Here is a 227,176-nt window from a genome sequence, read left to right on the forward strand (position 1 = left end):
CCTACGCTTTGACATGAACACTCCTCATGGCCTGAATCGGCCTTCTTGTAAGTGTCCGTGAAAACGGGGGTGAACCCGTCTCACAACGCCGGAGGGGAGACCCAACCGGCGCGGCTTCCTCGAAAGGCTAGCGTGCCGTCCCAGCTTCCCTGCCCCGCTTCAGATCGGAAACGAGAAGAAGTGGAAGCGATCGGAGGTCCTGCGTTGGGCCGATGACGAGAGGAGGAGCGGCCGCTAGACCGTCGTTCCCGGCACGTTGGCCCCTGAAACTGCAGGCCTGCCCAGATTTTCCCCAGAATCCCCCGAACCCCTTGCAGCACAAGGGGTTCTGATTCCGGCTCCGGGCACCACACGCGCACAGCGCAGCGAGCCGTCAGATCGCCCGCGAATAACGCGGCTGCTCATGCGCCGCACGCAGGTACGGATCGAAGCACATCGCCAGCAGCCGCAGCAGCGGTCGTCCCGGTTCACTGGCGCGCACCACACCCTCACGGTATTCGGCCAGACCGTCGTCCTGCAGACGTTGCACCGAACGCAGGTCTTCGGCGAAGTACTGCTCGAAGTCGACACCATGGCGCTGGCCCAGCACGGCACCATCCACCTCGCCCTGGCACATCAGCTGCTGGATCAGTTCCGCGCGCAGCTGGTCGTCGGTACTCAGTGCCACGCCACGCCAGACTGGCAGTTGGCCGTGGTCCACCGCATCCTCCCAGGACGGCAGGTCACGCGGATTCTGGCTGTAGGTCGCGCCGATGTGGCTGATCGCACTCACGCCCAGGCCGAGCAGATCGGTATCGGCGTGGGTGGTGTAGCCCATGAAGTTGCGATGCAGCTGGCCGGCACGCTGCGCACGCGACAGGTCCTCTTCCGGCAACGCGAAGTGATCCATGCCGATGTACTGGTAACCGGCGGCCGACAGCCTCTCCACCGCCAGCCCCAGCAGCGCCAGCTTGTCTTCCGGCGACGGCAACCGGCTTTCGTCGATCTGCTTCTGCGCGCGGAAAAGATGCGGCAGGTGCGCATATCCGTAGACCGCCAAGCGGTCCGGGCGCAGCGCCAGCACCAGTTCCAGTGTGCGCCCGAAGCCCTCCAGACTCTGCCCCGGCAGGCCATAGATCAGGTCGACGTTGACCGAGCGCATGCCGCTGTCGCGGCAGGCGCGCAGGATGTCCAGCGTCTGCTGCACGCCCTGCACGCGGTTGATCGATTCCTGCACCTGCGGGTCGAAATCCTGCACGCCCAGGCTTGCGCGGTTGAACCCCAGCCGGGCCAGCATCGCTACGTCTCGGGTATCGATGAAGCGCGGATCGAGTTCGATGGAGAAATCGCGGTGTGATGAATCGCTGAAGTCGAAACGTCGGCGCAACCCTTCAATCAGTGTGGTCATCGCCTCGGCATCGAGGAAATTCGGCGTGCCGCCGCCCAGGTGCAGCTGGATGACTTCGCGACCATCCTCGAACTGCGGCGCCAGCAGGTCGGCCTCGGCCAGCACGCGCGAGACGTAGCTGTGGCCACGGCCGCGATCGCGGCTGATCACCCGGTTGCAGCCGCAGTAGAAGCAAGGGCTGGAACAGAACGGCACGTGCACGTACAGCGACAGCGCGCGGGCCAGTTGGTTGCTGTCGGCAATTGCCTGGCGCAACGCCGGCGCGTCGAAGCCATCATGGAAATGCGGCGCGGTCGGATACGAGGTGTAGCGCGGCCCCGGACGGTCGTGCCGACGCAGCAGGTCGGGGTCGAAGTTCCAGGCCAGGCCGCCAGCGGCGGGAGAGAACGTGTCCATGGCGCCAGCATCGCGCCGGGCGGCCTGCGCCGCCTTGACCCAGATCAATCCTTGGCGGGGATCCCCAGCACCGGCAGGCCGACCTGAGGCCAGCGCAGCATCTGGTAGCGCTTCCAGAAAGTGTCACCGATGCGTGCGGCCACATCGTTGGCCAGTTCCTGCATCGGCGGGTTGTTGCATTCGGCAGTGGTGATCCGGAACAGCACCAGCCAGCGGTCGAACAGATCCTTGTCCAGTTCAATGGCCATGTGCTTGGACATCGGCGAGCCTTTGAAGCGGCGCGTGCCGCGCAGCATCGCCGACCAGAAGTCGACCAGCTGCGCAAGATGCTCCGACCAATCGTGGACGTGCGCGCCGAACACCGGCCCCAGCCGTTCTTCCTCGCGCACGCGGGCATAGAAGTCGTGGACCAGGCGGGTCACTTCCTGCTCGGTACACAGCTCCGGCGAGGCGACGGGAAGGACTGGCGGAGGTATTGCGGTCATCGGGGCACCCAAAGCTTGCCGGCAGTGTGCCGCAGCCGGCCATCACCACCGTTGATCCAGATCAATGTCGGCGCAGTCCGCTGCACCTAGGCTGGCACGCTTGCAGGAAGCATGCCCTGCGGATGCTGCGCCAGCCGGCGGAGTATACGCGCCGCCCACTTTTCGAACCGGGACAGCATGAACAGACCTTCTCCCAGCCGCCGCCAGCGGCTGATCCAGCATTGGGGCGCCATCCTCTGGCCCAGCTTCATTGCCGCCGGCGTGGCCAGCGTGGTGTTCTTCGCCTTCGTCGATCCATTGCGCCTGCAGGCGATCAGCTTTCCGGACACTGCGATCAGCCGCGAGCTGGGCTATAGCGCTGGCTTCTTCATGTTCTGGGCGGTGACGGCACTGTCCAGTGCAGTCACCTGGTACCTGCAACGACCGATGCCGAGCGACGACGACGACGAGCTGCCGCTGGGATGAGCACGACCTGCACCACAACCCCCAGACCGTGGCACTGGCGCGGCCCGCTCAGCGCCGCCCTGCTGGTGCTGTTCTATGCGCTGCCGTGGCTGCGCTGGGACGGTCGCCAAGCCCTGCTGCTGGACATCAACACTCGACGCTTCGACCTGTTCGGCTGGACGCTGTGGCCTGGCGACGCCGGCGTATTGATCGGACTATTGGCGGCGCTGGCGGTGGGCTTTGCGCTGCTCACCCATCTCGCCGGGCGCATCTGGTGCGGCCACGCCTGTCCGCAGACGCTGTGGCGCCGCGCCTTCGACTGGATCGCACGCGCCGTGGCCCGCGCGCTGCCGGCATCAATGGCGCGACCCGCCACGCAGGCGGCCTGGGGACTGTTGTCGCTATGGACCGGGATCACCTTCGTCGGCCTGTTCAGCCCCATGGCCGAACTGGTGGCCGCTGCGCCCCACGCCGACTGGAGCCGTTGGGAAACCTTTTGGGTGCTGTTCTATGCGGCCGCTACCTGGGGCAATGCCGGCTTCCTGCGCGAGCAGGTCTGCCGCTCGCTGTGCCCGTTCGCACGCATGCAGCCGCTGCTGACCGATCCACACACGCCGCGCATGCTGTACGACGCGCGTCGGGGTGAACCACGCGGGCCGCGTCCATCCGGCCTGGGCGGCGTTCTCGGCCGCGGTCGTGGCCTGCTCGATCCAACAACTGCGCAGGACTACGTGTTCCGTGCTGCGCATCCGTTGCTGGCCGGGCCCATGCCCGTCTTCAGTGCCGACCGCCTGGGCGACTGCACCAACTGCGCTGCCTGTGTCAGCGCCTGTCCGATGCAACTGGACATACGCCACGGGCCGCGCCACGGGCCGCAGGCCGATTGCCTGGCCTGCGGCGCCTGCCTGGAAGCCTGCGCACAGCAACAGCACCAGGCCGGCTTCGGTCCGGGGCTGGTGCGTTACTGCAGTCCACAGGCGATGGTCGGGCAACCGCGGCGCTGGTGGCGACCGCGGACCCTGGGCCTGATTTCAATGCTGCTGGCGCTGCTTGCCTGCGGCGCTTGGCGCCTGCTCTGAATCAACGCGGCCCGCTGGCGTTAGGCGGGACCAGCTGTGCACGTCGGACGATGCCCAGCTGCTCGATGATCAGCGCCATTTCATTGGTGACTTCGGTACGCTCGGTCCCCTGCGGGACCAGGCGGTCCAGCACCTGCTGGTAGGTATCCCAGAACGCCGGACCGCATCCGTGTTTGTGATAGCTGGCTTCCAGTTCGCGGCGTACCCGTTCAGCCAAGCCATGCATGCCGTATTCCATACGACCTCCGTTGGACTTGTTCTGCATTGTTGACGGTCTACCGACTCACTTGCGTGCTACTGAAAGACTCCCGGGCTTCACACCCAGTTGATGCCAATTAGTCATAGATTTCACGACAGGTCAATTACATGCAGCGACATTCGTGATCGAAATTATTAATCGTTCACGAAACTGCATACGGGCCCACGGGGTCGCCGGATGGTCCGAAGCCGACACGCGACCTGTCTTGACCGCCCCGCCCGCCAGTAGACGTCACTGATCGGCAATCCCGAATTGATCGAATTTGCCTATGTTGCTAAGCATACTTAACAAAAAGTGCTTAGAGTGCTAGATGCGACAGAATGCGGCGCAGATCAGATGGATTTACCTTCCGCCGCCTCAGTTACGGGGAACAGATTCGGATAGCGCTGGTGCAGGATGTATTGCCTCAACGCCGGAATTGGAAAGTCCCTGGGCCATTGCGACACTGCGGATCGGCTTATGCCGAAGAAGCGCGCCAGTTCGGCATCGGTCCGGAAGCCCAACCGGTTACGCACCTGTCTCTTGCTCCAGAATTCGGTCATGGCCGGCCCTTCTGTTAACCAGCCTTATTCTTGCGGCAAGGATTCTTCGCATTCCACGCGTTAAGCTGGCTTGCATAGATGAATACTCTCGGCCAACGACTCGCCACCGCCATGAAGAAAGCCGGGCATCCACGCCCGGCCGACCTGGCCCGCGCCGCGCACTCGACGACGGCAACCATCAGCAACTGGCTCAACGACCATGTCAGCCCCTCGCATGTGAAGGCCGAACAGCTGTTCCGCATCGCCGATGCGGCCAAGCTGGACGCGCGTGAACTGCTGTACGGCATCAGCGGGCTCGGCGTCGGTGAGCCCGGCAATGCCTACATCCCCAGCCAGGCCCACCTGGACGTCTGGCAGGACGCCTACGAACTGGTCAGTCACCTGGTTGCCGAGAACGGGCTGGAGATCGATCACCGCCGTCACGCGGCGCTGGACCTGCTCGCGTTCGAGCTGTTGATGGACGGCTTCAGCCGCAGCAAGGTCGCCCGCGTGCTGATGACCTCGATGACGTGAGCGCACCGCCGCTGGTAGCATGGGCGGCGATGGGAATGGGGCTCCCCCGATAACCGCCTGAGAAGGCTGATGGCTCCTGCCAGGACGAACCCGGCGTTCGTCGACGGCAGGTCGTGCCTGCCCTCGCCGTTCGCCGTCGAACCAGCGAATCCGCACGCGAGGCACGCCATGCAAGCTCTGAACAATTACTTCCTGGTCTTCATTGGCGGCGGTCTCGGCGCCTGCCTGCGGCATGCCTGCAACCTGATCGGCGCGCGGGCGGCGGTCGGCAGCCCCTGGCCGTGGTCGACCTTCCTCATCAACATCAGCGGCGCACTGCTGATGGGCGTGGTCGTCGAGGTCTTCGCGATGCGCAATGGCGCCTCGCCGCAGCTTCGCCTCCTGCTGGCCACCGGCATCCTCGGCGGCTACACCACGTTTTCCACCTACGCGCTGGAAATCGGCCTGCTGCTGCAGCGCGGCCAGCACGGACTGGCGGCGTTGTATGCCGGCGGCTCGGTGGCACTGGGCCTGGCCGGCCTGTTCGGCGGGATGAAGCTGGCCCGGCTGGTGCTGGGCTGAGGCTCAGGCCGCAGTGGCACGGGCCTGCCCGCGCCACTGCCGTGGCGACTGCCCGGTGTGCGCCTTGAAGGCGCGCGACAACGCCGCTTCGCTGCCATAGCCCACGTCGTCGGCAATCCGCTTCAGCGGCCTACCCTGGCGTAGTGCCTGCTGCGCCAGGCCCACCCGCCAGCCCTGCAGGTACTGGCCCGGAGTGGTTCCCATGGCCTCGCGGAAGCTGGCCGCGAACACACTGCGCGACATGCCGGCGACATCGGCCAGATCTTCCAGCGTCCACGCCTGTGCCGGTGATTCGTGCATGGCCACCAGCGCCAGCCGCAGTCGCGGATGACCGAGCCCGGCAAACAGGCCACCGCGCATCTCGCCACCTTCCATCAGCTGGCGCAGCACCTGGATCATCACCACCTCGAACAAGCGGTTGACCATGGCCGCACGGCCACAACGCTGCTCGAAGGCCTCTTCGAACAGCAGTTCCAGCGCCGCGTGGCCGCCATACAGATCCGCCAGCGGCAGGCAGATGAAATCCGGCAGTGCCGCGCTGATCGGATTGAGCCGGCCCCCTTCGAAATACAGGTTGGCGCAGGCCATGTCGGCGCCGAGCTGCGGGTCGGTGCTGAAGCGGTGCGGCATCGGTCGCGGATACAACAACAGGCTGGGCACCTCGACCTGCACGGCATGCTGGCCGTGCCTGACCTGCACCGGCCCGCGCCGCACCAGGTGCAGCTGGCCGGCCTCATCTTCACTCTCCAGGGTGTTGATACCGCACAGCGCACCCGCATGGAACACCGAGGCGGTGACCGAAAAGCGCTCAAGCAGAATGGCGAGACGGTCGACCATAACGAGACTCCGGATCAAGCGGAAATGGTTCAATACGTCAGATCGTATCGGAATCGCCACTGTGATGGACGATTGAACGCTGTCCGCCCCGGACTCTCACCCATCCTGCAAATTGCGGATCGCCACGAAGCCCTCCGCCGCCGCAGGCGCAACGAAGTGGCGGGTGATCTGCTCGAACGCTTCATCGCTGGCCTGGAACGGGTGCTCACCGCGTGCGTTGCGGGCACGCAGCCGCGCCTTGCAGATGGGGTCGGGAACATCGAGAAAATGGAGCTGATGGGCAACGCCGGCCGACGCGAACAGTTCGCGGCCCCGTGCACGGGTGCCGGGTTCACGGCTGCCAGGCAATCCCCTGCGGCAGTGCAGCGCGCGCAGGATTTCGCCGGGTTCTATGCTCGGCGCGATTCCCGGATGGAATGACCGTGATGCGTCCCTTGCTTCGATGCACCCTCGCCCTCGGCCTGCTGCTGTCTTCGACACCATTGCTGGCCGCACTACCCACTGCACCGCGCACCCTGAGCGGAGAGCTGCAGAGGGCACCGTGGCGGCTGGATGTGCCAGCGAACTGGAATGGCGACCTGGTGATGCTGGCCCACGGCTATGAGCCGGCAGGCATGCCACGCACTACGCCGATGACCGCCAATGACAGCACCGCACCATTGCTGGCCGCTGGCTACGCCGTCGCACAGAGTGCCTATGCCAGCCAGGGCTGGGCGGTGTCCGATGCGATCAGCGATATGGAACGGCTGCGCCAGCACGTGCTGGCTGAACTCGGGCACGTGCGCCAGACATGGATGCTGGGATTCTCGATGGGTGGCGCCGTGACGATCGGCAGCCTCGAGCGCTTCCCGCAGCATTACGCGGGTGGGGTCTCGTTGTGCGGCGCCAATCTCAGTGGTGAACGGATCGCGGCCGACCTGCTGACCACACTGGTCGCGTTCGACTATTTCTTCCCAAAGGCCGAGGGCCTGCCAAGGACCGGCCTTGTATCGCGCGAAACCGCCACCCTGCCGCAGGGCGAGTTGTACCAGGGTATCGCCAACGCGCTGCAGCGCGCACCGTCACATGCGGCCTTGCTGGCGCGGCGGCTGCAGGTCTCCACTGAAGACCTGGCCGGCACGATCAGCCTGCACGCACTGGTCCTGCATGAGCTGGCCACCCGCAGCGGCGGAATGCCGACCGGCAATGCCGGCATTGTCTACAGCGGCTTTGGTGATGACGCCGCATTCAATGCCGGCGTGCAGCGCATCGATGCCGTGCCTTCCGCACAGGCCCATGCGCGCGGAAATCCTGCACTGACCGGTGCGTTGAAGCGACCGCTGGTGATCCAGTTCAACCACAACGACCCGACCATCGTGCCGCACATGCAGGCGGTGTATCCGCAACTGGCCGCACAGGCTGGTGCCCATCCGCTGCCGCAGGTGCTGCCGGCCGTGGGCGAAGGGCATTGTGGCTTCTCTGAAGCGCAGGTGGTCGAAGCATTGAGGGCGGTGCAGCGCTGAGGCCGGCGCATGCCGCAGCGCATCAGGACCGTGCCGGTCGGGCTGCTATGGTAGCCCGGCCCATTGAAGGGCAGACAAAGGACTGACGTGATGATCAAGACGACCTTGAAGACCGTGATGCTCCTTGGCATGGCCGTGACCGGCCTGGCCTTCGCCGCCGGAACCTGCGAGTTCTGCACGCTGAAGTACGAGCAGTGCCTGCGCACTTCGCACGGACCGTTGGGCAAGACCGCGGAGCAGTGCCTGGCCGAGTACAGGATGTGCCGTGAAATGGACTGCCCGTCTCCCTGATTGGCGTCCAGCCGGCTCCTGCGGGAGCCGGCTCAGCCCACAGCGATACCGATCACTTACGTTGCAGGAACTGGTGGGTTTCCCAATCTCGACTGACCGCGCACCTGTCCGGCATGCACGAAGGCGAGTGGCTGGGCTTCGACACCTCGATGTCCTTCGACCACAAGGGCCTGGGTCTGACCCGCACGGCGCTGCATGATGCGCGCGGCCCGATCGGGGCGTCGTCAACCGCCCAGCGTTCCCATGGTGAAGGTGTAACCGGAAGTCATCAGGAACTCGCGCATGCGCATCTCCGCGCGCCGCGGTGAGGCCAGGTTTGCCGGGGCGTACAGGGCATAGACCAGGCCCGATCCTTCGATATGCTCGCGGCGGACCTCGCAGCGGGCGGTTTCCGAGGCAATCACCCATCCGTCTTTCAGCCGATCCGGCCCGATGGATTGCCCGTTCTTCAAACGGAAGGTCAACCAGCGCACATCTGCCATGATTTTGCTCATTTCCGATTCGCTCCGTGCCCGAAGCGATCCGAGGTGTCCTTGCTCGCCATTGCAGCTCCCTAAGACGTGGAACTCGACCATAACGCCTTTCCATGTCGCAGGTGGCTGAGACTGACCCCGCGGCTCAGGTCGCCAGGGTGAACAGTCGCCACAATGCCTCGCGCCCCGGCGGAGTCAGGCGTAGTTCGCGCCGGCCCTCGACGCGTCGGAGCCAGTCGTTGCTCACGAAGCTGTCCAGCATCGCCTCGCCGACCAGGCCCGCCAGATGTGGACGCCGCTCGGTGCAGTCCAGGCACCCCCGGCAGTAGCGCGCGGGCTTGGCCGTGACCGGCTGCCGAAGTACATCGGCCAGTGGCTGGCCCAGTCCTCGCAGGAAGTCAGCGCCGTGCTCACTCACCCGCCAATGCCCCTCACCCGGCAGCACATGACCCGCCCTCAGCAGATGCTCGGTGATGGCCACCGCGTGCACGCCGGCCAGGTGTCGATAGCAGGAACGTGCCTGGCGCAGCGCCGGCAGGGTGCGCGATGCTGCAGCCGTGCACGAGGGCGTACGATCGGCCACGCGCAGGATGCCTTCGAGCATGTCGGCCACCTCGCTTGAGGCCAGCCGATGGTAGCGATGGCGCCCTTGCGCGACGGCAACGAGAAGGTCGCCCTCGACCAGCCTGCGCAGGTGCGAGCTTGCCGTCTGCGGCGTCACCCCTGCCACGCGCGCCAGTTCCATCGCGGTGTAGGCACGCCCATCCATCAATTGCAGCAGCATGGCGGCGCGCGCTTGGTCACCGACCAGGGCACCAACGCTGACAAGGGAACCGGAGGTGTGGACCATGGCCGCATTGTGGCACGCCCCCGTATACCGATAGTTCGATGCAGGCCGAAGCGTCGGCGGCCACTGCCACGTCAAAGTTGCCGCCCCAACACCGTGAGACCTGTCGTGAAGAATGCTTCGATCCATCGTCGCTGCATCACCCCTTCGGTCCTGTATCCAGGCACACCGGTGCTGTTGATGACCACGCTGAACGACGACGGCAGCAGCAACATCAGCCCGCTTTCTTCGTTCTGGGCACTGGGCAATCGCGTGGTGCTGGGCCTCGGCGTGCAGGGCCAGGGCTACCGCAATCTGCAGCTGCGCAACGAGTGCGTGCTGAATTTTCCTTCGTCCGCGCAGGCCGCGCAGGTCGAGGCCATTGCAAGGGCGACCGGCTGTGACCCGGTGCCGGCCGCCAAGCAGGCGATGGGCTACGTGCACGTGCGCGACAAGTTCGCCTTGGGCAGGTTCAGTGAAGTCGCATCGACGCAGGTCGCGCCGATGGCGATTGCCGAGTGCCCATTGCAGGTAGAAGTCAGCGTAATGGCAATGCACCCGCCTGGCGGGGACGATGGCCAGGGCTTTGTGATCGTCGAAGGTCGTATCCGCTGCGTGCATGCCCACGAGGACATCACCGTGGCCGGCACCCAGCACATCGACGTGGCGCGCTGGAAGCCGTTGATCTATCTCTTCCGTCACTACCTGGGCGTGAGCGAAGTGATCGGGCGCAACTTCCGCGCGGAGACGCCGATGCGCGATACCGCCTAGCGACCAGGACGGTTTCACCCTGTAGGTCGAACACGCGCGTGATCCATGGCCTCGCCCCCAATGCGGCAACCATGCTGCGACGATTCGAGCCGGCACTTGAGCTGGGCGTTCGCGCTGGATGCCTTGCCGCAGCCGCTGACGCAGGCCACGATTCAGGCGTTGGCCCGGCGGTAGCTGTGATCAACCTTGAACATTCACGGGCAATCCGTCCGCCAAAGAAAAAGCCCTGACCGGAGTCAGGGCTTTTCAATATGGAGGCCTCAAGCGGAATCGAACCGCTGTAAACGGATTTGCAATCCGGTGCATAGCCACTCTGCCATGAGGCCAACGTACTGCGCGTCAGGAACTGAGCCCTGACATGACAAAACCCCGTGATGGGGCCTGTCCGAACATGGAGCGGGAAACGAGACTCGAACTCGCGACCTCAACCTTGGCAAGGTTGCGCTCTACCAACTGAGCTATTCCCGCGTAAGCCGCTATGGTACCGGAAACCCGGAACACACACCAGCGATTTCACATTTCTGACTGCGCGCAAAGCCTTGTGGCCCAACGGGCCCCGCCTTGCCGTGGCGGGAGAAAAACAAGGCCCCTGACGGGGCCCTGTAGAATCTGGAGCGGGAAACGAGACTCGAACTCGCGACCTCAACCTTGGCAAGGTTGCGCTCTACCAACTGAGCTATTCCCGCAGATTCTCCGACCTGCGTCGAAGGAGCGCTATTGTGTCCAAATTCCTTCACGCCGTCAACAGTATTCACACCCTGCGGTCACAGGCGTCCGCACTGGAGTACGCTGCCCCGCCCAGCCCCGTTCGCCCATGTTCCTTCGCGGCAAGCCTCTGTTGATCGCCCTGGCGCTGCATCTGCTGGTAGCGCTGCTGTACTGGGCTCTGATTCCCCTGGGAATGAACTGGTATCGCGACCATTTCGGCTTCACCTCCCACCGCGACATCGGTCTTGGCATCGCCCAGTTCTATCTGTTCTATATGTTCCTCGGCGCCCAGCCGCTGACCGCGGTACTGCGGCCGCTCTTCGCCAAGCTGCTGGTGCTGGCGATTCCCTTGGCGTTCGCGACCTGGACGCTGATGCACCACCATCCGCTGCGCCTGGTGTACTTCACCGTTGGACCTGGCCTGCTGGCACTGGCCGCGATCTTCGCCACCCTGCACTTTGCAGCGCGCGGCACAGCACTTCCCGCACCGGACGCCCCCCATGCCTGAGCGCTACATCCGCCTGTTCTGGCTACTGGTCGCCATGACCTGGCTTGCGCTGATCGCCGCACTGGTCAATGCTGGCTTCACGCCGGACTACTGGCTGCTGCGCCACTTGGAAGGCGGCACACTGCCCTACCCGACCAGCACCGTGATCGTGTTCGCGCTGCTGAGCACCGTCGAGCTGGTGGTTGCCGCACTGATCGTGCAGCCCTGGAAACTGGGGCGGCTGTGGTTGCGCCTGCTGATCGCCTTCGTGCTGCTGCTGGCCTGGTCGGTACCATGGCTGCTGTCGGCGATGCACCAACCACCGGTGCAGGGCATGCACCTGCTGTGGTTGCTGCTGCTGGACGTGGGGCTGCTGCTGGCGCTGTGCGTGGTGTCGCTGGTCAGCGTCCTGGGACGCATTTCCGGCAGGAAGAAGACCCCGACTGCGGTTCCTTAAGGCGCTGGATCCGAGGCCTTCACCGCTTCATTTTCGGATCTCTTGCATGGATTGCGGCAGGCCGATGCAGGAAGGTTGAGGATCCGCCAGCGACGAGCGCCTGAATCGTGTCCCTGTCCATCGCATTCCGTGCCGCCCCTGCCATCTGGCCGTTCGTATCACTCATCTGGCTACTGCTGGTTGCTGCACTCATCCATGCCGGCTTCAAGCCAGACTACTGGAAACTGCGTCACATCGAGTCCGGGACGCTGCCCTATCCCATCGGCTCGGTCATCACGTTCGCGCTGATCATCCTCGTGGAAATGACAGTGCTGGGCCTGGTTGTGCAGCCATGGCGGTTCCGCCGCCTGTGGCTGCGGATCCTGATCAGCCTCATTCCATGGCTGGGGTGGAACGTCCTATGGGGCTTGGCTGCCATGCATAAATCCCCCGTGCGCGACGTCCATTCGAACTGGCTGCTCGGCATGAGCGCCATCCTGCTGCTGGCACTGCTCGTGGTTGTGCCGGCCTCACTCTGGCCTCGCCTGCGACGCTGGCTCGGGAACTAAGGCCCGCGCCTACTTCCGGAACTCCACCCGCACATGCTGGCCGAAGCGCGCCTTGGCGTTGCCATCAAACTCCAGCACGCACTCCACTACCTTGGCCACGCCACGCCCGGCGTCTTCCGGCAGACGCGCCTGCGCGAACACCGGACTGATGCGCACCACGCGTGCGGGTGGCAGTGAGCCGGTGTTCTCTGCGCCATCACTGTCCGGCACAACGATGGCATGCATCCCCACCTGCACGGCATCGGCGTAGGCCGCACTGAGTTCGGCACGCACCTGCAGCGGGCGTGCCGGCAGCAGCGAGATCGCCGGCTTGCCACCCTGCACGAATGCACCGAGTCCCGGCACCTGGCCGACCACGGTGCCAGCCTCCGGTGCGCTCAGCGACATCTGCTGCAGTTTCAGTTTCGCGTGCTCCAGCTTGTGCTGGGCCATGTCAACTTGCGCACCGGCCACGTCGACATCGGCGCGCACACCGACCAGTTGCTGCCTGGCTGCATCGGCCTGCTGGTTGGACGACACGCCTTCGCTGGCGCCGGTGGACAGGCGAGTCGCATTGCGCTCCAGTTCGCGCAGCTGCGCCTGGCTGCCCTTCAGACGGTCATTGGCCAAGGCGAGATCAGCTGTGGCCATCGCTACTTCCTGCTGCAGCAGCGCGCCATCCAGCGACAGCAGCAGCTGTCCCTTCTTCACCATGGCGCCCTCCTTCACCGGCGCGGCAGTGATCGAGCCATCCACCGGCGGTGCCAGCGCGATCAAACCGCCTTCGACGTCGATGATGCCGCGCGCAACCGCGACCTTGCCGGCAGCAGCAGTGCTGGCTTTGCCGGCGGATGCTGGGGCAGGCGCCTCCTTGGAACAGGCGCCGAGCAGCAATGCTGCGGACAGGGCCAGGCTGAGGGGGAGCAGGTACGGCGTCTTGATCATGGGGCGGACTCTACAGTTTCGTTCTGGCGGCGATCGTCACGGACCATGCCGTCTTCCATGGCGATCACCCGATCGGCATGCCGGATCAGGCGCGGATCGTGGCTCACGCACAGCACGGTGGCGCCGTGCGCACGTGCGTAGCGATGCAGGATGTCGATCACGCGCTGGCCGTTCTCGGCGTCCAGCGCGCTGGTGGGTTCGTCGGCGAAGATCAGCGTCGGCGACTTGGCGAAGGCGCGGGCGACGGCCACACGCTGCTTCTCGCCGCCGGACAGCTGCGCCGGACGCATGTGGCTGCGGTGGCTGAGGCCCACCTCTTCCAGTGCCTTGCGCGCCAGCGGTTCGCTTTCGCGATTGCTCATGCCTCGATAGCCCAGCGGCAGCTGCACCTGTTCCAGTGCGGTCAGCGCCGGAAACAGATTGAAACCCTGGAACACGAAGCCGACATGGTGCAGGCGGAATCGCTCCACTTCACTGCGCGTCATGTGGCCCACGTCCTGGCCGAGTGCATGCACGCGGCCGCCATCGGGCGCAGACAACCCAGACAGCAACGACAGCAGCGTGCTCTTGCCGCAACCAGACGGACCGGACACGAGGGTCAGCTCACCGGGGTAGATGTCCAGCGAGAGGCCGCGCAGCACCGGCACCTGCACATCCCCGGACATGAAACCCTTTTCCAATGCATCGGCCTGCAGGGTCGGGGCGACGGCGCGTGTAGAAGTCATCGGCCGGCCCTCAACGCAGCAGCAACGATGGATCGGAGCGGACGACACTGCGCACCGCCATGATGCTCGACAGCATGGCCATCACCGCCACCAGTGCTACGCATCCGATGATGACCATCGGCGTCAGCTGCACCGGTACGCGCTGGGTCTGCGCGATCAGCAACACCGCGGTACTGAAGGCCGCCGCCAACAACATGCCCACGCCGCCGATCAACAGTGCCTGCTCGAACACCACCCGCGCCAGCGCATAGCGACCGGCACCGAGGGCATTGAGCGTGGCGTACTCGCGTACCGAACCGGCCACCACCGAAGCAAACGACTGGTTGGTGATCACCGCACCGACAAAGCAGACGATGACCGCCATGAACAACACCGCGATGCCCGCACCGGTATCGAACAGCCAGTATTGCTGCGAGCGGCTGGCGAACTCCGGTGCGGTCCAGAACTCGACCGGCGTTGCCTGCCCCATCGACGCGGCCAGACGATCACGCACGCCGTTGGCCAGGTCCGGCGAGCGCAGGCCCGCAACGAAATAGGTGCTGCCCTCATGCGGATCGGTACCGGCGATGGCGCGCGCGGTATCCAGCGAAGCCAGTACGTTGACGCCACCAAGGCCACGCAGGCCCGCTTGTGCGGCAACCACGCGCACCGCCTTGCCGTTGATCCAGGCACGGTTGTTCTGCAGGTCCACGCCCAGCGTATCCAGATCGGCACTGTCGACGATCACCGCACCCGGCTCACGCAGCTGCGCGCGCAGGTCGGCGGGCAGGATGCGCGCGAACATCATCGCATCGTCCTGCGTGGAGATACCCGACAGGTACACCGACACGTTGCCGGTACCCTGCGCGCTGGAACGCCATTCGCCATCGACCCATTCGTAGGGTTCGACGCGGGTGACATCCGGGTCCATGCGCACGTGACTTTCGACATCAGCGCTGATTGCATGGCCGTAGTTCACGCTCTGGGTGCCAGGAAAGCCGGCCCAGATATCGGCGGAGGATGCCTTCACGTAGATCGCGGCGGTACCGAAGATGCCCAGTACCAGCGCCGCCTGCACGATCAGCAGCACCCCGGCGAAACACATTGCCAGCACTACCGGCAGGAACCGGCGCCACTCATAGGCCAGGGTCTTTCGGGCCAGCGCGATCATTGCTGTTCGCCCTCACCCTCAGCCGGCAGCGGTGCACCACCAAGCGCGCGGTACAGCGAAGCAAACGCGAGCACGCGCGCGCCCTGCGCACCGATCAGATCGGCCTGCGAGGCCAGTGCGGCACGCTGAGTGTCCAGCCCATCGAACTCGCTGGACAGGCCCAGCTGCACCTGCCGCGCCTGGCGCTTGACCTGCTGGCCGGCGGCATCATTGGCCGCACGCAGCGACTGGATGCTGCTGTCCTGGCGTGCAAGGCTGCCGAGCGCGCCTTCCACCTCACTCACGCCTTCCAGTACCGCTTTGCGGTAACCGAGCAGCGCGGCATCCAGCTGCTTTTCATCGGCATTGAAGCGCGCGCGGCGCTGGCCCCAATCCCACAGCGGGATATCGATGTACGGGCCGATCGAGGGACTGGAGTCGGAGTTGGAGCGGGCGTTCTGGGTGAGGTTGTAGGCGTACAGGATCGAGCCGCCGAGGCTGACCCGCGGATACATCGCAGCGCGTGCGGAGCCCTTGCTCGCCGCCGCCTGCATCACCTCCGATTCGGCCAGCAGAATTTGCGGGCGATGACGCAGCAGATCCGCCGGCACCTGCTGCAGCGAGAACGTACCCAGCTTTGGCGGCGTGCGATAGGCCTGCCAGGTCGGATCCGGGCCGTCGCGGCCCAGCAGCAGGGCCAGCGCACGGGCAGCGTTGTGCGCATTCTCGCGGGCCTGCGCCGTAGCTGCCCGGGTCGCCGCCTGGCGTGCACGCAGACGATCAAGTTCGCCCGGCTCATCCAGGCGCAGGCGCTGGCGCACCAGGGCCAACTGTTCGCCGCGATCATCCACAGCCTGCTGCCGGGCCAGCAGGTCCTGCTGGGCGTGTGCCACGGCCAGGTCGAGATAGTTGCGCACCACGTCGGCGATCACCGCCACCTGCGCGGCGCTACGCAGCGCCTCGGCATTGCCAGCCGAGGCCTGCGCGCTCAGCTGCGCACTTTCGGCGGCGCCGAACAGGCCCAGGTCCCATATGGCTTCGATGCCGGCATGGAAATAGGTGTCGACTGCGGCGGCATCCTGCACCTGCTTGGCGCTGGCTGAGATTTCCGGCAGGAAGCGCGAATCCGAAGTGCCGGCGACGATCCGAACGGCCTGCAGGCGCAGCGTGGCCTGCTGCAGATCGAGGTTGCCGGCGATGGCCTGATCGACCAGCCCGTCCAGCGCCGGGTCGGACAGCGCTTTCCACCACTGCTTGGCGTCGACGGCCACACCCTGGCTCTGTGGCACCTGGGTCCAGGTGCTGGGCGTGCGGTCAGGCAGGTCCGGAACCGGCACCGACATGCAGCCGGCCAGGGCCAGGCTGGCCAGAAGCGCGCCGGGGCGCAGCACCGCATGCAGGGAGAATCCGCGCCCGGTCCTGGGCACTGCCACTGGAGTGATACGCCTGACCACCAGCCCGCCAACGTGTAGAAGGAGCATGAAGGCTACCGTGCGATTGTGGAGCGAACATGGAGAATTGGTCCGAAAAAGGTCACAGCACGCGTGCGGTTCAGGCAATGCTGCCCCAGCCTTTCACCACGCTTTCAGCGCGTTCTCGACACGGAACACTGGACGGCTTTCACGACGTATTGCACATTGCGGCACTGCCTTGCTTCGGTGCTGCCTGCCCGTGAAACGCCCCCGCCGCTGGCTACTGATTGGCTCGATCACGACAGTGACTGTCGGCGTGATCGTGCTCGTCCTGACCACCCCACTGATCTCGAACGCCATGCTGCTACTGATGGAGCGCAGCAACTTCATCCCCGGTGAATCTTCGATCTTCACGTTCGAGCCATATGCCATCAACCAGGGATCGTCGAACTACTGGTTGTACGGAAAGGACCGGACCTACTACTACCACTTCACCTACGAAGACGATGTTCCCTACGTCTACATCCCGCAGGACAACCGCTGCCCTGGTTTCGACCGGCAGGATGCCCTGACCTGGTGCAGCGCCCTGCCCGGCAAGGCACGCTAGCGCGGCAGTGGTGCAACCGGTGTGACAAACGAAAAACGCCCCCTTGCGGGAGCGTTCTTCTTGAATCTGGAGCGGGAAACGAGACTCGAACTCGCGACCTCAACCTTGGCAAGGTTGCGCTCTACCAACTGAGCTATTCCCGCAGATTCCGTTCGACCTGCGTCGAAGGAGCGCTATTGTGTCGGGATTGCTGCACGGCGTCAACAGGAATTTTCACGTGACGTGAGGGGCAGCGTTCAGGAGTCCCCGCCTGCTCCCTTCACGTGCGCAGGCCGCGGCGATGGAAGTAGATCTGCTCGGCGATGCGCCGCGTGGCGGCCGTGTGCAGCAAGGCATTGAGCGGCCAATCGGCCTGCAGGTGGTCCATCCCCCAGCGCAGCAGGCGCTTGCCATGGAATACCGGCGCCACCTGCTGGGCCACCCGTTCCGCTTCCGGCCCTTGGCCACGCAGATGGCGGGCAATCGCCTCGCCGACCGCCCAGCCATGCCGCCACGATGAGTGGATGCCGCCGGCGGACAACGGCGAGACGATGCCTGCGGCGTCGCCGGTCAGGATCAGGCGAGGGCCGATGATCGGAGCATCCGGCCGACCACACGGCACCAGCCCGGCGCGGGTGGCCGACGGACGCGCGGAAGGCGGAATGCCGACCACATCGCGCACATGCTCAAGGAAGCCATCGATATCAGGCGGCCGCACCTGATTCGGGTCATGGCGCAGCGCCAGGCCGACCTGCAGCCCGGTCGGGTTCTGTGCGACCCAGCCGATGTAGCCCGGTGCAAAGCGCTTGCTGACGAAGCAATGCAGTGCATCGCCCTGCGGTAGCTGCAGGCCGGCGAACTCACGTTCGACGCCATGGAGATTGTCGCGCACGTGGCCGAGGCCGGTGCGCTGGGCCACGCGCGAACGCGCACCATCGGCGCCGACCAGATAGGCGCATCGCCCTGCCCCTTCCACCTGCCAGCCATCACCGCTGCGATGGGCGTCGGTGAAGGAGTGCTGCAGGCGCAGGTCGACACCATTGGCCGTCAGTTCGCTGGCCAGCCAGCGCATCAGGCTCGGCGTATCGGTGGTGAGGAAGTAGTAGCCCGGTGCGGCCAGCAGCACGCTGCGCAGGTTCGGCGCATACAGGCGCACATTCGCGACGCGTTGCACCAGGTGTTCGGGCATGCGCCCCAGCCAGGTCTGCTCCATCGCTTCCTTCACCACGATGCCGGTGGTGTGCAGGCGCTCGCCGGGATCGGCTTTGCGTTCGAGCACGCAGACGCGCAAGCCGTACTGGGCGGCGGCCAACGCACAGGCGGCACCGGCGAAACTGGCGCCGACAATGATCACATCGTGGTCGTAGGCGGAGGATTGATGAGGCATCGCGGCGTCACCCTGGGAAAGAAGGACGCAGCATCGAACCTTCGCGTGGTGCGGCGATGGGGTGGCGGTGAAGTGGGGATGAAGCGCGTTGGACGCAAACAAAAAACGCCCCCTTTCGGGAGCGTTTTCCTGAATCTGGAGCGGGAAACGAGACTCGAACTCGCGACCTCAACCTTGGCAAGGTTGCGCTCTACCAACTGAGCTATTCCCGCTTGGGAGGCGAAATTCTACCTATTCCAAGAATGGCGTCAAGCGCTTTTTTCGGAGATCTGCGATGCGCCTGACATTGCGTATCCACGCCATGCGTGGATAGGCGCATCGATGGGGTCAGTGCCCTTTCCTGCGGAAAGGGATCCGACCCCGGGGCTCAGTTGCCCAGCTTCTTCTGCCGCGCCCGCTCGCGCGCAGCGCGCTCGTCATCGCGCAGGCTCGGCCAGGCGGCATGCAGGTACTGCAGGCCCGACCACAGGGTCAGCACCGCGGCAATCGCCAGGGTCCAGTCGCCGATGTGGAACACCGGCCAGCCCATCCAGATGTCCTGCACCGGCACGTTCGGCGCCACCGAATACAGCAGGCACAGCAGTGCAACCATCTGCGCCGTGGTCTTGACCTTGCCGATCATCGCCACGCGCACCTTGGCGCGCTGGCCCAGCTCGGCCATCCACTCGCGCAGCGCCGACACCGCGATCTCGCGGCCGACGATGACCGCCGCCCAGAACGCCATCCACGGCGTCGGATGGCCCTGCACGATCAGGAACAGCGCCACTGCCACCATCAGCTTGTCCGCCACCGGGTCGAGGAAAGCGCCGAAGGCCGACTCCAGCTGGTAACGGCGTGCGATCCAGCCATCGAGCCAGTCGGTGATCGCGGCCAGGCCGAAGATCGCCGCCGAAGCGAAGTTGGTCCAGGTGTAGGGCAGGTAGAACACCAGCACCAGCACCGGGATCATCACGATCCGCAACAAGGTCAGCCAGGTGGGCAGGGTCAACTTCATGCTTGCGTGCTTCTCTCTCTACTCGGCCGGATCAGGCGTGGCCAACCCGTGCAGGTTAGCGTAGATACGTGCCGCGAGGGCGTCATTGATGCCTTCCACCTTGGCGATTTCCGCTTCACCAGCGGCTTTCAGGCCTACAAGACCACCGAAATGCTTGAGCAGGCTGGCACGGCGGCGCGGGCCGATACCGGGAATGTCCTCCAGCTTGCTGGTCATCCGTGCCTTCTGGCGGCGGCCGCGGTGGCCGGTGATGGCGAAGCGGTGGGCCTCGTCGCGCACCTGCTGGATGAACTGCAGCGCCGGGTTGGCCGCGCCAGGACGCAGCTCGCGGCCATCGGGCATCACCAGCGCTTCGTGGCCGGCACGGCGCTCCACGCCCTTGGCCACGCCCACCAGCAGCACGCCCTCCACGCCGAGGTCGGCCAGCGCGGCCTGGGCCTGTGCCAGCTGCCCGGCACCACCGTCGATCAGCAGCACGTCCGGCAGCACGCCCTGCTCTTCCACTGCACGGCGGAAGCGGCGGTCGATGGCCTGGCGCATGGCGGCGTAATCGTCGCCCGGCTCGATGCCGCTGATGTTGAAGCGGCGGTACTGCGCACGCACCGGGCCGGCGGCGTCGAACACCACGCACGACGCCACGGTGGCCTCGCCCAGCGTATGGCTGATGTCGAAGCATTCGACCCGCTTGACCGGCTCTGCCAGACCCAGCATGTCGCGCAAGGCATCGCTGCGCGCGTGCTGCGCATTGCGGCTGTTGAGTTCGGTGGCCAGGGTCAGCTGCGCGTTGCGGCTGGCCAGCTCCACGTAGCCGGCGCGCTCGCCGCGCACGTTCCACTTCAGCTGCACCTTGCGCTCGGCCGAGGCCGACAGCGCGGCGACCAGCAGGTCGGCGTCGGGAATCTCGCGGTCCAGCAGGATCTCGCGCGGCGGTTCGAATTCGATGTAGTACTGCGAGACAAAGGCGGCCAGCACTTCTTCCGGGCTTTCTTCGCCATTGGTGCGCGGGAAGAACGGGCGGGTGCCGAGATTACGACCATCACGGAAGGCCAGCAGCAGCACGCAGGCCTGCGAGCCCTGCATGGCCACGGCCAGCACGTCCAGGTCGGCGGCGCGGCCATCCACGTACTGGCGGGTCTGCATGCTGCGCAGTGAAGAAATCAGGTCGCGCAGGCGTGCGGCCTGCTCGAACTCCAGCGCCTCGCTGGCGGCCTGCATCTGTTCGCCCAGTTCGCGGGTAAGCTCGTCGCTCTTGCCTTCCAGGAACAGCGCGGCGCGGCGCACCGATTCGGCGTACTCCGGCGCCGGCACCAGCTCCACGCACGGCGCACTGCAGCGACCGATCTGGTACTGCAGGCACGGCCGCGAGCGGTTGCGGAACACGCTGTCCTCGCAGCTGCGCAGCTTGAACAGCTTGTGCATCAGGTTCAGCGTTTCGCGCACGGCGGTAACGCCGGGGTACGGCCCGAAGTAGCGACCGGGAATGGCACGCGGCCCACGATGCAGCGCGATGCGCGGCCAGTCCTCGCGGGTCAGCAGCACATGCGGGTAGGTCTTGTCGTCGCGCAGCGAGACGTTGTAGCGCGGCGACAACGATTTGATCAGCTGGTTTTCCAGCAGCAACGCCTCGGCTTCCGAGCGCGTCACGGTCACGTCCATGCGCGTGATCTGCGAGATCATCGACATGATCCGCGCGTTCTTCGGGCTGCCGTTGAAGTAGCTGCCGACACGGTTGCGCAGCGCGCGCGCCTTGCCTACGTACAACAGGGTGTCGTCGGCAGCGTACATGCGGTACACGCCGGGGGCGGTGCTGAGCTGGGCCGCGAAGGCCTTGCCGTCGAAGACCGGAGCGGATACGTCGGTCATTCGCTGATCGGGACTTCGCTGAGCACGCCGCTGTCGGGGTCGAAACGCAGCACGACGTGGGCATCGGTCTCGGCGATCCACACCGCGCCCGCACCGGCTGCCAGACCGGCCGGACCATGCAGGCGGCGCGGCAGCGGCTGGGTGGTCAGTTCACCACCGCCGAGGCGCAGGGTGCGCAGGCGGCCGTTGCCCGTATCCGCGATCCACAGCAGCGGCGCATCCGGGCTCAGTGCCATCGCCTGCGGGAACTGCAGGCTGGCCTGGGTGCGTGGGCCGTCCTCATTGCCGAAGCGCCAGGGCCCCTGCCCGACCAGCGTCTGCACCAGGTCGCCACGCAGCTGCAGCGCACGGATCGAGGAACCCAACGCGTCGGCCACGTACAGCACCTGCTGCACCACGGCCAGTGCGGTGGGCTGGGCAAAGGCAGCCAGGTGACCGCTACCATCGCGTTCGTCGATGGAACCGCTGCCGGCGCGCCACTGCAGGCTGCGCTGGCCCAGGTGGTAGCTCCAGATGCGGTTGTCGCCGGCCATGGCGATGTGCAGCTGGTTGTCGGCGATGGCCAGGCCGACCGGATGATCCAGCGACACCTGCCTGGCCTGTGCGACCGGACCTTCCACCGGCGCACCGGGACGGCCGTTGCCGCACAGGGTATCGACGATCCCGGTCAACAGGTTGATGCGGCGCACGGCATGGTTGCCGGTGTCGGCGACGTACAGCGAATCGCGCTCCAGCACCAGCGCCTGGGGGCGGTGGAACGCGGCTTCGGCAAGGTTGCCGTCCATGAAATCGGCGGTGCCCAGTCCGAACTGGCGCAGGATGCGGCCACCGTGGCTGCATTCGAGGATGCGGTGATGGCCGCTGTCGGCGATGTACAGGCGTTCGGTGCTGACCGCCAGGCCGAGCGGGAAGCGCAGCGCGTGGCGCGGCTCCGGATGCAGTTCGCTGCCACCGCGCGGCGGCGCCGATGGCGCGCCCTCGCACAGTGCATTCAAGGCACGCTCCAGTTCACCCGGCGCGCCCTGCCCGACCAGCCGTTGTTGTTCGCGCCCCTGCGCATCCAGCAGCACCATGGTCGGCCAGGCGGTGACACCAAAGCGGCGCCAGCCATCCCAGTCGGCATCAAGCAGCACCGGCATCGTCAGCCCCTGGCGGCGCAGCAGCTTCAGTGCGGCACCGGCCTCGCGTTCGAAATCGAAGCGAGGCACCTGCAGCACCAGCGGTTGCAGCTTGCCGGGGTGGCGCGACAGCCATTGACCGAACTCGGCCAGGCGTTGCGCGCTCCAGGCGGAGGCGGCGTTGACGAACAACAGCGCCACTGGCCGACCACGCAGTTCGGTCAGGGTGCAGGGAGTGGCATTGAGCCAGGTGGCGAACTCGGGCAGGTCCGGGACGGGCTGGACGTTCATGGCCCGATTATGCCGGAGTCGGCGTCATGCAACAGTCGTGCCACGGCACGTTTTGCAGCATCGTCGACCAGTGTCCAGACCTGTTCGAAGTGATCGTTGCCGCCGGTGTAGGGGTCCGGGATCGCGACCCGGCCCTCTCCGCCGGACCACGGCAGGTACAGCGCCAGGCGTTCGCGCTGGGCGGGTGTGGCCAGGCGACCTGCATCGCGCAGGTTGGCTTCGTCAGCGCACAGAATCCAGTCGAAGCGGTCGAAATCCACGGCCTGCAGCTGGCGCGCACGCAGGCTGCCAATGCCCACGCCGTGCCCGGCCGCGCAGGCGATCGCGCGCCGGTCGGGCGGCTCACCCACGTGCCAGTCGCCGGTGCCCGCCGAATCAACCTGCACCCGCCCCGCCAGCGGCGAGGCCTCCAGGCGTGCGCGCAGCGCACCTTCGGCCATCGGCGAACGGCAGATGTTGCCGAGGCAGACGACCAGCAGCTTCATCGTGCGGCCATTGCCTGCAGCAGCACTTCGGCGCGCTCCAGGTCTTCCGGGGTGTCGATGCCGGGCGGGAACGGTTCCGGGGAGATCGCCACGCTGATCGGATAGCCAGCTTCCAGCACGCGCAACTGCTCCAGTGACTCGACCTGCTCCAGCCGGCCCGGCGGCATCGCGGCGAACTGCTGCAGGAAACCGGCACGGTAGCCGTAGATGCCGATGTGGCGCAGCCAGGCATGGCCCTCCGGCAACGTGTCCCGGCTGCGCGCGAAACCATCGCGGTGCCAGGCGATCGGTGCGCGGCTGAAGTACATCGCCTCGTTGCGCACGTTGCGTACCAGCTTGACCACATTGGGGTCGAACAGGGTGTGCGCGTCTTCAACAGTGGTCGCCAGGGTCGACATCGGCGCATTGCCACCGACCAGTGCCTCGGCCACCGCACGGATGCCGGCCGCGGGTGCGAACGGCTCATCGCCCTGCAGATTGACCACAACGGTGTCGTCGGCCCAGCCGGCAATGCGCGCGCATTCGGCCAGGCGGTCGGTGCCGGACGCATGCGAGGCGGCGGTCATCGCCACCTTCACTTCGGCCAGGCCGGACAGTGCGTCGGCGATGCGTTGATCGTCGGTGGCGACCCAGACCTCGCCGGCACCAGCCTGCAGCGCGCGGCGCGCCACATGCAGCACCAGCGGCTCACCGCCCAGCAGGCGCAGCGGCTTGCCCGGCAGCCGCGAGGCGGCATAGCGGGCCGGAATGGCGACGACGAATTCGGTCATGCGGGCGGTACTCGGCAGGCTCGTTACAACGGGAATGCGGCCGGCGGCGCGTGAATGCAAGCACCGCTGCGCCACTCAGTTCGGTCGCAGCTTGTCCAGGCGGTCGGTCAGCGCCACCCAGAACGCGGCAGGCAGCTCGGCACGCAGCGGAACCGCGTAGTGCCAATCATTGCCAAACGCACGGCATTTCACCGCGTCCTTCTCGGTCATCAGCACCGGCAGCTGGCTGCCGAAGGACAGGTCCTGCGGCTGGTAGGCCTGATGATCGGCGAAGGCATGCGGCACCACGCCGATGCCACGCGCGCGCAGCATGTCGAAGAAGCGCTGCGGATGCGCGATACCGGCCACGGCGTGCACGCGCTGGCCCTTGAAGTACGCCAGCGGGCGCGCACGGCCACCGGCCAGTGGCTGCGCGCTGTCGATGTGCAGCGCCATCGGCCATTGGCCGAAGCCACAGGCCTGCGTCGCGGTCTCTTCGTCGGCCTGGCCCAGATTCACTACACGGAAGTCGCATTCGCTGGCACGGCTGACCGGTTCGCGCAGCGGCCCGGCCGGGATCATCCGGCCATTGCCGTAGCGGCGCTGGGCATCGACTACTTCAATCTCGATGTCGCGCGCCAGCCGATAGTGCTGCAGGCCGTCGTCGCAGACGATCACGTCGCAACCGGCTTCGATCAGGGCCTTGCCTGCGGCCACTCGGTCGCGGTCCACCCGCACCGGCACGCCGGTCTTCCAGGCGATCAGCACCGGCTCGTCACCGCCCTTGGCGGTCGGCGTGTCGGCCTGCACCCACAGCGGTTTGTCGGCGTCTTCGCGGCCGTAGCCACGGCTGGCCACGCCCGGCTTCCAGCCAGCGGCTCGCAGGCGCTCCACCAGCGCGATGGTCAGCGGCGTCTTGCCGGTGCCACCGGCGGTGATGTTGCCTACCACGATGACCGGCACCGGCAGCGTGTAGTGCTTGCGCCAGCCGCGCCGGTAGGCACGCCGGCGCAACGCGGTGACACCGGCGTACAGCGGCGCCAGCAGGCGCATCGCCCACGGAACCGGGCTGCCGTCGTACCAGTACGGCGGGGTCTGGGTACCCTTGCCGGCCATCAGTCCTGCCTTTCGCGGAACTGCATGCTGTGCAGATGCTGGTACAGGCCGCCCATGGTCAGAAGCTCCTTGTGGGTGCCACGCTCGACGATGCGGCCGTGGTCCATCACCAGCACCTGGTCGGCATGCTCGATGGTCGACAGGCGGTGCGCGATGACCAGCGTGGTGCGCTCGGGCATCAGGCGCTGCAGCGCGTCCTGCACCAGGCGCTCGGATTCATTGTCGAGCGCGGCGGTGGCTTCGTCGAGGATCAGGATCGGCGCATCGCGCAGGATCGCGCGGGCGATCGCCAGGCGCTGGCGCTGACCACCGGACAACAGCGCGCCATTCTCGCCGACCGGGGTCTGCAGCTGCTGCGGCATGCGCGCGATGAACTCCCACGCATTGGCCGCTTCGGCCGCCGCACGGATCTGTTCGTCGGTCGCGTCCATGCCATAGGCGATGTTGGCGCCGATGGTGTCGTCGAACAGCATGACCTTCTGCCCGACCATTGCCACCTGGCGGCGCAGGTCGGCCAACGGATAGTCGTCCAGCGCCACACCATCCAGCGTGATGCGCCCGCCGCTGGGCTCGTAGAAGCGCGGCACCAGCCGGATCAGGCTGGTCTTGCCACTGCCGGAACGGCCGACGATGGCGGTAACCGTGCCCGGCTTGGCGACGAAGCTGATGTCGTCCAGGGCAATGCCACTGTCTTCGCGGTAACGCAGCATGACGTGCTCGAATGCCAGTTCACCGCGTACGCGCTGCGCTGCATTGCGGCCCTCGTCGCGCTCGACCGGCATGTCGAGGATGTCGAACAGGCGCTCGGCAGCGGACACGCCACGGGAAATCGAGGACTGCACGCTGGTCAACCGGCGCAGCGACGGAATGATCGCGGTCATCGAGATCATCAGGCCCATGAACTGGCCGGCGTTCAGGCGCCCCGCCAAGGCTTCACGGGTCGACACCCAGACGATCACCGCCAGGGCCAGCGCAGCCAGGAACTGGACCACGCTGGAGGCACCGGCACGGGTGATTTCCACCTTCATGTTCAGTGCCAGCATGCGGTTGGCCAGGCGCGAGTAACGCGACATCTCATGCTGCTGGGTGCCGTGCACCTTCACTTCCTGCTGCGCGGCCAGCGACTGCTCGGCGGTCTGCGCCATCGTACCCATGCCGTCCTGGATGCCGCGGCTGATACGGCGGTAGCGCTTGCCGACGTAGGACACGATCACGCCGATCATCGGCACCACCACCAGCATCGCCACGGTGACCTTGACGCTCATCTGCAGCATCACTGCCAGCATGGCGATGATGGTCAGGGTATCTGCCACCACGGTCTTGAGCGCATCGGCGCTGGCCTGGGTGACCTGCTCGGTGTCGAAATTCAGGCGACTGACCATCACCGGCGTCGATTCGGTATCGAAATGCGAGGACGGCAGGTGCAGGTACTTGGCCAGCACCTGCTCACGCAGGTCGCGCACCACGCTGCGGCCGGTCTTGGCCAGCGCGTAGTCGCTGACCCAGGTGGCGGCGCTGCGCATCAGGAACAGGCCGAGGATGGTCAGCGGCAGGATCACCGCCATTCTGGGCTCGGGATTGACGAAGCCGCGATTGACCAGCGGCTCCATCAGCTTGGTGAAGTGGTAGCCGGCCACCGACTCCACCACCATGGCGATGACGGCGGCAACCATCAGGCCCCAGTAGGCGCGGGTATACCCCAACAGACGTTTGTAGATCGGCCACACCGGCGCGTGTTTGGAACTCATGGACGCACCTCGGGTGCTGTTGCAATGGCAATACGGCGGAAACCGAGCTGACCCAGCGCATCCTGCGCGGTCACCACGGCCTGGTAGGGAGTGCGTGCGTCGGCGCGTAACAGCACCGGCTGCGTGCGGTCGCTGCCGGCCACGGCGGCGATGGTCTGCTTGACCGACTCGACGTCGCTGCGCAGCACTTCCTGGTCATTGATGAAATAGCGGCCTTCGGCGTTGATCAACACGCTGAGCGAGCGCGGCGGTTCGTTGCTGGGCTGATCGCTGGCGGTCGGCAGCTGCACCTGCAGCGTCGAGCGCGCATCGAAGGTGGTGGTGACCACGAAGAAGATGATCAGCACCAGGATGACGTCGATCAGCGGCACCAGGTCGATATGCGGCTCATCCTGGGATCGGTCGTTGCCGATACGCATCGATCAGGCCTTTGCCGTGGCAGCATTGGCTGGACGTGCGGCCGGGGCCGGGTTCAACACCCCGGGACGGCCGTCGAGCGTATCCAGCAGCGCGCTGGCTTCCTGCTCCATCTCCACCACATAGCCGTGGATGCGGCCCTTGAAGTAGCGGTGGAACATCAGTGCCGGAATGGCCACGATCATGCCGGTGGCGGTGCACACCAGCGCCTTGCCGATGCCACCGGCCAGCTGGTTCACATCACCCACGCCGTGGTCGAGGATGCCCAGGAACATCTGGATCATGCCGATCACCGTGCCCAGCAGGCCCAGCAACGGGCCGGCCGAAGCAATGGTGCCCAGCGCGTTGAGGAAGCGTTCCATGCGGTGCACCAGGTGGCGGCCGGTGTCTTCGATGCGTTCACGGATCTGGTCACGCGGCCGGTTGCGCGCTTCCAGCGCAGCGGCCAGCAGCGCGCCCAGCGGCGAGTTGCTGCGCAGGGTCTGCAGGTGGGCCGGGTCGAGCTTGCCGCGTGCCGCCCAGTTGCGCACTTCCTGGCCGAGGCCGGGCGGCAGCACTTCAGTACGCCGCAGGGACCAGAAACGCTCCAGGATGATCGCCAAAGCCAGTACGCCCAACAGCAGCAGCGGCACCATCGGCCAGCCACCGGCCTTGACCAGTTCCCACACGTTTCAACCCTCCGGCCCAGCGGCCGCTTGTTCAATCGGCGATAGGATAGCAGCCGACCGCGCCCGCCCAGCGGCATCCCACCACCGGGATGCGTGGATACGCTGTTCACGCAGCTGCAGCCCTTGTGCGCCAAGCCATACGCGGATTGCACCGGAATCGGCCGTGGCCAGCACTTCGGCCCCCTGCGCCTGCCAGCGCCGGACCACGTCCGGGCGGGGATGGCCGAAGCGGTTCTGGTGGCCGGCCGAAACCAGCGCCAGCCGTGGTGCTACCGCGGCCACCCACGGGCCGCTGGAGCTGCCGCCGCTGCCATGGTGCGGCACCAGCACCACGTCCGCCTTCAGTGCCGTTGGGGACGCCTGCAGCAGCGCCTGCTCGGCCGGCTGACCGATATCGCCGGCCAGCAGCACCACGCCATGGCGGCTGGCGATGCGCAGCACGCAGCTGTCCTCGTTCTCGGCGTGGCGGCTGCCGGGCGCCGGGTGCAGCACCTGGAAATCGACCCCGTCCCACTGCCAGCGCAGCCCCTGCTGGCACGGCCGGGTACCGGCGATGGCGCTGCCCGGTGGCGCCAGCAGCTGCAGCCCCGGCAGCTGGCGACGCAGGCTGGGCAGGCTGCCGGTGTGGTCGAGGTGATCGTGGCTGAGCATCACCTGCTGCGGCGGCGCCTGCCCCAGCGCGCGCAGGGCCGGGACCAGGATCCGCTCGTTGCCATCGCCGCCGGTCGGCGGCCCGACGTCGTACCAGAGTGCGTGCCGCGCGGTGCGCAGCAGCACCGCCGTGCCCTGGCCAACATCGTGCACCAGCAGTTCCAGCTCCCCTTCCGCCGGTGTCTCACGTGCCGGCCACAGCAGCGGCAGGCATAACAGCAGGCCGGCCAGGCCGCCGCCGTTCCCGCGAGGCAGCAGCCACCAGAACACCCCCAGCAACGCTGCGGGTACCGCCCAGCGCGTCGCCTCGGCCAGCCACCACATCGCCTGCGGATGCAGGGCCAGCGGCTGCAGGGCCTGCCAGCTGAGCTCGAACAGCCCAGCAGCGGCGCGCCATGCCCAGCGCCCCGCCCCGTCGTGCAGCGCATGCAACCCGGTCCCCAGCAGCGACAGCGGCACTACCAGCAGCGTCCACCAGGGGATGATCGGCAGGTTGACCAGCGGGCCCAAGCGGGCAGTGCCGCCAAACAGCGCCACGCACAACGGCAGCAGGCCGAGGCTGGCAACGCCCTGGGCGGCCAGGAATCCGCGCAGGCCAGCACCGACGCCCTCCGGCCCGCTGCGGGGCAGGCACCACAGCAGCCACAGCACGCCACCGAAGCTGAGCCAGAAACCGGCGGCCAGCACCGACAGCGGTGCCGGCAGCAGCATCACCACGGCAGCCAGTGCCAACCCCTGCCCCGCACCGACCGGACGACGCCCGGCGCGGGCCAACGCAACCACGCCGATCATCAGCGCGGCGCGCACCGTGGGCAGCGCGCCGCCGGCGACCACCGCGTAGATTACCGCCGCCAATGCGGCGCCCCACGCGGCCGCCTGCGGCCGTGGCCAGCAGCGGGCCAACCATGGGCACAGCCACCACAGCCCCCGGCACAACATCACGCCAAAGCCGGCAACCACACCGACATGGAATCCGGAGATGGCGACCAGATGGGTCAGGCCCAGAGCGCGCAGGTGTTCCCAGTCGGTATCGGACAAGCCGCGGGTATCGCCCAGTGCCAGCGCCTGTACGAAGCGAGCGGCAGGATGGGCAACCTGGGTGGCGATGGCAGCACTGCTGCGCTCGCGCCAGGCCGGCAGGCCGTGCGCGGGTCGCCGCTCACGCGCACTCGCCGGATCGCGCACCGTACCGGTGCCGGATATACCCCGCAGCAATGCATGGCGCTCGCCGTCAAAGCCTCCAGGATTGATCCGCGAACGCGGTGCCCGCACCCGCAGCGACAGCTCCCAGTGCGCGCCAGCTTGAACCGCATGGCGCCCACCATCGGTGCCGCTCGCAGGCGGTCCACGCCATGGATCGTTCCAGGTGATCTGCAGGCGCTTGCCACGCAAGGAGGGCAGCGCATCGGCCTCGTCGACCTTCAACACGAAACGGGTATAGCCGGGGCCACTGTGTGGAAGATCAACCACTCGGCCAAGGACCTGCACGCCCTGCGCCGGCCCTCCGGGTGGAAGCTGGTCCTGCAGGACCCAGTGTCCGTGCAATGCCGCCCACGACAGGCCGAACAGTGCAGCCGCCCAGGCGCGGCCGCGCCAAGGCACGATCCAGCCTGTGGCGCTGGCAATGGCCAACGGCATGCACAGCCACAACGGCGGCAGCACCGGCAGCTGCACGCAGGCCAGCGCACCCAGCACCAGACCGGCGGCACAACCACTGCCAAACAGCGGTGGGGCGGATCGTTCGACGACCATCACCCCAGCCTGGCGCCGGGGCAGCAGGTTGCCTATCGGGTTTTAGCCCGTATTGGCGTCAGCGGCGGACGCTACCGCGATGGAAATTGACACGGAAACTGGCGCCACCACCGGCCGCCTCGCCGACGCTGACCGATCCGCCATGGTGCTGCACGATCTCCTTGACCAGATGCAGGCCCAGGCCACTACCACTGCCGGCCGCACGCAGCCGATGGAACGGCTCGAAGATCGCCTCGCGGTCACCGACCGGAATGCCGGCACCCTGGTCACTGACTTCCAGCAGGCCGCGCGCGTCCAGCCGTACGCAGATGGTTCCGCGCCCGCCACCATGGACGATGGCGTTGTGGACCAGGTTGGCGATCACCCGCCCCAGCGCCAGGCTGTCGCCGTGGATCCACACCGGCACTTCCGGCGCATCCACTTCAAAGCCATAGCCGGCGCCGACCACCAACGGCGCAAGATCCGCGGCCGCTTCGCGTACCAGCAGCGCCAGGTCCAGCCGCTGCAGTGCGCCGACATTGCGATCGAGCCGCTGCAGGTCCAGCAGATGCTCGGCGACGTTGCCGAGGCGGGCGACATCGGTCAACAGCTGCGACTTCAACTCGCCCTGCGGCAGCTGCGACAGCCGCGCCTGCACCACTGCGATCGGCACGCGCAGTTCGTGCGCGGCATCGGCGAGGAACTTGTCACGCGCGGCATACCCCTGCTGCACCTTGTCGATTGCGTCGTTGAAGGCTTCCACCAGCGGTGCGACCTCGGTCGATACCAGCTGTGCATCCAGTCGCGCACCCGGCTGGCCGATATCCAGCTCCTTGGCCTGCTGCGCGGAACGGCGCACCCCGCGCATCGCACGGTGGATCACCGTCGGCATCACCAGCAGCGTGACCACGATCAACGGCAGGAAGAACCACAGGCCGATCAGGCGCAGCACCATCAGCGCGCCATCCAGCAGGCCGCCCTTCGGCGCGCCACCGACCATCACCGTGATGCGACGACCATCTTCCTTGCGGATCATCACCCGCGCCACGTCCAGGTACGGTGGCACCAGCGAGCCGAGTTCGGTGGCACCCAACGTCGGCAGACGCGCAAGCAGCGGTGCGTGGATCGCAGGGATCGTGCCGCGCTCCAGCCACACGCCCTTGTCATCGACGGCCGCGAACCACAGGTTACCGCCTGCCTCCGCGTCCAGCCTGCGCCAGCGCGCTTCGTCCAGGACCAAATGGCCGCCGTCGCTGTGCACCGCCTTGGCGACCGCCTCGGCCATGAACATGTCCATGCCCCAGGTGTCCTTGTCGCCCCAGGTCAGGATCAGCGCGACCACCGCGAACAGCACGGTGAAGGCCTGCGCGAGGAACAGGCGCCAGGCCAGACCCAGCGTGATGGAACGGATCGGACGCGCCATCTCAGCCCTCCGCCAGCAGATAGCCGACACCGCGGATCACATGAATTTCCACGCCCGCCCCGGCCTGCTGCAGCGCCTTGCGCAGCTTGGATATATGCGCGTCGAGCGCATTGGACTGAATCTCATCATCGAACCCGTACACTGCCGCCTCCAGCGCGCTGCGGGTGACGGTCCGCCCCTGCCGCATCGCCAATGCCTGCAGCACCAGCACCTGGCGCCGTGGCAACGCCAGCGGCTGGCCCTCCACCTGCGCCTGCAGCGACTCGAAGTCAAATTCCAGCCGGCCCAGGTGCAGGCTCGGCGTCACCATCGCCGACGGCCGCCGCGACACCGCGCGGATGCGCGCCATCAGCTCCTCGATCGCCACCGGCTTGACCAGGTAGTCATCGGCGCCGACATCCAGTCCTTCAACCTTGTCCGACAACGTGCCCTTGGCGGTCAGCATGATCACCGCCAGGTTCGGCCGCAGCGAACGCGCGGTGGCGACGAAACCTGCGCCATCGCCATCGGGCAGCTGCCGGTCGAGCAGCATCAGCTGGTGCACCGGCTCGCGCAATGCGATCGCCGCCTCGGCCAGGCTGCCGACCACGTCGGCGACCACGCCCTGCCGCTCCAGGCCCGATTGCAGGGCACGGGACAGATCGGGATCGTCTTCGACCAGGAGGATGCGCATCAGCGGCTCGGTTACGGAAACGGTGCCGATCATAGTGCCTGCCGCCAGCTTTTTCCCCCAGGCGTGCCGATTGCACCGGCGCAATGTTCTGACAATGTTGAGCCCTCACCATGCGCAGCCATCCCCCGCAAAGTGGTTGATCGATGCCGTCGCTGCCCCCGAAACTGCTGCGCCCGTTGCTGTTCTCCGCCGCCATTGGCCTGCCACTGGCAGCGTACGCCGGCGAGCAGAACCCGGGCGTGCAGGCCGGTATAAGCGCAGGGGCGACCTCTGGGGCCTACGCCCACTATGACGTCAAGCCGCTGGTCGTACCGTCCATTGCCTGGCAGGGCCAGCGCTTCTTCGCCAGCCCCGGCTCGCTGGGCATGTACCTGTACAAGGGCCGGGGCCTGCGCCTGTCGGCTGCGGTCACCCCGTACACGCTGCGCTTCAAGACCGACGACGTGAACGATCCGCAGCTGCGCCGCCTGCACAGCCGGCAGATGTCGGCCATGGCCGGGCTCAACGGCGAATACAGCGCTGACTGGGGCATCGTCGAAGCCAGCGTGATGCGCGAGGTCACCGGCCATGGCGGCGGCATTGAATCGCGCCTGCATTACAGCTATCCGATCCAGGCCGGACGCTTCACCTGGGTGCCCCGGGTGGGTGTGGTGCATTCCAGTGCACGCCTGCTCGACTACTACTACGGCATCAGCGACGAGGAAGCAGTGCGCTCGGGGCTTGCCGCCTACAACCCGGGTAGCGCGACGTCGCCGAGCCTGCAGATCGCGGTGAGCACGCCCTTGGGCACGAAGTGGCGCGCGACCGGCGTGGTCGCCAACCAATGGTTCGGTGATGCAGTGAAGGACAGCCCGATGGCGCGACGCGGTACACAGACGTCAGCCTTCGTTTCCCTGATGCGCTCGTTCTGATCGAGCGCCCGTTACGGACAAGGACACCCCACATGGCCTCCGTCTCCCCCACCACCGAAGCGCACGCGATCCTGCGTGCGCCCGACCTGGACAGCGCCGAGCGCGCCTACCTCGTCCTCATGCCCGACCTTGAGCACGTGAACGCACTGGCACGACGGGCGCTGGGCCTGTCCCGCGTGGCCGATGCGGCACGCGGCTACGCGCTGTCGATGACCCTGGTCGGGCTGCGCCTGCAGGAACTGGAAATGGGCGAAGCGACGGCCAAGGAACATCGCCAGGCGACGCTGCGCAGCCTGCGGCAGGCCTTCAGCGCCTGATCTCCAGCGTTCAGTGCCGGCGCATGCCCCCCCGTGCCGTGCCGTGCGGTTTCCACTCAGCGGAAGGTGGTCCAGGCCAGTACCGCCGCCAGCAGGGCCACCCAGATCACCGCCTTGAACGTGCCTTCCAGCATGTTGCCGCCGAACAGCAGTTCGAAAAACGGATTGGGCCTGGAAACCGGGACGTGATCGCTCATGCGGCAGCTCCTTGCAGTGACGGCGCGATTGCGCGGTAGACCGGAGTCTACGCCTGCACGGCCCGGATTCATCGCTCCCCGGCCGTCTTTGGCGGTTCAATTCCGGCCTTCGTCGCAGGCCGGCTGCAGCACCCCACATGTCATGCCAGCCTGCGTGCACTTTCCCGCTGGAGCACCGTGCCATGCCGATGCTTGCCTTGATGCTGCTGCTCTCCAGCCTGTTCAGCGCTGGCAACGAGCCCACTGAAGAGGCCCTTCGCAGCCAGATCCTGCTTGCCGAAACCCAGCAGCCGGAAGCCGCACGACAGGATTGCGGCTCGCCCTCCCTGCTGCTGTACCGGCTGCGCCAGGACCGGGTCCTGCGGCTGGCCAACCAGCCCCTGCAACACGCCCCCACCGATACCCAGCCCACGCTTGGCGCGACGGTTCGCGTTGCCCAGCTCTGGGAGCGCGTGGACGGCCACTGGAAGCTGCAGCGGATGATCAGCGTCGAAGACCTGGTCGTGCAGCACTGACCATGTGCAACTGTGGCCGATGCCAAAAACGAGAAAAGCCGGCCCAGGGCCGGCTTTCATCGTAGTCCACCGCTGCACCGGCAGTGCCGGGAGCCAGGTGGTGGGCGGTACAGGGTTCGAACCTGTGACCCCTACCATGTCAAGGTAGTGCTCTACCGCTGAGCTAACCGCCCATATTGTTCCTGCCGCCCGAAAGCTGGCCTTGCTACGTAAAAACCCGGCGCCAGGGCCGGGCTTTGCAGTTCACGACAACCCTCCTGCGAGGACTTCGTGGTGGGCGGTACAGGGTTCGAACCTGTGACCCCTACCATGTCAAGGTAGTGCTCTACCGCTGAGCTAACCGCCCGTATTGCTTCTGCATTTCCGCGAATGCGTCGGTGCAGGCCGCGTATATTACGGATGCCGGCGGTTGAGCGCAATACTTTTGTGAAGATGATGCTGCACTGCCGCGTTCAGCCGAGGCTGGCCTCCTTCAGCTGCCGGATCTGGTCGCGCACGCGCGCGGCGTCCTCGAATTCCAGGTCCTTGGCGTGCTGGTACATCTTCTGCTCCAGCGCCTTGAGCCGGGCCGCCAGCTGGGCCGGGCTGAGCGAACGATAATCGGCCGCTTCCTCGGCCACGCCGGCCTTGCCCTTGCCTTTACCCTTCTTCGCCTCTTTCTCGGCTGCATCCGAACGTGCACCTTCCAGCACGTCGACGATCGGGCGCGCCACCGAGCGCGGCACGATGCCGTGCTCCTCGTTGTACTCGACCTGCTTGGCACGACGGCGGTCGGTCTCGTCGATCGCCGCCTGCATCGAGCGGGTGATCTTGTCGGCGTACAGGATCGCCTTGCCGCGAACGTTGCGCGCGGCGCGGCCGATGGTCTGGATCAGCGAGCCGGTGGAGCGCAGGAAGCCCTCCTTGTCCGCGTCCAGGATCGCAACCAGTGACACCTCGGGCATGTCCAGGCCTTCGCGCAGCAGGTTGATGCCCACCAGCACGTCAAACTTGCCCAGGCGCAGATCGCGGATGATTTCCACACGCTCGACGGTATCCACGTCCGAGTGCAGGTAGCGCACGCGGATGCCATGTTCGGTGAGATATTCGGTGAGGTTCTCGGCCATGCGCTTGGTCAAGGTGGTGACCAGCACGCGGTCGCCAGCCTTGATGCGCTCGTTGGCTTCGCTCATCAGATCATCGACCTGGGTGCCGACCGGGCGGATCTCCACCACCGGGTCGATCAGGCCGGTCGGCCGCACCACCAGCTCAGTGATTTCTTCGCCGGCCTCCCGATACTCGTACGGTCCCGGCGTCGCCGACACATAGATGCTACGCGGGCAGCGCTCTTCCCATTCCTCGAAGCGCAGTGGACGGTTGTCCAGCGCCGACGGCAGGCGGAAACCGAACTCCACCAACGTCTCCTTGCGCGAACGATCGCCCTTGAACATGGCGCCGATCTGCGGGATGGTCACGTGCGATTCGTCGATCACCAGCAGCGCATCGGGCGGCAGGTAATCGAACAGGGTCGGTGGCGGTTCGCCGGCATTCTTGCCGGTGAGGTGCCGGGAGTAGTTCTCGATGCCGTTGCAGAAGCCGACCTCGGCCATCATCTCGATGTCGAACTGGGTGCGCTGGGCCAGGCGCTGCGCTTCGACCAGCTTGTTCTGCGCATACAGCTGCTCAAGCCGCTCCTTCAGCTCGACCTTGATGGTTTCCACTGCTGCCAGCACGCGTTCGCGCGTGGTTGCATAGTGGGTCTTCGGGTAGACCGTGAAGCGCATCAGGTTGCGCATCGTCTCACCGGTCAGCGGATCGAACAGGGTGATCTTCTCGACCTCGCCATCGAACAGTTCGATGCGCAGCGCCTCGCTGTCCGACTCGGCCGGGAACACGTCGATCACCTCGCCGCGTACGCGGAACGTACCGCGCTGCAGCTCGTACTCGTTGCGCGTGTACTGCAGCTGGGTCAGGTGATTGATCAGGTCGCGCTGGTCGATGCGCTCGCCCTTGGACAGGATCAGGCGCAGCGACAGGTAGTCTTCCGGCGCGCCCAGGCCATAGATGGCCGACACCGTCGCCACTACGATCGCATCCGGGCGCGACAGCAGGGTCTTGGTCGCGGCCAGCCGCATCTGCTCGATGTGCTCGTTGATCGAACTGTCCTTCTCGATGAAGGTATCCGACGACGGCACGTAGGCTTCGGGCTGGTAGTAATCGTAATAGCTGACGAAATACTCCACCGCGTTGTGCGGGAAGAACGCCTTGAACTCGCCATACAGCTGCGCCGCCAGCGTCTTGTTCGGCGCCATGATCAGCGTCGGCTTCTGCACGTTCTGGATGACATTGGCGATGGTGTAGGTCTTGCCCGAGCCGGTGACGCCCAGCAGGGTCTGCTTGGCGATGCCTGCTTCGAAATTGCTGGTCAGCTTGGCGATGGCATCGGGCTGGTCGCCTGCCGGCGAATACGGCGAGACGAGTTCAAAACGGTCGCTCATGGTGTTGCCAGTTCCATGGTGGTGCCAGTTCACGGGAGTGGTGAGTATACGGGGCATGGAGTGACGGCCCGCTGAGGGGTTTCCGGGCAGGTGAGCGCGGCGTTGGGTGATGGTGAATGCCCCGGCGTACGTCGAGGCTGGAGGCATGTCCCATCGTCTTCGCCCTGCCCGGCTCCACCGCGGGCTCCATCTGATCGAGCTGCTGGTCGCCGTCATGGTGCTGTCGGTCCTGCTGGCGTTGGCCTGGGGCCCTTGGCAACGCACGCTGCGGCACTTCCAGGCGGAAGCGCTGCGCGCCGAACTGGTCGCCAGCCTGTCGATGGCGCGCAGCGCCGCCATCACCGAACGCCGCCGCGTGACGGTCTGTGGCACATCGGATGGCATGACCTGCGACCAGGCATGGAGCCAGGGCTGGCGGGTGCAGGTCGAACCGGCCAACAGCGCAACTGGCACCGCAAGGGAACTGCGCGTGCAGAGGGCACGCCAGCGTCATGTCGACCTGCGCACCAGCGATCATCGGCCCGATGTGCGGTTCCGGCCCGACGGCCGCAATGCCGGCACCAACCAGTCCATCGTGCTGTGCGTGGACGGGCAGGAGCACAGCCGCGTCATCATCAGCGTCCCCGGACGGGTCAGGAGCCAGCGCCCGCAAAGGCCCACCGCCTGCTGAAGTCCGCAGCGCCATCGTGCAAACGAAAAAAGCCGCGATTTCTCGCGGCTTTCTCGAATCTGGCGCCCGAAGTTGGACTCGAACCAACGACCCCCTGATTAACAGTCAAGTGCTCTAACCGGCTGAGCTATTCGGGCGGGGTGCGCATTTTAGCCAGCGTTTGCAGGGGAGTGCAAGCCTTTTCTGCAACGCGGCCCAAAGGCCCGCCCTTTACCAGCATCCGGGACCCTTGCTGGCATTCGGCGTCTTTCGCCCGGCCTGGTCCAGGCTCAGTGTGCCGCAGCCGTCCTTCTTCTGGATCTCGGTCGGTGCCGCCTGGAGGGTAAAGGAGGTGCCGTTCGGCGTTCCCACGTAGGAAAGCGTGTATCTGGCGGTACCGTCACGCGGCGATTGCGAGAACGGCAGCGTCAAGCCCGCGTAGGTGTTCTCCACGGTATGCCGCCGCTCCAGCATCTGCGCCAGCTCGACCAGATCGGCCTTGGCCTGGGCACGATTGGCCTTGCGCACATAGGCCTGGTACGAAGGCAACGCGATGGCAGCAAGAATGGCAACCACGGCCACGGTGATCATCAGCTCGATCAGGGTGAAGCCGGTGGCGGTTCGACGCCTGCTGTACACATGCATGGGCAACCTCGATATCGGATTCATCAACGGATCTGCCGCCACGACTGTCGTCCACAGGGTCGAGGCATGTAAAGCGGATCGGCGCCGGCCGCACGCAGCACGAACGTACACTGGCTGGCCTGCAGCATCTTGTCGACCGTGCATCCCGTGTCGCCTGGTTTGCAGGGCGTAAGCTTGGGCACAAAGATGTTGGTGTCCTTCACTGGCGGCCCTTGGCTGAGGTCACCCTTCTTGGTCAGGGCGACACCACCGCAGTTGCCGGTGCACAGCGCTTCTCCTCCGATCGTTGGACTCAGGCCGGACATCTGGCCTCCACCGGTCAGCAGGTTGAGACCGTACAGCCAGTTCACGCCACCCCCGCTGCCGCAGATGGCGGTACCCGGCACATAGGACGTGAAGAACACGATGCCGTTCTGCACACGGGGGTTGCCGACGAAGCGTTCGCCTTCGACTGCCGATCCGGCCTGCAGGTCCACATACCAGCCGCGGGCCGAACCGTAGTTCACCGCATTGCGGGTGACATCACGCAATTGATAGCCGCTGGCCGATGTACCGGTAGTGATTACTTGCTGTACCAGGTTGTCGCGCGTGCCGACCGCACTGGCGAGGTTGTCCCAGATGCCATACAGCGACTGCACTGGCGAAGTGCTGCTGACCGCATTGTCATCGGCGGCGAAGTACTGGCCGGTACCGAAGAACAGACTGATGCCACCGCCTGGGCCCGTGCTGATCTCGATGCCGCTCATGATCGGCTGCGGGCTGTTGTTGCGCGTAGCAGTGAACAGCGGAGTTCCAGACAGGGCGATGTTCCAATCGGCCGGATCGGTACTGGAAAGATCAAACTTCCAGATATTGCCCTGCATGTCACCGCCGTACACAGTGTCGGTGATGCCGTCATTGTTCTTCAACGCCACGGTGGCGATGTTGATCAGACCATTGCGTGCCGCGTACTTGGCACCTACCGGCGAAAGCCGCTTGAGCACCTTGCCGGTCTGGATATCGGCCACGAACAGCGCTGCCTTGCCGCTGGTGGAGTTGACGCCATTGCCGAAGATCGCGACGAAACGCGGCGCAGCATTGGCATCGGCGCCCTTCACCGCCACCACAGCCGGCTTGCCAAGCACGAACCCGAGATCCGACTCCGTCTTGCCCGAGACTTCCCACAACACACTCGATGCACCGAACGAGGTCGGATCGCTGACATTCAGCGCGAACACAGAGCCATTGCCTACGCTCGCCGCATTGGGCGCCTTGCTGGAGCCACCACCACCCGTAGTGCCCACCAGCACCGTGTTCCAGGCATCCCCGTAGTAAACGTCGGACGATGTCAGTGGGCCATCCACGTAGTAGCGATGCCCATACTTGGGATTGGCCAGCTCGGCGATGTGCTGCATCGCAGCTGAGGGAATGAAGGCCAGCTCTTCCGTGCCGCCGGACGCCCCATTCGAACCGTTGAAACCATGCACCATGCCGTCATTGGCGCCAACATAGATCATCGTCGGCGGCCCTGATGTCGCACGCTTCGCTTTCAGGAAGCTGTCATAAGACGTGCCCAGAGTCGCCTTCCACTTGACTGTCGACTGCCTCGCCCAGCCTGCATAGCCGAAGTCATCCGTTTTGGAGACGATCTCGGTGGTGGAATTGACGATGTCACCCAACGGCGATGTGCGCGAACGCAGGCCACTCACCGCTGCCCCCCGCAGATAGTTGACCAGATTGGTCGAGGTCATCTTGCCGAACCAGGCAGGAATCGAGTCGCTGAATCCCAACGCAGACAGCTTCGCCCGCTCATCGGTGCCCGGCAGATTGGTGGCCAGGAACTCGGTCGCATTGACCGGGGTCACCGTGCCATCGGACGCAGTCCTGGTGGGGGACGTCGCCATGTAGATGCGGCGCGTGGCACTGCCGATGCTGCTGGACGCCTTCCACAGCACGGCACCATCCGCACCCTGGCCGTCGACCTGGGTGGCAATGACATCACCGGTCCAGTCCACAGTGCCAGAGGGCACGCTGTAGTGGGACGATACGGTGAACGAGTTGGTCGAAATACGCGCGCCACTGCCGCTGCCACCGACCGGCGCATCACCTTCCGCTGCACTGTTGAAGATCGCCTCCAGCGCCTCCTTCAGCTTGGTCGGATTGCGTGCCAGGAAGTAGTTGTCCGGCACGCCTGGTTTCTTGCTGTCCCACTTCTTACCGGCCGGGACACCGTACTTGGCGGCATACCAGAGCGGGCTCTCAAGCTGGCCAGCGGCACCACTGGCCGCCTTGTACTTGATCACGATCGGGCGGTTCCACTCGGCAAAGCTGTATGGGAAGTCCGCTGACGACGACAACACGGAGCCGTTCTTATTGCCCCGGCGCAACGCCAGTCGCTGGACCGTTTCCTTTGCGTTCGACCCAGAAATCGTATAGCCAGTCAGCATCGCATTGCCTGCGTATGCAGACAGATTCTCGATGCGAATCAGCACTTCGTCATCCCTCACCTTACCGGCGAGATTCGTACCGATCCAGTCGTCATCCCTGGTTGTGGTGTAGTTGCACAACCTTCCACCAGCTGCCGCATCGACGCTCCGCTTTGCATCGGCCCGCCAACAAATATTATTGAAACCAGAATTACTATCGCACGCCGCACCTACGCAATAGCTCAGCATCGAAACAACGTCATTGTCATGATCGTTGCCCCACAGCGAATCCTCCCATACCAGCGAGAAACTGCCAGACGTGCCATTGGCTTCGTACCTGCGGCCATAAGTATTGACCGGATTGGTCGTGGAGATCTTCGTGCCCACCCCAACAGACCCAAGGAAGCAGCTACGCCAATTTCCAGAGGAACTGGTGGCACCCTCACTCGTATTCGCCTGGCACAGCGGCGCCAAGCTGATCACCCGATCCCCAATTTTGATATCGAACTTGGGCAGATTCTCCGCCATGGCCACCGCATAGGTGGTTGCGGTCACTTTGTAACTCGAGGGTTTACCCTGCACGCCGGGGCGCAGGTCAACGCTTGCCGCACCCTTGGCCATGCCAGCCATCAGATAACTGCCTTCCATTGTAGGAATATCCGGGCAGATACCTCGAGCAGTACTGAGACTACCTAGAACGCGCCCTTCGCAGATGTCCTCATGGGTGTTATTCGCATTGCTTGCAGTTGCCGTGTTTCGGCCGACCATCCACGACTTTCCGGCAATTCCCTCCGCAGTACCGATTGCATTGGTCTGCGCCACAGCATCGATTGACGCGGGTAGAGTGCCGATATTGTCCCCATCAAAGGACGGCAAACCAGAAGACAGGACGAGGATATTGCAGGTTGCACAATAGGAGTTCCCTCCCTTTGCCGGCTCCCGATAGGGATCGGCCCAGCTGATCGACTTGGGCAGGCCGGAAAGCTCACCAGTAGTCACCCCGTATGCACCCGTGGCCGCAGAGTTCGCAATGTAGCGAAGTGCTTCTGCGTACATTTCTGCCAATGGATTACCCCAGGCACTGCACTTCTGCGAGCCAGCACCAGGATTGTCGAGGATCAACTTTCCATCGGTGCCGGCTCGATTCAGAATGCCGTACCGATCGCAGTCCGTCCAATTGTTCGACCAATTCCACTTATCGAGACGGAAGTTGGAGATTGCATTGATTACCCCTTCATCATCCGCCTTGGCGTTACCGACGAGGTTGAGGTAGCAGAACTGTCCCGTGGATAGATTGATTTCGTCACCGGCCGAACAGAAAGTGGTGCTGTTGCCCGCCAGCTTGCCGATGTTGCGACGAAGCACGCCGCCGTCGCGAGGGTTCGCGTAGGAACCACTGATCAGACCAAAGCGCAGTCGACCACTTTCGCCATAGGTCTGCAGGAGACCGGCAGGTTTGTATCGATCGGTCGTGCCATCGCTGTACTTCCGACAATTGCTTTCGCGTACGGCGGAGCTTCCGGAGTCGCATACTTCCACGCGGACGGTGTAGTCCGTTGCCGAGCGGGGGATGTCAGCGTAGCCGTCCGCGTTGCTGGCTCGGCCGGTATCGCATTGATTGCTGGCTGTCGATGCCCACTCGCTCAAGGCGCCCGCAGCCACTCGCATAAGTGGTGCACCCGTTGCCGAGCGCGTCGCACTGCAGAAGCTGAAAGTTGTCGAGCTTCCTGGGACGTTGGCAAACTCGCGGAGATTCGTGCCGCTGTAAACCTTGACCCAGGCATGCAGGTCGCTCGGTATCGGCGCACGCTCCAGTACGGTTTTCTCTTTCGTGTCAGTAAAGCGCTGTCCTCCATACAGGACACTTCGCATTACATCCAGGCGACTCATCGTCACCCAGTTCAGGAAATTTCCTGACCAGAGTCCCGTCGTGCAGCTGTGCCCATTGGCCCCAGCGGCAGCCTTGGATGCCTTGAAGACATCACTGGCGTAGTTGTAGCACAGCTTCGAATCGAAATACCCGCCGTACTCGAACGTGTCCAGGTAGGTCGTGTCGAGCACCCCGTCCTCATCCAGGTCGCTGTAGTCGCTGTAGGCCTTGTTGAACAGCTGCTCGTCGCGCGACATCACCATCATCATCAATGGCGGCTGGCTCTGCTTGCTGTACAGCGGCTCCTGCGCGATGTCGTAGTCACCAAGCGCGGCCTGCAGCGGAATGATCAACGCGGCAAGGCCGGCAAGCGCAGCAACACCCACACCGGCCCGCAGCCAGGTGGAGGAACGAAGTCGAAGGAAACGGCGCTCGCTGTTCATGGGATGAAGATCGTGTCGATGACCGCACTGGCGGACGCATTGGAGGGATCGTCACTGGCAAGCGCCGTGACCTGGTAGATGTTCCCGGTTTCTTCGTTCTGTCGGCCGCCGGTGCGCCGGCTGGACGCTGCAAAGCACTTGTCGATGCGACGCGTGTAGGTGGACTTGGTTTCACTGAGACCATCGGCCCACGTCTGCGGATCGTAGGAGGGACTGCACTCCTCCTGGTTGGCCTTGAAGATGCCCCCGTCAGCCAGTGCCTTCTCGATGGATTTCTCGGTCTGCCGGGCGTCGGCCTCAGCGTTCTGGAAGGCAACGTTGCTGCGCAGATAGTTGGCGGCCATCCGTTCCTGCATGCTCGTGACCTGCATGCCGGCGATACCCAGCAGGGCCATCAGTACCAGCATGATCAGCACGACATACAGCACCGCGCCGCGCTGGGAACGCGGGGAATGCAGAGAGCGGCGGCGGGCGGGATGGGTACGCATGGTGGCCTCAGTTGCCATACAGGCGATTGCGCAGAGCGATCGTGCTCTGGTAGGCGGCGCGCATGCGGCCGTCAGAGGGCGCGGTATAGGTCACGCCGAGCGCGCTCAGCGGCGCACTCGAACTGGCCTGGGCAGATGCGGCCGGATCTGGACTGGATACCACCAGCCCCAACTGCACCGTGCCCACGCGCTGCCAGCCGCGCGAGGCCGGCACGATGGAGGCCTGAACATCGGTCGCGGTACCCTGGCGATCGATGTAGCCGGTCGGCGAGACCGTGCTCAGACCATGATCCTGGCCATACAGGAGCTGCATGTTCTCCACGCCTTCGACCAGCGCCTCTGCCGGTCCTGCCACCAGGGCAGCACCGGGCTTGGCGGTGAATCGAAGGCGATACAGCGAGGATTGCTTGGTCGTAGCGTCGTAGCCCACGTACAGGATCGACGTCTCGGCGCGATACAGCACCGCCTGGCCGGGCTCGTAGTTGCGGGCGATGGCCACGTCGTTGTTGGGTGCAGTGCCCACCGTCACGGTGCCGGCCTTTGCGTCGATCGCACGAGCCTGGAAGACCGTGGCGGAAATGCAGTCGGCCACACCGAACAACCCCGGGTCGGTAACGCCGCTATCAAGCACGGCAAGACGTTTGGGATCAAAACTGAAAACCGGCTGGGCAACCGTTCCGGCTACCGCCGTGACCGGCACACCGGTCGGCACCAGATAGCGCAGAGCGACGATATCGCTGCCGTCGACCCGGTTCTTGATGGCCGCGGCGAACTCACTCGGCAACGCCGGGGAGTACTTGTTGCCCCCCGTTGACGGCGTTGCCGCCAACGTCAGTGCGTCGCCCGGCTTGGTATCCGTTGCTTCATAGCCCTGGATCGACCGCGCGAAGTCCAGCGCGGGGTGGCCTCCCGCAGCGAAGGTGGTTGCCAAGGTGCCCTGCGGATCATGCGCCTGATCGTTCACGCAGCCGAAGTGTCCCGCCATGCGCAGTTCGCGTTGCAGGGAATCCATCGCGAAACGGCTGTTCTCCTGGACCCGCGCCAGCCCTTCAGACAGCTGGTAGGCCGTGCGTGAAGCGGCAAACACCTGGACCACGCCCAGCATGATGATCAGGCCGATGGTCAGGGCGATCATCAACTCGATCAACGACAGGCCACTCATCGCTTGGCGGGAGCGCATTCTGGTCATCACAGCAGGCTCTCGGCAGCAAAGGTGGTGTCAGCCTTCGAATCGGGATTCCAACGCTCATCGCCCCAACTGACCGACACCCGTACCCGGCCGTCGTTGACGGTTACCGTTCCGGATGCCGAGTCACCCAGTGCGCGGCCCAGGCGGCAGCGCCAGTCGCGGGTGAAATCATCCTTGCCGATATCCTTGCCGATGGACGGCGCGCAGTCCCCCTTGCCGGTGGTAGCAGCATAGGTACCGGCATAGCTGAGCGCGTTGATCCGGTTGGCCCGGATCTGATCAAGCAGCTCGTACCCCAGGTTGGTGGCCTGGGTGCGGTAGTTCGCGCTCTGCACGAACCGTACATTCATCGTCTGCAGCAGCGCGAAGCCCAGCAGGCCGATACCCATCACCAGGATCGCGATCATGACCTCGATCAGGGTGAAACCGCCCTGCGCCGTACGGTGCGGTTGGAAGCCGATCCTTCTCATGAGCAACTCTCCTTCAACAGCCGGACCTGTCCCGTAGGCGGTATGCGTAGCGTCCGCTGCAGGGGCTGGTCGCCACACTTCTCAGGGCGAAGTGTCACTTCCACTTCCGCGTTGGCGCGATTGCGGCCACGTCCATCGAAGCCGATGGTCAACGTTTCGGTTGCGGACTTCATGGTCGGGCGACCTTCGCTGTAGCGCAGCACGTTCTCACCGGAATCAAGCGACCCGTTCCCGTTGCGATCCTCCCAGACCATCCAGCCGTCGGCCCAGCTGCTGCCATCACATTCCTTGCCCGCTGTGGATGCGCATACAGCCCCACCATGCGTGTTCTTTATTGCCTCGGAACGGGCAAGTGCCAGCGACGCGATCAGTTCGTTGGTCGTCGTGGCCAAACGATTTGAGCGGATCGTGCTCTGGAAGCTGGGATACGCAATGGTGCTCAGGATCGCCAGTACGGCAACCGTGACCATCAACTCAACCAGCGTGAAGCCGTTTTGCCGGCGCAAAGACATTGGACGCTCCCCAGCGTGTTGGTGGCCACGATGGGCCATCGCCCCGCCACCGGCAAGCGGCGGCAGGATGAACGGTCAATCCGGGGCGACGGGCGTCAAAGGCTTGACGACCCGCCCTCCCCTGCCGGTGCCGGCGCGATCCCCATCGCGCCGGCGCAGGCTCAGGCCAGCACCTGGTAGCAGGGCTGGTACTCGCCGGAGATCTTCATCCGGCGCTGCTCGACGAAGGCACGCAGCAGCCCATCCAGGGCCTGCATCATGTCCGTATCGCCGTGGATCTGGAACGGCCCGAACTGCTCGATGCGGCGCATGCCGTCTTCCTTCACGTTGCCGGCGACGATGCCCGAGAACGCCCGGCGCAGGTCGGCCGCCAGTGCGTGCGGCGCGCGCCCGTGGTGCAGGTCCAGCGCGGCCATGGCCTCGTGGGTCGGCACGAACGGCTGCTGGTACTCCCACGGAATCTCGATGGACCAGTTGAAGAAGAACGAGTCCTTCTGCGCCAGGCGATGCTCGCGCACGCGCTTGATGCCGGCCGACATATTCTTGGCCACCGCCACCGGGTCGCCGATGATGATCTCGTAGCGCTCGGCGGCTTCATCGCCCAGGGTCAGGCGGATGAAGCGGTCGATCTGCTCGAAGTACGGCGCGGCCACGGTCGGGCCGGTCAGGATCAGCGGGAACGGCAGGTCCTTGTTTTCCTCGCGCAGCAGGATGCCGAGCAGGTACAGGATTTCCTCGGCGGTGCCGACGCCACCGGCGAACACGATGATGCCGTGGCCAATGCGGACGAAAGCCTCCAGGCGCTTCTCGATGTCCGGCATGATCACCAGGTGGTTGACGATCGGGTTCGGCGACTCGGCGGCGATGATGCCCGGCTCGGTCAGGCCGATGTAACGCGTCACGGTGCGGCGCTGCTTGGCATGGGCGATGGTGGCGCCCTTCATCGGGCCCTTCATCGCGCCCGGACCACAGCCGGTGCAGATGTCCAGACCGCGCAGGCCCAGCTCGTAGCCCACCTGCTTGGTGTACAGGTATTCGTCGCGCGAGATCGAGTGGCCGCCCCAGCACACCACCAGGTTCGGGTCGCCCGGGTTGAGGATGCGCGCGTTGCGCAGCAGGCCGAACACCGCATTGGTGATGCCCTCGGACGACTCCAGCTCGGCCGCGTAGGCCGGGCCCATCTCGATGGCCATGTAGGCCAAGTCACGCACCACGGCGAACAGCAGTTCGGCGACGCCGCGGATGATCTCGCCATCGACGAAGGCCATCGCCGGTGCATTGACCAGGTCGATGCGCACGCCGCGATCCTGCTGCGCCACCTGGATGTCGAAATCGGGATACAGATCGCGCGCCGCGCGCGGATCGTCAGAGGCGCTGCCGCTGGTCAGCACGGCCAGCGCGCAGCGGCGCAGCAGCTCGTGCATACCGCCGGCAGACGCATCGCGCAGGCGGGCCACTTCGGCCCGCGACAGCACATCCAGCCCACCGCGCGGGTAGATCCGCGCGTCCTGCACCGGCAGTGCACGGGCTGATTTTTCGTTCGTGGTCATGTCCAATTTTTCGCTTCCTTCAAGGTTTCCGACTGTACTGCCGCCCCCTTAAAAAGCAAAACGGCCGGGAAGCCCGACCGTTGGATGTGTGCTTCCCGCGTTCGCCTTTCCGGGACCGCATCGGCGGCGTTGGCACCGCGCACATTTCTGGATGCTACGCCGATGCCAGGTGACCTGCAAGAACTTTCGCCTGAACGGAAAACGGCCGGGTTTCCCCGGCCGTTTTCACGTCTTACATCGTGCTCCGACAGATCAGAACTCGTAACGCAGAGTCAGCATTGCCGACCAGCGCGAAACGACGCGGGACGGATAGCCCGAGCTGAAGTCGTACTCACGCAGTTCCTGCGGCGAGTTGCGGCCCAGATCGTATTCGTACGAACCATCGGCCTTGACTTTGCCAGTGGTCAGGTAACGAGTATCGAAGTCCGACGCGTTGCGGGTCCGGCCCCAACTCTTGTCCAGCATGTTCAGGAAGTTGTAGATATCCAGGCGCAGGATCGACTTGTGCTCCTTGAAGAAGCCAGGCAGTTCCTGCTGGATGGCCACGTCCAGCTGGTTGACCCACGGGTTGCGAGCACCATTGCGTTCGGCGACCGAACCACGGCGTGCTGCCAGGTACGGATTTTCATCGATGCGGCGCTGGAACTCGGCAATTTCGGCGGCGGTCGCGGCACGATTGCCCTTCACGTACGAAACCTTTGCGTCATTCAACAGCGGGATGTACGCCGGATCCTGGAAGATGCCGTCACCGTTCAAGTCACCATCAACCAGCCAAGTGTAAGGCAGGCCGTTGCGACCGGTGTAGAAGCCGGTAATGCTGGTCTTGTAATCACCGAAGAACGCGTGCTCCCAACCCAGCGACAGCTTGATCTGATTGCGGATCTCGCGGGTCGCGGTTCCGGCATATTCCTCGTTCGGGTTCAGGCGCGAAACGAACTGGTAGCTCGACCAGGCCTGCGAACTGGTGTCCGAACCAACTTCCGTTGCCTTGGTGTAGGTGTAGGACAGGTTGCCGTACCAGCCATTTGCCATCGGCTTGTCCAACGAGAAGGTGACTGCAGTGGAGCTGCCCTTGTTGGAGTTAGTCAGGTAGGTCGAGTTGGTGGCGTAATCCGGCTTGCTACCATTGTTCTTAACGCCGCCCGGAGTGACCCAGTAGCTGTCACGACCGTCGAACAGCTGACCATTCGGCGTTCCGATGTTCAGAGCGTTGTAGAACACTGCATCCTTGTTCTTCAGGTACTGCACTTCGACGGTGCCCACCAGCCCCATCCACGGCAGCTCATGATCGTAGCCCAGGCTCGCCTTCCAGACGGTCGGCAGCTTGAAGTCCGGATCAATGGAATCCATCTGCGCATTGGTCGGCGCGGCTGCACCGCTCGGGAACGGCTGGTTGAATGCATCCGGGCTGAACGCGTACTGGCCGTTGTTCGGAACACAGCCGCGAACCACGGTGTTGCCGTAGGCGCAGAACGAGGCCGAGGTCATGCCGTTGTTCTGGTACGGATTGGCAAGCCAGACGAACGGCGGGACTGACTGGAACAGGCCCACGCCACCGCGCAGCTGCGAGTAGCGCTCGGTATCGAAGGTGTAGTTGAACGAGAAGCGCGGCATGATCACCTTATTGCTGCTGCCGAGCTTGTAGTCATTGCGGAAGCCGAAGGTTTCCTCGAAGCCCGGCTTGCGCGGCGGCGCCTTGTCGGCCTTCGGGATATTGGCGCGCACACCATAGGTGATCGACAGGTTGTTATTTACCTGCCAAGTATCCTGCAGGTACGGGCTGAACATGGTGAAACCAATCGCAGCCGCAGTGTCGGCTTCGGAGTACCCGCCGATCGGGCGGCGCACATCGTAGCGGTAGTACTTGCCTGCTTCGAAGTCAGCGATGCTGTCAAAGGTATACACGCCGTGCAGATCTCGGCCATACAGATTCAGCGCGTCGGCATCTTCATAGTCAAAACCACCCTTGATAGTGTGATCGCCGGCGTAGTAGGTACCAAAGATCGAGGCGGTCTTCTTCTTGGTGTTGATCGCATTCTCGTGTCGGTTGCGATCTTCACCAAGGCGCACACCGTTGCTCGAGCCAGACTGGGTGCTGGCCACACCCACGTTGATGGTCGGCAGGTTCTGCGAAGCACCCGAGACCTGTTCGAACTTCTGGTAGCTGAACTTGGCCTCGGTGGTGAAGTTGTCGGTCCAATCGCTGAACAGCTGCAGTGCAGTGTTCTTGGTCTCGCTGGTCTTGGTGAACCAACGGCTGGTAAGGATCACCGAGTTTGCGTTGCTGTCATACGGCTGCGGCAACGTTTCCTCAGTCTGCTGATAGGTCAGGCTGGCGCGATGAGAGTCGCTGATGTTCCAGTCGATCTTGCCCAGGTAGCGCTTGTTGGTCAGATTCACGCCACCGGCTGCACCATAAGTACCCGGATCGATCCCGTACTTGTTCTTGGAGATGTCGATGACCCGGTCGATCTCCGCGCGGGTCACCGCACCAGTGCTCAGACCGTCGGAAGACGCCGCGCCACCGAAATCGGTGATTTCCTGTTCTTCATACGACCCAAAGAAGAACAGGCGATCCTTCAGGATCGGACCGCCCAGGGTGAAGCCCTTGGTGGTGTCCTTGCCGAAAGCATCGTAGTCCTCGCCGTTGCGCTTGCCCACCATGCTGTCGGCCTTCTTGTACACGTAGTACGCCGAACCGTGGAACTCATTGGTACCAGACTTGGTGACCGCATTGATCGCGGCGCCGACCACGTCCTGAGACACGTCATAGTCGCTGACTTTGATGTCGTAGGCAGCGATCGTGTCCACCGAGATCGGCGAGCCGGTGTACGGCATGCCGTTGGCGTTGAGGCCGAACGGGTCACCCTGAGACAGGCCGTCAACCGAGATTTTGTTGTAGCGGTTGTTGATACCCGCGACCGAGATTGCGCCGGTGGCTTGGTCAGTCACGCTGATGCGCGGATCCAGGCGAGCGACGTCATCCAACGAACGGTTGCCCTTCGGCGCCAGCTCCAGCTTGCGGCCGTCAACCGAGGTACCCACGCCCTTGTTTTCCGAGCTGAAGACGCTCGAACCGGCAGTGGCGACAACGTTCACGGCATCCAGGTTGGTGGCAGCCAGATCGCCGCCCAGGTTGGCATTGACGGTGTTGACCTGATTCAGGTTCAGGAATACACCTTCTTCGGTCTTGGTGCCTTCACCGGACTTGGTGATGGTGATGGTGTACGGGCCACCCACGCGCAAGCCGCGCGCGTTGTAACGACCCGACGCATCGGTGGTAGCACGCGAAACAGTGCCCGACTCGGTGTGGGTGATGGTGACTTCAGCGCCGGCGACAGGCTGGCCTGCAGCGGACATGACCTGGCCACCGACACCGGCGGAGGTGCTCTGGGCGAAGGCAGGAGCGGCAGCAAGTGCAGCCACGAGACCAAGGGTGAGCTTGGACATCCGGAGTGGGTGAGTCATTTTTCGGTAGCCTCGATGCGAGTTGGCGATGGCGGAAAAAAGCGCATCCAAGCAGCCTTGCGGGCGGCTGTTCGGACATTTATCTGGGGTTCCCTACCGTGAACGGCAGCTGCCGAAACGGTTAACACTAGATTAACACGCTACGCCTTGGATGTGACGGTTGTGCGACAAACGGCACCGGATCGCAACGCAATCGTGACGGGTTCTTCACTCCGTCTTTCCCCGGGACTTACTCGACCGGGCTCATTCCACTGGCGTCAAGGACCTGCCCGCGCCATGCGCTGCCCGCGCTGGACAGCAAGGTCACGGCCGCCGCCGCGGCCGCTTCCGGGCCCTGGGCGGCCGGGTCTTGGTCGACCGAATACGCACGGGCGCGCAGCGCCGTGCGCAGCGGGCCGGGATACAGGCCGCTGACCCGCACCGGGCTGCGGCCGAGTTCGTCGTGCAGGCTGGCGATCAGGCCGCGCAAGCCATGCTGGGCCACGCCGTAACCGCCCCAGTAGGCCTGCCCAACCCGTTCCGGCGCATCGACAGCAAACACCAGCGCTGCATCTTCACGCTGCCGCAGCAGCGGCAGGCAGGCCTGGGCCAGCCAGGCCGGGGCGGTCAGGGTGACATGGACGGCACGGGCGAAGCTGGCCGGATCGGCCAGCTCGAACGGAGTCAGGCCCGGGAAGTGGGCGGCGCAGACCAGCAGGCCGTCCAGGCGGCCCAACTCACGCTGCAGGGCCTGGGCCAGCTCGGCATAGTCATCGGGGCCGGCACCCTCAAGGTCCAGCGGGTAGAGCAGAGGCTCCGGACCGACGGCCTGGACCTGCGCATAGACGCGATCCAGCCGGCGCGGCTTGCGCCCCATCAGGACGACAGTGGCCCCGGCGGCAGCCGCTGCGACCGCTGCGGCACTGCCCAGCCCGCCACCGGCACCGGCAACCAGCACCACGCGGTCCTGCAACGGGCGGCCATCGAGCGCCCCGTCAGTCGGTGACGTCGATGGCCAGGCACTCATCCCTGGGTCGCCTCTTCGACGATGCGCTTCAGCTCGCCGGCTTCGAACAGTTCCATGACGATGTCGCAGCCGCCGATCAACTCGCCGTTGATGAACAGTTGCGGGAAGGTCGGCAGATTGGAGAAGCGCGGCAGATTGGCGCGGATCTCCGGCTCTTCCAGCACGTTGACGGTGCGCAGGGTGACGGCGCCGGCAGCCATCAACGCCTGTACGGCGCGGCTGGAGAAGCCACACATTGGGTATTGCGGGGTGCCCTTCATGAACAAGACGAGCGGGTAACGATCGACCTCGGCCTGGATTTGCTGCATTACCGCCACAACCACACTCCTTGCTCCGCCGGACAAACCGACCGCGATGGTCGGCTAGACTGCCCAAGGTAGCCGCCATTGTAAGCCGATGGAACCGGCTGCCGCCGCCCCCTGCCACGAACCTGTCCATGCCCGTCGAATTGCCTGCCCTGCCCTACCTCTCTGGCTCCCTACTGCCGCACCTGTCCGCGCAGACCGTGGAACTGCACCACGGCCGCCACCATCGCGCCTATGTCGATGCGGTCAATGCCGGCATTCTCGGCACCGAGTGGGAGGAGGCGTCACTGGAAGAGATCGTCCGCCACACCCAGGGCAGACTGTTCGACGCTGCGGCCCAGGCGTGGAACCACGGCTTCTACTGGCAATGCCTGCGCCCACGCGGCGGTGGCGAGCCACAGGGCCGGCTGGGCGAGCTGGTCAAGCGCCAGTTTGGCGACACGCAGCGCCTGCGCGAGGAGTTCAACCGTACCGCGCTGGGGCTGTTCGGCTCAGGCTGGGTGTGGCTGGTGCAGCATCCCGGCGGCCAGCTGGGCATCCAGGCCACCCGCAATGCCGGCACGCCGCTGACCGGCGAGAGTACGCCACTGCTGTGCTGCGATGTGTGGGAACACGCCTACTACACCGACTACCAGAATGATCGCGCGCGTTATCTGGACGCGTTCTGGCAGATGGTCAACTGGGAATTCGCCGAAAGCCAGCTGCGCTGAGGACATCCGCCGGGCATGGCCCGGCGACACGTGGACCTCACGCGCTCTCGTGCGCGGCCACGGCATCCATCACCCGCGCCGAGTAGACCAGCGCTGCACCGGCATTGAGCGACACCGCCACGCCCAGCGCTTCGGCGATTTCCTCGCGGCTGGCGCCGTGCTTCAGCGCAGCATCCACGTGCACGGTGATGCAGCCATCACAGCGGGTGGTGACCGCCACCGCCAGCGCGATCAGCTCGCGGGTCTTGGCATCGAGATGCTTGGTCTGCGCGCCGGCATTGGCCAGCGTCGCGTAGCCCTTGACCGTATCCGGTGAAAGCTTGCCGATCTCGCCGATGCGGCCCTTCAGTTCCTTGCGGTAGGCATTCCAGTCGAGCATGGGGATGACTCCTGTGAAAGGAGCTCCACGCTACCACCGGGAATGTTGCGCCGATGCCTGCACCGGCGCGCCACAGCGTTGCTTTGCCGGCCAGCGGCCGGCACTACCCTCCTCAGCGATTGCGCAGCGCGTGTACCGCTGGTGCCACCTGGGCCTGGCGGTCCAGCTCCAGGCCGACCTGCTCCAGCGCATCGGCCAGCGCATCGGCATCATCGTCGCGCAAGGTGGCGTGGCCCACCTTGCGGCCATCGCGCGCTTCCTTCCCGTAGTCGTGCCAGTGGCCGCTGGCCTGGGCCAGCACCGGCAACGGGTCGGGCATCGCGCCCAGCCAGTTCAGCATGCAGGCATGGCCGAGCATGCGGGTGCTGCCCAGCGGCAGGCCGAGCACCGCACGCAGGTGGTTCTCGAACTGCGAAGTTTCACTGCCTTCGATGGTCCAGTGGCCGGAGTTGTGCACGCGCGGTGCCATCTCGTTGGCCAGCAGTTCGCCATCGCGGCAGAACAGCTCCAGCGCGAACACACCGACATACTGCAGGTGCTCCGCGATGCGGCGCGCATAGCCGATCGCGGCCTCATGCTCGGCGGCCGACAGCACGGCCGGGGCCACGCTGGCCGACAGCACCCCGTCGACGTGCCAGTTACCGGTGACCGGCCAGGCCTGGAAGCTGCCATCGCGGCCACGCACGGCAACCACACTGACCTCGCGCTGGAAGGCCACGAAGCCCTCCAGGATCAGGCCAGTGCGTTCGACCTGGGCGCCCAGCGCATCCCATGCCGCGTCGATGTCGGCTTCGCTGCGCAGGCGGAACTGGCCCTTGCCGTCATAGCCGAGGCGGCGCGTCTTGAGAATGCACGGCAGGCCGAACTCGGCGGCCTTCGCGGCCAGCTCGTCACGGCTGCGGATGTCGGCAAAGGCCGGCAGCGGGATGCCCAGCTGCTGGAACAGGGTCTTCTCGCTCAGCCGGTCCTGGGCCACGGCCAGTGCGGCCGGCGGCGGGTAGACCGGCACGCGATCAGCCAGGAACTGCGCGCTGTCGGCGGGCACGTTCTCGAAATCGAAGGTGACCACATCGACCCTGGCGGCGAAGTCCGCCAGAGCCTGGCGGTCGTCAAACGCGCCGACGGTGAGCGGCGCCAGCGGGCCACTGCAGGCGTCGGCTGCCGGGTCATACAGTTCGAAGCGCAGTCCCAGCGGCGCACCAGCCAGAACCATCATGCGGGCGAGCTGGCCGCCGCCCAGGATGCCGACAGTCAAGCTCATTGGCGCGGATCGTCGTGGGCCATCACGTCTTCGGTCTGGCGTGCGCGGAACGCGTCAAGCGCCTGGCCGATCGCCGGCTGGTCGCTGGCCAGCATCGCGGCGGCGAACAAGGCGGCGTTCGAGGCACCTGCATTGCCGATGGCGAAGGTGGCGACCGGGATGCCGGCCGGCATCTGCACGATCGACAGCAGCGAATCCATGCCGTTGAGGGCCTTGGACTGCACGGGCACGCCCAGCACCGGCACCGCGGTCTTGGCCGCGATCATGCCCGGCAGGTGCGCGGCCCCGCCGGCACCGGCGATGATCGCGCGCAGGCCACGCGGGCCCGCCTGCTCGGCGTAACTGAACAACACATCCGGCGTCCGATGGGCGGACACCACCTTCACTTCGAACGGAACACCCAGGGCTTCAAGCTTCTGGGCGGCGTGCTGCATGGTTTCCCAGTCGGAGCGGGAACCCATGACGATGCCGACAAGCGGCGCGATCGGGTTGAGGGTCATTGGCCGTCACCTGCCTTAAAGACGTATTCTAGCCATCTTCCACGCAAGACGAAGAACCATGGATCGCAAGCTGCTCGACCTGCTGGTGTCGCCGGACACCCGCCAGCCCCTGTCCCTGCTGGATGGCAAGGGCCTGGAAGCCCTCAACAAGGCCATTTCCACCGGCGCGGTGAACAAGGCCGATGGCAACCCGCTGGCGCAGCCGCTGCGCGAGGCGCTGGTCACCCGCGACCGCAAGCAGGTGTTCCGCGTCGACGATGGCATCCCGGTACTGCTGGCCGAGGAAGCCATCCCCACCGCGCAGATCGCCGACTTCCCGGCCGCATGAGCACGCTGCCGACGCCGGATGCGGCCGTGGTCGCCGCCGATGTCGCGCGTGCGCTGGCCGAGGACCTCGGCAGCGGTGACGTCACCGCCGCCCTGTTGCCTGACCAGGCCGACAGCGCCTATCTGCTGTGCAAGCAGGATGCGGTGATCGCCGGCCGCCCCTGGTTCGACGCCACCCATCGTGCACTCGACCCCGATGTGCGCGTTGAATGGCGCGTTGCCGACGGCGATGCAGTCACTGCCGGCACTGTACTGGCCCTGCTGCATGGCCGCAGCCGCAGCCTGGTCAGCGCCGAGCGCACCTCGCTGAATTTCCTGCAGACGCTGTCCGCCACCGCCACCACCACCGCCCGCTATGTGGCGGCCGTGGAAGGCACCGGCACACGCATCCTCGACACCCGCAAGACCCTTCCGGGCCTGCGCCTGGCGCAGAAGTACGCAGTGCGCTGTGGCGGTGGCGAGAATCACCGCTTCGGCCTGTACGACACGGTGATGCTGAAGGAAAACCACATCCGTGCCGCCGGTTCGCTGGCTGCCGCTGTGGCGGCTGCACGCCGGCAATGGCCGCAGCTGCCGCTGGTGGTCGAGGTCGAGGATCTGGAGCAGTTGCGGCAGGCACTGGAAGCCGGCTGCGAACGCATCCTGCTGGATGACTTCAGTCCCGATCTGCGCCGCGAGGCGGTGCGCATTACGGCGGGACGCATTCCGCTTGAGGTCTCCGGCAGCGTCGGCCTGGGTGGCCTGCGTTCGATCGCCGAAGACGGCGTGGACTGCATCTCGATCGGTGGACTGACCAAGCACGTGCAAGCGATTGATCTGTCGCTGAAGCTGGGCCCGCCGCCGGGCTGAGGCCGGGGCTGGAGTCAGATCCCTTTTCCTCGGGAAAAGGGATCTGACTCCGATCTCACACCCGGCGTTCACGACGGCACTGCGACGCTGCGGCCATCCCCCACAGGAGCCGCGCATGCGCCGGACGCTCTTGCCTGCCTGCCTGCTACTGGCAGCCGCCCCCTTGTCTGCGGCTGCCGCCGAAGCCTGCGATGTACCGCCACGCTTTGGCCTGAGCCCCTTGGCGGTGGCCATCCGCAATACTGCCTGCAACGAACACCGTCTGTGGTACCGGCCCTTCATCGACCGTGATGGCCGCGCCGCAAGCCTCAGCGTCACCGAAGCCGAAAGCGATCACCTGGCCGACAACGGGCTGATCGCCTGGCAGCGCGTGGCCGGCTACTGGCGCAACAGCGGCACGCTCAACGCGATGGGCAGCATCGTGGGCGCCAGCAGCTGTCTGGCACCTCTGGGCACGCGCTACACCGACAGCGACTGCCGCGCCTTCCTGATCGACAACCCGTGGTCGGCCGCGTTCATTTCCTGGGTAATGGTGCAGTCCGGCGTTCCCGGCTTCAACACGTCGCCACGCCACATCGACTACATCCGTGCCGCCTACCAGGGTGGCCCGTCGGGCGTGCCCTACCGGCTGGTCGACCCCGCCACGGCCAAACCCGCGCCGGGCGACCTGCTGTGCTTCCTGCGCGACCGCAGCAGCACGCTCAGCTACGGCGGGCTGGTGCAGGCGCTGGGCAACGGTTCGGTCGGTCACTGGAAGTCGCACTGCGAGGTCGTGGTCGCGGCCAATCTCGGCGGCGACCAGACCCTGTACCTGATCGGTGGCAACGTCATGAACACCGTGGCGATGCGCCTGCTGCCGCTCGACCGCACCGGACTGATCAAGCTGCCGCCCGCGCGCGAACGCAACAGCACCGGCATCGACCCCAGCTGCACGCCGGGCCGCGAGGACGAGTGCAGCTTCAACCGCCAGGACTGGGCGGCGCTGCTGCAGTTGACCGCAACTGCGCCGTCGGTGATGCCCACACCAACAGCGACGCCGATGCAGCCCTCACCCGCGCCACAGCCGGTCGTCATACCGCCGCAACCGGTCTCTGGTGGCCCGCAGCCAACGCATTGAATCCGGCGCTTGATCCAGCGCGCGTTCGCCGCCATCTTTGCAGGATCGACACCTGACGGCTGACGCCATGCCCACCCTGCTGCTGTTGCTGATTGCCGGCGGAATCATCTACTTCTTCTGGAACGCCGCGCGTTCGGCTGCCGAGCGCGCGGTCGAACTGGGCCGCAACGCCTGCCGTGCCGCCGATGTGCAATGGCTGGACCAGGCGGTGCACGCTACCGGCCTGCGCCTGTCGCGCGGCGAGGACGGCCGGCTCGGTTTCGAGCGCACCTTCAAGTTCGAGTATTCCTACGATGGCATCGACCGCCATGTGGGGCGCATGGTGCTGCGCGGCGATCAGCTGATTTCGTTCACTGGCCCGGGCGCGGCGCGGATCAGCCAGATCCGCGCGGACGTGGATGATGCCGAAGACATCTAGGCGGTAGCGCCGGGCCATGCCCGGCGAGCACAGCGGCATCGGTGTGCCGAACAACGATCGGCACCCACCCCATCTCGCCCCCACAACCTGACGGCACCCGGCGCTACGCCATCAAACGAAAAACGCCGCCCTTGAGGGGCGGCGTCGGAGAGGTTACTTGACCACGCGCAGGTTCGGGCGCCCCTTCGGCGGCGGACTGGCCGGCGGCGTATCGTCCGGTGGCGTGTCTTCGTCGTGCAGCAGTTCGTCGCTGGTCGGCGCGGTTTCGGCGCCGGGAATGTCATCCGGCAACGCCATGCCCTGCCCGGTCTCGCGGGCGTAGACGGCCAGCACGGCGCTGATCGGCACCTGCACCGGATAGCTGGTGCCAGAGAAGCGCGCCGAGAAGCTCACCATCTCGTTGTCGATCATCAACCGCACGACGGCGCGCTCGGCGATGTTGAGCACCACCCGGCCATCCTTGACCGCCGAAGGCGGGACCTGCACGCCGGGGACGCCGGCGTCGACCAGGATGTGCGGGGTCAGCTGGTTGTCGTTGATCCATTCCACCAGCGCCCGCAGCAGGTACGGGCGGTGGCTGGTCATGTGGAAGAAGTCTTCGGTCATGCGTGAAGTGTACGCGCCCGGCGCCCTGCCTGGGCAGATCGCCTGCACGCCGGTCGGCGTGCAGACGGGTAATCGCGCACCGGATCAGACCGGCAGATCGCGCAGTTTCTTTTCCTGTTCGGTCAGGCTGCGGATGAAACCAGGGTGACGGAAGATGCGGTTGCCGTAGTCCTCGATCGCCTTGCCGTCCTTCGGCAGCGGCACATCCAGCGACTGCAGGCGCCAGATGATCGGGGCCATCGCGCAGTCGGCCAGGCTCATTTCCGGATTGAGGAAGAATTTGCTGGCCTTGAACAGTGGCAGCGAAGCCGTCAGCAATTCTTTCAGGCGCTTGCGCCCCGCTTCGGCCTGCGTCTTGTTGCCCAGCTGGATGGCCTGCACCTGCGGCACCCAATCGTGCTCGATTCGCAGCATGGCCAATCGGATGCGGGCACGCGACAGCGGGTCGACCGGCATCAGCGGCGGATGCGGATAGCGCTCATCGAGGTATTCGCTGACCACCGATGCCGCGTACAGCACCAGCTCGCGCTCGACCAGGGTAGGCACCGAATGGTACGGATTGAGGTCGATCAGGTCTTCGGGCGGGTTCTGTGGATCGACCGGAACGAAGTCGAAGCTCACACCCTTGGCCGCCAGGACCAGGCGTACACGGTGGCACAGTACATCGTCGTTCGAGGAAAACAGCGTCAGTGTATTGCGCATGCGTACGCTCGCCGCCATCAAAGGCTCTCCCACGACAGGAGACCGCCTGCCGCATCGGCGCCGCCGGCACCGTGCCGGCGATCGACTCCTCCCCGAGTGTGCAACCGACCATCACAAAAGCCAATAGGCCCGTGCGATGGCCGGCGGCAGAATCAGTGAACGTCCTTCCAGTATTCCTTCTTCAGCAGGTACAGCAGGAAGGTCAACAGGGCCAGGAACAGGATCACCCACACGCCCAGTTGCTGGCGCTTGAGTGCGGCCGGTTCACCGGCATATTCGAGGAAGTTGGTGATGTCACGAACTGCCTGGTCGTACTGGCCGGCATCGACCGAGCCCGGACTGTCGATGCGCAGGGCGGTCACCGGCGGGTCCATGCCCGGCGCTTCCGGCTTTCCATGCACGGCGTGCTGCAGGCCCTGCATCTCCCACAGCGGGTTGGGCATGGAGGCGTTGGCGAACAGCGCGTTGTTCCAGCCCAGTGGCCGGCTGCTGTCCAGATAGAACGACTTGAGGTAGGTGTAGACCCAGTCGCTGCCACGCACGCGCGAGATCAGGCTGAGGTCCGGCGGCATCTTGCCGAACCACTTTTCAGCGTTCTCCTTGGGCATCGCCACCGGGATCGGGTCACCGATCGCCGAGCCGGTGAAGTTGAGGTTGTTCATCACCTCTTCCTCGGTCAAGCCCAGGTCCTGCGCCATCCGCGAATAGCGCAGGTACTTCAGTGCATGGCAGCCGGAGCAGTAGTTCATGTACAGCTGCGCGCCGCGCTGCAGCGATGCGCGGTCACCGAGGTCGTTGCCGGCCTGCAGCAGTTTGGTGCCGCCTTCGGCGGCGGAGGCCAGGAAACTTCCCAGCATCAGGGTGGCCGCCAGGGCCAGCCGGACCATCCAGCGCTCAGTCATGGGTGGTCACCCTCTCCGGTACCGGCTTGGTCCTGTCCAACCGGGTCCATAGCGGCATGGTGATGAAGAACGCGAAGTACAGGAAGGTCAGCACTCGCCCGATGTAGGTCTCGTGCGCATCGGTGCCCGGGCCGGAGCCGATCACGCCGAGCCAGACGAAGCACACCGCGAACACGCCCAGCAGCACCTTCGAGAGCACGCCGCGATAGCGGTAGGACTTCACCCGCGCGCGGTCCAGCCAGGGCACCAGGAACAGGATGGCGATGGCCGAGAACATCACCAGCACACCACCCAGCTTGTTGGGCACCACCCGCAGCATCGCGTAGTACGGGGTGTAGTACCAGACCGGCTTGATGTGCTCCGGGGTCACCAGACGATTGGCCTCGGTGAAGTTGTCGTGCTCCAGGAACAGGCCACCGAACGCAGGTGCGAAGAAGATGATGAAGGCAGCGATGATCAGCAGGAAGCCGGCGCCGACGCCGTCCTTGAGCGTGTAGTACGGGTGGAACGGGATGCCGTCGGCCGGTGCATTCGGCGACCAGCGATTGCCCTTCGGCCCCTTCTTGATCTCCACTCCGTCCGGGTTGTTCGACCCCACTTCATGCAGCGCGCCCAGGTGCAGCACCACCAGCAACAGCAGTACCAGCGGCAAGGCGATGACGTGCAGCGCGAAGAAGCGGTTGAGCGTGGCGTCACTGGGCAGGTAGTCGCCCATGATCCATTCGGTCAGGCCGTTGCCGATCACCGGTATGGCGCCGAACAGCGAGATGATCACCTTGGCGCCCCAGAACGACATCTGGCCCCACGGCAGCACGTAGCCCATGAAGGCTTCGGCCATCAGCACCAGGTAGATCAGCATACCGAGGATCCACACCAGCTCGCGCGGCTTCTGGTAACTGCCGTACAGCAGGCCACGGAACATGTGCAGGTAGACCACGATGAAGAACAGCGAGGCCCCGGTGGAGTGCATGTAGCGGATCAACCAGCCCCACTCCACGTCCCGCATGATGTATTCGATGGAACCGAACGCCTCGGCGGCGTTGGTCTTGTAGTGCATCGTCAGGAAGATGCCGGTGACGATCTGGTTGACCAGCACCAGCAGCGCCAGCGAACCGAAGTAGTACCAGATGTTGAAGTTCTTCGGCGCGTAGTACTCGCTGACGTGCTTGCGGTAGACCGGCATCAGGCCCGGTGCGCGGGCGTTGACCCAGTCGGCCACGCCGCTGGCGGTACGGCTGAGGATATTGGCCATCAGGCAGCCCCCTGCGGATCGACACCGATGATGATGGTGTTGTCGTCCTGGTAATGGTGCGCGGGCACCTTCAGGTTGATCGGCGCCGGCACGTCCTTGAAGACGCGGCCGGACATGTCGAAGCGCGACTTGTGGCAGGGGCAGAAGTAGCCGCCCTTCCACTGCGGGTCGTAGGGTTCAGGCCGGATCTCGGCGACCATCTCCGGCGAGCAGCCCAGGTGCGTGCACAGGCCGACCAGCACGGAAATGTCCGGCTTGATCGAACGCAGCTCGGGATTCTGCTTCAGCACGTAGTCCGGCTGCTGGTCCTTCTCGCCGGACTCGGGGTCCTTGAGACGGCCATCCAGCCCATGCAGCGCATCGAGGATGGCCTTGGACCGCTTGACGATCCAGATCGGCTGGCCACGCCACTCCACGATCAGGCGTTGGCCTTCCTGCAGCGCGCTGATGTCGGCCACCACAGGTGCACCGGCAAGCTTGGCCCGCGCACTGGGATTCCAGGATTTGATGAAAGGGACTGCGGTGAATCCGACGCCGACGGCGCCCACCACGGCTGTGGTGGCAGAAAGAAAACGCCGACGTCCGGTGTTGACTGGATCGTGTACCCCATCGTTTGCCATCCGGCACTCCGATATTGATTAGGTAGCTTTAAGGCTGCCAACGGTTCCGGTGGGGGCCAGAGCCGCATTGAATCATGGCCGAGTGTAGCGGAACCGTCGCGCGCCACACAACGCATTGCAACAACATTGATTGCGGGGTTGCCGGCCAGCGGCCGGCACTACCTTTCAAATGAGTGCCGACCAACGGTTGGCACCCCACCAGTTAGCGGCACCTACTGGTGACTCAGGGCGGTGCGGTAACGCTCGGCCAGCTGGCCGACCCGGCGCACGTAATACTGGGTTTCGCTGTATGGCGGCACGCCACCGTGGCGGTCGACCGCGCCTTCGCCGGCGTTGTAGCCGGCGGCAGCCAGGGTCAGATCGCCGTTGAAGCGCTTCAGCAACCACGCAAGATACTGCACGCCGCCGCGGATGTTCTGTCCGGCATCGTAGGAATCACCAACCCCGAAGCGGGCGGCGGTGGGGGGCATCAGCTGCATCAGGCCCTGGGCGCCGGCGCGGCTGAGCGCGGTCGGGTTGTAGGCCGACTCGGCATGGATGATCGCGCGCACCACCGCCTCGTCGACGCCGAACTCGCGTGCGGCCGAGGTGATCTCGCTCTGGAATGCCGTGGTGTTCAAGCGCACCGTGCCGAAGTCCACGCGCGGATTGACCCCGCAGGCGTAGCAGCGCTCCATGAAGCTGTAGCGGATGGTGCGCACCGGGCCGAGATTGGCCACCTGGATCGGCCGGGCGCTGGTGTAGTGGCGCACGCCGTCCTTCATGAAGGAATAGACCTGGCCGCTGACCATGCGGCCGCCACGCGAGGTGGCCTGGGGCGCCGGAACAGCTGCAGGTGTTGGCGTTGGTGCTGGCCCGACCACGGCCGGCGCCGCCACACCGGCCGCCACAGCGACCGGATTGCGCTCGATGCTGGCCACGGTGGCCGGAGACGGTTTCGGCGCGGAAACCACCGGGCGCGGTGCCGGGCGGCTATCGCGGCTGTAGCTGATGGTGCTGCAGCGGGCCCCGGCCACACGCTTGCTGACATAACTGGTGACGCCATCGGCGCCCTGGCACTTGTACAGGCTGCCGGCGCTGGCCGGCGCAGCGGTCAGCGCAGCGATGATGATCGCCGTTGTCCCCAGTATCCCCTTCATGGCGGCGAGTGTCCCAGCTTCGCCTGAGCTTGCCAAGCGATGCGGCTCAGGCTGTGACCGGCGCCACAGCCAGCACCTGGCCCAGCCCGGCCAAGCGCTGCGCCAGCTCGTCGCGCAGGCCTGGTGGCGTGGTCCACAGCGCCACCGGCACGCGGTCCAGGCTGAGGATCTGCGCCAGCATCATGCCGCGGCTCTCGGCGCCCATGCGCAGCAGGCAATGGTGGGCGCCATCGGCCTCCAGCACCCCGCACCACGGCGGAATGCGCCCTTCCAGCTCGGCGCGGCTGCCGGCCAGGCGCAGGATCGCCTGCAGCGCGAACGGGGCCTGGCTGACTGCCTGCCGCACCATCACATCCGGCGGTGCCGGGGTACGTCGGTGCATGCCCGGCTCGGAGCATTCGCGTACCGCGCCCATCCGGTCCACGCGCAGGGTGCGCCAGTCCTGGCGCCCCAGATCCCAGGCCAGCAGGTACCAGCGCCGACCGTAATTGACCAGATGCTGGGCCTCGACCTCGCGCTGGGTCACCGCGTCCTGCGCGCTGCGGTACTCGAAGGCCAGCCGCGCCGCCTGCCGGCAATGCAGGGCCAGCCGTCCCAGCAGCCGTGCATCGGTGGACGGAAGATCTGACAGGGTGGCCGTCGCTGCATGCACCTCGCCCGCCTGCTGGCGACGGCGGGCCGGCACCAGCGGGTCGAGCTTGGACAGCAGCCCACGCGCGGTGTCGTCGATTCCGGCGACGGTGGCCGATGCCGCACGCAGCGCGATGGCCAGGGTGGTCGCCTCCTCCTCGTCCAGCAGCATCGGCAACACTGGCGCGCCAGACCCCAGCTGGTAGCCGCCGCCGACACCGGCCGAGGCCTGCACCGGGTAACCCAGCTCGCGCAGGCGCTCGATGTCGCGGCGGATGCTGCGCCGGTCCACGCCCATGCGCTCGGCCAGTTCGGCGCCGGACCACTGGCGACGGGCCTGCAGCAGGGCGATCAGGCGCAGCAGTCGATGGGCGGTGTGGCGCATGAAGGATCGAGGACAGAAGTCGTCCGCAATAGTGCCTCAGGATGGCCCCAGTTCACCACCCACCGCAAGGAGCAATGCCATGACATCCCGCCAGATCACCCTGTACCACGCCGCGCGTTCACGCTCGAGCGGCGCCGTGGCCCTGCTCGAAGCGCTGGGTGCCGACTACCGCATGCAGGTGCTGGACCTGAAGGCCGGCGCCAACCTGGCCCCGGCCTACCTGGCCATCAACCCGATGGGCAAGGTGCCGGCCATCGTCCACAACGGCGCCCTGGTGACCGAACAGGTGGCGATCTACCTGTACCTGGCCGACCTGTACCCGGAAGCCGGGCTGGCCCCGCCGATCGGCGACGCCCTGCGCGGCCCCTACCTGCGCTGGATGGCCTTCTATGGCGCCTGCTTCGAGCCGGCGATGATCGACAAGGCGATGCATCGCGAGCCGCCGCCGCGACTGATGTCGCCCTACAACGACGCGGAGACCGTGCTGCAGGTGATCGAAGCCCAGCTGGCGCAAGGCCCGTATCTGCTCGGCGAGACGATTAGCGCCGCCGACGTGCTGTGGGGCAATGCACTGGCCTGGACCACCGCCTTCGGCCTGGTGCAGCCGGCGCCGGCCACGGCTGACTACATCGCGCGAATGAGCGCGATGACCGCCTTTGACCGCTCGCGTCAGATCGATGCAGAGCTGGTGGCGGCTTAAGCAGAGCCCCCTTGTAGAGCCGAGCCCACGCTCGGCTTGGGTTTCAGCAGAGCCAGGCCATGCCTGGCTGCCACGTAGGTGATGGAGGAGCAGCCGAGCGTGGGCTCGGCTCTACACAGGCGCGGCGGGGGGCGCAGGATGCGGGTAGAATTGCCCGCTTTCCCGCCACCCGAATGGATTAAGCGCCATGACCGGGACGCCAGACGTCTTTCCGCCCGCCGCGCCGGGCGGTACCCCGCTCGTTGCCCTGCCCGCTGGTCCGCGCAAGCCTGACCAGGTCAAGGGCAAGCTGTACATCAAGACCCACGGTTGCCAGATGAACGAGTACGACTCGGCCAAGATGGCCGACGTGCTTGCCGCCAGCGATGGCCTGGAACTGACCGACAGCCCGGACGACGCCGACGTCATCCTGGTCAACACCTGCTCCATCCGTGAGAAGGCGCAGGAAAAGGTATTCAGCCAGCTGGGCGTGTGGAAGGGCCTGAAGAACAAGGGCCGTGAAGTCATCATCGGCGTGGGCGGCTGCGTCGCCTCGCAGGAAGGCGAAGCGATCATCAAGCGCGCGCCGTTCGTCGACCTGGTGTTCGGCCCGCAGACCCTGCACCGCCTGCCGGAACTGATCCGCGCACGGCGCGAGCAGAAGCGTCCGCAGGTGGACATCAGCTTCCCCGAGATCGAGAAGTTCGACCGCCTGCCCGAGCCGCGCGCCGACGGTGCCTCGGCCTTCGTCTCGATCATGGAAGGCTGTTCCAAGTACTGCTCGTTCTGCGTGGTGCCTTACACCCGCGGCACCGAGGTCAGCCGCCCGTTCGAGGACGTGGTGGTGGAAGTGGCGCAGCTGGCCGCGCAGGGCGTGCGCGAGATCAACCTGCTCGGCCAGAACGTCAATGCCTACCGCGGCCCGTATGGCGACGGCGAATTTGCCGACCTCGGCCTGCTGATCCGCACCATCGCCGAGATCGACGGTGTCGGTCGCATCCGCTTCACCACCTCGCACCCGCTGGAATTCAGCGATTCGCTGATCGATGCGTTCCGCGACGTGCCGCAGCTGGCCAACTTCCTGCACCTGCCGGTGCAGGCCGGCAGCGACCGCGTGCTGTCGGCGATGAAGCGTGGTTACACCGCACTGGAATTCAAGTCGAAGATCCGCAAACTGCGCGCGGTGCGCCCGGACATCTCGATCAGCTCGGACTTCATCGTCGGCTTCCCCGGCGAGACCGATGCCGACTTCGAGAAGACCATGAAGCTGATCGAAGACATCGGCTTCGACCACAGCTTCTCCTTCATCTATTCGCGTCGCCCGGGCACCCCGGCTGCGGACCTGGAGGACACGATCAGCGACGCCGAGAAGCACGCACGCCTGTCGCGTCTGCAGGAACGCATCAATGCGCATGCCGCCGGCATCTCCGAAAAGATGGTCGGCACCGTGCAGACCGTGCTGGTGGAAGGTCCTTCGCGCAAGAACCCGAACGAGCTGACCGGCAAGACCGAGAACATGCGTTCGGTTAACTTCCCGGCACCGGCGCGGCTGATCGGCCAGTTCGTGGACGTGGTGATCACCGAAGCGCTGACCAATTCGCTGCGCGCGCGCGCGGTGGCGGGCTGACCGGCAGGGTCGGATCCCCGCAGGGGCTCCGACCCGTTGCACCGATCATTGGGGTCAGAGCCCCTGTGGGGATCCGACCCCGGCCACGTCAATCCAGCCGCTTGCGGAAGCGCAGGATTGCCAGCGTCATCATCACCACGATGAAGGCCAGCAGCGCCAGCGCGTCGTGCCACAGCTCCCACAGCGAGGCCCCGCGCAGCATGATGCCGCGCACCAGTCGCAGGAAATGGGTCAGCGGAAGCACCTCGGCCAGCCACTGCACCGGCCGCGGCATGCCCGCGAACGGGAACATGAAGCCCGACAGCAGGATCGACGGCAGGAACAGGAACAGCGTCATCTGCATGGCCTGGAACTGCGAGCGTGCGCGCGTGGAAATCAGCAGGCCCAACGCCAGGTTGGCCAGCACCAGCAGCACCGCCGCCAGGTAGATGTCCAACAGGCTGCCGCGGATCGGCACCTGGAACAGCCATGTGCCAAGCAGCAGCACCAGCGTAGTCTGCAGCAGGCCGATGGCCGCATAGGGCAGCACCTTGCCGACCATCAGTTCGCTGCGTGACACCGGCGTGGCGATCAGCAGTTCCATGTTGCCGCGCTCGCGTTCGCGCACCACCGCCACGGCAGTGAACATCACCAGGGTCATGGTCAGGATCACCCCGATCAGGCCCGGCACGATGTTCACTGCCGAACGCCGCTGCGGGTTGTAGAAACTTGTCACACTGATCGGACCACCGGCGATGCTGCCTTCGCGTAGTGGCCGCGCGTTGCTGGTCGGTCGTGTCTCCAGCGGCACCTGCGCCAGCTGGATCGCCGCGCTCTGTACAACCGTGTCGCTGCCATCGACCAGCACCTGTACCGCCTCGCGTCCATCGAAACGGCGCCGCTCGAAGTCGGCCGGCACCACGATACCGACACTGATCTCGCCACGGCGCAACGCCTGCATCAGCTCATCAGGCGTGTAGGTGTCGCTGCGCGGCGTGATCACACCAGTGGCCACCATGTCCTGCACCAGCGCACGCGACGCCGCACTGTTGGCCTGGTCGGCGACACCGGCGTTGAGATGGCGCAGGTTGAGATTGATCGCGTAGCCGAACAGCAGCAGCTGCATTACCGGAATGCCGACGATCATCGCCAGCGTGATGCGGTCGCGGCGCAGCTGCCGCAGTTCCTTGAGCATGATCGCCCACAGCCGGCGCAGGTTCATGCCGCCGGCTCCCGGCCGCGGCCGCGGGTGGCGGCCACGAAGACGTCTTCCAGGTTCGGCGCCACCGGCTCAATGCTGGCCTGCGGATCGGCACCGGCCAGTGCATGGCGCAGCTCAGCAACATCTGCGATCTCCTCACTGCACAGCACGCGCAGCTGAGTCCCGATCTGCGCCACGCTCAGCACGCCTGGCAATGCGGCGAGCGCGCGGCTGGCCTGACGCGGTTGCACCGACGTGACCTGCAACGTGCGGCCTTGCAGCTGCGCACACAGCTCGTCCGGCGTGCCGTCGGCCACCAGTGCGCCACGATCGAGAATCGCCAGCCGGTGGCAGCGCTCGGCTTCGTCCATGTAATGGGTTGAAACCAGAACGGTGGTACCGGCGTCGGCCAGCTCGAACAGGGCCTCCCAGAAATCGCGGCGCGATTCCGGATCGACCGCGCTGGTTGGCTCGTCCAGGAACAGCAGTTCCGGCCCATGTATCACCGCACCGGCCAGCGCCAGGCGCTGCTTCTGCCCACCGCTGAGGGTGCCGGCCAACTGCGGCTGCCGGTCCTGCAGGCGGTACTGCTGCAGCAGCGCTTCGATCCGCTGCCGGGCCTGCGCGCGCGGCAGGTCCTGGATGGCGGCGAGGAATTCCAGGTTCTCGCGCACCGACAGGTCTTCGTACAGCGAGAAGCGCTGGGTCATGTAGCCGATGCGCCGGCGCAGCGCCTCTGCCTGCTCGGGCACCGCCAGTCCCAGCACCTCGATCTGCCCTGCGCTGGGTTCCAGCAGGCCGCACAGCATGCGGATGGTGGTCGACTTGCCGGACCCGTTCGGGCCCAGGAAGCCGTAGACCTGGCCGCGCGGCACGGTCAGGTCGACGTTGTCCACGGCCAGAAGTTCGCCGAAGCGACGCGTCAGCCCTCGTGCGCGGACCGCGATGTCCTCACTGGTGTTCAGAAGCGCACCTGCACCGGCAACCCGGCCGGGAGCTTCTGCATGTCCGCAGCCTCGTCCACTTCGATCTCGGCCAGATAGCTCAAGCGCGCGACGTCGTCGCCGGTCAGTGCGTAGTACGGCGTGAACGAGGGCTCGCTGCGGATCGAACGCACGCGCCCCTTCAGCACGGTGCCGCCCCCTTCCAACTGCACCTGTGCGGCCTGCCCCACGGTGACCTGCAGGCGCAGCGGCTGCGGCAGGTAGACACGCGCGTAGGGACGCTCGCCGACCAGCATCACCGCCAGCGGTGCGCCGATGGGGGCCTGGTCACCCTGCCGATACGGCAAGGCATCGACCACGCCATCGCGTGGCGCGCGCAGCTGCAGCTTCTGCAGATTGACCCCCTGCACGACCTGTTGTGCCTGTGCGGCTTCGGCGGTGGCCTGGCCCTGGGCGATGTCCTGCACGCGACTGCCGTGCACCAGCTCCAGCCAGGCCTGCTCGGCAGCATGCACGCTGGCCTCGGCATTGCCGGCGGCGGCGCGTGCGCGGTCCAGTTCGGCGGCGGCGATCAGGCGCTGCTGCGCCAACGGCTGCACCCGGCGGTAGTAGGCACTGGCCTCGGCGGCCTGTGCGCGCAATGCGGTCAGCTGTGCCTTTGCCTGCGCGATCTGCTCCTGGCGCGGTCCGATCTTCAGTTCTTCCAGTTGCGCCTTCGCTCGGGCCGTGTCGGCCTGAGCGGCAGCGAACTGCGCGTCGCCGCGGGCCGGGTCGAGCTGCATCAGCACCGCGCCGGCCTTGACCTGCTGGCCTTCGTGCACGTCCACCGTGGCGATTACTTCGGCTGCCGGCGCCGGCACCGTGATCCGGTCCCATTCCAGCGTGCCCAGTGCGGTGGGCGGTGCCTGCCCACACCCTGCCAGCAGACCGATGCCTACCAGCCCAATTCGACGCATGCCGTTGCCTATATCCATGCCAGCCCCTCCTGCGACGGCGCTACGGTGCCATGTGCTCCGTGCACCCACAATGATCCCGATCAGCCCTGACGGTTTTTTCACCACGGTGTGGCGAAGCCCTTGCGACAAGGGTCTGAGCCACCTATCCACAGGTTGATTCAGCATCATTCCACAGCGGGTGTGGAAAACCGGCACGGTACGCTCCCGTTGCTCGCCTGGCAGTGGAACATGCGCTGCCATCACGATGAATCCCGGAGTGCGCTGCGAAGTAGCCTCCTTGCGACGCGTTTGTCCTTTCGATGCGGGAGCCCTTGCGTCCGTGACGATTTTTTCACCACCTTCTCATGAGGCTTGTGGCACAAGCACTGCAGAGGTCTATCCACAGGTTTCCTCAGCTCCCGTCCACACCGGGTGTGGAAAACGCTGTATCGCCCTCCTGCTGGCCGTGCGCCCCGTGCGCGCGCTACCCTTGTCCTCCCTGAATACACTGCGGTGGAAGGCTTCCGCCCCACCCAAAGCAATGAAAAGCATCGATCATCGAGACTTCACCCTGTCGCCGGAAGACAACGAGCGATTGGCCAACCTGTGCGGCCCCTTCGATGGCCACCTGCGCCAGATCGAGCTGAAGCTCGGCGTGGAGATCGCCAACCGTGGCTTCGTGTTCCGCATCAGCGGGCCGAACGAGGCCATCGTCGAGGCGCAGAAGCTGGTCGAGGCGCTGTACGCCGAAGCCGGTGAGACCACCTTCGACAACCACGCCATCCATCTGCGCCTGGCGCAGGCCAATGTCGAGCAGATCGCCGAGCGCTCCTACGAAGCACAGGACGTGGCAATCAAGGTCAAGCGCGGCACGGTGCGCGGACGTGGTGCCAACCAGAGCCGCTACCTGCACCAGATCGCCAGCCACGACATCAACTTCGGTATCGGCCCGGCCGGCACCGGCAAGACCTTCCTGGCCGTAGCCAGCGCGGTCGAGGCGCTGAACGAGTCGCGGGTGCAGCGGCTGATCCTGGTGCGCCCGGCAGTGGAAGCCGGCGAGAAGCTGGGCTTCCTGCCCGGCGACCTGAGCCAGAAGGTCGACCCCTACCTGCGACCGCTGTACGACGCCCTGTACGAGATGATGGGTGTGGAAAAGGTGGTGAAGCTGCTCGAGCGCAACGTCATCGAGATCGCACCGCTGGCCTATATGCGCGGCCGCACGCTCAACGATGCATTCGTGATCCTGGACGAAGCACAGAACACCACCATCGAGCAGATGAAGATGTTCCTGACCCGCCTGGGCTATGGCTCGACCGCAGTGGTCACCGGTGACCTGACCCAGACCGATCTGCCCAAGCATGTGAAGTCCGGCCTTCGTGATGCCATCGATGTGCTGCGCGAGGTCGAGGGCGTGAGCTTCACCTTCTTCGAATCCCGCGACGTGGTGCGCCACCCGCTGGTGGCGCGTATCGTCAGTGCCTACGACCGCCGCGACCTGCATCAGATCCAACCTGGAGCAACTCCATGACCCGTGGTCCCGTGCGACTGGACGTCGCCGTCAGTTACGCCCTGCCGCGTGCCGGCCTGCCGGCGGCCGTGAGCTTCCGCAAGTGGGTGGCCGCTGCGCTGAAGGGCCGCATCCGCGAGGCCGACCTGGCCATCCGCGTGGTCGATGCCAAGGAAGGGCAGTCGCTGAACCGCCATTACCGTGGCAAGGACTACGCGACCAACGTGCTCAGCTTCCCGGCCGAAGTGCCCGAAGGCCTGCCCAAGGGCGTGAAGTTCCCACTGCTCGGTGACCTGGTGATCTGCGCACCGGTGGTGGCCCGCGAGGCCGACGAACAGGGCAAGGCGCTCAACGCGCACTACGCGCACCTGACCGTGCACGGCGTGCTGCACCTGCTCGGCTGGGACCACGAAGACGACAAGGAAGCCGAGGCGATGGAACAGCTGGAGCGTGACATCCTGGCCGAGCTCGGCATCGCCGATCCGTACGCTGGCGAGCGCTGAGCGGGAAACGCCCCCAATGCCCCATGCCCGGGGCCAGAAACCGGAGGAACAAGGATGACCTCGCACGGCAGCTTCATTCCGTTTCTGATTGGCGCCAGCCTGTTTGCCGTCCTGGTGGTGCTCGGTGCCTATGCCGTTCAACGCATCGGCGCCCGTGATCCCGCCGGCAGCCACTGGCTGCTGCGCGGCCTGGCCCTGCTGTCGCCCGTCTGTCTGCTGATCGGGCTGGCGATCGGCTTGATCGGCCCGCATCTCACCGGCGAACGCGAGCCGGTCCATGTTCCCGGAATGTGGGAAACGTCGATGGTGCTGGTGCTGGTGGGTGCACTGACCCTTCCGGTCCTGTGGCGAATGATCCTGCACCGCCGTCTGGGCCGCTCCGTAAACGCGCTGCCGTTCTTCCATGCCAGCCGCACCGCGCTGCTGGTGCTGTTCGTGCTGGCCGTGATCTACATGAAAGTGGCCAGGATCGCGGCAGCGGAACTGATGCCCTGGCTGACCAGCCCGGGCCTGTGGCCGACCGTGGCGCGCATCGCGGGGCAGTTGATGCAGGTCGCCATGCTTGCGGTCGTGCTGACCCTGTCGCTGATGGTCGTACGGCGGGCGATGGTCGGCTTCCTGCGCCTTCTCACCCCGCCTTCCGGGCGTTCGCCGGAGCTATGATGGCGGCCCCCGCCCGCGGAAACCGCTCGTGTCATTGCGCTGCTGCCTGCCCCTGCTGTGTGCCCTTGCGGCCCCGTCTGCCTTCGCGGCCAGCCTGGACCTGCCGGCGCTGATCGAATGCCGCCTGGGTGTGGCCCAGCACGCCGCGCTGGCGCCGCTGCTGGCCGACCCGCTGAAAGCCGTGGCCCAGGGCCTGCAGCCGCTGCCTCAGGGCAACCAGTTCATGAGCGAGTACCGCCTGGCCCAGCCGATCAGCGTATTTGGCACAGTCACCGAGCGGGTGGCCGTGGCCGGCGCCAGCATCATGGCCGTCCTCGACCAGGCCGACCCGCGGCCGCTGGCCAAGCAGCTGGAACTGGAGACCGGCTACGACCAGGGCGGCAAGTTCATGGCCGGGCGCGAGCTGGTCAGCCGCGATATGACCGACCCGAAGACCGGCGAGGCCCAGATCGAGTCGATCATCCTCAGCGTCTCCACCGTGGCCTCCCACCCCGGCAAGACCCTGGCCGGCTGCACCTACAGCCTGGACCTGCCCGAGGAGGCAGCCCCCCGGCCCGAACTGGCCCCGCCGCCGATCACTGGACCGGGCAGCGTCGGTAACTGACAGGCCGCCACATCCTGCTAGACTTGGGCCAACGCCCGGCCTGCCGGGTGCCTTTTTTCCAGAGATGTCAGAAGACGACAGTAGTAGCTCCCCCGCGGAGCACAGTGAAAAGAAGCGCGGCTGGCTTGAACGCCTGACCTCCGCCTTCTCCGGCGAACCCCACACCCGCGACGAGCTGGTCGCTGTCCTGCACACCGCGCAGGAAGAGGGTCTGATCGCCGCCGATACCCTGAAGATGATGGAAGGCGCCATTTCGGTGGCCGAGCTGACCGTGGGCGACGTGATGATTTCGCGCTCGCAGATGGTCTCGCTGCCGGTCGAAGCGCCCTTCCTGGAACTGATGAAGCAGGTGGTCGAATCCGGCCATTCGCGCTTCCCGGTGCACGGCGAGAACAAGGACGACATCCTTGGCATCCTGCTGGCCAAGGACCTGCTGCGCGGCGTGGTTGCCGACAACGGCCCGGCCAACGTGCGTGAGCTGCTGCGCCCAGCGGTGCTGATTCCGGAGGCCAAGAAGCTCAACGTGCTTCTCAAGGAGTTCCGCCTGTCGCGCAACCACATGGCCATCGTGGTCGACGAGTACGGCGGTGTCGCCGGCCTGGTCACCATCGAAGACGTGCTGGAACAGATCGTCGGCGACATCGACGACGAGCATGACGAAGCTGAAGATCCCTCGGCACAGATCGCCATCCAGTCCGACGGCCAGTACGTGGTCGACGCGCTGACCCCGATCGGCGACTTCAACGAGCGATTCGGCGCGACGTTCTCCGACGAGGACTACGACACCATCGGCGGCCTGGTCACCGAGGCCGTGGGCCATCTACCGGAAGTCGGTGACGAGCTGGCGCTGGACCGTTTCATGTTCCGCGTGGCCCGCGCCGATGCGCGCCGGGTGCAGGCCTTCCACGTGACCGTGCTGCCGCCGGACGCGCAGGACGACGCTTGAAGCGCCGCGGCCTGATCCTGACGCTGTGGCTGGCACTGTGCGTGCTGGCCATGGCCCTGCCGCTGGCCGCCTTCGCACAGCCTGCGGCAGCCACGCCTGCCGGACCCGCGACCCACGCTGAAGCCCCTGCCCCGCGCATCGGCGTGGTGACCATGCAGCCGGGCACGGTGTTCTTCGAACGCTTCGGCCATGACGCCATCGTGGTGCTTGATCCGGTCAGCGGCGAGGCGACCTCCTACAACTTCGGCTACTTCGACCCGTCCGAGGACGATTTCATCAGCCGCTTCGCACGCGGCGACATGATGTATTACCTGGTGGCGCTGCCGTTGCAGCAGGACCTGTCGTACTACGACGAGACCGGCCGTGGCGCCAGCGTGCAGTGGCTGGACCTGCGCCCGGACCAGGCACGTGCGCTGGCCGCCGACCTGGCCGAGCGGGCCAAGCCGGAAAATGCGCGCTACCACTACGACTACTACACCGCCAACTGCGCGACGATGGTGCGCGACACGGTGGACAAGGCACTCGGCGGTGGCCTGCACTCGCAGCTGTCGGGCCGCTCGCGTGGCAATACCTACCGCAGTGAATCGGTTCGCCTGGCATCGCCGGCACCGTGGATGTGGCTGGGCTTCGATGTAGGCCTCGGGCCGTTCGCCGACCAGCCGCTGTCGCGCTGGCAGGAAGCCTTCGTGCCGATGCGCCTGGCAGATGCACTGCGCCAGGCACGCAACAGCGATGGCCGTCCGCTGGTGCAGTCCGAACAGGAACTGCTGCCGCACCGCATCGACCCGGAGCCGAAGGAGTTCGCACGCCGTTGGTGGCCGTGGCTGCTGTGCGGCCTGGTAATCGCCGCTGGCGTGCTGGCGCTGCGCAACCGCCCGCGCCTGCTGGCGGGGCTGGCCCTGCCGTTCTGGCTGCTGTGCGCCCTGTTCGGTGGCGTGCTGGTGTTCCTGTGGGGCTTCAGCATCCACTACGCCGCATGGGCCAACCGCAACCTGCTGTTGCTCTCGCCGCTGGCGGTGCTGCTGCTGCCGGGTGCGATCGCCCTGCTGCGCCGACGTGTGCCGGGCCGCATGTTCAGGATCGTGCTGTGGCTGCTGGCGGTACAGGCAGTGGCCGCGCTGGTGCTGCACTGGCTGAGCCTGCAGGCGCAGTACAACGTGCAGTGGATCGTGCTGCTGCTGCCGGTCCATGTGGCCCTGGCCTGGGTACTGGGCCGGCGTCCTCACTTGTCGGAAACACGGCACTGACGCACGATGGCGGGCATGTCATTGCCCGCCTCCGCTTCCGCACCTGCTTCGGCCAACCCCGCCTGCGTCATCAACTGCGTCCACTACGATGACGAGGGCAAACGCCACGACATCAGCCTGGATGCCATCAGCGACGTCATCGCCAGTGGCAACGGCTTCGTCTGGGTCGGCCTGTACGACCCCAACGACGATGTGCTGCTGAAACTGCAGGAGGAATTCTGCCTGCACGACCTGGCCATCGAGGATGCGCGCAACGCGCACCAGCGGCCCAAGGTCGAAACCTACGGCAACTCAATGTTCGTGGTGGTGACCACCGCGCAGATGGTCGACGAGCGTATCCAGTACGGCGAAACCCACGCCTTCCTCGGCCCGCGCTTCCTGGTCACGGTGCGCCATGGTGCTTCGCTGTCCTACGCGCCGGTGCGTGCGCGGGTGGAACGCGAGCCGCAGCTGCTGAAGATGGGCCCGTCGTACTGCCTGTACGCGGTGGCCGACTTCGTGGTCGACAACTACCTGCCCATCGTGCACCGCTTCCGCGACACCCTGGAGCTGCTGGAAAAGGACATCTTCGCCGACAACTACAAGCGCAGCACCGTGGTGCGGCTGTACGAGCTCAAGCGCGAACTGAACAAGATGCGGATGGCGGTGGCGCCACTGCAGGACGTACTGGCTCAGCTGCGCCGCTACCAGGGCGAACTGATCCCCGACGAAGTGAAGCTGTACATCCGCGACGTGCACGACCACGCAGTACGCATCAGCGATGTGATCGACACCCTGCGCGAGATGCTGGGCACCGCACTGAGCGTAAACCTGTCGCTGGTGACGCTGGCGCAGGGCGAGACGGTGAAGCGGCTGGGTGCATGGGCGGCGCTGCTGGCGGCGCCGACGCTGATCACCAGCTGGTATGGCATGAACTTCAGCCACATGCCGGAGTTGAGCGAGCCGTGGTCCTACCCGCTGATGATCGTTGGCGTGGGTGGGGTGTGCGTCGGGTTGTACCGGTTGTTCAAGCGCGCGAAGTGGTTGTAGCCCGCTTTGGGTAGTGCCGGCCGCGGGCCGGCAACCAGGCAATGCCGGCCAGCGGCCGGCACTACCGTTCGGCATCAAGCCACGTAGACGGTCTTGATGTTCATGAACTCATGGATGCCGTGGTCGGCCAGTTCACGGCCGAAACCGGACTGCTTGCTGCCACCGAACGGCAAGCGCGCATCGCTCTTGACGATGGCGTTGACGAACGCCGCGCCGCATTCCATGCGTTGCGCGAAACGTTCGCCGCGCACTGGATCGCGCGTCCACACGCTGCCGCCCAGGCCAAAACGGGTGTCGTTGGCCACGCGCAGCGCCTCGGCCTCGTCCTTGACCCGGATCACCGCAGCGACCGGACCGAACAGTTCCTCGTCGTAGGCAGGCATGCCCGGGCCGACCTGATCGAGCACGGTGGCCGGATAGCCGGCATGCGTGCCCGCAATCGGCTCACCACCCACCAGCACCCGCGCGCCCTTGGCCACACTGGCCTGCACCTGCTTGTGCAGTTCGTCGCGTAGATCAGCGCGGGCCATGGGTGCCAGCGTGGTGCCGCGCTCGTCGGGATCACCGTATTGGCGCTCGCCCGCAGCTTCAACGAAACGACGGGTGAACTCATCGGCCACCGCCTCGACCACGATGAAGCGCTTGGCCGCGATGCAGGTCTGACCGCTGTTGTCGAAACGCGACTTCACCGCCGCCGCCACGGTCTTGTCGAGGTCGGCATCGTCTAGCACCACGAAGGCATCGCTGCCCCCGAGCTCCATCACCGACTTCTTCAGCTGGCTGCCCGCGTTGGACGCAATCGAGCGCCCTGCCCGTTCGCTGCCAGTCAGGGTCACCGCCTTTACCCGTGCATCGCGCAGCACGTCGGCCGCCTGGTCGTTGTCGATGTGCAGTACATCGAACACGCCATCCGGCAGGCCACCGTCACGGCATACCGCCAGGATCAGGTCGGCACACTGGGGCACATTGCTGGCGTGCTTGAGCAGGGCCACGTTGCCGGCCATGAACGCCGGAGCGAGGAAACGGAACACCTGCCAGATCGGGAAATTCCACGGCATCACCGCGAACACGCAGCCGATCGGCTCGTAGCGCACATAGCTGCGCTGGGCTTCGGTGTCGATCAGCTGCGGCTTGAGGTAATCAGCGGCGTGGTCGGCGTAGAACTCGCAGGCCGCCGCGCACTTGTCGACCTCGGCCAACGCCTCCGCCTTGAGCTTGCCCATCTCGTGGGTCATCGCCTGTTGCAGATCATCGCGGCGCGCACGCAGTTGGCCAGCGATCTGCTTGAGGATCGCCCCCCGTTCCTGCAGCGAGCGCTCGGCCCAGCCGGGGAATGCATCGGCGGCGGCCTGCAGGCGCTGCTCGATGTCGGCAGCACCCATCAGTTCATGGCGATAGGTCACCTGGCCGGTGGCCGGGTCGACAATCTCGACGGTCATGGGGGATCTCCATCTGGTAGACCCCCATTGTGCGCCGCCGGCCGTGAGCCGGATGTTGCCGACGCTGTCGACAAACCGTGTGCTCAGCCGTTGTCCTGGCGTGCCAGCTGCAGGTCGCGCTGGCGCCGTTTCTCGGCACGCGCGTTGATGTACCAGCCGATCACCGCGGCGATCGACACCGCCGACACCAGCAGGGTGGCCAACGCGTTGATCTTCGGGCTGATGCCCATGCGCACCGAGGCGAACACCTTCATCGGCAGCGTAGTCGAGCCCGGTGTGGCGACGAAGCTGGCCACCACCACGTCATCCAGCGACAGGGTGAACGCCAGCAGCCAACCGGCCACCAGCGCCGGTGCGATGATCGGCAGGGTGATGCGCCCGAACACGGTCAGCCGGCTCGCGCCCAGGTCCATTGCGGCTTCTTCCAGCGACAGGTCCATTTCCTGCAGGCGCGAGGACACCACCACGGTGACGAAGCACAGGGTGAAGGTGACGTGGGCGATCCAGATGGTGGTCAAGCCACGTGCCGGGAAGCCGGGAATCGCACCCATCGAGGCCAGCAGCGCCATCAGCGAGAAGCCGAGGATCACATCCGGCATCACCAGCGGCGCGGTCACCAGCGCGCCGAACAGCGGCTTGCCACGGAAGCGCTTGAAGCGCGTCATCACCATCGCCGCCAGCGTGCCCAGCACGGTGGCGGTACAGGCGGTCCAGAACGCCACCACCAGGCTGGTCCACATCGCATCCATCAGCGCGCGGTCGGCAAACAGGTCGCTGTAGGCGCGGGTGGAGAACCCGGCCCAGACCATCGCCAGCCGCGACCTGTTGAACGAATAGAACATCAACAACAGGATCGGCAGGTACAGGAAGGCGAAGCCGAGCAGCAGCACGCCCAGCCCCAGGCCCTTGGCGGAACGCGGGCTCATGCCTGCTTCCCTTCCAGCAGGCGCTGCTGGGATCGGTTGAACAGCAGGATCGGTACCAGCAGCAACAGGATCATCGCCACCGCCATCGCCGAGGCGCCCGGCCAGTTGCGGTTGTTGAAGAATTCATTCCACAGCTGGCGGCCGACCATCAGCGTTTCCGAGCCACCCAGCATTTCCGGAATCACGAATTCGCCGATCGCCGGGATCATCACCAGCATGCAACCGGCGATGATGCCGGCCTTGGACAGCGGCAGGGTGATGCGCAGGAACGCCTGCCACGGCTTGGCGCCGAGGTCGTAGGCTGCTTCCAGCAGGCGATGGTCGTGCTTGACCAGGTTGGCGTACAGCGGCAGCACCATGAACGGCAGGTAGCAGTACACGATGCCGATGTAGGCCGCGGTCGGGGTGTCGATCAGCTGCAGCTTGGGCAGGCCCATGCTGGTCATCAGCGATTGCAAGCCGGTGTACTGCAGGAACTGGTCGAGCAGGCCGTTGCGGTCCAGGATCGCCTTCCACGCATACACGCGGATCAGGAACGAGGTCCACGACGGCAGCACCACCAGCATCATTGCCACGTTGCGCGCGGCCGGCGACAGACGGGCGATGGCATAGGCCATCGGGTAGCCGATCAGCAGGGTCAGGAAAGTGGAGATGGCCGCGATCTTGATCGAGCTCAGGAAGGCCTGCGCATAGATCGAGTCGCGGAACAGGGCCAGGTAGTTCTCGAGATTGAGCTTGAGCGAGAACGCGCCGTCCACGTACTGCAGCAGCCAGGTATACGGCGGCGAGCCGACCCGGCTGTGCGAGAAGCTGATCATCAGCACGATCAGGAACGGCACTGCGAAGAACAGCAGCAGCCACAGGTACGGAATGCCGATCACCGTGGCACGCAGCCCCGGCAGCCAGCGCTTCAGGCCGGCGACGCTCATGAGGTCAGCACCACGCCATCGTTGTCGCGCCAATGCACCCACACTTCGTCGCCCCAGGTCAGGCCATCGCTGGCCCAGCGCTGCGAGTTGGCGAAGTTGGCCAGCACCTTGGCGCCGCTGGGCAGCCGCACGTGGTAGACCGAGTGGCTGCCGAAGTAGGCGATGTCTTCGATCACACCCTGCGCCTTGTTGGTGTGCCCTTCCGGCTCGTCCTTGCCGATCATCACCTTCTCGGGGCGCAGCGCGAACGCGACCGGCTGCCCTTCATAGCAGGTGATGCCATGGGCGATGTAGATCGGCGCGGGGAACAGCGGGGTGCGCACGGTCACGTACTCCGGCAGGTCCTCGTCGATCACGCCGTCGAAGGAGTTGACTGAACCGATGAAGCTCGCGACGAAGCGGTTGGCCGGCTGCTCGTAGACCTCGTCCGGCTTGCCGACCTGCTGGATCCAGCCGGCATCCATCACTGCGATGCGGGTGGCCATGGTCATCGCTTCTTCCTGGTCGTGGGTGACCATCACACAGGTCACGCCCGACGATTCGATGATGCTGACCAGTTCCAGCTGCATCTGCGAACGCAGCTTCTTGTCCAGCGCGCCCATCGGCTCGTCCAGCAGCAGCAGCTTCGGCCCCTTGGCCAGCGACCGCGCCAGCGCCACGCGCTGCTGCTGGCCGCCGGACAGCTGGTGCGGCTTGCGCTTGCCCAGGTGACCCATCTGCACCAGGTCCAGCATCTCGCCCACGCGCTTGCTGATCGCGTCCTTTGCCATCCCGTCCTGCTTCAGGCCGAAGGCGATGTTCTGCTCGACCGTCATGTGCGGGAACAGGGCGTAGGACTGGAACATCATGTTGACCGGCCGCTGGTACGGCGGCAGCGCGTCCAGGCGCTGGCCATCGAGGGTGATGCTGCCCTTGGTAGGCGTCTCAAAGCCGCCGAGGCAGCGCAGCAGGGTCGATTTGCCACTGCCGGAGCCACCGAGCAGGGCAAAGATCTCGCCCTTGCGCACGTCCAGATTGACGTCGTCGACGGCGACGAAACCGTCGAATTCCTTGCGCAGGTCACGAATGGAGAGATAGCCGGGCGCACCGGTCGTGTCGACGACGGCGGCTACCGGCTGGGCTTCAACGGGCATGGGGGCTCCGGGAGCGGGCGGTGGACAGCGGCCGCCATTCTAACGGCCGGTGGGCGCAGGGGATATGACGGCGGCAGGCGGAAGCGGCCGCTGGCCGGCTCCGGGGCCCCGAGGGGTGTCGGTTTTCCCCGCCATAGTGGCCTGTCCGCTCAAAGGCCGCGGCTCGCCCGGACGCCCATGCCGCCGTCCCGACCAGACAGCACGGGCGACGGCCCGTTCTGCAACGTTTTTCAGAACCGGATCTGTTGAAGGCCCGGGGCATTCCCCGCGCAATGGCCCGGATCAAGCACTTGCATGGACCCACCCTGGTGACTTCCCCGGACAGCCCCTCCCCTTTCCCGCCCCGCTTGCCGGGCTCCCTGCCTGCAACGCTGCCGCTGGTCATCATCGGCGCCGGCCAGGCCGGGCTGTCCCTCAGCGCGCTCCTGCAGGAAGCCGGCGTCGAGCATCGCGTGCTGGAGGCCGAAACCGTGGGCGCTAGCTGGCAACGGCGCTGGGAGTCGTTCCAGACCAACACCGCCAACGCGACGATGGCCCTGCACGGCCAGGATTACGCGGGCGATGACCCAGAGGGCTTCATGGGTGCCCCGGAGGTGATCCGGCGGCTGCGCGACTATGCCGACGAGCGATCCTTGCCGATCAGCGAAGGTTGTGCGGTTCAGCGAGTTACGCGTGAGCCTGATGGCTATGTAATCGACAGCAGCGAGGGGCTGATCCACGCCCGTGCGGTTGTGGTCGCTACCGGCGGATACCGGCGCGCGCGGATGCCGCGGGTCCCGTTCGCGCCTGCGCCGGGCCTTGCGCTGCTGCACTCCGGCGACTACCGCAGCCCCCGCCAGCTGCCTGAGGGCTCGGTGCTGGTCATCGGCGGTGGCCAGTCCGGCGCACAGATCGCGCAGGACCTGCGCGACAGAGGGCGCAGCGTGTACTGGTCGCTGGCCGAGCGCCATTCGCATACCCGCCGGCTGCGCGGCAAGGACTCGATGACCTGGTGGGACATGGCCGGGCGCATCCACCAGCACGTGAGTGAAGTGGCCGCTGTATTGGCCGGAGAACCGGATGCGCTGCGCAAGGCCCGCACCGCCGAATTCCCGCTGATCTCCGGCAAGGGACGTGCCGGCCTGGGCAGCTCGATCAGCCTGCTGGCGATGCACCGCGCGGGTATCAGGCTGCTGGGCCGGTTGCAGGGCTTCGAAGGAAACGTCGCCCGCTTCGCCGATGTGCGCCCGCAGCTGCATACCGCGATCAAGGCCACGCGGGCCGAGTACGCCTATCTCAATTCGCTGGCCAGCGCGTACTACGCCACACGCCCCGAACCGCGCACCGACGATGCCCGCTACATCCCCGAAGAGGTCTATCTGCACTGGGACCCGGAACCGTCGCCATGCGAGCTGGATCTGCAAGCGGAAGGCATCCGCTCGGTGGTGCTGGCCACCGGCTTCGTTGCCGAATGGCCGTGGCTCGACGTGCGGGGCGCGCTGGATGCACACGGCTATCCGCTCGGCGAGTTCGGCGTTTCCCCGCAGCCGGGGCTGTTCTTCATCGGCATGCACAACCTGCAGCGGATGAGTTCGTCGTTCCTGTGCAACGGCGGCCGCGATGCGCGCGACCTGTTGCCGGCGATCCTGCGACACCTTGGCCAGGGCGGCGGTACCGCGCCGGGCCAAGGATGAAGCAATCCGACGGGCATGGCCCGTCGGCGCCAGACCGGCTTAGCGGCCGGTCTTCACCTCGGTCCACAGCCGGGTGTAGAGCTTGTCGGTCTCCGGCGTGTTGATCGAGTACGTGAACATCTTCTCGGCCACGTCGGCCGGCGGGTAGATGGTCGGGTCGGTACGGATCGCCTCATCCACCAGCGGGGTCGCAGTCGGCACCGGGTTGGCGTAGTGGATGAAGTTGGTGTTGGCCGCGGCAACCTTCGGCTGCAGCAGGTAATTGATGAACGCGTAGGCCGCTTCCGGGTGCTTGGCATCCTTCGGGATCGCCAGCATGTCGAACCACTGCGGGGCGCCTTCCTTCGGGATCGAATAGGCCACGTGCACGCCGTTGCTGGCCTCCTCGGCGCGGTCGCGGGCCTGGATGATGTCACCCGACCAGCCGACCACCAGGCAGGTACCGCCATTGGCAAGCGACCCCACGTACTGCGAGGAGTGGAAGTTCTGCACGTACGGGCGGATCGACTTCAGCAGGTCAGCCGCCTTCTGCAGCTCGGCCGGATCGCCACTGTGCGGGTCCAGGCCCAGGTAGTGCAGCGCGATCGGGATCATGTCCGCCGGCGTGTCCAGGATGGTCACGCCGCAGTCCTTCATCTTGCTGATGTTCTCCGGCTTGAACACCAGGTCCCAGCTGTTGGCGATGTCGGCGCTGCCGCCGAAGCGCTGCTTCAGCATCTCCACGTTGTAGCCGATGCCGGTAGTGCCGATCATGTACGGCACGCCGTACTGGTTGCCCGGATCCTGGGTGGCGATGCGTTTCATCACCGCCGGGTCGAGGTTGGCCAGGTTGGGGATCTTGCTCTTGTCCAGCGGCAGGAACACGCCCGCCTGGATCTGGCGACCGAAGAAGTTCAGTGTCGGCACCACCACGTCGTAGCCGCTGTTGCCGGCCAGCAGCTTGGTCTCGACCATCTCATCGCTGTCGAACACATCGTAGGTCACCTTGATCCCGCTCTCCTTCTCGAAGGTCGGGATGGTGTCCTCGGCGATGTAGTCGCTGTAGTTGTAGACGTTCAGGACCTGGCTGTCCTGCGCGCCGCCGTTGCCACCGCTGCAGGCGGCAAGCATGGCGGAGGCCAGGCCGAGCGTGAGGATACGCAGCTTCATCGGGTGCTCCAGAATGCGGGAAGGGGGGCCGGCGGGGCCGGCGACGGGTGCCAGCCTACCCCCCGGCGGCGGATTTTTCTATTCCAGATGCTCAGACGTTCAGCAGCAGGAACTCGCGCTCCCACGAACTGATGACCCGGAAAAAGGTCTCGTATTCCTTGCGCTTGACCGAAATGTAGGCACGGCAGAAGCGCTCGCCCAGCAGGGCCTGCAGCTCGCTGCACTGCTCCAGCCCGTCCAGCGCTTCACCCAGCGAGCGCGGCAGGTTGTAGCCCAGCTCCTTGGCGCTGCCGGTCACCGGTGCATCCGGTGCCAGCCGCTCGCGGATACCGAGCAGGCCACAGGCCAGGGTCGCAGCCATCGCCAGGTAAGGGTTGGCGTCGGAACCGGCGAAGCGGCTCTCCACACGCATGTTCTCCGGCGTATCCAAGGGCACGCGCAGGCCGCAGGTGCGGTTGTCGAAACCCCAGTGCACGTTGCTCGGCGAGACCTCGCCAAACACCAGCCGGCGGTAGGAATTCACGTTCGGCGCGAAGAACGCCATGGCCATCGGCACATACTTCTGCAGGCCAGCCAGGTAGTGGGCGAACAACGGGCTGAAATCTTCCCCGCCATGTTCGCCGGTGAACACGTTCTGACCATCGCTGATCCGCAGCAGGCTCTGGTGGATGTGCATGGCACTGCCCGGCTCGTTCTCCATCGGCTTGGCCAGGAAGGTGGCATACACCCCGTGACGCATCGCCGATTCGCGCATGGTGCGCTTGAACAGGAACACCTGGTCGGCCAGGTCCATGGCGTTGGCATGGGTGAAGTTGACTTCCAGCTGCGCCGCGCCGGACTCGTGGATGAGCGTATCCACGTCCAGCTTCATCGCATCACAGTAGTCGTACATCAGGTCAAGGATGGGGTCGAATTCGTTGACCGCATCGATCGAGTAGGACTGGCGGGCCGTTTCCGGCCGCCCCGAGCGACCGGCCGGCGGCAGCAGCGGGAAATCGGGATCGGTGTTCTTCTGCACCAGGAAGAACTCCAGCTCCGGCGCTACCACCGGGCGCAGGCCCAGCTCCGTGTAAGCGTCCAGCACCCGTCGCAGCACGTTGCGCGGAGCCAGCTCGTGCGGCTCGCCGGTCTTGGTGTAGCAATCGTGGATGACCTGCGCGGTCGGATCGGTGGCCCACGGCACCATGCGCACGGTATCCGGATCCGGACGCAGGATCATGTCCGAATCCGAAGGCGAGGTCAGGTCGTAGTAATCGTCCGGGAACTCGCCGGTGACGGTGGTCGCGAAAATGCCTTCCGGCAAGCGCGTCCCGTAATCATGCGAGAACTTATCGGCGGGAATGATCTTGCCGCGGGCATTGCCGGTGATATCCGGCACCAGGCATTCGACCTCGGTGATGCGCCGCTCCTTCAGCCAGCGCAGCAGACTGCTTTCCTGCGGTGCGGGGGGCGTGGCCGTCTTGCGCGGGCGCGTTCGGGAACTCATCGGGAATCCAGTCGGTTCTGTTGGTGCTGCCGGCAAGCTTGGCCGAACGCACGGAAAATAGCGTGATAGAACGGCGCCTGCATGACACGCCATTCCGGGTGCCACTGTACGCCGAGCACGAAACGATGGTGCGGACTGCGTGCAGCCTCGATCAGACCATCGTCGGCCCAGGCCTCGACCTGCAGGCCTTCGGCGAGGCGCGCAATGCCCTGCCCATGCACCGAATTGACCTGCACGCGATCGCCTCCATGCCACTGCGCCAGCCAGCCATCGGCGACCAGGGTGACCGCATGGGCCGGCCCGTACTGCACATCCACCGGCGCCTGCGGGTCTTCGCGGTGGTCGGCCAGGCCCGGCACGGCATGCACCTGCGGATGCAGGCTGCCACCGAGCACGACGTTCAGTTCCTGGAAGCCGCGGCAGATCGCCAGCACCGGCATGTCCAGCGAAAGCGCTTCGTGCAGCAACGCAAACGCATTGGCATCGCGGGCCGGGTCATGCGGATTGCCGGGCCAGCTGCGGCCGCCCTCGTAGTGCTGCGGTTCGATGTTGCTGACCGCACCAGTCAACAGCAAGCCATCGAGCCCGTGCAGCCAGTCGCCAGCCGGCAACGGAGGCTGCAGGCTCGGCAGTACCACCGGTGTGACCTCGGCTGCATCGGCCAGCGCGCGCACATACTTCTCGCCGGCCACCGCGAAACGATGATGGCCGAGCACGGTGCTGTCGGTGGGCAGGCCCACCCAGGGCAGGCGGCGCATGGGAAAACTCCTTGGCGTGCCGACACGTTACCCGTCGGCCCGCGAATGCGGCAAGTCGTCGCCGTCACACCATGGCCGTCACGCATCGGCGAAACTAGTCGTGTGAACGTTGATCGTCCTCCCCCGCTCCGTCCTTCCGTACTGCGCCTGCGAGGCCGGCGGTGAGCGCCGCCTTCCCGCCCAGCTGGTATGCCGCCAGCCTGCCCGAACCACCCGCACTGCCCCCACTGCAGGGCGACGTGCAGGCCGATGTCGCGGTGCTTGGCGCCGGCTACACCGGCCTGACCGCCGCGCTGGAGCTGGCCGCGGGTGGACAGCGCGTAGTGGTGCTGGAGGCGCAGCGGATCGGCTGGGGCGCGTCCGGCCGCAACGGCGGCCAGGCACTGGTCGGCTATGGTTGCGAGGTGGACGAACTGGAGCGCCAGCTCGGCCGCGACGACGCGCGCCACCTGTTCGACTGGTCACGCGACGCGGTGCAGGCGATGCGCGCACGCATCGATCGCCATGGCATCAACTGTCATTGGGTGCAAGGCCACGCCAGCGTCGCGATCCGCGAACGCCATGAGCGCGACCTGCGGGCCAACTGCGAGCATCTGCAACGCCACTACGACTACCCCATGCAGTGGTGGGACCGTGATGCCCTGCGCGCACAACTGGACAGCCCGCGCTACCGCGCAGCGATGTTCGATCCGTTCAGCGCGCACCTGCAGCCCCTGGCCTATGCCCGCGGACTGGCCGATGCAGCGCGCGCCGCTGGCGTGGTGATCCACGAGAACTCCCCAGTGACCCGCGTGCAGCGCGGACCGCAGCCTGCCCTGCATACCGCTCAGGGCAGCGTGCGCGCTGCGCATCTGGTGGTGGCCGGCAACGCCTGGCTGCAGGGCCTGCTACCTGAGCTGGAGCGGCGGATCATGCCGGTCGGCACCTATATCGGTGCCAGCGAACCGCTGGGTGCTGAACGCGCCCGGGCGCTGATTGGCAACAATATGGCCGTGGCCGACACCGCTTGGGCACTGGATTACTTCCGTCTCAGCCACGACCACCGGCTGCTGTTTGGCGGCCGCGCCAGCTACTCGGCCCTGCCCCCACCCGGCCTGCGCGGCGTGATGCAGCGGCGCATGCACCAGGTGTTCCCGCAGCTGGCCGACGTGGCCCTGGACCAGGTCTGGGGCGGTTACGTGGACATCACCCGCAACCGCGCCCCGCACTGGGGCCGGCTGGATGGCAACCTGTACTTCGCACAGGGCTTCTCCGGCCATGGCGTGGCCTCCGCCGGGCTGGCCGGCGAGGTGATCGCCGCCGCGATTGCCGGCCAGAGTGAGCGCCTTGACGTGTTCCAGCGCCTGCGGCATGCCCCCTTCCCCGGCGGCCGGCTGCTGCGCACACCGCTGCTGGTGGCGGCGATGTCCTGGTACAAATTGCGGGATGCGCTGTGGTAGCGGGACCCTTCCCAACCACATAATCAGGGCAGGAGCTGGGGGAGCACGTGGATGCAGTGGTGGAAGGACGGCCTGCTGGTGAGGATACGGGTCAGCCCCGAGGGGCTGGCGCTGGCGCTGATCTATGCCCTCGCGTGCTGGGGCGCGCGCAAGCTGTCGCTGGATCAATTCTTCCTGCCTGCCGGCGTGCGGGTGGCAGCACTGCTGTTGTGCCCGCCCCGTCTTTGGCCCTACCTGCTGATTGGTGAATACGCCTACTTCGCGCATCTGCGCATCCCCCTGATCAGCAAATACAACCTGACCTGGGTGATCCTGGCCTCGGTGTTCCTGATGCCCGCCGTGATGCTGATCGTGCGCCTGCACCGGAAGCTGCTTGCGCGCACCACGATCCTCGGCGTGATCTCCATCGCGGTATGCGCTGCGACGATCATCAGCCTGCTCAACCTGGGAATCTCGTACCTGCTCTGGGAGCCCTTGCATAACGCGACATTTCTCACCAACGTGTTGCGCTATGCGCTGGGCGACTTCACCGGCATCCTGATCCTCGCGCCTCTGGCGTTGCTGTGGATCCGCCGCGCCGAGGAAAAATGGACGGCCCGGTCTGTTGCTGCTGTGGCAGGAGCACTCGCAGCCATGCTGGTCGTTGGCCTGCAGGCGACTCCGGTACCTGCCTCGATCACGGCGCCTGGCTCGCTGCAGTTGTTGTTGATCCTGCCTATTCCCGCAATCGCCCTGACCTGCCTGCTGGGATGGCGCGGTGCGGCCATCGGTGTCGCCGCCGTGAACACCATTCTTGGTCTGAGCGCCCCCGCCGACCATCCGACGGCATTCGACCCGGCCACTTTCGCTACCCAGCAGGCCATGGCCATCGCCAGCATCGCCCTGCTGCTGCTGGGTGCGCGCATCACCCACTTCCAGAACCAGCACCGGTTGCGCGAGGAAGATGGCAGAGCGGCCCTGCAGCTCGCACGGAATTCGCATCTGGCCAGCGAGATGGACCTGCGTGAGCGCGCGGCCCATCTGCGCCAGCTGGGCGATGGCATGGATCTTTCACTGAATGAAATGGTGAACTGGCTGCATGCGCAGGGTCATCACGCTGTGGCCGACAGCCTGCGGCATACCTCGGAGGTACATTCGCGCCTGTTCCGGGCACAGGCCAGCATGATCTATCCCGCTGCTCTGGAACGGCTGGGCTTGTACGTGGCCTTGCAGGCGGGTGGAGTGCGTGAGGCGTGGAATGCCACGCATCGAATCGGGCAACCCAGGTTGATGGGTGATCCCTGCGCGCTGGGAGTCGGCCTGCAGCTTGCGGCCTACCGGCTCGTGGTTGACGCGGTATCACTCCTACTGAGATGCGAATCCGGACAGATTTCGGTCAGTATTCGCTGCGGATATTTCGCCCGAAAGTCGGGTGTATTCATCTGCGTAGCCCTCGTGGGTCGGAACGAATCTTTGGGAATCCGGACCACGGAACTGGCAAATGAGCAGTTGCTGGGCCGAATTCTTGTGCATGGTGGCCACATGGTCGTGAGTGGCAACAGACTCAGGATCGTGTTGACGGAAGCGCCGGGAGATTCCAGCCAAGAGAGCGCTACCGAAGCTTTGGGGGGACTTACACGCTCCATCGATCCAGGTGCTCCGCGGGCCGCGACCTGACACCCCCATAGAAACGAGATGCAGATCACTACTCGAGGGTGATCTTTGTTCGGCGCACCCCTTGCTCCCCGCCAAGGCGGTCCAGCTCGTGTGATTGCGCCCCCGAGCTTCTATGGATACTGTCACCCAATGGCGCGTTCAAACAAGCAATGGGGCCGCCGCCATGTCACGAGCAATGGAGGCTTGGGTTGAATTGGTGGAAGAGGGGAATTGAACTGACGTTCCGCGTGCGGCCCTTGGGGCTGGCGATTGCCGCGATGTACGCGATTACTTGTTGGGCCGCTTGGCGGGTCTCGCTGGACCAGTTTTACCTGCCTGCCGGCATCCGTGTAGCAGCTTTGCTTGTGTGTCCACCTCGCCTCTGGCCCTACCTGCTTATTGGTGAATACGCGTACTTCGCAAAACTGCGGTACCCGTTGATAGATGAGTATGGGCTGGCATGGGTAATCCTGGGTTCGGCATTCCTGCTGCCAGCCGTTGCTCTGGTTGTGTATGCGCATCGAAAATTCATGACTGCCAGGGCAGATGGATGGCTGCTTTCGGTCGCAGTGTCAGCCGCCGTGATTGCCACCGCCCTGAAGCTTGGACTGTCTCACCTGCTTTCAGAGAACCCTTCAAGCGTGCCGGTTGCGACAAGGGCTGTACGCTTCGTCCTTGGTGACTACATCGCCATCCTGACGGTTGCGCCACTGGCAGTTCTCTGGAGCAGGCGCCATGCAATGGACGAATGGGGACGCTGGCGCTCTCCTCCAACAGTCGCCGCTCTTGCAGTAATGCTGGGGCTGGGTCTGATTACCGCAATGGCCCCGGGCTTGTCGGATGCAAGCAAGACAAGTCTGCAGTTGACCATGGCGCTGCCAGTGATCGTGTTGACATGTATTCATGGCTGGCAGGGAGCAGCCATTGGCGTTCCCCTGTTGAACATTCTCATTGCAGTGGTTACTCCTACATCCGGCCTCCTTGGCTCATACGATGAGCGAACCTTCACAACACAGCAGCTGATTGCCATTGCAGGCACCGGGCTGCTGGCACTCGGCTCACGCATCAGCCGGCACTATCATCAGCGGGGGCGTAGAGACGTAGACGGGAACCAGGCCGCTCGACTATCAAGGTCCGCTCATATGGCGAGCGAAATGGATCTACGGGAGCGTGCCCTGGACCTCAGGAGAATCGCGGACGGCATTGAAGCCTCCTTGAGCAGGACAGCCGACCTGTTGAAGACACATGGCCATCACTCTCCGGCACTGGATCTACTTCTCACATCCACCGCACATTCCCGCCAGTTCCGCGAATTGACCAGCATGGTCTATCCGACCGAGGTCGAGCACGTTGGTCTCTACCTGGCCCTGCAGGTCAGCGGCATTCGTGAAAGCTGGAATCAGACACACAGGGTCACATCTCCCTTCCTGACCGGGGATCCCTGCAAACTGAGTATTGCCTTGCAGCTGGCGGCCTACCGCACTCTCACCGAGGCTGTCTCATTGCTGCTCAAGCAGGAACAAGGACAGATCCAGATACGTGCTCGTTGCGGGAAACTGAAAGGTCAACAAGGAATTTTGCTCAGAATCGCACTGCTGGACCCTGATCGCGATCTGCTCGTCGACACAACAAGGCTGGCTGTTGAACGTCTGAGCTCCCGCGCACAAGCCTATGGAGGGAAAGTGCACTGCGAAGGGAACTGCGTACGTGTGCTGCTCTTGGAGACAGCAGCCGGCAGCGCGCAAAGCAGCATGCAGGCTGCCTGGACAAGCCGAGCGGACATAGCCTGACTGTCGCCAGCCACTAGAACGGAAGGCCCGGATGATCAGAGCATGGCAGGAGCCGCCCCCCGGCTCCTGCTTCTTCGATATGCGCAATCGTGGCGCCAACGAAAGTGTCCTCAGCCTGCGGTACCCACAGACTCGACGACCCATACAGCGCTCGCACCTTCTCCATAGACAACCAACGAGAACTGAGCACTCTGGAACACCACGCGTCGGACAACCCTCTCGGGCAAACTCAGTCGATGCGAAGGCAAAGATACCTTTGCGGCACTCTTACCAGCCGGCAGCGTCCAGAACGTGGCGTCGACATTTCCCACGATCAGCACGACCTGACCCGAGAGATCATTCACTTGGTAGTAACTGATCCCATCACGCTCGAACCCATAGACAAGCCAGTTTGGGTTCAAACTCAGATTCGTGGCTTCCGGCAGAGATTCTCCCAGACCGCTCCGAGCCATATGAATTCCGTTGTCGCCACTGGGGCAACACGCTGATGCGCTGAAAGCGGACACAGAAAGCAGGACAGCGGCAGGAAGCAACACTCGCAATTCAGAAAATCTCACGCTCACCCCCATGGATGGTTGGAAAGACAGCTCCAGGCAATTCCGTTTCGCCACCCCACGACTGGACGGCGCTCGACCTCGCTTGAAGGGTTCCTTCGTTCGACGCAGTCGTGTCCAAGACACCAGTAGGGGTGGTGCGACCCAGCATAACCATGCCGCACTGTGAGCGCCATGAAGGCAGCCTTCGAACCTGACTCTATCGTCCCAAAGATAACCGATGCACTGCTCCGAACCACGCAGGGCAGATATGTCCACAAGCGAGGGCTCCGGCTAAAGTTACGCCCGAAACCGCCGCTATCCGTGCCGAGCCCTCCTTCGTGAGCCACCGCATCATGCCCGTCCTGCCGCAGGCCGCCGTCGATGGCGACCTGGCCGATCCGTTGCCACAGCGGATCCTGCTGGTCGAAAATTCCCGTGCCTTTACCGGCATGCTGCGCGAAGCCATCGAGCAACGCCTGGAACTGCCGGTGGTGATCGCCTCCACCCTGGCCGAGGCAGACCGCCTGCTCAGCGAAGGGGGCGGCTGGTTCCTGGTGCTGACCGGGCTGGTATTGGCCGATGGCGACCGCGACACGGTGGTCGAGTTCTTCCTCAAGCGTGACCTGCCCACCGTGGTGGTCAGCGGCGTGTATGACGAGGACCTGCGCAAGCGCGTGCTGCAGCAGCAGATCATCGACTACGTGCTGAAGAACACCCCCGGCAGCATCGACTACCTGGTGTGGCTGGTGCAGCGGCTGGAACGCAACCGCCGCATCGCCGCGCTGGTGGTGGACGATTCGCCCTCCGCGCGTGGCTATGCCGCCGCCCTGCTGCGCATGTACGGCCATGAGGTGCATGAAGCCGCCGACGGCAACGAGGGCCTGGCCGCGATCGAGGCGCATCCGGCAATCCGCCTGGCGGTGGTCGATCAGGAAATGCCCGGCATGCAGGGCGTGGAATTCACCCGCCGCCTGCGCACCCTGCGCTCGCGCGACAAGGTGGCGGTGATCGGCATCTCCGGCAACACCGACGCCTCGCTGATCCCGCGCTTCCTGAAGAACGGTGCCAATGACTTCCTGCGCAAGCCATTCTCGCGCGAAGAGTTCTTCTGCCGCGTCTCCCAGAACGTGGACCAGCTGGAACTGATCGGCACCCTGCAGGATCTGGCCACCCGCGACTTCCTTACCGGCCTGCCCAACCGCCGCTGCTTCCTGGAACAAAGCCAGCGCCAGTTGCCGCAGCTGCAGCTGCATGGCCAGTGCGTGGCGGTGGCGATGATCGACATCGATCATTTCAAGCACATCAACGACACCCACGGCCACGAGGCCGGCGATGATGCGCTGCGCGCGGTGGCCGGTGCAGTGGCCGCGCACGCGCGCAGCCAGGACCTGATCGCACGCTTCGGTGGCGAGGAGTTCTGCCTGCTGGTGCCGGACATGGAACAGGAGGAGGCACTGCAGTACTTCGAGGAACTGCGTCAGCGCATTGCCGCACTGGAAGTGGACATCGGCACCGCCACCCTGCGCATGACGGTCAGCATCGGCCTGTGCTGCCTGCGCCCGCAGCGTGATGCACTGCACCGGCTGATCTCCGAGGCCGACCGCCAGCTGTACCTGGCCAAGGCCGGTGGCCGCAACCGGGTCACCTGCACCACGGTGGCCAGCCAGCTGCGCCCGCGCGAGCCCGCCCTGCCCTGACCGGCCTGTTTTGATCCAGATCAACGCCGCCCAGGCGCGGCGGCCCTACAGTCGGCCCCGACATACGCATGAAGGGGAGCCGGGGATGGCACTACTGGTCTGGCAGGACGATCTGAACATCGGCATCGATGTGATCGATCAGCAACATCGCCGCATCATCGAGATGCTCAACCACCTGCACGTGGCACAGACCAGCATGCAGCGTGCGGCGGTGGGTGAAGTGATCGACGAGGTGGTGGACTACACCATGTCGCACTTCGCATTCGAAGAAGAACTGATGGAGGAAGCGGGCTATCCGTTCTGTGCCGCGCACAAGCGCGTGCATGAGGTCTTCATCAAGCGGGTATCGGAATACCGCACGCGCTTCCAGGCCGGCGAAGACATCAGTGACGAGCTGCGCACCATGCTCTCGCGCTGGCTGTTCAATCACATCCGCGGCGATGACCAGGCCTATGCCGAACAGGTCAAGGCGCACCTGAACCAGTTCGCCCGCGAACACCAGGGCGGCGGTTGGCTGGGGCGCACGCTCAAGCGCTTCTTTGGTTGAGCCTCAGGGCGCGCCGATGCAGCGCGATCAGCGCGCACAGGGTCGCCACCGCGGTCAGGCACAGGTAGTAGCCCACCGCGACCAGGCCGAAGCGTTCGGCCAGCCAGGTGGCCAGGTACGGCGCCGGCGCCGCACCAAGGATGCCGGCCAGGTTGAACGACAACGAGGCACCGGTGTAGCGCACTTCCACAGGGTAGATCTCGGCCAGGAAGGTGCCGCAGGGGCCGTAGGTCAGGCCCATCAGGAACAGGCCCAGGCACAGGAAACCGGTGACCAGCCACGGGCTGTGCGGCTGGAACAGCGGCGCGAACAGTACGCCGAAACCGATGATCAGCAGACTGGCGACGATCATCGTGCGGCGCGTGCCCCAGCGGTCGCCATAGCGTGCCGACAGCGGAATGCCCAGCGCGAAGAACAGCATGCCGGCCATCTGCATCAGCAGGAACTGCTCACGGCTGTAGCCGAGCACCGCCGTGCCATGGCCAAGGCTGAACACCGTCATCAGGTAGAACAGCACGAAGGTGGCGAACGCACCCAGCGTGCCCAGCAGCATTGGCACGGCGTGGTCGCGCAGGACGATCCACATCGGCAGGCGCACCGGCGCCTTGCGCTCCAGCGCCTGCTTGAAATCGGGCGTCTCGTGGATGTTCAGGCGCACCCACAGGCCGAGGCCGACCAGCAACGCGCTGGCCACGAACGGAATGCGCCAGCCCCATTGCAGGAAGTCGTCCTGGCTCAGGCAGCGGCCCAGCACCAGGAAGATGCCGGCCGACAGCAGGAAGCCCAGCGGTGCGCCCAGCTGCGGGAACATGCCGTACCAGGCGCGCTTGCCCGGTGGTGCGTTCTCGGTGGCCAGCAGCACCGCCCCACCCCACTCGCCGCCCAGCCCCAGGCCCTGGCCGAAACGGCACAGCGCCAGCAGTGCCGGCGCCCACAGCCCAATCTGCGCATGGGTCGGCAGCAGGCCGATCAGCACCGTGGACACGCCCATGGTCAGCAACGCGGCCACCAGCGTGGCCTTGCGGCCGATGCGGTCGCCGAAGTGGCCAAACACCGCCGAGCCCACTGGGCGCGCGATGAACGCGACCGCGAAGGTCGCCAGTGATTGCAGCAGCGCCGCCTGATCACTGCTGTCCGGGAAGAACAGGTGCGGGAACACCAGCACCGCGGCCGTGGCGTAGATGTAGAAATCGAAGAACTCGATGGTGGTGCCGATCAGGCTGGCCAGCAGGACACGGCGGGGGGAATTCACGGGCGGTGCGGCAGCGGTGATCGTCGACATCGGCAACACGGGTAACGGCGGATCGCCCGATTCTGCCACGGGCCGGTGGCCGCACGGGGCGATGGTTTCAGCCGACACCGATGCCAACGGAATTTTTCGGGCCGCCCGCTAGGCTGCGCCACCGGTCCCTGCATGGATGCTTTGCCGATGACTGCAGTCGCACTGTCGTGGTCCGATTCGCCGAAGCTGCCGCGCATGGCGGCATGGCTGGTGGTGCTGCTGGTGCATGGGTTGATCGCAGTGTGGCTGCTGGGCAGTGGCAGGATGACGCTGCGCAGCGACGAAGGCGCCAGGATGACGTTGTACTGGCTGCCACCGAAGCAGCCCGTGCCTGCGCAACCGCACCCGGCGCAGCCCACCGCAGAGGCAGCGCGCCCGGCCGCATCGACAGCGCCACGCCCGCCCCCGGCGGCACCTAACGATGCCAGCACACCCGCGTTCGAGGAATCGCCTGCAATGGCGCCACTGATGCTGGACCTGCCTGCGGGCAGCATCAATGGCGGCGACGGCATCAGCGCAGCGGGCGTGGCGCCGCGCCTGATCGGTCGGCGCGAGGTCCATCCCGCGTTCGCGCCGCGCCGCAATTACTTCCGGATCCGTCGGCAGATGACCCCCGAGCAGATCGTGCATGGCGTGGCACAGCTGCTGGGTTTGTGGCCACCGGGGTACATCGTCGACCCGTGCGAGCTGGGCAAGCAGGACATGGACTATTTCCAGAACGCCGTCGAAGAAGCCGACCGCGACGTGCTGCGTGCGGCAGTGCTGCAGGTGAGCGCCCGCTGCCGGTAGCTCGACAGCTGTATGCTTTATGTAGAGCCGAGCAGCCGCATCGTTACAACTGGATCCAGGTAGCCTTGATCTCGCTGTACTTGTCGAACGCATGCAGAGACTTGTCACGGCCGTTGCCGGACTGCTTGTAGCCGCCGAACGGTGCGGTCATGTCCCCGCCGTCCCAGCCATTCACCCATACACTACCGGCGCGCAGCTGGCGCGCGACCCGATGGGCGCGACCCAGGTCACGCGTCCACAGTCCGGCGGCCAGGCCGTAGCGGCTGTCATTGGCCACGCGCACCGCTTCGGCCTCGTCCTCGAAACCGAGCACGGCCAACACCGGCCCGAACACTTCCTCGCGTGCCAATGCCTGCTCCGGCCGCACCTGGTCGAACACGGTGGGCTGCACGTAGCAACCACCCGCCTCGACCTCGGCACGATGGCCTCCCAGCAACAGCCGGGCACCCTCGCCTTCGGCCCGCGCGATGTCGGCCAGCACCTTGTCCACGTGCGCGGCATCGACCAGCGCGCCCATCGGTGCATCGGGCTCCAGTGGATGACGCGGCTGCATGTGCTGGCCATAAGCGATCACCTGGTGCACGAAGTCCTCGCGGATCGAGCGTTGCACCAGCAGCCGCGAACCGGCGGTACAGACTTCGCCCTGGTTGAAGAAGATGCCCTGCGCCACGCCCTTCGCCGCTGCATCGAGGTCGGGCGCGTCGGCGAACACCACGTGCGGGCTCTTGCCGCCGCATTCCAGCCAGACCCGCTTGAGATTGGACCGGCCTGAGTACTCCAGCAGCTTGGCGCCAGTGGCAGTGGAGCCGGTGAACGCCAGCACGTCCACGTCCATGTGCAGGGCCAGCGGTTCGCCGACGCGCGCACCCTGGCCCGGCAGCACGTTCAGCACACCCTCGGGCAGGCCCGCTTCGGCGGCCAGCGCCGCCAGCCGCAACGCACTCAGCGGCGACCGCTCGGAAGGCTTGAGCACGACCGAGTTGCCCATCGCCAGTGCCGGCGCGATCTTCCAGCAGGCCATCAGCAGCGGGAAATTCCACGGCACGATGGCGGCCACCACGCCGGCAGCCTCGCGCGTGACCAGGCCCAGCTCGTGCGGGCCGGTGGGCGCGATTTCGCCATACAGCTTGTCCACGGCTTCGGCGGTCCAGGTCAGGCAGCGCACCACGCCGGGCAAGTCGATACGGCGGGCGTCACGCACCGGCTTGCCCATGTCCAGGGTTTCCAGCAGGGCCAGTTCATCGGCGTGCGTTTCCACCAATGCCGCCAGCGCCAGCAGCACGCGCTTGCGATGCGCCGGGCTCGCCTGCGACCAGTGGCCCACATCGAAGCTGCGCCGCGCGGCGAGTACCGCGCGTTCGACATCCTGCGCGTCGCAGTCGGCGACCGCGCCCAGCACGCGACCGTCGATCGGGCTGATGCAGTCGAAGCGGGCGCCGCTGGCGGCATCGACATAGCGGCCGTCGATGAAGGCCTGGCCCGGCATCGACAGCTGGAGGACCAGCGCCTGCCAATGGCTGCGGTCGGGGAAATCGGCCATGGGAAGCTCCAACATTCAACGAGCCTTGGTTATACCGGGGCCGCCGCGACTCCGCCGTGACGCAGCTGCGCTACATTCATCGCATCGGACCCGATGGAGCTGGCATGAAGCGTCCCGAAAGCGACCTGCACGACCTGGCCACCCAGCGCCCCGAGTCACTGGACGCGTACTGGATGCCGTTCACCGCCAACCGCCAGTACAAGGCCGCACCGCGCATGCTGGTACGGGCCGAAGGCATGCACTACGAGGACGTCGACGGCCGCCAGATCCTCGACGGCACCGCCGGCCTGTGGTGCTGCAATGCCGGCCACGCGCGGCCGCACATCGTCAACGCCATCGTCGAGCAGGCGCGTACCCTGGATTACTCGCCCGCGTTCCAGATGGGGTCGCCGCCGGCATTCGCGCTGGCACAGCGGCTGGCGGCATTGGCGCCGCCTCCGCTCAACCATGTGTTCTTCACCAGTTCCGGCTCCGAGGCGGTGGATACCGCGATGAAGATCGTGCTGGCCTACCACCGCCAGCGCGGCGAGGGCCAGCGCACCCGTTTCATCAGCCGCGAGAAGGCTTACCACGGGGTGGGCTTCGGCGGCATGGCGCTGAGTGGGCTGCCCAACAACCGCAAAGCGTTCGGCCTGCAGCTGGGTGGTGTGGACTACCTGCGGCACACCCTGGACCTGCCGCGCAATGCGTTCAGCAAGGGCCTGCCGCGCCAGGGCGCGGAGCTGGCCGACGACCTGGAACGGCTGATCGCCCTGCACGATGCCTCGACCATCGCGGCGGTGTTCGTTGAACCCATCGCCGGATCTGCCGGGGTGATCCTGCCCGCGCCGGGCTACCTGCAGCGCCTGCGCGAGCTCTGCGACCACCACGGCATCCTGCTGGTGTTCGACGAGGTCATCACCGGTTTCGGCCGGGTCGGCATGCCCTTCGCCGCGCAGCGCTTCGGGGTCACTCCGGACCTGCTGACCTTCGCCAAGGCGGTCAGCAACGGCGCGGTGCCACTGGGCGGCGTGCTGGTCAGCGATGCCGTGCATGCGGCCCTGATGCAGGCGCCGCCGCAGGCCATCGAGCTGTTCCATGGCTACACCAACTCTGGCCATCCACTGGCCTGCGCGGCGGCGCTGGCCACGCTGGACGTCTACGCGGAAGAACGCCTGTTCGAGCGTGCCATCGAGCTGGGCGAGTACTGGCAGGAGCGGCTGCATGCCCTGCAGGCCCTGCCCAACGTGATCGATATCCGCAACTTCGGGCTGGTCGGTGCGGTCGAACTGGCGCCGCGCCGGGATGCGCCGGGCAGCCGCGGCTACGAGGTGTTCCGGCGCTGCTTCCACGACGGACGGCTGCTGGTGCGCTGTACCGGCGACATCATTGCGCTGTCGCCGCCGCTGATCGTGGACAAGGCGCAGATCGACCAGATCACCGGCACCCTGGGCGAGATGATCCGGGCCACCGCCTGAGCCCGGGCCGGCAGCGTCGAGCGGGTACAATGGTCGGTTCCGCTCCTGCTCGTTGCCGTGCCCATGGATATCGTCGTCAAAGAAGAACTCAAGGCCTACATCGACCCGCTGACCGCGGACGAACATGACGCGCTGGAGCGCAGCATCCTGGCCGAGGGCTGCCGCGATGCGCTGGTGCTGTGGGGTGATGTGCTGGTCGATGGCCACAACCGTTTCGGCATCTGCCAGAAGCATGGCCTGCCCTTCAATACCGTGCAGAACACCCGCTTCCAGAGCATGGAAGACGTGCACCTGTGGATGATCGAGCAGCACCTGGGCCGCCGGAGCGTGTCCGACTTCCAGCGCGGCGTGCTGGCGCTGCGCAAGCGCGACATCCTGGCCGCCCGCAAGCACGTCGAGCAGGCCCAGCTGCAGCGCGAGAGCGACGGCACCGCCGAGGCGGTCGAGGAGACCGGTGAGGACAGCCCGCCGTGGGAACCGGCGCCGAAGATCAGCCGTGCCGAGTTGGCGCGCGAGGCCAAGCTGAGCACCAGCCAGGTCGGCATGATCGAACGCATCCACGCCCAGGCCGCGGCCGAGGTAGTGGAAGCGGTGAAGGCAGGCGTGATCTCGATCAGCGCCGCCGCTGCCGTGGCGGACCTGCCCGAAGACGAACAGCGCGCCGCTGCCGCTGGTGGCAAGGACGAGCTGAAGCAGGCCGCCAAGCGCGTGCGCGAGTCCAAGCGCAAGCCGCGCGCACCGAAGCCGGAAGCAGCCGAGATGGACTTCGAGGAAGCGGACGAGGAGCAGATCGCCAGCCGCGACGCCGAGGTGCTGTCGGCACTGGAGCAGCTTGGCGAGGATGCCCCGGCGCTGCGCCGCCGCGTGGTCGCGCTGACCCGCGAGAACGACACCCTGCGCGCGCAGCTGGCCGCGCTGCGCAAGCAGCTCGAAGCGCTCTGAAGCAACGGGTAGTGCCGGCCGCTGGCCGGCAACCCCATGAACGTACCGGGTGCGTTGCGGATGCCGGCCAGCGGCCGGCACTACCAGATGCTCATGCCGTGCCGGTTAGACTTCCGCCATGACGCCTGCCAACGATCCGCGCCGCGCACAGCTGCGGCGCCTGAAAGCCCTCGCGCTGGGCCTGCTGCTGTTGATGCTGGCCGGTTTCGCGGTCAGCCACTGGCAGGGCGAGCGCGGCATCTGGGCCTGGGTTTCGGCCTTCTGCGAAGCAGCAGCCGTAGGCGCACTGGCCGACTGGTTCGCGGTCGTTGCCCTGTTCCGGCGGCCGATGGGCCTGCCGATCCCGCATACGGCAATCATCCCGCGCAGCAAGGAACGCATCGGCGACAGCCTCGCCCTGTTCGTGCGCGACCAGTTCCTGGAACCGCAGGTGCTGCTGGCCAAGCTGCAGGTGTTCGATCCGGCCAGCCGCCTCGGCAGTTGGCTGGCCGATCCGGCGCGCTCGCGGATGCTGGCCGACATGGCCCGCGGCTGGGCGCTGCAGGCGCTGGACTTCTTCGACGAAGCCGCCGTGCGCCGGCAGCTCCATGCGTTCGTGGTGCAGCAGCTGCGGCAGTGGAATGCCGCCTCAACCGCCGGTGAGCTGCTGGCCCTGCTGACCGCCGATGGCCGCCACCAGCGCGTGCTGGACGAGGGCCTGCAGCGCCTGGGCCGCTGGCTGGAGCAGCCGGAAGTGAAGGAGCGCGCCTCGCAGCTGATCGTGCGCTACATCCAGCGCGAATGGCCGACATTGTCGAGCACGGTGAACTGGGTCAAGCCGATCGACGAGATCGGCGACAGCCTGGCCGAGCGACTGGCGCGTGCGGTGCTGGAAGAACTGCAGCAGGTGCTGGCCGAGCCGCAGCATCCGTTGCGCCAGGACTACGAGAGCTGGCTGCAGAACTACGTGCAGCGCCTGCGCGAGGACCCGGCCCTGGCCGAACGCGTCGAACAGCTCAAGCAGGAAATGATCGATCACCCGGCCCTGCAGGACTACGTGCTGGGTCTGTGGGCGCGCATCCACGCCAGCCTGCGCAGCGACCTGCAGCGCGAAGACTCGGCGCTGGTCGGCCACCTGCAGCGCAGCCTCGCCTCGCTGGGCAGCAGCCTGCAGGCCGACCCGGCCCTGCGCGAGGCGCTCAACCAGCATCTGCTGGAGGGCGCACAGCGCCTCACCGGCCGCCTGCGCGAAGGCGTGACCGCGCACATCGCGCAGACCGTGAAGAGCTGGGACGAGCGGCATCTGGTCGAACAGCTGGAACTGAGCGTGGGCCGCGACCTGCAGTTCATCCGCTTCAACGGCACTCTGGTGGGCGGCCTGATCGGCCTGCTGCTGCACGCAGCGACGGTGGTGTTCAGGTTCTAGGCGCCCGTGCGGTAGTCGATCCCCGCCCTGCGCAAAGGCCGGAATTCATCACGCTTGATTAACGAAATGCGAATGCCTATCATTTGCCGATCGGTTGTACGCTTAGCCAAGCGGGGCACGGAAGCACGCACCCACCCGCCCCTTCGCCCGTGTACATCCCCCGACTACCGGGTCGCCCGCACTACACGGGTGGCGCACCGTCGATGGGACTCGCTGGGCGACGTGCGCGGAGCGCACGGCTGCTGCGTCTGCGCATTCCATCGCTTGTTTCGTCCTGCATGGAATCGCACCGATGGCAATGCCGCTGAACCACCCTCGTCCCACTCTGCTGGCCCTGGCCGTGACCGCACTGATGATCGCCCCGCTGGCCCACGCCGACGGCACTGCCGATCCTTCCGCGCGCACGCTGGATACGGTCCAGGTCACCGCTGACGGCGATATCGTCGACAGCTATACGGTCAAGCGTGCCAGCACGGCCACCAAGCTCGGCCTGTCGCTGCGCCAGACGCCGCAGTCGATGACCGTGGTCACCCGCCAGCGCCTGGACGACATGGGCCTGTTCTCGCTGTCCGATGTGATGGGCCAGGTCACCGGCGTGGCGGTATCGGTCACCGACAGCGAGCGCATCAACTATGTCTCGCGCGGCTACAACATCACCAATTTCCAGGTCGATGGGATGCTCAACACCTTCGGTGGGTACATCAAGACCAACACCGACAGCGTGATCTATGACCGCATCGAAGTGGTGCGCGGCGCAACCGGCCTGACCACCGGTGCCGGCGATCCGTCCGGCACCATCAACTTCGTGCGCAAGCGTCCTACCGACAGCTTCCAGATGAGCGCCAACCTGACCCTCGGGCGTTGGGGCAACCAGCGCCTGGAAGCCGACCTCGGTGGCCCGGTTGCGCTCGACGGCCGCATCCGCGCGCGCGTGGTGGCGGCCAAACAGCAGAGCGACTCGTTCCGCGATGTCTACAAACTGGACAAGGACGTGTTCTACGGCATCGTCCAGGCCGACATTACCGACACGACCCTGCTCGAGGCCGGCTACGAATACCAGTCGCCGCGCACCACAGGCGTGACCTGGGGCGTGGTGCCGTACTGGGGGTCCGACGGCCAGCCCGCCAACCTGCCGCGCTCGACCAACCTGTCCGCCCGCTGGAGCAGTTGGCCAATCATCGAAAAGAGCGCATTCGCACGCCTTGAGCAGCAGTTGGGCAACGGCTGGACCGCTAAGGCCGCCTATACCCGCTCCAAGCGCGAAACCGACGGTGCGGTGTGGTACGGGGCCTCCGGCTACCCGAATGCCGATGGCAGCGGCATCAGCGCCTTCGTCGGCAGCTTCGGCGAGAACGGCGACATGCAGGTATTCGACTTCAACGTTGGCGGTCCGTTCCGGCTGTTCGGCCGCGAACATGAGCTGGTGCTCGGTTTCGGCCAATCGGTGCGCAAGGGTGACGTGCCTGCCACCGACACCGCTGCCTACCCGGACAGCTACACCCGTGTACCGGATTGGCACCGCTGGAACGGCGACGTCGCGCCGCTGCAGGTCACCCGCCTGGGCTATCTGGCTTCTGAAGACGAACTGCGCCAGCGCGCGGCCTATCTGGCGACGCGCCTGCAGCTGGCCGATCCGTTGACCGCGGTGCTCGGCGCGCGCTACGGCAGCTGGGAAACGCGCACCTGGAACTACACCCATGACGCCGCCGGTCGCCTGACCGATACGCGTCGCGGCGGCTACAAGCCGGACGACTCGCTCACTCCGTACGCCGGCTTCATCTACGACTTCAACCGCTACTTCAGCGGCTACGTCAGCTACACCGACATCTTCCAGCCGCAGAACTACCGTGACCGGGACAACAACTACCTCGAACCGGTGGTCGGTGACATGTGGGAGGCCGGCGTCAAGGCCGAGTTCTTCGACGGTCTGCTGAATGCTTCCGCGGCCGTGTTCAAGGGCCAGAAGGACAACGTTGCCGAGCTCGACGACTCGGTGCCGGAAAACTCGCTGCCGGGTGGGGTCAGTGCCTACCGCTCCACCGGCAAGGGCAACAAGGTCAAGGGCTGGGAGATCGAAGCACAAGGCAGCCTTGGTGAGAACTGGAACCTGGCGGCCGGCTTCACCCACACCGTCAGCCGCAATGCGCAGGGCGTGCGCCAGAACACCGTCATCCCGGTCGATCTGTTCCGCCTCAACGCCAGCTGGCGACCGGGCGGCGCTGAAGGCCGCTTCTGGCTGGGCGGAGGCGCCACCTGGCAGAGCGGTATCTGGAGCCTGAGCAACAAGCCGCGTGCGGATTTCCTGACCAGCGGCAAGCGCGACCGCGTGGCAATCGAACAGGGCGACATCTACCTGCTCAACCTGTCGGCGGGCTATCGCTTCAACGAGAACTTCACCGCGCAGGTAAACGTGAACAACCTGCTGGACAAGAAGTATTACAACCGCGTCGGTTTCTATGACGGCGTGTTCTGGGGCGAGCCACGCAATGTCACCGTGACACTGCGCTGGAAGCTCTGACCCTCGATGGATGGCACCGGTTCTGCGACGGGTGCCCGGCCACGGATGGCCAACCCCGGCGTGCTGCGGTGCGCCGGTTCCTTTTCACTGAAACCTGCAGGAATGCCGTGGACCGCTCGCCCGCAACCGCCAGCCCCCGCACCTTCTTCTCCAACCCGCGCTGGGGCGTGCTGTCACGCTCGCTGGCGGCGATCTTCGGCGGCTACGCGCTGGCCGCGGTGACCAGCGTGTTCTGCGCGGTGGCGCTGCCCGGCGCGCGTGGCCAGACCGTGCTGACCGGCATGCTGCTGGCCATTCTGGTGGCCGCCTGCGCGGCGCTGTGGGCGTTCGCCACCCGCAGTGCGCTGCGTGCCTGGGTCGGCATCCTCGCCCCCACCCTGCTGATGGCAGCCATCGCGCGCATGCTGGGAGCCTGGGCATGAAGAATGGATTCCGTCAGTCGATGGCCTGGCTGCACACCTGGACCGGCCTGCTGGTCGGCTGGTTGCTGCTGCTGATCTTCATGGCCGGCACGGCCAGCTACTACCGCGAGGAGATCAGCCGCTGGATGCGTCCTGAGCTGCCCTCCAGCAACGTCAGCATCGACGTCGCCGCGCAGCGCGCAGTGGACTACCTGCAGGCCAATGCCACGCAGGCCGAGAACTGGTTCGTAACGTTGCCGCAGCCGCGCAACCCGGCCATGCAGATGTTCTGGCGGCTGCCGCCGGAGCTGGCCGACCCCAGCCGTGGCCGTCGCGGTGGCTTCGGCGACGCAACACTGGACCCGAACACCGGGCAGGCACTGAAGGCCCGCGAGACCCGAGGCGGTGATTTCTTCTACCGCCTGCATTTCGACCTGCACTACATCCCGGTGCTGTGGGCGCGCTACCTGGTCGGCTTCTGCGCGATGTTCATGCTGGTGGCAATCATCACCGGCGTCATCACCCACAAGAAAATCTTCAAGGACTTCTTCACCTTCCGCAAGGACAAGGGCCTGCGGTCCTGGCTCGATTTCCACAACGTCAGCGCGGTGATGGCCCTGCCCTACCACGCGATGATCACCTACACCGGCATCGTCACCCTGATGATCATGTACCTGCCGTGGGGGGTGAAAGTCGCCTACCCACAGGACGAGGACAAGTTCTTCAGCGAAGCCTTCGGCGGCATGCCGGAGGTGACTGCACCTGCCGAAGGCCACGCCACGCCGCTGCCGATCGCGCAGCTGCTGGACAGCGCGCGTGCACACTGGCACGGCGTGGAAGTGGCCGGTTTCACTGTGTCCAATCCGGGCGCCGCCAATGCGGTGATCGACATCCGCCAGCGTGACGGCAAGCGCCTGTCCACCGACACCCCGGCCGTGCGCTACGACATGGTCAACGGCACGCTGCTGGAAGAGACGCCGCCGTCCGGCGGCGCCACCGCTACCCGTGGTGTGCTGTACGGCCTGCATCTGGCGCGCTTCGCCGACTGGGGCCTGCGTGCGCTGTTCTTCCTGTCCGGCCTGGTCGGCTGCCTGATGGTCGCCAGCGGCGTGGTGCTGTGGGCGGTGAAGGAACGACCCAAGCACGCCAAGAGTGGCCGCATCGGCTTCGGCCTGCGCCTGGTCGACGCGTTGAACATCGGCACCGTCGCCGGCCTGCCGATCGCGTTCGCCGCGTACTTCTGGGGCAATCGCCTGCTGCCGCTGGACATCGCCGAACGCTCCACTGCCGAGGCCAACACGTTCTTCTATGCCTGGGGTGCGGCATTGCTGGCCGCCTTCATCTGGCCCAAGCGGATGATGTGGGCATGGCAGCTGTACCTGGGCGCGGCCGCGTTCGCGCTGGTGCCGGTGGTCAATGCACTGACCACGCATGCGCACCTGGGCAACACCCTGCGCAACGGCGACTGGGTGCTGGCCGGCTTTGACCTGTCGATGATCGCCTTCGGTGCGATGCTGGCGTTGTGCGGTTGGCGCATGCAGCGCTGGACGCCGCCGCTGTCTGCGGCCGAGAAGAAGAAGCGTGCCGCGGCGGCGGCGCCCAAGGCCCCGGTGGACGCTGCGGAAACCGCCGAAGCGGAGGCCAGCGCATGATGTTGCTGGCGTTGACCCTGTCGTTCTCTGCGTTCACCGCGTTGTCGCTGGCGATGGAGAAACACCAGCATGACCTGCATGGCAAGGCCGCGGCCGCGCCGGCACGTCGCACGCAATGGCGGGTGCTGGGTTGGGTGCTACTGACGGTAGCGTTTGCACTGTGCGTGGTCGACCACGGCTGGGCAATAGGCCCGGTACTGTGGCTGGGGGTGATGACCGTGGGCGGCGTGGTGTTGTCGTTCGGGTTGTACCCGTACCGGCCGAAGTGGATCGCACCACTGGCCCTGGCACTGCCCGTGATCGGGCTGCTGGTGGCGTTGGTGTAGCAGAGCCACCGGGGCCGGATCCCTTGCGCGCAGCGCAAGGGCTCTGACCCCTGGTACGTAGATCCGGATGGGGTCAGAGCCCCTGCGCTTCGCGCAGGGGATCCGACCCCGGGCGTCGGCTTACCCCAACCGCTTCAGTTCCCACGCGCGGTGGATGCGCGCGTTGCGCTCGAAATCCGGGCCGATGGTGCGCGCGGTGATCTCGCGGCACTGGGCAAATTCGGCGATGGCGTTCTCTTCCAGCTTGAAGCGGCGGAAGTTGTTGGAGAAATACAGCACGCCACCCGGCGCCAGTCGCGCCACTGCTGCGCGCAGCAGTTTCAGCTGCTCGCGCTGCACGTCGAAGTCGTCGGCACGCGCGGAGTTGGAGAACGTCGGCGGGTCACAGAAGATCACGTCGTACTGCCCGCGGTCACCTTCCAGCCATGCCATCGCATCGGCCTGCACCAGCAGGTGCTGGTTGCCACCCTGCCCGTTCAACGCCAGGTTGTCGTAGCACCACTGCAGGTAAGTCGCCGAAAGATCGACGCTGGTGGTACTGGCCGCACCGGCCACGGCGGCCTGCACGCTGGCCACGCCGGTATAGCAGAACAGGTTGAGGAAACGCTTGCCACGCGCCTGCTCGGCCATCATCCGGCGCAGCGGGCGATGGTCGAGGAACAGGCCGGTATCAAGGTAGTCGAACAGGTTCACCTGCAGCAGCGCATTGTTCTCGCGCACCACGATGAATTCATCACGCTGTTCGAAACGGCCGTACTTGCTGCCACCCTTGCCGCGCTCACGCGACTTCATCGACACCTGCTCCGGCGGCACGCCGAACACTTCCCGTGCAGCGGCCAGCAGTTCGTTGCGGCGACGACGCACGTCGTTCTCTGGAATCGCGGCCGGCGCGGCATATTCCTGCACGTGCAGGAAGGTGCGGCGTTGACCACCATCTTCTTCGTAGACATCGATGGCCGCCGCATATTCGGGCAGGTCGGCATCGTAGGCACGGAAGCAGGTGATGTCCTCTCGGGCGCGCCAGCTCTTGAACTTCTTCAGGTTCTTGCGCAGGCGGTTGGCCACCATCTGCGCGCCTTCGCTCAGCTCACGCGGCTGAGCCGGGTCGCGTCCGGGCACGGCGATCGGGTCGCAGATGATCAGCGCGCATTCCAGCGCACCGTTGAACATCTGGTACTTCTTGCCCGCACGCAGGCCAGTGGCGAAGGCCAGCTCGTCGTTGCCGCACAGCAGGCTCGCACGCCACTGCGGCACCGCCTTCTGCAGCGCGTTGCCCAGCGCACGGTACAACGCCGGATCGGCGGCCAGGCGCTCGTCGTACGGCGGATTGCAGACTACCGCGCCAATTTCCTGCTCCGGCGCAGCCAGGTCGGCTACGTCTGCGCGAGTGAAACGGATGGCGTGGGCGACGCCGGCAACTTCAGCGTTCTCGCGCGCCGCCTGGATCGCGGTCGGGTCGATGTCGCTACCGTGGATGACCGGCTTCAGCGCGGCCAGGCCAGCTGCTTCGCGGTCACGTGCCTCACTCTGGATGGTCTTCCAGGCGGCCTTGTCGAAGCCCAGCCAGCGGCTCGGCGGCAGGCTGCCGTGGCGCATCAGGCCGGGCGCAACGTCGGCGGCCATCAGCGCACCTTCGATCAGCAGCGTGCCGCTGCCGCACATCGGGTCCAGCAGGCCACCACCGGCGGCGTGCAGGCGCGGCCACTGCGCGCGCAGCAGCAGCGCGGCAGCCAGGTTTTCCTTCAGCGGCGCCTCGTGGGCGGCGCCTCGCCAGCCACGGCGGTGCAGCGAGCCGCCGCCGAGGTCGATCGACAGCGAGGCACGGCCCTTGCGCAGCGACAGGTTCACGCGCACGTCCGGCAGGTCGGTGTTGACCGAAGGGCGCTCGAGGCCTTCGTCACGCATGCGGTCGACAATGGCGTCCTTGATCCGCTGCGCAGCGAAGCGCGCATGGGTGATCTTGTCGCCGGACACGTGCGCATCCACCGCCAGGGTCATTTCCGGCTTGATGTGCTCGTGCCACGGCAGGGCGCGCACGCCGTCGTACAGGGCCTGCTCGTCCGGGCACTCGAACGCGTCGATCGGCCACAGCACACGACTGGCCAAGCGCGACCACATCACGATCCGCAGCGCCTGCTCCAGTTCGCCCTCGGCGTTGACGCCGGCAATGGTAGCAGTGGCCTTTTCCAGGCCCAGGGCCGACAGCTCATCGGCAAGCAGGTATTCCAGGCCCTTGGCGCAGGAGACAAAAAATTTCACGGGATCGGTTCACAGGTGGTCAGGCACGGCAGGAAGCCGGGCCATTCAAGAGGGAGGGCCGTGGACACGGCCGGCAGGCCCGCGCCGGGGGCGGCGGGGCTGCCATTGTAGTCAATGCGGGCGGGCGCGCCGTGCGCCCGGGCTTCACAGCTGGCGCAGCAGGCGCTCGAAGGCCTGCGCAGAGGCCTCCACATGCCGTTCCAGGCGGTGGCCGTCGTCGACCAGCAGCAGCTGCGCCGAACGCGCCTGGGCCCAGGCAATCACGCCTGCGGCCGGCACCACCTCGTCATGCCAGGCCTGCACCACCGTGGTCGGCACCGGCGCGGCGTCCAGCGCCGGCATCGGGCCCATGGTGGTCGGCGGCACCATCAGGAACAGGCCGGCCACCGGCACCTGCAACGAGGCGATGGCGGAGATATAGGCGCCCAGGCTGGAGCCGGCCAGCACCACCGGGCCCTGCTGGGCGGCGATGGCGGTGCGTTCGACCAGGCGGCGCAGGCGGGTCGGCACGTCGCCCACCCGGCTGACCTCGCTCATCGCGTCCAGGTCGGTGTAGTCCGGGCGCTCATGGGTCCAGCCCAGGCGCTGCGCCACGTCGGCCAGCGCGGTGACCTTGGTCGCCTCCGGGCCGCTCTCGAAACCGTGGGACAGGATGCAATGGCCGCGGCTCATGCGCGCGCTCCAGGCGAGCGGGCCAACGAGGAAAGGAAAGGCAGGTTCATGCCGCAATGCTAGCATCGCCAGATGCCCAACCCGCTCCTGCCCGGCCTGCAGCTGCAGCCCCTGCCCTACCAAGACCGCCTGCCGCTGCGCGACCCGGCCACGCTGGAGATGGTGGTGATCCACTGCACCGAGCTGCCCGATCTGGCGATGGCCCGCGAGTACGGCGAGCGCGTGCTGTACGACAGCGGCGCCGGCAACAGCGGTCACTTCTACATCGACCGCGATGGCAGCGTGGTGCAGTACGTGGCACCGGAACGCGTGGCCCACCACGTGCGCGGCATGAACGCACACACGCTGGGCATCGAGCTGGTCAATACCGGCCGCTACCCGCACTGGTTCGACAGCCGCCAGCAGGCGATGGACGAGGCCTACACCGAGGCGCAGCTGCAGGCGCTGGAGCAGCTGCTGCTGGCGCTGGTAGCGCGCTACCCGTCGCTGCGGCGGATTGCCGGGCATGACCAGCTGGATCTGGAGCAGGTGCCGGCCAGCGATGACCCGGCGCTGATGGTGGCGCGCAAGCGCGACCCGGGGCCGTTGTTCCCGTGGGCACGGATTCTGGCGAAGGTGCCGCTGCAGGGGTTGGAGTAAGCAGCAGGGCTGCGCCCTGCACCTGCAGAGGCAACGTCAACGTCAAACGCTGGCATTGCGTGGGATGGCGAGGTGCGTCCGGTTGCGAGGGACGCCGTAAACCCATCCATGGGGGCTTGGTCGCGGCATCCATGCCGCGGACACCCTCGCAACCGGACCCACCCCGCCTTCGACAGATCTCCGCGATCTGCCGGATACCCGGGGTCGGATCCCGTTGCTACGCAACGGGCTCTGACCCCAATCTGCATTCGATGGGGTCGGTCGATGGGGGCACAACCGTTTCCCGCTGGGAAACTGATCCGACCCCGCGCGGCTCAGGCGCCGGTCGCGACCGGGCGGCTGCTGTCGCTCACCCATCCGCTCCAGGAATCGGCATAGATGCGTGCGCCGGACAGACCGGCCGCTTCCATCGCCAGCAACAGGTGGCAGGCGGTCACGCCGGAGCCGCACATCAGCACCACCTGCTGCGGATCGCGGTTACCGATCACGCCCTGCAGTTCGGCACGCAGTTCCTGTGCATCGCGCAGGTGGCCGTCGACTACGTTCAGCGCAAACGGACGGTTGACCGCACCGGGCACATGGCCGGCGACCGGATCCAGCGGCTCCACTTCACCACGGAAGCGTTCGCCCGCGCGTGCGTCGACCAGCCAACCCGGCGCATGCTTCAAACGGGCGGTGATTTCGTCGGCATTGGCGATCTGAGCGGTGTCGAAACGGCCCGGGTAAGCCGGCAGCGCCGTTACTTCGCCCTGGCCGGTTGCCAACGCATGACCTGCGGCCTGCCAGGCGGCGATGCCACCGTCGAGCACGGCCACCTTGTCGTGCCCGATCAGGCGCAGCAGCCACCACAGACGCGAGGCGGCCATGCTGCCGTCGCTGCCGTCGTAGACCACCACCTGTGTGTCGGGACCGATACCCCATCGACCCAGCGTCGCGGCAAAGGCATCGCTGTCCGGCAACGGATGGCGGCCGTGGCCGACGCGCCCCAGATCGGACAGATCGCGGTTGAGATCGGCATACACCGCGCCCGGAACATGCCCCGCAAGGTACTGGCCGCTGCCGGCCTGCGGATCGGCCAGCGAGGAACGCGCATCGACCACGCGCACTGCCGTGCTGGCGGTGGCACGCGCGTCGACCACGCGTACGTCCTCGCCCAGGGCAGCGGCCAGGGTGGCGACATCGACCAGGGTGGTCCACGGCGGATCGATCGGCTTCATTGCACTTGCTCCAGGCGGCGACGCAGGTTGTACAGGATGGCCGCGGTCGCCCCCCAGATACGCTGGCCCGGCCAGCCGTATTCGAGGACGTGGCGGACGCGGCCGCGATGATTGATTTCGACCTGGCGCAGGTTGTCGGCGGCCATCAGGTAGTCCAGCGGCACCTCGAACACCTCGGCCACTTCGCTGGGTTGCGGCACCGGCACGAAATCCGGATCGACCACCGCCACCACCGGGGTGACCCGGTAGCCGGTGATGGTCACGAACGGATCGAGATAGCCCAATGCCTGCACCTGGCCAGGTGCCAACGCGATCTCTTCCTGGCTCTCGCGCAGTGCGGCCGCCAGTGCGTCGCGGTCATCGGGTTCGGTACGACCACCGGGGAATCCAACCTGGCCACCATGCGTGCGCAGGGTTTCGGTGCGGCGGGTGAGGATCACCTGTGCACCGTTGGCGCGCGGCACGATACCGGCCAGCACCGCCGCTTCCACTGGCGGTCCCGGCGGCAGCAGGTCGATCAGTTCGCTGCGGTTCCAGCCATCGCCCGCGGGGGGATCGGCCAGCGGATGCAGCGCGCGCATCAGACGGTGATGGTCGGCCAGTGAGCCGCGCAGGGATTGCTGGAGTTTTTCGCGCAATGGCTGCACGCGATGCAGGATGCGACTGCGTTCGTCGTTGCTCATCGACGACCACCGTGCGATTTCATCGAGATGCCGCCCGCAGCCGGTGCACTGCCGGTCTGGATCCAGCTTGCACACGCCGATGCAGGGACTTGCGACAACACGCGCCGTTTCTTCCATTGTTTGCACCCGGCAACAGTAGCGCGATTAGGCTGGATTTGCGCGGGGTGAAGATGCGGCGCGCGGCACGCTGGCTGCGAGGTGGAGCGTGAACGGTAGAGTCGACTGTCAGTCGACTATCGCGCGTAGCGCAGGGATTTCCCCAGGCTGGCCGCAGAGCAGTCAACTGACAGTCGACTCTGCAACCGCGCGCAAACAAAAACGCGCCGGTGAAATCACCGGCGCGTTGATGTTGACGCTGTTTGTTACTTGACGCTGACCAGCTTGATCTCGAACTGCACAGCCACGTTCGGCGGGAACGGGGTGCGCGGGTCGGCACCGTAGGCCTGGTCCGGCGGCAGGGTGACTTCCCACTTCGAGCCTGCCGGCATCTGCAGCAGGGTCTCGCGCATGGCCTTCATTTCGACTTCGCTGACCTTGATCGACGGGATCTGCTGGGCCGGGCGGGCTTCGGTCGGGCGCTGGCCGTACGGGAACGGACCGGCCACTTCCAGCTGCACGGTGCTGGCCTGGGTCGGCTTGGCACCCTTGCCGGCTTCGACCACGCGGTACTGGACGCCGCTCGGCAGGGACTGCACGCCGGCCTTGGCCTTGTTCGCCGCGATGAACTGGTCGCTCTTGGTCTTGTTTTCGGCAGCAGCCTTTTCGTACTCGGCCTTGGCAGCCTGGGCACGGCCCTGCTCGCGCTTCTGGAACGCTTCAACGGCCGGCTTCAGCTGCTCGGCGGTGATGGCCGGCTGCTTCTTGGCGTAGGCGTCCTGCAGGCCCTTCACCACCGAGTTGATGTCCAGCTGCTCACCGCGACCGGTCAGCTCCGCCAGGTTGTTGCCGTAGTCGTAACCGAAGTAATAACTCAGCTTGCCCTTCTCGGACGCGATGTCCTGGGCGAAGGCATTGCCCGTCAGGGCCAGGGCCGCGACGGCGACCGCGATAGAACGCAACTTCATCAAACAGTTCTCCAGGGGTGGTAACTCAGGGACGTTCTGCGCCGCCCTGAGGCGACGGGTTAGGATAACGGGCGCAACGTGTAACCGCTACTCACGATGCAGGCTATGACCCGTCTGCGTTTGCAGAGTTCAATATCACTATTTTTTAACGTTTCTGGAGTTTCCCCGTGGCAGATGCCCTGATCGCTGTCGCCGACGACGGCGCCATCCGCACCGTGACCGTCCAGCGCCCGGACAAGCTCAACGCCCTGAACGCCGCGACCCTGCAGGCCCTGGCCGAGGCGTTCAGCGCCGCCGCCGCCGACCCGGAGGTGCGCGTGGTGGTGCTGACCGGTGCCGGCCCGAAGGCCTTCGTGGCGGGCGCCGACATCGCCGAAATGAACACACTCAGTGCGGTTCAGGGACGTGATTTCTCGCTGCTGGGCCAGGCCCTCATGCGCCAGATCGAGCGCCTGCCCAAGCCGGTCATCGCCCGCGTGAACGGCTTTGCGCTGGGCGGCGGCCTGGAACTGGCGATGGCCTGCCACCTGCGCATCGCCGCCGATAGCGCCAAGGTCGGCCAACCGGAAATCAACCTTGGCCTGATTCCCGGCTTCGGTGGCAGCCAGCGCCTGCTGCGCCTGTGCGGCCGCGCCGCCACCCTGGAACTGTGCCTGCTGGGTGCTCCGATCAACGCCGCGCGAGCGCTGGAACTGGGTATCGTCAACGAGGTGGTCCCCGCCGCCGAACTGGACAATCGCGTGCAGGACGTCGCCCGCCAGTTGGCGCGCTCGGCACCGCTGGCCCTGCGCGGCCTGCTTGATGCCGTGCACGTGGGTGGCGAATGCAGCCTGGAAGCGGGGCTGGAGTACGAAAGCGCGCAGTTCGGCCTGCTGTTCGCCACCGAGGACATGCGCGAAGGAACCAGCGCGTTCCTGCAGCGCCGCCCGCCAGCCTTCCAGAACCGCTGACGCCATGGCATCCCGACCCAACCCCGCGCAACTGTTCGCCCGGGTCCAGGCAGACGATCTCGATGGCGCCCTGCAGGCCGGCCTGATGGACTATGTGGCCCGTACCGGCGACGAACAGCTGGTACCCGGCCACCCGGAGCTTCCACAGCGCCTGCACCAGGCCCAGCAGCAGCTGCAGAACGCCTGGGCCGCACGCGAACGCTACCGCAACCGTGCCGTGCGTCTGGCGCGGCGTGAGGCCGAACGCGACGCAAGGCGCACGCCCGCCGCAGCACCGGATATGAAGCCCGCACTGCCCGCCGCAGCGGCCGCGATTCTCGCCCGGGCCAAGGCCCGCGCCACCGGCAAGGAACAGTAATGGCCGCGAAGAAGACCGCGCGCGCACCTGCGCGCCGTGGCAGCGTGATGCCGCGCACCGACGTGGTGGAAATGTTCACCCGGCTGCGCGAACTCAATCCGCACCCGAAGACCGAGCTGGAATACAGCTCGCCGTTCGAACTGCTGGTGGCGGTCGCGCTGTCGGCGCAGGCCACCGACGTGGGCGTCAACAAGGCCACGCGCCGCCTGTTCCCGGTGGCCAATACCCCGGCAAAGATCCTCGCACTTGGCGAGGACGGACTGAAGCAGTACATCGCCACCATCGGTCTGTTCAATGCCAAGGCAAAGAACGTGATCGCCACCTGCGCGATCCTGCTGGAGAAGCACGGCGGTGAAGTTCCGCGCGATCGCGATGAACTGGAAGCGCTGCCGGGCGTGGGCCGCAAGACCGCCAACGTGGTGCTCAACACTGCGTTCGGTGAGCCGGTGATGGCGGTGGACACGCATATATTCCGCGTCTCCAACCGCACCGGCCTGGCACCTGGCAAGAATGTGCGCGAAGTGGAAGACAAACTGGTGAAGGCCATTCCGGCCGAGTTCCTGCTCGACGCGCATCACTGGCTGATCCTGCACGGACGTTATGTATGCAAGGCGCGCAAGCCGGATTGCCCGGGCTGCGTGATCGCCGACCTGTGCCGGTTCAAGGAAAAGACCACGGCCGAGGCGTGACCGCGTTCGTGGTGTGACAAAACAAAGACGGCGGGCACAAGGCCCGCCGTCTTCGTTTGCAGACAAGGTGCTTCAGGTGATCAGAACGACAGGTCGCCCCAGACGCCGAATTCCTTGGTCTTGTCGTTCTTCTTGTCGCCGGCGTTGGCCAGGTGCGTGTACTTGTACACGGTCGACAGCTTGAGGTTCTTCATGACCGGGAACTCGACACCGACGTTCCAGTACTTGTCGCTCAGGGTCGGGTCCAGGGTCTTGCTGACGTCGGTGTCATCGTAACGACCGAACACGTTGATGCCGCCGTCGGTGACGCGCACGCTGCCCCACACCGACCAGCCGCTGGTCTTGTCGGTAGCAACGGTCATCACGTTGTTGAGGTTCTTGGCCTGGAAGTACTCGCCACCGACGCGGAAGTCGCTGCTGGCGTAGGCGACCATCGCATTGGCGCGGGTGTAGGTGTTCTCGGCGCTCTGGATGTCGGTTTCCTTGCCCAGCTTGCCGCTGTAGCCACCGACGGCAACCACGAAGTTCTCGTTCGGGGTATAGGCCGCGCGACCTTCCACGTCCATGCCCTTGCTGCGGGTCGGGTTCTTGTAGCCGGCGCCGGACACGACCGAGACCGCGTAGTTGAAGTTGTTGCCCAGGTTGCCGAAGCCATGCAGGCCCCAGTCGGACGAGTTGCCGTACTTCAGGCGATCGGTCAGGGTGTTCTCGACATAACGCATGCCGTAGAACTTCTCGACGTACGGGATCCACGGCATGTCGGCGGCACCGACGCGCAGGTTGAAGGCCGGGTCGAAGCTGCCCTGCACGTAGGCCTTCTTGACGAACAGTTCGGTGTTGCCGATGGCCGAGCTGTACTGGAAGTCGGTGGTCAGGTTGGCCGACCAGATGTCGTTGAACTTGTGGTCGACGGTCAGGTAGAAGCGCTTGACGTCCAGACCGGTGCCGCTGGCGGCGGTGTCCTTGCCGTTGCTGGTCTTGTCGATGTTGGTCAGGTCGAAGAACATGCGACCGCCGATCTTGTTGTCATTGACCAGCTTGGCCAGCTTGTCGACGCTGGTCTGGGTCTTCTGTGCACCTTCCAGGGCCTGGGCCTGGGTGATGTTCACTTCGGACTGCGCATCGGACTGTGCCTGCAGCGCCTGCGAATCGTTCTGCAACTGCTGGACCTGGGCCTGCAGGGCAGCGATCTGCGCCTGCAGCTGCTGCAGCTGTGCCTGGGATACGCCCGTGCTGGCGGGAGCTGCGAAGGCGTCGGCGGAAACCAGACCGAGGCTTGCAACGACCGCGGCGGCGAGCAAATGGGAACGCATTTTGGATTTCTCCAGAGGGTTGGAATGGCTTGGGCAGAACGCCACGCCGGCAGGCCGGTCAAGCGTTTTGCGAACATTCCGTTAAAACCATGACAGCCGAATGACAACCTGAGCACCAACCACAGATTTCTTCGTGCGGTCATGCGCACGACTCATTTGCCGCCACATCCTTGTCGATCCCTTGCGGCATATGGCGTCACGTATCAGCGTTCATGCGCGGACCTGTCGCTGCGGGACCTTCACCGGCACCGCTGGTTTCGCGTGGATGACGCGGCATCACTGCGGAATGCCAGGCCGCGACGGCATTGACGGCCACTCCGGACAGGCCATCAGCGACATATAGAGCGTGATCGCAACTGGGCCACGCCCGTCTCCGGCGCATCGGTCATCACGTTGCCAGCGGTACGCAGAACCTTCACACCCCTGCTGTGCGGGTGCCTGACAACGCTGTAACGGTTGCGTCATACAACGGTCCCTGCGCTGTCATCGAACCGTTATGGAATGTGCGCCGGGCGGGTAACCCCGCATCCCAATCAACCCAGGAGCCACCCCGTGATCCACGCCTTCAAGTCGCGCGTTGCCGTTGCCGTCTTCGCAGCGTCGTCCGTGTTCGCCGCCAACGCCGCTGAAATCACCGGTGCGGGCGCCTCGTTCATCTACCCGGTGATGTCGAAGTGGTCGGCCGACTACAACGCCGCCACCAGCAACAAGGTCAACTACCAGTCGATCGGCTCCGGTGGTGGTATCGCCCAGATCAAGGCCAAGACCGTTGATTTCGGCTCCTCCGACGCCCCGCTGAAGCCGGAAGAACTGGCCGCTGCGGGCCTGGCCCAGTTCCCGTCGGTGATCGGCGGCGTGGTGCCGGTGGTCAACGTTGCCGGCATCGCTCCGGGCGCGCTGAAGCTGGACGGCACCGTGCTGGCAAACATCTTCCTGGGCAAGATCAAGACCTGGAACGACCCGGCCATCGCTGCGCTGAACCCGGGCGTGACCCTGCCGAGCGCCAAGATCACCGTCGTGCACCGTTCGGATGGTTCGGGCACCACCTTCAACTTCGTCAACTACCTGTCCAAGGTCAGCCCGGAGTGGAAGACCTCGGTCGGTGAAGGCACCTCGGTCCAGTGGCCGGCCGGCATCGGTGGCAAGGGCAACGAAGGCGTTGCTGCCTACGTGAAGCAGATCAAGGGCGGCATCGGCTATGTCGAACTGTCCTACGCACTGCAGAACAAGCTGTCGTACACCGCCATGAAGAACGCTGCCGGCAAGTTCGTGCAGCCGAGCGACGCCTCGTTCGCCGCCGCCGCTGCCAGCGCCGACTGGGCCAGCGCCAAGGACTTCTACCTGGTGATGACCAACGCGCCAGGCGCCGAGTCCTGGCCGATCACCGCCACCAACTTCATCCTGGTGCACAAGAAGCCGAAGAACCCTGCCAACGGCAAGGCCACCCAGGAGTTCTTCCGCTGGGTCTACAAGAGCGGCGACGCCCAGGCCCGCCAGCTGGACTACGTGCCGCTGCCGGACAGCCTGGTGCGCCAGATCGAGACCTACTGGACGCAGAACCTGAAGTAAGCGCGTTCCCCCGCAGGAATGGGATCGGCGGGCCCTCTCTCCCCCGCCGATCCCACCCGGGCGCGAGATCCTCGAGATCTCGCGCTCTTCTTGTTTTTTGGGGTTGGTCGTGAAAGGCGCTGCGCTGTCGCTGGTCCGTAGTTGAGTCGGTGCGCAGATCCGGGGTCTCCGGGCCCCTGCCGGGTCGGAGCCAGCCCTGTGAAACCCTTGTCGGAACGTGATCGAGGACACCTCTGTCATGGTCGTAATACGGCTGTAACAAAAACATCATTTCATAGCCGCATCCGCCGACGCCGTCGGCTCTACCCCGCTATGGAGTGACCATGAAACTGCACTCGGCCGGCCTCGCCGCCCTTTCCCTGGCCATCGCCCTGGGCCTGTCGGCCTGCGGTGGCGACAAGCAGGCCGCGCAGCAGCCGGCTGCCGACGGTGCCGCCGCCCCGGCCGCTGCCGGTGCCAAGGTGACCGCCGAAGTGTCCGGTGCCGGCGCTTCCTTCATCTTCCCGCTGGTTTCCAAGTGGTCGGCTGACTACAACGCCAGCACCGGTGCCAAGATCAACTATCAGTCGATCGGCTCCGGTGGCGGCATCGCCCAGATCAAGGCCGGCACGGTCGACTTCGGTTCCTCCGACAAGCCGCTGAGCAGCGAAGAGCTGGCGCAGGCCGGCCTGGCGCAGTTCCCGTCCGCCATCGGCGGCGTGGTCCCGGTGGTCAATATCGAAGGCCTGGAAGGCGGCAAGCTGCGCCTGAGCGGCGCCCTGCTGGCCGACATCTTCCTGGGCAAGGTCAAGACCTGGAACGACCCGGCCATCGTCGCCGCCAACCCGGGCGTGAAGCTGCCGGACGGCAAGATCACCCTGGTCCACCGTTCGGACGGTTCGGGCACCACCTTCAACTTCTCCAACTACCTGTCCAAGGTCAGCCCGGAGTGGAAGACCAAGGTCGGCGAAGGCACCTCGGTGCAGTGGCCGGACGGCGTCGGTGGCAAGGGCAATGAAGGCGTCGCCTCGTACGTGAAGCAGATCAAGGGCTCGATCGGCTACGTCGAACTGGCCTACGCGCTGCAGAACGGCATGCCGTACACCGCCATGCAGAATGCCGCCGGCAACTGGGTCGAGCCGAGCGCGGAAACCTTCGCCGCTGCAGCCGCCAGCGCCGACTGGGCCAGCGCCAAGGACTTCAACCTGGTCATCACCAACGCCCCGGGCGAGCAGGCGTGGCCGATCACCGCCACCAACTTCATGCTGATGCAGAAGCAGCCGAAGGATGCCAAGCGCAACCAGGACACCCTGGCCTTCTTCAAGTGGGCCTTCGAGAATGGCCAGGCCCAGGCCAACGAGCTGCACTACGTGCCGCTGCCGGCCGACCTGGTCAAGCAGATCGAGGCCTACTGGGCGACCGACCTGAAGTGATGGACGTGACGGTGCCCGCCCTGCGCGGGCACCGCCTCTGCCACGCCGTGCCGCCCCGCCCCTTTCTGGCCCCGCCGTCCCCATGAATGCCATCGCCCAGCCTGTAGCCGCCCCGTCCACGCGTGATGCGCGTGATGCCCGCAACGACAAACTGTTCCGATGGGTGCTGGTCGGCACCGTCATCTTCGTCCTCATCGCCCTGGCCTGCGCCGCGCTGTCGATGCTGTGGGGCGGCCGCCATGCCCTGCAGATGCAGGGCCTGAGCTTCTTCTTCTCCGCCGACTGGAATCCGGTCGAAAACAAGTTCGGTGCCCTCGCACCGATCTACGGCACCCTGGTCACCGCCGCCATCGCGATGGTCATCGCCGTGCCGGTCAGCTTCGGCATCGCCTTCTTCCTCACCGAAGTCGCGCCGCGCTGGCTGCGGGGCCCGGTCGGTACCGCCATCGAACTGCTGGCCGGTATTCCCTCGATCATCTACGGCATGTGGGGCCTGTTCGTGCTGGTGCCGGTGATGACCGAGTACGTCACTCCGTTCCTCAACGAGACCCTGGGCGAATGGCCGATCATCGGTCCCATGTTCCAGGGCCCGCCGCTGGGCATCGGCATGCTCACCGCCGGTTTCGTGCTGGCCATCATGGTCATTCCGTTCATCTCCTCGGTGATGCGCGAAGTGTTCCTGACCGTGCCGACCCGCCTGAAGGAATCGGCCTATGCGCTGGGTTCCACCAAGTGGGAAGTGAGCTGGGACATCGTGCTGCCCTACACCCGCTCGGCGGTGATCGGCGGCATCTTCCTCGGCCTCGGCCGTGCCCTGGGCGAGACCATGGCGGTGGCCTTCGTGATCGGCAACAGCGTGCGCCTGTCGCCGTCGCTGCTGGAACCGGGCACCACCATCGCCGCGCTGATCGCCAATGATTTCGGCGAAGCCACTGAAACCTACCGCTCGGCCCTGCTGCTGCTCGGCTTCGTCCTCTTCATCGTCACCTTCGTGGTGCTGGCCATCGCCCGCCTGATGCTGATGCGCCTGTCCCGCAAGGAGGGCAACTGATGTCCAGCACCGCTGATTCGCTGTACCTGCGCCGCCGCATCGGCAATGTCATCGCCATTGCCGCGTCCTGCGCCACCGCCCTGTTCGGCCTGTTCTTCCTGGGCTGGATCCTGTTCACCCTGGCCTCCAAGGGCCTGGCCGGCATCAACCTGGATCTGTTCACCAAGATGACGCCACCGCCGATGCAGGAAGGCGGTCTCGCCAACGCCTTCTTCGGCAGCGCGGTGATGTGTGCGCTGGCAATCGGCATCGGCACCCCGCTGGGCGTGCTGGCTGGCACCTGGCTGGCCGAATACGGCAACGCCCGCAAGGCCGGCACCGTGGTCCGCTTCGTCAACGACATCCTGCTGTCGGCGCCGTCGATCGTACTCGGCCTGTTCGTCTACACGCTGTACGTGATGCAGACCGGCGGCAACTTCTCGGCATTCGCCGGTGCGCTGTCGCTGGCCTTCATCGTGCTGCCGGTGGTGGTGCGCACCACCGACGAGATGCTGCGCCTGGTGCCCTCGCAGATGCGTGAAGCGGCGCTGTCGCTGGGTATCCCGCAGTGGAAGGTGATCGTGCAGGTGCTGTACCGCAGTGCCTCGGCCGGCATCATCACCGGCATCCTGCTGGCACTCGCCCGCATCTCCGGCGAGACCGCACCGCTGCTGTTCACTGCCTTCGGCAACCAGTACTGGAACAACAACATCTTCCAGCCGATGGCCTCGGTGCCGGTGGTGATGAACCAGTTCGCCGGCAGCCCGTATGAATCCTGGCAGGTGCTGGCCTGGGCCGGTGCCCTGGTGCTGACTGTCTTCGTGTTGCTGGTCAGCCTTGCCGCCCGCGGCATCCTGCTGCGCAACCGTATCTCCCATGACTGACCTTTCCGTGGATAACGCCATGAACGACCTTTCCAACGCCGTGCCGATGCAGCGCATCGCCGTGCCGTCCTCGCACGAGAGCCTGCACACGCCGTCGCCGGTGAAGCTGGCTGCGCGTGGACTGGACTTCTACTACGACAAGTTCCATGCCCTGAAGGGCATCAACCTGGAGATTCCGGAAAAGCGCGTGACCGCGCTGATCGGTCCCTCCGGCTGCGGCAAGTCGACCCTGCTGCGCATCTTCAACCGCATCTACGCGCTGTACCCGAAGCTGGAAGCGCGTGGTGAAGTGCTGCTGGACGGCGAGAACATCCTGTCGCCGAAGTACCCGATGAACCGCCTGCGCAGCAAGGTGGGCATGGTGTTCCAGAAGCCGGTGCCGTTCCCGATGACCATCTTCGAGAACGTGGCCTACGGCATCCGCCACCACGAGAAACTGAGCAAGGCCGACATGGCCGACCGCGTCGAGCAGGCGCTGCGCCAGGGCGCGCTGTGGGACGAAGTGAAGGACAAGCTGGGGCAGAGCGCACTGGGCCTGTCCGGTGGCCAGCAGCAGCGTCTGTGCATCGCCCGTGCGGTGGCCCTGCGCCCGTCGGTGCTGCTGCTGGACGAGCCGACCTCGGCGCTGGACCCGATCTCCACCAGCCGCATCGAGCAGCTGGTGGAAGAACTCAAGCACGAGTACACGATCGTGATCGTCACCCACAACATGCAGCAGGCCGCGCGCGTGTCCGACTACACGGCCTTCATGTACCTGGGCGACCTGATCGAGCACGACCGCACCGAAGTGATCTTCTCGCAGCCGTCGCAGCGGCAGACCGAGGATTACATCACCGGTCGCTTCGGCTGAAACGTCAGTCGAGCATGGCTCGACTCTACAGACAACGTCAGTCGAGCAAGGCTCGACTCTACAGAGTGGAATGAACATGAATCTTCCCAACGACCACATCGTCAAGAGCTACGACGAAGAGCAGCAGCGCCTGGTGGCCGAAATCGTGCGCATGGGCGAGATGGCCGTCGCCCAGCTGGAAGCGGCGATGGACGTGATCGAGAAGCGCGACGAGAACGCTGCCCATCGCATCATCGCCAACGACGAAGCGATCGATGCCCTGGAGCAGCAGATCAGCCACGACGTGATGCGCCTGGCGCTGCGTGGCCCGATGGCGCGCGACCTGCGCGAGATCCTCGCCGGCCTGCGCATTCCGGCCGACATCGAGCGCATCGGTGACTACGCTGCCAACGTCGCCAAGCGCTCGATCGCGCTGGGCAAGGTGCCGCCGCTGCCGCAGATCCAGGGCCTGCGTGCGCTGGGCCGCCTGGCCGCGCAGCAGGTCCGCCGTGCCATTGCCGCCTACCGCGACAATGACGCCGACGCCGCGCTGGAACTGCGCGAGGACGACGCCCGCCTGGACGCGCAGTACACCGCGCTGTTCCGCGAGCTGCTGACCTACATGATGGAAGACCCGCGCAACATCACCCCGTGCACCCATCTGTTGTTCATGGCCAAGAACCTGGAGCGCGTGGGCGACCATGCCACCAACATCGCCGAGAACGTGTGGTTCCTGGTGCATGGCGAGCAGCCGCTGCCGCCGCGTGAAAAACGCGACGAGACGTCCAGCACCGGCCAGATCTGATACTGCACTGCAACACCGGAGTTGACTCCAAGGTGGCCGCTGTCCTGCTGACAGCGGCCTTTTTGTTTTGGGCGTTCCGGCGGTTCATCCCCGCATGGCGTGGCCTACCGGGCCGCTGGTCTCCCCTTCTGTAGCAAACCTCACGAAAATTTGAGTTCTTGGCGAGGATTCGTTGAGTAGGATCGCTGCACCATCGCTTCCACCGGCATCCCTGCCGGCTACCCGGGCATCCGCCCACCACCCAGGAGCACCACCGATGAGCAGTTCCAACAAGACCCTGTCCCTGCTGACTGCTACCGCCCTGGCCGCTGGCCTGGGCATGACCGCCAGCGCCTCGGCGCTGAGCATGAGTGACCTGGCCCAGGGCTATCTGGTCGCTGGCCAGGCCGCCAAGGCCACCACCGATGCCAAGGCAGCGGACACCAAGATGGCCGCTGATGCGACCAAGCATGCCGAAGGCAAATGTGGTGCCGACGGCAAGAGCGCTGAAGGCAAGTGCGGCGCCGACAAGGGCAAGGCCGCTACCGGCGCTGCCGCGGGTGCCAAGACCAAGGCCGGCGACAAGAAGTCGGCCGAAGGCAAGTGCGGCGAAGGCAAGTGCGGTGCCAAGCACTGACGTCCGCGCCAGCGTCGTCCACCCGCGGTCGCCGCTTCGTGCGGCGGCCGCCGGGTTGGGCCTGCGCCGGGCGCTGCTGCAGGATCTGCGCGATGCGCCGGCCGGTGACTTCGACTTCCTCGAATGTGCGCCGGAGAACTGGATCCATGTCGGCGGCCCGGCCGGTGATGCACTGGCCGAACTGGCACAGCGCCATCCTCTGAGCTGCCATGGCCTGTCATTGTCACTGGGCGGCAGCGCGCCGCTGGATACGCAGCTGCTGGAGCAGGTCGGCCAGTTCCTCGACACGCACCGCGTGCCGCTGTACAGCGAACACCTGAGCTATTGCAGCGACGACGGCCACCTCTACGACCTGCTGCCGATTCCCTTCACCGACGAAGCCGTGCGCCATACCGCGGCACGCATCGCGCGCGTGCAGGACATTCTCGGCCGCCGCATCGCGGTGGAGAACGTCTCCTACTACCTGGCACCGGAACCGGCGATGGACGAACTGGCCTTCACCAACGCGGTACTTGCCGAAGCCGACTGCGACCTGCTGCTGGACGTCAACAACGTCTACGTCAACGCCTGCAACCACGGCTATGACGCCGACACCTTCATCGCCAGACTGCCCGCGCAGCGCATCGTCTGCCTGCACGTGGCGGGGCACCTGGATGAGGCACCGGACCTGAAGATCGATACCCATGGCAGTGCCGTGATCGACCCGGTCTGGGATTTGCTGGCGCGTACCTATGCACGCATCGGCGCGCGCCCGACCCTGCTCGAACGCGATTTCAACTTCCCGCCCTATGCAGAACTGCAGGCTGAGCTGCAGACCATCCGCCGCCTGCAGGCCACGCACGCCGAGAAAGCGCATGGTTGATGCTCCCGACAGTCTGCGCGCACAACAGCACGCGTTCACCGCGCACCTGCGTGATCCGCAGGCGGTGGCCGCACCGGCCGGGCTGGAACCCCGGCGGGTGGCGGTATACCAGCGGCTGCTGTCCAACAACCTGCTCGGCCTGTTGAGCAACGGCTTCCCGGTCTGCGTGCGCCTGCTCGGAGAACCGGCCTGGAGTGCGCTGGTCCGCCAGTACTTCGCCACCTATCGCTGCCAGACGCCGCTGTTCACCGAACTGGCCGCCGAATTCGTGCAGTGGCTGCAGGCGCAGCCACAACTGCCGCACCCGGCGTTGGCCGAACTTGCTCATTACGAGTGGGTGGAGACCGCGCTGTACCAGCTGCAGGCCGAGCCGCTGCCGGCACCCGGCAACTTCGATCCGCTGAAGGTACCGCTGCAGCGCTCACCACTGGCCTGGCCGCTGCTGTACCGGTGGCCGGTGCATCGACTCGGTGCAGAGGATGCACCAACGCAGCCGCCGGCCGAACCGACCGGCCTGCTGGTGCGCCGCGAAGCTGACGGTGAAGTTCGGTTCGCCGCACTCAGTCCACTGGCGGTGTACCTGCTGTCCAGCATCGGCGAACAACCTGGCCTCGATGGACATGCCTATCTGCAGCAACTGGCAAGTGCGCATGGTCTGGCCGAAGACGTACTGGCCGGACCCGGAGCCGCATTGCTGCAGCAGTTCCTGCAGGCCGGCGTGATCGGCCCGCTCACAGCTCCTCCCTGACGCCCCTCCCACGGAGACCCTGATGAACCTTCCGACCCTGGCCGCCGCGCGCGGCCAGCTGGACCGTCTCGCCCCCTGGCTGGCCCCGCTCGGCCTGCGCCTGCTGCTGGCTTGGGAATACTTCGAATCCGGCCGCGAGAAACTGCACGGCCAGAACTGGTTCGCCGACCTGCAGGACGCCTTCCCGTTCCCGTTCGACCAGCTGCCGGCCGCGCTGAACTGGCAGCTGGCGACCTGGTTCGAACTGATCGGCGCGGCCTGCCTGCTGTTCGGGTTCGGCACCCGTTTCGCTGCCGCCAGCCTGCTGGTGCTGACCGTGGTGGCCACCTATGCGGTGCACTGGCCGATGGAATGGAACTCGCTGGCCGACCTCGCCATGGGCTATGCGATCAGCGACCAGGGCTTCGGCAACTTCAAGCTGCCGGTGCTGTTCATGGCCATGCTGCTGCCGCTGATCTTCACCGGTGCCGGCAGGCTGAGCGTGGATGCGTGGTTGGCGCAGTGGTCTCCCTCGGCCACGACGGCGCGGCCCGCAGTCCGGTAATCGCCAACCCTGGTCGGCGCACCGTGCGCCAACCAAGGTTGGCACCTACCGGGATCCCGAGCGTGTGGTGCACCGGTAGGTGTCGACCTGGGTCGACACACCCCCACCCAGGCATCCCGTGCTCCACGGGCCAGCCGGGCGCTCAGGGTCGCTCTGCTAGAATTCACGCATGACTGACCCCACCCCCGCACCTGCCGCCGCTCCCGATTCCGCAGTCCCCCAGGCGCAGCGCGCGATGTCACAACGCTTCCGCGGCTTCCTGCCGGTGGTGGTGGACGTGGAAACCGGCGGCTTCGACAGCCAGCGCAACGCGCTGCTGGAAATCGCCGCTGTGCCGATCGAGATGGACGAGAACGGCCTGCTCTACCCCGGCCAGACCGCCAGTGCCCACGTGGTGCCGGCCGAGGGCCTGGAGATCGATCCGAAGTCGCTGGAAGTGACCGGCATCATCCTCGACCACCCGTTCCGGCTGGCGAAGGAAGAGAAGGCGGCACTGGACCACATCTTCACCCCGGTACGCGCGGCCATGAAGAAATACGGTTGCCAGCGCGCGATCCTGGTCGGCCACAACGCGCATTTCGACCTCGGCTTCGTCAATGCCGCCGTGGCGCGCACCGGCCACAAGCGCAATCCGTTCCATCCGTTCAGCGTGTTCGATACGGTGACGCTGGCCGGTATTGCCTACGGGCAGACGGTGCTGGCACGTGCGGCCAATGCCGCCGGATTGGGCTGGGATGCGAACGAGGCGCACAGCGCGGTGTACGACACCGAGCAGACGGCGCGGCTGTTCTGCACGATCGCCAACGCCTGGCCGCGGTGAAGCAGCCAACGGCGGAGCCCCTCGTGGCGAATCGGCATTGCGGGTGAGGCCGGGCAGGATGGATTCGCGGGGGACGCCGTAAACCCATCCTTGGGGGCTTAGCCGCGCCATCCATGGCGCGGATACCCCCGCGAACCCACCCTGCCCGGCCTTTGACAGTTTCCCGGGCGCCACGGGAAGATCAGAAAAGCGGGAGCAACAGCGGGTCGCTGCGCTCGATGGGTGCCGACTGTTGGTACGGCAATGCCAGTAGATCCACGCCATGCGTGGATGCTTTGCATTGGATCAACCGATGCTCGTGCGATCCCGGCCGTCACTCTTCGCACGGTACAACGCGCGGTCGGCGCGCTGGTACAGCAGCGCCGGGGTGCGGTCGTCGGCATCCAGCTCCACCAGGCCTGCGCTGAAGGTCACGCGCAGGCCGTCCACGCCAGCCCAGTCGGAATGGTCGTGGAACAGGCCGCGCAGGCGTGCGCACAGCTGTGCGGCTTCTTCCAGGCGGGTGTCGTTGAGCAGCAGCGCGAATTCTTCGCCGCCGGTTCGCGCCGGCAGGTCCGAGTCACGGCAGGCGGCGGCGATCACCGTTGCCACCTGCACCAGCACCGCATCGCCGATGCTGTGGCTGTGGCGGTCGTTGACGTCCTTGAAGTGGTCGATGTCGAGCACCACCAGGCACAGCGGATGGCCACTGCGCTGCGAGCGGGCGAAATCGCGCGCCAGGGTTTCATCAAAGGCACGACGGTTGGCCAGGCCGGTCAGCGCGTCTTCGCGCGCCTGGCGCTCGAAGGCCTCGGCCTGCCGCGCCAACCGTTCGGCCAATTCGGTCTTTTCCTGGTTCAGCGCCTGCAGGTGCACGGTCTTGGCCTGCAGGTCGAAAGTGGCCTCGTCCACACGCCGCGCCAGGCGCAGGTTGCTGGCCTTCAGCTGCTGCAGCAGCAACCGGTACAACGCCACCAGCGCGGCCAGCAGCAGCAGGCCTCCCAGTGCCTGCACGCTGCGTCGCTGCCACCAGAACGGCTCCACGGTGAAGCTCCACACTGCTTCCTGCTGCGCCCAGCTGCCGCCTGGATGCGCCGCCGCCACATGCAGGGTGTAATCACCCGGCGGCAGGCCAACGAATTCGACACTGCGCTGCGGGCCGCGCTCGACCCAGCCGGCATCCAGTCCGTCCAGCCGGGTGCGGTAGCGGATGCGATCGGACATGAGGTAGCTCAGGCCGACATAGCTCACCGCCAGCCGGCGCCCGCCGGGGATGTAGTTGCGCTCGGGGCCTTCCCAGTGCACCGGCGCGCCATCCACCTGCACGCTTTCGATCGCTGCCGGTGGCGAGGGGCGTTCGCGGAAACGCTGCAGGCGCTGCGGATCCACCGTACTCAGGCCACCAGCGGTGACCACCCAGAACGTGCCGTCCTGGCGCAGGATCGCCGATGGGCTGGAGCTGCCGTTGGCCTGCGCGTTGGCCATGCCATCGATCTCGTTGTAGCGCTCCACCACCACCCGCGGCGCGCGCCCGTCGGCAACCGCATTGAGCGTGGCCATGTCGGTGCGCAGCACGCCGCGGTTGCTGCTGATCCAGACGTTGCCCAGGCGGTCCGGCACCAGCTGGAACACCGCGTCCACCGGCATGCCCTGCTCCAGCCCGACCCGCGCCAGCGTTCCGTGCTGCCAGCGGTACAGGCCGCGGTCGCTGCTGATCCACATCGCATCGCCCAGCTGGTGGAAACCGAACACGCTGCGGCCACCGCCCAACGGTGCAAGGTCGGTCGACTGCACGCGATCGCCGCGCAGCACGCGGATGCCTTCGATGGTGCCGATCCACAGATTGCCCTGGTGGTCATGCTCGAGCGCGGTGATCAGGCCGCTGGGCATGCCCTGCACGCTCGATACCTGCACGCGGTCGCCGTCGATGCGTACCAACCCCTTCTGCGTGCCGGCCCAGACCACGCCCTGCGGGTCGACGCTGATCGCACGGATGTTGCCGCCAGGCATGCCGTCGGCCGCTGCGTAGGTGTGGCGCAGGCGACCATCGCGGCCCAGCCGGTAGACGCCATCGCCGAAGGTGCCGACCCACAGGTCACCGTCCGGGCCCTGCGCCAGGCTCAATACCGACGGTGCCTTGCCTCCGCGGTTGTGCAGCGGCACCGCGCGGAAGCGACCGTCCGCCGCCTGCAGGTCCAGGCCGCTGGCACTGCCCACCCACAGCTGGCGGTCGCGATCCTCGAACACAGTGCGCACGTAGTCGCCACTGAGCCCATCGCGCTCGGTGTAGCTGCTGAACAGCGTTTCGCGCAGGCGGTACAAGCCGCCGTTGGCACCCACCCAGATGCTGCCCTCGGCATCCTCGCGCAGGCTGACCACGCGTCCGCCCGGCAGGTTCAGGCCAGCCGGCAACCGCTCCAGGCCATGTGAGGAGATGCGCAGCAGCCCCTGGTTCTCGGTGCCCAGCCACAGGTCGCCATGGCGGTCCTGCAGCATCGAGGTCAGATGCAACTGGCCCGGCAGGCGATGCACCAGCACCAGTTGATCGTCCTCCACGCGGTACAGGCGCTCGCCGGCGACGATCCACAACGCGCCATCCGGCGCCCGGTATGGCCATGACAGGCCACTGCCCGCGCCCAGTCCCCAGGCCGCCGGCGCACGCTTGAGCACACCATCGTTGTCGCGCAGCACCAGCCCGTCGAGTGTGCCGATCCAGACCCGGTCCTGTGCGTCGACCACCAGCTTGGTGAAGCTCATCGCCAACGGCAGGTCAGCCGCCGGCGCCTGATAGACAATGCCCTTGTCCGCGACCAGGTAGCCGATGCCCTTGCCCTCGTACAGCAGCCACAGCCGCCCCTGGCTGTCCATCTGCATGGACTGGATCAGCACCTGCGGGGTACCGGCCTGATGCTCCCAGACCCGCCACTGGCCGTCGCTGCCGCGATGGCTGACGTTGCCGCGTGAATCACTGATCCACAATCCGCCCTGGCGGTCGACCAGCAGCGCGCCGATGCCGTTGTCGCGCAGTCCCGGTCGGGTACTGCGGTCGAACACGGTGAAATCCAGGCCGTTGTAACGCACCAGGCCTTCCCAGGTGGCAAACCACAGGTGGCCTTCAGGGGTCTGCGCGATGTCCCGGAGCGAGTTGTGTGGCAAGCCGTTGCGCGAGGTCCATACATCGATGGCGTAGTCGCGCAGCGGCGGTGCGCCCTCCTGCGCCACGGCCGGCAGGGACAGCATCAGCAGCAGACACAGCAGGCCCTGCCGCAATGCCCGACCGAATCCCGTGCCACAGCGCTCCACCCAGCGCTCGTTGTCCCCCTGTCCGCCCATCAGCGCAGCGGCGGTGGCCAGGTGCGGCTGCCAGGCCTGGCAGCGTGCGGGAACGGCCGGGCAACGCGGTACGGCATGCCGGCGGGTACGGGCTGGCTCATTGAAGAGGAACTGGGGAAGTACGCAGATGATAGGCGAAACCCCGCCCCCGGCGTCACCGCTCGGGGACGGCGATAGTCAGCCGCCGCGCCCCGGTGGCGTCACCTGCGCGCTGGCCGGCCACTGCACCACCGCTTCCAGCCCACCTTCGGCACGGTTGCGCAGCCACAGGCGAGCACCATCCTTTTCGGCCAGGGCGCGGGCGATGGTCAGGCCCAGCCCGGCACCGCCGGTCTCGCGCGAACGCGAGGTCTCCACCCGCACGAAGGGGTCGAATACCGCCTCCAGCTGATCTTCGGCCAGGCCGGGGCCATCATCGGCCACCACCACGGTGATGGCGCCACCACTGCGCTCGACCCGTACCCGCACCCGGTAGGCATACATCACCGCGTTGTCGACCAGGTTGGAGAACAAGCGGTGCATGGCCAGCGGACGCAGCATCAGCACCGCCCCGCTGCCGCCTTCGAAGACCACATCGCCACCGCCCTCGGCCGTGTCTTCGACGATGCTTTCCAGCAGCGAATCCAGGTCCAGCGCGGCGCGCTGCTCGGCACTCTCAGCGCTGCGGGCCAGCTCCAGGCCTTCGCGCACCAGTGCCTGCATCGCTGCCAGATCGCCAATCAGGCGTTCGCGCAGGGTCTCGTCGCTGACGTTCTCCAGGCGCAGGCGCAGCCGGGTCAGAGGCGTCTGCAGGTCATGGGTGATCGCCGCCAGCATCTGCGTGCGTTCGGCCAGGTGCCGCTGCAGGCGGTGCTGCATGGCATTGAAGGCCTCGGCAGCGCGCTGCACTTCACGCGGACCGCGCAGGGGCAGCGGATCGCGCTGCAGGTCGTCGCCAAGATCTTCGGCCGCCGCCGCCAGTTCCTGCAGCGGTGCGCTGGCCATGCGCGCGACGATGTACGCCAGTACGGCAATCGCCAGCACCAGCAGGGTCAGGAACCACGGGTCGACGGCGAGAATGCCGTTGTGCGCCACCGCCGGCGAATCCAGCGCCAGCTTCAGCAGCGTGCCGTCGTTGAGGGTCACGTCCACCGCGCGGCACTTGGGCGGGATGAACGCCGGATCACGCTCGCGCGGACGCTTGCGGTGCCCGGGCGGTGGTGGCGGCAACAGGTCCTGCAGCTTGGGAATGCAGGAGCGGAACGAGGCGAAGTGCACGTGTGCACGCGACACCGGGCCCGGCCGGTCATCCAGCACTTCCATCAACGCGGTATCGGCCCGCCCCAGGCGTGCACCCGGTTGCAGCGCACGCACGCTCGGCCCGCCAATCTCGAGCAGGCGCTCGCGCAGTTCGGGGTTGCCATCGAGCAGGTTGACGTAGCCCTGCAGGCGATCGGCGATGCGGTTCAGGTTCTGCCGCTCGAATTCCTGCTGGCGCTTGGAGGTGGCCAGCATGGTCGCGCCGATCGCGGCCACGCTCATGCCCAGCAGCAGGATCACGAACAAGCGCCCGACCATCGAGGACATGAAGTGGCGCAGGCGCTTCATCGCGGCTTATTCCAGGTTGACGGCCGAGGCCAGCACGTAGCCTTCGTTGCGCACGGTCTTGATCAGCCCATCCGGACCGCCGTCATCACCGAGCTTGTTGCGCAGGCGGCTGACCTGCAGGTCGATCGCACGGTCCTGCGCCTCGTAGTTGCGGCCACTGCTGAGCGCGACCAGCTGCTCGCGCGACAGCACCTTGTTGGCATGCGCGATGAACACCCGCAGCAGGCGGAATTCGGCGCCGGACAGCACCACCACGCGGTCATCCGGGTCCACCAGGTGACGATGTTCCAGATCGAACACCCAGCGCGAGAAGCGCGCGCGGCGCACCGCCAGCGGCTCAAGGTTGGCCGGCAGCGCCTCGGTCCGGCGCAGCACGTTGCGGATCCGCGCCAGCAGCTCGCGTGGTTCGAACGGCTTGGCCAGGTAGTCGTCGGCGCCCATTTCCAGGCCCAGCACGCGATCGATCGGCTCGGCGCGTGCGGTCAGCATGATCACCGGCGTGTTCGAACGCGCGCGCAGGTCGCGGCACAGGGTCAGGCCATCTTCGCGGGGCAGGTTGAGGTCGAGCACGATCAGGTCCACATGCTCACGGTCCAGCAGCTGCCGCATGGCGGTGCCATCGGCCGCGGTGCTCACCTGGTAGCCGGCACGGCCGAGCTGCTCGGCCAGCAGGGTGCGGATGTCGTTGTCGTCGTCGACGATCAGCAGTCGATGCATCGGGTTTTCAGTCTCCATGTCGCGATCATCCCGTGTCGGCAGCTGAACCGCATCCGGGGCAATGCGTACCAGTGTATCCAGCCATGGGCGGGATACCTGTGGTTACGCGTATTCACCGACAGTGTTACATAGAGACATACCCTGAGGATTGAGCCGTCCATCGCCCGGTCTTCACAATGCCCACCAACGCCGCCACCGCGGCCCCGAGAGTGAAGCCACGACGTGACGTTCCGCCTGTTGCCTGCGACCCGTCGGGGTCGCCTGATACTGATCGCCCTGCTTGCCCTGATCGTCGCCGTGGCCGCCTGGTGGCTGCTGCGCAAGCCCGCCGCCCCGGCGGTCGCCGCCACCCCGGTCAGCCGTGGTGACATCGAGCAGACGGTGGAGGCCACCGGCGTGATCGACGCCTACAAGCTGGTCAGCGTCGGCGCGCAGGCCTCCGGCCAGATCAAGTCGCTGAAGGTGCAGCTGGGCGATACGGTGAAGGAAGGCGACCTGATCGCCGAGATCGACGCCACCACCCAGCAGAACCAGGTGCTCAACGCGCAGGCCTCGCTGGACCAGGTGACCGCGCAGCGCGCAGTGCAGCAGGCCACCCTGCGCCAGGCCGAACTGGAGTTCGCACGCCAGCAGCAGATGCTGGCTGCCGAAGCCACCTCGCGTCAGGAATACGACGCCGCCGAGGCCCAGCTGAAGACTGCGCGTGCGCAGCTGCAGTCCTACGAGGCGCAGATCAAGGGCCGCGAAACCGAACTGGGCACTGCCCGTGCCAACCTGGCCTATACCCGCATCGTCGCGCCGATGGACGGCACCGTGGTGGCGGTAGTGGCCGAGGAAGGCCGCACGGTGAACGCGAACCAGACCGCGCCGACCATCGTGATGCTGGCACGTCTGGACGTGGTGACCGTCAATGCCGAGGTGTCCGAGGCCGACGTGGTCAAGATCAAGGCCGGCATGCCGGTGTACTTCACCACGCTGGGTGACCCGGACCGCAAGTACCACGCCACGCTGCGGCAGATCAATCCGGCACCGGCGTCGATCGCCAACGAAAGCTCGTCCAGTTCCAGCAGCTCGTCCAGTTCCAGCTCCAGCAGCGCGGTCTACTACAACGCGTTGTTCGACGTCGAAAACCCCGATGGCACCCTGCGCATCGACATGACCGCACAGGTATCGGTGCTGCTCAAGCAGGCCAAGGGCGTGCTGATGGTGCCGGCCGTTGCACTGGGACCGAAGTCGCGCGATGGCGAGCGCATCGTGCGGGTGGTCGATGACAAGGGCCAACCGCAGCCGCGCAAGATCAAGGTCGGCATCAACAACGGCGCCAACGTCGAGGTCCTGTCCGGCCTGAAGGAAGGCGAGCGCGTGGTGGTCGGCGAAGGCGGCGCTGCGGCAGCCGCTGGCGGCGGCAACCGCGGCGGCATGCAGATGCGGGTCGGCGGCCCGGGCATGGGGCGCCGATGAGCACGATGGCGCCGCTGCTGCGCCTGCGCGACCTGCGACGCGAATTCCCGGCCGGCGACGATGTGATCGCCGTGCTGCGCGACGTCAATCTCGACATCCACGCCGGTGAGATGGTGGCCATTGTCGGCCAATCCGGCTCGGGCAAGTCGACGCTGATGAACATCCTCGGCTGCCTCGACCGCCCCACTCGTGGCAGCTACCAGGTGGCCGGCCGCGAAACCGGGAAGATGGAACCGGACGAGCTGGCCGAACTGCGCCGCGAGCATTTTGGCTTCATCTTCCAGCGCTATCACCTGCTGGGCGACCTCGATGCGCGTGGCAACGTGGAGGTGCCGGCGGTGTATGCCGGCAGCCCCGGCCCGGTGCGCAACGCGCGTGCCGAGCAGCTGCTGCAGCGGTTGGGCCTGAGTGACCGCATGCATCACAAGCCGGGCCAGCTGTCCGGTGGCCAGCAGCAGCGCGTGTCGATCGCGCGCGCCTTGATGAACGGCGGCGAGGTGATCCTGGCCGACGAACCGACCGGTGCGCTCGACACGAAATCGGGTGAGGAAGTGATGGCGATCCTCGGCGAGCTGCACGCCGAAGGCCACACCATCATCATCGTCACCCATGACATGAGCGTGGCCGAGCACGCGCAGCGCATCATCGAGATCCGCGACGGCGAGATCATTGCCGACCGCGCCAACCCGAACGCGCCGACCTACCGCGCGCAGCGCGAGGCCAGCACCGGCGTCGCCCGCGGCAACAGCTGGCGCGCCGCCCGCGACCGCTTCACCGAAGCGTTCCGCATGGCGCTGCTGGCGATGAACGCACACCGCCTGCGCACCTTCCTGACCATGCTCGGCATCATCATCGGCATCGCCTCGGTGGTCTCGGTGGTGGCGCTGGGCAACGGTTCGCAGCAGCAGATCCTGCAGAACATCAGTGCGTTGGGTACCAATACCATCGACGTCTACCCCGGCCGCGGGTTCGGCGACATGCGCTCGGCCCGCGTACAGACGCTCAAGGCCAGTGATGCCGATGCGCTGGCCCGGCAGAGCTACGTCGACAGCTCCACGCCCAGCGTATCGACCTCGGTCACCGCGCGTTACCGCAACCAGTCCTCCACCGCCCAGGTCAGCGGCGTTGGCGAGCAGTTCTTCCGCGTCAAGGGCGTGACCCTGCTCAGCGGCAGCTTCTTCGACAGTGACGCGGTGAAAGGCCTCGGCCAGGTCGCAGTGATCGACGAGAACACCCAGACCCAGTTCTTCCCCGATACCGACCCGATCGGCCAGGTGATCCTGCTCGGCAACGTGCCGGCGCGCGTGGTCGGCGTGGCCAAGCGCCAGAGCTTCGGGTTCGGCGGCAGCACCAGCCTGAGCGTGTGGCTGCCCTACACCACGGTGATGTCGCGCATGCTCGGCCAGAGCCACGTGTCCAGCATCACCGTGCGCGTGGACGACGCCACGCCGATGGATGCGGCGCAGGAGGCGATCACCCGCCTGTTGACGATGCGCCATGGCACCGAGGACTTCTTCCTCAGCAACAGCGCCGAGATCCGCCAGACCATCGAGCAGACCACGCGCACGATGACGCTGCTGATCGGCGCCATCGCTGCCATCGCGCTGCTGGTGGGCGGCATCGGCGTGATGAACATCATGCTGGTGTCGGTGACCGAACGTACCCGCGAGATCGGGGTACGCATGGCCGTCGGTGCACGGCAGAGTGATATCCGCCAGCAGTTCCTGATCGAAGCGGTGCTGGTGTGCCTGCTCGGTGGCCTGCTCGGTATCGGCCTGGCCCTGCTGCTGGGCTCGATGATCGGCCGTTTCGCCAGCGACTTCCAGGTGCTGTTCTCCACCGCCTCGATCGTGGCCGCGTTCGCCTGCTCGACCCTGATCGGCGTGGCGTTCGGCTTCCTGCCCGCGCGCAATGCCGCGCAGCTCGACCCGGTGGAGGCCCTGGCCCGCGAATGAAGATGATGACCCGACTTCCCTTCCCTGCTCCCTCGCGCCTGCTGCTGGCGGGCGCCGTACTGCTCGCCCTGTCCGGCTGCGCATCGATGGGCCGCTATCCGGTGGCAGACCCCAGCGTGGCGGCTGCCTATGGGCGTGGCGATGCCAGCCTCAACGCACCGGCCGATGAGCCACGCAGCAGCCTGGATACCCCCGGTCGCGACATCCGCCAGGACACCTGGTGGACCGGCTTCGGCGATGAGCGCCTGGACCGCCTGGTGGCACAGGCGCTGGCCGCCAACAGCGACCTGGCCGCTGCCGGTCTGGCCGTCCAGCGTTCGCGCCTGCAGGCCGGCCTGGCCAGCAACGCGCTGTGGCCGCAGCCCTCGTCCTCGGGCGTAAGCGGCAGCGCCAGCCGCGCCACCGACCAGACCGACGACTGGCGCCGCAGCTATTCCACCGGCGTGTCGCTGGGCTGGGAGGTCGACCTGTGGGGCCGCCTGCGCACCCAGCGCGACATTGCCCGCTGGGAAGCCGAGGCCAGCGAGGAAGACCGCCAGAACACCGCGCTGCTGGTGATCGGCGACAGCATCACCCAGTACTGGACGCTGGCCTATCTCAACCAGTCGATCGCCACCGGCCAGGCCAACCTGGAGCGGCTGGAGCGTACCCGGGAACTGGTGCAGGCACGCTTCGACGCCGGTGCGGTGTCGCGCCTGGAAGTGCGCCAGGCGCTGCAGAACCTGCAGTCGCAGCGGGCCTCGCAGAGCGCACTGGAACAGCAGCGTGTGGAAGTGCGCAATGCGCTGACGGTCCTGCTGGACGGCACGCCGTGGCCGCAGCAGGACGAACCGCAGGACCTGCTCGGCGCTCGCAGCCCAAGCATTGCCGAGGGCCTGCCGACCGACCTGCTTGGCCGCCGTCCCGACCTGCGCGCGGCCGAACTGCGGCTGCGCAACAGCCTGAAGACCATCAAGGTCACCGCCACCCAGTACTACCCGGCGCTGAGCCTCACTGGCAGCCTTGGCTCCAGTGCGACCTCGCTGGGTGACGTGCTGCGCAACCCGGTGGCCACCCTGGGCACCGGCCTGTCGCTGCCGTTCCTCAACCTGCAGCGCGCGCAGCTGGATACGGACATCGCCGGCACCGCGTACCAGATTGCTGCAACCAATTTCCGCAAGACGCTGTACACCGCGCTTTCGGAAGTGGACAACGCACTCTCGGCACGCGAGCAGCTGATCCGCCAGGTCGCGGCCTCGCAGGCCTCGTACGACGAAGCGGTGGAAGTGGAGCGCGCGCAGGAAGTGCGCTACCGCGTGGGTGCCACCGACCTGCGTACCTGGCTGGAAGCACAGCAGACCCGGCGCGACGCCGAGCTGTCGCTGGCGCGTGTGCGCCAGGGCCAGCTGAACAACGACGTGACGTTGTTCAAGGCACTGGGCGGCAGCGCGGGGTAAGGCGGCGGGAGCGCCAACCAAGGTTGGCGACTACCGGTAGGTGCCGACCTTGGTCGACACGGCCGATCCACGCCATGCGTGAATCGGATCGCCGGTAGCGCCGGGCCATGCCCGGCGAAGCAATCCGCCGGGCATGGCCCGGCGCTACCGGAAAGCCGATCAACCGCGCTGGCGCACGGCCTCGAACAGGCTGACGCCGGCGGCGACGGAGACGTTCAGGCTCTCGATCTCACCCGGCATCGGGATCTTGACCAGGCCATCGCAGTTCTCGCGGGTCAGGCGGCGCAGGCCGTCGGCTTCGCCGCCCAACACCAGCGCGATGTTGCCCTTCAGGTCCAGCTGGTACAACGAGGCGGTGGCTTCACCGGCCAGGCCGTAGATCCACACACCCTGCTTCTGCAGGTCCTTCAGGCAGCGCGACAGGTTGGTCACCGCCACCACCGGAATGAGGTCGGCGGCACCGGCCGAGGTCTTGCGCACCGTGGCATTCACCGAGGCCGACTTGTCCTTGGGAATGATCACCGCGGTGGCGCCGGCCGCGGCAGCCGAACGCAGGCACGCGCCGAGATTGTGCGGGTCCTGCACCTCGTCCAGCACCAGCAGCAGGGCCTTGCCTTCGGCGGCCGTGACCAGGCCTTCCAGCTCGTTCTCACTGTAGGTGCGGGCCGCGGCATAGCGTGCGGCCACGCCCTGGTGGCGTACCGAACCGCCCACGCCGTCCAGCGCCTGGCTGTTGACCTTGCGCACGTCGATGCCCTTGCGGCGGGCGTTTTCCTCGATCTCGGTCAGCCGCGGGTTCTTTGCACCGGCCTCGACCAGCACTTCGCGGACGTTCTCGGCGTCGTTCTCGATGGAGGAGGCGACGGCGTTGACGCCGACGATCCACTGGCTGTTCTTGCTCATGCGGGGGCCGAACCGGATAGGGGGTGGCTATGGTAGAGCATCGGCGCCGACCGCGCTGCGCGCTCGCCGGGCACGGCCCGGCGCTACCCGCCGCTCAGCCTTCGGCGGAGCGGCTGCGTGGCGGCCAGTGCGGGGTGTCGTGGTCGGGGTGCTGGTGGGACACGATCGTGGCCAGGAATTCCAAGGCCGCGATGTCCTCCTCCGTGCGCCGCGCCGGCAGGCTGGACAGGCTGTCGACGAACCCCAGCTTGCGCTCCACCCCGTACTGGATCGTCGGCGGCAGGCGTTCGGGTTGGTCAAAGGCACCAGCGGCCACGGCCACGCCGTCGGGGGCTTCATAGGTCAACGGGGTACCGCAGTCGGCGCAGAAGCCACGCCGCACCACGTTGGACGACTGGAAATAGCGCGGCTGCCCGCGGGTCCAGCTGAACTGCACGCCGCGCACCGAGACCAGCGGCGCGTAGTAGGCACCAAACGCCTTCTGGCACATCCGGCAATGGCAGATCGAACTGTCGGTCAGTTCACCGCGCGCCTGGAAGCGGATCGCGCCACACTGGCAGCCGCCGCTGTATTCGGGTTGGCCCTGCATGGTGGGTTCCTCCGTAACGTCGTGCCCACCAAGGTTGGCACCTACCAGGTGAGGTAGGTGCCGACCGTTGGTCGGCACACCTTTCAATACTTCTTTTTCGTGCGCTTGGTCGGCTTGCCACGCTCGGGCAGCGGCGGCAGGCCGTCACCTTCTTCCTCGCCCTTGTGCTCGACCAGGCGGAAGTCGATCTTGCGTTCCTCCATGCTGGCCTTCAGCACCAGAATGCGTACCTGGTCACCCAACCGGTAGCTGCTGCCACGGCGCTCACCGGTCAGCGTCTTGCGGGTCGCATCGAACTTGTAATAGTCCTGCGGCAACTGGGTCACGTGGACCAGGCCCTGCACCTTCGAATCGGCCAGCTCAACGAACAGACCGAAGCTGGTCACGCCACTGATCACGCCATCGAACTGGCCACCCACGTGCTTTTCCATCCACGCCGCGCGGTAGCGTTCGTCGACTTCGCGTTCGGCCTCGTCGGCACGACGCTCGCGCTCGGAACACTGCAGCGCCAACGCCGCCATCTCGCGCGCGTTGTAGGTGAACTTGTCCAGCGGCTTGCCGGACAACGCGTGCTTGATCGCGCGATGCACCAGCAGGTCGGGATAGCGGCGGATCGGCGAGGTGAAGTGCGCGTACGCCTCCAGTGCCAGGCCGAAATGACCGTTGTTGTCCGGGCTGTACACGGCCAGGCTCTGGCTGCGCAGCAGCACCGACTCCAGCAGCGTTGCATCGGGGCGATCGCGGATCTTCTTCAGCAACTTGGTGTAATCGCCCGGGCGCACCTTCGACCACGGCGGCAGGCTCAGCTTGAATTCCTTCAGGAACTCCAGCAGGTCGGCGTACTTGGTCTCCGGCGGCTTTTCATGCACACGGTACGGGGCCGGCACATGGCGCGACAGCAGGTACTTCGCTGCCTCCACGTTGGCCGCGATCATGCATTCCTCGATCAGCTTGTGTGCGTCGTTGCGCACCAGCATGCCGGCCTGGGTCACTTCGCCTCGGTTGTCCAGAACGAAACGTACTTCGCTGCTCTCGAACTCGATGGCGCCACGCTTGGCGCGCGCCTTGGCCAGCACCTTGTACAGCTGGTGCAGGCGCTGCACCTGCGGCAGCAGGTCGCCGATGAACGCCTTCGCGCCGGCATCGTCCTCGCCCACCGCCTGCCAGACCTGGGTGTAGGTCAGGCGTGCGTGCGAGTTCATCACTGCTTCGTAGAAGCGCGAGTGGGAAACCACGCCATCACGGTCGATCTGCATGTCGCAGACAAAGCACATGCGATCGACCTTCGGCATCAGCGAGCAGATACCGTTGGACAGGGTCTCCGGCAGCATCGGCACCACGAAGCCCGGGAAGTACACCGAGGTCGCACGCTTCTGTGCCTCCTCGTCCAGCGGCGTGCCGGGACGCACGTAGTTGGAGACATCGGCAATGGCCACCACCAGGCGGAAGCCATCGGCGTTCGGCTCGCAGTACACCGCGTCGTCAAAATCCTTGGCGTCCTCGCCATCGATGGTGACCAGCGGCGTGCTGCGCAGGTCGACGCGGTCGCCGATCATCGCCGGTTCCACCACCAGCGGCACCGACGCGGCTTCGTCCAGCACCTCCTGCGGGAACTCGAACGGCAGTTCATGGCCGTGGATGGCGGTCTCCACCACCAGCGAGGCGGTCAGCTTGTCGCCGAGCACCGCGATGATGCGGCCGATCGGCGGGCGCCGGCTGTCCGGAGCCTGGGTCAGTTCACAGACCACCAGCTGGCCATCGCGCGCGCCACCGGTCTGGTCCGGCGGTACCTGCACGTTGCGCTGGATGCGCTTGTCATCGGGCACCACGTAATTGATGCCCATCTCGATGCTGAAGCGACCGATCAGGCGGGTCATGCCACGTTCCAGCACGCGGGCGATGCTGCCCTCGCGACGGCCACGGTGGTCGATGCCGGTGACGCGGGCGAGCACCTTGTCGCCGTGCATCACCTTGCGCATTTCATACGGCGGCAGGAACAGGTCGTCGCCGCCCTCGACCGGGCGCAGGAAGCCGAACCCTTCCGGGTTGGCGATCACCACACCAGTGACCAGGTTGAGGGTCTGGATCGGCGCGAAGCCGCCGCGGCGGTTCTGCACCAGCTGGCCGTCACGGACCATGGCGCCGAGGCGGCGCGACAGCGCCTCGGCACGGTCAGGCGCGCCCAAGCCCAGGCGTGCACCCAGCTCCTCGGCAGTCTGCGGTCCTTCGCAACGCTCGAGCAGGGCCAGGATGGCTTCGCGACTGGCGATGGGTTGTTCGTATTTCTCTGCTTCGCGGGCGGCATAGGGATCGTCGATCACTTTGCCGGTCGGCGGCAGCTTGCGGCCCGGGGCCGGGCCCGGCGCCTCAGTGCTGCGGATCCTGCGGCCACGTGGCGGAGCGCCACCGTCGGCCAGTTCCGGGAGCCAGCCCGGCAGCGGCTTGCCCGGCTTGGTGGTGCGGGCTGCGCCCGCCTTGGCGCCCTTCTTCGGGGCCTGGCTGCGGGACGTGGTCCCGCCCTTGCTTGGTTTTTTGGTAGTCATCGCCCTACATGGTAGCCGTTGATGGCGTGCAGAACGGGTCAGCGCGCCTTTTGAAGAACCTGCATGAGAAATTTGAGGGAAGTCGTTGACAGGCTGCCAATTCATCTTCACAATTGCGCCTCTGGAACGCCCAGGTGGCGGAATTGGTAGACGCACTAGTTTCAGGTACTAGCGGGTAAAACCGTGGAGGTTCGAGTCCTCTCCTGGGCACCAACGAAAAAACTCCTCGCTTCGGCGGGGATTTTTTTTGCCTGGAATCCGGCTCTGACCCCGGCACCGGGGCGGATCCCTTCCTGCGAAGAAAAGGCTCTGGCCCCATCGCCAGAATCCATCGCGGGATTCATCCAGAAGTGTTGACACCTCCGTAACAACACCCCATAATTCTCCTCCTCGACGCCCAGATGGCGGAATTGGTAGACGCACTAGCTTCAGGTGCTAGCGGGGGCAACTTCGTGGAGGTTCGAGTCCTCTTCTGGGCACCATGTCGAGAAAGAAAACAACCCGCGCAAGCGGGTTTTTTCTTGTCTGTGATCCGGGGCGCGTAGAGTCAAGCTTGCTCGACTCTACAAAGGCGGACCGCGGTGTTCGCCGGGCCATGCGCGGCGACCTCCATCAGAACAACGGCCGCAGCACCAGCTCCAGCCCGAGCAGCAGCAGGAACCCGAGGAAACACGCGCGGAACACGCGTGCGCTGATCCGCTGCCGGATCACCTGCCCCAGCCACATGCCCAGCAGTGCCGGCACCACCGCCAACGCGCTCAGGCCCAGCTGCTGGATACCGAACGCGCCATGCAGCACCAGACCTGTCGTCAGTGAAATCGTCGACACAGTGAACGCCAGCCCGAGCGCCTGCACCAGCTCTTCGCGCTGCAGCCCCAGCGATTGCAGGTACGGCACCGCCGGCATCACGAACACGCCGGTCGCACCAGTCACCATGCCGGACAGTGCACCCACCAGCGGCCCCAGCCAGCGTTCGCGCCGTTCTGGCACGCGGAACACCGGTGCAAACAGCGCGTACGCGGCATAGATCACCAGCGCCATGCCCAAGGCCACGCGCGACCAGGTGCGATCCACCCGTACCAGCAGCGCGGCCGAACCCAGCGTCACCACCACCACGGCCAGCATCATCGGCCACAGCCGCCGCACGATGGGCCCCAGCGACGGGCCCGACAACAACTGCCACGCGTTGGTGACAAAGGTGGGAATGAACAGCATCGAGGCCGCCGCCACCGGCGACAGCGCACTGCCCAGCAGGCCCATCGCCACCGTCGGAAGGCCCATGCCGGTCACACCCTTGACCACGCCCGCCAGCACGAACACCGCCACCAGCAGAAAATAGAAGTACGTCGTTTCGTTCATGCCGTCATTGGATCGGGCAGGCCATCGGCGCACAATGCGGTCTTCCCGGCCCTTCCTTCGGTTGAACCGAAGGCTCTGGTGTCACGAGGAGGACAACACATGCGGATGGACATTGCCGACCTGCGCCTGTTCCTGGCCATCGCCGAAGCGGGCAGCATCACGGCCGGTGCATCACAGGCAAACCTGGCACTGGGCTCTGCCAGCGAACGCCTGCGCGCCATCGAAGCCGACGCCGGCACAGCCCTGCTGACCCGGCATCCGCGCGGGGTCAGCCTCACTGAAGCCGGTGCCGCTCTCGCCCATCATGCGCGGTTGATCGTGCAGCAGCAGGCGCAGCTGCGCGGCGAAATGCAGGCGTTCGCCCATGGCGCGCGCGGCACCCTGCACCTGTACGCCAATACCGCCGCACTGACCAACTACCTGCCGTCGCGGCTGGCCCCCTGGCTGGCCGAACGGCCGCGACTGCATGTAGAACTGCTGGAACGCACCAGCCCTGAAGTTGTACGCGCGATCAGTGCCGGCCAGGCCGAGGCCGGCATCATCAGCGACGCGGTCGACGCTGACGGACTGCAGCAGCACGTGGTTGCCGAAGATCCGCTGATGCTGCTGCTGCCGGCCGATCACCGCTTCGCCCCGCAGCGCACGCTGGCGTTCGCGGACGTGGCGGGCGAGACCTTCGTCGCGCTGGCCGATGGCAACGCACTGCAGACCTACATCGAAGACCAGGCCCGCGACATTGGTCGCCGCCTCGACGTCCGCATCCGCATGAAAACCTTCGAAGGCGTGTGCGTCATGATCGGCCACGGCATCGGCCTCGGTATCGTACCGCGCTCCATCGCCCGCCAGCATCGGCGCAGTACGCATACCGTTGCAGTGCCGCTTGCCGATGCGTGGGCACAGCGTCGCCTGTGCGCCTGTTTCCCACACTGGAAAGCGCTTTCGCCACCAATGCGCAGCCTGCTGCTTCACCTCGGCGTCGAAGCAGAAAAAAAAGTGTGAAACAGTGTTGACACATCCGCTGCCATGCCGCAAAATTCTTCTCCTGAGTCGCCCAGGTGGCGGAATTGGTAGACGCACTAGCTTCAGGTGCTAGCGGGGGCAACTTCGTGGAGGTTCGAGTCCTCTCCTGGGCACCATGACTCAGCAAATGATCAAACCCGCGCAAGCGGGTTTTTTCATGCCTGCGGTTTGGGATGCGCGATGCATTGCGATTGCCGCTCAGTGTGTCGTATCCGGCACCTCCCTGGCAGCCATCTGCTCGTGCGAGCTCCCACCGGCGCGTCGCTATCACGCCCTGAGCGACAACCTTTTCGGGATCCATTCCACGTTTCGTTCGAATTCGTACTTCTCCTAGACGGAATATGGCGCTTCCAGGGAAGCGTACGCGGTTGTTTCTGTTGCCGCCCTTGTCTGCGGCGCATTCGTCGGCAGCCACCTGCCGGCCACTGCCGGCTGGGTCAGCGGCGGCATCGTACTTGTGGCAGGAATGTGGGCGCTGGCCCAGCTGTTCCGCGATCGCGTGGTTTTCAAGCGCGTATATCGCACGCGCTAGACTCGCACCAATGCGCTTGGCCTGGATGTCCTTCGGTACGCCACCTGGCAGACATGGCCTGGCGTAGACAGCAACGCGCAAACAAAAACCCCGCCTTCCGGCGGGTTTTTTGTTTTTCATCAACAATGATCGATCAGTGCCCGCCGCCCGCCGAGGCCGCCCCCGCACCGGCACCGAACGGCGGCTTGGCCAGCCACAGGAAGGTGATGATCGCCAGGAAGATCCAGCCCAGCAGGAAGAAGATGTCGTTGAAGCCCATCTGCGAGGCCTGGTGGTTGATCATGTTGTTCAGTACCGCCGCGCCATGCTGCAGGTCGCCCTGCCCCATCGCCGCTACCTGGTCCTGCATGCCCGGCTGGTAGGCCGAGATGTGCTCGGTCAGGTCCGCATGGTGCACCTGGGTACGGCGCGCCCACAGCCACGTCGTCAACGATGCCGCGAAGCTGCCGCCCAGCGTACGCAGGAACGTGGCCAGGCCGGAGCCCGCCGCGATCTCGCGGCCATCCAGGTCCGACAGCAGGATCTGCAACACCGGCATGAAGAACAAGGCCACGCCGATACCCATGATCAACTGCACGCCGGCCACGTGCTGGAAGTCCACCTGCAGGTTGAAGCCAGAGCGCAGGAAGCTGGTCATCGACAGGAACACGAAGGCGATGGTTGCCAGCATGCGCATGTCGAAGCGCGAGGCGTACTTGCCCACGAACGGGGTCATGATCACCGGCAGGATGCCGATCGGCGCCGTCGCCAGGCCCGCCCAGATCGCGGTGTAGCCCATGTCACGCTGCAGCCACTGCGGAATCAGCAGGGCCACGCTGAAGAACGCCGCGTAAGCCACTACCATCGCCAGCGTACCGGCGCGGAAGTTGCGATGCCGGAACAGCTTCAGGTCGACGATCGGATCCTTGTCGGTCAGTTCCCAGATCAGGAACACCGTCAGCGTGACCACTGCCACACACGCCAGCACTACGATCTTCATCGACGAGAACCAGTCCTCGTCATTGCCCAGGTCGAGTACCAGCTGCAGCGCACCGACGCCGATCACCAGCGTGACCAGGCCGACGTAGTCCATCTTCGGCTTCTCGATCTGCTCCGGGCGCCCCTTCAACTGGTTGCCTACCACCAGCGCGGCAAAGATGCCCAGCGGCACGTTGATCAGGAAGATCCATTCCCAGCTGTAGTTGTCGGTGATCCAACCACCGAGGATCGGGCCGCAGATCGGCGCCACCACCGTGATCATCGCCAGCAGCGCCAGCGCCTGTCCGCGTTTTTCGCGGGGATAGATCGAGACCAGTAGCGACTGCGTGATCGGGTACATCGGGCCGGCCACGAAGCCCTGCAGCGCGCGCGACAGCACCAGCATGCCCATGCTCTGCGCCAGGCCGCACAGCAGCGAAGTGATGACGAACGCCAGCGTGGCCCAGACGAACAGCTTGCGTTCGCCGAAGCGGCGGCTGAGCCAGCCGGTCAGGGGCAGCGCGATGGCCGTGCTGACCGCGAACGAGGTGATGACCCACGTCGCCTGCTGCGAACTGGCACCGAGATTACCGGCGATGGTGGGCAGCGAGACGTTGGCGATGGTGGTGTCGAGCACCTGCATGAACGACGCCATCGCCAGGCCCACGGTGCACAGGGCGACGCTGGGCGGCAGGAACCCGGAGGCCGCACCCGACGCCGCCGGGGCGCCCGAAGCACCGGGCGCGGCTGGAGCTTGTGCGGACATGGCGACCTCAGCCCACCTTCGCCTGCTGCGGCAGGTTGCCCTGGATGATCGTGTGGATCACCTCGTCGGCATCATGCAGCTGCTTGGCATACACGTCGGTGTCGAACACCGTGCCCTTGGCCGGGGTGCTCGGCAGCACTTCACCCTTCTGGTCGCGCAGGCTCACTTCGGCCTTCATCGACAGGCCGATGCGCAGCGGGTGCTCGGCCAGCTGCTTGGCATCGATGGCGATGCGCACCGGCACGCGCTGCACGATCTTGATCCAGTTGCCGCTGGCGTTCTGCGCCGGCAGCAGCGAGAACGCCGAACCGGTACCCAGGCCCAGGCTGTCGATGCGGCCCTTGTACTTCACGTCGCCGGCATACAGGTCCGACTTCAGCTCCACTTCCTGGCCCAGGCGCATGTGGCGCAGCTGGGTTTCCTTGAAGTTGGCCTCGACCCACATCTGCTCGGTCGGCACCACCGCCATCAGGGCATTGCCCGGCTGCACGCGCTGGCCGACCTGCACCGAACGACGGGCGACGTAGCCGGTGACCGGCGCGACGATGCCAGCGCGGGCGTTGTTGAGGAAGGCCTGGCGCAGCTGCGCGGCGGCAGCCTGCACATCCGGCTGGGTGGCGATCACGGTGTCGTCGACCAGCGCACGGTTGCGCTCGACGGTCTCGCGCGAACCGGCCACGGCCGCTTCGGCAGCGGCCAGCTCGTCACGGGCGTGCGCCAGTTCTTCGTTGGAGATGGCACCGGTGGTGGCCAGGTCCTTGCGGCGGGCGAAGTCGTCGCGCACGCGCTTCAGGGTGACCTGGCGGGCGTTCAAGTCCGCCTGCGCACCTTCCACGCTGCGGTACAGGCCACGGGTCTGGCGCACGGTCTTGGCGAGGTTGGCTTCGGCCTGCTGCAGCGCTACTGCGGTGTCGGACGGATCCAGCTGCACCAGCAGCTGGCCGCGCTCCACGCGCATGCCGTCATCAGCGTTGATGGCGACCACGGTACCGGCCACCAGCGGGGTGATCTGCACCTGGTTGCCCTGCACGTAAGCGTCGTCGGTTTCTTCGAACCAACGGCCGAACATGAAGTACCACAACGCCAGTGCGGCAAGCAGCAGCACGACGATCACGAACAGGCCGCGCAGCAGGTTGCCGCGGCGGTTGGGGGCGGCCGGGGCCGCGGTGTCTTGGGTCTGGCTCATGGCAGGGATCTTCAGGAATGCGAGGAATCGGAATGGGAGGCGAGCGGCGCGGCGCGATCGGCATCACTGGGCTGGAAACCACCGCCCAGCGCCTTGCTCAGGCGCACGGAGGTCTGCACCTGCTGCGACTGCAGGCCGGCCAGCTGCTGCTGCGACTGCAGCAGGGTGGACTGCGCGGTCAGCACGTCCAGGTAGCTGCCGATGCCAGCGCGATAGCGCTGCTGGGCCAGGTCGAAGGCCGAACGCGCGGTGTCCACCGCCTGCTGTTGCGCGTTCGACTGCTGCGCCAGTGAGCGCACCGCGTTGACCTGGTCGGCCACGTCGCGCAGTGCATCGAGCACGGTCTGGTTGTAGTTGGCAACCGCCAGGTCGTACTGCGCATCGGTGTTGGCCAGGTTGGCGCGCAGCTTGCCGCCTTCGAAGATCGGCAGGCTCAACGCCGGGCCGATGTAGGCGAAGGTGGAGCTGCTCTTCAGCAGATCGCCCACGTTCGGTGCGACGACGCCAGCCAGTGCGGTCAGGTTGAAGCTCGGGTAGAACTTGGTCCTGGCGACCTTGATCTGCTTGTCGGCCGCTTCCACCCGCCAGCGCGCGGCAACGATGTCCGGACGACGGCCGAGCAGCTCGCTGGGCAGCACGCCCGGCAGCTGGAGCACCATCGGATTCAACGCCTGCGGACGCTGGATCGACAGGCCACGGTCCGGGCCCTTGCCGACCAGGGCGGCCAGCGCGGTGCGGGCGGCGTCGATGCGCTGCTGTGCGGCCAGCACCTGCTGCTGCGCGGCCGGCACGCGGGCCTCGGCCTGGCGCACCTGCAGATCGCTGTCGATGCCGGCACTGCGGCGCTGGCGGGTCAACTGCAGCGACTTCTGCGAGCGGGTCAGCTCTTCCTCGGCCACGTCGTTGAGCTGCCACGCGTAGGCCAGGTCGGCATAGGCCTGGGTGATGCCGGTGGACAGGTTCAGGCGCGCGGCCTGGGCTTCAACAGTGGCGGCATGCGCGCCATCCACGGCGGCTTCCCAAGCGGCGCGCTTGCCGCCCCACAGGTCCACGCCATAGCTGAAATCAAACGCGACCTGGCTGCTGCCAGCGTAATGGCCGCCCATCTCGCTGCCGGCCATCGACTCGGGCAGGCGCAGACCGGTGTAACCACCGGACACCGACAGGCTGGGCAGGCGATCGGCACGCGCGGTACCGACCTGCGACTGCGCCTGGCGCAGGCGCGCATCGGCAGCGTCCAGGCTCGGGTGGCCGGCCAGCCCCTCGGCGACCAGCGCGTCCAGCTGCGCATCGCCCAGTGCCTTCCACCAGTCCTGCGCCGGGAAGCCGGTGGCGCTCAGATCGGTGTCGGCCAGGGTGCGTTCGCTGTGCAGGCTGTCCACATCGAGCACGTGGCCCTGCGGGTTGAGGCCGCGGCTGCTGGCGCAGGCGGCCAAGGCCAGGGCCAGCGCTGATACCAGCAGCGCGCGCCCGGACCGGCGGAGAGTGGAATGCGGGATCGGGTTCATGGGGTCGTCAGGGAATCGCGGATTCGGGTGAGGAGGGACAGCAGCTGCGTGCGTTCGTCGGCGGACAGGTCACGCAGGGCGTAATCCATCACCGCGTCGCCACGCAGCTTCAGCCGCGCCCACAGCGCGCGGCCTTCATCGGTCAGCACGATCTGCAGCGCACGCCGGTCCTGGGCATGCGGCTCGCGGCGTACGCAGCCCAGTGCCTCCAGCTTGTCCAGCAGACGGGTCACCGCACTGGGCACCTGGTCGATGGCCTGGGCCAGTTCATTGGCCGTGCACGGCGCCATGTTCGAAAGCACCTTCAACCCGATGTAGTGGGTGAAGCCGATGCCGAGGTCTTCTTCAGCCATGGAGGCGTCGAGTTGGCGGACCAGGCCATCGCGCACCTGGCGCAGCAGCAGGCCGAAGCTGGGGGGAGTGGTTGCAGGACAGATCATGGGGGAGCATTCTCTTCCAAAAAAAATATTTCTCAATGGAAATATTTGATCTGGCATCGAATGCTGTGTTGCAGCAGTGGGCTGGATCAGTGAAGGCGCTCACCTTAATGGCCCGCTCAGCTGGCCCGGTAGTACAATTCAGCCAATGGATGACACATTTCAGCCAGCGGATATGATGAACAAGGCAGAAATCCCCCCTCCCAAGCGCCTGCTGCGTGATGACGCACTGGACTGGTTCGAGCGCAATGACGGCCCTCCGGTTGTCGCTTTCCGCTTCGACAGCCCGCAGGGCCTGGTCCGTGAAGTGGACTGGCATCACCACCAGCGCGCACAGCTGATCTGTGTCGAGCGCGGCCTGTTGACCACCCGAACCTCGCACGGCACGTGGTCGCTGGCGCCGGGTTCGGCCGGCTGGATGCCGCCGCTGGAGCCGCATACGGTCACCCTCGACGGGCCATTGCGTGGCTGGGGCATGGCGCTGGCCGCGCCCGCCTGCGCCACCCTGCCCTCCGACCCCTGCGTGCTGGGCCTGTCCAAGCTGGCGCAGGCGCTGGCCGACCGTATCTGCGAATGGCCGCTGGGCTACGCCACCACCCCTGAGCGCCAGCACATCATCGATGTACTGCTGGACGAGATCCGCACCGCACCGCGCCAGCGCATGCACCTGCCGATGCCGCACGACCGGCGCCTGCTGAAGATCGCCTCGCAGCTGCTGGCCGACCCGTCCGACGAGCGCAGCCTGGCCGAATGGGCGCACTGGGCGGGTCTGTCGCCGCGCAGCCTGACCCGCCACTTCCGCGACGAGACCACGCTCAGCTTCGCCCAGTGGCGGCAGCAGGCCCGCCTGTCCGAGGCGCTGCGCCAGCTGACCGACGGCCGCAGCGTGGCCGATATCGCCCACGCGCTGGGCTTCAGCAGCGCCAGCGCCTTCGTCACCGTGTTCCGCCGCCACTTCGGTTTGCCGCCCGGGCGCTACCTGGCGCGGGCCGGGCATGGCCTGGAAACCGGGCTGGACCCTGCGCGCGGCTTGGCATCCCCGGCCGCATCCGGATAATCACAGGATTGCGAGCGGCGACCGCCGTCGCCGCCTCCCGACAATAGGTAACAACGCCGCATGACCGATCTTGCCCGCCCCGTGTTCCACGGATTCGAACAACTGCCGCTGCGCGAGTACGCAGAACGCGCCTACCTCGACTACTCGATGTACGTGGTCCTGGACCGTGCCCTGCCGTTCATCGGCGACGGCCTGAAGCCGGTACAGCGCCGCATCATCTATTCGATGAGCGAGCTGGGCCTGAATGCCGCGTCCAAGCCGAAGAAGTCCGCGCGCACCGTCGGTGACGTCATCGGTAAGTACCATCCGCACGGCGACAGCGCGTGCTACGAGGCGCTGGTGCTGATGGCGCAGCCGTTCTCGTACCGCTACCCGCTGATCGAGGGCCAGGGCAACTTCGGTTCCAGCGATGACCCGAAGTCGTTCGCGGCGATGCGTTACACCGAATCCAAGCTGACCCCGATCGCCGAAGTACTGCTGGGCGAACTGGGCCAGGGCACCACCGACTGGGCGCCGAACTTCGACGGCACCCTGCAGGAACCGACCTGGATGCCGGCGCGCCTGCCGCATCTGCTGCTGAACGGCACCACCGGCATTGCCGTGGGCATGGCCACCGACGTGCCGCCGCACAATCTCAATGAGATCGTCAGCGCACTGCTGCACCTGCTGGACAACCCCGAGGCCAGCGTGCGCGACCTGTGCGAGCACGTGCAGGGCCCGGACTACCCGTCCAGCGCCGAGATCATCACCGCGGCCAATGACCTGCGGAACATCTACGAGACCGGCAACGGCAGCGTGCGTGCGCGTGCGACCTTCACCAAGGAAGCCAACAACATCGTGGTCACCGCGCTGCCGTTCCAGGTGTCGCCGTCGAAGGTAATCGAGCAGATCGCCGCGCAGATGCGCGCCAAGAAGCTGCCGTGGCTGGAAGACATCCGCGATGAGTCCGACCACGCCAACCCGGTGCGCGTGGTGCTGGTGCCGCGCTCCAACCGTGTCGACGCCGAGCAGCTGATGGGCCACCTGTTCGCCACCACGGACATGGAGCGCAGCTACCGCGTCAATCTCAACGTGATCGGGCTGGACGGCCGTCCGCAGGTGAAGAACCTGAAGATGCTGCTCAGCGAATGGCTGGCGTTCCGCAGCAGCACCGTCACCCGCCGCCTGCAGCACCGCCTGCAGAAGGTCGAGCGCCGCCTGCACCTGTTGGAAGGCCTGCTGGTCGCATTCCTCAACCTGGACGAGGTGATCCACATCATCCGGACCGAGGACGAACCGAAGGCGGCGCTGATCGCGCGCTTCGGCCTGTCCGACGACCAGGCCGAGTACATCCTGGAAACCAAGCTGAAGCAGCTGGCGCGCCTGGAAGAGATGAAGATCCGTGGCGAGCAGGACGAGCTGGCCAAGGAGCGCGAGAAGATCCTCGGCATCCTCGACAGCAAGACCAAGCTGAAGAAGCTGATCCGCGACGAACTGACCGCCGATGCCAGGAAGTTCGGCGACGCACGCCGTTCGCCGCTGGTCCAGCGCCAGGCCGCGCAGGCCATCGACGAGACCGAACTGGTGCCGAGCGAGCCGATGACCGTCGTGCTGTCGGAGAAGGGCTGGATCCGTGCCGCCAAGGGCCACGACGTCGATGCGTCCGCCCTGTCCTACCGCGATGGTGACGCCCTGCAGGGCGCGGTGCGTGCACGCAGCACCCAGCAGGTCGCGTTCCTCGACAGCGAGGGTCGCGCCTACTCGACGCCGGTACACACCCTGCCCTCCGCGCGTGGCAACGGCGAACCGCTCACCGGACGCTTCTCGCCGGCCGCGGGCACCAGCTTCGTGACCCTGGCCAGCGCCGAGCCGGACACCCGCTTCGTGCTGGCCTCCACCCACGGCTACGGCTTCGTCACCCGCTTCGAGAACCTGATCGGCCGCAACAAGGCCGGCAAGGCGATGCTGAACCTGTCAGCCGGTTCGACCGTGCTGACCCCGTCGGTGGTGGCCAACGTCGCCACCGACCGCATCGTGGCGGTGACCAGTTCCGGCAACCTGCTGGCAATCGCCGCCAACGACCTGCCGGAACTGGACAAGGGCAAGGGCAACAAGATCATCGAGATCCCGAAGGCCAAGCTCGCCACCGAACGCGTGGTCGCCATCGTGGCGATCAGCCCGGGCCAGACCCTTCAGGTGCGCAGTGGGCAGCGCACGATGGGCCTGAAGTTCAACGAGCTCGACGCCTACCTCGGCGCCCGCGCCACCCGCGGCCACCTGCTGCCGCGCGGCTGGCAGAAGGTGGAAGGGCTGTCGGTGGAGTAAGGGCTGGGGCCCTGCTCCTGGTGGGTGTCAACCTTGGTTGACACACCTTACCCCGGTAGACGCCAACCCCGGTTGGCGTTTTCCATCCCAATGGGGTCAGAGCCGTTTTCGTTGAAAACGGATCCGACCCCGGACACGAAAAAGCCGGGGCATTCCCCGGCTTTTTCGTTGTCGGCTGGCGGGCGGTGGAGCAGCTGGCGGGCGAAGGCTGGCTGGCGGTGCTCCGGTGCTGGCGGGCGACAGAACGCTGTGCTTCTGGTAGACCCGACCGCTGGTCGGCTGCCCTGCAAAAGCGGCCGACTAACAGTCGGCCCTACCGGGTCGGCGCGAGGCGCCGGCTCAGTGCGCCGGGGCGCCGTTGCCGTCGATCTTGCTCAGCTGGTACAGCTCCAGGCCGATGCGCTTGATCAGGCCCAACTGCTGTTCCAGCCACCAGGCATGGTCTTCCTCGGTGTCCTTCAGCTGCGCCAGCAGCATGTCGCGGCTCACGTAGTCACCCTTCTCCTCGCACAGCTTCATGCCGGCGGCGAGATTGTTCCGAACCGCGTATTCAGTATCCAGATCCTTCTGCAGCATCTCCTCCACGGTCTTGCCCGGCTCGGTGGCATGCGGGCGCATGTCAGGGTCGCCTCCGAGGAACAGGATCCGGCGCAGCAGCGCGTCGGCGTGCTGGGTTTCCTCTTCCATCTCGTGGTTCAGGCGTTCGTACAGCGCGAACAGGCCCTGGTCCTCGTAGCGGCGGGAATGGATGAAGTACTGGTCGCGGGCAGCGAGTTCGCCGCGCAGCAGTTCCTTCAGGCAGGCGATGACGTCCGGGTTGCCTTTCATGGGGGGGCTCCTGTGAATCGATGTGACATAGGGTGCCGCATTTCAAAATACGGTGATCTAATCGGAATCAGTCGCAGTTGCGCCTGCGGCTACAATCGGCCCACGAGTTCGGAAAGGACGTGCGATGCGACGTACATGGCGTTGGGTGCTGGGCGTGCTGATCGCCATCGTGCTGGTTACCGTACTGGGCCTGTGGCTGCTGCTGCGCGGCAGTCTGGCCGACCTCGATGGCGAACATGCACTGCCTGGGCTGGCCAGGCCGGTCACCGTCGAACGCGATGCGCTGGGCGTGGTCACCATCACTGCCGGCAGCCAGGCCGACGCGATGCGAGCACTCGGCCACGTGCATGCGCAGGAGCGCTATTTCGAGATGGACCTGATGCGCCGCAGTGCCGCCGGCGAGCTGTCGGCGCTGTTCGGGCCGAAAGCCATCGACGCCGACAAGCGCATGCGCGTGCATCGCCTGCGCGCCCGCACCGAGGCGCATCTGGATACCTCGCTGGGCGACAACGGCGCGGCCGTGCGTGCCTATGTGGACGGCGTCAATGAAGGCCTGGCTGATCTCTCCGTGCGGCCGTGGGCCTACCTGCTGCTGCGGCAGTCACCGCACCCGTGGCAGGCCAGCGACAGCGTGCTGGCCGGACTGGCCATGTACGCCGACCTGCAGGACCCAGGCAACCAGACCGAGCTTGCCCTGAGCCGCATCCGCGCGGTGGTGCCGCCGGCGCTGTACGCGCTGATCGCCCACGACGGCACCGAATGGGATGCACCGCTGTTTGGCGAAGCCACCGGCAACGCGGCCCTGCCCGATGCAAGCCAGCTCGATCTGCGCACATTGAAGGGAAAGCCGGGCACCGAGCAGGAGGAGGCGGACGTCATCGGCAGCAACAACTTCGCGGTGGCCGGCGCGCTCACCGCCGACGGCCGCGCGATCGTGGCTGACGACATGCACCTGGGCCTGCGCGCGCCTGGCCTGTGGTTCCGGGTGCGCCTGCGTTACCCCGACCCGCAGGCTGCAGGCGGCCAGGTCGACGTCACTGGCTTCTCGCTGCCTGGCCTGCCGGCGGTGATCGTCGGCAGCAATGGACACGTCGCTTGGGGCTTCACCAACAGCTACATCGATACTGCCGACTACCGGACTGAACCGGCCAGCGCCGCTGTGACCGTGCACGACGAACGCATTGCGGTGGCCGGCCAGGCCGACGTGCTGTTCCCGGTGCGCGAAACCGACTGGGGTCCGATCCTGCACACCCATGCCGATGGCAGCGGCGATGCCCTGCGCTGGGTCGCGCACCTGCCCGGCGCGGTGCGCCTGGACTTCGGTGATCTGGCCCGCGCCGGTGACCTCGACAGCGCGCTGCGATTCGCCGACCACGCCGGTATCCCCGCACAGAACCTGGTGGTCGGGGACCGCCGCGGGCGCATTGCCTGGCGCCTGATCGGTGCCCGTCCGGACCGCGGCCCCGGCTGTGCGCCGGCCGGCTTCAATGCTGCCAACAACCAGGACTGCGCGCCGTGGCCGATCCGCAGCGATGCCTCACCTGCACTGATCGATCCCACCAACCATCGCCTCTGGACCGCCAATGGCCGCGTGCTGGATGGCGAGGCACTGACCATCGTCGGCAACGGTGGCTACGACCTCGGCGCGCGTGGGCGACAGATCCGCGACCTGCTGGCAATCCAGGAGCGCTTCGACGAGCACGACCTGCTGGCGATCCAGCTTGATGACCGCGCGGTGTTCCTGCAGCGCTGGTGGGCGTTGCTGCATGACGTCATCGAACACAGTGACGATCCTGCGCTGAAGCGGTTGAAGTCCGTCAGTCACCAATGGGGCGGCCGGGCCTCGACCAGCTCGGTGAGCTACCGGGTGGTGCGCGAGTTCCGCACGCAGGTGATGGATACCCTGTCCGATGCACTGCTGGCACCGGCCAACGCGCAGCTGGGCGATGACTATCTGGACCCGCGCCTGGCACAACTGGAAGGTGTGGCCTGGCCGATGCTGCAGCAGCGCCCGGCCAATCTGCTGCCTCCCGCCTTCGACAGCTGGGACGCGCTGCTGATCGATGCCGCCCGCCGTACCGAGAGCGAGCTGTCCAGGCAGGGCCCTCTGGCCAAGCGCAGCTGGGGCGAACGCAATACTGCGTCGATCTGCCATCCCATCGCGCGTGCATTGCCGGACATCGCCAAACGCTGGCTGTGCATGCCCACCGATCCCCTGCCCGGTGACCGCGACATGCCACGCGTGCAGACGCCGAACTTCGGTGCCTCCGAACGCATGGTGGTTTCGCCCGGCCACGAGGCCGACGGCATCGTGCACATGCCCGGCGGCCAGAGCGGCCATCCGCTGTCGCCGTACTGGGCGGCTGGCCACGAAGACTGGGTGCATGGCCGACCGACCCCGTTCCTGCCAGGCAAGGCGCAGCACGTGATGACGCTGGTCCCTGCGCGTTGACGACCAGGGTCAGACCCCTTTTCCAAAGAAAAGGGATCTGACCCCATCATTGCAGCGTCAGGCCAGCGCCTGCTCATGCACGCCGGCAATCGCGCGGCCGGAAGGATCGGCTGCTGCCGCGAAGCTGGCATCCCACGCAATCGCCGCCGGCGACGAACAGGCAATCGACTTGCCGCCCGGCACGGTCTCGGCCGCCGCGCGGCTGGGGAAGAACTGTTCGAACAGGTGGCGGTAGTAGTACGCCTCCTTGGTCTGCGGCGGGTTGTGCGGGAAGCGCTTGTCGGCCGCCGACAGCACGCGGTCGCTCACCTGCGCTTCGGCATGCGCTTTCAGCCCGTCGATCCAGCCATAGCCGACGCCGTCGCTGAACTGCTCCTTCTGCCGCCACAGGATGCTGTCCGGCAGGTAGCCCTGGAAGGCTTCGCGCAGCACCGCCTTCTCGATGCGGCGACCACCAAAACCGGCGCCGACCATCTTGTGCGCGGCATCGAATCGCATCGCCACGTCGAGGAACTCGCGGTCCAGGAACGGCACGCGCGGCTCCACGCCCCAGGCCATCATCGACTTGTTGGCGCGCAGGCAATCGTAGTTGTGCAGGGCATCGAGCTTGCGCACCAGTTCCTGGTGGAATTCGCGCGCATCCGGCGCCTTGTGGAAGTACAGGTAGCCGCCGAAGATCTCGTCGCTGCCTTCGCCGGAGAGCACCATCTTCACGCCCATCGCCTTGATCCGCCGTGCCAGCAGGAACATCGGCGTCGATGCACGGATGGTGGTGACGTCGTAGGTCTCGATGTGGCGGATCACTTCCGGCAGCGCATCGAGGCCTTCCTCGAAGGTGTATTCGAAGCCGTGGTGCACGGTGCCGAGTGCCTCGGCAGCGATCGCCGCAGCCGCCAGATCGGGCGAGCCCTTCAGGCCGATCGCAAACGAATGCAAGCGTGGCCACCAGGCTTCGGTCTGTCCACCATCCTCGATGCGGCGACGCGCGTAGCGTGCGGCCACCGCCGCCACCAGCGACGAGTCCAGGCCACCGGACAACAGCACGCCGTACGGAACGTCGCTCATCAGCTGGCGTTCCACCGCATGCTCGAACGCCTGGCGCAGTTCGGCCAGGTCGGCCTGGCGGCCCTGCACGTCGGCATAGTCGCGCCACGGTTGCTGGTAGTAGCGCACCAGCTCACCGCTGGCGCTGTCGAAGTAATGGCCCGGCGGGAACTGCGCGACGTCGGCACAGGTATCGACCAGTGCCTTCATTTCCGAGGCCACGCGCAGCCGGCCCTGTGCATCGTGGCCCCAGTACAGCGGCACCACGCCCACCGGGTCACGTGCCACCAGCACCCGTCCGGCCTCGCGATCCCACAGGGCGAAGGCGAAGATGCCATTGAGCTGTTCCAGCCACTGTGCTGGCGTACCGCCCTGACGGTACAGCGCGTTGATCACCTCACAGTCCGAACCGGTCTGGAAGTCGTAGGCGGTGGTCAGCGTGGCCTTCAGCTGCTGGTGGTTGTAGATCTCGCCGTTGACCGCCAGCGCCAGCTGCCCATCGGACGACAACAACGGCTGCGAGCCACCGGCCGGATCGACGATGGCCAGCCGTTCGTGAACCAGCAGCGCGCCTTCATCGAGGTACACGCCGCTCCAGTCCGGACCGCGGTGACGCTGGCGTTGCGACAGCTCCAGCGCGTGGCGGCGCAGGGCGGGAAGATCGTCACCGGCCTGCAGGCCGAAGATTCCGAAGATCGAACACATGGCAGAGCTCCTGTTGTGGGATTTCACGGGGAAGGTGTTCGACCGGCAACCAGGCCCGGGGGGACTGCGCCCGGGCACAAAAAAACCCGCATCGGCTGATGCGGGTTTTCTGGTGTCCGGGCGTGTGTTGCTGTCTATCTACCCAGGGCGCAGTCCCGCATCGGCCGCGCACGATTATTCGCGCGCAGATTATTGCGGTTGTTGTTATTGACGGCGGTGGCCAGGCGGATCGACATGGCATCGACCCTACCCCGGTTTTCGGCGCCGCGCAACAGTTGCGTCGGCAACCACGCGGAAGGACCGCCAGCGCGCCAGCCAGCGCATAATGGCCCACCCTGAACCGTGTAACAGGAATGCAACACCGCAATGGATGCACCGGGGCGCTGGCCGCCCTGCTCTGCCTGGGCCTGGCCGCCTGCCAGAGCCTGCCCCCACCTTCCACACTGCAGCTGGACCAGCAACAGGTACTGGAGCAACGCGGAACCGACGGCAGCTTCGACGGCGCCTGGGAAACCGCGCGGACCTTCGAGCGCTTCAACGATCTGCGCGCCGTCACCTACTACGAGCGTGCCGCAGCGATCACACCCTGGACCTTCCACAACACCAAGGCGGAAGAAGCACTGGGCCGGATCTGGATCTCCGGCACGCTGCAGCATGCCGACAGCCCCCACATCAACCCGGCACCGGTGCTGCGCGCGTCCTGGCGACGTGGCGAACGCTGGTCTATGGCCGCCGCCAACCACGGCAATCCGTATGCGTTCTTTGACCTGGCCAAGGCCTATCGCGAGCGCGGCGATGCCCAGCGAGCGCTGCGCTGGGACCTTCGCGCGATGGTCTACCAGCGCTATGCGTCGTCGTCATCGGGACTGCCCGGTGCAGTAGCGGCCACAGGCGATACCGTGCATCCGCTGGTGGCGAGGATCCAACGCCGTGCCGCTGCAGGCGACGCCGATGCACAGGTCGATCTGGGCGCGCTGCTGGAAAAAGGCGTCGGCCTGCCACGCGATCCAGCGCTTGCACTGCAGCTATACCAGCGCGCAGGTGAGCGGGGCAATGTGTTCGGCCAGTACTTCGCCGGGCTGCTGCTGGGCCGCAGTGCGCCGGGCGTGGAGAAGGACACCGATGCTGCCGCGCGCTGGTTCGCGCGCGCCGAGGCGCAGCGCTTCTACATGGCCGCGCCCAGCTACTGGAAGAAAGCGATCGAGCCGCCGTTCTTCATTTTTTCAGAGTAGAGCCAAGCCATGCTCGGCCGCTTCTGGTGGAATAAACAGCCGAGCATGGCTCGGCCCTACTGGGAAGCGGCCCCGGCGGGAGGCGTGCCGACCAACGGTCGCCCCCCCCTCGGCAGGATCGGGGCATCCCCACCACAGGGCTCACACCAGCAACCGTTCCACCAGCCGCTGGTACAGCCCCGGCAGTGCTTCCAGATCGTCAACGCGCACGTTCTCGTCCACCTGGTGGATGCTGGCGTTGACCGGTCCCACTTCGATGCACTGCGCGCCCAGCGGCGCGATGAAACGTGCATCCGAGGTGCCGCCGCCGGTGCTTTCTTCCGGGGCACGGCCGATGTGCTCGGCCAGTACCGCGCGCGCAGTCGCACGCAGCGTGCCTTCCGGGGTGTAGAACGGCTCACCGCTGCGACGCCACTTGAGCGTGTACTGCAGGCCATGCCGGTCAAGCAGTGCAATGATCTCCGCCTCCAGCTTCGGCGCATCCCAGTGCGGGTTGTAGCGGATGTTGAAATCCACCTCCAGCTCGCCGGGAATCACGTTGTTGGCACCGGTACCCGCGTGGACGTTGGATATCTGCAGGCTGGTCGGCGGGAAGCTCTCATAACCGTCGTCCCAGCGCCGTGCGCTCAGTTCGGACAGTGCCGGTGCCGCCTGATGGATCGGATTGCGCGCTTTTTCCGGGTACGCCACATGCCCCTGCACGCCCTGCACGCGCAGCTTGGCAGACAGGCTGCCACGACGGCCTACGCGCAGCAGGTCACCCAGCGTCGAGGTAGACGATGGCTCTCCGGTAATGCACCAGTCGATGCGCTGGCCGCGTTCGGCGAACAGCCGCGCCACGTGGCGCACGCCGTCGATCGCATCGCCCTCCTCGTCACTGGTCAGCAGTACTGCCAGCGTGCCGGGATGATCGGGATGCGCGGCGACGAACTGCTCGGCGGCGACCACGAATGCAGCCACACTGCCCTTCATGTCGGCGGTGCCACGGCCGTACAGCACACCATCACGGATCTGCGGCGTGAACGGATCGCTGGCCCAGGCCTCACGCGGGCCAGGCGGTACCACGTCGGTGTGGCCCAGCAGCACCAGTACCGGCGCACCCTGGCCGTGGGTCGCCCACAGGTTGTCGACCTCGCCCAGGCGCAGGTGGTCGCAATGGAACCCGGCCTGCTTCAGCCGCGCCGCCAGCAATGCCTGGCAGCCGGCATCGTCCGGCGTCACCGAAGGCCGCGAGATCAGCTCGCAGGTCAGGTCGAGCACCGCGCTCATGCGTCGCCTACGCTGAAGCGCGCCTTGAAGCCGTTGTCACTGAAGCCCTGGGTGACCTTGCCATCGGTGGTGACCACCACCGGGCGCTTGATCAGCTGGGGGTACTCGCGCAGCAACAGCTTCCACTCGGCCTCGGAATCGGCGGACTTGCGGTTGTCCGGCAACTGCCGCCAGGTGGTGGACGACTTGTTGACCATCGCGCCCAGGCCGCCCAGCTGCGCCGCCCACGCCAGCAGCGTTTCCGGGCTGGGCGTGTTGTCGCGGTAGTCGACGAAGGTGTACGGCACGCCGAAGCGGTCCAGCCACTTGGTCGCCTTCTTGCAGGTATCGCAGTTCTTCAAACCGTAGACAGTGGTGCTCATGGCCATCTGTGATGCTGGAAAACAGAGGGCCAGAATCTCACAACAGGCGCTCGGACACGACCCGGAACGGCACCCGTGGCAGCAGGAAGGCCAGCCCCTCGGCCAGGCTCACGCCCATCGCCTGCAGACGAGGGCAATGCAACTGGCCGAGCAGGCGCAGGGGCAGCAGGCTGTCGACGTCCACCGGCAACGCGATGCGCGTGCCGGCCCAGCGCTGGTCACAGGTACGGGCAATGGCCTCGTCCTGGCAGGCCAGGAAGCTCAGCATGGCGTGGTGACCACCGAAAGCCGCCGACCACGCTGCATCCTCCCAGGCGGCTGCAGCCCGCCACTGCAGGCGCAAATCCGGTGCACTGCCCTGCCCGCCCTCGATCCGCGTGCAACCGCCGCCTTCGGCGTCCAGCACGTGCGCGAAGCGTGCCGGCAGATGCGGCTGCATGGCATCGCTGAAGGCGCGTGCGCCGGCTACGAAGGCCAGCTGATCCATCACATTGCGATCGAACAGCACCACCGGCGTTCCGTCCGGATCGTCGTCGCGGCGCAGATACCAGCGCCAGTTGCTCTGCCTGGGAGACGGCAGCAGAGAACGCAGCGGCCCAGCCAGCGCCGGCCCGAAGTGCCCGTGCCGGTAGCTGAGGATGGTGTAAGGCGTACGGCCGCCATGGACCACGTAATGATGGCCCGGCGGTGGCGTCGGTGCGTGGCGCACATCGACCCACCAGCTCACGTAGACCACGTCGCGCACATCGCTGACCAGGGCCGGCATCGGCCAGCGCCGCGACAGCCTGCGGCGCAGACGGGTCCAGTGCAGGGCGTGCAGCAGGCGCGGCAGCATCCGCCCGAACAGGGTGTCGGACGGATGCAGGTAGATCGCGGACTGCGCCAGATCCTCCGGCGCAGTCACCGTCAGTCGGCCAGGCCGCGCAGCAGGTCGTTGACGCTGGTCTTGCTGCGGGTCTTGGCATCGACCTGCTTGACGATCACCGCGCAGTACAGCGAATGGGTACCATCCTTGCTCGGCAGCGAGCCGGACACCACCACGCTGTACGGCGGGATGTAGCCGTAGCTGATCTCGCCGGTGGCACGGTTGTAGATGCGGGTGCTCTGGCTGAGGAACACGCCCATGCCGATCACGCTGTGGTGGCCGACCACCACGCCTTCCACCACTTCCGAACGCGCACCGATGAAGCAGTGGTCCTCGATGATGGTCGGGCTGGCCTGCAGCGGTTCCAGCACACCGCCGATACCGGCGCCGCCGGACAGGTGGCAGTGCTGGCCGATCTGCGCACAGGAACCGACGGTGGCCCAGGTGTCGACCATGGTGCCTTCGCCGACGTAGGCGCCGATGTTGGTGAAGCTCGGCATCAGCACCACGTCCTTGCCGAAGTACGTGCCGCGACGGGCGATCGCGCCCGGCACCACGCGCACGCCGCCACGGCGGAATTTGGCTTCGTCGTAGCCGGCGAAACGCGATTCGACCTTGTCCCAGAACGGTGCCGGACGGGCGTCAACCACCGCCATGTCGTTGACACGGAAGTACAGCAGCACGGCCTTCTTCAGCCACTCGTTGACCTTCCAGCCGCCGTGGCCATCCGGCTCGGCAACGCGGAATTCGCCGCTCTCCAGGCCGTCGATCACGCGGTTGACCAGCGGCTTGGTCGAACCTTCCAGTTCGTGCAGGGTCAGCGTGGCACGGCGTTCGAACGCGCTCTCGATGCCGAACTTCAGCTCTTCCACGCCCGGCGCGGCCGGCTTGCGCAGCGACTTGCGGGCGATGGTCTCGGCGCGCGTGGTTTCAGCGCTCTTGGCCGGAGCCTTCTTCGCTGCTGCAGCCTTTTTCACCGGGGCCTTCACTGCAGCGGCCTTCTTCGGCGCAGCGGCCTTCTTCGCGGCCGGCGTGGCGGCAGCAGTTTTCCGGGCCGCTGCGCTCTTGGTGGTCGCGGCGGTCTTCTTGGCGGGCTTGGTGGCCATCAGGCGGGGTCTCCGGCGTTTCGATCAGGGTCCAGGCAGGCCAGCATTGCGTCATGCAGCTGCTGCCGGGCGGGTTCAGTCAGGGGGAGGTCGTGTTCGTCACTGATCACGAAGGTATCTTCGGCGCGTTCGCCAAAGGTGGCAATGCGCGCGTCCTGCACGCGCAGGCCCTGGTTGCGCAGCACGAACGCCACGTCGGCCAGCAGGCCGGGACGGTCGGGGGCAACCAGGGCAAAACGGGTCGCGCCGGGCTCATCGCGGAACTCGATGCGCGGCGCAAAACGGAAGTGGCGCAGCTGCCGTGGCACCACGCGGCGTGACGGCCGCAGGCGGGTCAGGTCGCCGCTGAGCGCTTCACGCAGGGCGGCCTCCAGATTGGCGCTGCTGCCATCGGCGAAGGTATCGGCCGGGCTCACTTCAAACGTATCGAAAATGGTATCGGCCGGGCCATCCAGCACGCGTGCGCGATGGATGCCGTAGCCCTTGCGGTCCAGCGTCATGACGATCGCGGCGAACAGGCCGTCGCGGTCAGGCGAGTGCACGAACACTTCCAGTGCGGGATCGTCGACGCTGATCCGGCGCACCTTCACCAGCGCCTGCCCCTGCTTCACCGGCACCAGGGCAGCGGCCTGCCAGGCCAGCTGCTCCGGGCGCAGGCGGATGAAGCCTTCGTCGGGCATCACCGCGAACTGGCGATCGATGGTGGCGTCGTCGTAACCCTGCTCGCGCACCAGTGCACGCACGCTGTCACGTGCTTCGGCCACGCGCTCGGCGGCCGGTACCGGATGCTCCAGGCCCTCGCGCAGCGCACGCCGTGTGGCGAAGTAGAGGTCGGCCAGCAACCGGTCCTTCCATGCGTTCCACAGCTTCGGGCTGGTGCCGGCGATGTCGGCGCAGGTCAGCAGGTACAGATAGTCCAGACGGTCGCGGCTGCCGACCAGGGTCGCAAAGCGATGGATCACCACCGGATCGGCGATGTCCTGCTTCTGCGCGGTCATCGACATGCGCAGGTGCTGTTCGACCAGCCACGCGACCAGCTCGGTATCGGAAGCACTCAGCCCGTGCGCCTGGCAGAACGCACGCGCGTCGACCGCCCCCAGTTCCGAGTGATCACCACCACGGCCCTTGGCGATGTCATGGAACAGGCCGGCCAGCAACAGCAGCTCCGGCTTGCGCAGGCGCGGCCACACTTCATGCGCGATCGAGAAGCGCTCGTCGGCACGGCTGCTGGCGAACAGGCCGATGTTGCGCAGGACCATCAGCGTGTGCTGATCGACGGTATAGACATGGAACAGGTCGAACTGCATGCGCCCGCTGACCTGGGCGAAGGCGGGAATCCACTGCCCGAGCACGCCCAGCCGCGCCATGCGCGAGAGCGTATCGACCGGGCGCTGGCCGCGCAGCAGCGCCAGGAAATGTTCGCGTGCATCGGTATCGGCCTGGTCGTAGGCCGGCAGCTGCGGCAACGATTCGGCCAACGCGCGTGCTGTCAATGAATGCAGGCCCCGCACCTGCGGGTTGTTGGCCCAGCCGGCGAACAGCGCGAATACCTGGCCGATGTCGCCACGCGGCCATTCGGCCTCGTTGGCGGCCAGATAGCCACGACGCAGGGAAAAACCAACGGTCAGCGGTTCCGGCTGTGCCTCGCCATCGAACTGCTCCTCGAAGCGCTGCAGCAGGCGGTCGCTGATCCGGCGCACCACCAGTGCGGCCCGGTAGAACCCCTGCATCATCTTCTCGACACCGAGGTTCTCGGCGTCGTCTTCGAAGCCCAGGCGCGCGGCCAGGGTCTTCTGGTAATCGAAGCGCAGGCGCTCTTCCGGGCGGCGTGCCACCAGGTGCAGGCCAAATCGCAGGCGTGCCAGCACCGCGCGCTCGCGCTTCAGTGCAGCCGCTTCGTCGGCCCCCAGGTGACCCAGCCCGACCAGCGCTTCCAGATCGCGCACACCGAACGCACGCAGCGCCATCCATCCCAGCGTGTTGAGGTCGCGCAGTCCGCCGGGACCATCTTTCAGGTCGGGTTCCAAATTGTCGGCGGTGTCGCCGAAACGCTGGTGGCGGTTGCGCAGTTCTTCCAGCTTGGCCAGGAAGAACGCACGCGCCGGCCACAGCTCACGGTCGTCGATGGCCTCGCGCAACGCGCGACGGGTCGCATCCTCGGCGAGGATCGGCCGCGCCTCGATCAGTGCGGTCATCACCGTCTGGTCGGCAGCGGCCTCACGGCACTGCGCGGCCGAGCGCACGGCGTGGCTGACCGCCAGCCCGCAATCCCACAACAGCGCGAACAGGCGCGCCAGCGCGGCCTCCTGGGCCAACTGCGCCGCCGGCTCTCCGAACACCAGCAGGTCGATGTCCGAACACGGGAACAGTTCCCCACGCCCGTAGCCGCCCACCGCGAACAGCGACAGGCCGCTGTCGGTGGGCAGGCATCGCTGCCAGGCAAGGCGGATCAGGTGGTCGGCAGCGCGCGCGCGCAGCGCCAGCAGTCGCTCGATGTTGTCGCCCTGGTCGAATCGGCGGTACAGGCGCGCGTCGGCCTGCTGCAGCGCCTGGCGCGCGGCAGCAGCCCAGTCCGTGTCATTGAGCGACGCGGCCGGCGTGTCCAGCAGCGAACTCGCCGGCAACATCCTCAGGAGACCTGCGACTCGCCCGGCGACAGGGTCAGCACGTCGACGCCGGTTTCGGTGACCGCGATCATGTGCTCCCACTGCGCCGACAGCTTGCGGTCCTTGGTCACCACGGTCCAGCCATCCGGCAGCACCTTGTTGTAGCGGGTGCCCTCATTGATCATCGGCTCGATGGTGAAGGTCATGCCCGGCTGCAGCACCAGGCCCTGGCCGGGACGGCCGTAGTGCACCACCTGCGGTTCGTCGTGGTAGACCTTGCCGATGCCGTGGCCGCAGTACTCGCGCACCACGCTGAAACGCTCGCCTTCGGCGTAGCTCTGGATGGCATGGCCGATGTCGCCCAGCGTAGCGCCCGGACGCACCGCGCGGATGCCGCGCCACATGGCTTCGTAGGTGGCTTCCACCAAGCGCCGCGCCATCACCGAGGGGGTGCCGACGAAGAACATGCGGCTGGTGTCGCCGTGCCAGCCATCCTTGATGACGGTGACGTCGATATTGATGATGTCGCCATCCTTCAGGACCTTCCCTTCACTGGGAATGCCGTGGCAGATGACGTTGTTGACCGAGGTGCACACGGTCTTCGGGAAGCCGCGGTAGCCGACGTTGGCCGGAATGGTGCCCTGCACGTTCACGATGTGGTCGTGGCAGATGCGGTCCAGTTCCTCGGTGGTGACACCGGGCTTGACGTGGGGGGTGACGATGTCGAGCACTTCGCTGGCCAAGCGGCCGGCGACACGCATCATCTCGATTTCCTGCGGGGTTTTCAGATTCACGCTCATGGCGCCCATTATCGCCGATCCGGCCGCAATCTGAACGAACGCCACCCAACTGGCGATCCGGGCCATGCACGGTTCCGGCAAGGAAAGTGAAAGCGTGATGGAGTCCGCCCTTTCGCCTGCCTATTTATCACGGATTACAGACACTTACGGCACCTAAGCTGGGGCCACTGTCGTCAAAGCGGCGCCGAACATGCCGCCTTCGCCTTGTTCAACGGACCTTCGGGTCAGGGAGGTTGTCCATGCGATTCCCGCTTCGTTCGCCGCTTGCCTGGGCCTTGGCCGGGGTCCTGCTGTCCAGCCCGGCCCTGGCCGCCGACACCACCACTTTCAATGTCACCCTGGTGGTCACCAAGGCCTGCACCATCACGGCGGCGGCCGCCACCAACGTCGACTTCGGCACCGCCGCCTCGACCACCGCTACTCCCACCCTTGGCCAGGGTACGGTGACCGCACAGTGCTCGGCCCTGACCCCGTACACGATTTCACTGAATGCGGGTGCCAACGCCAGCACCGCCAATGACGTCACCACCCGCCGGATGAAGAACACCAACGCCGCGGTGACCGCCAACAACTTCGTGGGCTACCAGCTGTACCAGGATGCCGCGCACACCCTGGTCTGGGGTTCCACCTCCGGCACCAACACGCAGGCCGGCATCGGCACTGGCCTGGCCGTGCCTTACATCGTCTACGGCCAGATCCTCAACCTGAGCACCAACAACCCGGCCACCGGTAACTACCTGGATACGGTCACCGCCACGATCACCTATTGATGGAGCACGCCCGCATGGCCGGACCCCGCCCGTGGCGCGCCACCGGCGTGGCGTTGCTCGCCCTGTGCCTGCTGGCGACCTCCATGGCAGGTGCCACCAGCCTGCAGGTCGCCCCCACCAGCCTGCAGCTGGAAGCCCGCCAGCGTGCCGGCGAACTGTGGCTGACCAACAGCGGTACCTCGCCGGTGAAGCTGCAGGTACGCGTCTTCCGCTGGGTGCAGCAGGGCGGCCAGGAGCAACTGCTGCCCACCGATGAACTGATGGCCTCCCCGCCGATGCAGGAGCTGGCCGCCGGCCAGCAGCAGCTGGTGCGGGTGATGCGCCCGACCCGGGAGCCCCCCTCGGTGCAACAGTATTTCCGCCTGATCGTGGACGAGGTGCCGGACCTGGCCACCCGTGCCGAGGGCATGCAGTTCGTCCTGCGCTACTCGATCCCGGTGTTCGTACAACCCGCGTCCGGCAAACTCGCCCCCCAACTGCAGGCGCGCCTGGTAACGCTGGACGATGGCCGCAACGGCGTCGAGGTAACCAATTCGGGCAACAGCTACGCACAGATTGCCGATCTCGCACTCGGCAGCCTCAAGCGCCCGCGCATCGTGCACCCTGGCCTGCTGGGCTATGTACTCCCCGGCCAGGTGATGCGCTGGCCGATCGAGCGCATGGCGATCGACCGCGACAACGACCAGATCACGGCCAAGCTCAATGGCGAGTCGGAACAGACGCCGCTGTCGCCCCCATCGGCTCGCTGAGGCGTTGATGGGCGCGCTGCTTGCTGCCCTGGCTCCTGCGGCGACCGAAGCCGCCGATGTGTCCGGCGTAACGGCCACCGGGGCCGCCGACGTATCAGGCATCTCCGCCGATGCGATCCTGCCGCCCCCCACCCCGCTGACCGCCAGCCAGACGCTGTACCTGGACGTGTCGCTCAACAGCACGCCGCGCGGGCTGCTTCCCTTCATCGAGAACCGCGGCCGCCTGCAGGCCAGCCCCGAGGTTCTGCGCCAGCTCGGCTTCAATGCCAGTGGCGATGCACCGGTCTACCTGGACCAGATCAGCGGCGCGGTGGTGCGCTATGACGCCCACCTGCAGACCCTGGCGCTGGACGTACCGCTGGACCAGCTGACCCTGCCGACCACCGTGCTCAGCCGCCCGCAGACGCGTGCGCCCGCCGGCAGCGCCTCGCCCGGCGTGCTGCTCAACTACGACATCTACGGCAGCCGGGTGGACACGCTCGGCAACCTCAGCCTGAGCTCGGAGCTGCGCCTGTTCGGCGTCGGCGACGGCACCTTCGAGAACACCGCGATCAGCCGTCGCTACCAGCAGCCCGGCGACCGTCGCTGGCGCGGCGAAAGCGTGCGCCTGGATACACGCTGGCGCCTGGATTTCCCCGACAAGGCGATGACACTGGAGGTCGGCGATTTCTACAGCGGCTTCGTAGATTGGACCCGACCGGTGCGCCTGGGTGGCCTGCAGATCGGCCGCAACTACGGGCTGCAGCCCTATCGCGTCCTGACCCCCACGCCCAGCTTCCTCGGCCAGGCGGTGGTGCCGTCCACGGTCGAGCTGTACGTTGATGGCCTGCGTCAGTACAGCGGCCAGGTGCCGGTTGGCCCGTTCCAGCTGGCCGCGCAGCCGGGCATCAGTGGCACCGGCAGCGCGCAGGTGGTGGTCACCGATGCGTTCGGCCGCATGCAGACGCTGGACTTCAGTTTCTACGGTACCCAGCAACTGCTGGCCAAGGGCCTGTCGGACTGGTCGGTCGGCGTCGGCCGCCTGCGCGAGGACTTCGGCCAGCGCTCCTTCGCCTACGATGATCGCACTGTGGCCAACGCCAGCTGGCGCGGCGGCATCAGCGACTCGTTCACCGGCGAGGCCCATGCCGAAGGCGGCGGCGGCCTGACCCAGGCCGGCGTCGGCGGCTGGTGGCTGCTCGGCGGTGCCGGCGTGTTCAACGCGGCCTACGCGCACAGCGATTACCACGGCCTGCAGGGCGGGCAGTGGGCGCTGGGTTACAGCTGGAACAACCGGCGCGTCAACTTCAACCTGCGCAGCGTGCGCAGCCACGGCGACTACCGCGACCTGGGCGCATTACAGGGCAACCTGCCGCCCAGCATCAGCGAGCAGGCCACGGTCGGCATGGATCTGCTGCGGCTGGGTACGCTCAGCGCCAGCTACCTGCGCCTGCGCTACCCGGATGGCGAGGACAACCGCTACGCCAGCCTGTTCTGGTCGCGCACCTGGAGCCAGCGCTGGTCAGCCTACCTGTCGGTGAACCAGAACCTGGACCAGAGCGACGACCGCAGCATCTATCTGTCGGTGACCGCCAGCCTGGGCAACAACCGCCAGGCCAGCCTGTCCAGCCAGCGCAACGGCGACAGCCAGAGCTGGGTGGCCGACGTGACCCAGCCGGTGCCCGGCGACGGCAGCGCTGGCGGTGTCGGCTGGCGTGCACAGGTACGCCATGGCGAAGACGGCAATGGTGGCCTGGCCGAGGTCGGCATTCTCAATGACATCGGCCGCTATTCGTTCGGCGCCTCGCGCCAGGGCGGGCTCAACTATGCCTACGGCAGCGCCAGTGGCAGCCTGGTCTGGATGGGCGGGCACGCGTTCGCCACCCGCGAGGTCTCGGACGCGTTCGCGGTGATCAGCACCAACGGCGTCGGCGGCGTGCCGGTGCGGCTGGAGAACCGCCTGATCGGCGTCACCGATGATCGTGGCCTGTTGCTGGTCAGCCCGCTGCTGTCCTGGCAGCGCAACCGGGTCTCGATCGACACTCTGGACCTGCCCGAAGACATGCGTGCCGACCGCATCGAGGACTGGGTGACGCCGCGCCAGCGCGCAGGTGCGCGCGTGACCTTCCAGCTGCGCTCGCGGCCCTCTCTGAGCCTGACCCTGCTGGCGATGGACGGACAGCCACTGGAAGTGGGCAGCGAAGTACAACTGCCCGATGGCCGCCAGACGACGGTGGGCTATGACGGCCTGCTGTATCTGGAAGACGTCGCCGCCGGCAGCGTGCTGTACATCACCACCAGCCGCGGACAGTGCCGCGTGAAGGTGCCAGATCTGCCCAAGGTGGTGGCAGCCGGCGCGCGGCCGAAGCCGGCACCGCTGCAGTGCATCCCGGAGGTGGCGCCGTGAGGGTGCTGCTGCTCGGCCTGTTGCTGTTGGCTGGCCTGCTGGCGAGCGCACCGGCGGGCGCCACCGCGGCCTGTACGGCCGTCGCCAACCCCACCCTGCCGTTCGGCAACATCAACAGCAATGCCCCCGGCCCCACTACAGCCACGTTGAACATCACGGTCACCTGCACCACCGCCGCCCTCAGCCTGCTGGCCACTACCGGTGTGCGCGTCTGCGTGGGCATCGGTGCCGGCAGTGGCGGCGGTAGTGCCACTACATCACGGACGATGGCCACCGGCAGTGGCGACACCATGAATTTCCAGTTGTACAACAACGCCAGCTTCGGCCAGGTCACCGGCCTGCTCCCACACGGCACGCCACCGGCACAGGAACTGGCCATGTCCTACAACGTACCGCTGCTGACAGGCGGCAGCGGCGCGCAGACCACGCAATTGTTCGCGCAGATCCCCGCCAACCAGGTTCTGGCTTCCGGCGCGTACAGCAGCTCGTTCAATGGTGCCAACGTGGTGCTGACCTGGGCCTGGAATGAAGTGCTGCTCGGCACCGCCACCGTGCCCGCCACCTGCAACGGCGGCGCCACCGGTACCAACAGCGCCAGCGCCGCCTTCAGCTTCACCGCCACCGCCAACGTGCTGCCGCAATGCGGCAGCTACGTCACCACCAACATGAACTTCGGCAATGTCACCGGCGGCATTCCGGCCAACATCGACCAGACTGCCACACTGACGCTGACCTGCCTGAAGAACACCGCCTTCCAGGTCGGCCTCAACAACGGCCAGAACAACCCCGCTGCCACTACCACCCGGCGCATGGCCACCACCATCGGCACCGGTACCTACTTCCTCAATTACGAGTTGTACCGGGACTCGGCACGGACCCAGCGCTGGGGCAATACGCTGACCGTTGATACCGCCAGCGGAACCGGCACCGGAAGTGCGCAGCAGCTGACCATCTACGGCCGGGTACCACCGGTGACCGGCCAGCCCCCTGCCGGTACCTACAATGACCTGGTGCAGGTGACGATCACTTACTGACCTGTGTGCCGACCAACGGTCGGCACACACCGGGGCAGGTTTCGGTAGATCCACGCCATGCGTGGATGCGCGCATCACCCTTGCCCCGGGAGCAGTCGACTGCCTGAGTGATCTGTAGCAACTGTCTTGTCAGGCGGAGGCCATCTGGGCCTCCGCCTGACAAGACAGTTGCTACAGTTCCAGCGCATCCGGCCGATACCGCGCAGCGAGTCCTAAAGCACGGTGGATGGCAGGTGGTTCGCGCACTTCTGATCGGGGCGATGCTGGTCGCCAGTACGCCCGCGTGGGCCGATCCCAGCAACACGTTGCAGATCCGCCTTACCGTGGTCGAAGCCTGCAGCGCTGACACAGGCAATGCCGGCTGCCCGGTACCCCACCAGCGCAGCGACGCAGCGCAGCTGCCGCCACAGATCCGCGAGCTCGTGCCGCCTGCAACCGATGACGACGAAACACCCACCGTGACCGTCATCTACTGATGCGCCTGTTGCTGCCCCTGCTTGGGTTGCTGCTGGCACTGCCTGCCGCAGCGCTGGAGCTAATGCCGACCACGTTGCAGCTGCCGGCCGAAGGTGGTCATGCCGAATTGTGGCTGCACAACCCGGGCCCAAGCCGCTGGCAGGGCCAGGTGCACATACTGGCGTGGGAACAGCACCCCGATGCCGAAGTATTGCGGCCCAGCGACCAGATCCTGGCCAGCCCCACGCAGCTGGACCTCGCCCCCGGGGCACGCCAACGCATCTGGCTGCTGCCACGTCAGCCGGCGCCAAGTGTTGGCGAGCAGGCCTACCGGATCGTGCTGGCTCCAGATGTACCTGACCTGCCTCGTTACTCGCTGCCGCTTTTCCGTGGCCAGGCCGCACCCGTGGCGCAGCCGCGACTGCATGCCCGCGTCGAACCGGGCATGTCGCAACCCGTGCTGCGACTGAACAACACGGGCGCCTTGCACGCCCGCCTCCACGATCTCTCGTTCATCACCGATGGCGGTCGCCGCAACCTCCTGCTGCCGGGGCTGGCCGGCTACATCCTGCCCGGCCAAGTCCGCCGCTGGGCCCTGCCCCAGCGCGCCCAGGGCTACACTGGCGGCCGGTTCCTGGCCCGGCTGCAGGACGGGCGCGAGGTCGAGTTGGCCGTGCCAGACCCTGCGATTGCAGCCAGCGCATCGAGCGGGCTATAATCGTCCGGATTCCTGCCGCATGCGTGCGCGGGAAACCCGTCCACACCGGACGTCACCGGTGAATCCACACCTGCTGCCCCCATCCGTGCCGGGGTGCTCCGCAAGGAGTTCGGCCACGGAGGCAACAGGGAAGCCCAACCCCGGAACCATCCGCGCTTCCACGCGTCCCGCATACCTCTATCCCGCGGGCGGAATCGCCGGTTCCATATCAGGAGTATTGCAATGCCCCAGGTCACCATGCGTCAGATGCTGGAAGCCGGCGTCCACTTCGGCCACCAGACCCGCTACTGGAACCCGAAGATGGCTCCGTACATCTTCGGCGCCCGCGGCAAGATCCACATCATCAACCTGGAAAAGACCGTCCCGCTGTTCAACGATGCGATGAACTTCATCTCGTCGGTTGCCCAGAAGCGCGGCACCGTCCTGTTCCTGGGCACCAAGCGCAGCGCCCGCGAAACCATCAAGGAAGAAGCCGAGCGTTGCGGCATGCCGTTCATGAACCAGCGTTGGCTGGGCGGCACCCTGACCAACTTCCGTACCGTCAAGCAGTCGGTTGCCCGCCTGAAGGAACTGGAAGCCGGTGAAACCGACGGCACCTTCGAGAAGCTGGTCAAGCACGAAGTGCTGGGCCTGCGTCGCGAGCGCGACAAGCTGGAAGCCTCGCTGGGCGGCATCAAGGACATGAACCGCCTGCCGGACGCCATCTTCGTGATCGATATCGGCCACGAAGACATCGCGATCAAGGAAGCCAAGAAGCTGGGCATCCCGGTCATCGCCGTGGTTGATACCAACTACAACCCGGAACTGGTGGATTACGCGATCCCGGGCAACGACGACGCCATCCGTGCCGTGCAGCTGTACTCGCGCGCCGCCGCCGACGCCGTGCTGGAAGGCAAGGCTGCTGCTCCGCACGCCGCCACCGTCCGTGAAGAAGAGTTCGCCGACGCTCCGGCCGAAGACGCCAAGCCGGCCCGCCGCGCTCCGGCCAAGAAGGCTGCTGCCGACAAGGGCGAAGCCCAGGCCTGATCCAGGCCCCGGTGGGCGCCACGCGCCCACCTGTCCTGTCCGCTGCCGATGGCGCGACGACAGGACACTGTCACACGGGCCGGCCACCATGCCGGCCCAACCCCTTTCTTTCGTGAGGTAATCCCGTGGAAATCACTGCTTCCCTGGTCAAGGAACTGCGCGAGCGCACCGGCGCCGGCATGATGGAATGCAAGAAGGCTCTCACCGAAGCCAACGGCGACATCGACGCTGCTGCTGAAGCCATGCGCAAGTCCGGCGCTGCCAAGGCCGACAAGAAGGCTGACCGCGTGGCCGCCGAAGGCCGTCTGGGCCTGGCCCAGGATGGCGGCAAGGCCGTGCTGGTCGAAGTCAACTCGGAAACCGACTTCGTCGCCAACGACGTCAACTTCAAGAACTTCGTCGATTCCGTCGCCGCTGCCGCCCTGGCATCGGGCGCCAATGACGTCGAAGCCGTGAAGGCTGCCAAGCTGGCCGATGGCCGCACCGTTGAAGAAGCCCGCGCCACCGCCGTGCAGACCCTGGGTGAGAACATCCAGATCCGTCGCATGGTGAAGGTTGATGGCAACAACACCATCGGCGCCTACGTCCACACCAACGGCAAGGTTGGCGTGCTGGTCGACCTGGTCGGCGGCGACGTCGAGCTGGCCCGTGGCCTGGCCATGCACGTGGCTGCCCTGAAGCCGCCGCACAACAAGGCTGCGGACGTCCCGGCCGAGTTCGTCGAGAAGGAAAAGGAAATCGAGCTGGCCAAGATGTCCGAAAAGGACAAGGCCAAGCCGGCCGAGATCCTGGAAAAGATCATCAGCGGCAAGATCAACAAGATCGTCAGCGACGTGACCCTGTACGGCCAGACCTACGTGCTGGGCGACACCACCGTCGAGCAGGTGGTCAAGGCCGCTGGCGCCGACGTGGCAGGCTTCAAGCTGCTGGTCGTCGGCGAAGGCATCGAGAAGGTGGTGGAAGACTACGCCGCCGAAGTTGCCAAGGCGATGCAGGTCTGATTCCAGCCTCCCGGCTGTGATGCGACCAGAAGGAGCCGCGGGGAACCGCGGCTCTTTTTTTATGCCCGCCCCGGTGACAGGTGCGCACCGCTGGTGCCATCTCTGCCATATCTGTGGGTGCGCACCGTTGGTGCGCATACCGGCACCCAGGGTCTTTGCGTTGCGCGCGAATCAGGCCGATACTCGGCGCAGGGAATCCACAGTCACATAGCAGGAACGAAAGTCGCGGACTGTGATGTATTCCTAGGTATTCTTGTCCTAATGGAATTGAACGATCCGACATGCCTCCCGAGCTGACAGCTGCCCTGGCGCTCTGCCGCAACCTGCCTTCGCCGCCCGGTATTGCCCTGCGCATCATCGAACTGGCCCAGGACCCGGAAGCGGACATCGCCACCGCCGCCGACATCATCGCCATCGACATGGCGCTGAGCGCTCGCATGCTGCGCATCGCCAATTCGCCGCTGTATGCCAGCCGCCGCCGGATCGAGAACCTCGGCCAGGCACTGACCATGCTCGGCCTGAACGCCACGATCAGCCTCGCGCTCGGCTTCACCGTCACACAGGGCCTGACCGGTGGCGCTGGGGCCGATCATGACCTGCGCCAGCGGGCGTGGAAGCGCAGCATCCTCAGCGCACTGGCCGCCAGCCAGCTGGGCCAGGCCCGCGGCCTGCGCCGCCTGGAGGAGCTCATGCTGGCCGGCCTGCTGCAGGACCTCGGCGTACTCTGCCTGGCCCAGGCCGAATCGGAACGCTACCTGCCGCTGCTGCGCGAGGCCGGCGACAACACCGACCTGGTGGCGCGCGAGCGCAGCGAACTGGGTTGCAGCCACGCCGATGTCGGCGCCTGGGTGGCCGAACAATGGGGCCTGCCGCGCTACCTGGTGGAAAGCATCAGCCACAGCGAGGATGAAGGCGCTGCCGAATCGCCGTTCCAGGCGTGCGTACAGCTGTCCGGCGCGGTGGCCGACATCTGGCTGGATACCGATGCCGACGCCGCCCGCGAACGCGCCCTGCAGCAGGTACACGACCGCCTGGAGCTGGACAGCGCCCGCTTCGACCAGGTGCTGGCCCGCATCAGTGCCGCCCTGCCGGACATCGCCAGCCTGTTCGAGGCCGGACTGAACTCGCCGTCGCGGGTGCGCGAACTGATCGACCACGCCCAGGAACTGGCGACCCTGCGCAACCTGCGCGAACTACAGGATGCCGACCAGGCACGCCGCCGCGCCGACGAATTCGAGGCCCGGGCCAAGCGCCTGGCCGACCAGGCGCACCGCGACGCACTGACCGGCGTACTCAACCGCCGCCAGCTGGAGGCGGTGCTGGAACAGGAATTCCTGCGCGCCGGCCGCCAGGGCTGGCCACTGTCGGTGGCCTTCATCGACCTCGACGACTTCAAGAAGATCAACGACGCCCACGGCCACCTGACCGGCGACGAAGTGCTGCGGGCCTTCGCCGGCAAGCTGCAGGGCCAGCTGCGCAACAGCGACACCGTGGCCCGCTTTGGCGGTGAGGAGTTCGTCGCACTGCTGCCCAATACCAGCGAGTCGGTGGCACTGGACGTAATCCGCCGGGTATTGGCCAACATCGTTGCCACGCCGATGGCCGAGATCGAGGGTGGCCCGCTGTTCGTCACCTTCTCCGCCGGCGTGGCCACCCAGGGCGGCTACGAGCGCTTCGCTGACGTGCAGGACCTGCTGCGCGCCGCCGACGACGTGCTGTACCGCTCGAAGAACCTGGGCCGCAACCGGGTGATCGCCCGCTCGCCCGGCGCCCTCGGCCACGACGAGCTGTCAGCCACCGCCGGCGCTGAACTGGGCTGAACGAACGCCCCGGATGACCGGGGTGAACGCCGGTATTTTGCGCCGCAGTGCACAAAACACTTTGGCGCAACGCTGCATGCGCGTAGAATCGCCCGCGATTTCCACGCACCCGAGGTCCCTATGTCCAAGCTCGCCTATCGCCGCATCCTTCTGAAACTGTCCGGGGAGGCGCTGATGGGAGATGAGGACTACGGCATCGACCCGAAGATCATCAACCGCCTGGCCCGCGAGGTCATCGAAGCCCAGCAGGCCGGTGCCGAAGTGGCACTGGTGATCGGCGGCGGCAACATCTTCCGCGGTGCCGGCCTGGCCGCTGGCGGCATGGACCGGGTCACCGGCGACCAGATGGGCATGCTGGCCACGGTCATCAATGCGCTGGCCATGCAGGATGCCCTTGAAAAGCTGGGCGCCAAGGCCCGCGTGATGAGCGCGATCAAGATCAACGACGTGTGCGAGGACTACATCCGCCGCCGCGCCATCCGCCACCTGGAAAAGGGCCGCCTGGTGATCTTCGCCGCCGGCGTTGGCAGCCCGTTCTTCACCACCGATTCGGGCGCCGCCCTGCGCGCCATCGAAATCGGCGCCGACCTGCTGCTGAAGGCGACCAAGGTCGATGGCGTCTACGACAAGGACCCGAACAAGCACAGTGACGCGGTCCGCTTCGACAGCCTGAGCTACGACGAAGTGATCCGCCGCGGCCTGGAAGTGATGGATACCGCCGCCTTCGCGCTGGCGCGCGACAGCGACCTGCCGATGCGCGTGTTCGACATGGGCCAGCCGGGCGAGCTGCTGAAGATCCTCAACGGCGAGAACATCGGCACCCTGGTCCAGGGCCGCGATCCGGCCTGAGCCTGAGCGCCAGGCGAGCTGCGGGTCGATTCAGGCCCGGCAGCGTCCCGTATTCGCCTATAATCGCCCGATTCCAGTTACACCCAGGACCGGGCGATGCTCAACGACATCAAGAACAACGCGCAGACGCGCATGGCCAAGAGCATCGACGCTCTGAAGCACACCCTCACCTCGATCCGCACTGGCCGCGCCACGCCGGCCCTGCTGGACCGGGTTACGGTCAATGCCTACGGCAATGCCAGCACCCCGCTGAACCAGGTTGCGTCGATCTCCAACGCCGACGCCCACTCGCTGCTGGTCACGCCGTTCGACAAGAGCATGATCAAGGAGATCGAGAAGGGTCTCTACAACGCCGAGTTCACCCCGAACACCCTGGGCACCGCGATCCGCATCAACATGCCGCCGCCGACCGAAGAGCGCCGCAAGGAGCTGGCCAAGCAGGTGCAGAAGGAAGGTGAAGGCGCCAAGATCGCGATCCGCAACATCCGCCAGGACGCGAACAAGGAAATCGCCAAGCTGGACAAGGACAAGGCGATCAGCGAAGACGAGAAGAAGCGCGGCGAAGACGACATCCAGAAGTTGACCGACGCCAATATCAAGGACGTCGACAAGGTCGTCGCCGACAAGGAAAAAGAACTGCTGTCGGTCTGAAGTCGATGCCTTCAGTCCCGCCTCCGTTGCCGGCTGCCCTGCCCCGCCACATTGCCATCATCATGGATGGCAATGGACGCTGGGCACAGCAGCGCCGTCGCCCGCGCGTGATCGGCCACCGTGCCGGCGCGCGCGCGGTCAACCGCACCATCGAGCGCTGCCTTGAACTGGGCATCCCGGCGCTGACCCTGTTCGCGTTTTCCAGCGAGAACTGGGGCCGGCCGCAGGAAGAAGTCGACGCGTTGATGAAGCTGTTCCTCGGCGCGCTCGACCGCGAAGTGGACGAGCTGCATCGGCGTGGCGTGCGCGTACGCTTCATCGGCGAGCGCGAACGCTTCGGCGCCGGGCTGGTCAGCCGCATGCAGCTGGCCGAGCAGCGCACCGCCGACAACACCGCACTGACCCTGTCGATCGCCGCCAGTTACGGTGGCCGCCAGGACATCGCGCGTGCCGCGCGCGAACTGGCCGCCGAAGTCGCGGCAGGCCGCCTGCTGCCGGAGCAGATCGACGAATCGCTGCTGGGCCGTCAGGTCGCGCTGGCCGATCTGCCGCCGCCGGACCTGTTCATCCGCACCGGTGGCGACACCCGCATCAGCAACTTCCTGCTGTGGCAGCTGGCCTACACCGAGCTGTGGTTCACCGAGGCGCTGTGGCCGGACTTCGATGCGGCCCTGCTGCAACAGGCGCTGGACGCCTATGGCAGCCGCGAGCGGCGCTTCGGCCTGACCAGCGCCCAGATCGCCGCACTGGCCACCGAGACCACCAGCCCATGACCAAGACCCGAGTCCTCGCCGCGCTGATCATGGCGCCGGTCGCCATTGCCGCGATCCTGCTGCTGCCGACCCAATGGCTGGCCGCCGCCGCAGCTGCCGTGCTGCTGATCGGCCTGTGGGAGTGGCTGAAGCTGGCCGGGATCGAAGACACCCTGGCCCGTACCGTGCTGCTGGTGCTGAACCTGCTGCTGATGGTGCTGCTGGTCTGGGCCGATGGCAGCACGCTGGTGCTGTTCCAGATCACCACCCTGGCCGGCGTTGCCTGGTGGCTGGCGGCGCTGGTCTGGCTGCGCTTCTTCAATTTCGGTGCCCAGCCTTCGGCACCCTCGCGGATCGTGAAGATGCTGGCCGGCACCCTGGCCATCGTCCCGGCCTGGGCCGCGTTGGTACTGATCCACGCCGGCGGCGATCCGCCCGGCAAGCAGGGCCACCTGTGGCTGCTGGCCGCACTGGCGCTGGTCTGGGCCGCCGATTCAGGCGCCTATTTCGCTGGTCGTCACTTCGGCAAGCACAAGCTGGCCCCGCGCATCAGCCCGAACAAGACCTGGGAAGGCCTGTTCGGTGGCCTGCTGGCCGGTGTCGCCGTGGCCGTCGGCCTGGGCTGGCTGGCCGGCATCGACATCGCACACTTGCCGGGCCTGCTGATCACCTCGGTGGTGGCGGTGTTCGCCTCGGTGCTGGGCGATCTGTTCGAGAGCCTGATCAAGCGCCATGCCGGTGCCAAGGACTCAGGGCACCTGATCCCGGGCCATGGTGGCGTGCTCGACCGTGTCGACGGTGTTCTTGCCGCCGTGCCGGTGTTCGCGCTGGGCAAGGAAATCTTCGGGTTCTGACCATGAATGCTGTCGCACACCTGCGCCGGGTCGCCGTGTTCGGCGCCACCGGCTCGATCGGTGCCTCCACGCTCGACGTGATCGCCCGCCACCCGCAGCGCTATCAGGCCACCGTCCTCGCCGCCGGCCGCCAGGTGCAGGCGCTGCTGGCATTGTGCCGGCAGCACCGTCCGGCGCATGCGGTGATCGCCGACGAATCGCTGTTCGCCGAGCTGCGCGACGGCCTGCGCGAGGCCGGCCTGTCCACCGAGGCCCACGCCGGCCATGCCGCGCTGGACCAGTTGGCCGCCAGCGACGCCTGCGACACCGTGGTCGCGGCGATTGTCGGCGCTGCCGGCCTGTCCTCGACCCTGGCCGCGGCCGCCGCCGGCAAGCGCATCCTGCTGGCCAACAAGGAATCACTGGTACTGGCCGGCGAACTGCTGACCCGTACCGCCCAGCAGGCAGGCGCCGAGATCATTCCGATCGACAGCGAGCACAGCGCGATCTTCCAGTGCCTGCGCTCGCGCGACGCCAGTGTCGATGGCGCCGGCGTACGCCGCATCCTGCTCACTGCGTCTGGCGGCCCGTTCCGCGGCCGCAGCCGCGCCGAGCTTGCCGCGGTCACCCCGGCGCAGGCCGTGGCCCACCCGAAGTGGTCGATGGGCCCGAAGATCTCGGTCGATTCGGCGACGTTGATGAACAAGGGCCTGGAAGTGATCGAGGCCCACCACCTGTTCGGCATCCCTGGCGAGCGCATCGAAGTGCTGGTGCACCCGCAGAGCCTGGTCCATTCGCTGGTCGAGTTCGTTGACGGCTCGACCCTGGCCCAGATGGGCCTGCCGGACATGCGCACCACCCTGGCCGTTGGCCTCGGCTGGCCGCAGCGCATCGAATCGGGCGTGGCCGGGCTGGACCTGCTGGCGCAGGGCCGGCTCGATTTCGAGGCCCCGGATACCAAAGCCTTCCCGTGCCTGGCGCTGGCCTGGCAGGCCATGCAGGCCGGCGGCACCGCCCCGGCCGTGCTGAACGCCGCCAATGAAGAGGCGGTTTCAGCGTTTCTTCAGGGCCGGATCGGTTTCCTGACCATTCCGGAACTGGTTGCTAACGCTCTTTCAACACTGCCGACCCAAGCAGCCGATACACTTGAGGTTCTGTTGTTCGCCGACCAGCGGGCACGCCAGCTCACCCTGAACACCATCGCCGCCGCCTGAACGAACGCCTCGCCCAGCATGACGACGCCGCCCCTGCCCGCCACTGTGAGCCTGCATGACTGATTTCATCGGATCGGTCTGGTGGATGATTGTCAGCCTCGGGCTGCTGGTCACCTTCCACGAATTCGGGCATTACTGGATCGGCCGCCTGTGCGGGGTCAAGGTGCTGCGCTTCTCGGTCGGCTTCGGGCGCCCGCTGTGGTCGCGCCGCGACAAGCACGGCACCGAGTTCGCCATTGCCGCCATCCCTCTGGGTGGCTACGTGAAGTTCCTCGACGAACGCGAGGTGGAGGTCCATCCGCACGAACGCGGCCAGGCTTTCAACCACAAGACGGTCTGGCAGCGCATCGCCATTGTCGCCGCCGGACCGATCGCCAACCTGCTGCTGTGCATCCTGCTGCTGTGGGCGATGTTCGTGATCGGCAAGCAGGACTATTCGCCGACCATAGGCCGCGTCAGCGGCATCGCCGCCACAGCCGGCCTCGGCAGCGGTGACCGCGTGCTGCGCGTGGACGAGCGCCAGGTGGTGACCCTGGGCGAGGCCAGCATGGCGCTGACCGCCGCGGCAATGGACCGCCGTGACGTGAAGCTGGAAGTACTGGACCCGGCCGAACAGGTGCGCGTGCGTACCCTCCCGCTGTCGCAGCTGCCAGCCGGTTTCGATGAACGACGGGTGCCGATCCTGGCGGGCCTGTACTGGCAGTCGTGGCTGCAGCCGGCGCTGGTGGAATCGCTGACCCCGGATTCGGTCGTCAGCGGGCAACTGCAGCCGGGCGACCTGATCGTGGCCATCGACGGCCAGCGCATCGACGGCGCCGACCAGGTGATCGGTGAGATCCAGGCGCTGGGGCGTGCCGGCGGCCCGGGCATGATCGAGGTCCTGCGTGGCGGCGAGCGCCTGGCGCTGGAAGTCACGCCACGCAAGGGCCAGGATGCCAAGGGCGACCCCACCTGGCAGATCGGCGTTCAGTTCCCGACCAAATTCAGCCCACCCTACGACACCCTGCTGCGCTACGGCCCATTGGACTCGGTCACCGTCGCGGTACGTGAAACCGGCCGCCTGGCGGCCGATTCGCTCGGCATGATGGGCCGCATCGTCACCGGCAAAGCCTCGCTGCAGAACGTTTCCGGGCCGGTCACCATCGCCCGCGTGGCCAATGTCTCGGCCAAGCGCGGCCTCGACTGGTTCCTGCAGTTCCTTGCCCTGTTGTCGCTCAGCCTGTGCATCATCAACCTGCTGCCGATCCCGATCTTGGACGGCGGCCACCTGCTGTATTACCTTATCGAGTTGGTCAAGGGCAGCCCGCTGAGCGAGCGTGCCATCGCCGCCGGCCAATACATCGGCCTGGCGTTGCTGGCCGGGCTGATGGGGTTGGCGTTCTACAACGACATCCTCGGCCTGGTCCCGCGATGAACTTTTCCACGTTGTTGCCGTCTACAGCGTCGGCATCCCGCACCAATGAAATCGACCTTCCTACCGGACGTGACATGACGCGACTCCCCAATCGCCGCCTGCTGGCCCTCGCCCTCGCCGCCGTCACCGGCGCCCCCGGCCTTGCCCAGGCAGCCGAGCCCTTCACTGTCAGCGACATCCGCGTCGATGGCCTGCAGCGCATCAGCTCGGGCACGGTGTTCACCTACCTGCCGGTGGAACGTGGCGAGACGGTCACTGACAGCAAGGTCGGCGAGACCATCCGCGCCCTGTACAAGACCGGCTTCTTCGAAGACGTGCAGCTGGACCGCCAGGGCAGCATCCTGGTGGTGACCGTCAAGGAACGCCCGGCGATCAACAAGCTGACCGTGACCGGCAACAAGGACATCAAGTCCGAGCAGCTGCTCAAGGGCCTGTCCGACATCGGCCTGACCGAGGGTGGCACTTTCGACCGCCTGAGCCTGGACCGCGTGACCCAGGAACTGCGCCGCCAGTACAACGACCGTGGCAAGTACACCGTCGAGATCACCCCGACGGTGAGCCCGCTGGACCGCAACCGCGTGGACATCGCGATCGCCATCAAGGAAGGCAAGGCGGCCAAGATCCGCCACGTCAACCTGGTCGGCACCGAGAAGTTCGAGAGCAAGGACATCCTGGAAACCTGGGAGTCCAAGGAGCACAACTGGGCGTCGTGGTACCGCCGTGACGACCAGTACTCCAAGGAAAAGCTGTCCGGCGACCTGGAAAAGCTCAACTCCTGGTACCTGGACCGCGGCTACGTCGACTTCAGCATCGACTCCACCCAGGTGTCGATCAGCCCCGACAAGCGCGACATGTTCCTCACCGCCGGCGTGACCGAAGGCGCGCAGTACAAGATCTCCGAGATCAAGGTCAGCGGCGACACCATCCTCCCGCAGGAGGACGTCGAGCGCATGGTGATCCAGAAATCCGGCGACACGTTCTCGCGTGCGCTGCTGGAATTCAGCTCGGATACCATCACCAATTCGCTGTCCAACATCGGCTACGCCTTCGCCAAGGTGAACCCGATTCCGACCACCAACCGCCCCGAGCAGACCGTTGCCATCAACATGCAGGTCGTTCCCGGCCCGCGCGTGTCGGTGCGCCGCATCCTGTTCCGCGGCAATACCCGTACCTCCGACGAAGTGATGCGTCGCGAAATGCGCCAGTTCGAGAACAGCTGGTACTCGCAGGCCGCGATCGACCGCTCCAAGATCCGCCTGCAGCGCCTGGGCTACTTCGAGTCGGTGGACGTGGAAACCCCGGCCGTCAGCGGCAGCAACGACCAGGTCGACGTCGTCTACAACGTCAAGGAAACCACCTCGGGCAGCTTCGTGTTCGGCCTGGGCTATTCGCAGTCCTACGGCATGACCACCTCGGTGCAGCTGTCGCAGAACAACTTCCTCGGCGGCGGCAACCGCGTGTCGGTCGAAGCCTCGCGCAGCAGCTACCTGCAGCGTTACGGCTTCAGCTACACCAACCCGTACTTCACCGATGACGGCGTGTCGCTGGGCTACAACCTGTCCTGGCGCGAGCTGGACTACTCCGACTTCAACACCGCGCAGTACAACAGCACCAATGGTTCGGCGCAGGTGGTGTTCGGCGTGCCGATCACCGAGACCGATACCGTCTCGCTGATGTTCGGCATCGACAGCAACCAGATCACCACCTACCAGGGCTCGACGCCGCAGTCGATCATCGACTACATCAACGTACTGGGCAGCAAGACCTTCCATGCCTGGCGCACGGAGCTGGGCTGGGCACGCGACTCGCGCAACGACTACTTCATGCCGACCCGCGGTACCTACCAGCGCGTTGGCCTGGAAACGACGCTGCCGGGCTCGACCATCGAGTACTACAAGCTGAACTACCAGATCAGCAAGTACTGGCCGATCATGCCGTCGCTGGTCATCAACACCCGCGCCGAAGTTGGTTACGGTGACAGCTATGGCAGCGACAAGACCGCAATGGTGCCGGACAAGGATGGCAACCTGCGTTCGGTCACCGCATCGGGCCTGCCTTTCTACGAGAACTTCTACGCCGGTGGTACCAACTCGGTGCGCGGTTTCGAGGACAACACCCTCGGCCCGCGTGAAGCCACCGCCGGTTATCCGGAAGGCCAGCCGCTGGGTGGTTCGCTGAAGACCGTCGGTTCGGTCGAAGCCTATTTCCCGCGCCTGTTCGACAGCCCGTCGGCGCGCGTGTCGGCCTTCGTCGACTTCGGCAACGTCTACACCGGCGTGGACAACTTCAAGGCCAACGAACTGCGCGTGTCCACCGGTGTGGCCCTGCTGTGGCGCGCCCCGGTCGGCCCGATCTCGATCAGCTACGCCTTCCCGCTGAAGAAGGAAGACGGCGACAAGGTCGAGCGGCTGCAATTCACGTTCGGTGGCCAGTTCTGAGGAACGTCGTTCCTCAGAACTGATCCACCTCCGGTGAATTGCCCCCGCATTTCACCTATCCCCCGCGCCGCTGGCGCGCCCCCCTTAACAAAGGGGGGCTCTCCACCAGTCGGGGTGCGAAGCGCCGGGCATTGCCCGGCGTTTTCGTTCTACTTGCTCGCCGCCGCCGTTACTTCCCGCGCTCGCGTGAAATCATCTGGTGATGGCGCAGGGGGCTGACCAGGACCGTTGGCGCCATGGATGGCGCCATCGAGCCCCCAGGGATGGGTTTACGGCGTGTCCTGGGCAGCCCCCTGCGCCATCACCCCGGGACATCAGGCAGGCGCCGCTTTTGACCCTGCATGACCGAAATGGCGTCACACGTTAAACTCCCGCCGTGAATACTCCCACCTACACCGCCCAGCAACTCGCCGAGCAGTTCGGCCTGCAGGTCCATGGCGACCCCGCCACCGCCATCCATGGCGTGGCCACCCTCGCCCATGCCGGCCCAGGCCAGCTGACCTTCCTCGCCAACCCGCGCTACCGTGCGCAGCTGGCCGACAGCCACGCCTCGCTGGTGGTGCTGCGTGCCGAAGACGCCGAGGCCGCCCCCGGCGCCGCGCTCGTGACCAAGGACCCGTACACCACCTTCGCCAAGATCGCTGCACTGTTCGACATCGCGCCGACGCGCCCGCCGGGCATCCATCCCAGCGCCGTCATCGATCCCAGCGCCCAGGTCGCGGCCAGCGCGCATATCGGTCCGTTCGTCTCCATCGGCGCACGCAGCGTGGTCGGTGAGAACTGCATCATCGGCACCGGCAGCGTGATCGGCGAAGACTGCAGCCTGGACTCCGGCTGTGAACTGATTGCCCGGGTTACCCTGGTGACCCGGGTCAAGCTCGGCAAGCGCGTCCGCGTGCACCCCGGTGCCGTGCTCGGCGCCGATGGCTTCGGCCTGGCGATGGACGCCGGCAAGTGGATCAAGGTGCCGCAGCTCGGTGGTGTCCGCATCGGCGACGACTGCGAGATCGGAGCCAATACCTGCGTCGACCGCGGAGCGCTGGAAGACACGGTGCTGGATGAGGACGTTCGTCTGGACAACCTGGTGCAGATCGCGCACAACGTGCAGATCGGCGCGCACTCGGCCATCGCCGGCTGCACCGGCATCGCCGGCAGCGCCAAGATCGGCCGCTACTGCCTGCTCGGCGGCCACGTCGGCGTAGTCGGCCACCTCGAGATCTGCGACAAGGTCGTGATCACCGGCAAGTCCGTGGTCCGCAACTCCATCCATGAGCCGGGCGAATACTCGTCCGGTACCCCGTTGACCGATAACCGCACGTGGCGCAAGAACGCCGCGCGCTTCAAGCAGCTGGACGTATTGGCTCGCCGCGTCCTGGCTGCTGGCAAGGAGAAAGAATGAACGACACGCTGCAGCTTCCGATCGACGTCTGCCAGATCCAGGAACTGCTCCCGCACCGTTACCCGTTCCTGCTGGTCGACCGGGTGCTTGAGCTCGACATCGAGGCCAAGCGCATCCTGGCGCAGAAGAACGTGAGCATCAACGAGCCCTTCTTCCAGGGTCATTTCCCGGGCCGCCCGATCATGCCCGGCGTGCTGATCATCGAAGCGCTGGCCCAGGCCGGTGGCGTGATGACCCAGCTCACGCTCGGCCGCGACTCGCAGTCCAAGCTGTTCTACATGGTCAAGGTGGAAAACGCCCGCTTCAACAAGCAGGTCGTCCCCGGCGACGTACTGCTGCTGGATGTGCAGATGAAGCGCTTGATCCGCAACATGGGCTGGTACTACGGCGAAGCCAAGGTCAACGGTGAAGTCGTTGCCTCGGCCGAAGTCATGTGCGCCGGCGCCAAGGGCTGATCCACTGGAGGCAGGAATGACTGACAACGCACCCCGGATCCACCCGACCGCCGTCATCGATCCGGCCGCGCGCCTGGCCGATGACGTCCAGGTGGGCGCCTTCACCCTGATCGGTGCCGATGTGGAAATCGGCGCCGGCACGGTGGTCGGCCCCCATTGCAGCATCCACGGTCCGACCCGGATCGGCCGCGACAACCGCTTCGTCGGCCACGCCGCGATCGGTGGCGAACCGCAGGACAAGAAGTTTGCTGGTGAGCGCACCGAGCTGGTGATCGGCGACCGCAACGTGTTCCGTGAATTCGTGACCGTGAACCGCGGCACCGGCGGTGGCGGTGGCATCACCACCATCGGCAACGACAACTGGATGCTGGCCTACACGCATGTGGCGCACGACTGCCATGTCGGCAACTTCTGCGTGTTCTCCAACAACACCACCCTGGCGGGCCACGTGACCGTGGGCGACTACGTGATCATCAGCGGCTTCGCCGGTGCCCACCAGTTCTGCCGCATCGGCGCGCATGCCTTCCTCGGCATGGGCGCGCTGACCAACGGTGACGTGCCGCCGTTCACCATGGTCGGCACCGACTCTCTGGGGCGCCCGCGAGGCATCAACAGCGAAGGCCTGAAGCGCCGTGGCTTCGATGCCGAGCGCATCTCCGCCATCAAGCGTGCCTACCGCACGCTGTACGTGGCCGGCCTGCCGCTGGCCGAGGCCAAGCAGCAGCTGACCGAACAGGCGCGCGGCAGCGATGACGTGAAGGCCATGCTGGACTTCATCGAGCACGCCGAGAGGCCGTTGCTGCGATGAGCAACGCGACCGGCCAGGCGCCGGCCAGCGCCGCCGTGATCCCGCTGGCCTCGATGGCCGGCAGCGTCCCTGCGCAGCGGGTGCTCAGCGAGCGCCCACTGCGTATCGCCCTCGTCGCCGGTGAAGCCTCCGGCGACCTGCTCGGTGCAGGCCTGGTGCGTGAACTGAAGGCGCGCTTCCCGAATGCCGAATTCGCCGGCATCGGCGGCGATGCGATGCGCAGCGCCGGCTGCCAGACCTGGCACGATGCCAGCGAACTGGCGGTGATGGGCCTGACCGAAGTACTGCGCCACCTGCCACGCCTGCTGAAGCTGCGCTCGGCGTTCCGCCAGCGTGCGCTGGATTGGCAGCCGGATGTGTTCATCGGTATCGACGCCCCCGACTTCAACCTCGGTATCGAGCGCTGGCTGAAGCAGCGTGGTGTGCGCACCGTGCATTACGTCAGCCCCTCGGTCTGGGCCTGGCGCGAGAAGCGCGCCGAGAAGATCGGCAGCAGTGCCGACCTGGTGCTGTGCCTGTTCCCGATGGAACCGCCGATCTATGCCAAGCACGGCGTCGACGCGCGCTTCGTCGGTCATCCGATGGCCGATGACATTCCGCTGCACGGCAACCGTGAGGAAGCCCGTGCCGCACTGGGTTTGCCGACCTCGGCCAAGGTGCTGGCGGTGCTGCCGGGCAGCCGCCTGGGTGAAATCTCGCGGCTGGGTGAGCCGTTCTTCGAGGCCGCCTGGCAGGTCTCCGAGCGCATCCCCGGCCTGCATGTGGTGGTGCCTGCCGCCAACCCAGCCTGCAAGCGCCTGATCGAAGAGCAGCTGTCGCGCTCGGCGTTGCCGGTGGCGTACTCGCATGTGCTCGACGGCCAGGCCCGCAACGCGATGATCGCCGCCGACGTGGTTGTGCTGGCTTCCGGCACCGCGACCCTGGAAGCAATGCTGGTGAAACGGCCGATGGTGGTCGGCTACCGCGTCAACGAGCTGACCTACCGGCTGGTCAAGGCGCTGGGTCTGATCAAGGTGGACCGTTTCGCACTGCCCAACATCCTGGCTGGCCAGGACCTGGCGCCGGAACTGATGCAGCACGACTGCACGCCGGACAAACTGGCGGCTGCGGTCCAGCAATGGTTCGACCACCCGCAGCGGGTGACCGATCTGCAGGGCACCTATGCCCGCCTGCATGAGCGCCTGCGCCGCAATGCCTCGGCCCGCGCCGCCGACGCCGTCGGCGAACTGCTGATGCGCGAACAGGACCAGGCATGAGCCGCCGCCACGCCGCAGCGGCCAGCCTGGCGCTGTTCGACGGCGGCGCGGTGATCGAACCGGAGCGCCTGGTCGCCGGCGTCGACGAAGCCGGCCGTGGCCCGCTGGCCGGGCCGGTAGCGGTGGCGGCGGTGGTATTCGATCCATCGCGGCCACGCATCAATGGCCTGGACGATTCCAAGCAGCTGACCGCGGCCCGTCGCGAGCAACTGCATGATCGCATCATCGAACGGGCGCTGGCCTGGCACGTAGTGCTGGTGGACGTGGACACCATCGACCGCCTGAACATCTACCAGGCGACCCTGCAGGGTATGCGCGACGTGGTTGCGGCCGTGGCCCATGTGGCGGGCTTCGCCCGCATCGATGGCAACGTGGTGCCGAAGGGCCTGGTGCTGCCGGCACAGGCGCTGGTCGGAGGCGACGGCATCGACCGCGCCATCATGGCGGCCTCGATCCTGGCCAAGGTTTCGCGCGACCGTTACATGCTGGACGTGCATGCCCTCCACCCGCAATACGGCTTCGAGCAGCACAAGGGCTACGGCACCCCCGCCCACCTGGCCGCCCTGCGCGAGCACGGGCCCTGCCTGGAGCACCGGCGCAGCTTCGCCCCGGTGCGCGAGTGCCTGGAAACGCCGCCCGCGGCGGCTGACATCGCCATCGCGATCGCCTGAACAACGGCCGCCGGGCATGGCCCGGCGCTACCACGGCAGCGTGGACGCACCCGGCGACCGGGAAATCCACGTACACGGCAATATGAACGCATCCGGTAGCGCCGGGCCATGCCCGGCGGCATGCGCGCAATCGCCGTACCGTCAAGCCTTGTCGCCACCCCCTGCCCTCGCTACCCTGACCAGGCACTCCAGCGCTTCCCGACCCCGGCGACGATTCCCCCGTCAGCACCCGGGGCCCGCGCGCTCCAACCTGGTCCGGCATGTCCAACTCCCGCTTCGTACATCTCCACGTCCACACCGAGTTCTCGCTGGCGGACTCGACCATCCGCGTGCCGGCCAAACCCGATCAGGCCGACCCGAAGAAGGCCAAGCAGGCCAACCTGCTGTCGCGCTCGGTCGAGCTTGGCCTGCCCGCACTGGCGGTGACCGACCTCAACAACCTGTTCGCCCTGGTCAAGTTCTACAAGGCGGCCGAAGGCGTGGGCATCAAGCCGATCGCCGGCGCCGATGTGCTGATCGCCGAGGACGGGCAGGACCCGTGGCGGATGACGCTGCTGTGCCGCGACCGCGAGGGCTACCTGAGCCTGTCGCGCCTGCTGACCCGCGCCTGGATGGAAGGCCATCGCCCCGAAGGCGGCGTTGCAATCCACCCGGACTGGCTGAAGGCCGGCAACGCCAACCTGTTCGCACTCGCTGGCCGGCAGAGCCTGGCCGGGCGCCTGGCGCTGGACGGCAAGCATGAACTGGCCGAGCAGCAGCTGGCCGACTGGCAACGCGTGTTCGGCGACGGCCTGCACCTGGAGCTGACCCGCACCGGCCGCGAAGGCGAAGAAACCTTCAACCAGTTCGCACTGATGGCGGCCGGCCAGCGTGGCCTGCCGGTGGTGGCCAGCAACGACGTGCGCTTCCTGTCGCCGACGGATTTCAGCGCGCACGAAGCGCGCGTATGCATTTCCACCGGCCGCGTGCTGGACGATCCCAAGCGCCCGCGCGAGTACAGCGACCAGCAGTACCTGAAGTCGGCCGAGGAGATGTGCGCGCTGTTCGCCGACATCCCCGATGCGATCGATAACACGCTGGCGCTGGCCGAACGCTGCAACATCGAGATGCGGCTGGGCACCTACTTCCTGCCCAACTACCCGGTGCCCGACGACGAGACCCTGGACACCTGGATCCAGAAGATGTCGCGCGACGGCCTGGAAGAGCGCCTGGAGAAGAATCCGCTGGCGCCGGGCAAGACCCGCGAGGAGTACTTCGAACGCCTGGAGTTCGAGCTCAACACCATCATCAAGATGGGCTTCCCGGGTTACTTCCTGATCGTTGCCGACTTCATCCAGTGGGGCAAGAACCAGGGCATCCCGATCGGCCCGGGCCGTGGTTCGGGTGCCGGCTCGCTGGTGGCGTGGGCGCTGAAGATCACCGACCTGGACCCGCTGCCGTACAACCTGCTGTTCGAGCGATTCCTCAATCCGGAACGCGTGTCGATGCCCGACTTCGACATCGACTTCTGCATGGACCGCCGCGACGAGGTGATCGACTACGTCGCGCGCAAGTACGGGCGCGAGCGCGTCAGCCAGATCATCACCTACGGCACCATGGCCGCAAAGGCAGTGGTGCGTGACTCCGGTCGCGTGCTCGGTTTCCCGTACGGCCTGGTCGACGGCGTCTCCAAGCTGATCCCGAACATCCTCGGCATCCACCTGAAGGATGCGCTGGGCAAGGGCAAGGAAGGCCCCAGCTCGGAAATGGCCTCGGCCGAACTGATCCAGCGCTACGAAACCGAGGACGATGTCCGCGACCTGATCGACCTGGCGCTGCAGTTGGAAGACCTGACCCGCAACGCCGGCAAGCATGCCGGTGGCGTGGTGATCGGTCCCGAGCCGCTGAGCGAGTTCTGCCCGCTGTACGCCGAACACGACGAGAACGGGCTCGGCAAGAACCCGGTCACCCAGTTCGACAAGAACGACGTGGAAGAAGTGGGCCTGGTGAAGTTCGACTTCCTCGGCCTGCGCACGCTGACCATCATCGACTGGGCGGTGAAGGCGATCAACAAGCGCCATGAGCGCGCCGGCATTCCGCCGGTGGACATCGCCGCGATTCCGCTGGACGACACGCCCACCTACAAGGACATCTTCGCCAACGGCAATACCGGCGCGGTGTTCCAGTTCGAATCCTCGGGCATGCGGCGCCTGCTGAAGGACGCGCGCCCCGACCGGTTCGAAGACCTGATCGCGCTGGTGTCGCTGTACCGCCCCGGCCCGATGGACCTGATTCCTTCCTTCAACGCGCGTAAGCACGGCCAGGAAGAAATCATCTATCCCGATCCGCGCACCGAAGCCATCCTGAAGGACACCTACGGCATCATGGTGTACCAGGAGCAGGTGATGCAGATGGCGCAGATCGTCGGCGGCTACTCGCTGGGCGGCGCCGACCTGCTGCGCCGTGCGATGGGCAAGAAGGTGCCGGCCGAAATGGCCAAGCACCGCGAGATCTTCCGCGAAGGTGCGGCCAAGGACGGCGTGGACGAAGCCAAGGCCGACGCGATCTTCGACCTGATGGAGAAGTTCGCCGGCTACGGCTTCAACAAGTCGCACGCCGCCGCCTACGCGCTGGTCAGTTACCAGACCGCCTGGCTCAAGCGCCATTACCCGGCCGAGTTCATGGCGGCCACGCTGTCCTCGGACCTGGACAACACCGAGAAGGTGGTTGGCTTCCTGGACGAAGTACGCAACCTGGGCCTGACCGTGCTGCCGCCGAAGGTGAACCACTCGGCCTTCATGTTCGAAGCGGTCACCCCGGACACCATCCAGTACGGCCTGGGCGCGATCAAGGGCGTCGGCCAGGGTGCCTGCGAGGCGGTGGTGGACGAACGCCTGAAGGGCGGCGACTACAAGGACCTGCTCGACTTCTGCACCCGCGTCGGTTCGGCCAAGCTCAACCGGCGCACGCTGGAGGCGATGATCAACTGCGGCGCGCTGGACGAGCTGGGCCGCAATCGCGCCTCGTTGATGCTGCAGCTGCCGGAAGTGATCAAGGCCACCGAGCAGATGGCGCGCGAGCGTGCCTCCGGCCAGAACTCGCTGTTCGGTGGCCCCGACCCGAGCACGGTGACCATCCAGCTGGACCTTCCCGAAGCCGAGGAATGGCCGCTGCTGCAGCGCCTCAATGGCGAGCGCGACACGCTGGGCTTCTACCTCAGCGGCCACCCCTTCGACCCCTGGCGTGACGATGTGCGCGACCTGGTCGGTACTGACCTGGGTTCAGTGGAAAAGATCTGGAGCGCCAACAGCGGTGGCGGTGGCGGCGGGGAGAAGCGCTGGCGACCTGAAGTGCAGACGGTGCTGGCAGGCCAGGTGGTCGGCGTGCGCCGCAAGGGTGAAAGCCAGATCTTCATCCAGCTCGAAGATGGTCGCGGTCGCGTCGAGTGCAGCGCGTTCTCCGACGCGATGGCCGAGTTCGGCCACCTGATGACCAAGGACCGCATCCTGGTGGTCAAGGGTGGCCTGCGCGAGGACGAATTCAACGGCGGTTTCGCATTGCGCATCCGCCAGTGCTGGGACTTCGACGAAGTCTGCGCCAACTACGCCACGCGGCTGTCGCTGCGCCTGGACCTGCGCCAGCAGCGCCCGGTATGGGAGCGCATCGACGCCCTGCTCGACCGCCACCGCCCCGGCCGCACGCCGCTGCGCCTGGACCTGCTGCTGAAAGGGCCGCACGGCGGCGTCGCCGGCATGCTCGATGTGTCCGGGCAGAGCGCGGTACGCATCGATTCCAAGCTGATGGAGGCGCTGCGCGCCGACCCGGCCGTGCGCACGCTGAAGGTGCGCTACAGCCCGCCATGGGCCAGCTGAGGCTGGCTCTCTGGTTTTCCTGAAACTTCTGATTTCCCCGTTCCAAGTATCAAGGACGATTACCGATGAAGACCCTGTTGTTCCCGTTCGCCGCTGCGCTCGCACTGGCCGCCTGCTCCCCGTCGAAGATCGAGTTCCAGATCGACAACCCGACCGACACGCCGCTGGCGTTGAGCATCGACGGCCAGGACCTGCCGGTGGCCGCACAGGGCTCGCGCCCGATTTCGCTGGCCGTGGGCGAGCATCGCCTGCACACCGACAAGCTCGGTGATGTGCGATTCATCGTCTACGTCGACGGTCGTGGCGGGCTGATCAACCCGACCCTGAGCGAGTACGTGGTCGCCCGCGAGATCTATGTCACCGACGAGAGCAAGCTGAAGAACTTCGGCACCGGCAAGGCCGGCATCGAGCTGGGCGGCGTCGACTTCGAAGGCCCGTTCGAGAAGATCCACGAACTGTTCATCGACAAGACCTGGACCTACGGCGTGCGCGAACCGTTCCCCAAGGAAAAGGTGGTCGCCCACGTCGATTCCAGCGGCGGCCAGATCGTGGCCAAGGTGTTCACCGCGCCGGATTTCATCACCTACGTGGAAGAAGGCATGGGCGAGCCCGGCGCGTTCAAGCGCGAGCAGCCGGCCGGCTACGTGGCCCCGACGTTCGGCCTGGAACCGGCCCCGGCCAGCCTGCCGGCGCTGGTGCCGGCCTTCGAGGCGCATGCCGCGCCGCTGCGCGAGGTCTATGCGCGCTGGCTGAAGGCGACCACCGCCGATGAACAGAAGGCCCTGCGCAAGCAGGACTTCGCCGCACAGATGGCCTTCACCTCGGCCACCGCCACTCTGGGCAGTGGGCTGGGCCGTGAGGCCAACGAGGCCTACAACGACTTCGTTTCCCAGCGCAGCCAGCTGATGGGCCGCAGCGCGCTGGTGGTGCCTTGAGCTGACTGGCGCGCCCTGCCCGGCTGCGCTACCGTCGCCTTCCAGACGAAGGCGTACGGGTGCTTTGCACGCATTCGGCTAGAATTCCCCCCTTCTTTACACGACGGCTTCCGATGAATCCGAACTACCTCGACTTCGAGCAACCCATCGCCGACCTGGAAGCCAAGATCCAGGAACTGCGCAACGCCAGCGCCGGGCCGGCGGTCAATGTCGAGGCGGAAGTGCACGCGCTGCAGGACAAGCTGCGCCTGCGCACCGCGCAGATCTTCCGCAACCTGACCTCGTGGCAGGTACTGCAGCTGGCCCGTCACCCGTCGCGCCCGTACACCGCCGACTACCTCCGCGTGATGTTCGATGAGTTCCAGGAGCTGGCCGGCGACCGTGCCTTCGCCGACGACAAGGCCATCATGGGCGGCCTGGCCCGCATCAACGGCCGTTCGGTGATGGTGATCGGCCACCAGAAGGGCCGCGACACCAAGGAAAAGATCAAGCGCAACTTCGGCATGCCCAAGCCGGAGGGCTACCGCAAGGCGCTGCGCCTGATGAAGATGGCCGAGCGCTTCGGCCTACCGGTGCTGACCCTGATCGATACCGCCGGCGCCTGGCCGGGCATCGACGCCGAATCGCGCGGCCAGTCCGAAGCGATCGCGCGCAACCTGATCGAGATGGCTGAGCTGAAGGTGCCGATCATCTGCACCGTGATCGGCGAAGGCGGCTCCGGCGGCGCGCTGGCGCTGGGCGTGGGTGACCGCACCGTGATGCTGGAATATGCGGTCTACTCGACCATCACCCCGGAAGGTTGCGCCTCGATCCTGTGGAAGGACGCCGGCAAGGCGAAGGACGCGGCCGAGCAGCTGGGCCTGACTGCCCCGCGCCTGAAGAGCCTGGGCCTGGTCGACAAGGTCGTGCGCGAGCCGACCGGTGGCGCCCACCGCAACCCGACGCAGATGGCCAAGCGCTTGAAGGCGGTACTGCTGAACGAGCTGGATGCGCTGGAAAAGCTGTCCACCGAGCAGCTGCTGGAACAGCGCTATACCCGCCTGCGCAGCTACGGCACGTACGAAGCGGCCTGAGCCTCTGCTCGAGGCGTTACTTTTCTTTTCGCGAAAAGAAAAGTAACCAAAAGAAACGCTCCGCCAGCCGCGAGCCGGTGTGCTCTGCACACCGGTTCCCTGCGCTCCTCAGTCCGCCAAGGGACGGCGCGGAACTCGCTACGCTCAAACATCCGCGCCTCTACGCCCTTGCCGGACCTCCGGTGCTCGGCTCGCTTGAAGGCGGATTGGGAAAGCAGAGCGAAAAGCATCCACGCATGGCGTGGATCTACTGGGTGCAGGTGTGGCGTTTGACGTTGGGTCCGCCTTTTAGCGAGCCGAGCATCGCAGGGGAATCAGGGGCGTAGAGGCGCCGATGTCTGAGCGCAGCGAGTTCGGCGCCGTCCCCTGATTCACCGAGAAGCACAGGGCACCGGTGCGTAGCACCGGCTCACGTTCGGCGGCGTGTTCTTTGGTTACTTTCTTGCACGAGCAAGAAAGTGACATGTTCGAGAGCTCCAGATCTCAGAACGGCTTGGCCAGCACCAGCCAGACGATCGGGATGAAGGCCAGCAGCGGGATCTCGTTGATCCAGCGCAGCGCGCGCGACGACGGCAGCGCCCTGCCCTTGGCCACGCCCTTCAGCAGCCGCCCGATCCAGATGAAATACGCCAGCAGCAAGACTACCAGGCCCAGCTTGGCGTGCAGCCAACCAGCGCCACCGGGGGCGACCATGGTCGGGAAATCCGGGATGACCCTGTAGCCCAGCCACAGCACCAGACCCAGCAGGAACGCCAGGCCGAACATCGAGTGGCCGAAGCGGTACAGGCGCAGGCCCATCAGCTGCAGGCGCTCGGTCACCGCCGGCTGGCCAGCGGTCTCGGCCAGATTCACCAGAATGCGCGGCAGGTAGAACACCGTCGCCATCCACGCCACCACGAACACGATGTGGAAGGTCTTGACCCAGTAGTAGCTCTGCATGCGCTCGCTCCGGCGGCTGGCGTAGGTTGGCGGCCATTCTCGCATGCCGTGGCCTGGCCACCCCTCGCGCCAGCGCCGCGACACATCGACGCATGGCACGCCGCAACGCCGTACGATAAGCGCCGTTTTCACCACTGCGACCGACCCATGGACAAGACCTACGACGCCGCCTACTTCCAACGCTGGTACCGCAGCGCCGACATCGGCGGCAGCGCTCGACTGGCGCGCAAGGTCGCTCTGGCCGTGGCCAGCGCCGAGTACTACCTGGAACGGCCGATCCGCAGCGTGCTGGATATCGGCTGTGGCGAAGGCGCCTGGCGCGCACCGCTGCTGAAGCTGCGTCCGAAGGTCGAATACCTCGGCTTCGACAGCAGCGAGTACGCTGTGCGCCGCTACGGTCGGACCCGAAACCTGCACCTGGCCAGCTTCGGTGATTTCGCCTGGCTGCGGCCCTGTGCCCCGGTCGACCTGCTGATCTGCTCGGACGTGATGCACTACGTACCCAATCGCGAACTGCGCGCAGGCCTGGCCGGCGTGGCTGAACTGACCGCGGGCGTGGCCTTCCTGGAGACCTTCGCCGCCGAGGATGCGTTCGAAGGCGACCACGATGGCTTCCAGGCCCGCCCGGCGCGCTGGTACCGGCGTGAACTGGCCCGGCAGGGCATGCAGCCGGCAGGGTCGCATTGCTGGCTCGGCCCCGCTCTGGCAGGCGATGCGGCGGCGTTGGAGCGGATGTGAATCCGGATTCATTATTTTCAGCCAACTTAACCTGCGGGACACCCGGATGGGATATGCTGCGCGGCAACATATGACCATACATATTCGGTCGGCATGCTCTATCAACTGCACGAACTGACCCGCAACCTGCTCGCCCCCTGGGTGCACCAGGCCCAGGCCAACGCAAAGTTCTTCGCCACCCCGGGCCACTGGTGGTCGCAGATGCCCGGTGCCGATCGACTGGCGGCCGTCAATGAGCTGTTCCATCGCATCGGCAAGGATTACGAGAAGCCCGAATGGGGCATCAACGAAATCGATGTCGAAGGCGAGCGCGTGCCGATCGTCGTGCACGAGGAAGTGAGCAAGCCGTTCTGCAAGCTGCTGCGCTTCAAGCGCCACAGCAATGAAGCCGACCAGCTGCACACCATGCTCAACCAGCCGTTCGTGCTGGTGGTGGCGCCGCTGTCCGGCCACCACGCCACGCTGCTGCGCGACACCGTGCGCACCCTGCTGCGCGACCACCGCGTGTATGTGACCGACTGGGTCGACGCACGCATGGTGCCGGCCAGCGAAGGCGAGTTCGGCCTCGACGACTACATCGCCTACATCCAGGAGTTCATTCGCCATCTCGGCGTCGAGCGCCTGCACGTGGTGAGCGTGTGCCAGCCGACCGTGCCGGTGCTGGCGGCGGTTTCGCTGATGGCCAGCCGTGGTGAACCTACGCCGCGCACGCTGGTGATGATGGGTGGTCCGATCGATGCGCGCTGCAGTCCGACCGCCGTCAACAACCTGGCCACGCAGAACCCGCTGTCGTGGTTCGAGAACAACGTCATCCACACCGTGCCGGCCAGCTATCCCGGCGCCGGCCGTCGCGTGTACCCGGGCTTCCTGCAGCACGCCGGCTTCCTGTCGATGAATCCCAGCCGCCACTTCAGCTCGCACTGGGATTTCTACACCGACCTGGTCAAGGGCGATCTGGAAGACGCCGACGCTCATCGCAACTTCTATGATGAGTACAACGCCGTGCTGGACATGCCGGCCAAGTACTACCTGGATACCATCCGCGTGGTGTTCCAGGACTTCCTGCTGCCGCGTGGCGAGTGGGTGGTCAACGGCGAGAAGGTCGATCCGTCGGCGATCCGCGATACCGCACTGTTGAGCATCGAAGGCGAGCTGGACGACATCGCCGGCCTCGGCCAGACCGAAGCGGCGCAGGCGCTGTGCACTGGCATCGGCGCGGACCGTCGCGAGCATTTCATCGTTGAAGGCGCCGGCCACTACGGCATCTTCAGCGGCCGTCGCTGGCGCGAAGTGGTGTACCCGAAGGTGCGCGATTTCTTCGCCGCGCATGCCGAAGCACCGGCGGCGAAGGCCTCAAAGAAGAAGAGCAACGTCACCCCGTTGCGCCGCAAGGCGGGGTAACTCGCCCCTGGTAGATGCCAACCTTGGTTGGCGCTCTACCATGAATCCCGATATCCGATGGATCGTGCCAACCAAGGTTGGCACCTACCAAAGCGTGGATTCCCGCTTACAGCCGCACCAGCAGGTTCTTGGCGATCAAGCCATGCAGCTTGCCGATGCCGCGTGCCAGATGCAGGGTCAGCACCAGCAGCAGCGCACCCACTGCGGCAACCGCGATCGCCACCAGCGGCGAGGCCGCCATCGGCAACACGTTCACGTCGTTGATGTACACGCCGGGGATGTCGCCACTGAAGATCGCCGCGACCGGCGCCCAGATCAGGCTCAGCGACAGCGACAGCAGCGTCACCGCGATGGTGAAGTAGATGATGCCCAGCGGCAGCATCAGCACGAAGTACAGCAGCGTCAGCCAGGTGCGGCCATCGGTGAACATGTCGCCGATGCGCTGCAGCCATGTGCGGCTGCGGTCGGTGTAGCGCGGACGACGCGGCATGCGCTCGCCCAGCAGCGCTTCCACCAGCCGCCCTTCCAGCAACGCCAGCCCGCGCACCGAGCCGAAGAACAGCACCGTCAGCGGGATGCCGATGATCAGGATCAGCAGGCCCAGCGACAGCGACAGACCAGTCACCACCCAAGTGAAGAAGAAGATGCCGGTGGCCAGCGACAGCAGCATGTAGAACAGCGCGCCATAGGTATGCGGATCGGCCACCACGCCGAAGAAACGCGCCAGCAGCGAGCGCTGCACCGGCGTCGGCGGCGGCGCGGCAGGCTCCACGCCGCTCGCTTGCGCGGCCGCACGCAGCATCGGCGCGGTATCCGCACGCGGCGAGCGCAACGCACGATTCACCGTCACTTCGGTCTCGCGGTAGATCTCGGCCACTTCATCCGGTGCGCCATAGCTGCCGGCGACGTCGACGATCACTTCGGTCTCGCTGCGCCCGGGCTGCGCCGCCAGCTCCGAGCGCAGATACTCCTCGGCGTCGTACAGTGCGTCCTGCACCATCGCCGGGTCGGCGCCTTCCAGTGCCGCGCGCAGCTGCGCCAGATACTGCGGAATGGTGGTCGGCAGGGCACTGCCTGCCAGGCTCGGGTCGTTCATTGTGGTACCCCCTCCAACACGGAATCGACGGAATCGCGGGTGGCCTGCCACGCCTGGCGCCATTGCGCCAACACCTCGCGGCCACGTTCATTGATGCGGTAGTAGCGCCGCGGCGGCCCGCTGCTGGACGGCTCCACATGACTTTCCAGCAGGCCCGCACCCTCCAGGTTCCGCAGCACCGGGTACAGCGCGCTCTGCTTGCCGCTCAGCACGCCCTCGCCCACCCGCTCCAGCTCCTTGGCAATCAGGTAGCCGTACAGCGGCTCGCCGGCCCGGGCCAGCACTGCCAGCAGGGCCAGCGACACGGTTCCGGCGCTGAGCTCCTTCTGGAACTTCTTCAGGTGGACATCGTCCTCGGACATGACCGGCCCTCCACTACGTTGAAGTCCACAGTAGTGCGAAGTTCGGTATAGCGAATGTGTCGTTAGTCACTCTGACGGTTGGCGAGGCGCATTCAGGCCCGACGTATCGCCTCCAGCACCTGCGCGGTGGCCGCCTCCGGCAGCGTGTGCCTGCCCTCTTCTAGCCGGCTGACCAGTGTCTGACGGCGCGCGGCCCCCAGTGGTGAGTAATGCTGGCCCGCCCGAAGCCAGTTCTCCACCAGTCGCAGGTGCCAAGCCCGCTCATCCTCGCGCTGCGGCACCGCGTCCAGCAGCAGATCGAGGTGCTGCCAAAGGGGCAGTCTGCGCAACTGGCTCAGCAGGCCGACCTGTGCCACGTGCGAAGGACCATCGTGGCAGAACGCCACCAGCCGGACCGGGTCCAGCTCGCCGGCCCACAGGGGCGTCGCACGGGCCAGCAGCTCGTTCACTGTCCGCCCAGGCTCTTCCAGTGCGGCACGCAACCATTCCAGACTGGCGCCGTCCCCAGCCCTCAGCCAACCGCGCAGGCAGCTGCGTCGATGGCGCGCCGACACCTGGGGCAACAACGCGCGCAGCGCGGTCGCATCTGCAGCTTCGGCGTGGTCGCCCAACGCTTCCAATGCCTCGCGCCAGCGCCCGCGGGTACGCTGCTGAAGTTCATCGCGCCACAACGTGATCGCGGGGGGAGCATGGCGCTGCTGAAGCAGCCACGCCGCCAATCTGCGCACGCTGCGCGAGCGGTCAAATGCGGCAGCTTCGATGTGTGCATCGAGACCCGGCACGTTGCGTTCGACCAGTGCCCGCAACGCGCCGGCACGCACCCCGCTGGACGGCGCGGCCAACGCCACGACACATTTCTCTTCGATCTCCCCAGGCACGCCGTTCGCCAAGAGATGTGTAAGTGCCAGGTGCGAGACTTGCGGACTGTTGTCCAGCAGCGCGAGCGAGCGCAGTTCCTCCGGGTCTGGATGGATCTGCAGGGCGATGGTGAAGGCGGCCAGCCGGGTTCTTGCCTCGGGGTGGCCCAGCAGCCCTTCAAGAACGGGGTGAGCGGCTGGCGACGACAGCCAAGCGAACAGGCCGCCGTCGAGCCACTCCCGTTGCACGCGCTGTGCATCGCGCAAGCGGACAGCGATCGGCCAAGCCTTCAGCACGTGGTGCACAGCACACTGCTCGAGCAGGGACATCACAACATCCCGCGCTACCGCGCGCACTTCGGCCACCCAATCATTGCAGCGGAGCAAGGCACAGGACAACGTCAGATGGCTGGGCACCGAGCGCATCTTCTGCAACGCGGCCTCGCGCGTGTGACCATTGCCGTCCGAGCCCGCAAGGAACAGTGCCGCCGTCTGCACATCGACCGGCGGCGCTGCGCAGGCCTTCAGGCAGTCGAGCAGGCCATCGCCGTTGGGGGCCCACCAGCTGCGTCGACGCTCATCAAGATCGAACAACCCTCGTGGCGACAGCGTCTGCAACCAATGCAGACGATCCACCCCCTCATCGACGAACCCCTTCAGGATCTGGTCGATCATCGCGCGCAGTGCGGCTTCGGGCGCTTCCGGATGCGGTATCACCATCATCTGCTTCCATCAAGGACAATGGCCATCGTGCCGCACCTGCATGGACAGGGCCAGCACGCCACCGTGGCGCAGGCGCGTACTCTCGCGCAGAATCAGACCCTCGTTCATGTTCCGGGGATCCCATGCCGCACCGTCGACGCCTTGCCCTGACCGCCCTCGCCCTGACCTGCCTGCTGCCCGCCATGGCCAGCGCGGCCTCGCCCTACAGAAGCCCGCAGCAGATCCTCGACGCCTCGGCGGCCAGCGACTGGCGCACGCCGGACCCGGCCAACCTGCTGTACATGGACCTGCCGGCCGGACGGGTGATCATCGAGCTGGCTCCGCAATTCGCCCCGCGCCATGTCGCCAACATCCAGACCTTCGCCCACGAACACTTCTGGGACGGCACCAGCATCTACCGTTCGCAGGACAACTTCGTGGTGCAGTTCGGTGATGCCGACGCCGATGACGCGGCCAAGGCCAAGCCGTTCGGCAGTGCCGCGCGCAAGCTGCCGGCCGAGTTCGAGCGCGCCAGCGCTGGCCTGAAGGTCAGCGTGCTGCCGGATCGCGATGGCTGGGCCGCGCAGACCGGTTTCGTCGACGGCTTCCCGGTCGGCCAGGACCCGCAGGCCGGCAAGGCCTGGCTGGCGCATTGTTACGGCATGCTGGGCGCGGGCCGCAGCAACGAAGAGGACAGCAGCATCGGTGCCGAACTCTATGTGGTGACCGGCCAGTCGCCGCGTCAGCTGGACCGCAACATCACTCTGGTCGGTCGCGTGCTGAAGGGCATGGAACTGCTCAGCGCGACCCCGCGCGGACCGGCGCCGATGGGTTTCTATGCCGACCCGAAGCTGCGCACGCCGATCGTGTCGATCCGCCGCGCCAGCGACGTGCCGGCGGCCGAGCGCACACCGATCCAGGTACTGCGTACCGACTCGAAGACCTTCGCCGATACGGTGGAGGCGCGACGCAATCGCGTGGATGATTTCTACAAGCGCCCGGCGGGGCATATCGATCTTTGCAATATTCCGGTGCCGGTGAAGTAACGCCGTCGCGGGTTCTGCGCGTGGCGCGTGCTGAAGGTGCGTCACTGTTCATGGGCGTTACTTTTCTTTGTACGCAAAGAAAAGTAACCAAAAGAAACGTTCCGCCAGCCGCGAGCCGATGCTGCGCACCGGTGCCCTGTGCTCCTCGGCCCGTCGAGGGACGGCGCGGGAACTCGCTACGCTCAGACACCCGCGCCTCTTCGCCCTCGCCGGACCTGCGGTGCTCGGCTCGCTCAAGGCGGACTGGAAGGTCAAGATCAACCGCAAAAGCATCCACGCATGGCGTGGATCTACTGGGTGCAGCTGTGGCCTTTGATGTGGATCCGCCTTGAGCGAGCCGAGCATCGCAGGGGAATCAGGGGCGAAGAGGTGCCGATGTCTGAGCGTAGCGAGTTCGGCACTGTCCCCTGATTCACCGAGAAGCGCAGGGGACCGACGTGCGAAGCACGGCGGCTCACGACCTGGCGGCGCGTTTCTTTTGGTTACTTTTCTTTTCGCGCGAAAAGAAAAGTGACGCCCATGAACAATGAAGCGCCTTCAGCACGCACCACGTGCAAAACACCTCAGCCCTTCTGACTCACCGCCACACTCCCCAGAATCAACGCACCGGCAATCAACATCTGCACCGTGACCGCTTCACCCAGGAACAGCCACGCGAACGCTGCGCCGAACAACGGCACCAGATAGGTCACAGTCGATGCACGCGACGGGCCGATGCGGCCGATCAGACGATAGAACATCAGGAAGGCGAATCCAGTACAGACCACGCCCAGCGCGATTGCCGCGCCCCAGGCCTTGCCCGGGATCGGGCCCTGCGGCAGATGGGTGAGCGCCATCGGCAGCAACCACAATGAGGCGCACGACAGCGTGGCGGCGGCCGCCGCAGCCGAAGGCAATCCGGTCATGTGCCTCTTCACCAGGTTCACGCCCAGACCGTACAACAGCGAAGCGGCCGCACCGGCCAGCACGGCCGTACCGATGCTCAGGCCCGAGATCTTGGCCGTGGCCAACACCACTACGCCGGCAAAACCAACCAGCAGCGCACCCGCACGCCGCGCACCGATCTTCTCGCCAAAGAACAGGAAGGCGATCAACGCGGCGAACAGCACCGTCATCGCATTGCAGATCGCGCCGATCGCTGCCGGTGCACGCTCGGCCGCGTAGGCGAACAGCACGAACGGCAATGCCGAATTGACCAGGCCGATCGGTGCCAGCCACAGCCAGCGCCGCGGCGGAAACTGCGCCCGCGCTTGCCACAGGAATGGCAGCAGCACCAGTGCGCCCAGCACCAGCCGCACCTCGACCAGCGCGAACGGGCCGAACGATGGCACCGCCACCCGCATGAACAGGAACGAGCAGCCCCAGATGGCGCCCAGCAGGGTCAATTCCAGCGGCGTGCGCCAGTCGCGCTCGGCCGCCTGTGGCACCGCATTCATATCCGTTCTCCAACCATCACTGCATTCCTCGTCCGGCCTCACAGGATCGGCCGCAGACGACCGCCACACAAGCGCGTAGTATCGCTGCCAGCCACAAATATGGTTTGAGGCTCGACATGTTGCTACGTCCTTCCCTGCTGCCGGCACTAGCCGTGTTCGCGGTCGCCGCGCGCCACCAGAACTTCGCCCAGGCCGCGCAGGAGCTGCACCTGACCGCCAGTGCGGTCAGCCACCACGTGCGCCGTCTGGAAGAGGTGCTGGAGACCCGGCTGTTCCTGCGTCATGCGCGAGGCGTTCGCCTCACCGCCGAGGGACGGCAGCTGGCCGATGCCGCCAGTGCGGCCTTCGCTGATGTGGCTGCGGTCGCCCATCATCTGCAGCCTGACGCCGACAGCGTGCCACTGCGGATCACCACGCTGCGCTCGTTGTCCTACTGCTGGCTGCTGCCACGGCTGCCGCGCTTCACCCAGGCCCATCCGCACATACGCATCGAGCTGCACACCGGCAGCGGCCTGGACCGCTACGACGACAACGGGCCAGAGGTCGGCATCCGCTACGGCCTGGGCCAATGGCCCGGCCTGCATGCGCAGCATCTGATGGACGACAACCTGTTCCCGGTCGCCTCACCGGCGCTGGCCGGGGTCGAAACGCTGCAGGACCCGGCACGCATCGCCGAGCTGCCGCTGCTCAGTGATCTGTCACCGCAGGGTTGGCGCGACTGGTTCCGCCACGCCGGTGTACGTCCGCCCTCGCCCATGCCGCCGATGCACACCTTCGCCGACAGCACCGACGCGATGCGTGCGGCGGTGTACGGCATGGGCGCGGTACTGGCCCGCACGCATGTCGCCCAGCCCTATCTGCAACGCTATGAGCTGCTGCGCCTGCCTGGCCCGGCGTTGAAGGCACGCTATGCCTACTACGTGGTGCATGCCGAAGGACAAGCGCCGAGCCCGGCCGCGCGCCTGTTCATCGACTGGTTGCTGGAACAGGCCCAGGACGAACGCACGCCAATCCCGGCGCTGCCGGACAGCCTGCTGGGGCGCATGCCCACAGCCGGCTGACCGTGCCCTCACCCGGTCTTTGCCCGCGGCTGGCTAGGCTGCAGGCGAACTCCCCTACGTGCTTCTGCCATGGCCCTGCTACGACTGCGTATTACCGGAACCGAAGACGACGCCCGTGCGATCAGCGATCTGCTGCTTGGCCTGGACGGCATCGAGCATGTCGAGGAAACCGACGACCTGATGCCGCACATGGACGACGACGATTCCAGTTCGGCCGGTTTGTCCGATGACATCGGCCCGGGCACCCACGAACTGGAGGTGGAAGTGGGCAACGAGAGCACTGCGCAGAAGGTGCGCGATGCAGTGCAGGAGCTTGCGCTGGAGCTTGATGTGTTCGTCGAGTACGAGACCGACGAAGGTTGATATTCCGCCGGGCATGGCCCGGCGCTACCCGATGCTCGAAGCACCCCGGTAGCGCCGGGCCATGTGCCGTCTGTTCCGGTAGCGCCAGGCCATGCCCGGCGAACACGTGCGATTACGGCTTGCGACGACGGCGACGCCACCACGCCCGCACACCCCAGGTCGCGATCAACGCCAGCACCGCTACCGGCAACAACGCGGCGGCAGCGCGGATCAGGAACGCAATGCTGGTGCTGAGGATGCTGCCCGATTCGCTCAGCGCCTCACCGATCTCGCTGCGGCTGCGCTGGCCCGAGGTGGTATCGAAGTGCATCGTGACCAGCTGGGTATCGATGCGCCGGCGTTGCTGCGCCGAATCCTTGTTGGCCTGTTCGACGCCCGCTTCGATCTCCGACAGGCGCGTGGTGATCGCCATCAGGTCCTCGATCTTCAGGTCCTTGCGGTCCTGGTAGGACAGCAGCCGCGCGTGTTCCTTCTCCAGCCGCGCCTTGGTCAGTGCGGTGTCGGCGACCTGCTGCGCGAGATCTTCGGCGCGCGTGTTACGCGACTGCAGCTTGCCGCCCTCACCGGCCAACGCGATCAACGGCTCAGTGCCCTTCGGCGCAATGCGTACCTTGACCTCGCCGCTGGGCTGCTCGCCACTGCGCTGATCGACCTGCAGCACCGCGCAGTCACCGAACTTCGCGCTCTGGCAGGCCTGCGCCACCTGCTGGATGCGCGGTGCGATCTGCGCCGCTTCCAGCTGCACCTGCACGTCGTGTTCGTAGGCGAGGAATGCGCCTTCCGGTGAAGCAACGGCAGCTTCGGCGGCGGTAGCGCCTGCGTCGGCCGCCACATCGCCGTGTTTGGCACAGGCCACCAGCACCAGCAGCAGCACCGGCATCGTCACCACGCGCATCCACACGTGCACCGGCCTCACAGTGCCGCTCCGTCGTAGGACATCACCGCCAACGTGGCCAGATCCACCTGCGGTACACAGCGCACGTTCACCGCCACCATCGGCGTGCCGGTGCGCGGGTCCACCGCTTCGCTGTAGGGGGCAACGCCGCACTCGCGGCAATGGTGATGATCGATGTGGGCCTTGTTGAAATGATAGGTGGCCACGTCCGCGGGATTGGTGCTCAGCTGGAACGCCTCGCGCGGGGCAAACCACAGCAGGCTGCCGCGGCGACGGCACATCGAGCAGTTGCAGTCGATGACGTCGCTGATCGGCGCCTCGGCCTGTACGGTGAATGCGATCCTGCCGCAATGGCAGCTTCCCTGGTATTCCATGTCCTGCGCTCCGCTGGAGGGTCCTTGTCAGTGCCCATGGTAATCCTATGGCACGGGGACAAAGCAGCTCCGGGGGCCTATGCTCGGGAATTGACCCCAGTACAGGAACGCCGATGCGCCCGCATCTTCTTGCCCTCGCCCTGGTCGCCGCCCTGGCCGGTTGCCAGCCGGCCGACGCCCCGACCAACGGTTCCACCCCGGCCGCCAGCCAGCAGGCCGGTGACGCAGCGGTTGATGCCGCCTTCGCCGACCTGTCCAAGCGCGCCCTGGACACCTGGATGCAGCTCTCGCCGGTCAGCGCCACCCAGATCGGCGACCACCGCTATGACAGCGAGATCGACGACCTGAGCGCGGCCGGCCAGCAGAAGACCCTGGCCGCCTACAAGGCGCTGTTGGGCGAGCTGGACAAGATCGAGGTGGCCAAGCTCGGCCGCGAGAACCAGGTGGACGCGGCGATCCTGCGCAACCAGCTGCAGTCGGAGATCTGGAATGCCGAGGTCATGCAGTCCGGCAAGTGGGACCCGCAGCTGTACAACGGCGTGGCCGGCAGCGCGATCTACGGCCTGATGGCCCGTGAGTTCGCACCGCTGCCCGAGCGCCTGAAGTCGGCCACCGCGCGCATGGAGAAGCTGCCGGCGATCTTCGCCCAGGCCCGCGAGAACCTGGATCCGGCCCGCGTGCCAAAGATCCATGCCGAGACGGTGGCCAAGCAGAACAAGGGCATTCTCAGCATCGTCGATACCTTCATCACCCCGCACATCGGCGAACTGCCGCAGGCCGACCAGCAGCGCCTGCAGGCCGCCATCGATGGCCTGAAGAAGGCCGTGGACGAGCAGCAGACCTGGCTGGACAAGACCCTGGTGCCCAACGCCAAGGGCGACTTCCGCATCGGTGCGGAGAAGTACGACCAGAAGCTGAAGTTCGCGCTGAATTCCTCGCTGTCGCGGCAGGAGATCGGCGAGCGAGCACGCGCCGAACTCAAGCGCGTGCGCGAAGACATGTACGGCATCGCGCAGACCGTGCTGAAGGACAAGCCCGGCGCACCGGAGATGCCGGCGCAGCCGAGCGACGAGCAGCAGCAGAAGGCGATCGAGGCCGCGCTGGAACTGGCCTACGCTGACAAGCCGGCACGCGACAAGGTGGTCGACGATGCCAAGGCCGCGCTGGACCAGTCCACTGCGTTCGTCCGCGAACACGATCTGATGACCCTGCCCGACGCGCCGGTGGACATCATCCTGATGCCGGAATTCCAGCGTGGCGTGGCAGTGGCCTACTGCGATTCGCCCGGCCCGCTGGACAAGAACCTGAAGACCTTCTACGCCGTCTCGCCGATTCCGGAGGACTGGAACGACAAGCAGGTCGACTCGTTCCTGCGTGAGTACAACTCGCGCATGATCCACCTGCTGAGCATCCACGAAGGCACGCCGGGCCATTACCTGGAAGGCTGGCATTCGGCCAAGTTCCCCTCCACCCTGCGTGCGGTGCTGCGCTCGGGCCTGTTCGCCGAAGGCTGGGCGGTCTACACCGAGCGCATGATGCAGGAGCAGGGGTATCTCAACAACGACCCGTTGTTCCACCTGGTGCAGCTGAAGTTCTACCTGCGCACGATCTCCAACGCGATCCTCGACCAGGGCGTGCACGTGGACAACTGGGATCGCGAGAAGGCGATGCACCTGATGACCCACGACGCCTTCCAGCAGGAAAGCGAAGCCTCGGGCAAGTGGGTGCGTGCGCAGCTGACCTCGGCTCAGCTGCCGACCTACTTCGTCGGTGCGCAGGAACACTTCGACACCCGCAAGGCGATGCAGGACAAGCTGGGTGACAAGTTCAACCTGAAGGCCTACCACGACCAGATGCTGTCCTACGGCGCACCGCCGGTGCGCTTCGCACGCCAGCTGATGCTGGACCAGCCGATCGAGTGATCGATCAGGTGTGAGTCGGAAATGGAACGGCCCGGGGAGACCCGGGCCGTTTTCTGTTCTGGCAGTTGCGACCTGCCATCCTGGTGGGTGCGAACCTTGGTTCGCACCGCTTCTGCCACCACTCAATCAGACGATGTGGATATACAGCTTCCTCGAGTTCAGTCTCAAATCGAGGAAGTACTCCACACCACACCCGCGGCAGGCAGCGGGACAATCCTCGTCGCTCCCACGTTGGTTCTCCGAGGCATCGGCCACCACCGGATATCCACAATCAAAACACGTAAAGGCAATGTTGCTGCCATGGGGATCCGCCCTTATTTCATCTCCATCACCGTCCATTACAAGAAAGCCCGTAATGTTCATGATTCACCGAGATCGCTTGGTTGATCGCTGGAGACTACCCGAATCCGAGCATACGGGACGCGAAGCTGCCTCCGTCTCATCACAATGCGACGCTGCCATCCATCCCCGGATTCAAGGTGAATGCAGCAGGTTCTTGAACTGCGCTTCACTGCAACCCGACTGCCCACAGCCCGGCAGCATCAGCTCCACCCGCCCCGGCGGCTGCGCGTCGGTCAACGGGATAGCACCACGCAGCTGCCCGCGCGTGGGATAGACATACACCAACCGATAACGCGCTTCGCCTGCCCCATGATCACGCCAGCGTTCAAACTGCAGCAGACCGCCGATCGGCGTCTTCTCGTACTGGCCCGGCAACGTGTAGTCCGCGATTCCCAGCGCCGCCAGCACGGAACCGATGTTGGAATCGTGGCCGACCAGCAGGCTCACCTTCGGCGATGCCGGGTCCTCGAACAACGCATTCACTCTTGCCAGCAGCGGCGCGGCCACGTCATGGGCGACCTCGGGGGTGCCGAATAGGATGTCCTGGTAGCTGTTGCGGATCTGCGCCAGCGCCTGCCATTGGGCCTCCGTGTTCAATCGGCCCCAGCCTTCGCGGGGGATGCCATTGCCCTGGTAGTGCTCCATCAGCAAGGCATCGACCAGCCCGCTGGCCAGGGCCAACGAACCGGTAGTACGCGGTTCCCTGCCCGGCTCTGCGCTGAGAATGGAATCGGCCGGCGTCAGGTGGCATTCGCTGCGGCCTGCGCACACAGCCGACTGCGGGTAGCGGGTGATCGCCTCCACCACTGCCAACGCCGGTGCCAGATACGATGCGACCTGCGCCTGTTGCATCGCCGACAACGCGCGTTCGCGGAAGGCCGCATCACCGTTGTGGATCACCGGGTTGAACAACGGATCCATGACTCCCAGCGGCATGCGCTGCTCGACCGTGACATGGCAGCCCGGGAACGCACCGGCAATGAAGAACTGCGCGGTGGCCTGGGTGCGCTGCAGGCTGTTGGCATGGGCATGGAAATCAGCCGGCTGCGGGCAGCCTGATACCGGCAGCAGCTGTGCGTGGCGCAGCCACTGGCCAATGTAACGGCCCATGTAGACCTCCAGCACGCCGCCCTTGGTGGTCAGCTCGCCAGCACCCACGTCCCAGATTGGCCAGCGCTCCGGTGTGGCATTGGCCAAAGCACCCGATGCCACCACCGGAGCGCGCAGGTTGTGGCGGCTGAGCAGGACAACCTGCTCGAGGTGGTCGCCTTCCACTGGCGCCGGCGCAGCGGCCGCAACCGTTGCGGCGAGGGTGAGCGCCAGAAACAGGGGGCACAGGAATCGGATCATGCTGGTTTCCGGAAAGGGCTCGGGGTCAGAGCCTTTTCCTGCGGAAAAGGATCCGACCCCGAGGGACGTGATGTGGGGTCGGATCCCTGTCCACCGGAAAGGGCTCCGACCCCGAAACGATCACCGATCAGCAGCCACGAAACCACCGGTCTGTCGCGCCCACAACCGCGCGTACAGTCCACCGGCCTCGATCAGCTCGGCGTGGCTACCGGTCTCGACGATGCGGCCCTGGTCCATCACCACCAGCCGGTCCATGCGCGCGATGGTCGACAACCGGTGCGCGATCGCGATCACCGTCTTGTTGCCCATCAACTGGTCCAGGCTGTCCTGGATCGCTGCTTCCACTTCCGAGTCCAATGCCGAGGTCGCCTCATCCAGCACCAGGATCGGTGCGTCCTTCAGCAGCACGCGGGCAATGGCGATGCGCTGGCGCTGGCCACCGGACAGCTTCACGCCGCGCTCGCCCACGTGCGCGTCGTAGCCACGCCGGCCCTGCCCGTCCACCAGCGTATCGATGAAGGCTGCGGCGCGTGCCTTGGCCACGGCGGCATGCAACTGCTCGTCAGTGGCATCGGGGCGGCCATACAGCAGGTTGTCGCGGATCGAGCGATGCAACAGCGAGGTGTCCTGGGTGACCACGCCGATCTGCTGGCGCAGGCTTTCCTGCGTAACGTAGGCAATGTCCTGATCGTCGATCAGGATGCGCCCGCTTTCCAGGTCGTAGAGCCGCAGCAGCACGTTGACCAGGGTCGACTTGCCGGCACCGGAAGGGCCGACCAGGCCGATCTTCTCGCCCGGCTTCACCACCAGGTCCAGGCCGGCAATCACGCCGCCCTTCTTGCCGTAGTGGAAGTGGATGTCCTGGAAGTGCACGCCACCACGGGTCACCTGCAGCGGCACCGCATCCTCGCGGTCCTGCACGGTCAGCGGCTGGGCGATGGTGGTGATGCCATCCTGCACTGTGCCGATGTCCTCGAAGATGCCGTTGATGGTCCACATGATCCAGCCGGACATGTTGTGGATGCGGATCACCAGGCCGGTCGCCAGCGTGATCGCGCCAACGGTGATGTGGCCGCCGTTCCACAACCACAGCGCCAGGCCGCAGGTACCGGCGATGAGGAAACCGTTGACGATGGCGATGGCCAGGTCCATGCCGGTGGTGACCCGGGTCTGCGCGCGGTGCTTCACCGCCAGTTCCTGGATCGACTCGGCCACATAGGCCTGCTCGCGGCCACCATGGGCGAACAGCTTCAGCGTAGGGATGTTGGTGTAGCCGTCGACGATGCGGCCCATCGCCTTGGAACGTGCTTCGGAAGCGATCCACGCCCGTTCCTTCGCGCGCGGCACGAAGTACACCAGGATCACCGCATAGGTCAGCAGCCACAGGATCAACGGCACCATCAGGCGCCAGTCGGCCTGTGCGAACAGGTACAGCGCAGTGCCGGTATAGACCACGATGTACCACAGCGAATCGACCATCTGCACAGCCGATTCGCGCAGCGAGGTACCGGTCTGCATCACCCGGTTGGCCACGCTTCCAGCGAAGTCGTTCTGGAAGAAGTTCAGGCTCTGCCGCACCACGTAGTTGTGCATCAGCCAGCGCGAGCGGTTGCTCAGGCCTGGCACGATCGCCTGGTTGACCAGCAGGTTGTGCAGGCCGACCAGGATCGGCCGAGCGATGACCGTGATGAACAGCATCCAGCCCAGCTCGTTGGCATGGCGCTGGAAGAAGCCGGCACCGGGCTGCTCGGCGACCATGTCGACGATGCGGCCCAGGTAATCGAACATCGCCACTTCCACCAGCGCCAGCAGCAGGCCGGCAATCAGCGTGGCCAGCAGCACCGGCCACACCGGGCGCAGGTAGTGCAGGTAGAACGGCACCACCTTGCGCGGCGGCATGCGCCCGTCCACGGGCGGAAACACCGGAATCAGGGATTCAAACCAACGGAACATCGCATTCCCTCGCCTCTTGCAAGCGGCGAAGTATCCCACGCCGGATGTGTACGCCAGCCGATGATCGCCTGAGCCCCCCGGTAGTCGCCCACCTTGGTGGGCGCCCTACCGCAGGCCAACCAAGGTTGGCACCTACCGGGCCACCGGGGTGAACAGCAGGTCCTGGAAATCGAAGCTGAAATCGGTCAGGTCGGAGATCGACTGCATGCGCACCTCGCGCACTTTGCCGTCCGGGTCCAGGCTGAAGTTCACGAACGCATCGGCATTGAGCGAACGGTCGTCCCAGCGCACGATGAAGGTGTCGTGCTGCCAATGCTCCAGCCGGCCGCTCAGCTGCGTGGTCTTCATGAAACGCAGGCGCAGCCCCTTGCCCTCGGCACTGACCTGCATGTCGCCATACCAGCGGTCGCGGAAGGTGCCGCTGTAGCCGGCCATTGCCAGCGACGGCTTGCTGCCCTTGTCGCGCGCCGCCTGGTGCTTGGCCCAGGCCTCGTCGGCCTTGTCCTGGCCCTTGGCCACGGCCTTGGCATAGGCATCCACCCAGTCGTGCTTCTCGCCGCCCAGATAGGCATCAAGCACGCTCAGGGTGATCGCGTTGAACGCCGCACCCACTTCCTGGTTGGTCAGCACCACCACGCCCAGCTTCTCGCCCGGCACCAAGGTCAGCCGCGAAACCATGCCCGGCCAGCCACCGGTGTGCCAGACCAGTTTCTGCCCGCGGTAGTCACTCAGACTCCAGCCCTCGCCATAGCCGGCGAAGTTTGCCCGCGCCGGTGCCAGCTCCGGCACGCTCGGCGCCGGGATCGACTGTGGCGTGATCATCCGCCACATCTGCTGCTGGCTCTTGTCGGTGAACAGCGGCGTGCCATCGGCCAGCTTGCCCTCGGCCAGCTGTACCTGCATCCAGCGCGCCATGTCGTGCGCGCTGGAATAGATTCCACCGGCGCCGGCGTTGTTCGACCAGGTCAGCGGCGCGACGGTGCGCAGGTCCTTGAAATCGAACTTGGCGTGGCCGACCGCCGCCTTGTCGCCCGGCTTCAGGTGATCGGCGTTGTAGCGCGTGCCGGCCATGCCCACCTTGTCGAAGATGCGGGTCTGCAGGAACTGCTGGTAGCTCATGCCGGTGACGTGTTCGATCACCTGCTGGGCGACCGCGTACAGGATGTTGTCGTAGGCGTAGCTTTCGCGGAACCCACCCTTCAGTGGCACCTTGCCCAGACGCTCCACCACTTCAGCGTTGCTGTAGGAGGTTGTCGGCCAGAACAGCAGGTCACCGGCACCCAGGCTCAGGCCGCTGCGGTGCGATAGCAGGTCGCGGATCGTCATCTGGCCGGTCACGAACGGGTCGGACATGCGGAACGACGGCAGGTGGTCGATCACCTTGTCGTCCATCTTCAGCTTGCCGTCCTCGGCCAGCAGGTTCAGCGAGGTGGCGGTGAATGCCTTGGTGTTGGAAGCGATGGCGAACAGCGTATCGGCCTGCACGGGCTCCGGCTTGCCCTGCTCGCGCACGCCCCAGCCGCGTTCCAGCACCACCTGGCCGTCCTTGACCACGGCCACGGCAATGCCGGGCACGTCGAACTGTGCACGCACGCGCTCGACGGTGGCATCCAGGTCCTGCAGCTGCTCCGGGGTCGCAGCGTTCGCCATGGTCGTGCACGCCAGCAGCACGGCTCCTCCAATCCAGGTTTTCATCCAGCACGATCTCCGAACAGGGGTGGCGGCCATGTGGAGGCCGTCACCGGGGTTTCGCGCGATGGTAACGGCCCCGGGCGCAGCCTGCCCTGTGCCATAGGAGGGGTGTCATGGGCGAAAACGGACAACCGAGCAACGGGTCGACCATCATTCCGTGCCTGCGCTACCGTGACGCGCAGGCCGCCATCGAGTGGTTGCAACGTGCCTTCGGTTTTCACGTCCAGGCGGTGTATGCCGACGGCGATACCGTGTTCCATGCGCAGCTCACATATGGCAGCGGCATGATCATGCTCGGCTCGAGCAGCAGTAGCGGCGAATGGTCCAAGCTGGCGGTGATGCCGGACGAGGTCGGCGGCCGCCAGACCCAGAGCGCCTGCGTGATCGTTACCGATGCCGACGCGCACTACGCGCGGGCCAAGGCCGCCGGCGCTCGCATCGTCATCGACATTGCCGACCAGGACTACGGTGGCCGTGGCTACGCCTGTGCCGACCCAGAAGGTTACCTGTGGTGGTTCGGCAGCTACGATCCGTGGCGCGTGGACCACGGCCAGTGATGGCCGCAACGACGCAGGCCGCGATCCGCTGCGGCATCGGTGGCTGGGTGTTTCCCGAATGGCGCGGCGGCATGTTCTATCCGCCGGGCCTGCCGCAACGCGAGGAACTGGCCCATGCGAGCCGCGCGCTACGCTGCATCGAGATCAACGGCACCTTCTACCGCACGCCCTCTGCCGCCCAGTGCGCGCAATGGGCCGCGCAGACGCCGGAGGGCTTTCGTTTCTCGATGAAGGCGCCGCGCTACCTGGTGCAACGTCGCGACCTGTCCAGCACCGTGGAAGCTGCAGCGCCGTTCCTGCAGGCGGCGCTCGCGCTGGGTGACCGGCTCGGCCCATTGCTGTGGCAGTTCGACCCACGCCATCCGGCCGGTGCCGAAACGCTGGGCGCACTGATGGCACAGCTGCCGAAGCAGTTGGACGGCGTGCCGCTGCAGCACGCGCTGGAGGTTCGCAACGCCGAAGCACATGGCCCGGCACTGGTCGCCGCCGCGCGCCGCCATGGCGTGGCGCTGGTGATCGAGGACAGCGACGAGGCGCCATTGCATGGAGATGTCAGTGCCTGCTTCGTCTACGCGCGGATCAAGCGCAGCCAGGCACGCTTGAACGAGGGCCTGCCGGCCCCGGTGCAGCAGCGCTGGGCGGAGCGCGCAGGACGCTGGTCACGCGGCGAGCCGGTGGCCGACCTGCCCTGCCTCGCCACGGCAGCCACGGAAACATCGCGCGAGGTCTACCTGCTGTGCATAGGCGCTGCCAAAGCGCGCAATCCTGCGGCGGCAATGGCGCTGCAGAGGCACGTAGACGGCGGCGCATAGCACGACCGATGCGCGACGGGCGCCGCCTTGCCTCACAATAGGCCGATGAGCACACCCGACACCCGCAAAGCGCTGTGGCAGATCCACTTCTGTGTCCTGCTGTGGGGCGTCACCGCCATCCTCGGCAAACTGATCACCCTGCCCGCGCTGCCGCTGGTGTGGTGGCGCATGCTGCTGGTGACAGCGATGCTGGCCCTGCTGCCGCGGGTCTGGCGCGGGCTGCGTACCCTGCCACTGCGACTGGTGGCAGGTTATGCCGGCATCGGCGCGCTGGTTGCCCTGCACTGGTTGACCTTCTACGGTGCGGTGAAACTGGCCAACGCTTCGGTGGCCGCCACCTGCATCGCGCTGGCACCGGTGTTCACCTCGATCATCGAACCCTGGGTTGCCAAACGGCCGTTCCAGCTGCGTGAACTGGCCTTCGGCCTGGCCGTGCTGCCGGGCGTGGCACTGGTGGTCGGTGGCGTGCCCGACGGCATGCGCCTGGGGGTGTTGATCGGCGCGATATCGGCGCTGCTGGTGGCGGTGTTCGGCTCGCTCAACAAGCGCATGGTCAGCCACGCCGATCCGCTTACGGTCACGGCACTGGAACTGGGTGCAGGTACCCTCACCCTGACCCTGCTGGCGCCGCTGATGCCCTACCTGCTGCCGGCGCTGGCCAGCCCGCTTTGGGTGGTACCGGACCTGCACGACGGCATCCTGCTGCTGGTGCTGGCCGGGTTCTGCACGCTGCTGCCGTTCGCCCTGGCGCTGGTTGCGCTGCGCCACCTGAGCGCCTACACCGTGCAGCTGGTGACCAACCTGGAGCCGGTCTATGCCGTGCTGCTGGCGGTGGTGCTACTGCGCGAACAGCACGAGGTCACCCCGTGGTTCTACCTGGGCGTGGCGATCATCGTCGGCGCGGTATTCCTGCATCCGTTGTTGAACCGCCGCAGGCCGGTGCAGCACCCGGAGATTCTCGGTACCGCCGAAGCACGCAACATCGCCGACTGAGCGCAGTCACCCCGGTCGTGGATGGCCGTGTCAACGCTGCGGCCAATGCCATGCCGGTGCATCCAGCAGGCCCTGCCCGCTCAACAGCGTGCGGCCATGTTCCTTCTGCAGGTGCAGCGAGTGGCATCCGGGCGCCTGTTCCAGCGCCGCGATCAGGCGGCTGGCATGTGAAACCACCCATACCTGGCTGCGTGCGCTGGCGGCGATGATCAGCCGCGCCAGCGCCGGCAGGAGATCGGGGTGCAGGCTGGTCTCCGGCTCGTTGAGCACCAGCAACGGTGGCGGACGCGGCGTATGCAGCGCAGCGGCCAGCAGCAGGAAGCGCAGCGTGCCGTCGGACAGCTCGGCCATCGACAACGACCGCAGCAGGCCAGGTTGGTGGAAGCGCAGGGCCAGCCGGCCATCCAGCGGCTCGAAGCTGACCGTGGCACCCGGGAAAGCATCGTCCACGCTGCGCGCCAGTGCGCCCGGATCCCCGATCTCGAGAATGGTCACCCACGCTGCGGCCAGATCGCGGCCGTCGTGATGCAGCACCGGCGTACGCGTGGCCATCGCCGGCTGCCGCGCCGGTGCATCGGCATCACTGCGGAAATGATCGTAGAAGCGCCAGCGACGGATGTACTCGCGCAGGGCGATGGTCTCCGGCATGCGCTGCGGATCGCCGACCTGGGTGAACAGGCTGTCGAACAGTGACACGTGGTCGTCAACCAGATCCCAGCCATGCGCATGGCGTTGCCGCACCATTGCACCACGGCGGTCGACCAGCAGGTTGGCACTGCGCAGGAAGGGCCCAGCCCAGATCGCCTCGACCTTGATCTGCGGGTCCAGTGCGAATGCGGAACGGCTCGGTGGCGGGTAGCCCAGATCGATGGCATAGCCGAATTCGTCAGTGGTGAAGCCCAGCTTCAGTCCCACCGATTCCTGGCGTGGGCCGCCCTGCAATGGAATCTCGCCGGCAGTGACCCGTCGATCTGGTTTTTCCGGACCCGCCCACAATGCCGAAGCGAGGCCGCCTTCACGGGCCAGCACCGCCGCGACCCCGCCCTGCGCGGTCTCCGCCAGCAAGCGCAGCGCGCGGTACAGGCTGGATTTGCCGCTGCCGTTGTCGCCGGTGACCACGTTCAGCTGCTGCAGCGGCAGCACCAACCCGTGCAACGAACGGTAGTGGGCGATGGCCAGGGTCTGCAGCATGGTCGGCATCCGTGGGAACAGGAGTGCCATGGTGCAGCGCGTGGATCGCAGGGAATGCGACGCGCACGGCATTCGAATGGATTCTTCACCCACGCGTGGCGTTGATCTACCTGAGGGTGCTTCAGCCCGCCCGTTCCACCCGGTTGCGGCCATTGCCCTTGGCCCGGTACAGCGCCTTGTCGGCGCGAGCCAGCGTGTCATCCACACTTTCACCTGGCTGGTGCTGGGCAACACCGATGCTGATCGTGACCGGGAATCCAAGCGGCAGGTCGGCCACCGCCAGGCGCAGGAACTCGCACTGCAGTTCGGCCGTATGCAGGTCGGTCGACGGCATCACCGCCACGAACTCCTCGCCGCCGTAGCGCGCAGCCATACCGCGGCCGGTGAAGTGCGAGCGCAGCAGCACACCCAGCTCGGCCAGCACCCGGTCACCGGTGGCGTGGCCCTGGAAATCGTTGATGTGCTTGAAATGGTCGATGTCGAGCAGCGCAACGCAGGCGACGCCCGGTTGACCATCCGCCACCGCAACCGCCTCTTCCAGCGCCGCCGCCATCGCGCGGCGGTTGGGCAGGCCGGTCAGCGCATCGGTACGGCTCTGCTCGGCCAGGTCGGCATTCTGCGCAAGCAGCACGTCCTGGTATTCCGACAGCAGGCGCTCGTAATCATCACGTTCCAGCATGTGTTTCTGGATGTCGAGCGCAAAGCGGCGCAGCTCCATCACCAGCATCACCTGCCGCGACAACGCCGCCAGCGCCTCGGCCTTGTCGCTGGGCAGGTGCTGCGGATGCGCGTCGAATACGCACAGCGTGCCCAGCGGCAGGCCATCTGAGCTGATCAGTGGCGCGCCTGCATAGAAACGGATGTGCGGGTCGCCGGTCACCACCGGGTTGTCATGGAAGCGGGCGTCCTGCAACGCGTCCTCCACCACCATGATTTCCTGCGGTTGCAGGATGGCGTGGCCACACATCGAATCGCTGCGCAGGTTCTCCGCCGCGTCGATGCCCTGGATCGATTTGAACCACTGCCGTTCCACATCGATCAGGGTCACCGCCGCCATCGAAGTGCCACAGACCGCCTTGGCGATCGCGACCAGGTCGTCGAAGGATTTCTCACGCTGCGAATCCAGGATCCGGTAGCGGTACAGCGCCTCGAGCCGAAGGGCTTCGTTGGCAGGCTTGTCGGGCTTGATCATGCAGCGTCACGTTCCGGCAGGTCACTGCGGAGTCTAGCCGATGCCGGTCCGCAATCCGCACAACGGGTAGTGCTGGCCGCTGGCCGGCATCCCGCGCTCATCCGATGCCTGGTGCAGCCGGCCAGCGGCCGGCACTACCTCGCGTTACCAGTCCAGCTGCTTCGGCAGCAGGCCCTGCAGTTCCTGCTCGGTCAGGTTGCGCCACTGGCCCGGCTTCAGCGCGCCGATCTTGATGTTGTCGATGCGCACGCGGCGCAGCTGGGTCACGCGATAGCCGAACTCGGCAGCCATCAGGCGGATCTGCCGGTTCAGGCCCTGCTGCAGGGTGATGCGGAAACCGAACTTGGCGATGCGCGAGGTCTTGCAGGGCAACGTCATCTGATCGTGGATGCGCACGCCGCGGGCCATGCCACGCAGGAACTCGTCGGTGACCGGCTTGTTCACCGCCACCAGGTATTCCTTCTGATGGCCGTTCTCGGCACGCAGGATCTGGTTGACGATGTCACCGTTGCTGGTCATCAGGATCAGCCCTTCAGACTCCTTGTCGAGACGGCCGATCGGGAAGATGCGCTGTTCATGGCCAACGAAGTCGACGATGTTGCCCTTGACCGAGGTTTCGGTGGTGCATGTCACGCCCACCGGCTTGTTCAGCGCGATGTAGACGTGGCGGCGGGTACCGGGCTTGCGTGCAACGCGCGCGCGCAGCGGCTGGCCGTCGACCAGCACCTGGTCTTCCTCGCCCACCACCGCGCCGGTACCGGCCGGGTGGCCGTTGACGGTGACCCGGCGGGCGGCGATCAGGCGATCGGCCTCGCGGCGGGAGCAGAAGCCGGTGTCGGCGATATGTTTGTTGAGTCGGGTGGTCATCGGCCCATTATCCGGCATCGCCGCCCGCTGCGCTTCATTCCGGCACGGGTGGATCGAGTTCTTCGCCGTCGAAGACGCGGTTGCGGCCCGCCCGCTTGGCCACGTACATGGCATGGTCGGCCCGGCGCAGCAGCGCGGCCAGGTCATCCTCGCCCGGACGCCACTGTGCCAGGCCGATGCTGGCCGTGACCTCCAGCCCTGGGACCTGCAATGCCTGGCCAGCCTCGATGATGCGCTGGCGCAGCCGATCCAGCCGCGCCGACGCCGCTTCGCGCGGCATGCCCGGCATCAGCAGCAGGAATTCCTCGCCGCCCATCCGCACCACCTCATCCTCGCTGCGCACCGCAGTCCGCAGCGCGCGCGCCACCGCCACCAGCACCTGGTCCCCCACCGCATGGCCGTGGCGGTCGTTGATGTCCTTGAACAGATCGATGTCCAGGAAGCCGATCACCAGCGGGCCACGCTCACGATCGACCCGCTCCAGGTGCCGGGCCAGCTGCTGCAGGCCGGCGCGGCGGTTGGGCAATCCGGTCAGGCCGTCGGTCTCGGCCAGCTGGCGCAGCTCATCACGCTGCTGGCGCAGCCGCCCCAGCCGCTGGTTCAGGGCATAGGCCGCCATCATCAGCAGCCAGGTCACCGACAGTTGCAGTGCTTCCACCCGGTACTCCAGCAGCCACTCCGCACTGCTGGCATCGGCGGCGATCATCACCAGCAGCGGCACCAGCGCCGCCAGGCCTGCCAGCGCCCAGCAGTCACCACGCAACCACGCCCGCATGCCGGCGGCCAGTGACAGCAGGCAACCGAGGATGAAGCTCAGCTGCAGGCCCTGCGCGACCAGCGTCAGGGTTTCCCAGCGCAGCCAGGGTACCAGCGCGGCCAATCCCATCAGGCCCCACAGCACGCCCTGCTGTGCCGGCCGTGAGCGTGGCAGCAGGCGGTCCCCGCCGTTGAGGCGCCACAGAGCGGGCAGTACCAGCGCCTGGGTCGCAGCGGTCAGCGCCAGCAGCCACCATGCGCCACGCTCCCCCACCGGCAGCCAGGGTTCGGGGTAGCCGCTCAAGCCGCCAAGAATCGCCTGCCACACCACCACCACGAACGTCGCGCCGATGTAGACCAGGAAGCTGCGGTCACGGGTGGTCAGGTAGGCCATCAATGCCGACAGCGCCAGCGCGATCGCCACCGCGATGCAGGCCGCGCGCACCAGCAGGCGGGCGGTATCGTTCTGCTGGACCGGACTGGGCGCACCCAGCCGCAAGGTCGGCACCCAGCGCGCTTTCAGCGGCGCCTGCCACGACACCAGGAACGGCTCATGGCTGCCAGCTGCCGGCACCGCCACCAGGCCGATGCCGGCACGGAAGCGTGAATCACGGGTGCGTGCATCGTGCATGTTGCCGCAGATCTCGCGGTCGCCATGCTGTACGCGGACTTCGCCAGCGAACACGTTGAACACATCCAGGGCCTGGGGTTGCCCCGACCAGCCCCCGGGTGGCGCGGGGACCTCTACCTGCTCGCGTGGCCCGGCCAGCATCGCGGGCGTGCAGCCACGATGCGGCGTCGGTTCATCCGTAGGTGCGCCAACCAGCAGGAAATCCCGGCCGGCCTCGGCCATGCGCGCGCGCGCCGGATCGGGAAACAGCACTCCCATCAGCAGGACGACCAGCAGCGTCCCTGTTTCATACCGCCACTGCCTGACGCCCACGCCACATCCTGTTCCTGCTTACGTCCGCGCCCACTGCGCGTCGCCCCTGGCGCGCATTATCGCAGCCGGGCGCGCAGCGCATGTGTAGACCAAAGTCGCCACCTGCCGTTCAGCCAGCTGCCGGAGGCCCCTTCACCGCCACCAGGCGCACCGGCCTCAGGTCACTGAGGGTCATCCGTTCCAGCGGCTGCGGTCGTTCGATCGCATACCCTTGCAGCCCCTGCACGCCGAGCCGGGTCAGCGCGGCGGCCACCTCGGCGGTCTCCACCCATTCGGCCACCACCTCCATCTGCAGTTCACGCCCTAGCTCGCTGATCGCACGCACGGTGGCGTGGCTGATCGGGTCGGTATCCATGTCACGCACGAATGCGCCGTCGATCTTGAGGATGTCGGCCGGCAACTGGCGCAGGTAGCCGAACGAGGACAGGCCGGAGCCGAAATCGTCCAATGCCATCCGGCAGCCGCGTGCCTTCACCGCATCGATGAAAGCGCGGGCCTGGCTGAGGTTGCTGATCGCCGCGGTCTCGGTGATCTCGAAACACAGCTTCGAGGCCAGCGCGCGGTTGCGCTCGAGCAGATCGCAGACGAAGGCCAGGAAGCCGGGCTCGGCGATCGACTGCGCGGACACATTGACGTTGCACAGCCCCAGCTGGCGCACGTGTGCCGGGCAGACCTGCAGGTGGCGGAACAGCAGCCCCAGCACGTGCCGGTCCAGCGCCACGGCCATGCCATAACGCTCCACGGCCGGCATGAACTGGCCGGGCAGGTGCAGGCTGCCATCGCTACCGCGCATGCGCACCAGCACTTCGTAGTGCAGGTAGGACGGATCCCCCACCCGGGCGATGCGCTGTGCATACAACAGCATGCGGTTCTCGGCCATCGCCAGGCTGACGCCCTGCAGGCGCTCGGCTTCCTGGCGCCGCTCCTCCAGCGCCATGCGATTCTCGTTGAAGCAGTGCACACGGTTGCGACCGGCCTGCTTGGCCGCATAGCAGGCGCTGTCGGCGGCGCTCATCAACCAGTTCGCGTCCGGCGCCTCGGCACTGACCTCGACCACGCCGATGCTGCAGCTCAACTGCGGGCTGCCCTCGCTGATCGGGAACGTGGCCTGGCCCAGGTTGCGGATCACCCGTTGCAGTACCCGCTTGGCCTCGTCCTGCCCGGCATGGGCGAGGAATACCGCAAATTCATCGGCACCGAGCCGGCCCACCCAGTCACCATCACGCACTGCTGCCACCAGGTAGTCGGCGAAACTGCGCAGCATCTGGTCACCGGCAGCGTGGCCGAAGCTGTCGTTGACCAGCTTGAAGTGATCCAGGTTGATGTAGCACAGCGAATGCGTGCCGCCCTCGCTGCGCACCTGCAGCAGCGAACGTTCCAGCAGCCGCTCGATCTCGCGGCGGTTGATCAGACCGGTCAACGGATCGTGGCTGGCGTGATGCTCGATCTCGCGCGCCAGTGCATGGTTCTGGCTGACGTCTTCGATGATCGCAAACACCGACAGCCCACCACCGGCACTGCGCACGCCGGTACCACTCCAGCGCCCCCAGACCAGGCTGCCATCGCGGCGGCAGAAGCGCAGCTCGCTCGGTCGCAGCTGCCGGTCCCAGTCGATGCGGCCCACGCCATCGATGACCAGCTCGCCTTCCATCAGCAGGTCACCCAGTGACATCTGCAGCAGCACGTCACGGCGATAGTCCAGGATATCGGCCATCGCCTGGTTGGCTTCCATCACCTTGCCATCGGTGTCGAGCTTGAGCATGCCGACGTTGGCCTGGTAGAACGCGGCACGGAAGCGGCTCTCATGCTCGGTCAGGTCCTTGCCGACGCGACGCGCCAGGGCCACCGCCATCAGGCTGATCGCCAGTACCGACAGGCCGCCGACCATCAGCGTCGCCACCCGCACCATCGTTGCCATCCGCAGCAGCGCCTGCGAGAACGCCTGCGCCTGTACCTGCAGGCGTCGATCAAGATCCCGCAGCTGCTGCAGGTAGCGATCACGATCGGTCAATGGCAAGCTGCCTCCGCCGTGCCGCCGCTGCAGCTCCGCCACCAGGTCCTGCACCGCCATCAGGTCGCCATCGGTCTGCCGCCACAGCGCGGTCGCTTCGCGGAACGCACCCAGGTCCCGCGCATAGCGGAACGAGAACACCAACCGCGGAATATCGGCGCGGGCATTGCCGCCCTGCAGGAAGCCCTGCCGCGCCCGAGACTCATCGGGCTCGGCCTGTTCAAGCGCCAGCCTTGCCTGCAGATCGCCCAGGGGCACCTGCAGCGCCTGCCGCGCGTCGTTCAGATCCTGGGCATGGCCGCGCGCCAGATAACGGCTCAACGCAGCAGTCGCATCCTGCTGCCCCCGTGACCAGTAGCCCTGCCCGGCAATCCAGGCCGTGGACGCCGCCTGCAGCTCCTGGATAAGGGCGGACAAGGCGACCAATCCGATCGCCATGCCCGTCAGCAACGCAAATCGCAGTCCCAGCCCACGGGTCATCGGCACCCGCCGGCTGTGTTGGTCCGTGCCACTCCTACCCATCCCGGATCCCCCCGAATGTGCTGCGGTGACAACCTCCCTTGGAACCGAGCCAGCCTATGACCGCCAATGTGTTTGCCATGCGAAAAGGGGACGGAGGGGATTAAGTCGTTTTCGGCATAAGCGCACTGCCGGGCATAAGAGACTTAATCCCCTCCGTCCCCTTTTCCGGGCCACAACGGACAACGCCAGCCCGGAGGCTGGCGTTGTTCAGGACCGCAGGTGGGGCTTAGTAGCTGCGCGGGCCGCGCGGCTTGAAGCCGTCACGGCGCGGCGGGCGGCTGTCGCGGTCACCACCGCGGTCGCCACCATGGCCACCCGGGCCACTGCGGCGCGGACCACCCGGACCACCCGGACCACGCTTGTCGAAGCGCGGCTTGAACGGACGCGGCGCCGGATTGATCTCTTCACCGGCCGCCAGCGGACGCATCTGCAGCTGCTGGCCGGAGACCCACACCTTCTGCAGGTGGGTCAGCACGTCCGACGGCATCTGCGCCGGCAGGTCCAGCAGCGAGAAGTCGTCGTGAATGTCGATGCGGCCGATGAAACGGCTCTCCAGGCCAGCTTCGTTGGCGATGGCGCCGACGATGTTGGCCGGCTTCACGCCATGCTGGTGACCGACCGAAATGCGGTAGGTCTCCATGCCCTGCTCCGGTGCACCGCGCGGCGGCACGTCACGGCGCGGGCGCTGCTCGAAACCACCCTCGGCATCGTCACGACGCGGGCCACGCTCGAAGCGCGGCCCACGTTCGTTGCGGTCGCCACGTTCCGGGCGCTCGCTGCGCTCGAAACGCTCACGCGGCGCACGCTCTTCGCGCGGTGCACGCACCGGCGGCTGCAGCAGGAACGGGGTATCGCCCTGCATCATCTTCGCCAGCGCAGCAGCCACTTCGATGGCCGGCACGTTCTGCTCGGTTTCGAAGCGTTCCAGCAGCTGGCGGTAGAAGTCCAGGCCGCCCTGGCCCAGGGTCTCGGTGATGCGCGAAGTGAACTTGTTGATGCGGTTGTCGTTGACCGCTTCCACGCTCGGCAGCTGCATTTCTTCGATCGGCTGGCGGGTGGCGCGCTCGATCTGGCGCAGCATGCCCTTCTCGCGCGGGGTGGCGAACAGGATCGCCTCGCCGCTGCGGCCGGCACGGCCGGTACGGCCGATGCGGTGCACGTAGCTTTCGGTGTCGTACGGGATGTCGTAGTTCAGCACATGGCTGATGCGTTCCACGTCCAGGCCGCGGGCCGCCACGTCGGTGGCGACCAGGATGTCCAGCTTGCCTTCCTTCAGCATGGCGATGGTGCGCTCACGCTGCGCCTGCTGCATGTCGCCGTTGATGGCGGCAGCGGCCAGGCCACGGGCCTGCAGCTTGCTGGCCAGTTCCTCGGTGCCGGCCTTGGTGCGCGCGAAGATGATCATCGCGTCGAACGGCTCGACTTCCAGGATGCGGGTCAGCGCGTCCAGCTTGTGCATGCCGCTCACCCACCAGTAGCGCTGGCGGATGTTGGCCGAGGTGGTGGTCTTGGCCGCGATGGTCACTTCCACCGGATCCTGCAGGTAGGTCTGCGCGATGCGGCGGATCTGCGGCGGCATGGTGGCCGAGAACAGCGCCACCTGGCGCTTGGCCGGCAGCTTCTTCAGCACGGCTTCGACGTCGTCGATGAAGCCCATGCGCAGCATTTCGTCGGCTTCGTCCAGCACCAGCGTCTTCAGCTCGGACAGGTCCAGCGTGCTGCGATCCAGGTGATCGATGACGCGGCCGGGGGTACCGACCACGATGTGCACGCCGCGACGCAGCGCCGACAGCTGCTGGCCGTACGGCTGGCCGCCGTACACCGGCAGCACGCGGAAGCCGGGGATCTTCGAGGAATAGGACTGGAACGCCTCAGCGACCTGGATGGCCAGCTCGCGGGTCGGGGCCAGCACCAGCGCCTGCGGCTTGATCTGCTGCAGGTCGATGTTGGACAGTACCGGCAGCGCAAAGGCGGCGGTCTTGCCGGTGCCGGTCTGGGCCTGGCCCAGCACGTCACGGCCTTCCAGCATCGCCGGGATGGTGGCAGCCTGGATCGGCGACGGGGTTTCGTAGCCGATGGCGGTGACCGCCTGCATGACAGACTCGGACAGGCCGAGCTGCGCGAACTGCAGCTGCGCTTGGGATTCTTGGGACATGGGGAACTCCGAAGACACTGCCGTCTTCCTGGCAGTGCGATAAAAAAGGTGATGGTCCGCGCTTTGGGCGCCCTTCTTATCGCGTGCCCTGGCGCTGCTCGGTTGGAGGAGATTTCACTCGCTCAGAGCGGAATCATACCGCATTGATCCTGAACCATGCATACAGGTTGCCGTGCGTGTGCCGTCATGCACCGTGCTGGCGCACAATACGCGCCCTCTCCCGGCCCGGCCAGAATCCGGCGCCCCTTCCCAGGAAACCCGTTCCATGCAGATTCTCGAATTCGACCTCGACGGCGACTACGTCGAGCTCAAGCAGCTGCTCAAGCTGGCCGACCTGGTCACCAGCGGCGGCGAGGCCAAGATGGTCATCAGCGACGGCCAGGTGCTGGTCGACGGCGAGGTCGAACTGCGCAAGGCCTGCAAGATCCGCGCAGGCCAGGTGGTTGAATTCGCCGACAGCCAGATCCGCGTGCTGGCCGCCGGCTGATCTGAACGGGCTGATCTGAACCGGTTCAGGCCACGCGCTGGGTCAGGTGCGAGGCGATCAGCTGCCTGAACGGCGCAACGCCCTGCGCCAGACGCAGGCCGGCCGCGCGCAGCAGCCGCGCCGGGCGGCGATCGTCGGTATACAGGCTGGCGATCGCGTTGGTGGCCTCGTACAGCGGCCGCGATGCCAGCCGATGACCGCGCTGGTAGCTGGCCAGCATGCCGGCGGCGGCGATGTCGGCACCTCGACGCTGCTGTTCGACGATGCCCTGCGCCAGCCGCTGCGCGCTGGCCAGGCCCAGATTGAAGCCATGTGCGGTGACCGGATGCATGCCCACCGCGGCATCGCCGATCAGCGCCGAACGCTCGCCGACAAAACGGTGCGCATAGACGCCAACCAGCGGATACGCCTGCGGCGTGGCCACCGGCTGCATCCGGCCCAGACGGTGCTCGAAGCAGTCACTGATGGCGTCACCGAAGGCCACTTCGTCCATCGCCAGCAGCGCTTCAATCTGGCGCGGCGGCAAGGTGACCACCGCAGACGCCTGGCCCTCGTTGAGCGGCAGCAGTGCCATGGTACGGCCGTAGCCGAACCATTCCCATGCGGTGTGGTGGTGATCACGTTCGACCTGCATGCGGCACACCAGCATCGACTTGCCGAAGTCGCGCATCTGCGCGCCGATGCCGAGCATGCGGCGGGTTGCTGAGAAGCGGCTGTCGGCGGCCACCAGCAGGCGCGCGTGCAGCGTGCTGCCGTCATCCAGCGTGACCACATGGCCCTGCGCATCGGCCTGCACGCTCTGCACCTTGCGCCCGTCAAACAGTTCCAGTCCGTCCTGGTCCTGCACGGCATCCCATGCAGCGCGGCGGATCAGATGGTTGGGCACCAGCCAGCCCAACGGCTGGCCATCGACCTGGCTGCTGGCAAAGGTCAACGCAAACGGCGAACTGCCGTTCATCACCTTGGCATCGCGTAATTCGGCGACTTCGGCGTCCGGCAGTCGCTGCCACAGGCCCAGCTGTTCCATGCTCTGCCGCGAGGCATGGGTCAACGCGATCTCACGGCCATCGAAGGCAGCGTCGGCCAGCGCCTGGCGCGGCTGTACTTCGACCATGCCGACCTGCAGGCCACTGCCGGCCAGCGCGCGCGCGAAGCACAGACCCGCCGGTCCGGCGCCGACCACCACCACGTCCATCCTGCGCATGCGCGCCTCCTGCCGTTGATTCAGTCGCCGCCAGCATAGCGCTGCGGACCTGAGCGGCCTTGATCTGGATCAGGCCACGATCACAGCAGCGCGAACACCAGCGCCAGGATCGACAGCAGCGATACCGCCCAGACCAGGCTGCGCACGTAGGGCACGCCTGCGGCATACAGCGGCAGGTAGACCACCCGTGCCCAGAAGTAGGCCTGCGCCGCCAATGCGGTGGTGTCGTTGCCGCGCCCGGCCACCACCACCGCGATCGCAGCAGCGGCGAAGAACGGGAAGGTCTCCAGGAAGTTGGCCTGGGCCCGCTGCAGGCGACCGGCCAGCGGGCTGAGTGGCCTGGCTTCGCCATCACGCGCCGAGGCATTCCACTTCATCCCGCGCTCGCGGGTGACTACGGTGGAGGTGGCGAAGATGTAGACGAAGCCCAGCAGCACCGACCAGGCCAGCATCGTCAGTTCAGTTGCCATCGTTCATCTCCTCAGGGTGCCGACGCACGCAGGCTGTAACCGGCCAGGCGCCACACATGGTCCTCGTCGAAACGGAACGACACCAGTTCGCGTACGGGTTGTGCGCTGTTGGCGAAACGGGTCGGGAAGCTGACGTTGATGTACAGGCCTTCGGGTACCGCCGCACCGGCGTTGTACTTGACCCGGGTGATGGTCGGCTGGCCGCGGCCAGCTAGGGCGCCCAGCCGCGCACGCTCGCTGGCCAACTGGCTGACGAAGGCCGCCTTCGGTACAGCACGGCGTGCGACGGCCGAAGCGCCATCCCACAATTCGCCGGCGCGGTTGGCATCGACCAGCTGCGCCGCCTTCACTGCGGCCGCGCCCATTTCCGCGTCCTGTTTCTGTACCTGCGCCTGCTGCGCGGCGGTCAGCGCCGGTGCGCCGGCCGTGGCCGGTTTTGCTGCTGCTGGCGAAGCAGGTGCCGGGCGGGCGGGCGCCGGTGCAGGCGTGGCGGGCGCAGGCGCCTGCGCCAATGCAGTCAGGGGCAGCAAGGACAGCAGCAGGAGCACGCGCTTCATGGACACCGCCGGTTCTCGGGAAAGAACCGCAGTCTACGCCAGCGCAGTGACTACGCCGTCAGCGTGCCGGGGCGCTGCCTTCCACCACTGCTGCATCGGCCTGTGCAGCGGGCGCGGTAGTGTTCACCGGTGCCTGTTCGGCCACCGGCGGTGGCTCCGAAGGCGCGGGCGGCAGCGTTGCTACATCGATCTCCGACAGTGGGCTTTCTTCCGGGCACACCGCATCGGGGAAGCCGAAGCGCTGCTTCAACGCCTGGCCGCAGCTGTTGATCGATTCCATGTCGGCGCCTTCGTGCTTGCACTGCTGGTCGAAGGCGATCAGGAACGCGTCCTTGCGCTGCACGAAGTCGTCACCACAGGCACGCATCTGCTTGATCCGCTCCAGGTCGTCCTGCACCGCGTTGGTGCCGTCCAGGCCGTACTGGCGCAGTTCGTCCGGCGTCAGCAGGCGCAGGCTGCGATTGGGCACCGTCATCATCAGGTCGGCCACGCCTACCGCCACGCCGTTGCGCTGCAGGTAATCCTTCACATTGTCGTAGACCTCGTGCAGCTCGCGGTTGAGCTCAGCGCGCGAGGTGGCCTTGGAACTGATGCGCATCATGCGGTGGATGCCGACCTTGCCTGACAGCAGGCGGTTGTCACCGGCGGCCAGCACGAACACGCAGGCGCTGTGGCAGATCGAGCCTTCGCGCACCCAGATGGTCCAGCCCGATTCACCGATGCTGTCGCCGGCGACGATCGCCGATTCCACCTGGCCACCACTGGAGTCCAGGTCAAGGATGCGCTTGTGGATCTTCTGTTCGTCGGCGACCACGGCCAAACGCCACATCATCTCGGCAAAGCCGGGATTGATCTTGCCGGCATAGCGCACGCGTAACAGGCCTCGCTCGGCGCACGGCGCCAGCGCCTGACTGATCTGGTCTCGTTGCAGCCCTTCCAGCTCGGTGCCGTCGCCGGCATCGCCGGCATACTCGGTGCTGCAGCTGACCCAGGCGCGGCCATTCTCCAGCTGCGCCTGCGGCCATGGCCGATCCGCCCGGCTGCGCGGCGGCGCCGGCGGCGGCGGTGCATCGGCGGCATTGATCGACACCATGTTCTCGCCATCACTGGCCGGCGCCCGCGCCGCCTTGTCGGCAGCGGTCACATTGCCCGGATTCTCCAACTGACTGCAGCCCGCCAGGGCCAGGCACAACAGGGGCAACCAGCGGAATTTGGCGGACATCGGGCAACCGGTCTTCATGTAAACAAGAGCCACAGTCTACCCGTCCACGACGCGCATTCAGCGCGTGGCACTGAACCCCTTCTGACCCTTGTCGACCAAGGTCGA

At 66.3% G+C, this 227,176-nt stretch carries 203 protein-coding genes, 11 tRNA genes, 1 pseudogene and 1 riboswitch; of the genes and pseudogenes, 103 read left to right on the forward strand and 112 right to left on the reverse strand.

What is annotated here, in order from left to right; translation table 11 throughout:
• Positions 1-373 precede the first annotated feature (373 nt).
• Together hemN and AC07M7_RS00010 are read right to left on the reverse strand one after the other, a co-directional pair.
• Complete coding sequence (gene hemN, locus AC07M7_RS00005; RefSeq protein WP_495206494.1) at positions 374-1,783, reverse strand: oxygen-independent coproporphyrinogen III oxidase; 1,410 nt, start codon at positions 1,781-1,783, stop codon at positions 374-376.
• Positions 1,784-1,827: 44 nt separating this feature from the next.
• The gene (locus tag AC07M7_RS00010; protein ID WP_482998782.1) at positions 1,828-2,268 is read right to left on the reverse strand and encodes a group III truncated hemoglobin; all 441 of its coding nucleotides are present in this window, start codon (positions 2,266-2,268) and stop codon (positions 1,828-1,830) included.
• A gap of 177 nt (positions 2,269-2,445) precedes the next feature.
• Here AC07M7_RS00010 and AC07M7_RS00015 point away from each other — a divergent pair, with 177 nt between their 5' ends.
• Complete coding sequence (locus AC07M7_RS00015; protein ID WP_046984922.1) at positions 2,446-2,733, forward strand: hypothetical protein; 288 nt, start codon at positions 2,446-2,448, stop codon at positions 2,731-2,733.
• A complete protein-coding gene (locus AC07M7_RS00020; protein ID WP_495206495.1) occupies positions 2,730-3,791 on the forward strand; it encodes a 4Fe-4S dicluster domain-containing protein in 1,062 nt (353 codons plus the stop codon). Before AC07M7_RS00015 ends, AC07M7_RS00020 begins: the two co-directional genes overlap by 4 nt.
• A 1-nt stretch (position 3,792) precedes the next feature.
• On the opposite strand, the gene AC07M7_RS00025 is transcribed toward AC07M7_RS00020, so the two are convergent.
• Together AC07M7_RS00025 and AC07M7_RS00030 are read right to left on the reverse strand one after the other, a co-directional pair.
• A complete protein-coding gene (locus tag AC07M7_RS00025; protein ID WP_012510634.1) occupies positions 3,793-4,029 on the reverse strand; it encodes a hypothetical protein in 237 nt (78 codons plus the stop codon).
• 353 nt (positions 4,030-4,382) lie between these two features.
• Positions 4,383-4,592 carry a helix-turn-helix domain-containing protein gene (locus AC07M7_RS00030; RefSeq protein ID WP_046984920.1) on the reverse strand — a complete coding sequence of 70 codons (210 nt, stop codon included), beginning with the start codon at positions 4,590-4,592 and terminating at the stop codon, positions 4,383-4,385.
• Positions 4,593-4,703: 111 nt separating this feature from the next.
• Here AC07M7_RS00030 and AC07M7_RS00035 point away from each other — a divergent pair, with 111 nt between their 5' ends.
• A complete protein-coding gene (locus AC07M7_RS00035) occupies positions 4,704-5,105 on the forward strand; it encodes a helix-turn-helix domain-containing protein (RefSeq protein WP_012510633.1) in 402 nt (133 codons plus the stop codon).
• 22 nt (positions 5,106-5,127) lie between these two features.
• Positions 5,128-5,191, forward strand: a riboswitch (Fluoride riboswitch).
• Between the two features lie 82 nt (positions 5,192-5,273).
• Entirely contained in the window at positions 5,274-5,666 is a 393-nt protein-coding gene (crcB, locus tag AC07M7_RS00040; RefSeq protein WP_428709132.1) for a fluoride efflux transporter CrcB, read from the forward strand.
• A 3-nt stretch (positions 5,667-5,669) separates the two neighbouring features.
• On the opposite strand, the gene AC07M7_RS00045 is transcribed toward crcB, so the two are convergent.
• Together AC07M7_RS00045 and AC07M7_RS00050 are read right to left on the reverse strand one after the other, a co-directional pair.
• Positions 5,670-6,503: an AraC family transcriptional regulator gene (locus AC07M7_RS00045; RefSeq protein WP_495206496.1), complete on the reverse strand. Its 834-nt coding sequence runs from the start codon at positions 6,501-6,503 to the stop codon at positions 5,670-5,672.
• 96 nt (positions 6,504-6,599) lie between these two features.
• Positions 6,600-6,833, reverse strand: a pseudogene (locus AC07M7_RS00050) (P-loop nucleotide/nucleoside kinase family protein); the annotation flags it as partial.
• 95 nt (positions 6,834-6,928) lie between these two features.
• On the opposite strand from AC07M7_RS00050, the gene AC07M7_RS00055 reads away from it, so the two are divergent.
• Both AC07M7_RS00055 and AC07M7_RS00060 read left to right on the forward strand, forming a co-directional pair.
• Positions 6,929-8,005: an alpha/beta hydrolase family protein gene (locus AC07M7_RS00055; RefSeq protein WP_495206497.1), complete on the forward strand. Its 1,077-nt coding sequence runs from the start codon at positions 6,929-6,931 to the stop codon at positions 8,003-8,005.
• Positions 8,006-8,095: 90 nt separating this feature from the next.
• Positions 8,096-8,296: a hypothetical protein gene (locus AC07M7_RS00060; RefSeq protein ID WP_046984916.1), complete on the forward strand. Its 201-nt coding sequence runs from the start codon at positions 8,096-8,098 to the stop codon at positions 8,294-8,296.
• 224 nt (positions 8,297-8,520) lie between these two features.
• Here the strand turns inward: AC07M7_RS00060 and AC07M7_RS00065 are convergent, their stop codons facing one another.
• Together AC07M7_RS00065 and AC07M7_RS00070 are read right to left on the reverse strand one after the other, a co-directional pair.
• On the reverse strand, positions 8,521-8,790 hold the full coding sequence (locus tag AC07M7_RS00065) for a hypothetical protein (protein WP_046984915.1): 270 nt from the start codon (positions 8,788-8,790) through the stop codon (positions 8,521-8,523).
• 124 nt (positions 8,791-8,914) lie between these two features.
• On the reverse strand, positions 8,915-9,619 hold the full coding sequence (locus AC07M7_RS00070) for an ArsR/SmtB family transcription factor (protein ID WP_136638757.1): 705 nt from the start codon (positions 9,617-9,619) through the stop codon (positions 8,915-8,917).
• Positions 9,620-9,724: 105 nt separating this feature from the next.
• On the opposite strand from AC07M7_RS00070, the gene AC07M7_RS00075 reads away from it, so the two are divergent.
• Positions 9,725-10,366 carry a flavin reductase family protein gene (locus AC07M7_RS00075; protein ID WP_495206498.1) on the forward strand — a complete coding sequence of 214 codons (642 nt, stop codon included), beginning with the start codon at positions 9,725-9,727 and terminating at the stop codon, positions 10,364-10,366.
• Positions 10,367-10,618: 252 nt separating this feature from the next.
• On the opposite strand, the gene AC07M7_RS00080 is transcribed toward AC07M7_RS00075, so the two are convergent.
• The 3 genes from AC07M7_RS00080 to AC07M7_RS00090 all read right to left on the reverse strand — a co-directional run bounded on the left by AC07M7_RS00080 (position 10,619) and on the right by AC07M7_RS00090 (position 11,052).
• A tRNA-Cys gene (locus AC07M7_RS00080) sits at positions 10,619-10,692 on the reverse strand.
• A 66-nt stretch (positions 10,693-10,758) separates the two neighbouring features.
• Positions 10,759-10,834: transfer RNA gene (locus AC07M7_RS00085), tRNA-Gly, on the reverse strand.
• 142 nt (positions 10,835-10,976) lie between these two features.
• Positions 10,977-11,052, reverse strand: a tRNA-Gly gene (locus AC07M7_RS00090).
• A 128-nt stretch (positions 11,053-11,180) separates the two neighbouring features.
• Between AC07M7_RS00090 and AC07M7_RS00095 the strand changes: the two genes are divergently transcribed.
• From AC07M7_RS00095 to AC07M7_RS00105, 3 genes are all read left to right on the forward strand, one after another.
• Complete coding sequence (locus AC07M7_RS00095) at positions 11,181-11,582, forward strand: hypothetical protein (RefSeq protein WP_046984912.1); 402 nt, start codon at positions 11,181-11,183, stop codon at positions 11,580-11,582.
• Positions 11,575-12,018 (forward strand): hypothetical protein, encoded by a 444-nt coding sequence (locus tag AC07M7_RS00100; RefSeq protein ID WP_046984911.1) that lies wholly within the window; start codon positions 11,575-11,577, stop codon positions 12,016-12,018. The genes AC07M7_RS00095 and AC07M7_RS00100 overlap by 8 nt, the downstream gene beginning before the upstream one ends.
• Positions 12,019-12,125: 107 nt before the next feature.
• Positions 12,126-12,566 (forward strand): hypothetical protein, encoded by a 441-nt coding sequence (locus AC07M7_RS00105; protein ID WP_495206499.1) that lies wholly within the window; start codon positions 12,126-12,128, stop codon positions 12,564-12,566.
• A 9-nt stretch (positions 12,567-12,575) separates the two neighbouring features.
• On the opposite strand, the gene AC07M7_RS00110 is transcribed toward AC07M7_RS00105, so the two are convergent.
• The 4 genes from AC07M7_RS00110 to AC07M7_RS00125 are packed head-to-tail and all read right to left on the reverse strand — an operon-like array spanning position 12,576 to position 16,825.
• Complete coding sequence (locus tag AC07M7_RS00110) at positions 12,576-13,490, reverse strand: HlyD family secretion protein (RefSeq protein WP_428709136.1); 915 nt, start codon at positions 13,488-13,490, stop codon at positions 12,576-12,578.
• Positions 13,487-14,215, reverse strand: a complete 729-nt coding sequence (locus AC07M7_RS00115; RefSeq protein ID WP_046984909.1) for an ABC transporter ATP-binding protein — start codon at positions 14,213-14,215, stop codon at positions 13,487-13,489. The genes AC07M7_RS00110 and AC07M7_RS00115 overlap by 4 nt, the downstream gene beginning before the upstream one ends.
• A gap of 10 nt (positions 14,216-14,225) precedes the next feature.
• A complete protein-coding gene (locus tag AC07M7_RS00120; RefSeq protein WP_495206500.1) occupies positions 14,226-15,365 on the reverse strand; it encodes an ABC transporter permease in 1,140 nt (379 codons plus the stop codon).
• Positions 15,362-16,825, reverse strand: coding sequence for an efflux transporter outer membrane subunit (locus AC07M7_RS00125; protein ID WP_495206501.1), 1,464 nt, complete (start codon positions 16,823-16,825; stop codon positions 15,362-15,364). Before AC07M7_RS00125 ends, AC07M7_RS00120 begins: the two co-directional genes overlap by 4 nt.
• Before the next feature lie 190 nt (positions 16,826-17,015).
• Between AC07M7_RS00125 and AC07M7_RS00130 the strand changes: the two genes are divergently transcribed.
• A complete protein-coding gene (locus AC07M7_RS00130) occupies positions 17,016-17,363 on the forward strand; it encodes a hypothetical protein (RefSeq protein ID WP_253078652.1) in 348 nt (115 codons plus the stop codon).
• Between the two features lie 67 nt (positions 17,364-17,430).
• Here AC07M7_RS00130 and AC07M7_RS00135 read toward each other — a convergent pair.
• From AC07M7_RS00135 to AC07M7_RS00205, 15 genes are all read right to left on the reverse strand, one after another.
• Positions 17,431-17,506, reverse strand: a tRNA-Gly gene (locus AC07M7_RS00135).
• 116 nt (positions 17,507-17,622) lie between these two features.
• Positions 17,623-18,729 carry an NAD(P)/FAD-dependent oxidoreductase gene (locus tag AC07M7_RS00140; RefSeq protein WP_495206502.1) on the reverse strand — a complete coding sequence of 369 codons (1,107 nt, stop codon included), beginning with the start codon at positions 18,727-18,729 and terminating at the stop codon, positions 17,623-17,625.
• A 136-nt stretch (positions 18,730-18,865) separates the two neighbouring features.
• Positions 18,866-18,941 (reverse strand) — tRNA-Gly (locus AC07M7_RS00145).
• A 155-nt stretch (positions 18,942-19,096) separates the two neighbouring features.
• Positions 19,097-19,723 (reverse strand): CDP-diacylglycerol--glycerol-3-phosphate 3-phosphatidyltransferase, encoded by a 627-nt coding sequence (gene pgsA / locus AC07M7_RS00150; protein ID WP_004152330.1) that lies wholly within the window; start codon positions 19,721-19,723, stop codon positions 19,097-19,099.
• 18 nt (positions 19,724-19,741) lie between these two features.
• On the reverse strand, positions 19,742-21,586 hold the full coding sequence (gene uvrC / locus AC07M7_RS00155; protein WP_046984501.1) for an excinuclease ABC subunit UvrC: 1,845 nt from the start codon (positions 21,584-21,586) through the stop codon (positions 19,742-19,744).
• Positions 21,583-22,995 (reverse strand): hypothetical protein, encoded by a 1,413-nt coding sequence (locus AC07M7_RS00160; protein ID WP_495206503.1) that lies wholly within the window; start codon positions 22,993-22,995, stop codon positions 21,583-21,585. Before AC07M7_RS00160 ends, uvrC begins: the two co-directional genes overlap by 4 nt.
• Complete coding sequence (locus AC07M7_RS00165; protein WP_136638763.1) at positions 22,992-23,480, reverse strand: low molecular weight protein-tyrosine-phosphatase; 489 nt, start codon at positions 23,478-23,480, stop codon at positions 22,992-22,994. The genes AC07M7_RS00160 and AC07M7_RS00165 overlap by 4 nt, the downstream gene beginning before the upstream one ends.
• Positions 23,477-24,250 (reverse strand): 3-deoxy-manno-octulosonate cytidylyltransferase, encoded by a 774-nt coding sequence (gene kdsB, locus AC07M7_RS00170; RefSeq protein WP_136638764.1) that lies wholly within the window; start codon positions 24,248-24,250, stop codon positions 23,477-23,479. Before kdsB ends, AC07M7_RS00165 begins: the two co-directional genes overlap by 4 nt.
• A 75-nt stretch (positions 24,251-24,325) precedes the next feature.
• Positions 24,326-25,345: a tetraacyldisaccharide 4'-kinase gene (lpxK, locus tag AC07M7_RS00175; protein ID WP_046984505.1), complete on the reverse strand. Its 1,020-nt coding sequence runs from the start codon at positions 25,343-25,345 to the stop codon at positions 24,326-24,328.
• Positions 25,345-27,093, reverse strand: coding sequence for a lipid A export permease/ATP-binding protein MsbA (gene msbA, locus AC07M7_RS00180; protein WP_136638765.1), 1,749 nt, complete (start codon positions 27,091-27,093; stop codon positions 25,345-25,347). The genes lpxK and msbA overlap by 1 nt, the downstream gene beginning before the upstream one ends.
• Complete coding sequence (locus tag AC07M7_RS00185) at positions 27,090-27,512, reverse strand: ExbD/TolR family protein (RefSeq protein WP_046984507.1); 423 nt, start codon at positions 27,510-27,512, stop codon at positions 27,090-27,092. The genes msbA and AC07M7_RS00185 overlap by 4 nt, the downstream gene beginning before the upstream one ends.
• Before the next feature lie 3 nt (positions 27,513-27,515).
• Positions 27,516-28,178, reverse strand: coding sequence for a MotA/TolQ/ExbB proton channel family protein (locus AC07M7_RS00190; protein WP_046984508.1), 663 nt, complete (start codon positions 28,176-28,178; stop codon positions 27,516-27,518).
• Positions 28,179-28,181: 3 nt separating this feature from the next.
• Positions 28,182-30,581 (reverse strand): DNA internalization-related competence protein ComEC/Rec2, encoded by a 2,400-nt coding sequence (locus tag AC07M7_RS00195; RefSeq protein ID WP_495206504.1) that lies wholly within the window; start codon positions 30,579-30,581, stop codon positions 28,182-28,184.
• A 58-nt stretch (positions 30,582-30,639) separates the two neighbouring features.
• Complete coding sequence (locus tag AC07M7_RS00200) at positions 30,640-31,983, reverse strand: sensor histidine kinase (RefSeq protein WP_253078659.1); 1,344 nt, start codon at positions 31,981-31,983, stop codon at positions 30,640-30,642.
• 1 nt (position 31,984) lies between these two features.
• Positions 31,985-32,656, reverse strand: a complete 672-nt coding sequence (locus tag AC07M7_RS00205; protein ID WP_046984515.1) for a response regulator transcription factor — start codon at positions 32,654-32,656, stop codon at positions 31,985-31,987.
• Positions 32,657-32,799: 143 nt separating this feature from the next.
• Between AC07M7_RS00205 and AC07M7_RS00210 the strand changes: the two genes are divergently transcribed.
• Positions 32,800-33,567, forward strand: a complete 768-nt coding sequence (locus AC07M7_RS00210) for a MipA/OmpV family protein (RefSeq protein ID WP_253078660.1) — start codon at positions 32,800-32,802, stop codon at positions 33,565-33,567.
• Between the two features lie 32 nt (positions 33,568-33,599).
• Positions 33,600-33,884: a hypothetical protein gene (locus AC07M7_RS00215; protein WP_004152241.1), complete on the forward strand. Its 285-nt coding sequence runs from the start codon at positions 33,600-33,602 to the stop codon at positions 33,882-33,884.
• Positions 33,885-33,940: 56 nt separating this feature from the next.
• Here the strand turns inward: AC07M7_RS00215 and AC07M7_RS00220 are convergent, their stop codons facing one another.
• Positions 33,941-34,081 carry a hypothetical protein gene (locus AC07M7_RS00220; RefSeq protein ID WP_162838403.1) on the reverse strand — a complete coding sequence of 47 codons (141 nt, stop codon included), beginning with the start codon at positions 34,079-34,081 and terminating at the stop codon, positions 33,941-33,943.
• A gap of 182 nt (positions 34,082-34,263) precedes the next feature.
• Here AC07M7_RS00220 and AC07M7_RS00225 point away from each other — a divergent pair, with 182 nt between their 5' ends.
• Positions 34,264-34,596, forward strand: coding sequence for a hypothetical protein (locus AC07M7_RS00225; RefSeq protein ID WP_478475105.1), 333 nt, complete (start codon positions 34,264-34,266; stop codon positions 34,594-34,596).
• A gap of 98 nt (positions 34,597-34,694) precedes the next feature.
• Here the strand turns inward: AC07M7_RS00225 and AC07M7_RS00230 are convergent.
• The 3 genes from AC07M7_RS00230 to uvrB form a co-directional block, all read right to left on the reverse strand.
• Positions 34,695-34,769 (reverse strand) — tRNA-Val (locus tag AC07M7_RS00230).
• 98 nt (positions 34,770-34,867) lie between these two features.
• A tRNA-Val gene (locus AC07M7_RS00235) sits at positions 34,868-34,942 on the reverse strand.
• Between the two features lie 106 nt (positions 34,943-35,048).
• On the reverse strand, positions 35,049-37,073 hold the full coding sequence (gene uvrB, locus AC07M7_RS00240; protein ID WP_046984513.1) for an excinuclease ABC subunit UvrB: 2,025 nt from the start codon (positions 37,071-37,073) through the stop codon (positions 35,049-35,051).
• Between the two features lie 109 nt (positions 37,074-37,182).
• On the opposite strand from uvrB, the gene AC07M7_RS00245 reads away from it, so the two are divergent.
• Positions 37,183-37,743, forward strand: coding sequence for a GspH/FimT family pseudopilin (locus tag AC07M7_RS00245; protein WP_495206505.1), 561 nt, complete (start codon positions 37,183-37,185; stop codon positions 37,741-37,743).
• Positions 37,744-37,803: 60 nt separating this feature from the next.
• Here the strand turns inward: AC07M7_RS00245 and AC07M7_RS00250 are convergent.
• From AC07M7_RS00250 to grxD, 11 genes are all read right to left on the reverse strand, one after another.
• Positions 37,804-37,880: transfer RNA gene (locus AC07M7_RS00250), tRNA-Asn, on the reverse strand.
• A gap of 73 nt (positions 37,881-37,953) precedes the next feature.
• Complete coding sequence (locus AC07M7_RS00255) at positions 37,954-38,367, reverse strand: type IV pilin protein (RefSeq protein ID WP_428709145.1); 414 nt, start codon at positions 38,365-38,367, stop codon at positions 37,954-37,956.
• Positions 38,368-38,390: 23 nt separating this feature from the next.
• Positions 38,391-43,085: a pilus assembly protein gene (locus tag AC07M7_RS00260; protein WP_495206506.1), complete on the reverse strand. Its 4,695-nt coding sequence runs from the start codon at positions 43,083-43,085 to the stop codon at positions 38,391-38,393.
• Positions 43,082-43,573, reverse strand: a complete 492-nt coding sequence (locus AC07M7_RS00265) for a pilus assembly PilX family protein (protein WP_097049164.1) — start codon at positions 43,571-43,573, stop codon at positions 43,082-43,084. The genes AC07M7_RS00260 and AC07M7_RS00265 overlap by 4 nt, the downstream gene beginning before the upstream one ends.
• 7 nt (positions 43,574-43,580) lie before the next feature.
• Positions 43,581-44,753 carry a PilW family protein gene (locus AC07M7_RS00270; protein ID WP_495206507.1) on the reverse strand — a complete coding sequence of 391 codons (1,173 nt, stop codon included), beginning with the start codon at positions 44,751-44,753 and terminating at the stop codon, positions 43,581-43,583.
• Positions 44,754-44,761: 8 nt separating this feature from the next.
• Positions 44,762-45,232, reverse strand: a complete 471-nt coding sequence (gene pilV / locus AC07M7_RS00275; protein ID WP_049399922.1) for a type IV pilus modification protein PilV — start codon at positions 45,230-45,232, stop codon at positions 44,762-44,764.
• Positions 45,229-45,744 (reverse strand): GspH/FimT family pseudopilin, encoded by a 516-nt coding sequence (locus AC07M7_RS00280; RefSeq protein ID WP_495206508.1) that lies wholly within the window; start codon positions 45,742-45,744, stop codon positions 45,229-45,231. Before AC07M7_RS00280 ends, pilV begins: the two co-directional genes overlap by 4 nt.
• Before the next feature lie 161 nt (positions 45,745-45,905).
• Entirely contained in the window at positions 45,906-47,294 is a 1,389-nt protein-coding gene (gene ppnN, locus AC07M7_RS00285; protein ID WP_495206509.1) for a nucleotide 5'-monophosphate nucleosidase PpnN, read from the reverse strand.
• Between the two features lie 252 nt (positions 47,295-47,546).
• Positions 47,547-50,762: a TonB-dependent receptor gene (locus AC07M7_RS00290; RefSeq protein WP_495206510.1), complete on the reverse strand. Its 3,216-nt coding sequence runs from the start codon at positions 50,760-50,762 to the stop codon at positions 47,547-47,549.
• A 229-nt stretch (positions 50,763-50,991) separates the two neighbouring features.
• Positions 50,992-51,768: an SDR family NAD(P)-dependent oxidoreductase gene (locus tag AC07M7_RS00295; RefSeq protein WP_482997681.1), complete on the reverse strand. Its 777-nt coding sequence runs from the start codon at positions 51,766-51,768 to the stop codon at positions 50,992-50,994.
• Positions 51,765-52,085, reverse strand: coding sequence for a Grx4 family monothiol glutaredoxin (gene grxD, locus AC07M7_RS00300; RefSeq protein WP_004152129.1), 321 nt, complete (start codon positions 52,083-52,085; stop codon positions 51,765-51,767). Before grxD ends, AC07M7_RS00295 begins: the two co-directional genes overlap by 4 nt.
• Before the next feature lie 119 nt (positions 52,086-52,204).
• Here grxD and AC07M7_RS00305 point away from each other — a divergent pair, with 119 nt between their 5' ends.
• Positions 52,205-52,783 (forward strand): superoxide dismutase, encoded by a 579-nt coding sequence (locus AC07M7_RS00305; protein ID WP_046983318.1) that lies wholly within the window; start codon positions 52,205-52,207, stop codon positions 52,781-52,783.
• A gap of 37 nt (positions 52,784-52,820) precedes the next feature.
• Here AC07M7_RS00305 and AC07M7_RS00310 read toward each other — a convergent pair whose 3' ends face one another.
• The 3 genes from AC07M7_RS00310 to purE form a co-directional block, all read right to left on the reverse strand.
• The gene (locus tag AC07M7_RS00310; protein WP_495206511.1) at positions 52,821-53,162 is read right to left on the reverse strand and encodes a carboxymuconolactone decarboxylase family protein; all 342 of its coding nucleotides are present in this window, start codon (positions 53,160-53,162) and stop codon (positions 52,821-52,823) included.
• Positions 53,163-53,274: 112 nt separating this feature from the next.
• The gene (locus AC07M7_RS00315) at positions 53,275-54,423 is read right to left on the reverse strand and encodes a 5-(carboxyamino)imidazole ribonucleotide synthase (protein ID WP_136638774.1); all 1,149 of its coding nucleotides are present in this window, start codon (positions 54,421-54,423) and stop codon (positions 53,275-53,277) included.
• Positions 54,420-54,923 carry a 5-(carboxyamino)imidazole ribonucleotide mutase gene (gene purE / locus AC07M7_RS00320; protein WP_495206512.1) on the reverse strand — a complete coding sequence of 168 codons (504 nt, stop codon included), beginning with the start codon at positions 54,921-54,923 and terminating at the stop codon, positions 54,420-54,422. Before purE ends, AC07M7_RS00315 begins: the two co-directional genes overlap by 4 nt.
• Positions 54,924-54,981: 58 nt before the next feature.
• On the opposite strand from purE, the gene AC07M7_RS00325 reads away from it, so the two are divergent.
• The 4 genes from AC07M7_RS00325 (at position 54,982) to AC07M7_RS00340 (ending at position 57,634) form a co-directional block, all read left to right on the forward strand.
• Entirely contained in the window at positions 54,982-55,251 is a 270-nt protein-coding gene (locus tag AC07M7_RS00325) for a Trm112 family protein (RefSeq protein WP_032128883.1), read from the forward strand.
• A complete protein-coding gene (nadC, locus tag AC07M7_RS00330; RefSeq protein ID WP_495206513.1) occupies positions 55,248-56,099 on the forward strand; it encodes a carboxylating nicotinate-nucleotide diphosphorylase in 852 nt (283 codons plus the stop codon). The genes AC07M7_RS00325 and nadC overlap by 4 nt, the downstream gene beginning before the upstream one ends.
• Positions 56,100-56,214: 115 nt before the next feature.
• Entirely contained in the window at positions 56,215-57,216 is a 1,002-nt protein-coding gene (locus AC07M7_RS00335) for a DUF2272 domain-containing protein (RefSeq protein ID WP_136638775.1), read from the forward strand.
• 67 nt (positions 57,217-57,283) lie between these two features.
• Positions 57,284-57,634, forward strand: a complete 351-nt coding sequence (locus AC07M7_RS00340) for a DUF3301 domain-containing protein (RefSeq protein ID WP_012510594.1) — start codon at positions 57,284-57,286, stop codon at positions 57,632-57,634.
• A gap of 153 nt (positions 57,635-57,787) precedes the next feature.
• On the opposite strand, the gene AC07M7_RS00345 is transcribed toward AC07M7_RS00340, so the two are convergent.
• The 7 genes from AC07M7_RS00345 to AC07M7_RS00375 all read right to left on the reverse strand — a co-directional run bounded on the left by AC07M7_RS00345 (position 57,788) and on the right by AC07M7_RS00375 (position 63,870).
• A complete protein-coding gene (locus tag AC07M7_RS00345) occupies positions 57,788-58,240 on the reverse strand; it encodes a ClpXP protease specificity-enhancing factor (protein ID WP_046983322.1) in 453 nt (150 codons plus the stop codon).
• Positions 58,241-58,324: 84 nt separating this feature from the next.
• On the reverse strand, positions 58,325-58,960 hold the full coding sequence (locus tag AC07M7_RS00350; RefSeq protein WP_046983323.1) for a glutathione S-transferase N-terminal domain-containing protein: 636 nt from the start codon (positions 58,958-58,960) through the stop codon (positions 58,325-58,327).
• A 134-nt stretch (positions 58,961-59,094) separates the two neighbouring features.
• The gene (locus AC07M7_RS00355) at positions 59,095-59,844 is read right to left on the reverse strand and encodes a cytochrome c1 (protein WP_046983324.1); all 750 of its coding nucleotides are present in this window, start codon (positions 59,842-59,844) and stop codon (positions 59,095-59,097) included.
• Positions 59,837-61,096 (reverse strand): cytochrome b, encoded by a 1,260-nt coding sequence (locus AC07M7_RS00360; protein WP_046983325.1) that lies wholly within the window; start codon positions 61,094-61,096, stop codon positions 59,837-59,839. The genes AC07M7_RS00355 and AC07M7_RS00360 overlap by 8 nt, the downstream gene beginning before the upstream one ends.
• Positions 61,096-61,716 carry a ubiquinol-cytochrome c reductase iron-sulfur subunit gene (petA, locus tag AC07M7_RS00365; protein WP_004151998.1) on the reverse strand — a complete coding sequence of 207 codons (621 nt, stop codon included), beginning with the start codon at positions 61,714-61,716 and terminating at the stop codon, positions 61,096-61,098. The genes AC07M7_RS00360 and petA overlap by 1 nt, the downstream gene beginning before the upstream one ends.
• 212 nt (positions 61,717-61,928) lie before the next feature.
• Positions 61,929-62,855: a lytic transglycosylase domain-containing protein gene (locus tag AC07M7_RS00370; protein ID WP_495206514.1), complete on the reverse strand. Its 927-nt coding sequence runs from the start codon at positions 62,853-62,855 to the stop codon at positions 61,929-61,931.
• Between the two features lie 46 nt (positions 62,856-62,901).
• The gene (locus AC07M7_RS00375; RefSeq protein WP_046983327.1) at positions 62,902-63,870 is read right to left on the reverse strand and encodes a helix-turn-helix transcriptional regulator; all 969 of its coding nucleotides are present in this window, start codon (positions 63,868-63,870) and stop codon (positions 62,902-62,904) included.
• A 79-nt stretch (positions 63,871-63,949) separates the two neighbouring features.
• Between AC07M7_RS00375 and AC07M7_RS00380 the strand changes: the two genes are divergently transcribed.
• Together AC07M7_RS00380 and miaB are read left to right on the forward strand one after the other, a co-directional pair.
• Positions 63,950-64,570: a glutathione S-transferase family protein gene (locus tag AC07M7_RS00380; protein ID WP_495206515.1), complete on the forward strand. Its 621-nt coding sequence runs from the start codon at positions 63,950-63,952 to the stop codon at positions 64,568-64,570.
• 187 nt (positions 64,571-64,757) lie between these two features.
• Positions 64,758-66,176 carry a tRNA (N6-isopentenyl adenosine(37)-C2)-methylthiotransferase MiaB gene (gene miaB, locus AC07M7_RS00385; protein WP_495206516.1) on the forward strand — a complete coding sequence of 473 codons (1,419 nt, stop codon included), beginning with the start codon at positions 64,758-64,760 and terminating at the stop codon, positions 66,174-66,176.
• An 88-nt stretch (positions 66,177-66,264) separates the two neighbouring features.
• On the opposite strand, the gene AC07M7_RS00390 is transcribed toward miaB, so the two are convergent.
• The 3 genes from AC07M7_RS00390 to AC07M7_RS00400 all read right to left on the reverse strand — a co-directional run bounded on the left by AC07M7_RS00390 (position 66,265) and on the right by AC07M7_RS00400 (position 69,274).
• Positions 66,265-67,377 carry an ABC transporter permease gene (locus AC07M7_RS00390; RefSeq protein ID WP_430766376.1) on the reverse strand — a complete coding sequence of 371 codons (1,113 nt, stop codon included), beginning with the start codon at positions 67,375-67,377 and terminating at the stop codon, positions 66,265-66,267.
• A complete protein-coding gene (locus AC07M7_RS00395; RefSeq protein ID WP_430766375.1) occupies positions 67,374-68,252 on the reverse strand; it encodes an ABC transporter ATP-binding protein in 879 nt (292 codons plus the stop codon). Before AC07M7_RS00395 ends, AC07M7_RS00390 begins: the two co-directional genes overlap by 4 nt.
• A 65-nt stretch (positions 68,253-68,317) precedes the next feature.
• A complete protein-coding gene (locus AC07M7_RS00400; protein WP_495206517.1) occupies positions 68,318-69,274 on the reverse strand; it encodes an HlyD family secretion protein in 957 nt (318 codons plus the stop codon).
• A 502-nt stretch (positions 69,275-69,776) separates the two neighbouring features.
• Here AC07M7_RS00400 and AC07M7_RS00405 point away from each other — a divergent pair.
• The 7 genes from AC07M7_RS00405 to AC07M7_RS00435 all read left to right on the forward strand — a co-directional run bounded on the left by AC07M7_RS00405 (position 69,777) and on the right by AC07M7_RS00435 (position 75,734).
• Positions 69,777-70,763 (forward strand): PhoH family protein, encoded by a 987-nt coding sequence (locus AC07M7_RS00405; protein ID WP_032969420.1) that lies wholly within the window; start codon positions 69,777-69,779, stop codon positions 70,761-70,763.
• On the forward strand, positions 70,760-71,245 hold the full coding sequence (ybeY, locus tag AC07M7_RS00410; RefSeq protein ID WP_019659039.1) for an rRNA maturation RNase YbeY: 486 nt from the start codon (positions 70,760-70,762) through the stop codon (positions 71,243-71,245). Before AC07M7_RS00405 ends, ybeY begins: the two co-directional genes overlap by 4 nt.
• Positions 71,246-71,299: 54 nt before the next feature.
• Positions 71,300-71,908, forward strand: coding sequence for a hypothetical protein (locus tag AC07M7_RS00415; RefSeq protein ID WP_495206518.1), 609 nt, complete (start codon positions 71,300-71,302; stop codon positions 71,906-71,908).
• A 28-nt stretch (positions 71,909-71,936) separates the two neighbouring features.
• The gene (locus AC07M7_RS00420; protein ID WP_428709157.1) at positions 71,937-72,512 is read left to right on the forward strand and encodes a hypothetical protein; all 576 of its coding nucleotides are present in this window, start codon (positions 71,937-71,939) and stop codon (positions 72,510-72,512) included.
• Positions 72,513-72,576: 64 nt separating this feature from the next.
• Positions 72,577-73,458 (forward strand): CorC family transporter, encoded by an 882-nt coding sequence (locus tag AC07M7_RS00425; RefSeq protein ID WP_004151956.1) that lies wholly within the window; start codon positions 72,577-72,579, stop codon positions 73,456-73,458.
• Positions 73,455-74,705, forward strand: a complete 1,251-nt coding sequence (locus AC07M7_RS00430; protein WP_046983334.1) for a lipoprotein N-acyltransferase Lnb domain-containing protein — start codon at positions 73,455-73,457, stop codon at positions 74,703-74,705. The genes AC07M7_RS00425 and AC07M7_RS00430 overlap by 4 nt, the downstream gene beginning before the upstream one ends.
• Before the next feature lie 6 nt (positions 74,706-74,711).
• Entirely contained in the window at positions 74,712-75,734 is a 1,023-nt protein-coding gene (locus tag AC07M7_RS00435) for a magnesium and cobalt transport protein CorA (RefSeq protein WP_253079640.1), read from the forward strand.
• 74 nt (positions 75,735-75,808) lie between these two features.
• Here AC07M7_RS00435 and AC07M7_RS00440 read toward each other — a convergent pair whose 3' ends face one another.
• From AC07M7_RS00440 to AC07M7_RS00455, 4 genes are all read right to left on the reverse strand, one after another.
• Entirely contained in the window at positions 75,809-77,173 is a 1,365-nt protein-coding gene (locus tag AC07M7_RS00440; RefSeq protein WP_253079639.1) for an NAD-dependent succinate-semialdehyde dehydrogenase, read from the reverse strand.
• Positions 77,174-77,256: 83 nt separating this feature from the next.
• A complete protein-coding gene (locus tag AC07M7_RS00445; RefSeq protein WP_495206519.1) occupies positions 77,257-78,099 on the reverse strand; it encodes an ABC transporter permease subunit in 843 nt (280 codons plus the stop codon).
• Positions 78,096-79,028, reverse strand: coding sequence for an ABC transporter permease subunit (locus tag AC07M7_RS00450; protein ID WP_430766370.1), 933 nt, complete (start codon positions 79,026-79,028; stop codon positions 78,096-78,098). The genes AC07M7_RS00445 and AC07M7_RS00450 overlap by 4 nt, the downstream gene beginning before the upstream one ends.
• Positions 79,025-80,161 (reverse strand): ABC transporter ATP-binding protein, encoded by a 1,137-nt coding sequence (locus AC07M7_RS00455; RefSeq protein ID WP_495206520.1) that lies wholly within the window; start codon positions 80,159-80,161, stop codon positions 79,025-79,027. Before AC07M7_RS00455 ends, AC07M7_RS00450 begins: the two co-directional genes overlap by 4 nt.
• A 272-nt stretch (positions 80,162-80,433) precedes the next feature.
• On the opposite strand from AC07M7_RS00455, the gene AC07M7_RS00460 reads away from it, so the two are divergent.
• A complete protein-coding gene (locus AC07M7_RS00460) occupies positions 80,434-81,834 on the forward strand; it encodes a flavin-containing monooxygenase (protein WP_495206521.1) in 1,401 nt (466 codons plus the stop codon).
• 39 nt (positions 81,835-81,873) lie between these two features.
• Here AC07M7_RS00460 and AC07M7_RS00465 read toward each other — a convergent pair whose 3' ends face one another.
• From AC07M7_RS00465 to AC07M7_RS00475, 3 genes are all read right to left on the reverse strand, one after another.
• Entirely contained in the window at positions 81,874-82,983 is a 1,110-nt protein-coding gene (locus AC07M7_RS00465; RefSeq protein ID WP_253079637.1) for a polyamine ABC transporter substrate-binding protein, read from the reverse strand.
• A gap of 91 nt (positions 82,984-83,074) precedes the next feature.
• A complete protein-coding gene (locus AC07M7_RS00470) occupies positions 83,075-84,469 on the reverse strand; it encodes a glutamine synthetase family protein (RefSeq protein ID WP_046984963.1) in 1,395 nt (464 codons plus the stop codon).
• The gene (locus tag AC07M7_RS00475) at positions 84,466-85,227 is read right to left on the reverse strand and encodes a gamma-glutamyl-gamma-aminobutyrate hydrolase family protein (RefSeq protein WP_253079636.1); all 762 of its coding nucleotides are present in this window, start codon (positions 85,225-85,227) and stop codon (positions 84,466-84,468) included. Before AC07M7_RS00475 ends, AC07M7_RS00470 begins: the two co-directional genes overlap by 4 nt.
• Before the next feature lie 161 nt (positions 85,228-85,388).
• Here AC07M7_RS00475 and AC07M7_RS00480 point away from each other — a divergent pair, with 161 nt between their 5' ends.
• The 5 genes from AC07M7_RS00480 to AC07M7_RS00500 all read left to right on the forward strand — a co-directional run bounded on the left by AC07M7_RS00480 (position 85,389) and on the right by AC07M7_RS00500 (position 92,871).
• Positions 85,389-86,666, forward strand: coding sequence for an NAD(P)/FAD-dependent oxidoreductase (locus AC07M7_RS00480; protein WP_317233344.1), 1,278 nt, complete (start codon positions 85,389-85,391; stop codon positions 86,664-86,666).
• 51 nt (positions 86,667-86,717) lie between these two features.
• Positions 86,718-88,322, forward strand: a complete 1,605-nt coding sequence (locus AC07M7_RS00485) for an MASE1 domain-containing protein (protein WP_046984960.1) — start codon at positions 86,718-86,720, stop codon at positions 88,320-88,322.
• Positions 88,323-88,510: 188 nt separating this feature from the next.
• Positions 88,511-90,091, forward strand: a complete 1,581-nt coding sequence (locus AC07M7_RS00490; RefSeq protein ID WP_495206522.1) for an MASE1 domain-containing protein — start codon at positions 88,511-88,513, stop codon at positions 90,089-90,091.
• Between the two features lie 889 nt (positions 90,092-90,980).
• Entirely contained in the window at positions 90,981-92,324 is a 1,344-nt protein-coding gene (locus AC07M7_RS00495) for a diguanylate cyclase (protein ID WP_046984966.1), read from the forward strand.
• Between the two features lie 85 nt (positions 92,325-92,409).
• Complete coding sequence (locus AC07M7_RS00500) at positions 92,410-92,871, forward strand: bacteriohemerythrin (protein WP_495206523.1); 462 nt, start codon at positions 92,410-92,412, stop codon at positions 92,869-92,871.
• Here AC07M7_RS00500 and AC07M7_RS00505 read toward each other — a convergent pair.
• On the reverse strand, positions 92,852-94,153 hold the full coding sequence (locus AC07M7_RS00505) for an MFS transporter (protein ID WP_253079633.1): 1,302 nt from the start codon (positions 94,151-94,153) through the stop codon (positions 92,852-92,854). The genes AC07M7_RS00500 and AC07M7_RS00505 overlap by 20 nt on opposite strands.
• Before the next feature lie 147 nt (positions 94,154-94,300).
• Here AC07M7_RS00505 and AC07M7_RS00510 point away from each other — a divergent pair, with 147 nt between their 5' ends.
• Positions 94,301-94,942: a hypothetical protein gene (locus AC07M7_RS00510; protein WP_426353894.1), complete on the forward strand. Its 642-nt coding sequence runs from the start codon at positions 94,301-94,303 to the stop codon at positions 94,940-94,942.
• Positions 94,943-94,985: 43 nt separating this feature from the next.
• On the opposite strand, the gene AC07M7_RS00515 is transcribed toward AC07M7_RS00510, so the two are convergent.
• Positions 94,986-96,482: an aldehyde dehydrogenase gene (locus tag AC07M7_RS00515; protein ID WP_136638792.1), complete on the reverse strand. Its 1,497-nt coding sequence runs from the start codon at positions 96,480-96,482 to the stop codon at positions 94,986-94,988.
• A 104-nt stretch (positions 96,483-96,586) separates the two neighbouring features.
• Between AC07M7_RS00515 and aptA the strand changes: the two genes are divergently transcribed.
• The 7 genes from aptA to AC07M7_RS00550 all read left to right on the forward strand — a co-directional run bounded on the left by aptA (position 96,587) and on the right by AC07M7_RS00550 (position 105,183).
• Entirely contained in the window at positions 96,587-97,939 is a 1,353-nt protein-coding gene (aptA, locus tag AC07M7_RS00520) for an omega-aminotransferase AptA (RefSeq protein ID WP_495206524.1), read from the forward strand.
• A gap of 63 nt (positions 97,940-98,002) precedes the next feature.
• Complete coding sequence (locus AC07M7_RS00525; RefSeq protein WP_046984954.1) at positions 98,003-98,881, forward strand: plasmid replication/partition related protein; 879 nt, start codon at positions 98,003-98,005, stop codon at positions 98,879-98,881.
• Between the two features lie 118 nt (positions 98,882-98,999).
• Entirely contained in the window at positions 99,000-100,286 is a 1,287-nt protein-coding gene (locus AC07M7_RS00530; RefSeq protein WP_495206525.1) for a DUF445 domain-containing protein, read from the forward strand.
• A 292-nt stretch (positions 100,287-100,578) separates the two neighbouring features.
• A complete protein-coding gene (locus AC07M7_RS00535; RefSeq protein WP_426353898.1) occupies positions 100,579-102,804 on the forward strand; it encodes a TonB-dependent siderophore receptor in 2,226 nt (741 codons plus the stop codon).
• Positions 102,805-102,911: 107 nt separating this feature from the next.
• Positions 102,912-103,226 (forward strand): DUF3649 domain-containing protein, encoded by a 315-nt coding sequence (locus AC07M7_RS00540; protein WP_046984951.1) that lies wholly within the window; start codon positions 102,912-102,914, stop codon positions 103,224-103,226.
• The gene (locus AC07M7_RS00545; RefSeq protein ID WP_495206526.1) at positions 103,223-104,857 is read left to right on the forward strand and encodes a PepSY-associated TM helix domain-containing protein; all 1,635 of its coding nucleotides are present in this window, start codon (positions 103,223-103,225) and stop codon (positions 104,855-104,857) included. The genes AC07M7_RS00540 and AC07M7_RS00545 overlap by 4 nt, the downstream gene beginning before the upstream one ends.
• Positions 104,854-105,183, forward strand: coding sequence for a DUF3325 domain-containing protein (locus AC07M7_RS00550; RefSeq protein WP_495206527.1), 330 nt, complete (start codon positions 104,854-104,856; stop codon positions 105,181-105,183). The genes AC07M7_RS00545 and AC07M7_RS00550 overlap by 4 nt, the downstream gene beginning before the upstream one ends.
• A 120-nt stretch (positions 105,184-105,303) precedes the next feature.
• Here the strand turns inward: AC07M7_RS00550 and rlmKL are convergent, their stop codons facing one another.
• Together rlmKL and AC07M7_RS00560 are read right to left on the reverse strand one after the other, a co-directional pair.
• Positions 105,304-107,442 carry a bifunctional 23S rRNA (guanine(2069)-N(7))-methyltransferase RlmK/23S rRNA (guanine(2445)-N(2))-methyltransferase RlmL gene (gene rlmKL, locus AC07M7_RS00555; protein ID WP_046984948.1) on the reverse strand — a complete coding sequence of 713 codons (2,139 nt, stop codon included), beginning with the start codon at positions 107,440-107,442 and terminating at the stop codon, positions 105,304-105,306.
• 144 nt (positions 107,443-107,586) lie between these two features.
• On the reverse strand, positions 107,587-108,114 hold the full coding sequence (locus tag AC07M7_RS00560; RefSeq protein ID WP_100434353.1) for an alpha/beta hydrolase: 528 nt from the start codon (positions 108,112-108,114) through the stop codon (positions 107,587-107,589).
• 72 nt (positions 108,115-108,186) lie between these two features.
• Between AC07M7_RS00560 and AC07M7_RS00565 the strand changes: the two genes are divergently transcribed.
• On the forward strand, positions 108,187-108,753 hold the full coding sequence (locus AC07M7_RS00565) for an N-acetylmuramoyl-L-alanine amidase (protein ID WP_046984946.1): 567 nt from the start codon (positions 108,187-108,189) through the stop codon (positions 108,751-108,753).
• Positions 108,754-109,067: 314 nt separating this feature from the next.
• Here the strand turns inward: AC07M7_RS00565 and AC07M7_RS00570 are convergent, their stop codons facing one another.
• From AC07M7_RS00570 to AC07M7_RS00580, 3 genes are all read right to left on the reverse strand, one after another.
• A complete protein-coding gene (locus tag AC07M7_RS00570) occupies positions 109,068-109,970 on the reverse strand; it encodes a sulfurtransferase (RefSeq protein ID WP_253077619.1) in 903 nt (300 codons plus the stop codon).
• On the reverse strand, positions 109,967-110,770 hold the full coding sequence (locus AC07M7_RS00575; protein WP_430766358.1) for a CoA pyrophosphatase: 804 nt from the start codon (positions 110,768-110,770) through the stop codon (positions 109,967-109,969). Before AC07M7_RS00575 ends, AC07M7_RS00570 begins: the two co-directional genes overlap by 4 nt.
• A 245-nt stretch (positions 110,771-111,015) precedes the next feature.
• A complete protein-coding gene (locus AC07M7_RS00580; protein WP_004151465.1) occupies positions 111,016-111,717 on the reverse strand; it encodes an FKBP-type peptidyl-prolyl cis-trans isomerase in 702 nt (233 codons plus the stop codon).
• A gap of 167 nt (positions 111,718-111,884) precedes the next feature.
• Here AC07M7_RS00580 and AC07M7_RS00585 point away from each other — a divergent pair, with 167 nt between their 5' ends.
• Genes AC07M7_RS00585 through nth form a run of 3 tightly spaced genes read left to right on the forward strand, consistent with a single transcriptional unit; the run spans position 111,885 to position 113,714 of the window.
• Positions 111,885-112,667, forward strand: a complete 783-nt coding sequence (locus AC07M7_RS00585; protein WP_253077620.1) for an enoyl-CoA hydratase/isomerase family protein — start codon at positions 111,885-111,887, stop codon at positions 112,665-112,667.
• A 4-nt stretch (positions 112,668-112,671) separates the two neighbouring features.
• Positions 112,672-113,025 carry a hypothetical protein gene (locus tag AC07M7_RS00590; RefSeq protein ID WP_337301985.1) on the forward strand — a complete coding sequence of 118 codons (354 nt, stop codon included), beginning with the start codon at positions 112,672-112,674 and terminating at the stop codon, positions 113,023-113,025.
• Positions 113,025-113,714: an endonuclease III gene (nth, locus tag AC07M7_RS00595; RefSeq protein ID WP_495206528.1), complete on the forward strand. Its 690-nt coding sequence runs from the start codon at positions 113,025-113,027 to the stop codon at positions 113,712-113,714. Before AC07M7_RS00590 ends, nth begins: the two co-directional genes overlap by 1 nt.
• 80 nt (positions 113,715-113,794) lie before the next feature.
• Here the strand turns inward: nth and AC07M7_RS00600 are convergent, their stop codons facing one another.
• Positions 113,795-115,027 carry a porin gene (locus AC07M7_RS00600; RefSeq protein ID WP_004151438.1) on the reverse strand — a complete coding sequence of 411 codons (1,233 nt, stop codon included), beginning with the start codon at positions 115,025-115,027 and terminating at the stop codon, positions 113,795-113,797.
• A gap of 552 nt (positions 115,028-115,579) precedes the next feature.
• Here AC07M7_RS00600 and pstS (AC07M7_RS00605) point away from each other — a divergent pair.
• From pstS (AC07M7_RS00605) to rnt, 11 genes are all read left to right on the forward strand, one after another.
• Positions 115,580-116,596, forward strand: coding sequence for a phosphate ABC transporter substrate-binding protein PstS (pstS, locus tag AC07M7_RS00605; protein ID WP_136638637.1), 1,017 nt, complete (start codon positions 115,580-115,582; stop codon positions 116,594-116,596).
• Between the two features lie 323 nt (positions 116,597-116,919).
• Positions 116,920-118,008: a phosphate ABC transporter substrate-binding protein PstS gene (pstS, locus tag AC07M7_RS00610; protein WP_065722382.1), complete on the forward strand. Its 1,089-nt coding sequence runs from the start codon at positions 116,920-116,922 to the stop codon at positions 118,006-118,008.
• A gap of 82 nt (positions 118,009-118,090) precedes the next feature.
• A complete protein-coding gene (gene pstC, locus AC07M7_RS00615) occupies positions 118,091-119,059 on the forward strand; it encodes a phosphate ABC transporter permease subunit PstC (protein ID WP_012510550.1) in 969 nt (322 codons plus the stop codon).
• Positions 119,059-119,922 (forward strand): phosphate ABC transporter permease PstA, encoded by an 864-nt coding sequence (gene pstA, locus AC07M7_RS00620; RefSeq protein WP_004151398.1) that lies wholly within the window; start codon positions 119,059-119,061, stop codon positions 119,920-119,922. Before pstC ends, pstA begins: the two co-directional genes overlap by 1 nt.
• Before the next feature lie 19 nt (positions 119,923-119,941).
• Positions 119,942-120,772 carry a phosphate ABC transporter ATP-binding protein PstB gene (pstB, locus tag AC07M7_RS00625; RefSeq protein WP_005408788.1) on the forward strand — a complete coding sequence of 277 codons (831 nt, stop codon included), beginning with the start codon at positions 119,942-119,944 and terminating at the stop codon, positions 120,770-120,772.
• Between the two features lie 70 nt (positions 120,773-120,842).
• The gene (gene phoU / locus AC07M7_RS00630) at positions 120,843-121,556 is read left to right on the forward strand and encodes a phosphate signaling complex protein PhoU (protein ID WP_136638638.1); all 714 of its coding nucleotides are present in this window, start codon (positions 120,843-120,845) and stop codon (positions 121,554-121,556) included.
• Positions 121,557-121,812: 256 nt separating this feature from the next.
• Complete coding sequence (locus AC07M7_RS00635; protein ID WP_136638639.1) at positions 121,813-122,172, forward strand: HvfA family oxazolone/thioamide-modified RiPP metallophore; 360 nt, start codon at positions 121,813-121,815, stop codon at positions 122,170-122,172.
• Entirely contained in the window at positions 122,159-123,034 is an 876-nt protein-coding gene (locus tag AC07M7_RS00640; protein WP_495206529.1) for an HvfB family MNIO-type RiPP peptide maturase, read from the forward strand. Before AC07M7_RS00635 ends, AC07M7_RS00640 begins: the two co-directional genes overlap by 14 nt.
• Positions 123,027-123,782, forward strand: a complete 756-nt coding sequence (locus AC07M7_RS00645) for an HvfC family RiPP maturation protein (RefSeq protein WP_495206530.1) — start codon at positions 123,027-123,029, stop codon at positions 123,780-123,782. Before AC07M7_RS00640 ends, AC07M7_RS00645 begins: the two co-directional genes overlap by 8 nt.
• 22 nt (positions 123,783-123,804) lie before the next feature.
• Positions 123,805-124,326: an HvfX family Cu-binding RiPP maturation protein gene (locus AC07M7_RS00650; protein WP_495206531.1), complete on the forward strand. Its 522-nt coding sequence runs from the start codon at positions 123,805-123,807 to the stop codon at positions 124,324-124,326.
• 169 nt (positions 124,327-124,495) lie between these two features.
• A complete protein-coding gene (gene rnt / locus AC07M7_RS00655) occupies positions 124,496-125,146 on the forward strand; it encodes a ribonuclease T (RefSeq protein WP_004151343.1) in 651 nt (216 codons plus the stop codon).
• Between the two features lie 285 nt (positions 125,147-125,431).
• Here the strand turns inward: rnt and AC07M7_RS00660 are convergent, their stop codons facing one another.
• From AC07M7_RS00660 to AC07M7_RS00670, 3 genes are all read right to left on the reverse strand, one after another.
• Positions 125,432-128,458, reverse strand: a complete 3,027-nt coding sequence (locus tag AC07M7_RS00660; protein WP_495206532.1) for a two-component regulator propeller domain-containing protein — start codon at positions 128,456-128,458, stop codon at positions 125,432-125,434.
• 177 nt (positions 128,459-128,635) lie between these two features.
• Positions 128,636-130,045, reverse strand: a complete 1,410-nt coding sequence (locus tag AC07M7_RS00665; RefSeq protein ID WP_046983109.1) for an ATP-binding protein — start codon at positions 130,043-130,045, stop codon at positions 128,636-128,638.
• A gap of 6 nt (positions 130,046-130,051) precedes the next feature.
• Positions 130,052-130,780: a response regulator gene (locus tag AC07M7_RS00670; protein WP_004151313.1), complete on the reverse strand. Its 729-nt coding sequence runs from the start codon at positions 130,778-130,780 to the stop codon at positions 130,052-130,054.
• 204 nt (positions 130,781-130,984) lie between these two features.
• On the opposite strand from AC07M7_RS00670, the gene AC07M7_RS00675 reads away from it, so the two are divergent.
• Genes AC07M7_RS00675 through AC07M7_RS00685 form a run of 3 tightly spaced genes read left to right on the forward strand, consistent with a single transcriptional unit; the run spans position 130,985 to position 135,614 of the window.
• The gene (locus AC07M7_RS00675) at positions 130,985-132,223 is read left to right on the forward strand and encodes an efflux RND transporter periplasmic adaptor subunit (protein ID WP_495206533.1); all 1,239 of its coding nucleotides are present in this window, start codon (positions 130,985-130,987) and stop codon (positions 132,221-132,223) included.
• Entirely contained in the window at positions 132,220-134,178 is a 1,959-nt protein-coding gene (locus AC07M7_RS00680) for a MacB family efflux pump subunit (RefSeq protein ID WP_337301992.1), read from the forward strand. The genes AC07M7_RS00675 and AC07M7_RS00680 overlap by 4 nt, the downstream gene beginning before the upstream one ends.
• Entirely contained in the window at positions 134,175-135,614 is a 1,440-nt protein-coding gene (locus tag AC07M7_RS00685; protein ID WP_495206534.1) for a TolC family protein, read from the forward strand. The genes AC07M7_RS00680 and AC07M7_RS00685 overlap by 4 nt, the downstream gene beginning before the upstream one ends.
• 159 nt (positions 135,615-135,773) lie before the next feature.
• On the opposite strand, the gene rlmB is transcribed toward AC07M7_RS00685, so the two are convergent.
• The 3 genes from rlmB to rnr form a co-directional block, all read right to left on the reverse strand.
• On the reverse strand, positions 135,774-136,517 hold the full coding sequence (rlmB, locus tag AC07M7_RS00690; RefSeq protein WP_012510538.1) for a 23S rRNA (guanosine(2251)-2'-O)-methyltransferase RlmB: 744 nt from the start codon (positions 136,515-136,517) through the stop codon (positions 135,774-135,776).
• Positions 136,518-136,611: 94 nt separating this feature from the next.
• A complete protein-coding gene (locus tag AC07M7_RS00695; RefSeq protein WP_046983113.1) occupies positions 136,612-137,106 on the reverse strand; it encodes a GFA family protein in 495 nt (164 codons plus the stop codon).
• A gap of 83 nt (positions 137,107-137,189) precedes the next feature.
• Entirely contained in the window at positions 137,190-139,649 is a 2,460-nt protein-coding gene (gene rnr, locus AC07M7_RS00700; RefSeq protein WP_046983114.1) for a ribonuclease R, read from the reverse strand.
• Between the two features lie 128 nt (positions 139,650-139,777).
• On the opposite strand from rnr, the gene AC07M7_RS00705 reads away from it, so the two are divergent.
• Positions 139,778-139,862, forward strand: a tRNA-Leu gene (locus tag AC07M7_RS00705).
• Between the two features lie 182 nt (positions 139,863-140,044).
• Positions 140,045-140,131: transfer RNA gene (locus AC07M7_RS00710), tRNA-Leu, on the forward strand.
• A gap of 130 nt (positions 140,132-140,261) precedes the next feature.
• Here AC07M7_RS00710 and AC07M7_RS00715 read toward each other — a convergent pair.
• The gene (locus AC07M7_RS00715) at positions 140,262-141,008 is read right to left on the reverse strand and encodes a sulfite exporter TauE/SafE family protein (RefSeq protein ID WP_065722395.1); all 747 of its coding nucleotides are present in this window, start codon (positions 141,006-141,008) and stop codon (positions 140,262-140,264) included.
• Positions 141,009-141,107: 99 nt separating this feature from the next.
• On the opposite strand from AC07M7_RS00715, the gene AC07M7_RS00720 reads away from it, so the two are divergent.
• A complete protein-coding gene (locus AC07M7_RS00720) occupies positions 141,108-142,007 on the forward strand; it encodes a LysR family transcriptional regulator (protein WP_495206535.1) in 900 nt (299 codons plus the stop codon).
• A gap of 50 nt (positions 142,008-142,057) precedes the next feature.
• Positions 142,058-142,144 (forward strand) — tRNA-Leu (locus tag AC07M7_RS00725).
• 549 nt (positions 142,145-142,693) lie between these two features.
• Here AC07M7_RS00725 and emrB read toward each other — a convergent pair.
• Genes emrB through emrR form a run of 4 tightly spaced genes read right to left on the reverse strand, consistent with a single transcriptional unit; the run spans position 142,694 to position 147,417 of the window.
• Positions 142,694-144,283, reverse strand: coding sequence for a multidrug efflux MFS transporter permease subunit EmrB (gene emrB / locus AC07M7_RS00730; RefSeq protein ID WP_253077632.1), 1,590 nt, complete (start codon positions 144,281-144,283; stop codon positions 142,694-142,696).
• 7 nt (positions 144,284-144,290) lie between these two features.
• Positions 144,291-145,469, reverse strand: coding sequence for a multidrug efflux MFS transporter periplasmic adaptor subunit EmrA (gene emrA / locus AC07M7_RS00735; protein ID WP_046983118.1), 1,179 nt, complete (start codon positions 145,467-145,469; stop codon positions 144,291-144,293).
• An 11-nt stretch (positions 145,470-145,480) separates the two neighbouring features.
• Entirely contained in the window at positions 145,481-146,977 is a 1,497-nt protein-coding gene (gene emrC / locus AC07M7_RS00740) for a multidrug efflux transporter outer membrane subunit EmrC (RefSeq protein ID WP_495206536.1), read from the reverse strand.
• Positions 146,974-147,417, reverse strand: coding sequence for a multidrug efflux system transcriptional regulator EmrR (gene emrR / locus AC07M7_RS00745; protein ID WP_025877626.1), 444 nt, complete (start codon positions 147,415-147,417; stop codon positions 146,974-146,976). The genes emrC and emrR overlap by 4 nt, the downstream gene beginning before the upstream one ends.
• A 172-nt stretch (positions 147,418-147,589) precedes the next feature.
• On the opposite strand from emrR, the gene AC07M7_RS00750 reads away from it, so the two are divergent.
• Positions 147,590-148,471, forward strand: coding sequence for a helix-turn-helix domain-containing protein (locus AC07M7_RS00750; RefSeq protein WP_049456750.1), 882 nt, complete (start codon positions 147,590-147,592; stop codon positions 148,469-148,471).
• A gap of 60 nt (positions 148,472-148,531) precedes the next feature.
• Positions 148,532-150,775, forward strand: a complete 2,244-nt coding sequence (parC, locus tag AC07M7_RS00755) for a DNA topoisomerase IV subunit A (RefSeq protein WP_428709179.1) — start codon at positions 148,532-148,534, stop codon at positions 150,773-150,775.
• A gap of 339 nt (positions 150,776-151,114) precedes the next feature.
• Here the strand turns inward: parC and bfr are convergent, their stop codons facing one another.
• Complete coding sequence (gene bfr / locus AC07M7_RS00760; RefSeq protein WP_004151115.1) at positions 151,115-151,603, reverse strand: bacterioferritin; 489 nt, start codon at positions 151,601-151,603, stop codon at positions 151,115-151,117.
• A 124-nt stretch (positions 151,604-151,727) separates the two neighbouring features.
• Between bfr and AC07M7_RS00765 the strand changes: the two genes are divergently transcribed.
• Positions 151,728-154,055 carry a penicillin acylase family protein gene (locus AC07M7_RS00765; protein ID WP_495206537.1) on the forward strand — a complete coding sequence of 776 codons (2,328 nt, stop codon included), beginning with the start codon at positions 151,728-151,730 and terminating at the stop codon, positions 154,053-154,055.
• Positions 154,056-154,112: 57 nt separating this feature from the next.
• Here the strand turns inward: AC07M7_RS00765 and asnB are convergent, their stop codons facing one another.
• Positions 154,113-155,804 (reverse strand): asparagine synthase B, encoded by a 1,692-nt coding sequence (gene asnB, locus AC07M7_RS00770; RefSeq protein ID WP_495206538.1) that lies wholly within the window; start codon positions 155,802-155,804, stop codon positions 154,113-154,115.
• Between the two features lie 353 nt (positions 155,805-156,157).
• Between asnB and AC07M7_RS00775 the strand changes: the two genes are divergently transcribed.
• Positions 156,158-157,036 carry a tetratricopeptide repeat protein gene (locus AC07M7_RS00775; protein WP_495206539.1) on the forward strand — a complete coding sequence of 293 codons (879 nt, stop codon included), beginning with the start codon at positions 156,158-156,160 and terminating at the stop codon, positions 157,034-157,036.
• A 141-nt stretch (positions 157,037-157,177) separates the two neighbouring features.
• On the opposite strand, the gene dapE is transcribed toward AC07M7_RS00775, so the two are convergent.
• Genes dapE through map form a run of 6 tightly spaced genes read right to left on the reverse strand, consistent with a single transcriptional unit; the run spans position 157,178 to position 164,053 of the window.
• Entirely contained in the window at positions 157,178-158,305 is a 1,128-nt protein-coding gene (gene dapE, locus AC07M7_RS00780; protein ID WP_495206540.1) for a succinyl-diaminopimelate desuccinylase, read from the reverse strand.
• A complete protein-coding gene (locus AC07M7_RS00785) occupies positions 158,302-158,673 on the reverse strand; it encodes an arsenate reductase (protein ID WP_136638654.1) in 372 nt (123 codons plus the stop codon). Before AC07M7_RS00785 ends, dapE begins: the two co-directional genes overlap by 4 nt.
• Before the next feature lie 31 nt (positions 158,674-158,704).
• On the reverse strand, positions 158,705-159,571 hold the full coding sequence (locus tag AC07M7_RS00790) for a hypothetical protein (RefSeq protein ID WP_495206541.1): 867 nt from the start codon (positions 159,569-159,571) through the stop codon (positions 158,705-158,707).
• Positions 159,572-159,573: 2 nt separating this feature from the next.
• A complete protein-coding gene (dapD, locus tag AC07M7_RS00795) occupies positions 159,574-160,638 on the reverse strand; it encodes a 2,3,4,5-tetrahydropyridine-2,6-dicarboxylate N-succinyltransferase (protein ID WP_046983128.1) in 1,065 nt (354 codons plus the stop codon).
• Entirely contained in the window at positions 160,638-163,247 is a 2,610-nt protein-coding gene (locus AC07M7_RS00800; protein ID WP_482997701.1) for a [protein-PII] uridylyltransferase, read from the reverse strand. Before AC07M7_RS00800 ends, dapD begins: the two co-directional genes overlap by 1 nt.
• 20 nt (positions 163,248-163,267) lie before the next feature.
• Complete coding sequence (gene map / locus AC07M7_RS00805) at positions 163,268-164,053, reverse strand: type I methionyl aminopeptidase (protein ID WP_032969368.1); 786 nt, start codon at positions 164,051-164,053, stop codon at positions 163,268-163,270.
• Between the two features lie 230 nt (positions 164,054-164,283).
• On the opposite strand from map, the gene AC07M7_RS00810 reads away from it, so the two are divergent.
• The 24 genes from AC07M7_RS00810 (at position 164,284) to AC07M7_RS00925 (ending at position 192,603) form a co-directional block, all read left to right on the forward strand.
• Positions 164,284-164,814 (forward strand): Csu type fimbrial protein, encoded by a 531-nt coding sequence (locus AC07M7_RS00810; RefSeq protein ID WP_046983131.1) that lies wholly within the window; start codon positions 164,284-164,286, stop codon positions 164,812-164,814.
• Positions 164,814-165,563 (forward strand): fimbrial biogenesis chaperone, encoded by a 750-nt coding sequence (locus AC07M7_RS00815; RefSeq protein ID WP_495206542.1) that lies wholly within the window; start codon positions 164,814-164,816, stop codon positions 165,561-165,563. The genes AC07M7_RS00810 and AC07M7_RS00815 overlap by 1 nt, the downstream gene beginning before the upstream one ends.
• Positions 165,564-165,570: 7 nt before the next feature.
• Positions 165,571-167,949, forward strand: coding sequence for a fimbria/pilus outer membrane usher protein (locus AC07M7_RS00820; protein ID WP_136638657.1), 2,379 nt, complete (start codon positions 165,571-165,573; stop codon positions 167,947-167,949).
• The gene (locus AC07M7_RS00825; protein WP_295381695.1) at positions 167,946-168,983 is read left to right on the forward strand and encodes a Csu type fimbrial protein; all 1,038 of its coding nucleotides are present in this window, start codon (positions 167,946-167,948) and stop codon (positions 168,981-168,983) included. The genes AC07M7_RS00820 and AC07M7_RS00825 overlap by 4 nt, the downstream gene beginning before the upstream one ends.
• Before the next feature lie 260 nt (positions 168,984-169,243).
• The gene (locus AC07M7_RS00830) at positions 169,244-169,459 is read left to right on the forward strand and encodes a hypothetical protein (protein ID WP_046983134.1); all 216 of its coding nucleotides are present in this window, start codon (positions 169,244-169,246) and stop codon (positions 169,457-169,459) included.
• A complete protein-coding gene (locus AC07M7_RS00835; protein WP_478475027.1) occupies positions 169,459-170,157 on the forward strand; it encodes a fimbrial biogenesis chaperone in 699 nt (232 codons plus the stop codon). The genes AC07M7_RS00830 and AC07M7_RS00835 overlap by 1 nt, the downstream gene beginning before the upstream one ends.
• A 222-nt stretch (positions 170,158-170,379) precedes the next feature.
• Entirely contained in the window at positions 170,380-171,183 is an 804-nt protein-coding gene (rpsB, locus tag AC07M7_RS00840) for a 30S ribosomal protein S2 (RefSeq protein ID WP_012510514.1), read from the forward strand.
• 125 nt (positions 171,184-171,308) lie between these two features.
• On the forward strand, positions 171,309-172,184 hold the full coding sequence (tsf, locus tag AC07M7_RS00845) for a translation elongation factor Ts (protein ID WP_046983136.1): 876 nt from the start codon (positions 171,309-171,311) through the stop codon (positions 172,182-172,184).
• Between the two features lie 281 nt (positions 172,185-172,465).
• Complete coding sequence (locus tag AC07M7_RS00850) at positions 172,466-174,004, forward strand: GGDEF domain-containing protein (protein WP_046983137.1); 1,539 nt, start codon at positions 172,466-172,468, stop codon at positions 174,002-174,004.
• 120 nt (positions 174,005-174,124) lie between these two features.
• A complete protein-coding gene (gene pyrH / locus AC07M7_RS00855; protein ID WP_005408745.1) occupies positions 174,125-174,853 on the forward strand; it encodes a UMP kinase in 729 nt (242 codons plus the stop codon).
• Positions 174,854-174,949: 96 nt separating this feature from the next.
• Positions 174,950-175,504 carry a ribosome recycling factor gene (gene frr, locus AC07M7_RS00860; protein ID WP_004151064.1) on the forward strand — a complete coding sequence of 185 codons (555 nt, stop codon included), beginning with the start codon at positions 174,950-174,952 and terminating at the stop codon, positions 175,502-175,504.
• Between the two features lie 5 nt (positions 175,505-175,509).
• Positions 175,510-176,277, forward strand: a complete 768-nt coding sequence (gene uppS / locus AC07M7_RS00865; protein WP_046983138.1) for a polyprenyl diphosphate synthase — start codon at positions 175,510-175,512, stop codon at positions 176,275-176,277.
• Complete coding sequence (locus tag AC07M7_RS00870) at positions 176,274-177,110, forward strand: phosphatidate cytidylyltransferase (protein ID WP_012510511.1); 837 nt, start codon at positions 176,274-176,276, stop codon at positions 177,108-177,110. The genes uppS and AC07M7_RS00870 overlap by 4 nt, the downstream gene beginning before the upstream one ends.
• 2 nt (positions 177,111-177,112) lie before the next feature.
• Positions 177,113-178,303: a 1-deoxy-D-xylulose-5-phosphate reductoisomerase gene (locus AC07M7_RS00875; protein ID WP_495206543.1), complete on the forward strand. Its 1,191-nt coding sequence runs from the start codon at positions 177,113-177,115 to the stop codon at positions 178,301-178,303.
• A 55-nt stretch (positions 178,304-178,358) separates the two neighbouring features.
• Positions 178,359-179,717: an RIP metalloprotease RseP gene (gene rseP / locus AC07M7_RS00880; protein WP_046983141.1), complete on the forward strand. Its 1,359-nt coding sequence runs from the start codon at positions 178,359-178,361 to the stop codon at positions 179,715-179,717.
• A gap of 74 nt (positions 179,718-179,791) precedes the next feature.
• Positions 179,792-182,155: an outer membrane protein assembly factor BamA gene (bamA, locus tag AC07M7_RS00885; RefSeq protein ID WP_495206544.1), complete on the forward strand. Its 2,364-nt coding sequence runs from the start codon at positions 179,792-179,794 to the stop codon at positions 182,153-182,155.
• 376 nt (positions 182,156-182,531) lie between these two features.
• Positions 182,532-183,554 carry a UDP-3-O-(3-hydroxymyristoyl)glucosamine N-acyltransferase gene (gene lpxD, locus AC07M7_RS00890; RefSeq protein WP_495206545.1) on the forward strand — a complete coding sequence of 341 codons (1,023 nt, stop codon included), beginning with the start codon at positions 182,532-182,534 and terminating at the stop codon, positions 183,552-183,554.
• On the forward strand, positions 183,551-184,009 hold the full coding sequence (gene fabZ, locus AC07M7_RS00895; protein ID WP_004150978.1) for a 3-hydroxyacyl-ACP dehydratase FabZ: 459 nt from the start codon (positions 183,551-183,553) through the stop codon (positions 184,007-184,009). Before lpxD ends, fabZ begins: the two co-directional genes overlap by 4 nt.
• Positions 184,010-184,025: 16 nt before the next feature.
• The gene (lpxA, locus tag AC07M7_RS00900; RefSeq protein ID WP_012510508.1) at positions 184,026-184,817 is read left to right on the forward strand and encodes an acyl-ACP--UDP-N-acetylglucosamine O-acyltransferase; all 792 of its coding nucleotides are present in this window, start codon (positions 184,026-184,028) and stop codon (positions 184,815-184,817) included.
• Positions 184,814-186,073: a lipid-A-disaccharide synthase gene (lpxB, locus tag AC07M7_RS00905; protein ID WP_046983144.1), complete on the forward strand. Its 1,260-nt coding sequence runs from the start codon at positions 184,814-184,816 to the stop codon at positions 186,071-186,073. The genes lpxA and lpxB overlap by 4 nt, the downstream gene beginning before the upstream one ends.
• On the forward strand, positions 186,070-186,744 hold the full coding sequence (rnhB, locus tag AC07M7_RS00910) for a ribonuclease HII (RefSeq protein ID WP_046983145.1): 675 nt from the start codon (positions 186,070-186,072) through the stop codon (positions 186,742-186,744). Before lpxB ends, rnhB begins: the two co-directional genes overlap by 4 nt.
• Positions 186,745-187,004: 260 nt before the next feature.
• Positions 187,005-190,595, forward strand: coding sequence for a DNA polymerase III subunit alpha (dnaE, locus tag AC07M7_RS00915; RefSeq protein ID WP_253077650.1), 3,591 nt, complete (start codon positions 187,005-187,007; stop codon positions 190,593-190,595).
• Positions 190,596-190,660: 65 nt separating this feature from the next.
• Positions 190,661-191,530 carry a hypothetical protein gene (locus tag AC07M7_RS00920; RefSeq protein WP_495206546.1) on the forward strand — a complete coding sequence of 290 codons (870 nt, stop codon included), beginning with the start codon at positions 190,661-190,663 and terminating at the stop codon, positions 191,528-191,530.
• A 113-nt stretch (positions 191,531-191,643) separates the two neighbouring features.
• Positions 191,644-192,603, forward strand: coding sequence for an acetyl-CoA carboxylase carboxyltransferase subunit alpha (locus AC07M7_RS00925; RefSeq protein ID WP_012510504.1), 960 nt, complete (start codon positions 191,644-191,646; stop codon positions 192,601-192,603).
• Between the two features lie 483 nt (positions 192,604-193,086).
• Here the strand turns inward: AC07M7_RS00925 and AC07M7_RS00930 are convergent, their stop codons facing one another.
• A complete protein-coding gene (locus tag AC07M7_RS00930; protein WP_253077652.1) occupies positions 193,087-193,542 on the reverse strand; it encodes a CopD family protein in 456 nt (151 codons plus the stop codon).
• Between the two features lie 147 nt (positions 193,543-193,689).
• Between AC07M7_RS00930 and AC07M7_RS00935 the strand changes: the two genes are divergently transcribed.
• Positions 193,690-194,280: a class I SAM-dependent DNA methyltransferase gene (locus AC07M7_RS00935; protein WP_046983149.1), complete on the forward strand. Its 591-nt coding sequence runs from the start codon at positions 193,690-193,692 to the stop codon at positions 194,278-194,280.
• Between the two features lie 93 nt (positions 194,281-194,373).
• Positions 194,374-195,681: a polyhydroxyalkanoate depolymerase gene (locus AC07M7_RS00940; RefSeq protein WP_065722413.1), complete on the forward strand. Its 1,308-nt coding sequence runs from the start codon at positions 194,374-194,376 to the stop codon at positions 195,679-195,681.
• Positions 195,682-195,787: 106 nt separating this feature from the next.
• Here AC07M7_RS00940 and AC07M7_RS00945 read toward each other — a convergent pair whose 3' ends face one another.
• The 3 genes from AC07M7_RS00945 to AC07M7_RS00955 all read right to left on the reverse strand — a co-directional run bounded on the left by AC07M7_RS00945 (position 195,788) and on the right by AC07M7_RS00955 (position 198,719).
• On the reverse strand, positions 195,788-196,777 hold the full coding sequence (locus tag AC07M7_RS00945; RefSeq protein ID WP_495206547.1) for a sensor domain-containing protein: 990 nt from the start codon (positions 196,775-196,777) through the stop codon (positions 195,788-195,790).
• A complete protein-coding gene (locus AC07M7_RS00950; protein ID WP_004150914.1) occupies positions 196,774-197,139 on the reverse strand; it encodes a PadR family transcriptional regulator in 366 nt (121 codons plus the stop codon). Before AC07M7_RS00950 ends, AC07M7_RS00945 begins: the two co-directional genes overlap by 4 nt.
• 92 nt (positions 197,140-197,231) lie before the next feature.
• Entirely contained in the window at positions 197,232-198,719 is a 1,488-nt protein-coding gene (locus AC07M7_RS00955) for a HEAT repeat domain-containing protein (protein WP_495206548.1), read from the reverse strand.
• Positions 198,720-198,841: 122 nt separating this feature from the next.
• Here AC07M7_RS00955 and AC07M7_RS00960 point away from each other — a divergent pair, with 122 nt between their 5' ends.
• Positions 198,842-199,744, forward strand: a complete 903-nt coding sequence (locus AC07M7_RS00960) for a peptidylprolyl isomerase (RefSeq protein ID WP_495206549.1) — start codon at positions 198,842-198,844, stop codon at positions 199,742-199,744.
• 563 nt (positions 199,745-200,307) lie between these two features.
• Here AC07M7_RS00960 and AC07M7_RS00965 read toward each other — a convergent pair.
• Complete coding sequence (locus AC07M7_RS00965; protein ID WP_046983154.1) at positions 200,308-201,180, reverse strand: DMT family transporter; 873 nt, start codon at positions 201,178-201,180, stop codon at positions 200,308-200,310.
• 116 nt (positions 201,181-201,296) lie between these two features.
• Between AC07M7_RS00965 and AC07M7_RS00970 the strand changes: the two genes are divergently transcribed.
• Together AC07M7_RS00970 and AC07M7_RS00975 are read left to right on the forward strand one after the other, a co-directional pair.
• Positions 201,297-202,241: a LysR substrate-binding domain-containing protein gene (locus AC07M7_RS00970; RefSeq protein WP_004150868.1), complete on the forward strand. Its 945-nt coding sequence runs from the start codon at positions 201,297-201,299 to the stop codon at positions 202,239-202,241.
• Between the two features lie 69 nt (positions 202,242-202,310).
• Entirely contained in the window at positions 202,311-202,604 is a 294-nt protein-coding gene (locus tag AC07M7_RS00975) for a hypothetical protein (protein WP_046983155.1), read from the forward strand.
• Positions 202,605-202,716: 112 nt separating this feature from the next.
• On the opposite strand, the gene AC07M7_RS00980 is transcribed toward AC07M7_RS00975, so the two are convergent.
• Both AC07M7_RS00980 and AC07M7_RS00985 read right to left on the reverse strand, forming a co-directional pair.
• Positions 202,717-203,484, reverse strand: a complete 768-nt coding sequence (locus AC07M7_RS00980; RefSeq protein WP_426355766.1) for a DUF4349 domain-containing protein — start codon at positions 203,482-203,484, stop codon at positions 202,717-202,719.
• Between the two features lie 32 nt (positions 203,485-203,516).
• Positions 203,517-203,873, reverse strand: a complete 357-nt coding sequence (locus AC07M7_RS00985; RefSeq protein ID WP_046983156.1) for a GFA family protein — start codon at positions 203,871-203,873, stop codon at positions 203,517-203,519.
• 113 nt (positions 203,874-203,986) lie between these two features.
• On the opposite strand from AC07M7_RS00985, the gene AC07M7_RS00990 reads away from it, so the two are divergent.
• Complete coding sequence (locus AC07M7_RS00990; RefSeq protein ID WP_495206550.1) at positions 203,987-205,795, forward strand: DUF885 domain-containing protein; 1,809 nt, start codon at positions 203,987-203,989, stop codon at positions 205,793-205,795.
• 474 nt (positions 205,796-206,269) lie between these two features.
• Here AC07M7_RS00990 and agp read toward each other — a convergent pair whose 3' ends face one another.
• The 3 genes from agp to AC07M7_RS01005 form a co-directional block, all read right to left on the reverse strand.
• On the reverse strand, positions 206,270-207,487 hold the full coding sequence (gene agp / locus AC07M7_RS00995) for a bifunctional glucose-1-phosphatase/inositol phosphatase (RefSeq protein ID WP_495206551.1): 1,218 nt from the start codon (positions 207,485-207,487) through the stop codon (positions 206,270-206,272).
• A 120-nt stretch (positions 207,488-207,607) separates the two neighbouring features.
• A complete protein-coding gene (smrA, locus tag AC07M7_RS01000) occupies positions 207,608-209,440 on the reverse strand; it encodes a multidrug efflux ABC transporter SmrA (RefSeq protein WP_253077657.1) in 1,833 nt (610 codons plus the stop codon).
• Positions 209,441-209,572: 132 nt separating this feature from the next.
• Complete coding sequence (locus tag AC07M7_RS01005) at positions 209,573-211,135, reverse strand: serine hydrolase (protein ID WP_495206552.1); 1,563 nt, start codon at positions 211,133-211,135, stop codon at positions 209,573-209,575.
• A gap of 110 nt (positions 211,136-211,245) precedes the next feature.
• On the opposite strand from AC07M7_RS01005, the gene AC07M7_RS01010 reads away from it, so the two are divergent.
• Genes AC07M7_RS01010 through AC07M7_RS01020 form a run of 3 tightly spaced genes read left to right on the forward strand, consistent with a single transcriptional unit; the run spans position 211,246 to position 213,494 of the window.
• Entirely contained in the window at positions 211,246-211,689 is a 444-nt protein-coding gene (locus AC07M7_RS01010) for a VOC family protein (RefSeq protein WP_046983162.1), read from the forward strand.
• The gene (locus AC07M7_RS01015; RefSeq protein WP_495206553.1) at positions 211,689-212,501 is read left to right on the forward strand and encodes a DUF72 domain-containing protein; all 813 of its coding nucleotides are present in this window, start codon (positions 211,689-211,691) and stop codon (positions 212,499-212,501) included. The genes AC07M7_RS01010 and AC07M7_RS01015 overlap by 1 nt, the downstream gene beginning before the upstream one ends.
• Positions 212,502-212,546: 45 nt before the next feature.
• Positions 212,547-213,494 carry a DMT family transporter gene (locus AC07M7_RS01020; RefSeq protein WP_046983164.1) on the forward strand — a complete coding sequence of 316 codons (948 nt, stop codon included), beginning with the start codon at positions 212,547-212,549 and terminating at the stop codon, positions 213,492-213,494.
• A gap of 30 nt (positions 213,495-213,524) precedes the next feature.
• Here the strand turns inward: AC07M7_RS01020 and AC07M7_RS01025 are convergent, their stop codons facing one another.
• From AC07M7_RS01025 to AC07M7_RS01050, 6 genes are all read right to left on the reverse strand, one after another.
• Entirely contained in the window at positions 213,525-214,685 is a 1,161-nt protein-coding gene (locus tag AC07M7_RS01025) for an AAA family ATPase (protein ID WP_495206657.1), read from the reverse strand.
• Between the two features lie 121 nt (positions 214,686-214,806).
• The gene (locus AC07M7_RS01030; protein ID WP_428709195.1) at positions 214,807-215,877 is read right to left on the reverse strand and encodes a sensor domain-containing diguanylate cyclase; all 1,071 of its coding nucleotides are present in this window, start codon (positions 215,875-215,877) and stop codon (positions 214,807-214,809) included.
• A gap of 144 nt (positions 215,878-216,021) precedes the next feature.
• Positions 216,022-216,744, reverse strand: coding sequence for a pseudouridine synthase (locus tag AC07M7_RS01035; RefSeq protein ID WP_012510490.1), 723 nt, complete (start codon positions 216,742-216,744; stop codon positions 216,022-216,024).
• Between the two features lie 34 nt (positions 216,745-216,778).
• A complete protein-coding gene (locus AC07M7_RS01040; protein WP_495206554.1) occupies positions 216,779-218,443 on the reverse strand; it encodes a sensor domain-containing diguanylate cyclase in 1,665 nt (554 codons plus the stop codon).
• Between the two features lie 109 nt (positions 218,444-218,552).
• Positions 218,553-220,976, reverse strand: a complete 2,424-nt coding sequence (locus AC07M7_RS01045; RefSeq protein ID WP_136638672.1) for a putative bifunctional diguanylate cyclase/phosphodiesterase — start codon at positions 220,974-220,976, stop codon at positions 218,553-218,555.
• A 226-nt stretch (positions 220,977-221,202) separates the two neighbouring features.
• Positions 221,203-223,131 (reverse strand): DEAD/DEAH box helicase, encoded by a 1,929-nt coding sequence (locus AC07M7_RS01050; protein ID WP_495206555.1) that lies wholly within the window; start codon positions 223,129-223,131, stop codon positions 221,203-221,205.
• A gap of 265 nt (positions 223,132-223,396) precedes the next feature.
• Here AC07M7_RS01050 and AC07M7_RS01055 point away from each other — a divergent pair, with 265 nt between their 5' ends.
• Positions 223,397-223,618, forward strand: a complete 222-nt coding sequence (locus AC07M7_RS01055; RefSeq protein ID WP_004150681.1) for an RNA-binding S4 domain-containing protein — start codon at positions 223,397-223,399, stop codon at positions 223,616-223,618.
• Positions 223,619-223,643: 25 nt separating this feature from the next.
• Here the strand turns inward: AC07M7_RS01055 and ubiM are convergent, their stop codons facing one another.
• The 4 genes from ubiM to AC07M7_RS01075 form a co-directional block, all read right to left on the reverse strand.
• Positions 223,644-224,822 carry a 5-demethoxyubiquinol-8 5-hydroxylase UbiM gene (ubiM, locus tag AC07M7_RS01060; protein ID WP_495206556.1) on the reverse strand — a complete coding sequence of 393 codons (1,179 nt, stop codon included), beginning with the start codon at positions 224,820-224,822 and terminating at the stop codon, positions 223,644-223,646.
• 80 nt (positions 224,823-224,902) lie between these two features.
• Positions 224,903-225,292 carry an MAPEG family protein gene (locus tag AC07M7_RS01065; RefSeq protein WP_032128357.1) on the reverse strand — a complete coding sequence of 130 codons (390 nt, stop codon included), beginning with the start codon at positions 225,290-225,292 and terminating at the stop codon, positions 224,903-224,905.
• An 11-nt stretch (positions 225,293-225,303) separates the two neighbouring features.
• Positions 225,304-225,849, reverse strand: a complete 546-nt coding sequence (locus tag AC07M7_RS01070) for a DUF4019 domain-containing protein (RefSeq protein ID WP_046983173.1) — start codon at positions 225,847-225,849, stop codon at positions 225,304-225,306.
• Positions 225,850-225,907: 58 nt separating this feature from the next.
• Positions 225,908-227,071: a COG3904 family protein gene (locus AC07M7_RS01075; protein ID WP_428709199.1), complete on the reverse strand. Its 1,164-nt coding sequence runs from the start codon at positions 227,069-227,071 to the stop codon at positions 225,908-225,910.
• Between the last annotated feature and the right edge of the window lie 105 nt (positions 227,072-227,176).

Source organism: Stenotrophomonas sp. GW821-FHT09E08 (assembly GCF_059416125.1).

Bases quoted from the DNA above. Each gene is read 5' to 3' on its own strand.
- hemN (WP_495206494.1), bottom strand. From the start codon at position 1,783: ATGGACACGTTCTCTCCCGCCGCTGGCGGCCTGGCCTGGAACTTCGAC.
- AC07M7_RS00010 (WP_482998782.1), bottom strand. From the start codon at position 2,268: ATGACCGCAATACCTCCGCCAGTCCTTCCCGTCGCCTCGCCGGAGCTG.
- AC07M7_RS00015 (WP_046984922.1), top strand. From the start codon at position 2,446: ATGAACAGACCTTCTCCCAGCCGCCGCCAGCGGCTGATCCAGCATTGG.
- AC07M7_RS00020 (WP_495206495.1), top strand. From the start codon at position 2,730: ATGAGCACGACCTGCACCACAACCCCCAGACCGTGGCACTGGCGCGGC.
- AC07M7_RS00025 (WP_012510634.1), bottom strand. From the start codon at position 4,029: ATGGAATACGGCATGCATGGCTTGGCTGAACGGGTACGCCGCGAACTG.
- AC07M7_RS00030 (WP_046984920.1), bottom strand. From the start codon at position 4,592: ATGACCGAATTCTGGAGCAAGAGACAGGTGCGTAACCGGTTGGGCTTC.
- AC07M7_RS00035 (WP_012510633.1), top strand. From the start codon at position 4,704: ATGAAGAAAGCCGGGCATCCACGCCCGGCCGACCTGGCCCGCGCCGCG.
- crcB (WP_428709132.1), top strand. From the start codon at position 5,274: ATGCAAGCTCTGAACAATTACTTCCTGGTCTTCATTGGCGGCGGTCTC.
- AC07M7_RS00045 (WP_495206496.1), bottom strand. From the start codon at position 6,503: ATGGTCGACCGTCTCGCCATTCTGCTTGAGCGCTTTTCGGTCACCGCC.
- AC07M7_RS00055 (WP_495206497.1), top strand. From the start codon at position 6,929: ATGCGTCCCTTGCTTCGATGCACCCTCGCCCTCGGCCTGCTGCTGTCT.
- AC07M7_RS00060 (WP_046984916.1), top strand. From the start codon at position 8,096: ATGATCAAGACGACCTTGAAGACCGTGATGCTCCTTGGCATGGCCGTG.
- AC07M7_RS00065 (WP_046984915.1), bottom strand. From the start codon at position 8,790: ATGAGCAAAATCATGGCAGATGTGCGCTGGTTGACCTTCCGTTTGAAG.
- AC07M7_RS00070 (WP_136638757.1), bottom strand. From the start codon at position 9,619: ATGGTCCACACCTCCGGTTCCCTTGTCAGCGTTGGTGCCCTGGTCGGT.
- AC07M7_RS00095 (WP_046984912.1), top strand. From the start codon at position 11,181: ATGTTCCTTCGCGGCAAGCCTCTGTTGATCGCCCTGGCGCTGCATCTG.
- AC07M7_RS00100 (WP_046984911.1), top strand. From the start codon at position 11,575: ATGCCTGAGCGCTACATCCGCCTGTTCTGGCTACTGGTCGCCATGACC.
- AC07M7_RS00110 (WP_428709136.1), bottom strand. From the start codon at position 13,490: ATGATCAAGACGCCGTACCTGCTCCCCCTCAGCCTGGCCCTGTCCGCA.
- AC07M7_RS00115 (WP_046984909.1), bottom strand. From the start codon at position 14,215: ATGACTTCTACACGCGCCGTCGCCCCGACCCTGCAGGCCGATGCATTG.
- AC07M7_RS00120 (WP_495206500.1), bottom strand. From the start codon at position 15,365: ATGATCGCGCTGGCCCGAAAGACCCTGGCCTATGAGTGGCGCCGGTTC.
- AC07M7_RS00125 (WP_495206501.1), bottom strand. From the start codon at position 16,825: ATGCTCCTTCTACACGTTGGCGGGCTGGTGGTCAGGCGTATCACTCCA.
- AC07M7_RS00140 (WP_495206502.1), bottom strand. From the start codon at position 18,729: ATGCCTCATCAATCCTCCGCCTACGACCACGATGTGATCATTGTCGGC.
- pgsA (WP_004152330.1), bottom strand. From the start codon at position 19,723: ATGAAGTTGACCCTGCCCACCTGGCTGACCTTGTTGCGGATCGTGATG.
- uvrC (WP_046984501.1), bottom strand. From the start codon at position 21,586: ATGACCGACGTATCCGCTCCGGTCTTCGACGGCAAGGCCTTCGCGGCC.
- AC07M7_RS00160 (WP_495206503.1), bottom strand. From the start codon at position 22,995: ATGAACGTCCAGCCCGTCCCGGACCTGCCCGAGTTCGCCACCTGGCTC.
- AC07M7_RS00165 (WP_136638763.1), bottom strand. From the start codon at position 23,480: ATGAAGCTGCTGGTCGTCTGCCTCGGCAACATCTGCCGTTCGCCGATG.
- kdsB (WP_136638764.1), bottom strand. From the start codon at position 24,250: ATGACCGAATTCGTCGTCGCCATTCCGGCCCGCTATGCCGCCTCGCGG.
- lpxK (WP_046984505.1), bottom strand. From the start codon at position 25,345: ATGGCCGGCAAGGGTACCCAGACCCCGCCGTACTGGTACGACGGCAGC.
- msbA (WP_136638765.1), bottom strand. From the start codon at position 27,093: ATGAGTTCCAAACACGCGCCGGTGTGGCCGATCTACAAACGTCTGTTG.
- AC07M7_RS00185 (WP_046984507.1), bottom strand. From the start codon at position 27,512: ATGCGTATCGGCAACGACCGATCCCAGGATGAGCCGCATATCGACCTG.
- AC07M7_RS00195 (WP_495206504.1), bottom strand. From the start codon at position 30,581: ATGGTCGTCGAACGATCCGCCCCACCGCTGTTTGGCAGTGGTTGTGCC.
- AC07M7_RS00200 (WP_253078659.1), bottom strand. From the start codon at position 31,983: ATGGCGCGTCCGATCCGTTCCATCACGCTGGGTCTGGCCTGGCGCCTG.
- AC07M7_RS00205 (WP_046984515.1), bottom strand. From the start codon at position 32,656: ATGCGCATCCTCCTGGTCGAAGACGATCCCGATCTGTCCCGTGCCCTG.
- AC07M7_RS00210 (WP_253078660.1), top strand. From the start codon at position 32,800: ATGCCGTCGCTGCCCCCGAAACTGCTGCGCCCGTTGCTGTTCTCCGCC.
- AC07M7_RS00215 (WP_004152241.1), top strand. From the start codon at position 33,600: ATGGCCTCCGTCTCCCCCACCACCGAAGCGCACGCGATCCTGCGTGCG.
- AC07M7_RS00220 (WP_162838403.1), bottom strand. From the start codon at position 34,081: ATGAGCGATCACGTCCCGGTTTCCAGGCCCAATCCGTTTTTCGAACTG.
- AC07M7_RS00225 (WP_478475105.1), top strand. From the start codon at position 34,264: ATGCCGATGCTTGCCTTGATGCTGCTGCTCTCCAGCCTGTTCAGCGCT.
- uvrB (WP_046984513.1), bottom strand. From the start codon at position 37,073: ATGAGCGACCGTTTTGAACTCGTCTCGCCGTATTCGCCGGCAGGCGAC.
- AC07M7_RS00245 (WP_495206505.1), top strand. From the start codon at position 37,183: ATGGTGAATGCCCCGGCGTACGTCGAGGCTGGAGGCATGTCCCATCGT.
- AC07M7_RS00255 (WP_428709145.1), bottom strand. From the start codon at position 38,367: ATGCATGTGTACAGCAGGCGTCGAACCGCCACCGGCTTCACCCTGATC.
- AC07M7_RS00260 (WP_495206506.1), bottom strand. From the start codon at position 43,085: ATGAACAGCGAGCGCCGTTTCCTTCGACTTCGTTCCTCCACCTGGCTG.
- AC07M7_RS00265 (WP_097049164.1), bottom strand. From the start codon at position 43,573: ATGCGTACCCATCCCGCCCGCCGCCGCTCTCTGCATTCCCCGCGTTCC.
- AC07M7_RS00270 (WP_495206507.1), bottom strand. From the start codon at position 44,753: ATGCGCTCCCGCCAAGCGATGAGTGGCCTGTCGTTGATCGAGTTGATG.
- pilV (WP_049399922.1), bottom strand. From the start codon at position 45,232: ATGAGAAGGATCGGCTTCCAACCGCACCGTACGGCGCAGGGCGGTTTC.
- AC07M7_RS00280 (WP_495206508.1), bottom strand. From the start codon at position 45,744: ATGTCTTTGCGCCGGCAAAACGGCTTCACGCTGGTTGAGTTGATGGTC.
- ppnN (WP_495206509.1), bottom strand. From the start codon at position 47,294: ATGACCACGAACGAAAAATCAGCCCGTGCACTGCCGGTGCAGGACGCG.
- AC07M7_RS00290 (WP_495206510.1), bottom strand. From the start codon at position 50,762: ATGACTCACCCACTCCGGATGTCCAAGCTCACCCTTGGTCTCGTGGCT.
- AC07M7_RS00295 (WP_482997681.1), bottom strand. From the start codon at position 51,768: ATGAGTGCCTGGCCATCGACGTCACCGACTGACGGGGCGCTCGATGGC.
- AC07M7_RS00305 (WP_046983318.1), top strand. From the start codon at position 52,205: ATGCCCGTCGAATTGCCTGCCCTGCCCTACCTCTCTGGCTCCCTACTG.
- AC07M7_RS00310 (WP_495206511.1), bottom strand. From the start codon at position 53,162: ATGCTCGACTGGAATGCCTACCGCAAGGAACTGAAGGGCCGCATCGGC.
- AC07M7_RS00315 (WP_136638774.1), bottom strand. From the start codon at position 54,423: ATGAGCTTGACTGTCGGCATCCTGGGCGGCGGCCAGCTCGCCCGCATG.
- purE (WP_495206512.1), bottom strand. From the start codon at position 54,923: ATGACCCTCAACCCGATCGCGCCGCTTGTCGGCATCGTCATGGGTTCC.
- AC07M7_RS00325 (WP_032128883.1), top strand. From the start codon at position 54,982: ATGGATCGCAAGCTGCTCGACCTGCTGGTGTCGCCGGACACCCGCCAG.
- nadC (WP_495206513.1), top strand. From the start codon at position 55,248: ATGAGCACGCTGCCGACGCCGGATGCGGCCGTGGTCGCCGCCGATGTC.
- AC07M7_RS00335 (WP_136638775.1), top strand. From the start codon at position 56,215: ATGCGCCGGACGCTCTTGCCTGCCTGCCTGCTACTGGCAGCCGCCCCC.
- AC07M7_RS00340 (WP_012510594.1), top strand. From the start codon at position 57,284: ATGCCCACCCTGCTGCTGTTGCTGATTGCCGGCGGAATCATCTACTTC.
- AC07M7_RS00345 (WP_046983322.1), bottom strand. From the start codon at position 58,240: ATGACCGAAGACTTCTTCCACATGACCAGCCACCGCCCGTACCTGCTG.
- AC07M7_RS00350 (WP_046983323.1), bottom strand. From the start codon at position 58,960: ATGGCGGCGAGCGTACGCATGCGCAATACACTGACGCTGTTTTCCTCG.
- AC07M7_RS00355 (WP_046983324.1), bottom strand. From the start codon at position 59,844: ATGACTGAGCGCTGGATGGTCCGGCTGGCCCTGGCGGCCACCCTGATG.
- AC07M7_RS00360 (WP_046983325.1), bottom strand. From the start codon at position 61,096: ATGGCCAATATCCTCAGCCGTACCGCCAGCGGCGTGGCCGACTGGGTC.
- petA (WP_004151998.1), bottom strand. From the start codon at position 61,716: ATGGCAAACGATGGGGTACACGATCCAGTCAACACCGGACGTCGGCGT.
- AC07M7_RS00370 (WP_495206514.1), bottom strand. From the start codon at position 62,855: ATGAAGGGGATACTGGGGACAACGGCGATCATCATCGCTGCGCTGACC.
- AC07M7_RS00375 (WP_046983327.1), bottom strand. From the start codon at position 63,870: ATGCGCCACACCGCCCATCGACTGCTGCGCCTGATCGCCCTGCTGCAG.
- AC07M7_RS00380 (WP_495206515.1), top strand. From the start codon at position 63,950: ATGACATCCCGCCAGATCACCCTGTACCACGCCGCGCGTTCACGCTCG.
- miaB (WP_495206516.1), top strand. From the start codon at position 64,758: ATGACCGGGACGCCAGACGTCTTTCCGCCCGCCGCGCCGGGCGGTACC.
- AC07M7_RS00390 (WP_430766376.1), bottom strand. From the start codon at position 67,377: ATGAACCTGCGCCGGCTGTGGGCGATCATGCTCAAGGAACTGCGGCAG.
- AC07M7_RS00400 (WP_495206517.1), bottom strand. From the start codon at position 69,274: ATGGATATAGGCAACGGCATGCGTCGAATTGGGCTGGTAGGCATCGGT.
- AC07M7_RS00405 (WP_032969420.1), top strand. From the start codon at position 69,777: ATGAAAAGCATCGATCATCGAGACTTCACCCTGTCGCCGGAAGACAAC.
- ybeY (WP_019659039.1), top strand. From the start codon at position 70,760: ATGACCCGTGGTCCCGTGCGACTGGACGTCGCCGTCAGTTACGCCCTG.
- AC07M7_RS00415 (WP_495206518.1), top strand. From the start codon at position 71,300: ATGACCTCGCACGGCAGCTTCATTCCGTTTCTGATTGGCGCCAGCCTG.
- AC07M7_RS00425 (WP_004151956.1), top strand. From the start codon at position 72,577: ATGTCAGAAGACGACAGTAGTAGCTCCCCCGCGGAGCACAGTGAAAAG.
- AC07M7_RS00435 (WP_253079640.1), top strand. From the start codon at position 74,712: ATGGCGGGCATGTCATTGCCCGCCTCCGCTTCCGCACCTGCTTCGGCC.
- AC07M7_RS00440 (WP_253079639.1), bottom strand. From the start codon at position 77,173: ATGACCGTCGAGATTGTCGACCCGGCCACCGGCCAGGTGACCTATCGC.
- AC07M7_RS00445 (WP_495206519.1), bottom strand. From the start codon at position 78,099: ATGAGCCCGCGTTCCGCCAAGGGCCTGGGGCTGGGCGTGCTGCTGCTC.
- AC07M7_RS00450 (WP_430766370.1), bottom strand. From the start codon at position 79,028: ATGAGCGTCGCCGGCCTGAAGCGCTGGCTGCCGGGGCTGCGTGCCACG.
- AC07M7_RS00455 (WP_495206520.1), bottom strand. From the start codon at position 80,161: ATGCCCGTTGAAGCCCAGCCGGTAGCCGCCGTCGTCGACACGACCGGT.
- AC07M7_RS00460 (WP_495206521.1), top strand. From the start codon at position 80,434: ATGGCCCGGATCAAGCACTTGCATGGACCCACCCTGGTGACTTCCCCG.
- AC07M7_RS00465 (WP_253079637.1), bottom strand. From the start codon at position 82,983: ATGAAGCTGCGTATCCTCACGCTCGGCCTGGCCTCCGCCATGCTTGCC.
- AC07M7_RS00470 (WP_046984963.1), bottom strand. From the start codon at position 84,469: ATGAGTTCCCGAACGCGCCCGCGCAAGACGGCCACGCCCCCCGCACCG.
- AC07M7_RS00475 (WP_253079636.1), bottom strand. From the start codon at position 85,227: ATGCGCCGCCTGCCCTGGGTGGGCCTGCCCACCGACAGCACCGTGCTC.
- AC07M7_RS00485 (WP_046984960.1), top strand. From the start codon at position 86,718: ATGCAGTGGTGGAAGGACGGCCTGCTGGTGAGGATACGGGTCAGCCCC.
- AC07M7_RS00495 (WP_046984966.1), top strand. From the start codon at position 90,981: ATGCCCGTCCTGCCGCAGGCCGCCGTCGATGGCGACCTGGCCGATCCG.
- AC07M7_RS00500 (WP_495206523.1), top strand. From the start codon at position 92,410: ATGGCACTACTGGTCTGGCAGGACGATCTGAACATCGGCATCGATGTG.
- AC07M7_RS00505 (WP_253079633.1), bottom strand. From the start codon at position 94,153: ATGTCGACGATCACCGCTGCCGCACCGCCCGTGAATTCCCCCCGCCGT.
- AC07M7_RS00510 (WP_426353894.1), top strand. From the start codon at position 94,301: ATGACTGCAGTCGCACTGTCGTGGTCCGATTCGCCGAAGCTGCCGCGC.
- AC07M7_RS00515 (WP_136638792.1), bottom strand. From the start codon at position 96,482: ATGGCCGATTTCCCCGACCGCAGCCATTGGCAGGCGCTGGTCCTCCAG.
- aptA (WP_495206524.1), top strand. From the start codon at position 96,587: ATGAAGCGTCCCGAAAGCGACCTGCACGACCTGGCCACCCAGCGCCCC.
- AC07M7_RS00525 (WP_046984954.1), top strand. From the start codon at position 98,003: ATGGATATCGTCGTCAAAGAAGAACTCAAGGCCTACATCGACCCGCTG.
- AC07M7_RS00530 (WP_495206525.1), top strand. From the start codon at position 99,000: ATGACGCCTGCCAACGATCCGCGCCGCGCACAGCTGCGGCGCCTGAAA.
- AC07M7_RS00535 (WP_426353898.1), top strand. From the start codon at position 100,579: ATGGCAATGCCGCTGAACCACCCTCGTCCCACTCTGCTGGCCCTGGCC.
- AC07M7_RS00545 (WP_495206526.1), top strand. From the start codon at position 103,223: ATGAAGAATGGATTCCGTCAGTCGATGGCCTGGCTGCACACCTGGACC.
- AC07M7_RS00550 (WP_495206527.1), top strand. From the start codon at position 104,854: ATGATGTTGCTGGCGTTGACCCTGTCGTTCTCTGCGTTCACCGCGTTG.
- AC07M7_RS00560 (WP_100434353.1), bottom strand. From the start codon at position 108,114: ATGAGCCGCGGCCATTGCATCCTGTCCCACGGTTTCGAGAGCGGCCCG.
- AC07M7_RS00565 (WP_046984946.1), top strand. From the start codon at position 108,187: ATGCCCAACCCGCTCCTGCCCGGCCTGCAGCTGCAGCCCCTGCCCTAC.
- AC07M7_RS00570 (WP_253077619.1), bottom strand. From the start codon at position 109,970: ATGAAGCCGATCGATCCGCCGTGGACCACCCTGGTCGATGTCGCCACC.
- AC07M7_RS00575 (WP_430766358.1), bottom strand. From the start codon at position 110,770: ATGGAAGAAACGGCGCGTGTTGTCGCAAGTCCCTGCATCGGCGTGTGC.
- AC07M7_RS00580 (WP_004151465.1), bottom strand. From the start codon at position 111,717: ATGAAGTTGCGTTCTATCGCGGTCGCCGTCGCGGCCCTGGCCCTGACG.
- AC07M7_RS00590 (WP_337301985.1), top strand. From the start codon at position 112,672: ATGGCATCCCGACCCAACCCCGCGCAACTGTTCGCCCGGGTCCAGGCA.
- nth (WP_495206528.1), top strand. From the start codon at position 113,025: ATGGCCGCGAAGAAGACCGCGCGCGCACCTGCGCGCCGTGGCAGCGTG.
- AC07M7_RS00600 (WP_004151438.1), bottom strand. From the start codon at position 115,027: ATGCGTTCCCATTTGCTCGCCGCCGCGGTCGTTGCAAGCCTCGGTCTG.
- pstS (WP_065722382.1), top strand. From the start codon at position 116,920: ATGAAACTGCACTCGGCCGGCCTCGCCGCCCTTTCCCTGGCCATCGCC.
- pstC (WP_012510550.1), top strand. From the start codon at position 118,091: ATGAATGCCATCGCCCAGCCTGTAGCCGCCCCGTCCACGCGTGATGCG.
- pstA (WP_004151398.1), top strand. From the start codon at position 119,059: ATGTCCAGCACCGCTGATTCGCTGTACCTGCGCCGCCGCATCGGCAAT.
- pstB (WP_005408788.1), top strand. From the start codon at position 119,942: ATGAACGACCTTTCCAACGCCGTGCCGATGCAGCGCATCGCCGTGCCG.
- phoU (WP_136638638.1), top strand. From the start codon at position 120,843: ATGAACATGAATCTTCCCAACGACCACATCGTCAAGAGCTACGACGAA.
- AC07M7_RS00635 (WP_136638639.1), top strand. From the start codon at position 121,813: ATGAGCAGTTCCAACAAGACCCTGTCCCTGCTGACTGCTACCGCCCTG.
- AC07M7_RS00645 (WP_495206530.1), top strand. From the start codon at position 123,027: ATGGTTGATGCTCCCGACAGTCTGCGCGCACAACAGCACGCGTTCACC.
- AC07M7_RS00650 (WP_495206531.1), top strand. From the start codon at position 123,805: ATGAACCTTCCGACCCTGGCCGCCGCGCGCGGCCAGCTGGACCGTCTC.
- rnt (WP_004151343.1), top strand. From the start codon at position 124,496: ATGACTGACCCCACCCCCGCACCTGCCGCCGCTCCCGATTCCGCAGTC.
- AC07M7_RS00660 (WP_495206532.1), bottom strand. From the start codon at position 128,458: ATGGGCGGACAGGGGGACAACGAGCGCTGGGTGGAGCGCTGTGGCACG.
- AC07M7_RS00665 (WP_046983109.1), bottom strand. From the start codon at position 130,045: ATGAAGCGCCTGCGCCACTTCATGTCCTCGATGGTCGGGCGCTTGTTC.
- AC07M7_RS00670 (WP_004151313.1), bottom strand. From the start codon at position 130,780: ATGGAGACTGAAAACCCGATGCATCGACTGCTGATCGTCGACGACGAC.
- AC07M7_RS00680 (WP_337301992.1), top strand. From the start codon at position 132,220: ATGAGCACGATGGCGCCGCTGCTGCGCCTGCGCGACCTGCGACGCGAA.
- AC07M7_RS00685 (WP_495206534.1), top strand. From the start codon at position 134,175: ATGAAGATGATGACCCGACTTCCCTTCCCTGCTCCCTCGCGCCTGCTG.
- rlmB (WP_012510538.1), bottom strand. From the start codon at position 136,517: ATGAGCAAGAACAGCCAGTGGATCGTCGGCGTCAACGCCGTCGCCTCC.
- AC07M7_RS00695 (WP_046983113.1), bottom strand. From the start codon at position 137,106: ATGCAGGGCCAACCCGAATACAGCGGCGGCTGCCAGTGTGGCGCGATC.
- rnr (WP_046983114.1), bottom strand. From the start codon at position 139,649: ATGACTACCAAAAAACCAAGCAAGGGCGGGACCACGTCCCGCAGCCAG.
- AC07M7_RS00715 (WP_065722395.1), bottom strand. From the start codon at position 141,008: ATGAACGAAACGACGTACTTCTATTTTCTGCTGGTGGCGGTGTTCGTG.
- AC07M7_RS00720 (WP_495206535.1), top strand. From the start codon at position 141,108: ATGCGGATGGACATTGCCGACCTGCGCCTGTTCCTGGCCATCGCCGAA.
- emrB (WP_253077632.1), bottom strand. From the start codon at position 144,283: ATGTCCGCACAAGCTCCAGCCGCGCCCGGTGCTTCGGGCGCCCCGGCG.
- emrA (WP_046983118.1), bottom strand. From the start codon at position 145,469: ATGAGCCAGACCCAAGACACCGCGGCCCCGGCCGCCCCCAACCGCCGC.
- emrC (WP_495206536.1), bottom strand. From the start codon at position 146,977: ATGAACCCGATCCCGCATTCCACTCTCCGCCGGTCCGGGCGCGCGCTG.
- emrR (WP_025877626.1), bottom strand. From the start codon at position 147,417: ATGATCTGTCCTGCAACCACTCCCCCCAGCTTCGGCCTGCTGCTGCGC.
- AC07M7_RS00750 (WP_049456750.1), top strand. From the start codon at position 147,590: ATGATGAACAAGGCAGAAATCCCCCCTCCCAAGCGCCTGCTGCGTGAT.
- parC (WP_428709179.1), top strand. From the start codon at position 148,532: ATGACCGATCTTGCCCGCCCCGTGTTCCACGGATTCGAACAACTGCCG.
- bfr (WP_004151115.1), bottom strand. From the start codon at position 151,603: ATGAAAGGCAACCCGGACGTCATCGCCTGCCTGAAGGAACTGCTGCGC.
- AC07M7_RS00765 (WP_495206537.1), top strand. From the start codon at position 151,728: ATGCGACGTACATGGCGTTGGGTGCTGGGCGTGCTGATCGCCATCGTG.
- asnB (WP_495206538.1), bottom strand. From the start codon at position 155,804: ATGTGTTCGATCTTCGGAATCTTCGGCCTGCAGGCCGGTGACGATCTT.
- AC07M7_RS00775 (WP_495206539.1), top strand. From the start codon at position 156,158: ATGCAACACCGCAATGGATGCACCGGGGCGCTGGCCGCCCTGCTCTGC.
- dapE (WP_495206540.1), bottom strand. From the start codon at position 158,305: ATGAGCGCGGTGCTCGACCTGACCTGCGAGCTGATCTCGCGGCCTTCG.
- AC07M7_RS00785 (WP_136638654.1), bottom strand. From the start codon at position 158,673: ATGGCCATGAGCACCACTGTCTACGGTTTGAAGAACTGCGATACCTGC.
- dapD (WP_046983128.1), bottom strand. From the start codon at position 160,638: ATGGCCACCAAGCCCGCCAAGAAGACCGCCGCGACCACCAAGAGCGCA.
- map (WP_032969368.1), bottom strand. From the start codon at position 164,053: ATGGGCGCCATGAGCGTGAATCTGAAAACCCCGCAGGAAATCGAGATG.
- AC07M7_RS00810 (WP_046983131.1), top strand. From the start codon at position 164,284: ATGCGATTCCCGCTTCGTTCGCCGCTTGCCTGGGCCTTGGCCGGGGTC.
- AC07M7_RS00815 (WP_495206542.1), top strand. From the start codon at position 164,814: ATGGAGCACGCCCGCATGGCCGGACCCCGCCCGTGGCGCGCCACCGGC.
- AC07M7_RS00820 (WP_136638657.1), top strand. From the start codon at position 165,571: ATGGGCGCGCTGCTTGCTGCCCTGGCTCCTGCGGCGACCGAAGCCGCC.
- AC07M7_RS00830 (WP_046983134.1), top strand. From the start codon at position 169,244: ATGCTGGTCGCCAGTACGCCCGCGTGGGCCGATCCCAGCAACACGTTG.
- AC07M7_RS00835 (WP_478475027.1), top strand. From the start codon at position 169,459: ATGCGCCTGTTGCTGCCCCTGCTTGGGTTGCTGCTGGCACTGCCTGCC.
- rpsB (WP_012510514.1), top strand. From the start codon at position 170,380: ATGCCCCAGGTCACCATGCGTCAGATGCTGGAAGCCGGCGTCCACTTC.
- AC07M7_RS00850 (WP_046983137.1), top strand. From the start codon at position 172,466: ATGCCTCCCGAGCTGACAGCTGCCCTGGCGCTCTGCCGCAACCTGCCT.
- pyrH (WP_005408745.1), top strand. From the start codon at position 174,125: ATGTCCAAGCTCGCCTATCGCCGCATCCTTCTGAAACTGTCCGGGGAG.
- frr (WP_004151064.1), top strand. From the start codon at position 174,950: ATGCTCAACGACATCAAGAACAACGCGCAGACGCGCATGGCCAAGAGC.
- uppS (WP_046983138.1), top strand. From the start codon at position 175,510: ATGCCTTCAGTCCCGCCTCCGTTGCCGGCTGCCCTGCCCCGCCACATT.
- AC07M7_RS00870 (WP_012510511.1), top strand. From the start codon at position 176,274: ATGACCAAGACCCGAGTCCTCGCCGCGCTGATCATGGCGCCGGTCGCC.
- AC07M7_RS00875 (WP_495206543.1), top strand. From the start codon at position 177,113: ATGAATGCTGTCGCACACCTGCGCCGGGTCGCCGTGTTCGGCGCCACC.
- rseP (WP_046983141.1), top strand. From the start codon at position 178,359: ATGACTGATTTCATCGGATCGGTCTGGTGGATGATTGTCAGCCTCGGG.
- bamA (WP_495206544.1), top strand. From the start codon at position 179,792: ATGACGCGACTCCCCAATCGCCGCCTGCTGGCCCTCGCCCTCGCCGCC.
- fabZ (WP_004150978.1), top strand. From the start codon at position 183,551: ATGAACGACACGCTGCAGCTTCCGATCGACGTCTGCCAGATCCAGGAA.
- lpxA (WP_012510508.1), top strand. From the start codon at position 184,026: ATGACTGACAACGCACCCCGGATCCACCCGACCGCCGTCATCGATCCG.
- lpxB (WP_046983144.1), top strand. From the start codon at position 184,814: ATGAGCAACGCGACCGGCCAGGCGCCGGCCAGCGCCGCCGTGATCCCG.
- rnhB (WP_046983145.1), top strand. From the start codon at position 186,070: ATGAGCCGCCGCCACGCCGCAGCGGCCAGCCTGGCGCTGTTCGACGGC.
- dnaE (WP_253077650.1), top strand. From the start codon at position 187,005: ATGTCCAACTCCCGCTTCGTACATCTCCACGTCCACACCGAGTTCTCG.
- AC07M7_RS00920 (WP_495206546.1), top strand. From the start codon at position 190,661: ATGAAGACCCTGTTGTTCCCGTTCGCCGCTGCGCTCGCACTGGCCGCC.
- AC07M7_RS00925 (WP_012510504.1), top strand. From the start codon at position 191,644: ATGAATCCGAACTACCTCGACTTCGAGCAACCCATCGCCGACCTGGAA.
- AC07M7_RS00930 (WP_253077652.1), bottom strand. From the start codon at position 193,542: ATGCAGAGCTACTACTGGGTCAAGACCTTCCACATCGTGTTCGTGGTG.
- AC07M7_RS00935 (WP_046983149.1), top strand. From the start codon at position 193,690: ATGGACAAGACCTACGACGCCGCCTACTTCCAACGCTGGTACCGCAGC.
- AC07M7_RS00940 (WP_065722413.1), top strand. From the start codon at position 194,374: ATGCTCTATCAACTGCACGAACTGACCCGCAACCTGCTCGCCCCCTGG.
- AC07M7_RS00945 (WP_495206547.1), bottom strand. From the start codon at position 196,777: ATGAACGACCCGAGCCTGGCAGGCAGTGCCCTGCCGACCACCATTCCG.
- AC07M7_RS00950 (WP_004150914.1), bottom strand. From the start codon at position 197,139: ATGTCCGAGGACGATGTCCACCTGAAGAAGTTCCAGAAGGAGCTCAGC.
- AC07M7_RS00955 (WP_495206548.1), bottom strand. From the start codon at position 198,719: ATGATGGTGATACCGCATCCGGAAGCGCCCGAAGCCGCACTGCGCGCG.
- AC07M7_RS00960 (WP_495206549.1), top strand. From the start codon at position 198,842: ATGCCGCACCGTCGACGCCTTGCCCTGACCGCCCTCGCCCTGACCTGC.
- AC07M7_RS00965 (WP_046983154.1), bottom strand. From the start codon at position 201,180: ATGAATGCGGTGCCACAGGCGGCCGAGCGCGACTGGCGCACGCCGCTG.
- AC07M7_RS00970 (WP_004150868.1), top strand. From the start codon at position 201,297: ATGTTGCTACGTCCTTCCCTGCTGCCGGCACTAGCCGTGTTCGCGGTC.
- AC07M7_RS00975 (WP_046983155.1), top strand. From the start codon at position 202,311: ATGGCCCTGCTACGACTGCGTATTACCGGAACCGAAGACGACGCCCGT.
- AC07M7_RS00980 (WP_426355766.1), bottom strand. From the start codon at position 203,484: ATGCCGGTGCTGCTGCTGGTGCTGGTGGCCTGTGCCAAACACGGCGAT.
- AC07M7_RS00985 (WP_046983156.1), bottom strand. From the start codon at position 203,873: ATGGAATACCAGGGAAGCTGCCATTGCGGCAGGATCGCATTCACCGTA.
- AC07M7_RS00990 (WP_495206550.1), top strand. From the start codon at position 203,987: ATGCGCCCGCATCTTCTTGCCCTCGCCCTGGTCGCCGCCCTGGCCGGT.
- agp (WP_495206551.1), bottom strand. From the start codon at position 207,487: ATGATCCGATTCCTGTGCCCCCTGTTTCTGGCGCTCACCCTCGCCGCA.
- smrA (WP_253077657.1), bottom strand. From the start codon at position 209,440: ATGTTCCGTTGGTTTGAATCCCTGATTCCGGTGTTTCCGCCCGTGGAC.
- AC07M7_RS01005 (WP_495206552.1), bottom strand. From the start codon at position 211,135: ATGAAAACCTGGATTGGAGGAGCCGTGCTGCTGGCGTGCACGACCATG.
- AC07M7_RS01010 (WP_046983162.1), top strand. From the start codon at position 211,246: ATGGGCGAAAACGGACAACCGAGCAACGGGTCGACCATCATTCCGTGC.
- AC07M7_RS01015 (WP_495206553.1), top strand. From the start codon at position 211,689: ATGGCCGCAACGACGCAGGCCGCGATCCGCTGCGGCATCGGTGGCTGG.
- AC07M7_RS01020 (WP_046983164.1), top strand. From the start codon at position 212,547: ATGAGCACACCCGACACCCGCAAAGCGCTGTGGCAGATCCACTTCTGT.
- AC07M7_RS01025 (WP_495206657.1), bottom strand. From the start codon at position 214,685: ATGCTGCAGACCCTGGCCATCGCCCACTACCGTTCGTTGCACGGGTTG.
- AC07M7_RS01030 (WP_428709195.1), bottom strand. From the start codon at position 215,877: ATGATCAAGCCCGACAAGCCTGCCAACGAAGCCCTTCGGCTCGAGGCG.
- AC07M7_RS01035 (WP_012510490.1), bottom strand. From the start codon at position 216,744: ATGACCACCCGACTCAACAAACATATCGCCGACACCGGCTTCTGCTCC.
- AC07M7_RS01045 (WP_136638672.1), bottom strand. From the start codon at position 220,976: ATGGGTAGGAGTGGCACGGACCAACACAGCCGGCGGGTGCCGATGACC.
- AC07M7_RS01050 (WP_495206555.1), bottom strand. From the start codon at position 223,131: ATGTCCCAAGAATCCCAAGCGCAGCTGCAGTTCGCGCAGCTCGGCCTG.
- AC07M7_RS01055 (WP_004150681.1), top strand. From the start codon at position 223,397: ATGCAGATTCTCGAATTCGACCTCGACGGCGACTACGTCGAGCTCAAG.
- ubiM (WP_495206556.1), bottom strand. From the start codon at position 224,822: ATGCGCAGGATGGACGTGGTGGTGGTCGGCGCCGGACCGGCGGGTCTG.
- AC07M7_RS01065 (WP_032128357.1), bottom strand. From the start codon at position 225,292: ATGGCAACTGAACTGACGATGCTGGCCTGGTCGGTGCTGCTGGGCTTC.
- AC07M7_RS01070 (WP_046983173.1), bottom strand. From the start codon at position 225,849: ATGAAGCGCGTGCTCCTGCTGCTGTCCTTGCTGCCCCTGACTGCATTG.
- AC07M7_RS01075 (WP_428709199.1), bottom strand. From the start codon at position 227,071: ATGTCCGCCAAATTCCGCTGGTTGCCCCTGTTGTGCCTGGCCCTGGCG.